This is a genomic window from Paraburkholderia sp. OAS925 (assembly GCF_040543975.1).
In the GTDB taxonomy this organism is placed as follows: Bacteria; Pseudomonadota; Gammaproteobacteria; order Burkholderiales; family Burkholderiaceae; genus Paraburkholderia; species Paraburkholderia graminis.
This window is the reverse complement of the sequence record NZ_JBEUNO010000002.1, coordinates 401,169-631,854: the sequence shown is the minus strand read 5'-3', so window position 1 is coordinate 631,854 and position 230,686 is coordinate 401,169. Positions and strand designations below refer to the sequence as shown.

Below are 230,686 nucleotides of genomic sequence, written 5' to 3'. Positions count from 1 at the left end.
TACGAAGCAAGGGCGCGTGTCACATCGTGAAATTTGGGGCCTGCGCGATACGGACAGGTATGTGTCGTGAACGCGGCCTTCGCGAAAACTTCACGAACACACGCGCGCAACGAACCCGAGCATCACTTCATTAAACAGCACGGGCCGTTGCAGCGGCGCGAAGTGACTCACGCCTGGCAGCACGCGCAATTGCGCGCCGGGAATGCTGCGCGCGAGATATTCGGCGTGCTCCGGCTTGATGAACTCGTCGTGTTCGCTCTGCACGATAAGCACCGGCACGCGGATACGAGCGAGATCAGGCGCGGCGTGGTTCGGCTCGGTCCTCATCATTTCGCTGACGGCCGCGACGAACGCATCGAAGTTGTCGGGCGTAGCGGATAGCCGCGCATAGTCCTGGCGATGACGGCTAAAACACCGATCGATCACCGGCGTCGCCACAAATTCCTTCGTGCCGCTCGGATCCATATTGCAGCCGAAGAAGAACACGCCCGCGACGCGCTCGGGCGCCGCCATGCCCAGCACCATCGCCACGCAAGCGCCGTCGCTCCAGCCGACGATTGCCGCTCGCTCGACCGACAGCGCGTCCATGACCGCGAGCACGTCGGAAGCCATCAGCTCATATTTGTATGGCCGCGCATCGCGCGTGCTGCGGCCATGACCGCGGCTGTCGATCACGATCACGCGGTGTCCTGCATCGAGCAGGGCCGGCACCTGATAACCCCAGTTGCCGCTATGGCCCAGGCCGCCGTGCAGCAGAATCACCGGCGCGCCTTTGCCATGAGACGCGTACCAGATGCGCGCGCCCTGGTGCTCGATCCAGCCCGACTCGTTCGACGCCGGCAGCGGCGGCGCGCCGTGCGCCTCGAAATGTTCGAGAGCGTCGTCGTGTGGGTCGGCGGACGAGGTCATCGCGGCTGTCTCCGGTTTTTTGCACTGGGTTGGCGGCTGGATACGCCAGCGTGCCAGCATCGCGGCACGCAAAGCAACAAGCCTACGAGATTTAGCTAGCCGGACCGCGCTTCACTTCGCGTCAAGCTTCGCAATCAGCATCGCAACGAAGGCTTCCGTCACAGGCGGCAACGTTCGGCCACGCTTCTTGATGAGCGCAATGGGCCGCGTGAACGCGGGATCGTCGACGGGACGCGCCACCAGTTCCGGCTCGGCTCGCACTTCACGCGCCGACGCCGGCAGTATCGTCACGCCGAGACCCGCGCGAACCATCGCGACCGCGCTCATCATGTAAGTCGGCTCGCAGGCAATCTCCGGCACGCAACGCGCATTGGCAAACGCGCTATCGACAACCGCCCGCACGCTCGTGCCTTGCGCGGTCAGCACGAGCGGCGTCGCGGCAAGGTCGGCGAGCGTGATCTTGCGCCGCTGTTTAGCGAGCGCGTGCCGCTTCGGGCAAACAACCACGAGCCTGTCGATGCCCGCATGCAGCACTTCGAGATTCGCGTCGTCGAGTTCGCCGCCCGTCAGTCCAATGTCAGCCTCCTCATTGCGCACCAGCGTATTGACCATGCTCGCGACGACATCGCGCACCTGAAACCTCACACGCGGCACGGCTTCCTTCAGCGCCTGCACCAGCTCGGGCAGCGAGCTCGCCGCGAACGTCGGCAGGCACGCGATACGCACGGTGCCGCTCGCGCCGTCGCCGAGCGCCCGCGCGTCGATCAGCACATGCTCCATGTCGTGCAGCGACTTCTGCAGAAGCGGCAGCACGTCCCGGCCGGTGGGCGTCAGCGCCACCTTGCGGCTGTTGCGGTCGAAAAGCCGCAAGCCCAGCGTTTCCTCGAGCCGCCGGATTTGCACCGTCAGCGCCGGCTGCGAAAGATGCAGGCGCGTGGCCGCCTGCGTGAAGCTGCCCGTTTGCGCGACGGCGATAAAGGCGCGAATGTCCCGGAGGTTCAGATCCATATCAACCCGTAATTGCTGCGATCAATTCATTTCAATTGATTTATCGCTGCATGGAAATTACGCTGGATTGCAGTAAAAAACAACATCGGAGACAAGCACATGCTGCCATTCCTGGGGCTGGCCACCATCGTCGTGCTGCTCGGCGCCATTCTGTCGAAACGCATGTCGCCGCTGGTGGCGCTCATCATCGTGCCGATCGCCGCGTCGCTGATCGGCGGATTCGGTTTTCAAACGAGCAAGTTCGTGATCGACGGACTGAAGGGCCTTGCGCCCGTCGTCGGCATGTTCGTGTTCGCGATTCTCTATTTCGGCACCATCACCGACGCGGGCACGCTCGACCCGATCATCGACCGCATTCTGCGCGCGGTCGGCACGCGGCCGACGCGCATTGTGATGGGCACGACGCTGCTCGCGCTGCTGATTCATCTCGACGGCTCCGGCGCGGTCTGTTTTCTCGTCACGATTCCGGCGATGCTGCCGCTTTACGATCGTCTGAAGATGGACCGGCGCGTGCTGGCCGCGGCGGTGTCGATGGCCGCGGGCATCAACTTTCTGCCGTGGACCGGCCCGATGATCCGCGCGTCCGCTTCATTGCATCTGCCCATCTCATCGCTGTTCAATCCGCTGATTCCGGTGCAGGCGATCGGCCTCGTGTTCGTATTCGGCGTCGCATTCTGGCTCGGACGCCGCGAGGAAAAGCGGCTTGGTCTCACCGCCGCAAGCGGTTCGGTGCCGATGCCAAAGCGCGAATTGACAGCCGACGAGCAGGCCTTGCGTCGTCCGAAAAACTTCTGGTTCAACATCATGCTGACGCTCATCGTATTGGGCACGATGGTCGTGATGGGCGAAAAAATTCCGCCCGCCATCATGTTCATGGTCGGCCTGTGCGTCGCGTTGATGGTCAACTACCCGAACGTCGACATGCAGCGCAAACGGATCGACGCACACGCGCGCGCCGCGTTGATGATGGCCGGCATTCTGCTCGCGGCCGGCGTGTTCACCGGCGTCATGCAGGGCAGCGGCATGTTGAAGGCAATGGCGCAAGCCGCGGTCGGCTTTGTTCCGCCCGCGATGGCAAGCCACATCCCGGTCGCGCTCGGCCTTCTGTCGATGCCGCTTAGCATGCTGTTCGATCCCGACTCGTTTTACTTCGGGGTCCTGCCGGTCATCGCCGAAGTGGCGGGGCAGCTCGGCGTGCCCGCCGTTCAGGTCGGCCAGGCCGCGCTGCTCGGCCAGATGACAACCGGCTTCCCGGTGAGCCCGTTGACGCCCGCGACGTTTCTGGTCGTCGGCTTGTGCGGCATCGATCTCGCCGACCATCAGCGATTCACGTTCCCCTTGTTGTTCGGCGCGAGCATCGTGATGACGATTGCGTGCGTTGCGCTGGGGATATTCTCATTGTGAGCTTGACGCAAACAGGTGTGAGCAGCATGACAGTCACTCAGCATGAACGTGTTGTCCGGATCGGCGCGGGCGCCGGTTATTCGGGCGATCGCATCGAGCCCGCAGTCGAACTCGCGGAGCACGGCGCGCTCGATTACCTCGTGTTCGAATGTCTCGCCGAACGGACCATCGCTATCGCGCAACAGGCGCGCAGCAAAGATCCCGAACTCGGCTACGACCCATTGCTCGAAACGCGCATGCACGCGGTGTTGCCCGCGGCGTCGCGCAATGGCGTGCGCATCGTCTCGAACATGGGCGCGGCCAATCCGCTCGCGGCGGCGCGCAAGACGGCCGAAATCGCGCGCTCGCTCGGCCTCGGCGGCCTCAGGATTGCAGCGATCACGGGCGACGATGTGCTCGACGCCGTGCGCAGCGGCGACTACCGCTTCGAGGAATCGGGCGAGCGCGTCGCGGACTACGACACGCGGCTTGTCTCGGCGAACGCTTATCTCGGCGCTGGCGCGATCGTCGACGCGCTCGCGGCCGGCGCGCAGATCGTTCTGACCGGACGCGTGGCCGATCCATCGCTATTCGTCGCGCCGCTGATCCACGAATTCGGCTGGCGCATGGACGACTGGCCGACGCTCGGGCAGGCGACGGCGATCGGCCATCTGCTCGAATGCGCGGGCCAGATCACCGGCGGCTACTTCGCTGACCCAGGTTTCAAGGACGTGCCCGCGCTCGCGAGACTCGGCTTTCCCATCGCCGAAGTCGGGCCGGACGGCGCCGTGGTCATCACGAAGCTCGCGCAAGCGGGCGGACGCGTGACCGAGGCGACTTGCAAGGAGCAGTTGCTATACGAGATTCACGACCCGCGGCGCTATTTGCAACCGGACGTGGTCGCGGACTTCTCGGCCGTGCATATCGAGCAGGAAGGCCCCGACCGTGTGCGCGTGAGCGGCGGCAACGGCGCGCCGCGCACCGATACGTTGAAAGTGTCGGTGGCTTATTTCGACGGTTTCATCGGCGAGGGGCAGATTTCGTATGCGGGTCCAGGTGCGCTCGCGCGTGCTCGCCTCGCGCTCGACATCGTGCGCGAGCGGCTTGCGTTGACCGGCGTTCAGACGCATGAATTGCGCTTCGATCTGATCGGCGTGAATGCGTTGCACGGTGAAACGCTCGCGGCTGGTTCCGGCGAGCCGTACGAAGTGCGGGCGCGCGTGACCGGACGCACTGCATCGCTCGCGCAGGCCGTGCGAATCGGCAATGAAGTCGAAACGCTGTACACGAATGGTCCGGCCGGCGGCGGCGGCGTGACGAAGTCGGCGCGTGAAGTGGTTGCCGTTCAGTCGGTGCTGTTGCCGCGCGAGCAGGTGAAGCCGGCGTTCACGATGGTGGAGGCGTGACATGAAACTACGTGAGCTTGCTCATTCCCGAACCGGCGACAAGGGCAACACGCTGAACATTTCGGTCATCTGTTACGACGCACGGCACTACGAGCATTTGCGCGCTGCGCTGACGCCGGAGCGCGTGAAAGCGCATCTCGGCGACGTCGTGCGTGGCAATGTGATGCGCTATGAACTGCCCGCCATTGCCGCATTCAATTTTGTGCTCGGCGATGCGCTCGGCGGCGGCGTGACGCGTTCGCTGGCGCTCGACGCGCACGGCAAATCGCTGAGTTCCGCGTTGATGGGGCTGGAGGTGGAGGCGCCGGTTGCGACATGAAACCACGGCAAGTTTGTGCAGCAGCTTGCTGCACAAACTTGCCGTAAGTCGAAACGGTCGGCCCTCGCCGCATCACCGCCCCCTACTCTCTGCCTCACTCGACTCATGCGCGCGGCGCAGCCGTTCGCGGCTGTTGCTCAGATGCATGCGCATGGCGGCGCGCGCGTCGTCGGGGTCCTGACGTTCGATCGCGCGATAAATCAGTTGATGCTCGTTGAGCACGTTGCGCAGCGTTTCGATCTGATCGAGCTTCGCGATCTCCGCTGACCCGAGGCGCGTGCGCGGACTGACTCCGCTTCCTAACTGGCTCAACACGTCGAAAAAATAACGATTGCCGCTTGCGCGCGCAATCTGCAAATGAAACTCCACGTCGTGCGCGAGCGTATCGGTGCTGCCGCGCTCAAGTTCCGACTCGAAGCGCAGAAGCGCCGCGCGCATCTGCTTCAGGCTCTGCTCCGTGCGCCGCGCTGCGGCGAGCGCGGCCGACGCCGCTTCCACATCGATACGGAATTCGATGATCGCCATCACGTCGAGCATGCTCGACAGATCGGCGGCGGGCAGTTCCATGGTTTTCTCGGCCGCGGGCGCGAGCACAAACGTGCCGATGCCGTGGCGCGTTTCGACCACCCGTGCCGCCTGCAGGCGCGAGATCGCTTCGCGGACGACGGAGCGGCTCACCGACAACTGCTTCATCATCGCGACTTCTGTGGGTATGCGGTCGCCGGGTCTCAGGACGCCGCGACGGATTTCATCGGAAAGGGTGGCCACCACTTTCTCAGTCAGGCTGCTCATTTCTGTGTTGTGGCTGGTTGATCATCGGCTGAAAACGCGCGCCTCGCGTGCGCGCGCGACGTCTGGTGACGTCTGGACATTAGCCATCATAGCGTCTGTCGCGAAAATCCATGACGCGTTGGATGAAGCGCGCGAATTGACCGGGCAATTCTCGACGGGCTGGTAGTCAACGAGACATCAGACGTCTTATTTTGCCAAAGGGCCGCCATTTCCGCTGGGACCACACCCTAGCCGACCCTGCAACCAAGCGTACTCACGGCGAAACGCAGGGTAAACACCACATTGGAAACCCACTCCGAACGGCTGTAGACTGTCATCAGACAACATATCTCGTGCGGCCTGACTGGGCCTCGGCAGACCCGTCAAACCGCACGCGACGTCAGACCACGGCCGCCCGACGGCCGACACCGGAGACTCCCTTGAACTCTGCTCTCACCACGGCACTCGATCCTCTCGCGTCCGCCGTCTCGAAGGTCAAGCGGCACGTGTTGCCGCTTTTCCTGATCATGTTCATCGCGAACTATATCGACCGCGTGAACATCGGCTTCGTCAACGCTCACATGAAGACCGACCTCGGCATCGGCGCGGCGGCATACGGCCTCGGCAGCGGCCTTTTCTTCATCGGCTATGCGCTGTTCGAAGTGCCGTCAAACGTGTTGATGCAGAAGTACGGCGCGCGCGCGTGGCTCACTCGCATCATGGGCACGTGGGGCGTCGTCGCGGCGTGCATGGCCTTCGTCTCCAACGAAACCTCGTTCTATGTCTTGCGCTTCCTGCTCGGCGTGGCCGAGGCAGGTTTCTTCCCCGGCGTGGTGTTCTATTTCACGCAGTGGCTGCCGCAGAAAGAGCGCGGCAAGGCCGTGGCGATTTTCCTGTCCGGCTCGGCGATCGCGTCGGTGGTGTCCGGTCCGATCACCGGCAGCCTTCTGTCGATTCGCGGACTCGGCCTGCACGGCTGGCAGTGGATGTTCCTGATCGAAGGCGGCTTCTCAATCGCGCTGTGCGCGGTGAGCTGGATCTTCCTGAAGTCGCGCATTCGCGACGCGTCGTGGCTCACGGCCGACGAGCAACGCGTGCTCGAAGGCGCGATCGCCGCTGAACAGGCCGAGCGCGTCGCGCACGGCGGCGCGCATCTGCCGGCCGTCAAGCTGTTGAAGGACCCGCAGATCGTTCTGTTCTGCCTGCTCTACTTCGCGATCCAGTTGACGATTTACGCGGCCACGTTCTGGCTGCCGACCATCATCCGCAAGATCGGCGGTCTGTCCGATTTCGAAGTCGGCATGCTCAACGCGATTCCCTGGCTCATCGCGATGGTCGCGATGTACTGCTTCGCGTTGCTCTCGGCGAAGTGGCGTTTCCAGCAGGCATGGCTGGCCGTCGCGCTCGTGATCGCTGCGTGCGGCCTGTTCGCGTCGACGTCGGGCAATCCGGTTCTGTCGTTCGTCGCAATCTGCTTTTCGGCGATCGGCTTCAAGGCGGCCGCCTCGCTGTTCTGGCCCATTCCGCAAGGCTATCTGGATGCACGCGTCGCCGCCGCGGTGATCGCGTTGATCAATTCCATCGGCAATCTGGGCGGCTTCTTCGCGCCCGCCACCTTCGGCTATTTGCAGCAGCACACCGGTTCGATTACCGGCGGTCTTTATGGCCTCGGCGTTGCGTCGCTGATCGCAGCCGCGGCGGCGTTCCTCGCGCGCAACCGGCGCGGCGACGGCAACGCCTTGCGCGATCCGCTGCAAGGCAACGCACACTGACCGCTCGTCACCGTCAGGCCCATTCACTTACCAGGTCCAGTTGATATGTCCACGAAACCTTCGAATTCAAACGATACGCCCACCGTCACCGAACTTCGCGTCGTGCCCGTTGCGGGCCGCGACAGCATGCTGATGAATCTGAGCGGCGCGCACGGTCCGTTCTTCACGCGCAACGTCGTGATTCTGCGCGACAGCGCCGGTCGTGTCGGCGTGGGTGAAGTGCCGGGCGGCGAGAATATCCGCAAGACGATCGACGATGCGCGCCCGTTCGTCGTCGGCCAGTCGATCGGTAATTTGCAAGCTATCCTGAACAAAGTGCGCACGCAGTTCGCCGACCGCGATGCCGGCGGCCGCGGTTTGCAGACGTTCGACCTGCGCACGACGATTCACGCGGTGACCGCGCTCGAAGCAGCGTTGCTCGATCTGCTCGGTCAGCATCTCGGCGTGCCGGTCGCGGCGCTTCTCGGCGAAGGCCAGCAACGCGACGAAGTGGAAATGCTCGGCTATCTGTTCTATATCGGCGATCGCAAGAAGACGGACCTGCCGTACGCAAGCGGCGCCGACGGCCGCGACGACTGGGAGCGCCTGCGCACTGAAGAAGCGCTGACGCCGGAAGCGGTGGTGCGCCTCGCCGAAGCCGCGCAAGCGCGCTATGGCTTTAACGACTTTAAGTTGAAAGGCGGCGTGTTGTCGGGCGACGCCGAAATCGAAGCGGTGACCGCCCTCGCCGAACGCTTCCCGAACGCGCGCGTCACGTTGGACCCGAACGGCGCGTGGTCGCTCGCCGAGGCCGTGCGCCTGTGCCGCGACAAACACGACGTGCTCGCGTATGCAGAAGACCCGTGCGGCGCGGAGAACGGCTATTCCGGCCGCGAAGTGATGGCCGAATTCCGCCGCGCGACGGGCTTGCCGACGGCGACCAACATGATCGCAACCGACTGGCGCCAGATGGGTCACGCGATCCAGTTGCAGTCCGTGGACATTCCGCTTGCCGATCCGCACTTCTGGACCATGCAAGGCTCGGTGCGCGTCGCGCAGATGTGCAACGACTGGGGCCTCACGTGGGGCTCGCATTCGAACAACCACTTCGACATCTCGCTTGCGATGTTTACGCAGGTCGCGGCCGCCGCGCCCGGCAAGATCACGGCGATCGACACGCACTGGATCTGGCAAGACGGCCAGCGTTTGACGCGCGAGCCGTTGCAGATTGTCGGCGGCAAGGTGAAGGTACCGCAGAAGCCGGGCCTCGGCGTCGAAGTGGATATGGACGAACTCGAGAAAGCGCACGCGCTTTATCAGCAGCACGGCCTGGGCGCGCGCGATGACGGCGTTGCGATGCAGTACCTGATTCCTAATTGGACATTCGACAACAAGCGTCCGTGCCTCGTGCGCTGATGCGTGCCTGCGCGCCACGCGAACCACGCGAACCACGCGAACCACGCGAACGAGCGGCGCGCTCATTCCACTATTGACGATCTTCACGCAACCCAACCATGACTTCACCGCAAGAACTCAAAGCGATCGTATCCGAAGGCCTGTTGTCTTTTCCGGTCACTGACTTCGACGAGCAAGGCGACTTCCGCGCCGACACGTACGCCGAGCGGCTCGAATGGCTCGCGCCGTATGGCGCGACCGCGCTGTTCGCGGCGGGCGGCACGGGCGAATTCTTTTCGCTCACCAAGACCGACTACACGAACGTGATCCGCACGGCGACCGAGACCTGCAAAGGCAAGGTGCCGATTCTCGCGGGCGCAGGCGGCCCGACGCGCGTGGCGATCGAATATGCGAAGGAAGCGGAGCGCCTCGGCGCGAGCGGCGTGCTGCTGATGCCGCATTATCTGACCGAGGCTTCGCAGGAAGGCATTGCCGCGCACGTCGAGCAGGTGTGCAACGCGGTGAAGAACATGGGCGTGATCGTGTACAACCGCGCGAATTCGAAGCTGAACGCGGACATGCTTGAACGGCTCGCGGATCGCTGCCCGAACCTGATCGGCTTCAAGGACGGCGTCGGCGAGATCGAAGCGATGGTGACGATTCGCCGTCGTCTTGGCGATCGCTTCTCGTATCTCGGCGGCCTGCCGACCGCGGAAGTTTATGCCGCTGCGTATAAGGCGCTTGGCGTGCCGGTGTATTCGTCGGCGGTGTTCAACTTTATTCCGAAGACTGCGATGCAGTTCTATCGCGCGATTGCCGCGGACGATCACGCGACCACGTCACGTCTGATCGACGAATTCTTCCTGCCGTATCTGGCGATTCGCAATCGTCGCGCGGGTTATGCGGTGAGTATCGTGAAGGCGGGCGCGAAACTCGTCGGGCGCGACGCCGGTCCGGTGCGCGCTCCGCTGACCGATCTCACCGAAGAAGAACTCGCGCAGCTCGACGCGCTGATCAGGAAGCTCGGCCCACAGTAACAAGGCCGACCACGTGTTCCGCTAGCTAGTGGCGCAAAGCTCGAGGCACAAAGCGCGATGCTTATGCCTCGAGCCAACGTTCAACCGCGGCGGAACACGACATGCGAAATCCGCTGCACGAGCAACGCGGCGGCAAGCGCCGCGACGGCCGTCAGCCATACGCCGATGTGAATCGACTGCACGAGCGCATCGCGCGCCGTGTCGATCAATGCGAGCGTGTTGAGTCCCGACGGCTTCATGTCCGCGATCAGCTTCAGGCGCGAAGCGTCGTCGATCAAAATACGCAGATCGACGAAACGCGGCCGCCATTGCGAGGCCGCCGGCTCACCGAGCACGCTCATCGTGCGCGTGACCACATCGCGATAGTGATGCTGCACGACAGTCGCCACGATGCTCGTGCCCAGCATGCCGCCGACCATTCGCGTGGACTGCAACAGCGCAGTCGTGATGCCGAAGCGCTCGCGGCCCGCAATCTCCTGGCCGAACACATTCAGATTGTTGAGGATGAAGCCGAGGCCGACGCCGACCGCGGCCATCGGCAATTCAAGCCATAGATGCGGCGTATCCGCGTTCGCGAACGCAATGCCGATCGACGCAAACAACAGCAGCCCGAAGCCAATGGAAAGAATGCGCGTCGGCTTCTTCATGTGAATAACGATGCGTGTATTCAGCACGCTGCCAAGCGCGATACACGCGGCAATTGGCGTGGCGAGCAACCCGGCCTGTTGCGGAGAAAGACCGAACCCGCCTTGCAGAAGCAGCGGCGCGAAAAAGATCAGCGAGAACATCACGAAGCCCGACAGCATGCCGAGCGTGAACAGCGTGACGAGCTGCGAGTCCTTGAAGAGATCGAGCGGAATGATGGGATGCGTGGCGCGCTTCTCGCACACGAACAACGCGATCGCGCCGACGACCACGCACGCGGCGAGCGTCACGTTGCCCGCGGTCAAGCCGTCTTTCGGCACGGCTTCGATAAACGCCTGAAGGCCGCCCAACACAGCCGCCACCAGTCCCGCACCGAGCCAGTCGATCTTGACTTCGCCTTCATGCGGACGCTGAAAGCTCGGCAGATGCGCCCAGATGAAGTACAGCGCCGCGGCGCCCACCGGGAGATTGATCAGAAACGTGGAGCGCCAGCCGAGATGCTCGCTCATCCAGCCGCCAAGCGACGGCCCGGCGGCGGTGCCGATGCCGTAGGCCGCGGCCATCACCACTTGCCAGCGCACGCGGGCGCGCGGATCGGGGAACAGGTCCGGTATCGACGCGAACGCCGTGCCGACCATCATGCCGCCGCCCACGCCTTGCAGGCCGCGCGCGATCACGAGAAACAGCATGTCGTTCGCGACGCCGCACAGCACCGACGCCACCGTGAACGTGATGACCGCGGCGATCACGAAGCGCTTGCGGCCGAAGTAATCGCCGAGACGCCCGAACACGGGCACCGTCACGACCGACGCCAGCAGATACGCGCTCGCAATCCACGCGTAGTACTCGAAGCCGTGCAGTTCCGCGACGATCGACGGCAGCGCGGTACTGACGACCGTTTGATCGAGCGCGACCAGCATGTTGACGAGACCGATGCCGAGCATCGCGAAGAGGGCGTTCCGGAAGGGCAGCGCGGCAGCAGCGGCAGTGGTAGTCACGGATCTGGGCAGGAGAACGATTGACGATGGAGCGCGGGACCGCGCGAGATCGAGACAACCGTGAGCCGAGTTGTCTGACCACTTCGTCATTATACGGGTTAGCCCTTAATTGAAACTATTGGTGGTGGGTTTTTGTGCGGATGAAAGTGTTCGAGCGCATCAAACCAGCAGCGCGCTCGCACGCGGTTCATCGATCAGGCAAAGGCTTTAGTGATTGGCCCACCATTCGGTCGCTTTCTGCTTGTCCCACGCGGGGAGAACTTCGCGCTCGATCGAAGCGTTCGTCAGCGCCGGGAAATCCTTTTTGAATTCCGCCACGTCCTGATCGAACTCGTCGCTGACGCGAATATCCCAGGTGCCGCCGCTAAAGCCGGTTGCTGCCTGATCGATTAGTGGAATAACCGGCCCCGCGCGCAACTCACCGTCCTTGCGTTCGACCACGGTGGCGTCGACGTGGCCAAGGTACACAATCGAATTGGGTTTGATTTGCACGGTTTCGTGAAGCGGCGTAAAGAACATGCCGTGAAATGGGAATATGCCGCTTTGTCCGGTGATGCCGCGCATCACATATTTTCCGGGCGCGAGCGGAATTCGGACGAAATAGTGATTACCGTTGTCGCTCGTCGTGGTCGCCTGATCGTCGAACTTGAAATTGAGGCGGTCGGCGCGGCTATCCGCGGCGCCGCGCTCCATGTGCACGACGATGGGACTCGGCTGATAGCTCGTGTGATAAGCGTTTTTTAGCGTCACCGTCATCAACGCGTAGGAGTTTTTGCTCGTATCGACGGAGCTCATGGCCGTGGTTGGCGACATTGGCGCAACAGTTGCACAACCCGTGGTCAGCAAAGTGCCGGCAATAGCGAAACTGGCGAAGAGTTTTTTCATTTCGAGTAGGGACTATTTTCTAATGTTCTTATCCGGTAAAGAAACTGCCGGATGAGCGAACTGTTGACGTTTCAATATGCGACGCGAATATCGAATAACCGCCGCATGCCATGTAAACGACAGCGCTTGATGGAACTTAAGGGTTTGCTTCATGCGAAAACGTCGAGCGGCTTGCGTCGCGTCCGCAGCAATGCGCGCTTTCAACTGAGGGCGCGCACCGAAAGGGTTTGTCTCTACACATGCCGCCCTTATCGCTGCCGATAAACAGGTCGAGTGGTCGTGTGATGCGGCATGGCGGCCGGAATCATCGGCGGTTCGTGCAGCCGGTCATCGACCTTCCTGAACCGGACGAAACAGGGACGTGAGCATGCACCGATTGAATTTCAAGCAGAAGCTCTGGTTGCCGCTCGTCGTCAGCCTGCTCGCGCTGCTCGCCGTGTCGGTGTCGGCGGCGTGGTTGTCGCGCGAGACGCGCATCGAAGAGCGCAAGCACGACCTCGTGAACGTGGGCCACGTCGGGCTCAGCATCGTGAAGGAGTACGCGTCGCTAGCGCAAAGCGGGGCGCTGAGCGAGGCCGACGCGCGCAAGCAGGCGCTCGAGCGTCTGCGCAACGTGCGTTACGGCGAAGACGGCTACTTCCTCGTGCTCGATTCGAAGCCGCGCATGATCATGCACGCGATGAAACCCGCGACGAACGGCAAGGACCTTGCAGGCGTCGAGGATGCCGACGGCCGTCATCACTACGTGACCTTCGCCGCGGTGGCGCAGGCGCCGGAGGGCGGCTTCGTCGATTATGTGTTTCCGCATCCGGGCAATCCGCCGTCCGCCGCGGTCGGCAAGATCGGTTACGTCGTGCGTTACGCGCCGTGGGACTGGATCATCGCGACCGGCGCTTATGTCGATGATATCGACGCCGCGTTCATGCAGTCGCTCTATGTGCTTGGCGGCATGTTCGCCTCGGTGGCGCTGCTGCTGTCCGCGCTCGTCGCGTTCACGAATCGCAGCATTCAACGCACGATTGGCGGCGACCCGGCCTACGTCGCGCATGTCGCCGGTGAAATCGCCCAAGGCAATCTCGTCATTCCGATCGACATTCGCACCGGCGACGATTCGAGCCTTTTGCACACCATGCGGCAGATGCGCGATGCGCTTGCGAACACCATCGTGCAGATCAGCGGCGCGGCCGACAAGGTCGCGACGGGCGCGCGCGAGATTGCCGCCGGTAATACGGATCTCTCCGCGCGGACGGAGAGCCAGGCCGCTTCGCTCGAAGAGACTGCGGCCAGCATGGAGCAGATGACCGCGATGGTCCGGCAGACGTCGGAGAACGCGCAGACGGCGAGCGAACTCACCGCGAGCGCCGAGCAGATCGTCACGCATGGCGGACAGATGGCGGCCGAAGCGGTGTCGACGATGCAGGAAATATCGACGGAATCGCACAAGATGGTGGAGATCATCTCGGTGATCGAAGGCATTGCCTTTCAGACCAATATTCTCGCGCTGAACGCAGCCGTCGAAGCGGCTCGCGCGGGCGACGAAGGGCGCGGCTTCGCGGTGGTGGCGGGCGAGGTGCGCACGCTGGCGCAGCGCAGCGCGGCCGCCGCGAAGGAAATTCGCACGCTGATCAGCTGCGCGGTGGGGCGCGTGGAGAACGGCGTCGAACTGGTCGACAAAACCGGCACCACGATTCAGGCGGCGAGCGAGGCGATTGGAAGGCTCTCGGGCGTGATGCGCGACATCGCCGCGGCTGCGTCGGAGCAGAGCGCAGGCATCGATCAGGTCGGCGACGCGGTCTCGCAGATGGACAGCGTGACGCAACAGAACGCCGCGCTCGTCGAGCAGGCCGCCGCGGTCGCGCAGACGTTGACCGAGCAGGCGAGGCTGCTGGAGGCGTCGATTCATACGTTCCAGGTTCAGTGGGATGGGCGTGGGGAGGCGGCGGGTTTGGCGGCGGGGCGTGCGGGGAAAAGCAAGTGGGCGGGTTCGCGACTTCGGGCTTTGTGATTGGGGAAGGTGGTGTTGCGAATTGCTTTTAACACGATCGGATGAAGCGAGCGCGAGAATGCGCCTTACGGCGCGCTCAGAAATTTCGCCGGTTATGCGCAGTAAATAGCGAACCTTGCACGGGAAACTTCTCGCAGTTGACTTCGTCTGTTCATCCGGCATGATGAGCGATTAAGATGGCTGTCTTCGCTTATATCGGGCCGGCCCACAACTAGAAAAATGGTTCCTACAGAAATCCTGATCGTCGGCTTCGGCTGCATCGGTCAAGCGGTTTTGCCTTTGCTCGAACGCGTGTTTCCGTCAGTACCTATCGTCGTCGTGGACAGGGTGCTGGACGAAGCGCGTCTGTCGATCATACGGCGGCATAAGTTGAAAGCGGTCGAGGCGACGGTTAGCGAGTCGAATTACATTTCGTTGCTTGGGCCGAAGCTTTCGCCTGGCGGATTTATCCTTAATCTCGCGCCGAGCGTAAGCAGTTCCGATCTCATCGAGTTGGCTCAGAACTGCGGCGCCTTTTATCTCGATAGTGGGATCGAACCGTGGGCTTATGAAGAACACGACTCATCGTTTCTCACTAACCATGCGCTTAGAGTTCGCTTGCTGAAGTTTGCAAAAGGCCGTGAAAACCGTGCCACCGCATTGGTCGCGCATGGCGCAAATCCGGGGTTCGTGTCGGTGCTCGTGAAGGAGGCGTTGCTTCGGCTCGCACGAAGGGCCGATGTGCTCGCCGATATGCCGTTCACACGCGGGCAATGGGCTGGCCTCGCTAGAGCGCTCGACGTTCGCGTCGTTCAGGTGAGCGAATACGACAGCCAGCATGCACCGCCGCCGGCGCCGTTCGAATTCGCCAATACGTGGTCGCCAGAGGGATTTATCACTGAATGCCTGCAAGACGCCGAACTCGGCTGGGGCACGCATGAAACTCGCCTTCCCGCTACGGCGTATCGTCACGCTGATGGCGGCGGTGCGGCCATCGCGCTGAATAGACCCGGACACCGCACATGGGTGCGCTCGTGGTCGCCGACTCACGGGCCGTTCAATGCACGATTGATTACGCACAATGAGTCCATTTCAATCGCCGAATATCTGACGTGCGAGTCTCGCGGTGAGTCTGCTTACAGGCCGACTGTCTATTATGCGTATCGGCCGACCGAGGCGACGAGTCTGTCGATGCAATGGCTCGATGACCGGTCCGCCCGACGCATCACGACGCATCGCGTGATGAAGGACGACATCGAATCCGGCATGGACGAACTCGGCGTGCTGTTGATGAGTCCGCGATACGGCGCGATCTGGTACGGCTCGCAACTCGATATAGACCGCGCACGGACCGTCGCGCCATATAACTCCGCAACGAGCCTGCAGGTGGCGTCGAGCATTGCGGCTGCAATGCAATGGATCTTGCAGAACCCGGTACGCGGTGTCATTGAATCCGACGCGCTCGATCATCAAACCGTGTTGAATGCAGCGGCGCATGCGTGGGCGCCGTTATCGGCACATTTCACGGATTGGTCGCCATGCCGGACCGACAATTCCCTGGTCTTCGACCAATTCATGCTGGAGCAATAAGTCCCGTTCATGAAACGCACGAAACAGATCCCACGCGCTAATTGGCCAACCGAACTCGAGCGTATTGGCTTTCACTTTCATTCGCTCGATGAGCATAACCAGCCGCGCAAAGTCGACCGCAATACGTTTTACTATTGGCGCGAAGACGCGGCATACGAATTCAGCGAGGCTCAGATCGAGTCGCTGTACGCGGCCGCGCGTGAGCTTAATTCACGCTGCCTCGAGGCCGTGCAGCATGTGATCGATCACGATCGCTTCTCGCGTATGGCTATCGCGCCGGAATTCGCCGAATTGATTCGCAAGTCGTGGGATAGCGACGAACCGACATTGTTCGGCCGTTTCGATATGACACTCGACGCACACGGCGTGCCGAAGATGTACGAGTACAACGCCGACACGCCGACGTCCATTATTGAATCGAGCCTCGCGCAGTGGTCCTGGAGGGAGTCCGTTCAGCCGAAGGCGGACCAGTTTAATAGCTTGCACGAAGCGCTTATTGCGCGCTGGCGCTGGATTCGCAAGCACTATCGGAAAGCGAAACTGCTTCACTTCGCCTGCGCGTTCGACAGCCAGGAAGATGTGTGCAACGTCGAATATCTGATGGACACTGCGGTCCAGGCGGGCTGGTCGGTCAAGCTCGTGGACGTGATGAAAATCGGCACCGATAGCGCGGGCCGCTTTTACGATGCCGACAACGAGCGGATCGAGGTTGCTTTCAAGCTGTATCCGTGGGAATGGATGGCGCAGTCGGAATACGGTCCGCAATTGGGCCTCGGCACCATGCATTGGGTCGAGCCGCCGTGGAAGGCCGTGCTTTCGAACAAGGCGATACTTCCGATTCTCTGGGAACTGTTTCCGGGACATCCGAACTTGCTCGAGGCGAGTTTCGAAGAGGCCTCTTTTGATGGACGCCCGCATGCGACAAAGCCTATCTATTCGCGTGAAGGCGAAAGCCTGACGCTGGTTACGCCGGAGGGCCGCTTTCACAATCCGGGGCAGTACGGCGACGAAGGCTTCGTGTATCAGGCTTATTGCCCCGCGCGGCGCTTCGGCGGGTTGTACACGACACTGGGCGTGTGGATCGTCGACGATGTTCCGAGCGGCTTATGCGTTCGTGAAGAAGCCGGGCCCATCGCGAAAAACACCAGCTATTTCGTGCCGCACTTCTTTCGGAAAAGTGGCGATGTGGCCGCTTTCGGCCTGGGTGAACGCGCGCAACACGCGCTGCCGGCTCAGACGGCTGCTCACTCGGCTGATCGCGCGCAAAAAGCGCCGGCTCATACGGGTGCTTACTTCATTCAACAAAAAAAGTCGGGCTTGCCCAAGTTGCTGCTGATTGGCGCCTGTGCCGCATTGGCTGGCGGCACACTTGTGCATTCATGCTCCAGCAGCGATGACGACAGCGAACTTGATGAAGGCGTGCCGGTTACGCGTGCGAGCTACGAGACACTTGAGGACTGCCTCGCCGACTGGACGATGGTGGCGGATTGCAGAGAGGCGCCGATCGCTACGCAGACCGCTGACGTGCCGGCGAGCGATGCGGTCGCCAGCTCACCAACGAATGGTGTGGCGGGAAGCGCGGGAGGTTCGCATACCGGTGTGATTGCGCACTGGTACGGTCCGTACTACACGCGTTCGGGCACGGTCTACCATGGGGACGGTAGTCAGACTCAGCAGAGTGCGCAGTCAGGACCGCTGAGGCCTGCGTTGAAATACGATGCCGATGGTCATCCGACGAGGGCGCTCGAGCCGGCTCCCGCGCACGCTGCTTTCACCGAGCAGGCCACTGTTGCGCAGCGCATTCTCACTCGCGGCTCGGGAGCGTCAATGTCGATGCATGCTGCCGCAGTGACGTCGCGCGGAGGCTTTGGCCGCGGGGGCGGGGGCGGGGGCTTTGGCGGCGGTGGTGGGCATTCTTTTGGCGGCGGTGGGTGGTCGTCGGGGGGATGAGTCAGGGTTGCGGTGTGTTTAGGTCGGCGCCCAGGTGCGGCATCGGCGACAACTACCTGGCGTAGAGGTCGCGTATCGTCGCCCTTATTGAAGACATAGGGCCAGCAGCAACAAAGCCCACCTTGCGCGGGCCCCGACTATTCAAGGGAAACTCCCACCGTCGAAATGTCTGGCCATCTCAGGCTGCATTCGTCGTCAATCAATCAGTGAACCGTCACGGCGTACTGCCGTTATCTTCCCGTCCCACGTTCCCCAACTTTTCAGACCGGTCCTATTTCGCACTGCGCAAGTGCCACGCGAGCATGGTCAATCGGGGCCGCAACATCGCTCCGTTGTCACCGGCCGCGACGCGACCGGTCTTTCCGTTGGTTTCTTGGGAGTATGGGAATGCCGAATCAGGAAGATGGCGAAGGCAGGACGTATGCATTCGCGACGATTGGCGCACGTTGCGAGCGCGGCGGTTATGTGATCCGGACAACGTCCGGGTTGTCGATCTACGGTCTCAACGTCGCACTTGTCGCCGATAACACTTATGGTCACAGGCAGGAGGTCTGATGCCCGACGCACTTGCAACAGCGGTAACGAATACAAATTCCAATTCGTGTGTGAATGTGCAGACTGACCGGCTGTGCAAGCCATGGGAAATATCTCAGGCGGGAATCGGCTTTATTGAGACGTGGGAGGCTTTCCGCGCACACTTATATGACAACGATGGTGCGGGCGGCGGAGGAAATACGACTATTGGCTTCGGACACCTGGTCCACATGGGACCGATATCGGGCGCACCCTCGGAAGCTCCTTTTTTGAACGGTATAACCGTCGCACAGGCGCATCAATTAATGCACCAGGATTTACGGGATCCGCAGCGAATCGTAAACCAAAAAATAAATGTTCCGCTGTTTCAGTACGAATACGATGCATTGGTCGATTTCGTTTACAATTTGCGCCACCATAATGATGGCCTGCTTGGCCTTGTAAACACTGGCCAGTATGACCGCGTGCCCGCGAAATTCATGGAATACACATGGGCAGGCGGGCAGCAACCGCACGGGCTTGTGAAACGTCGCCGCGCTGAGGGTCGCTTATTCGCTTCGGGAGATTATAATGCGGATCACTAGACTAGCCCTAGCCACGACAGCTATCTTTATTTCAGCTTCGGCATTAGCGAATGCCGCCTGCGAAAACGACGCAAAAACACGCGACGATTTTCTGGCCTGCTCAAAAAGGGATACAGATAAAATTCTTTCCGACTCGGAAAAGCTGTATCGAAGCATAAGAGCGCTCGCTAGTGACGGCGGGCGGGCTGAGCTAGATAAGAACTATAAGATCTGGAATGACAAACTTAAGTCCGACTGTTCCGTAATCGCGTATTCATTCAATGAATGGCGAAATGATTACACGCCGGACACGGATTTTCAGGTCTCCTCATGCCGCGCGAAGATCGCGACACAAGAGCTCGAGTTTTATAAATGGCTCGCATGTCCCGATGACATGGAAAGGTCCAAGGTCCCAGACTGCGCGGCGGTGAGAAAGGTGTTGAGCGACAGGCAATAGAGTGGACCGCGCGCCCCGCTTCGGCGGGGCTTTTCATTTGAGCGTCGTTTCGCGCCTGTTCTTGCCTAATATCGACGCAACCCCGCCCATGCCCAAACCTTAAAACCGCGAAACGATATTGTCCCATCAGCCCCAACCGGGCATATTGATGCGTGTGAAGCCAATCCTTCCCGGAGCAACCCCGCATGCCACAACCCACCCGCATCGCAGCCCTCGCACTGCTGTCATGTATTGCGTTGACCGCGGGCAGCCGAGCGCAAGCCGACTCGTCGTGCGATAAAGCATGCCGCGCGCGCGGCCAACTGCTCGATCATCGGGTCACCTCGCGGCTGAATGCGGCAGCACTGTCGAAGCTGCTTTCATCAAGTCCATCCGGACAGCAACTCATGCAAATGGCGGGCGCGCCTGCTTGCGGCGTGCAGATCGTCTATTACCGTTATCGCACCATCGGCGCCGCCGGCGAACCGGCCACAGCGAGCGGCGCACTGATGATCCCGCAGGGCGAGTCCGCGACGTGCAGCGGGCCGCGTCCCATGATGTTGTATGCGCACGGCACCACCGCGTATCGCAAGTACAACCTCGCCGACGTGACGCAAAGCGACCGGGAGAACGGCGGCGCGGGCGAAGGCCTCAGCGTCGCCGCGATGTACGCCGCTCACGGCTACATCGTCGCGGCCAGCAACTATGCGGGCTGTGCCGGTTCCGATCTTCCGTACCATCCTTATCTGAACGCCGAACAGCAGTCCGCCGATATGATCGACTCGCTGCGGGCGGCGCGCGTCGTGCTCAACGACGAAGGCAAACGGGCAGCAATTCGCGAGAACGGCAAGCTGTTCATCACCGGCTATTCGCAAGGCGGTTTCGTTGCGCTCGCAACGCATCGCGCGCTGCAGGCAGCGGGCGTCAGCGTGACAGCCTCCGCGCCAGGTTCGGGCCCGTATGCGCTTGCCGCTACTGCCGACGCCATCAGCGCAGGCCAGGTCAGTCTCGGCTCGACGCTCTTCACGACATTGGTCGTGACCGGTTATCAGCATGCCTATAAGAACCTGTACCGCAAGCCGGACGACTTCTTCGAAGCCGCCTACGCACCCGACATCGAACAACTGCTGCCGAGCGAGCAATCGCTCGATACCATTTTCTCGCAGCGAAAGTTGCCGCCGTCGCATCTTTTCAGCAGCACGCCGCCTGCCGCGCAGTTTCGGTCGATGACGCCGCCCGCATCGCCGGCACTCACGCCACCTCCGTTGACACGGCTATTCGCAACCGGTTTCGGCGACGCCAATCTCGTGCGCAACAGCTATCGCCGCGCGCTTCTCGAAGACGCCGAGGCGAATCCTGATGGCGCGTTCCCCAACGCAACGCCGAACCTTGAGCCCGCGGCAAATCCGCTGCATCCGCTGCGACAGGCGTTCAAGCGTAATGATTTGCGCAACTGGGTGCCAAAAGCGCCAGTGCTACTGTGCGGAGGCGGCGCCGATCCGATGGTGTACTTCTTCAACGCACGCATCGAGCAGGCGTATTGGCTCAACGCGAAAGTGCCGGCGGGACTCACTTCGGTGCTGGATGTCGACTCGCCCGCCACCGGAGCCGACGATTCGTTCGCGGCGCTCAAGCGCGGTTTTGCGAACGCGAAGGCCGACGTTTCGAAACAAGCGGTGGCCGCAGGCGCAACGGACGGCGGCGCGTCAGCGGTATTGCGTTCTTATCATGGAGAACTGGTTGCGGGCTCTTGCATGCTCGCGGCACGGGCGTTCTTCTCGAACTTCTGAACGTGCCTGTTTCTAGCTTCTGCCACGCATTCCGCCGATGCCGTCAATTGCCGAACAACGAACTCTGCATGCCGCGAGGCGCCGCAGCGCGTGAGCATTTTGCGGCGGCTTTGGTAGTCGCTGCAGTGACTTGCGTTTGCACATCGGCGCCGGCTTCAAGCGACGTTTGCCCTGCTTCCAGCGCGAGTAACAGCATCTTGTTCGCCAACCCACCCGCAAAGCCCGTGAGGTCGCCGGATGCGCCTATCACGCGGTGGCACGGCGCCACAATCGAAACAGGATTCCGACCGTTGGCGGCACCCACTGCACGCACGGCGTTGACATTGCCGATCTGCGCGGCGATCTGCGCATAAGTACGTGTCTGGCCAAATGGGATCGTCAACAACGCGGCCCACACTTTCTTCTGAAACTCGGTGCCCTGAAAGTCGAGTGCGAGATCGAACGCGTCTCTGTTGCCCGCGAAGTACTCGTGCAACTGACGCTCGGTTTCGAGCAGGATCGGCCGATCGTCGGCGAGCACCAACTCACCGAGCCGCACACGGTTCGGCTTGTCGTTCTCCCACAGAATTGCGGTCAACCGATCGCCGCGGGCGACGAGCTTCAATTGGCCGACCGGAGAATCCATCAGCTTGTAGGCGTAAGTCACTTGTCTGCTCCTGCGTATTTTCGTCGTCAAGTATGAAGGATTTGTGCAGCAGAGGGTGAGCGATCGCCATCACGCAGCAAGCCGCGCCGCACGTCACCCAGTAAAATCGACCCTATCAGCACGACGGACCGCAGCCACCGGATATTTCTACCACTGTGACCACGACACTTGAACAACTGAGAGCGGGCCAACTCGCGGGCACACGCCACTTGAAACTCGCGTGCGGGCTCAGCGAATTTCCACGCGAGATTCTCGACCTCGCCGACACGCTCGAAGTTCTCGATCTTTCCGGCAACGCGCTCACCACCTTGCCCGACGATTTCGCGCGGCTACGCAAACTGCGCATTCTGTTTGCGTCGAACAACCCGTTCACCGAGTTGCCGCCGGTGCTCGGACAATGCCCGCAATTGAGCATGATCGGCTTCAAGGCGAATCGCATTCGCACCGTCGCGGGGACTGCGTTGCCGCCGCGTCTGCGCTGGCTGATTCTCACCGACAACGAGGTCGACGCGCTGCCGCCAGAAATCGGTCACTGCACGCATTTGCAGAAATTGATGCTGGCAGGCAATCGTCTGCGCTTTCTTCCCGAACAACTGGCCGCGTGTTCGCGGCTCGAGTTGCTGCGGCTTGCCGCCAATCGACTCGATGAATTGCCGGCATGGTTATTTCATATGCCGCGGCTCGCATGGCTCGCTTATGCGGGCAACCCATTTGGCGAAGCACTCGAAGCGGCGGCTTTGGACGATACGCCCATCGCCGAAATTAGCTGGAACGATCTGCGTTTGCATGAGCAACTGGGCGAGGGCGCTTCGGGCGTGATTTACCGCGCCGAACTGCGCACGCACGAGAACACCGCGCGTCGCGTCGCGGTCAAGCTGTTCAAGGGCGCCGTTACGAGCGATGGTTTGCCCGACTGCGAAATGGCCGCTTGCATTCGATCCGGCGATCATCCCAACCTGATCGCAGTAGCCGGAAAAGTGAAGGACCATCCGGACAACGCGCACGGACTCGTGATGGAACTGATCGATCCGCAATACCGCAATCTGGCAGGGCCGCCGAGCTTCGAATCGTGCACGCGCGACATCTACGCGGCCGACGTCCGTTTCAACCCAGTAGACGTGGTCGACATGGCGCACGGCATTGCATCGGCGGCCAGTCATTTGCATCGGCAATGCGTCATGCACGGCGACCTGTACGCGCATAACATTCTGCATGACGGCCAGGCACGTGTATTGTTAGGAGACTTCGGCGCGGCTTCTTTCTATTCGACGGAGAACCGCGAAGCAGGCGTGGCGCTGGAGCGTCTCGAAGTGAGAGCATATGGTTGCCTGCTCGAGGAATTGATGACCCGCTGCCACTGGAGCGATTCGCGTGTGCAAGCAGACGTCGCCGTCAAGCTCGCGAGCTTGCGCGACAGTTGCCTGAGCGAAGACGTCGACAAGCGGCCGTTATTCGAGCAGATCGCATCCGAGCTGCTCGTGCTGAAAGCTCGTTGATGTCGAACAGGCAAGCCGTTTGCGGTCCTATCGGTCCGCGTTCATCCGTTGGCGTTCATGCACTTGACGGGCGCCGCCACGAAGGAGAGAAACGATGACGCAGAGAATGCGCCGCCGCGTGCTGATCGCCGGTGCACTGGCTGCGGCCGGTCTCACGCGTGCGGCCGGCGCGGCAACCGTGGAAGGCGGCATGCCGAAGATCGCGCTCGTGCTGAAGTCGCTCAGCGACCCCTTCACCGCCGCGATGGCGAACGCGGCCAAAAATTATCAACAGCACTACGCGTCGCAATTCGCGTTGACGGTGCGCGGAACAGCGACGGAGCCCGACACGGCGGGACAGGTCCGCATTGTCGAAGACCTGATCCGCGCGAAGATGAACGCGATCGTGATTGCGCCGTCGGGCTCGAAAGGATTGACGTCGGTGGTCGCGCGCGCGATCAAGGCGGGCATCATCGTGGTCAGCATCGACAATCCGCTCGACGACGCCTTGCAGGACGCAGCGAAAATCTCTGTGCCGTTTGTCGGCCCCGACAATCGCAAGGGCGCGATGCTGGTGGCGAACTATCTCGTCGAGCGGCTGAAGCCCGGCGATCAGGTCGCGATCATCGAAGGCATTGCAGCGGATCGCAACGCGCAGCAACGCACGGCCGGCTACAAGGAAGCGATGAACGCGGCGGGCATGCAGCTCGTCGCGACCGAGGCCGGCGACTGGGAATATGGCAAAGGCCGCGACATTGCGTCGAAAATACTCGGCCAGCATCCGCAGATTCGCGGCTTGCTATGTGCGAACGACAACATGGCAATGGGCGCGGCGGACGCCGTTCGCGACGCGGGCCGAACGGGCGGCGTGTACATCACCGGCTATAACGCGATTGAAGCGATCAAGCCGTTGATCGCGGACGGCCACGTACTCGCCACCGTCAATCAGTTCGCCGACCGGCAAGCGGTGTTCGGCATGGACGTCGCGCTAAAGGCGGTGACGGAGCAGAGAAAGCAGGGCGAATTGTCGCGAACGATAGAGACGCCACTGCAACTCGTCACCGCCGCGAAGCGGTAGTTCGGCAGCCGCCTTTATACGCCTTCGAGACGGAAGAACGACACCGACTGATTCAATTGCCGGCCCTGATCTTCGAGCGACTTCGATGCAGCCGCGGCTTCTTCCACCAGCGCGGCGTTCTGTTGCGTGACCTCGTCCATCTGCGTGATCGCCTGATTGACCTGTTCGATACCGCGGCTCTGTTCCGCAGAGGCCGCCGCGATTTCTCCCATGATGTCCGTCACGCGAGCGACTGCCTGAGTGACTTCGGCCATCGTCATGCCTGCCTTGTCCGCGAGCGACGAACCGTCGCGGATCTTCTGCACGGATGTGCTGATCAGATCTTTGATCTCCTTTGCCGCGCTCGACGAACGCTGCGCAAGATTGCGCACTTCGCTTGCCACCACGGCGAAGCCGCGGCCCTGCTCGCCGGCACGCGCCGCTTCGACAGCGGCATTGAGCGCGAGGATATTCGTCTGAAACGCAATGCCTTCGATCATGCCGGTGATCTCGGCGATGCGCGTTGAGTTTTCGCTGATCTCGCCCATCGTGCCCACCATTTCACCGACGACGCCATTGCCCTTCGACGCCACGTCGGACGCATTGGCCGACAAGGTGCTCGCCTGCTGCGCGTTTTCCGCGTTCTGCTTCACCGTGGTCGTCAGTTCTTCCATGCTCGATGCGGTCTCCTGGAGGGACGACGCCTGCTGTTCCGTGCGCGACGACAGATCGACGTTGCCCGACGCGATCTGGCTTGAACCGGTCGCGATGCTGTCGGCGGCATGGCGAACGTTGCCGATCAGACGAACGAGGCTCGACTGCATTTCGCCCATCGATGCAAGCACGCTCCCTGCCGGCGCATTGCTGGCGCCGGGCACCGCGCGCAGATCGCCTTCCGCGACGCGCCGCGTGACTTCGGCGAGCGCGACCGGTTCGGCGCCAAGCGCACGCATCAAACCGCGCGTGATGACGATGCCGGCGCCGATTGCAAGCGCCATCGCGGCAACGCAGAAGGCAATCAGCAGATTGCGCTCATGCGCCAGGCGCTCGGCCGACTCCTTCGCCATTTCTACCGCGCGTTCATGCGTGGCGTCCAGGTACGCGTTCGCCGCTTTCGTCAATGCGGTCAACAGCGGACGGCATTTGCTGGCGATGTCGGCGATGGCGGCATCGCGCTGTCCGCTCGCCGCGAGCCGGTCGATCTCGAGCGCGACGGGCCGATAAAGCTGTTCGATACGCGATATTTCCGCGGCGAGCGTGCGCGCGTTTTCGCTGATGTCTTTCGCGCTGGCCACCATCGCGTTGAATTTGTCGAGGCGGCTCTCGACGCGCTTCTCCGCGTCGAGCACCGCTGCCTTCTCGACCTCGATATCCGCCGGCGATGAAACAAGCACGAGATTACGCACTGCAATCGCGCGGTCGCTGACCGCGTTTCGCACCGACTCGGCCATTTGCGCACGCGCATTGATGCCGCTGATGAAACCGGCGAAGCGCTCGTTCGCGTCGTTAAGCGCGATCAGCGATATGCCGGAGACGATCATCACGACGACCGCAAGCGAACCGAACGCGGCAGTCAGCTTCGCCTTTTCCGACAGATTATGAAAGTTCATGATTCGGGACTCCAGTCGCCCACATGTTTGGCCGAAAACTATTTGAAGACTTCGGATGCCCGGACAATCCGGGGTCAGCAGCAGACGGTTGGAAATCGGTTTTCGCTGGCGCCACACGCAATAACGGCGCGCTTCTTCGTGACCGTAGGGCGGTTACTCCCAGGTAAGAGGCCGCAAAGGTTTGCGCATGATTGATATTCGCTATGAAGCAATCGCTCAATGTTGCAAGCGTCGTGGCGACGCTCGAGTTGAGGCAATATGACGGCCATTGCGGCTTCATGTTCGACTGGTAAATTGCGAGTGTCATCACAAACCGCAAGCGGAAAGCAAGGTCTGAAAGACTTATGAAATCTGAACTTCTGCTGCAAACTTATGGCTCGGATTCGTCCGGTATTGTCTGCGGCTTCGTCTTTTCGCCCACGCAAGCGGGCCGGCCCATTTCCGCCGACGAAGCGCTCGAATGGCTGCGTGCGCAGCAAAACAGCGCTTCGCATGCGGACGAATTTCTGTGGCTGCATTTCAATCTCGCGCACAGCGCGGCCGAGCGTTGGATGCACGCGCAACTCGATCTGCCCGAGACGTTTTTCGACGCGTTGCGTGAAGGCTCGCATTCCACGCGTATCGAGCAGGCCGACGGTGCATTGCGCGCCGTGGTTAACGACGTGATGTTCAACCTCGAGTTCACGCCGTCCGAGATTGCGACACTCTGGATTTACGCACATCAGCGGATCATCGTGACGGCGCGGCTCAAGCCGCTGCGTTCGGTGGACCGCTTGCGCGCGTCGGTGAAAGAAGGCGAAATCTTCCGCTCGCCAGTCGAGCTGCTGGTTCATCTGATGCGCGATCAGGCGGATTTGCTCGTGCAGATCGTTCGACGCACGAGCGCCGATATCGACCGTATCGAAGACCGTTTTCTCTCGCAGCGGCCCACGCAAAACCGGCTCGATCTGGGCGCCATGCGACGCATGCTGACGCGCTTGCAACGGATGCTCGCGCCGGAGCCGGGCGCGATCTTCCGCCTGCTCGCGAGACCGCCGCGCTGGCTTCATCCGGAAGACGTACAGGATTTGCGCGAGTCGACGGAAGAGTTCTCCGTGGTGCTCTCCGACATGGCCGGGCTGATCGAACGCGTCAGGCTATTGCAAGAAGAGATTATTTCGCGGCTCGAAGAACAGAATAACCGCACGCTGTTTACGCTGACGCTGGTCACGGTTCTCGCGATGCCGATCAATATCGTCGCGGGCTTCTTCGGTATGAACGTGGGCGGCATTCCGTTTGCCGAGAACCATCACGGCTTCTGGGTGTTGGTCGTGCTCGTCGCCTGCTTCACGGGACTGGCGGCATGGTGGGCGTTTCGTCGAAGGAAGGAACGATAGCCGCACACACAGGCCCGCGCCGTTCAATGCGGTTGCTCGATCATCAGATAGCGGATCACCAGCGCGGGATCGGCGATGTCGAGTATGAGGCGGCGCATGATGCGCTTGCGCATGTGATTTTCGTCGAGCATCCACGGCCCGCCGGCATCGCTCAGATAGCGCGCGAGCGCCGCGCGCGTGTCGGTGTTCGAGGGCAGGTTCAGGCGAGCGGCAAGCAGGCCCGCCACCACGTCGTCCAGTTCGAGCGCCAGTGGACGCGAGTCGATAATGAGCGTCAGTTCCATACGTATTCGATCGTTTCGAATCTCACGCAAACCGGCTGCGGCTCATGCAAAAAGCGGCTCCGCCAGCCGCGAACGGACAGCGGAGCCGAACTGGAGCCGTGCCGGACGTGAGCCCGGCAATGGCAGCCGAACCTTCTCCTTTGTACTCTGCTCAGTACTTTGCTTGGTACTCGGCTAGTACTCGAGTTCGGGCGCGTTCGCCGCGGCGGGCTTCTCTTCCTTCGGTGCTTCGGCGACGGTTGCATCCGTCGTGAGAATGAGGCCGGCGACCGACGCCGCGTTTTGCAGCGCCGTGCGCGTCACCTTCGTCGGATCGACGACACCGGCTTCCACGAGGTCGCCGTACTGACCCGTGGCCGCGTCATAACCGAAATTGCCCTTGCCTTCGAGCACCTTCGCGATGACCACCGACGGTTCGTCGCCCGCGTTCGAAGCGATTACGCGCAGCGGCGCTTCGAGCGCGCGCAGCACGATGCGAATACCGGCATCCTGATCGGCGTTGGCGCCCTTCAGGTCCGCGATGGCCGCACGCGCACGCAACAGCGCCACGCCGCCGCCCGGCACGATGCCTTCTTCCACGGCCGCGCGCGTCGCGTGCAACGCATCGTCGACGCGGTCTTTCTTTTCCTTCATCTCGACTTCGGTCGCCGCGCCCACCTTGATGACCGCGACGCCGCCCGCGAGCTTCGCCACGCGTTCCTGCAGTTTCTCGCGGTCGTAGTCGCTGGTGGTCCCGGCGATCTGCGCGCGAATCGCCTTCACGCGCGCCTCGATTTGCTGCTGGTCACCGGCGCCGTCGATGACGATCGTGTCGTCCTTGCGCACTTCCACACGCTTTGCGCTGCCGAGATCTTCGAGCGTCGCTTTCTCGAGCTGCTTGCCGGTTTCTTCGGAGATGACGGTGGCGCCCGTGAGCACCGCGATGTCCTCGAGCATCGCCTTGCGGCGGTCGCCGAATCCAGGCGCCTTGACGGCCGCGACCTTCAGCACCCCGCGCATCGAATTGACGACGAGCGTGGCGAGCGCCTCGCCTTCGACGTCTTCCGCGATGATGAAAAGCGGCTTGCTTGCCTTCGCGGAGGCTTCGAGTATCGGCAGCAAATCGCGGATCGCCGAGATCTTCTTGTCGTACACGAGGATCAGCGGATCGTCGAGATACGCGGCCTGCCTGTCAGGATTGTTGATGAAGTAGGGACTCAGATAGCCGCGATCGAACTGCATGCCCTCGACCACGTCGAGTTCATTGTCGAGCGACTTGCCGTCTTCGACCGTGATCACGCCTTCCTTGCCGACCTTGTCCATTGCATCGGCGATGATCTTGCCGATCGCTTCGTCGGCGTTCGCGGAGATCGACGCCACCTGCGCGATTTCCTTGCTCGTCGAAATACGCTTGGACGTCTTCAGCAATTCGTCCAGCACGGCCGCAACCGCCTTGTCGATGCCGCGCTTCAGGTCCATTGGATTCATGCCTGCGGCGACGTGCTTCATGCCTTCCTGCACGATGGATTGCGCGAGCACGGTCGCGGTCGTGGTGCCGTCGCCGGCCACGTCGGCGGTTTTAGACGCGACCTGCTTCACGACTTGCGCGCCCATGTTCTCGAAGCGGTCCTTCAGTTCGATTTCTTTCGCCACCGACACGCCGTCTTTCGTGATGACCGGCGCGCCGAAGCTGCGCTCGATCACGACGTTGCGGCCTTTGGGGCCGAGCGTCACTTTCACCGCATCGGCCAGCACGTTCACGCCCTTGACGATCCGGTTACGGGCGCTGTCGTGAAACCTGACATCTTTCGCACTCATCTTGTTGCTCCGGGAAAAGTCTTTGAACGTTTATCACGCGGCTTTGCGCTGCGCGGCCGCGTCGGCTTCGAGTACGCCAATCACGTCTTCTTCGCGCATGACGAGCAGTTCCTCGCCGTCGATCTTGACGGTCTGGCCTGCATATTTGCCGAAGAGTACGTGGTCGCCGACCTTGAGTTCGGGAGGACGCCGGGTGCCGTCCTTCAGCAGACGCCCGTCACCGACCGCGATCACCTCGCCCTGTTCGGGCTTTTCGGCGGCGGAGTCCGGAATCACGATGCCGGATGCCGTCGTGCGTTGCCGCTCGATTCGCTTGACGACAACCCGGTCGTAGAGGGGACGAATGTTCATTTCCATCTCCTGTGCGATAACAGATCACCAAAAAGGAATCCGGCTGCGCGCGAACAGCGAGATGGATGACGCCCGCGTTGGGGCGCAGCCGTTGCCAGTGTCCCGGCGGAAAGCGAAATAGGGGTTCGTTGCGGGACTTCAAGAGCGTGTCGAGCGGGCTCTTTGTAACAAAATTTTTCAGCGCGAGTCGCGCGTTTTCGCGCCGGTTTTTCGTCAGGCAACTGTGCAAAAACCGTACTTGAAATTCGTTCGGCGCCGACCTATTTTATTGTCGGCTCAGCAGTCGCGTTGCACGCGCTGCGTGTTTCGATTTGTTTGTCAGTGGATGAATGTCCCTGACGGGCGAACTGGAGCGCGTGGTCCGGTTCGCCCCAGGGCGAAGGAGCAACACCATGAGCGATCTCTTCTCAAGCGCCGGGTTGGCCGGCGATATCGAACGCCTGCAACGGCAGGTCGCGAGTCTCTTCGACGGCTTTCCCACGAGCATTCGCGCCGCGGGTTCAGGCACGTTTCCGGGGATCAATATCGGCAGCACGGACGAGTCCATCGAGATCGTCGCGTTCGCGCCGGGCATCGACCCGGCGAAACTCGATGTATCGATCGACAAGCGTCTGCTGACGATCAGCGGCGAGCGCGAATTCCCGCAGACGGAAGCCGCCGGCGACGACACGCGCACTTATGCGCAGGAGCGTTTTGCCGGCCGGTTCCGGCGCGCGATCGAATTGCCGCAGCATGCGGACCCGGACAAGGCCAGCGCACGTTATGCCGACGGCTGTCTGGTCGTGAGCGTGGCGAAGCGCGAGTCGTCGAAGCCGCGCGCCATTACCGTTCAATGATGTTTTGGGTGAGAACGAATCGTGAAGATCGTGAAGTAAGGAGGCAATCATGAGCGACACAACCGAACTTGCGAGAAAAGATGAAGCCGCGAGCGAAACCGCGGTGACGCGCCGCGACGACGAGCGCGCGCAAAGCCGCGTCACGCTGACGCCGCCCGTCGACGTTTCCGAGGACAGTCAGGGCATTACGCTGTGGGCCGATTTGCCGGGTGTGACGAAGGAGCGGTTGAGTGTGAAAGTCCACGATGGCAATCTGTATATCGAGGCCGAGGCGATGGTGCCGACACCGGCCGGGCTGCGTCTGCAGCACGCGGAAATTCGCGAACCGCGTTTTGCGCGGGCGTTTTCGCTCGGCGCCGACTTCGACACGTCGAAGATCGACGCGAATCTGAAGGACGGCGTGTTGAAGTTGACGATTCCGCGTCACGACGAAGCGCGTCCGCGCCGCATCGAAGTGCGGACGAACTGACCCGGCACATTCGCAACGACGACAGGAGAAAACGGGTGGCGGCGTTATGTCGCCACTTCCGCCACTTCCGCCACGTCCGCCATGTTTGCGATGGCATGGCGTCGGCGCTATGGTGAATATGCGGTTCTCGTACCAGACGTAAAGGAGGATGCGATGAACACCGATCCGAAAAAGTGGAACCCTTTCAAGTTTCTTCGCGGCTCGGCGCGCAAGCAGCAAGCGGACAGTGCGCCGGATACGCCGGCGAGCGAGCAGTGGCGTGCCGCGTGGCCCGATATTTCGCGGCTTTTTCCGCGCGATCCGTGGCGTGCGGTCGAGGAGTTTTTCCATGATCCGTTCGCGGGCCGCGGCGCGCTCGAACGATGGTTCGGCGACTTCAGTTCGTCGCGTTTCCAGCCGCGCATCGACGTGGTCGACGAAGGCAAGGTGTTGCGCGTGACCGCCGAGTTGCCAGGCATGGCGCGCGAGGATCTGGCCGTGAGTGTCGAGGATGGCGCGCTCGTGTTGCGCGGCGAGAAAAAGCAGGACGTACACAGCGAGGAAGACGGTTGCTACCGGCTCGAGCGTGCATACGGCGCTTTCGTGCGCACAATCCCGATGCCGGAGGAGGCGGACCCGGACCGCGCACTGGCCAAATTCGACAAAGGCGTGCTAACTTTAACGGTGCCGAAGCAGGAGCGGCCGCGAACCGCTAGCCGGACAATCGAGATTGGCTAGCGCGGGCGGCATCGGCTATCGGCTATCGGCTATCGGCTGTCTGTTCGCCTTGGCCTGAAAAACGCTCGCGGCGAACGGGCGTGTTGAGAGTGGGTCGTTAGCTCAGCTGGTAGAGCAGCGGACTTTTAATCCGTTGGTCGGCGGTTCGAATCCGCCACGGCCTACCAATCTTTTTTGCATGGCGTCCAAGGAAGCCGCGCGCCGCTCCCTATTCCGAGCAACTAGCAACACGATTACGCCCGGTCGCCTTCGCGTTATAGAGCGCTTCATCGGCGGCCTTGATGACCGTTGTCACATCGGCGTCGTGGTCGGGCGACCAGCTTGCGGACCCGATACTCGCGGTCACGCGTCCGTATTCGCTGCCTGCATGCTCGATAGCGAGTTCGTTGATCGCCGAGCGGATTTTCTCCGCGATAACGGACGCCCCTTGCGGCGGCGTATCCGGCAGAACGACAATGAACTCCTCACCGCCATAGCGGGCCGCAGTGTCGGCCGGTCGCCGGATGTTATCGCCGATGCAGCGCGCGACCGCGGCCAGCGCATCGTCGCCGGCCTGATGGCCGTACGTGTCGTTGTAGGCCTTGAAGCGGTCGATATCCACAAAGAGCAGCGAGAACACGCTGTGCGTGCGCCTCGCGCGGCGCCACTCCTGTTCGAGAATCTCCCCAAGCGTGCGCCGGTTATGCAAACCGGTGAGACTGTCCGTTCGGGCGAGCAATTGCAGCTCCGATTCGGCGCGCAGCCGACGCTGCAGTTGCGTGCCCAACACGAACGACAGCGCGACGAATCCCACAGCGAACGCGCTCATCAGCGAGCCGATTGTGAGCGCCCGCCGATGCCAGGCCGCGTAGATGTCCGGCTCCGCTTCGGCCACCATGATGATCAACGGCAGGTGCGGGAAGTTGCGGAAGTAGTAGAGCCGACGCACGCCGTCAATCGACGACGTGTCGGAAAAGCTGCCCTCCTCGGCGGTCATGAACTGCCTGAAAGTGCTGGCCTTGCTGATGTCGCGTCCGATCACCTTCGGATCGTAAGGGTGCCGCATGATCATGAGACCATTGCGGGCGATCAGCGAAATGGCGCCGTGCTGCCCGAGCGATAATCCGCCGAACAGGTCGTGAAAATATTGGAGGTTGATCGCCATCAGCGCGATGCCGGCGAACGAACCGTCCGGGTTCGATATGCGGCGGCTCAACGCGATGCTGGGCGCACCATTGCGCAGACGCGAATGAAACGGTGCGCTGACATACAGGCCGGCGTTGGGGTTGTCGCGCTGCACGACGAAGTAATCGCGGTCGGCAAAGTTGCCGGTGCGCGGCGCGTCGTTCCCCGCGTCGATGATGATCTTGCCCGACGCATCGAACACGAGCATCGAGCCGAGATTTTTTGCGGCGGTGGCGCCGTCGAACAGGATCTGGTTTCGCAGACGGGGCGGCAAGGCCATCACGTCCCGGTTGCCGAGTCCGTCAACCACCGACTGAAGCGAAAGCCCGTACAACTCGAAATTGCGCTCGATGTCACGCTCCGCGATCAGTGCGACGTTGCGCGATGTCTCGCGCGCCCGATCGAGCGCGTCCTGCCGGCTCTGGTACAGCGAAGCGGCGCATAGCGACACCATCACGATGGCGATGAAGAAGCCGCCATAAAAAACGGCACGCGGTCCAAGGTGCCATGCAGCGATGTTTTTGTTGTTGCGCAGCGACAGCATGTTCACCTCGTTATTGTGGGGCTCTGGCGCTGACCCGGGAGACGAAAAAGAGTGGACCGGTGAATGCCGAACATCGATGCGATTTCCTTGATGCCGGGTTTGCCCTGGTCGGTGAGCCGATCGATCGGCTCGGGCCGCGCAGGGGAGAGCGCCGGTTTTACATGTGGGGTTCCCCCGCATTCTAGCGGAGCGGTGTGCGACACCCATGCAATGCCGATATCGCCGAAAAAACGCGCCCGGCTAGTTAGCCGTTAAAGTCGGCCGTTGGAATGTCGTTAATGCGGGCATGGATTCCGAACTCCCCTTCATAACCGATGACCTGCTGCACGAACTGTGCGTAGCGATGGCCGCTTTCGACGCGATCGGAAGAGCGAACCCCGCTGACGACGCGGTGCGGCAGTGTGCGGAGCTTCGCGAGGAGGCCGCGATGCTTCTCGCGGCGTTCGGTGACAGGAGTCTTTAGCCGTGGCCCGCGTTGGGGCCACAGTGTGGTGTTGGCAGGAACCCTTGCCATGTGGAATACCGCAGCCGCGCCTTGGTCATTGAAGCGCGGCTGCGTTGACGAAACATTGAGCGAGTTGGAACGTAACGAACCGCTATCGGGAAAACTCGTCCTTAAGCGCCGCATAGATCCTGCGATACCGCGCAAGCCGCTCTTCGATTAAGCCTCGTTGCGCCGCGTCAGGCGCGCATACCTCGATCGTCGCCGGCGATGTACACACCTGCGCGACGCTCTCCTTCGTCACGGCCAGACGCGCAAGCCGCGCGGCGCCCAACGCTCCGCCGACATCGCCGCCCTGGTGACGGCGCATGGCAACGCCCGTAGCGGTTGCACAAAGCTGGGCCCAGAAGCGGCTACGCGAGCCGCCGCCGATGAACGACGCGGTGTCCAGCGTGGTCCCCGCGCCCTGTAGCGCCGCATAACCGTCGGCCATCGCGAAGGCCACGCCTTCCATCACGCTGTACGCGAGGTCGGCGTTCGTGTGAGCGCCGGTGAGTCCCCAGAACACGCCCTTCGCGTTCGCGTCGTTGTGAGGCGTGCGCTCGCCGCTCAGATACGGCAGGAACAGCGGTGCGCCGCGTGCATCGGCGGTTTCGGCCGAGGCCGCAAGCTCGGCGACGTCGGTCTTCAGCACGCCGGACAACCATGAGAGACTCGAAGCCGCCGACAAGATCACGCTCATCTGATGCCAGCGGTCCGGCAAGCAATGGCAGAACGCGTGTACCGCCTGCGTGGGATTCGGCGCAAAGCGGTCGGTGCCCGCAAACAGCACGCCCGATGTACCCAACGACAAGAACGCGCTACCGGCTTCGGCGACGCCCATGCCGATCGCACTCGCCGCGTTGTCGCCCGCACCGCCGCACAGCAGCACCGGGTTCGCAATGCCCCATTCGCGCCGCAACGTATCGTTTAACTGTGCCGCTGCGTCGCTGCCCTCGACGAGCCTCGGCATGTGCTCGCGCGAAAGCCCGGTGGCGTGAAGCATTCTGTCCGACCAGTCGCGCTTCGCCACGTCGAGCCATAGCGTGCCCGACGCATCCGACATATCCGAGACGAATTCTCCCGTGAGCCGCCACGCGAGATAGTCTTTCGGCAACAGCACCTTGTGCGCTGCGCGGAACACGGCCGGCTCGTACTTGGACAGCCACAGAAGTTTTCGGCGCGGTGAAGCCCGGCATGGCGAGGTTGCCGGTGATCGAACGCGATTCGGGCACCAGCGCTTCGAGTTCGACGCATTCGGCAGCCGCGCGCGTGTCGTTCCAGAGAATCGCTGGACGCAGCACCTGGCCCGCGCGATCGAGCAGCGTCGCGCCATGCATCTGGCCGGACAAGCCGATGCCGCGCAGCGCCGCGAAGCCCGCCGGATTCGACGCCCGCACCTGCGCGATGGCATCGAGCGTGGCATGCCACCACGACTGCGGGCTCTGTTCGGACCAGTGAGGATGGAGTTTTTCGACTTCAAGCCGTGCGCTGCCGGTGGCAAGCGTTTGCGATTCGTCGTCGGTGAGCAGTACCTTGACCTCGGATGTCCCAAGGTCGATTCCAAGGAAAGTCAAGAGTGTCGTCCCGGTTGTGGCGGCCGTCGTGTGTTGCCGAGGCAAGACGTCAGGCCGCGATCATGTGTTCGTTGATGTGTTCGTTTACGTGTTCGTTCAGTTGATGCAGCGCGCGAAACTTCGACGGCGGCATCCCCTTCGTCGAAAGAAACTGGCGATTGAAGTTCGACAGGTTGTTAAAGCCGACGCGATAGCAGATGTCCGTCACGCTAAGCGTCGAACACATCAGCAGTTCGCACGCCTCGTTGATGCGCAAACGGTTCAGGTACTGCACGAACGTACATCCCGTATGACGGCGGAAAAAGCGAGTGAAGGTACTCACGCTCATGCCCGCGAGTTCGGCAACGTCGGCCTCGCGCAAAGTGCCCGGAAGATTCTGCTGAATGTACGAGAGCACCTGGTTGATCGTGGACTGCATGTAGCGATGCGCGTTGACGTCGTAGGCGGGCCCCGCGAGCAAGGTGCGCTCGTTGCACGACGACAACCTGTCGAAGATCGACATCAATAGTTCGACGCGGCGGCAGCCGTGCGACGCGGCGAGCTCCATCATCATCGGCGCGATGGCGAGACCGACGGCATCGGGAAACTGGATGCCGCGCGCGGCGTCGTCGACGAGGCCGACAATGGAGTGCAATTCGTTGAATGCGGCCGCCATGCGTTCGATCGCATCGCGCGAAAATTGCAGCACCACGTCACGCGAGGGCACCGTTTCGCGTTCGCCGATTTCGCTAATCCAGTTGTGCGGCAGATTCGGCCCGGTGATCACGAGATTGCCTGGCGCAAAGTCGCCGATAAAGTCGCCAACAAAGAACTTGCCCGACGACGCGCGTATGACGTGAATCTCGTACTCCGGATGAAAGTGCCACTTCGCCACCGTGTGCGGATAGTCATGCACCCAGGCGCGGAACGACTCGTCGCGCCGCGTGTGCACCAGTTCGAGGTCCGGATTCATCGCGCTTCTCCTTGGCGGCTGTCTCGGGGCCGCGTCTTATTGCGTCAATGTACAGCCGCTCCTTGCACGCCCGTGGTCCGATGCAGCGGATCAACCGGCGATGTCGCTCTCATGTGAGCAACGGGCAAGGACACATTCTGCTCCGTCTGCGCGTCGAAAACGTGCAGGTCGGCTAGTTTGAACTGGAACGTTACCACGCTATCCAGCGCCGGCAATTCACTTGCGGGTACAAGAGCCGCGAGGCGTTCGCCGGCGAATTCGAGCGTGACGAGCGCCTCCGCGCCCAGCAGTTCGATCAGTTCCACTTTGCCGCGCAGCTTGAGCATCGCGATGTCGTCGTCCGCGGAGGCGACCTTCAGGTAGTTCGGCCTGATCGCGAGCTTGACCGCCTGGCCCGACTGCAACTTCGCAAAGCGCGGCCCGGCAAGCGCCCAGCGCTGACCTTGCACCTGAACGAAACAGGTGTCGCCGGTGCGTTCAATGGTCCCGGACATGAAGTTCATCGCGGGTGTGCCGATGAAGCCAGCAGCGAACAGCGTATGCGGGAAATGGTAGAGGTCGGACGGTGTGCCGGCCTGCTCGATACGTCCGCCTCGCATCAGGATCACGCGGTCGGCGAGCGTCATCGCTTCGAGCTGGTCGTGCGTCACATACACCGTTGTGGTCTTCAGCCGCTGATGCAAGCGCTTGATGTCGCCGCGCAACTGCGCACGCAGTTTCGCGTCGAGATTGGACAGCGGCTCGTCGAATAAAAACACTTCAGGCGTCTTGATCATGGCCCGCGCGATGGCGGCGCGCTGCTGCTGACCACCCGACATCGCGCGTGGCTTGCGATCGAGCAAGGCGTCGAGATTCAGCATCGCGGCGACTTCGCGCACGCGGCGGTCGATCTCCGCAGCCGGAACTTTCAACCGCCGCAAGCCGAACGCGACGTTCTCATACACCGTCATGTGCGGATACAGCGCGTAGTTCTGGAACACCATTGCGACGTTGCGCTCGCGCGCCGGCAGATCGTTCACGACCTTGTCGCCGATCGCCAGGTCGCCGCCGCTGATGCCTTCGAGACCCGCGATCATGCGCAGCATCGTGGACTTGCCGCAACCGGATGGCCCGAGCAGCACGACGAACTCGCCGTCGTCGATTTCCATATCGAGCGGATGCAGCACCGGCGGTCCGCCGTCATAACGCTTGGTAAGGCCCTTGCAAACGATCTTCGCCATGACTCAGTCCATCTCTATCTGGATCTTCACATCGTGCGGGCGCGCTGCCGCCGCTTCCTCGAATGCCTTCAGGCCGTCGGCGAAAGCGAACTTGCGCGAGATGAACGGCTTCACGTCGATCATGCCCGAGCTGATCAATGCAAGCGCACGCGGAAACACATTCGCGTAACGGAACACCGATTCAAGGCGCGCCTCCTTCGCCTGCATCGCGACGACATCGAGCGGCACGCGGTCCACCGGCATGCCGACGAGCACCGCACAGCCGCCAGGGCACAGCAGATCGAACAGGTCGTCGTAGACGCGCGCGTTGCCGCTCGCTTCGAATACCACGTCGGCGCCCCAGTTTGTGGTGACTTCGCGAACCACATCGGCGAGCCGCTGTTCGCGTGCATCGACGGTCGTCACCGCGGGATTGCCGGCGAACAGCGCGAGCTTTTCCTTGATGACGTCGGCGAGAATCACGCGCGACGCGCCGCCTGCGAGCGCGGCGAGCGCGGTCATCGCGCCGATCGTCCCCGCGCCGATGACCACCGCGACATCGCCCGGTTTCATCGAAGCCTTCTTCGCGGCCTGCAGGCCGATCGAGAGCGGCTCGACAATCGCGCCTTCCGCGAAAGACACATTGTCGGGCAGGCGAAACGTGAAAGCGGCCGGATGCACGACATACGGCGTCAGACAGCCGTGAATGGGCGGCGTGGCCCAGAAACGCACGGCGGGGTCCAGGTTGTACAGGCCGCGCATGGTGGCGGGCGAGTCGAATTGCGGAACGCCCGGTTCCATGCAGACGCGGTCGCCGACATGCAGATGCGTCACCTCGCTGCCGGTTTCGACCACCGTGCCGGATGCTTCATGGCCGAGGACCATCGGCGCGTCGACTTTGAACGGACCGATGCGTCCGTGCGTGTAGTAATGCACGTCGCTTCCGCACACGCCCACCGTATGAATCTTGATCTTGACATCGCGCGGACCGACTTCGAGCGGCAGGTCGATATCGCGCAGCGCGAGTTGCCGTGCTTCTTCGAGTACGAGGGCTTTCAAAAGAGTCTCCTTACTTGCCTTTGAGCATTGAGTTCAACAGCCGGCCGAGTACGCCGACAAAAATAATCGGAGGCAGCGCGAGCAGCACCGTCGACGCGTTGATCACGCCCCACGGCACTTCCTGTCCGAGCGATGTGAACGCGGATGCGACGACCGGCAGCGTCGCGCTTCTCGACGACGTGAGGGCGAGCGCGATCATCAGTTCGTTCCACACCAGCACGAAGCTGAACACGATGCCGCCCATCAGCGTGGTCGCGCTGATCGGCAAGGCGATCCGCCAGAACACCGCGTAGGGGCCGTAGCCGTCGAGCGTGGCGGCCTCTTCCACTTCGCGCGGCAGACGCTGGAAGACGGGAATGGACAGCCATGTGATGGTCGATAGCGTGACGAGCAGATACGTGACCACCATCGACAACTTCGTGTCGTACAGACCGAGGTCGACCCAGATAGCGATCAGCGGAATTGCGACGGCCACAGGCGGCAGGAATCGCAGCGACAGCAGAAAGAACTGGATGTCGCGCTTTCCCGGTACGTGATAGCGAGCGATGACATACGCGGCCGGTACGCCGAGCAGCGCGCCGAGCATGACGGCAAAGCCCACGATAGACAGGCTATTGCCGAGTCCGATCAGCACCTCGGGACTCGACACGACTTGCCGGTAGTTCTCGAGCGTCGGCGAGAAGATAAAGCGCGGCGTCGGCGTGACGATATCGAGCAGGCTCTTCAACGAATTGAGAAAAGCCCACAACACCGGAAAGACGGCAACGAGCGCGAGCGCCACGCCGAACGACCACGCCGCGCTGCGCGAAATCAGTCTTCCCATTTGTTCACCCGCTTCCAGATGAAAGTGAAGATGAGCGTGGTCGCGACCATCATCAGGACGGCCATACTCGATGCATAAGAGACCTTGCCCGACAAGCCGATGCCTTGCGAATACGCATACATGTCCAGCGTTTCCGTGGTGATGCCGGGTCCGCCCTTGGTCATCACATAGACGAGATCGAACGAGCGCAGCGATTCGACCATCTTGATGAACACGAGGCTCATGATCGGCACCTTCAGCATCGGCAGCGCGATGTACGCATAGACCTGCCAGGTGCGCGCATAGTCGAGCCGCGCAGCTTCTAGCGGCTCGGGCGGCAGCGTCTCGAGCAGTTTCAATACGACCACGGCGAAGAACAGCCCCCATTGCCAGATATCGACTAGCGCCACCGCATACAACGCAAGATGCGGATCGGACAGAAACGCGGTGTTCTCGACGCCCAGCAAGCCGAGAAACCAGCTAAGAATGCCGGTCAGCGGCGAATACATGAACTTCCAGATGAAGGCCGCCGACACGCGCGGCAGCAGCACCGGCACGATCAGCAACAGCGAAATCACGGCGCGCATGCGGCCATGCACCTGCTCGAACAGATAGATGGCGATCACCACGCCCACCACGACCGCGCCCAGCACGGTGACGATTTCCCAGATCGCCGACACTTCGATGGCATTGACAAAGCGCCTGTCCGAAAACAGGCGCGCGAAATTGCGCAGCCACACGTAGTCGCTATCGGCGTAGCGCAGCACGCGGTTCTTCAACGCGAGATTGATGGCCGCGATGGTAGGAACGAGACCGAGGACCGCCATCACGGCAAGAGGCGGTCCAAGGAACACGAACGGAAGGCTGGTTTTGCCCCGATTGAACATTGACGTCTCCAACAGCGTGGCGTCGGCGTTACTTCTTCGCGCCGTGTTGCATCGCGTCCTCGGCATACTGAACGGCGTCGTTGAGGCTTGCCTGAGCGTCCGGTTGCGTGCCCGTGAATACTTCTTCGAGCGCGATGCCCAGGTTGTCGCCGATGTCCGGCCATTGCGGGCTCGACCAGATCGTGACCTTCGTCACCGGATTCGTGTCGTTCAGTCCGGCGAGGATCTGCGGCTTCACATGCTTCTGGAAGTAATCGCTTTTGATCGTGCTCGTGCGGTTGTAGTCGCTAAAGACGTTCTCGCGCAGGCGCGCCTGCTCCTGGTCCTTGCCCGTCGCCCACGCGATGAACTTGCCGGCCGCCTGGCGCGTGCATTCGTCTTTTGCGCCGACAGACGAAATCGCGAGACCGTGACCATAGGCAGCCGAGGGCAACGGTGCGGGCGGCCTGACGTAGCCGACTTTATCCGCGACACTGGATTTCGTGGGGTCTTCCATCCAGTCGGCGAACGGCGTCGATTCGATCATGAAGGCGACCTTGCCGGAACGGAATGCTTCCAGCGCATTGCTCCAGTCGTAGGTCGCCGCGCCCGGAGGCGCATATTTGAAGAGGTCGCGATAGAGCAGCGTGGCTTTCACCGCGGCCGGCGAATTGAAGTCCGGCGCCTGGTTCTTGCCGGTCCATGTGCCGCCCTCGGCGAGCATGAAGGGCGCCCAGCGCCATACGTTCATGCCCGAGCCGCGTTGACCGCGTGCGACCCAGCCGTACATGTTCGGCGGTGCATTGAGCTTCTTGATGGCCGCGACGAGTTCGTCGAGCGTCTTCGGCACGGGTATATGCGCTTTCTCGAGAAGGTCGCGCCGGTAAAACAGAAAGTCGCCGCCGCCGATGAGCGGAGCGAAATACGCGACGTTCTTATAGCTTGCCACCGCGCGGCGGCCGGGCAGAAAGTCGTCGTAGTCGGCGTCTTTCGGGTAGTACTTGAGAAGCGGCACGACCCAGCCCGCCGATGCGAACTCGGCGACGTTCGCCTCGTCGATGTAATAGATCTGGTAGGAACCGGCACCCGTCGACGCGTCGAGCCGCGATTTCGAACGACGGTCGTTCTCGCCGAAGTAATTGATCTCAATCCGGGTGCCGCTGCGCTTCTGATAATCGGGCAGCGACTTCTCCATGACCGTGAGGCCCAGGCTCTTTTGCGCGAGCACCTTGAGCACGGGAACGTTGCAGGTCTGGGCCGCCGCCAGCAGGGGAAAGCCTGCGCCCAGCACGGTGCAGGCCGTCAACAATCGAATCGGTTTCATGCTCGTCTCCGCATTTTGGAATGTTCTTGTCATCGCCATACGGGCGCTGCGGTTGGCAGCAGAGCAGACGTACGGTGACGAGAACTGTAGTAGTCGCGGTCGAGTGCGGGCCACTGCAAAAGGTCGAAGGCGCTGATACTTTTTGCTCGCGCGTTGGATGCGGCGCACAAAATGTGTCAGTGATGGCGGCGCGCGCGTGCCAGTATCTGGGCGATACGTTCCGATACGTCGCCGACACACACCAGATACATTCCGCGCTTCTAATGTCTATACGGCGCAAGCGTAGCCAGTTGCAGTGATCGTTCTAAAAAACCAAAACGTTGTTCTCTCCAACCTCAAAAGGATCAATCATGAAACTTCGACATCTCGTTGTGAGCAGCGGCCTCGCGTTAGCTGCAGCAGCATTCGCATACACGCCGGCATTCGCCGCAGACGCCGTGGCTGCGGCATCGGGCAGCAGCGTGTCCGCCAGCAGCGTGTCACCCAGCAACCCGGCGCCGAGCAAGAAATCAGTTCGGGCAGCTAATCGTACATTTTCGAAGACAGTCCAGAAAGCCCTGTTCCGGACCAAGGGTCTTGAAGATACAACCATCGCCGTGTTCGGCAATGCAAAGACGGGTCACGTGACGCTGGCCGGACAGATCGAGAGCGACGATCAGGAAGGTCTGGCAGTAGACGCCGCGAAGAAAGTACAAGGCGTGACCTCGGTCAGCAGCAAACTGACACTGCGCGAGCAAGGCGGAGGCTGAACGAACACAGCGTTTCGATTCAGCGTATGGGTTTCCGGCGCGCCGGCCGTTTCACCGGCGCGAACATCGGCATGCGTTCCTCGATCCATTTCAATAGTTCCAGCGGCCCGGCGGCAAGCGGCCGGTCCGCTTTGACCAGCACTCTCGCTTGCGCGCTCTCGAACAGCGGATGAGCGACCGCAACCGTGGTGAGTTCCTCACTTCCGAGTTCGCGGTACGCGGCAAATTCTCCGACCAGCGTCATGAAGTTCTCCGCGGTGACAAAGCGCTTCAGCGCGCTCAACGAGTTCGTGACGAGCGTGGGGCGGATCGACACGTTCGCCGCCACCTGCGCCATCGAAACGACATGGCCGATGCCGAACGTGGGCGGCATCAGCGCAAGCGGATACGCCTGCAGGTCATCGAGACTCGCCGGGCCGCCCCGTTTCGCTAGTGGATGATCCTTTCTCAGCAACAGCACAACCGGCTGCGCCGAACTCGCGCGATACGCGATGCGCGCGTGCGGCGGCGGGTTATACGCGAGCCCGATATGAGCGCGATTCTCCGCGACCTCGTCGAGCAACGCGTCGACGGCCAGCATGGTCATGCTGACTTCGAGACCGGGATAGCGCGTGCAGAACGGCGCCAGCACATCGTCCACAAAGATATCGACAAACCCTTCGCTGACGGCCAGTTGAATCTGCCCGGTGCGCAGACCTTTTAGCGCGTGCAACTGGTCTTCGAGCTTTTCCTGTTGCGAGCGATAGCCGCGCCAGAATTCCAACAGATGCATCGCGGCTTCGGTCGGCTTCACGCCGCGCGCCTGTCGCTCGAACAGCACGGCGCCAAGTTCGTCTTCGAGCAATTTGATCTGCCGCGTAATGACCGACGGCGACGTGTTGATGTGCTCGGCTGCGCCGCGAACGGTGCCATGAGTCAGCACTTCATGGAAATAGCGCAGACGCTGCTGGTTGATTTCTCGCATTTCACCGCTCCTAACGCCGCATTGGCGCTTTCATGGCAATCGCCGTTGCGTTGCTTAAAAGGCAACGATACGTGAACTTAGTTGCTCTTGCTAGTCGACTTTTGCGCTGCCACCATCGACTCAACCCCTGCGACGGGTCCAGTGAGACATTCGGAGACAACCATGTCAGCAATTCATCCATCGGCCGCCGGCGATCCCGCCGCCGCGCTGTACAGCAAGCTCAATTGGCGGCTTCTGCCGTTTCTGGTGACCTGCTACATGTTTGCGTATCTGGATCGCGTGAACGTCGGCTTCGCGAAATTGCAGATGCAGACCGACCTCGGTTTCTCCGACGCCGCGTATGGCGTGGGCGCGGGCATTTTCTTCATCGGCTACGTGTTGTTCGAATTGCCGAGCAACCTGATGCTGCCGAAGGTCGGCGCGCGCAAGACCTTCAGCCGCATTCTGGTGCTGTGGGGCATCACATCCGCGTGCATGCTGTTCGTGCGCAGCGTGCCCGCGTTTTACGCGATGCGCTTTCTGCTCGGCGTATTCGAAGCGGGCTTTGCTCCGGGCATGATCTATTACCTGTCGTGCTGGTATGGACCGGCGCGCATGGCGCGAGCCATTGCGCTCGTGTTCGTCGCGGGACCGCTGGGCGGCATTGTCGGCGGCCCGGTGTCGGCGTGGCTGATGACGAATCTCGCCGGCGTCGGCGGCCTCGCGGGCTGGCAGTGGATGTTTCTCGTCGAAGGCTTGCCGTGCATCGTGCTCGGCCTGCTGACGCTGCGCGTGATCTCCGATCGACCCGCCGAAGCACGCTGGCTCAACGACCGTGAAAGAGCCTTGCTCGACGGCGAAACCGCGCCGACCCAGCATCGCGCGGATTCGTTCAAGGCGGTGCTGAAAAGCCCGCGCGTGTATGTGCTTGCGCTGGCTTACTTCAGCGTCATTTTTCCGATCTACGCGATCAGCTTCTGGCTGCCGACGCTGCTCAAGGAGCAGGGCGTGAAAGACACGCTGCGGCTAGGCTGGTACACGGCAATTCCTTATGTGGCCGCGGCCGTCTGCATGTATCTCGCCGGCCGCAGTTCCGACCGGCTCGGCGAGCGCCGCTATCACTTCGCGATTCCCGCACTGGGCGCCGCGGTCTTCCTGATCGCAGCGATCCTTGCCGACGGCAATCTGCCGCTTACGCTTGTCGCGCTGACGCTCGGCACCGCTTGCCTGTGGATGGCCTACACGGTGTTCTGGGCGATCCCGTCGCAACTCGTCGAAGGAACGGCGGCGGCGGGCGGAATCGCGCTCATCAATACGGTCGGATTGTCGGGCGGTTTCTGGGGCCCGGCAGTAGTCGGCTGGACGAAGGCGGGGACCGGCAGCATGCATGCGGGACTCTTCGTCATGGCTTGCGCGGCCGCGCTGGCCGCCGTTCTCATCCTCAAGGGCAAGCTGACGCTCAAGCAGGAATAGCGGCTTCGAAGCTGCGTTCGCTCAGATTGCTCACGGCATGACAAATAGGCATCCGAATTAATTCGTGGATGCGCCCGAGTGCGTTCGCGCACGAGTCAAACATAGCAAGGTGACTTCAATGAAAATCCTGATCGCCGGTTTCCAGCACGAAACCAATACCTTTGCGCCGACCAAGGCATCGTACGAGAGTTTCGTTCAAGGCGAGGGATTCCCGCCGATGGTGCGCGGCGCCAGCGTGCTCAATCTGCGCGACGTCAACGTGCCGATCGGCGGTTTCATCAAGGTCATGGAAGCGAATGGCCGCGAGTTGAAGCCGGTGATCTGGGCGGGCGCGAGCGCGTCGGCGCATGTCACCACCGACGCCTTCGAGCACATCGGCGGCGAGATTATCGCGGCGGTCGAACAAGGCGGCTTCGATGCGATCTATCTCGACCTGCACGGCGCGATGGTGACCGAGCAACACGACGATGGCGAGGGCGAGTTGCTCGAGCGCGTGCGGCGGATCGTCGGCGAGCGGATGCCGGTGGTCGTGTCGCTCGATCTGCATGCGAACGTCACCGCGCGCATGTTCGCTCACGCGAGCGCGCTCGTCGCATATCGCACGTATCCGCACGTCGACATGGCGGAAACCGGCGAGCGCGCCGCGCGCATTCTCGAAGACCTGATGCGCGAGCGGCGGCCGTTGCATCGCGCGGTGCGCCGCGTTCCTTTCCTGATTCCGGTGAACGGCATGTGCACGCTCGTCGAGCCCGCGAACGACATGTATCGCATGCTCGCCGAGCTGGAGAAACGGCCGGTTGTCTCGGTGTCGTTCGCGCCAGGTTTCCCGGCGGCGGATTTCCCCGAGTGCGGCCCGACGATCTGGGCCTATTCGTTCGACGAAGAAGCAGCCGCGCAAGCCGCCGATGCCTTGTTCGCGAAGATCGTCGGCGAGGAAGCGCGCTGGGACGTGCCCTTTCTCTCGCCCGATGAAGCCGCGCTCGAGGCGATCCGCCTGAGCGCGTCCGCAACGCGCCCGGTCATCATCGCGGATACGCAGGACAACCCCGGCGTGGGCGGCGATTCGAACACCATGGGCATGGTGCGTGCGCTGTTGCGCCACGGTGCGACCGATGCGGCCGTGGGCGTGATCTGGGACGCGCAAGCCGCGGCGGCGGCGCATCGTGCGGGTGTCGGCGCGAAGATTGCGCTGCGGCTCGGCGGCGGTTCCGGTGTGGAAGGCGACTCGCCGCTCGAAGCCGAATTCGAAGTCGAGCACTTGTCGGACGGGCGCTTCCGCTTCGACGGCCCGATGCTGAACGGCATGGAAGGGGAATTGGGACCGGTCGCCTGCTTGCGGATAGAAGGCGTGCGCATTGCCGTGAGCTCCGTGAAGATGCAGATCTTCGATCGCAATCTGTTCCGCGTGGCGGGCATCGAGCCGGAGCAAATGAAGATTCTCGTCAACAAGAGTTCGGTGCATTTTCGCGCGGATTTCGAAGCGATCGCCGAGGCGATTCTCGTCGCCAAAGCGCCTGGCCCGATGGCCGCCGATCCGGCCGATCTGCCGTGGGAACATCTCGCCCCGGACATGCGCGTGCGGCCGCTCGGACCGTCGTTCAGCGAATTGAATACGGTAGCCGGCTGATTCGATTCGCAGAGGTTTTTGTATCGCAGTGTATCCACGCCGTGTCGAGATAAACGCCGTTGCATTAAACGGCTTTGCGAAAACATTGCAGATACGTCGGCGGGGTTAAATGTCTACACGCAAGGTTGATTCGCAACACTGCGCCGGATTCGGGTGACACGCTAGCTCGCAGCTTCCTGCTGCCGCGTGTTTCAACCGAACCTCGACCTTTATATGCCGTCTTTATCTGGAGAAAGCTCATGAAACTCGTTCAATCCCTTCTCGTTGCAGCACTCGTTGCCGTTCCTGCCGTCTCGTTCGCTCAATCGACTCACGCTTTGACGCGTGCCGATGTGCGCGCGGAACTCGTCCAGTTGCAGAAGGCCGGCTACAACCCGGCCAGCGACAACACGCAATATCCGAGCAACATCGAAGCGGCCGAAGCGCGCATTGCCGCCCAGAACGGCTCGGCATCCGCCGCATATGGCGGCGTCGAGCAAAGCCGCTCCGCGGCGGGTTCGCACTCGTCGGTGAACCACGTGTCGACTTCGCAGCAAGACGTGGTCGGTCTCGGCCCGATCTACGCGCATTCGTGATTCACGCGACGGCGCGCTTAACCGGGCGTAAAGCGCGCGTCGTCAACTCTCTCGTCGGAAGAAAAACAAATGACAAGACTTCTCAAGAAATTCGCCGGTGCCGCGCTGTTGCTCGGCGGCCTGTTTGCGCTGCAGGCTGCGCACGCCGCGCCGCCGCAGGATCTGAAGGGCAAGAACGTCGTGCTCGTGCACGGTGCGTTCGCCGACGGTTCCAGTTGGGAAAAAGTGATTCCGCTACTCGAAGCGCGAGGGGCGCACGTGGTCGCCGTGCAAAATCCGCTGAGCTCGTTGGCCGACGATGTAGCGGCGACCAAACGCGTGATCGAGCAGCAGGACGGACCTGTGGTGCTGGTCGGCCATTCGTGGGCAGGCGTGGTCATCAGTGAAGCAGGCAACGAAGAGAAGGTCAAAAACCTCGTCTATGTCGCCGCGTTTGCGCCGGACAGCGGTCAGTCCATCGACGACATCACCAAAGGAAAGCCGGCGCCCGTGTGGGCCGGCGAGTTGCAGAAAGACTCGGCCGGCTATCTGACTCTGTCGACGAAAGCCGTACTCGAGGATTTCGCGCAGGACGTGCCTTTGCCGCAACGCCGTGTGATCGCGGCGACGCAAGGTCCGTGGGCCTCGGCCTGTATCGGCGAGAAGGTCACGAAAGCGGCGTGGCACGACAAGCCGTCGTATTTCGTGGTGACCGGGCAGGACCGCATGATCGACCCGCATCTGCAACAGGCGATGGCGAAGAACATCGGCGCGCACGTCACGATGGCTAATGCAAGCCACGTCGTAATGGTCAGTCAGCCGAAGCTGGTCGCCGACACGATCATCGCGGCAGCGAAAGCGGCGCAATAGCAGCAGGCGGGCTTGCAGGCCGTGCACATACAAACGTCAGCTTAATGAGTTGTTCGGGCGCCCGCGTGTCGGGGCGCCCGAGCAACTCGTTGTCGTTACCGGCGATGATCCCTTCCGTGCGGGCCGTCGCCAGCGGCCTCGCGCGCTCGGACACGGCTAACCGAAAGTACACCACCGCATGACGAGGGCAAACCTTAGTAGGGGGTAGACGACCCCATGTCTGATGGTGCGAACCCCGCCCCGCATGATCTTATTCTGCCAAGCCGTCCGACGTGGCGGTGCCAGGAGAACGAAGATGACCTTCATCCATTGGACCGTGTCGCGTGAAGTCTCGCCCAACTCCCTGCTGAAAATCCGAACTCGCGCGGCAAGACGTTGGTTGCTCTGGACGGCTCGCGTGCTCGCCGTATTCATAGCGATAAGCATGCCCGCGGCACATGCAGCGACGCTCTACGCACAGCCGTATCGCGCCGGCGGTTATCTGCTGCCGCTTCTCTGGCTGCTCGCAACGGGCTTCGCGGTGCTCGCGGCGGCTTTGGCGGTGCATGCTTACGAGCAACGTTCGTGCATCGCGCGGCTTGCCGCCGCGATCGAACAACGCAGCAGCACGGGCACCTTGCCACAAAGTTTGCCGGAATTCGGGCCGCCCACGGTCGCGCGGCTCGCGCGTGCGATCAACGGCGCGCAGCGCTGCGAGGCCGAACGCGTCGCCGAACTGCTCGACGTGCTGGCGGCCTACGCACACGATCTGCGCACGCCGCTGACCCGCATGGCCCTGCGCTGCGAGCGAGTCGACGAAGGAGAATTGCGCAACGCAATGGAGCGCGACATCGCGGAGATGAACGAACTGGTCGAAGCGAGTCTCGCCTGCGCGCGGATGCAATGCTGCGCCGGCGCTCCGCTGCGGCGCTTCGATGCGGACGGACTGCTTGGCGCGCTCGTCGATAACTACAAGGACATGGGCCGCTCCGTCGAACTCGAAGGCGAGGTCGGCCACCCGGTCGTGACGTGTCCGCATGCGCTGCGCCGTGTGCTCGTCAATCTGATCGACAACGGATTGCGCTATGGCAACGACGTGCGCCTGTGCGTGCGCGTCGATGCTCGTCGCGTGGTGGTCGCGGTGGTCGATTCGGGGCCGGGCATTGTGCCGGCCGAAATGGAAGCGGTATTCGCGCCCTGGTATCGTGCGCCGCAGACGGCAGCGCGTGCGCCGGGATCGGGCCTGGGACTCGCAATCGCTCGGCGCCTGACACTCGCGATGCAGGGCGAACTGCAACTGGAAAATCGCCATAGCGGCGGACTCGAAGCGAGATTGACGCTGCCTCTCGCGGCGTGAACTCGCACCGTTCCTTGGTGGCATGCAAACGTCACGGCGACCGCGCAATGTGCGCGCAATGCACGCGCAATGCAGTCGCCGTGACTCACGCGCCGCCTAACGCAGACTGCGGAACGCAGCGCGAACTTCGGTCGCGAAGAGTTGCGGCTGTTCCCACGCGGCGAAGTGGCCTCCTTTATCGACTTCGTTGAAATAGATCAGATTGTGATAGGCGCGCTCGGTCCAGCTACGCGGCGCCTGATAGATCTCTCCAGGAAAGACCGTCACTGCCGCAGGCAACGAGATATCGACCGCGTTGAAGTTGTTCGAATGATCTTCCCAGTAGATTTGTGCAGCGGACGTGGCGCTGTCCGTCAGCCAGTAGAGCGAGATGTCGTCGAGAATTTCGTCGCGTGTGAGCGAGCGTTCCGGCACGCCGCCGCTATACGTCCATTGCGAAATCTTGTCGTACATCCATGCGGCCTGGCCGACAGGCGAATCCGCGAGTGCGTAGCCGACGGTCTGCGGCCGCGTCACCATCATCTGCGCATAGCCGCAATTGTCGCGATAGAAAACATTCAGCGAGTCATACGCCGCTTTCTCTTTCGGCGACAGATTGGCGGGCGCGGGTTCTCCCAGCGTGAGCAGCGTCGCGATGTCCGGCGGCACGGTCGCCGGCATGTTGACGTGAATACCGATCAGCCCTTTGACCTTCTGCATCGCCATGCGGTGCGAGATCACCGATCCGCAATCGCCGCCTTGCGAAACGAAGCGCGTGTAGCCGAGCCGCGCCATCAGTTCACCCCATGCACGCGCAATGTGATCCGATCCCCAGCCGGTCTTCTTCGGTTGTTCTGAGAAGCCAAAACCGGGCAGCGAAGGAACGACGACGTGAAACGCGTCGTCAGCGCTGCCGCCATACGCGGTCGGATCGGTGAGCGGCCCGATGGCCTTGATCAGCTCGAAGATCGAGCCAGGCCAGCCGTGCGTCATGATGAGCGGCAACGCATTTTTGTGGCGCGAACGTACGTGGATGAACTGGATATCGAGCCCGTCGATTTCAGTCATGAACATCGGCAGCGCGTTCAGTTTGGCTTCGCCTTTGCGCCAGTCGTAATCGGTGCCCCAGTACTTCGCGAGCGCCTGCATTCTGGCGAGCCGCACGCCTTGCGATTCGTCGGCGACGGTTTCCTTGCCAGGCCAGCGCGTGGCCGCGATGCGCCGGCGCAGATCGGCGAGGTCGGCTTCCGGCACGTTGACCTTGAACGGACGGATCTTGCTGTCGCCTGCGGCGGCGAACACCGAGCCGGGAATCAGCCCCATCGCGCCGACTGCAACGGAGGCGGCCAGCACGTGACGTCGAGCGGGAGAAAACGGTGTTGAAGACATATTTTTATTTCCTGACGCTATGAGAAACCGGCGCGCTCATCGCGGCGAGCCGGCAAGTTATCGATCAGTCGACTCGCGTTCAATGATGTGCATACGGCGCGATGGATGTATTCGATGCGTCCGATGCGTGCGGCGCCGAACGCGAGCCGGCCTGCGAAGTCGTGTCGTGCATGCCGCCGTACGATTGCGCGTCGATGTCCGCGTTCGCCATCAGAGAGGTTTGTTCGGCGCGAACGGTCTCGGCGCTCTGGCCGCGTTGCGACGACGGTGCGCCGATCAGCGGGTCGTAGTGGGGCGCGGGGCCGTAGCCGCTGCTGGCGAAAACCGGCGCGGCGATCGCGGCGCTGGTGGAAAGAACGGCGGCGATGACGAGACGCTTGATCATGATGAAACCTCCAAGATTGAATGGAAAAACTTAGCTACCCTGATAGATCTTGCTGAGTGCCGCGAGCTGGCCGTCCTTCTGGGCGCGCACCAGTTCCTGACGAACTTCGGCGCGCGTCTTCGCTGTCGTTGCGGGCTGAACCGGCGCCCACTGAGTTGCTTGCTGCGCGTCGTAGCTGCCGGAGTTTGCTGTGGCGGAATTGACCGCCGGATTTGCTGCATAAGCGGAAACAGTCATTGCCGAAGCGGCGAAAGCAGTAAAGGCCAAAGCGATGATCGAGACTTTCATGTCGTTCTCCTGGAACAGTTCAAATGGAAAGCATCCGTACGGGCATCTGCGAGCCGCTATCGGCAGTGAGGCTTGCCGTGCTGCGTCGATCAGAGTCCGTCGTTGGAATGCATTAGAACCGGGAGAGGTATCTGGCTTGTGTCGTGCGAAGGGGCTATTGCAAGTCTGTGTATCGCTTTGGACTTCATACACATTGAGAAACAAATTTCTGCGTTCGCTGCTACTCAGCTTTTGCCGGATCGAATGCCATGTCCGTTTTGTATCCCAATGTATCTACACAACCGGGCGACACATAACGTTGCACTGGCGTGTGTCGTGGACATACGGCGGATACTTTGAAGGCGTCTAATACTTCCACGCCGGCCGGACTGGCAACGCGCAGGCTCTCGCAAGTTTTCATTCAAAAAAGGAAATAGCCATGACTGAACAGATTAATAACCGGCGTCGTCGTCTGCTCGGTACGACCGTCGCGGGCATCAGCCTGATGGAACTTGGTTTGAGCGGACTCGCGCATGCGCAGTCCACTGGCGCGAAGGCGGGCGCGGGCGCGACCTCCTTCGAGAACCTTCGGCAGATCAACGCGGGCACGCTGAACATCGGTTATGCAGAAGCGGGTCCGCAAAACGGCCCCGTCGTGATCCTGTTGCACGGCTGGCCGTACGACATTTACAGCTACGTCGAAGTCGCGCCGCTGCTGGCCGCCGCCGGCTATCGGGTGATCGTGCCGTATCTGCGCGGCTACGGCTCGACGCGCATTCTCTCGGCAGATACGCCGCGTAACGGGCAGCAGGCCGTCATCGCTCTCGACATCATCAATCTGATGGACGCGCTGAAGATCGACAAGGCCATTTTCGGCGGCTTCGATTGGGGCGCGCGCACCGTCAACATCATTGCGGCGCTGTGGCCGGAACGCTGCAAGGCGATGGTGTCGGTGAGCGGTTATCTGATCGGCAGCCAGGAAGCCAACAAGGCGCCGTTGCCGCCGAAAGCGGAACTCGCGTGGTGGTATCAGTTCTACTTCGCGACCGAGCGCGGCGCAGCGGGCTACGACGCAAACCGTCACGACTTCAACAAGCTGATCTGGCATACCGCGTCGCCCAAATGGAATTTCGACGACGCGACGTTCGAGCGCTCGGCGGCATCGTTCGTCAATCCGGATCACGTCGCGATCGTGATTCACAACTACCGCTGGCGTCTCGGACTCGCGCAGGGCGAACCGCAATACGACGATCTGGAAAAGCGTCTCGCGAAGGGGCCGACTATCTCCGTGCCGACCATCACGATGGAAGGCGACGCCAACGGCGCGCCGCATCCCGAGCCGTCGGCCTACGCGAAGAAGTTCACCGGCAAGTACGCGCATCGCAATGTCGGCGGCGGCACTGGGCATAACCTGCCGCAGGAAGCGCCGAAAGCCTTCGCCGACGCCGTCATCGACGTCGCCCGTTTTTAAGCGGACGAAGCGGACGAAGCGGAGACAGGCACATGACGATGCAGATGCGAAAAGTACGGACCGCATACGTTGCGCTGAGCGCGGCGCTCTTGCTCGGCGCAGTCGCGGAACACGCGCTGGCGGGGCCCGCGAAGTCGGCGCCGTCGCCGATCTACGGGGTGACGATTCCCGACGGCTACCGCAAGTGGCAGATGATCGCGCCGGCCGAAGAGGCCGCGCCGCTCGACGAGCTGCGCGTCGTGCTCGGCAACCCCGCGGCGATCAAGGCGATCGAGAACTCGACGTTGCCTTATCCGGACGGCACGATCCTGGTCAAGCTCGCATACAAGCGCAAGCAGTCGCCCGAGTTCGCGACCGCGACGATTCCCGGACCGCCCACCACGGTCCAGGTGATGGTGAAGGACTCGCGCCGTTATGCATCGACGGGCGGTTGGGGTTTCGGGCGCTTCGTCAACGGCCAGCCGGTCGATGCCGCACAACACCAGACCTGCTTCGCGTGTCACGCGGCGAAGGTCAAGGATCGCGACTACGTGTTCACGCGATTCGCGCCGTAAGCGCGGCGGCGCTCCCCACACTTCCGACCCAACGCCCGCTGTCTTTTTTAGCAACACATCAGCGATGGATTGCTTCAACGTGCAACAGCCCTTATCACGCTGACCTAGCGCGCGGATCGCTCCAGCTTTCCTCCTCTCCTTAGTCCGGCGCGTCTTGCGCCGGAACCATGCCGCAATGGCATGCGACTTGCCTCGAACGGTTCGCAGCCAGACTGCGTTCCCCAGACGATGGCGTCGCCGTCCGGCTTCGCATCGATAACTCAACAGCAAGCATGTGATGTGTGACCGGAGCAGCGCTTTACTCAAGCTCGGGTCGACACCAGGAGACAAGGATGAAAGCACGTTCGATTCGGACGATGCGGCGAGGAGCGCTTGCGATAAGCGTCGCCGCGGCCGTCGGTTTGTCATGCGCAACGGCGGCGGTGGCCGACGATTATCCAGCCGTCACCTACGAACGGCTCACCGCCGCGCAAAGCGATCCCGGCTGGCTCACGTACTACCGCACCTACAACGGCCAGGCGCACTCGCCGCTCAAGCAGATCGACACGTCGAATGTGAAGCAGTTGAAGCAGGTCTGGAGCTACAAGTTTCCGGCCGAACTGCAACAGGGCTTCGAAGCGACGCCGATCGTCAACGGCCGTTATCTCTTCGTGACCACGCCGAAAGACAACGTCTACGCGTTCGACGCGGCAAGCGGCAAGCAACTGTGGAAGTTCGAACCGAAGCTCAGCGCCGAATCGTTCAAGACCGCCTGCTGCGACGTGATCAATCGCGGCGTCGCGCTATACGGCAAGAACGTCTATGTGGCGATGCTCAACGGCGAGGTCGTCGCGCTCGATGCGCAAACGGGATCGCCGACGTGGCGCAAGGCGATGTTCGAGCCCGGAGTCGGCTACGCGTTTTCGCTTGCGCCACTCGCGCTCGACGGCGCGCTGGTGGTCGGCAGCGCGGGCGGCGAATATGGCGCGCGCGGCTTTATCGCGGCGTTGAATCCCGACAACGGCAACGTGCTGTGGAAGCGCTTCACCGTGCCCGCGGCCGGCGAGAAGGGTGGGAACACATGGCCCGACGGCATGCAGGAGCACGGCGGCGCGCCGGCCTGGCTGACGGGCACGTATGACGCGGCATCGAAAACGCTGTACTGGGGCGTCGGCAATCCCGGACCTTGGCTCGCGGATCTGCGGCCGGGCGACAACCTGTATTCGGATTCGCTGCTCGCGCTCGATCCGAAGACCGGCGATCTCAAATGGCATTACCAGTACACGAAACACGATACCTGGGACTATGACGGCGTCAACACGCCGGTGCTTGCCAATATCAAGTATCAGGACAAGGACTACGACGCGATCATCCATGCGGACCGCAATGGCTACTTTCACGCAATCGACCGGTCGACGGGCAAGCTGATCTACGCGAAGCCCTTCGTCAAGGCCACCTCCGTGACCGGCTATACAGCGGACGGCGCGCCGATCCAGGACCCGGCGAAATATCCGAAGACCGGCACGACGATCGAAACGTGCCCGAGCTTTCTCGGCGGCAAGAACTGGTGGTCGGTTTCGTACGACCCGGACAAGCACATCGCGATCGTTCCCGCGCTGCATGCGTGCATGTCGCTGTCCGGCAAGTCGGTCACGTACATGGAAGGACTGCCGTACCTCGGCGAAGGCTTCGAGATCAAGCCGGAGCCCGGCAGCAAGGGCTACGGCGAACTGCAGGCTATCGACGTCGGCACCGGCAAGAAGCTGTGGAGTTTCTGGAGCAAGCTGCCGTGGAACGGCGGCGTCGCGACGACCGCGGGCGGTCTCGCGTTTAGCGGTTCGCTCGACGGCCATCTGTACGCATTCGACACGGCAACCGGAAAAGTGCTCTGGAAGAGCCCGAAACTGGCGAGCGGGATTGTGGCGCAACCGTCGGTATTCGAAGTCGACGGCAAGGAGTACGTGGCGATTCTCGCCGGCTACGGCGGGGCCAATCCGATCTGGGGCGGACCGATGGCGAAGGCCGCGGAGAAGGTCCCGCGCGGCGGCACGCTCTACGTGTTCGCACTCAATCGCGGCTGATGCCCACGCGGCGCCGGCGCCGGTCCTGCCCGATGCACATTCGCTCGAGCAACCTGGCTGCGGCGGCGCCGCTTCTTTCCGGAAGCAAGACCATGAAGACTCGACTCAACTCTTTCGCACTCGCCGGCGCGTTGCTCGCAAGCGGCGCGCTGATGCCCGGCCACGCGAGCGCGGGCGTGCGCGTCTGCACGTTTCCAGGCAGTCCGTCGACGGCACTCGACGAGGCCGTGACGCGCGAAGCGTTTCGCACCGCGGGCATCGCCTTTACGCTCACGCCAGGCGGCTTCGCGAGCAGCGACGACGACGGCGTGTCGCTGAAGGAACTCGACAAGGCGCTCGCGCGCAAGTGCGATGCGATCGCCGGCTTCCCGCGCTCGGATATCGCGGACGGCTCCGGCAGCAAGCTCGTTTTCTCGCGTGCCTATCTGCGCTCGGGTTACGTGAGCGTGACGATGCAGGAATCCGCGGCGCATGCGGGCGGCGCGGAAATCGTCGCGGCCACTTATGCGAGCCCCGCGCAGTTGATCGCCGTGCAACAGCCCAATGTGAAGCTCGATCTGCAGAACACGGCCGAGCTTACCGTCGATGCCGTCGCAAGCGGGCATGCGCAGCGCGCGATCGTCTGGTATCCGACTGTCGTCGCTTATACGAACACGCATCCTGGGCGGAGCTTTCATATCGCGCAAGCCGCTTCGGCGTATGCGGACTGGCACCTGGTATTTGCGTTCGGCAAAAACTCGGTGCGGCGTTGCAGCCGCGTATCGACGCCGCGTTGCGCAAGATGGAGTCCGACGGCAGGCTCGCCGCGTTGACGCGCGGCTGGACGTTGCCGCGCATGACGCAGGCGAGTGCGCCCGACGCAGCGGCGTTTCTCTATCGCGACGGTCCTCGGCGTGCCGACGTTAAATCGCCGATCATGCGAGCCGGCGGCCGTGAGATCGAGCGCGGCCATTTCATCAAGGTCGATGCAGCCGTGCCCGCGGACGCGCCGGCTTTCGATCGCGCGCAGGTCGCGCATGGCAAGACGCTGTACTCGAGCGCGTGCGCGAAGTGCCACGGTCCCGAGTTGCAAGGATTGAACGCGCCGGCGTTGCGCGGCCCGTCGTTCGCGCCGACCTCGAATGCGAAGCTGACCATCGGCGGTGTGTATGGATACATGGCGAACAACATGCCGGCGGACCGTCCGGGCAAGATGAAGCCGCAGGATTACGCGGACATCATGGCGTTTCTGCTGTATTCGAACGGCTACAGCGCTGGAAAGACGAAGTTGACGGATGAGAGCGCGAGGGCTTCGTCGAAACCGTTGAACGCGGGTAGCTCGCTAAGTGCAGGCACTTCGCAATAGCGTCGTGAAGCGCTGAAAAGCCAACGCGCAAGCGCAAACTTCGGCAAGACAGAAAGCGCCCGGCGGTTCTTCCGAGCAACGGAGAATCGCCGGGTGCTTCATGCGTGTGCGTCAATAACGCCATTCGGCACGCAACCGCAAATCACTCCACCCAGCCGCGCTGCCGCGCATGTTCGATGAAACGGTAAACGTCCGTGGCGAGGTCCGACGCGTTGAACATAGCCTCGAGCTCGCCGATGATGTCATCGAGTTCGCGCTTGCCGTCGCAGCGGCTCAAAATTTCGCCTGCGCTCGGATTCAATCTGATGACGCCTTGCGGCGAGAGCAGCACATAGCCGTCTTCGGCGACTTCCCGTTGCAGGCGAAAGTGCGCGCGCAAATTCGGCCTCGGACCGATGCAGCGTTCAATATTCTGAGCGGTCATACGAGGCACGCCTTTTTGTCCGTTGTGGCAGGCCGCCGCGCGCGACACGTTCGGTGACGCGCGGGCGGCGCTTCATGCTTGCTTCAGCGTGTGGCGATATACATCGTGACTTCGAAACCGAAACGCAGATCGGTGTAGGCGGGGGTAGTCCACTGCATGGCTGTCTCCTTGGATAGGACGTTTGATTAAAAACCGCATCGGTGAAGCGGTCCCGTGCTCAAACGCAAGGTCCATGCCGAACTTATCCATGTGTGCTTGCAGCCCACGTAAAGCGCGAGCAAGCCGCCGATGCCCGAGCGCTGTTCAATTCCGGCACACTCGTGTTGCACAACAGAGCAGTGCAATGCGCGCGATTCACGCGGCGTCTTCGCTATTGTTCGCGCCGTGCGCCGGCAGCTTGCGATAGATCGTATTGCGCGAGATGCCGAGCGTGCGAGCCGCCGCCGACACGTTGCCGCCATGCTGCGCGAGCGCATTCGCGATCACGCTCGCGGCGACGTCATGCAGCCGCCCGCTGGGCAGCGGCAACGCATCCGCTGCATGCGTGGACGATGGCCGCGCGGCGCGCAGATCGTCGAAGAAGTCGTCCGGCAGATGCTCGCGGCGAATTTCGCCGTCGGCATCCACCATCACGGCCGCGGTGCGCAGCAGATTGCCGAGCTGGCGAAAGTTGCCGGGCCACGCGCATTGCTCGAAGAGCGTCATCACGTCGCCGGCGATGCTGAGCGGCTGGTCGCCGGCGTTCTCGGCCGACGCGCAATCGAGCATCTTCTTGATCACCGCCGACAAATCGGTGCGTTCGCGCAGCGGCGGCAATTTGACGACCAGTCCATTGAGCCGGTAGTACAAATCCTCGCGAAAGCGGCTCTGCGCGATCATTTCGCGCAGATCGCGATGCGTTGCGCAAATGATCGCGACATCGACGGGAATCGACTTGGCGGAGCCGAGCGGGTTCACGAGACGCTCCTGCAGCACGCGCAACAGGCGCACTTGCAACGGGTACGGCATGTCGCCGATTTCATCGAGAAAAAGCGTGCCGCCGTTGGCTTGCAGCAGTTTGCCGACGGCGCCTTTGCGGCGCGCGCCGGTGAACGCGCCTTCTTCATAGCCGAACAGTTCCGACTCGATCAACGTTTCGGGGATCGACGCGCAGTTCACCGCGACGAAAGGCGCCGCGCGCCGGGGCGAATCGTTGTGGATGGCCTGCGCGAGCAGTTCCTTGCCGGTGCCCGTCTCGCCGGTGATCAGGATCGGAATGTTCTTGCCGATCACCTTGCGCACCTTCGTGATGACCGCCGCGATCCGCGGATCGCCGGTGTCGAGCTGGCTCAGCGTCGATAGCGGATTCGCGGGCGGCGCGCATGGCTCGTTGCGCTTGCCCGCCGCCGCTTCGTTCGACGTATGAAAGCGAGCGGGCTCGTCGGCGAGCGTCGTGCGGCGGAATTGCACATTGGCGCAGACCACCGCGCCGTTGCTCAGGTTCAGCGACAGATGCCGGTCGCGATGCATGCGCAGACGGTCGATCAACTGCGCGCTCGTGAGCCCGAACAGCGACGACAGCGTATGCGCGCGCAACCCTGCAAGCGGCAGCCCGAGCTGGAATTGCGCGCTGCGATTCGCGGACAGAAAGCGGCCGTCGCAGGTGAACGCGGCGATGCCTTCCATCAACGTGCCGAGGAACTCGGGGCGGCCATGAAAGGCGATCTGCAAGGTCTCACGGAACGTGTTGGCGAACAGATGATTCTCGATCATCTGCACGGACATTTTCGCAAGCGCCATGGTGTGCTGGTGATAGCTGCGATGATCGCCCGTGACGTCGAGCACGCCGATGAGATCGCCATACGGATCGAGAATCGGCACGCTCGAACAGGTCAGAAACCGGTTCGCGGCGAGATAGTGCTGCTCGCCGTGCACGACAGTCGCACTGCGTTCAGCCAGCGCCGTGCCGATTGCATTCGTGCCTTGCCGGCTCTCCGCCCAGTTCGCGCCCGGCCGCAGCGCGACTTTCTCGGCGCGCCGCAAAAAGTCGTCGTCGCCGATGGAATGAAGGATCAGACCTTCGGCGTCGGTCAGCACGATCATGCTCTGAGTGTTCACAATCTGCTCATGCAGCGTTTCCATCACCGGCGTGGCGTGCGCGCAGAGGATGCGGTTCTGCTCGAGCTTCATCGCGAGTTCGCCGGCGGGCAGCACGTCGTAATCGGGGCGCATGGACTCGCTCAGACCGAATACCTCCGAGCGTTCATGGGACTTCTGAATCGACGGCGTAAGCCAGCAAGCCTCGCGCGTGGCGATTGGGGTTGCGGCGTGATACATGTCATCGCGCATTGTCTCCTCCTGGTCGGGCCCCGGTCGTTCTGCCGGGGTCGTGCAGGTGCGACAGAATGCAAATACTGCGCCAGGCGCTTGCGATATGCGGATTCGCTTGCTTTACAGACCTGCTTTACAGACTTGCTTCTCCGACCTCGTTTCGCGACGAACGCGCACGCCACTTCGCTGGCGTCATGCCGACCTGCCGTTTGAAAACGCGCTGAAATGCGGCTTCCGATTGATACCCCACCGCCTCACCGATCTCGGCGACAGACATGCCCGTTTGCGCCAGCTTGCGTCCGGCGATCGCCATGCGGATGTCCGTGAGCACGTCGCTCGCCGAACGGCCGATCGCTTCGTCGAAGTGACGTGCGAACGTAGCACGCGACATGTGACAGAGTTCGGCGAGCGTCGGCAGCGTCCACGGCTTCCCCGGTTCGTCGAACATGGCCGCGAGAGCCGGTTGCAGGCGCTGACGCTGCGCAAGCGCAAGCAGGCCGCGCGGCGCTTCGTCGGTAGTGGACGCGCAGCGCAGGGTCAGCGCAAACAAAGCGCCCGAAAGCTGATTCACGACCGTCGCGCTGCCCGGCTGCTGCTCGAACGCTTCCTCACGCATTAATTCGATGACTCGCGCGAGCCGGCTTGCGGCGAACGCAGCGTCGCGCGCCGCTCCGTCGCCGGTGTCCGCGTTCACGCTGCTCACCAGCAAACGGCCCGGCAGATGATCGCGCATCAGTTGCTGCGGCACGGCCGGCAGCACGAAGCGCCCGCACAGCACATCGGCGCCTTCGCGTACTTTGCCGTTCGTGACGATGGTCAATCCGTCCTTCTGCTGCTCGCGCGCCGGTCGCGGCGGACTGCCGCTGCCGTCGTGCAACGTATGAGCGCTGCCCGACGGAAACAGCACGATGTCGCCGGCTTTCATGCGCAGCGCCGGTTCGCCTTTCGTTCCCGCAGCGCTTTCGATGACAGCCTCGCCGCGCAACAGCACGTGATACGGAAACTCCCACTCGTTCGATTGGGGATGGTCGAGGCGCCACGGCGAGCCGAAGTGGCAGCGCACATCGAGCCGTCCGGTCACCGGCATCAGCGAGAGCAATCGGTCGAGCAGTTCCATATGAGACGTTTGAGCATGAAGTTGCGAAAGTATGGCATTAAAGAACTCGCCGCGCATCCCTACACTGACTCCCATGCCATACGACATGGCTAAGCAGTTTCAACCGCCAACCTGAAGGAAGGAGTCAATCATGTCCCGTCTGACCACCATTCGCCCCGAAGAAGCAACTGGCGCAGCCGCCGAAGTGTTCGCGAAGATCAAGAAGGCCGTCGGCAAGGTGCCCAACGCCTACGCGACCATCGGCACGCACAGCCCCGAAGCGCTCAGCGCGGCGCTCGCATTCGATGCAGCCGTGGATGCCGGCACGCTCGGCAAGGCGGACATCGAAGTCATCAAGCTGGCCGTCAGCGAGCACGTGGGCTGTGACTACTGTGTGGCCGCGCATACGTTGAAGGGCAAGCTGGCCGGTCTGTCGAGCGACGACATGAAGCAGGTGCGTGCCGGCGTTGCAACCGGCGACGCGAAGCGCGACGCGCTGGTGACGTTTGTGCAAACGCTGGTCGGTACGCGCGGCACGGTGCCCGAGGCCGCACTCGATGCAGTGCGCGCGGCCGGTTACACGGACCGCCAGATCATCGAAATCAACCTGGCCATCGCGTCGATTACGTTCACGAATCTCGTGAATCGCGTGAACGACACGACGATCGACTTCCCCGCAGTCAAGTAACCCGCAACTGCGGCACTCAAGTTTCGACAGGAGAGACTGTCATGCGCACCATTCATACAGACGTCGCCGTAATCGGCGCAGGCACGGCCGGGCTGTCGGCTTACCGCGGCGCGAAAGCCGAAGGCCGCAAGGCCGTGATCATCGAAGGCGGTGAATACGGCACGACGTGTGCGCGAGTGGGGTGCATGCCGTCGAAGCTGCTGATCGCGGCGGCGGAAGCCGCGCACGCCGCGAGCCACGCGGAACCGTTTGGCGTTCGTGTCGATGGAGTGCGGATAGACGGCGAGGCGGTCATGCAGCGCGTGCGCAGCGAGCGTGACCGCTTTGTCGGCTTCGTCGTGGACGGCGTCCACGCGTTGCCGGAAGCGGACCGGCTGATCGGCCACGTGCGCTTCATCGACGACCGGCTGTTGCAGGTCGGCAGCGATACGCTCGTGCATGCGGCGAGCGTGGTGATCGCGACGGGTTCGACGCCTGTCGTCCCCGAGATTCTTCGTGGCGTCGGCGAGCGCGTCATCGTGAACGACGATGTGTTTGCATGGCAGACGCTGCCGCGCAGCGTGGCCGTGGTGGGCCCGGGCGTGATCGGTCTGGAACTCGGTCAGGCGCTGGCTCGCCTCGGTGTGAAGGTGAGCGTGTTTGGCGCGCGCGGCGGCGTGGGTCCGCTGACGGACCCCGTGATCGTGGCGGAAGCGCGCGCGACGTTTGCCGCAGCGTTCCACTTCGAGCCGCAGGGTACGCTCGAAGCCGCGACGGCAGTCGAGGGCGGCGTGCGGATTCGCTATGCGCGCGCCGACGGAAGCTATGTCGAGGACACGTATGAGTACGTGCTCGCATCGACCGGCCGACGCCCGAACGTTGCGCAACTCGGCCTCGAAAACACATCGCTCGAACTGGATGCGCACGGCGTGCCGCGCTTCGACCGCGACACGCTGCAAGTGGGCGCCCATCCGGTCTTCATTGCCGGCGACGCGAACGGGATTCTGCCGCTCCTGCACGAAGCCGCCGACGAAGGCCGTGCCGCCGGACGCAATGCCGCGCTTTATCCCGATGTCGTGCCGCTGGTGAGGCGCGCGCCGCTCGCCATCGTTTTCTCCGATCCGCAGATCGCGATGGTCGGGGCACGGCATCGCGATCTCGCGCCGGATAGCTTCGTCGCGGGCGAAGTGAGCTTCGAAGACCAGGGGCGCAGCCGCGTCATGCTGAAGAATCACGGACGGGCGAGGGTGTACATCGATCGCGCGACGCGGCGCTTCGTCGGCGCGGAATGGTTCGGCCCGGCCGCGGAACACATCGGTCATCTGCTCGCGTGGAGCTTGCAAATGCAGGCGACGGTCGACGATATGCTCGGGATGCCTTTCTATCATCCGGTCGTCGAGGAAGGGTTGAGGACGGCGTTGCGGGATGCGGCGGCGCGGTTGTAGGAGACTGGCGTTAGTCGATATGTGTGGCCGACATCCATCCGTTGGCCGTGCTTACCGCCGCAATCTGCTTCGCGATCGAATCGCCGAGCTTTTTCGCGTCGCCGCTCATGCCGCCCTGTTTCGCCTCGGACGCGCCATGCAGCGCCGTGCCTGTCGCTGCTGCGGTTGCAACATGCGCAGCAGCGGCGCCGACGCCAGCGGTTTCCGCGATGCCGGGCATGTGGCCGCTATCGGCGTTGGCGGAAAAGCTTTGCAGTTCGATCGGCGTGCCTGCGGCGGGCTTGTACATGATCTGGATCGACGCGCTCACTTCGCTCTTGCCGGCGCCAAGCCCGATCAGCACGCGACGGCGGCGCTTGCCTTCGTCGATCGTCTGGAAGTTGCCTTCGACGACGAGCGCGTTTTCGTTCATCGGTGCAGGACCGTCGACGCGGACCGCGCGCAGTCCGAGCGTTTGCAGTTCGCGCACGATTTCGTCGGCGACCTGTTCACGAGTATCGCTCGCGGTCTGAAGCTGCTTTTGCTCCGACGATTCGCCCGTCATCGCCGCTCCGAGTTTCTGCGCGATGCCGCCGCTGTCCGATTTCACCTGGTCGGGCGTGGCGCCGAACGAATACACGTAGATGACGTCGGCGCGAACATGCGGGACGGCGCTCGTCTGCGTCGTGGCGGCGATGCCCGAAGCGCAGCCGGTCAGAAGCAGCGCCCCTGCGACGAGTGCGGAGCCTGCTACACGTTTAGCGTTGCCAACGAATGATTTGAGTGAGGTATGCATATCGATCCTGTCGTGGCACCGTGGCGCCGGTAATGTCGGGAGGTGTGCCGCAGCACGTAGACGTGAGTATGGGAGGAAGCGGCTCCGCACACCATTCAGCAATTGTGTCGCGCGATGTCGCCAGGACCGTTCGCCAGGATCGTTCGCGCGGGGCCGGAGTAGGCCCGCCTTGCTTATGAAGAATGCCGGTTCAGCGGCAACGTGACGAGCGCCTCGAGACCGCCGCCTTCACGCGCACGAAACTGCAGCGAGCCGCCATGCAGACGCGCGATGCGCTCGACGATCGCAAGCCCGAGACCTGTGCCGCCCGAATGCGTCCGTGCGTTCGTACCGCGGCTGAACGGCGTCTTGAGTTTTTCCATTTCTGCGGCGTCGATTCCGCTGCCGCGATCGCAGACGGCGACACACGCAGCATCGCCTTCGGTCCATGTGCGCACGGCAAGACCTGTGCGTCCATACGCAATCGCGTTGTGCATCAGATTCATCAAAAGCCGCATGAGGCTCACGGGCCGGTACGCGAACTCGGGGACTTCGCCGAGCGACAGTTCGAACTCGTGTCCGAGCCCCGCAAAATCCGCGGCGAGCTGACCGATGAGCGCGTTGAGATCGCCCTGCCGCGGCGGCTCGCGTTCGCCGCTGCCGGCGTAGTCCATGAACTGCTGGAGAATCGTGTCGATGTGGTCGAGATAGCTTTCCGCCGATGCGACGAAGGTGTCGTCGGCGCCGCGCGGAATCGCCATCGCCATCGCGAGACGCAGCTTGGTGAGCGGCGTGCGGATGTCGTGCGATACGCCCGCGAGCATCAGCGCGCGCGTTGCTTCGGCCTGCTGCAACGCCTCGGTCATCTGATTGAACGCGCCGCTCACCTGGGCGATTTCCGTCGGACCGTCGGTTGGCAGAACGACGGGCGCTTCGCCCGCGCTCACGTGCCGCGCGGCGCGCGCGAGGTCCTTCAGCGGCCGGTTGATGTGCAACTGGATCAGATAGCCCGTCAACGCGGCCAGTAACGCGAGGCCCACGGAAAGTATCAGCGTCGTGGTGATGCCGCTCGCCTGCGCATCTTCGGTCATCGGCAGCGCGATCCAGCTTGGCGCGCCGGCGACGTGCACGCGAATCCAGAGCCGCTCGCCGTCGCCGCCGTTGCCAGTTTGCCAGCGCACCGGCATGTCCGGCGGTAGATGATGCTGCAGCGCGCGAAGGAAGACATCGCGTTGCCATGTGCCGAACAGGCGCGGCAGGCTGCGCTGCGCTTTGACGCCATCGGGTTCGGGCGCCGCTGTCTGCGCACCGAGGCGCGCGGCCGCGGCGCGGCCCTGGTCGGGCGGCATCGCGGCGAGCACGCCGTCGAGCGTCTTGACGTAATCGGCGAAGATGATCGCGGCGCGGTCGATGCGCGGACGCTGCACGAAATGCAGCAGCACCGCGAACGAGCACGCCTGCGTCAGTGCAACGAGTGCTACCAGCAGAACGATATTGCGCGTCAGCAGCGAACGCGGCAGCCATCTGCTGCGCCGCTTTGAACGCGTTGCGATGCTCACGAGTCGATGCCTGCAACGAGCATATAGCCGACACCCCACACGGTCTTGATGAAGCGCGGTTTCGACGGATCGTCTTCGACGATCTGACGCAGCCGCAAAATCTGCACGTCGATGCTGCGGTCGAGCGCGTCGTGGTCGCGGCCGCGCGCCCGCGCCAGCAGATTCTCGCGGCTCACCGGCCGGTTCGGCGACGACCCGAGCGCGTGCAGCAGCAACATCTGCGCGGAGTGCACGTCGACCGGCTCGCCACGATGCAGCAGCGTTTGCTTGCCGACGTCGAACTGGTATTCGCCGAAGCGCAGCGTTTGTGAAGTCACGGTCGGTACGCCCGCGGCCATTTTCTGGCGACGCAGCAGAGCGCGGATTCGCGCGACCAGTTCATCGGGGAGAAACGGTTTCGCGAGGTAGTCGTCGGCACCGGTTTCGAGGCCGACGACGCGGTCGACGGGATCGCCTTTCGCGGTCAGCATGAGGATGGGCAGCGTCTGTCCTTCGGCGCGCAGCCGCCGGCATATCGTCAGCCCGTCTTCCGGTTCCATCATCAGGTCGAGCACGAGCAGGTCGTACGGTTCGCGCTGCAGGTAGCGGTCGAGCTGCTTGCCGTCGGCGACGACGCGCACATGGAACCCGTGCCCGGTCAGAAACCGTTGCAGCATGTTGCGCAACTCGGCTTCGTCGTCCAGCACGATGATCCTGTTCGCCTGATCCATGACGCGTCTCCCAGCCTCGTTGCCTTTCAGCGTGCCATTGCTTTCTGCTGCATGAGCGCCTCGATTTGCGGCAGCGTGACATAACCGGCGTGCTGCGTGTCGATTTCGTCGAAGTGTTTCGCGACCATCGGCATGCCGGCTGTCGCCTGCTCGCGCGTCAGCTTGCCGTCGCCCGTCGTGTTCGCTCGGGCGAAGCGGGCCTGCAATTGCTGCATCGCACGCTCGCCGCGCGGGGCATCCGCGGGTGGCAGTGCGCTTTGAGCCGAAGCCACTGCAGAAACAATACACAAGAGAAGCACTGCGATCATCTTTTTCATCATCTACTCCGTGGTTTCGCCGACGCTCGTGGCCGGCGGGGTGGATTCATTGATCTCACGTTTGCTGTTATGCCCAGTGCGCCGGCACCCAGAAGCGCCCGACCCAGTGGCCCGGCACCAGCACCGCGGGATGCGGCGCGGGCGCGACATACACAGGACGCGGCGCGACATACAGCGTGTGGGCCTGCGGCGCGATGAATACGACGTGCGGCGGGGGCGGCGCAACGTAGACGACCTTCGGCGGCGGGGGCGCAACGTAGACGACCTTGGGTGCGGGCGGCGCGACGTAGACAGTCTTCGGTGCAGGCGGCGGCACGTAGGCGACCGGCGGCGGGGGCACATAAGCGGGCGAAGGCGCGACCACCACAGGCGCAGGCGCGACCACGACCGGCGGCGGCGCCACCACGACCGGCGGAGGCGCCACGACAACCGGTACGCTGCCCACGGCAACCGTCGCGCCGACAGTCGTAACCGTGCCGCCTGTGGTCACCGTGCCGCCGTGCACGACCGTCGTGCCGCTGCCTGTCGTCACCACGCCGGGCGCCACGCGTGTCGCGCTGCCTGAATGGTTGACGGTTCCGCCATCGGAGCCCGTAACCGTCCCCGAACGATTGCAGGTTGAACCGGCGCAGTCCGTCGATGCCGTGTGACTGGTCGTATTGCCGTTCGCGCCGGTAACCGTGCCCGACGACGAATACTGACCCGGCGCGTTGCGTGTCACGCTGCCCGAAGTCGTGGCGCTGTGACCGTCCGAGCCGTTCAGCGCGCCGGTGTGGTCGCATGTGCCGCCTGCGCAGCTCGTGTCGCCCGAGTGCTGCACCTGACGTCCGTTGGGGCCCGTCGCCGTGCCCGAATTCGAGAACTGGCCGGGTGCGGTGCGGTTGACCGTGCCGGTGTTGGTGGCGATGCCGCCATAAGGATTCTCGACGCCGCCGGCGTGCGTGCAACTGCCGCCTGTGCAGGAACCGTAGTGCGCGCCGTTGTAAGTGCCGTGGGGCGTGTAGGCGGTGCCATGACCCGACCATCCGGCGAAGGCGGGCGTGCTGATGGTGCTGATCGCGATGAGCATGGCAGCGCTGGCTGCGGCGAGGTAACGGAGTTTCATGAGGTGTCCTTCCCGGTTCGGTTAGTCACGCACTGCGGCGTGGCAGCGGAACGAACTATAAGAGGACCTCGCGAAATAATCGCCCGGTAAAAGATGTCGCGGTGTTACACCCCCGCGGCGGGCCGCCGGCAGCCGGGCCGCACGGCCCGATTCGCCGTCGCGGCCGCGATTTCGTGACATCTGGCGACATGGTTTACGCGTGGTCTTCGGCCGGGCAGCCCACTACATTAGCTTCACCCGACGCGATAGCGGCTTTGCCCGCAGACGACGCGTCCCACCTCAACCGTTATCTGCCCATCATGTCGACTACTGGAAAAATCGCGCTTTTCGTTACCGTGTTCATCATTGGCGTCTCGCTGATCGAGGCATGCGTGCTCACCCGCACACAGCGAAACAGCGCCTCGCCCTTCGACTGGTATGAAGTATGGATTTCGCTCGCCGATGTGGCCGGCCGCAAGCTGCTCGCGCTGCTGCCGCTTTCGCTCGCGACGCCGATATTCGCCCTTGCCTGGGATCACCGCCTCTTTACCGTCACGCTCAACAGCGCGCTGATGCTGTTCGTGCTCTTTATCGGACAGGAGTTCTGCTACTACTGGTATCACCGCGCGTCGCACCGCATCCGCTTTTTCTGGGCGACGCACGCGGTTCACCACTCACCGAACCAATTGACGCTTTCGTCCGCCTATCGCCTCGGCTTGACCGGCAAACTGACCGGCTCGGCGATCTTCTTCACGCCGCTCGTCTGGCTCGGCGTACGCCCCGAAATCGTGCTCGCGACGCTGAGCTTCAATCTGCTCTATCAGTTCTGGCTGCATAACACCTGGACGCCGAAACTCGGCTGGCTCGAATACGTGTTCAATACGCCGTCGGCGCATCGCGTGCATCACGCATCGAACGTCGATTATCTCGATGCAAACTTTGGCGGCGTGCTCGTCATATTCGATCGGCTGTTCGGCACCTATGTCGAAGAACGCGCCGATGAACCGTGCCGCTACGGTCTCACGACACCGACGCGCTCACGCAATCCGCTCGTCGTCGAATTCGAGCACTGGGTGAGTCTTGCACGCGATGTCGCGTCGGCGGGCAGCGTCTGGGCCGCGATTTGCTACGTGATTCTGCCGCCCGGCTGGCGCGCTGACGGCGCCGGCGAAACGACAGAAGCACTGCGTCGGCAGAGTCTGGCCGCAGCGCGTACGGTTCCGGCGAGTACGACACAGGGACGATGAGCAATGGTGTCCTACGGCCCGATGTGCCGTTTCCCCACGTGGCCATTTATACCGACGGCCAATTCCGTTACCGGTAACGGAAATCGAATTGCACGCGCCGAACGCAGTCGTTATACTGCCTCGGCGATCCGGTGGCCTGGCCACCGTGATTGGCCTGACCGCAGAACGGGTTCGAAGCAGACTGTCCGAAATGTATAGCGGCCGCGCACAAGCGGCCGTGTTCGCAAGAGGCGTGCTGTAGACAAAGTCGAGTCGCGCCTCCGACAAGCAGAATGAAAGGAGACGACAAGATGTTCCGTAAAGGAATGCAGGTCAAGATCGCCGCGGCCGTGGTTGCGTGCGTGTTGGGAGGCGCCGCGCAGGCGCAGGTCGCAACCGGCGATACGTCGCAGAAAAAGATCGCGCTGTCGAACAGCTTCGCGGGCAACGCGTGGCGGCAGTCGATGCTCAAAAGCTGGAACGCCGTCTCGCAGCAGGCGGTCGCCGACAAGAAAGTCGCCGCCGCGCCGGCCTTCACCACCGCCGAAAACCAGGTGACAGAGCAGGCGCAGCAAATCCAGAACCTCATCTTGCAGGGCTATAACGCGATCGTGATCGACGCCGTGTCGCCCACTGCGCTCAACGGCACGATCAAGAAGGCGTGCGCGGCAGGCGTCGTTGTCGTTTCGTTCGACGGCGTCGTCGACGAGCCTTGCGCGTATCGCGTGAACTTCGATTTCAAGGGCTGGGCCGAGCAGGGCGTCGACTATCTGGCGACGCGGCTCAACGGCAAGGGCAACATTCTCGAAGTGCGCGGCGTGGCCGGTATTTCGGTCGATAACCTCATGCACGAAGGCGTGCTCGAAGGGCTCAAGAAGCATCCGGGCATGAAGCTCGTCGGATCGGTCAACGGCGACTGGACGCAGTCCGTCGCGCAGAAAGCCGTCGCGGGCATTCTTCCGACGCTGCCGCAAGTGGACGGCGTCGCGACCGAGGGCGAGATGTCGTTCGGCATCGCGCAGGCGTTCAAGGCGGCCAACCGGCCCGCGCCTCCGATGATTATCGGCAGCACGTATCCCGAGCTTCAATGGTGGAGCGAACAGACGAAGGCCGGCTATCAGTCGCGCTCGCTGTCCAATCCGCCGGGCGCGGTGAGCTTTGCATTCTGGGTCGCGCAGCAAGTGCTCGCTGGCAAGAAGATCCCGAAGGAAGTGACGATCAACGTGCCGCTGCTCGCCATCTCGCAACAGGAGTTGCCCGCGAAGCTCGCCGCGATTCCGCCTGGCGGCATCGCCGACGTGACCTATACGTTGCCGCAAACCGTGGCCTTGCTCGACAAGAAGTAAGCGCAGAAGACGCCACCCACGGAGACAGGTGAATGGGCGCAACATCCAGCCAGGAGGACAGCCGCGCGCTGATCCGCTTCGAAGGCATCGGCAAGACGTTCGGGCGGGTCCGCGCACTCACGGACATCGACTTCGCGTTCCTGCCCGGTGAATGTGTCGGCATTGCCGGCCACAACGGCGCGGGCAAATCGACGCTGATGTCGGTGCTCGCAGGCGTGTACGCGCCGACGCAAGGTCGCATCGAAGTAGACGGCCACGACGCGCCGCACTACGACGCGAATGCCGCCAGAAATGCGGGCGTGCGCTGCGTGTTTCAGGAACTCTCGTTGTGCGCGAATCTGACCGTGGCCGAGAACATGACCGTCGTGCATCCGCATTTGCATGGACGCGGCTGGCGACGCAAGGCCACCGCGCTGATGCGCGAGAGGCTCGATGAAATCTTTCCTGACCACGGCCTGAAGGGCGGCGAACTCGTCTCCGATCTCACGCTCACGCAGCAGCAGATGGTGGAGATCGCGCGCGCTTTCACGGTCACTGATACGCCCGTGCGTCTCGTGATTCTCGACGAGCCGACTTCCTCGCTCGACGCTCATACCGCCGAGCAGTTGCTCGCCTTCGTGCGGCGCGCGGCTGCCGAGCGCGGTATTACGTGTCTGCTCATCACGCACATGCTCGGCGAAATAGAGCGCGTGGCGGACCGCGTGATGGTGATGCGCGACGGCGGCATCGTCGGCGTGCTGCCGCGCGCGCAGTCGAGCCGCGCGTCGATCATTCAGGCGATGGGCCAGCATCTCGAAGCCGACAAGTCGCCGGCCGCGGCGCGCGCGCCTAATGCGCGCGATGAAGCGCATTTTCGCTGGAATGTCGGTGTGAAGAAGCACACCGTAATCGAAGCGTCGCGCGGCGAGATCGTCGGCTTCGCGGGACTCGCGGGACAAGGTCAGACCGAAGCGCTGCTATCCATCTACGATGCCGCGACACGTCACGGCGCGGCCCGCACGAAGGTCGCATTCGTTGCGGGCGATCGCGGACGTGACGGCGTATTTCCCGTCTGGTCGATCGCGCAGAATCTCGATCTGCGCTGGCTGCTCGGCGGCGCAAAACGCAAGCGCGGTCTCGTCGATTCCGCCGCGGCGCGCGAACTCGTCGAAGCATGGCGCGCGAAGATCGGCATACGCGGCGCGTCGATGAACGCGGGCATTCTTTCGCTCTCGGGCGGCAATCAGCAGAAGGTTCTGTTCGCGCGCGCGCTTGCCTGCGACGCCGAACTCATTCTGATGGACGATCCCACGCGCGGCGTCGATGTCGGCACCAAGCGCGACATCTATCAACTCGTACACGAAGAAGCCGCGAAAGGCCGCACCTTCATCTGGTACACGACGGAAAACGAAGAACTCTCGCACTGCGATCGCACTTACGTGTTCCGCTCCGCCGCCGTTACGCGCGTGCTTCACGCCGACGAATGCACGGAAGAGGCGCTGCTCGCGGCGAGCTTCGAGGATCAGGCAGCATGACATTCGCTAATACGCAGGCGCGTTTGCGCGCGATGCTTCCCGCCATTTCGCTGGTGGCGGTGCTGGTGCCGATCGCCATCATGCAGCCGACCGTGATGAGCTACTTCGGCTCCAGCCTGCTGCTGAATCTCGCCGTGCCGATCGTGCTCGCGACGCTCGCGCAGCTCGCGATCATCACCGTCAACGATCTCGATCTGTCGATTGGCCCGTTCGTGAGTCTTGTCGCGTGCATCGGTGCAACGCTGCTGGTGAAGCAACCGTGGCTCGGCGCGCTGGCTTTAGCCGGTTGCGTGCTCGCGTATGCGGCCGTCGGCGCGCTGATCGAGTTGCGGCAGATTCCGTCCATCGTCGTAACGCTTGGTCTTTCGTTCGTATGGAGCGGGCTCGCCATCGTGCTGCTGCCGTCGCCTGGCGGCACGAGTCCCGAGTGGCTCGGCACGGCAATGGGCTACCAGACGCCGCTCATCGCCGCGCCGATCGTGTGGTCGGTGCTGATCGCGATCGTCGGACACCTGCTGCTGATGCGCTCGTCGGCGGGCGTGCGGGTTCGCGGCGCGGGCGGCAATCCGCGCGCGATGCGCCGCTTCGGCTGGTCGCTCGTGCGCAGCAAGGCGACGCTCTACGGCGTCGCGGGCGTGTTCGGCGTGCTGTCGGGGTTGTCGCTGCTCGGCCTGACGACTTCCGCCGACGCCAATCTCGCGCTGCGCTATACGTTGCTGTCGATTGCGGCGGTGATACTCGGCGGCGGTGAATTCATCGGCGGCCGCGTGTCGGTAGTCGGCGCGGTGCTCGGTGCGATCACGCTGACGCTTGCCGCGTCGTTCCTCGCTTTCCTCAACATCTCGGCGGATTGGCAGGTCGGCATGCAGGGAGCGATTCTGATCGTCGTGTTGTCGTTGCGCGTGCTGCTGCAACGCGGAGAACGCCGGTGAAAACGCAAATTTCCAGCGAGCCGATCGCTTCTCAGGACAGCGCCTGGGCGCGGCTCAAAAGTATTCAGGCGCCGTGGGCCTGGTCGTTCGTCGGCACGGTGCTGGTGTGGTTCGGCATTGTCGGCGTGTTCGGCTTCGGCATTGCAAGCAATGTCGCGCAGACGGCGCTGACCTATGGCGTCTTCATGGTGCTCGTCGGTCTCGGGCAGATGCTCGTCATCACATCGGGCGTCGGCAACATCGACCTGTCGGTGCCGTCGACCATCGCGCTTGCCGGCGTGATCGGCATGCATGTGATGCGCAGCTCGAACGGATACATCGCGTTGGGCGTAGCCGCGGTGCTGGGCGTGGGCGTCGTTGTCGGCGTCGCAAACTACATGCTGATTCGCCTTTTGCGCATCCCGCCGATCATCGCGACGCTGTCGTCGAGCTTCATCATTCAGTCGATTGCGATTACGCAAGGCCGCCAGTTGCCGCCGCCACCGCCCGCGCTCGGCGCTTTCGCGACGGGCCGCGTTTTGCAGATTCCGTATATCGCGCTGCTCGCGCTCGCGTTGTCGATTGCGCTCGCGGTGCTGCTGCATCGCGCCGTGTATGGCCGCAGGCTTTCCGCTATCGGCCAGAACGCGCGGGCCGCATGGCTCGCGGGCGTCAACGTGCATCGCACACGGTGCTTCGCTTATGTGCTGTCGTCGATGATCGCGTCGCTCACCGCGTTGCTGCTCGCGGCCATATCCGGCGGCGCGTCGCTCGACATGGGCGTGGAGTACATGCTGATTTCGATTGCCGTGGTCGTGATCGGCGGCACGCTGGTGACGGGCGGCAAGGCGACGATCGTCGGCGTATGGGGCGCGTCCATGTTCCTCTTTCTCACGAACGCGGCGCTCAATGCGGTGGGCGCGGATGCGGGCGTGCGCTCCATCGTGTATGGCGTGTTGATCATTTCGGTGACAGTGGCGGCGGGCGGAAAAGTGCTGCGATAGGCTTTGCAATAAGCGTTGCAATTGAAGCCCGCAGTAATAGCAAATAGAGAAGGGCAAGGAGACATGAAAAGCACCGACTTCGAAGTACATGACCCGCGTTTCAGGCTGCTGCTTCAGCCCAACGCCTTTCTGACGCGTCTCACGAACGAATGCCTGTGGGCCGAAGGTCCGGTCTATTTCCCGGCGGCAGACCTGCTTATCTGGAGCGACATACCGAACAACCGGATGATGCGTTGGGCGCCGGGGATGGGCGTAGGCGTTTATCGCGCGCCGTCCAATTACAGCAATGGCAACACGCGCGACCGCGAGGGACGGCTCGTGACCTGCGAGCACGGCACGCGACGCGTGACGCGCACCGAACACGACGGCAGCGTGACCGTGCTGGCGTCGCACTTCGAAGGCAAGCGCCTCAATTCTCCGAACGATGTGGTCGTGGATTCCAAAGGTGACATCTGGTTCACCGATCCCGACTACGGCATTCTGAGCGACTACGAAGGTTATCGCGCCGACAGCGAAATTGGTCGTTGTAACGTCTATCGCATCGGCGCCGGCAGCGCGCAGGTGGAACTGGTCTGCGACGAGTTCGCGAAGCCGAACGGTCTCGCGTTCTCGCCGGACGAGAGCAAACTTTATATCGCCGATTCCGCTGCTTCGCACGACGACAACGCGCCGCGCCATATCTGCGTATTCGACGTGACGAGCGAAGGCGGTCTGCGCAACGGGCGTGTTTTTGCGGAGATGCAAAGTGGCGTGCCGGACGGCATGCGCATCGACGAGCACGGCAACGTCTGGACCAGCGCCGAAGACGGCGTGCATTGCTACGCGCCCAATGGCGCGCTGCTCGGCAAGATCCTGATACCCGAAGTCGTAGCGAATCTGACCTTCGGCGGACTGAACCGCAATTGCCTGTTCATCGCGGCGACGGCTTCCATCTATTCGCTTCATGTGGGCGTGCGCGGCGCGGGCCGCTGAAGCGCCTGAATACTTCCAACAGATCGAATACCTCGACAGGAGACAAGACGTGCAGATAAAAAAACTGGCTCTCTCGCTGTGCATGGCCGCGATATGCGTGGCTGCATCCGCGGGCGCATCGGCGCAGGTGGCGACGGGCGATACCTCGTCGATGAAAATCGCGCTGTCGAATAACTACGCGGGCAATAGCTGGCGTCAGCAGATGCTCAAGAGCTGGTCCAACATCGCGGACCCGGCGGTCAAGCAGAAGATCGTCGCGGCCGCGCCGAGTTTCACCACGGCGGAAAGCCAGGCGACCGAGCAAGTCCAGCAGATCCAGAACCTGATACTCCAGGGCTTCAAGGCGATCGCGGTCGATTCCGTGTCGCCCACGGCGCTCAACGGCGTCATCAAGCAGGCGTGCGGCGCGGGGGTGACCGTCGTCTCGTTCGACGGCATCGCGACCGAGCCGTGCGCCTATCGCATCGCCGTCGATTTTCAGGGCATGGGCCGCATGCAGGTCGACTATCTGGCGAAGCGTCTGAACGGCAAGGGCAACCTGCTGGAGATTCGCGCGGCTCGCGGGTGTCTCGGTCGACGACGAGATTCATCAGGGCATGGTCGACGAACTGAAGAAGTATCCGGGCCTGAAGGTGGTCGGTTCGGTGCATGGCGACTGGACGCAGACGGTCGCGCAAAAGCAGGTTGCGGGTGTGTTGCCGACGTTGCCCAAGATCGACGGCGTGCTCACGCAAGGCGGCGACGGCTTCGGCGCGGCGCAGGCGATCAAGGCGGCCGGACGGCCGACGCCGATCATCATTCTTGGCAACCGCCAGGAAGAACTTGCGTGGTGGGCCGATCAGAAAAAGAGCGGCTACGAAACGATGTCGGTGACCATTCCGCCCGGCGCGTCGTCGTTCGCATTCTGGGTGACGCAGCAGATTCTCGCGGGCAAGAAGGTGCCGCACGACATTCGCATGCCGGTGCTCGAAGTGAAGCCCGACGAACTCGACGCGGTGCTGGCGAAGACGCCGCCCGGCGCGCTCGCGAACAAGGAGTACACGCGCGAGGAAGTGGTGGCGGTCATCGACGGAAAGAAATAGGGCGGCCGCTACTTGCGTCGACCGATCTATCCCTCGCCGAAGCGCGCCACGACGAAATCGATAAAGCTGCGCAGCTTTGGCGTGGGCCGGCGGTCGGGTGCGAACAGCAGATGGATCGGCAGCGGCGGCGGTTCGTAGTCCGGCAGCACGCGCACGAGGCGCCCCGCAGCGAGATCGTCGCGCAGCATGTCGCATGGTTGCAGGATGATGCCCGCGCCTTCGACCGCGGCATTGCGCAGCGCCTGGCCGTTGTTGATCGAGAAGCGGCTGCTGACCGGCACCACATGCCGGCCGTCGGGCCCGACCAGGTGCCATTCACGTAACGGCCCGCGGCCCCAGTAAGAGAATCCGGGGCACTCATGCTGCGTCAGATCTTCAGGGCGTAGAGGCGTGCCGCGCTCAGCCAGATACGCGGGCGACGCGCAGATCGTCAGTCGATAAGGACCGATCGGCCGCGCAATCAGCCTCGAATCGGCGATCGGCGCGATGCGCACGACCGCGTCATAGCCTTCGTCGATTACGTCGATCAGCCGGTCGCTCAGCGTCAGGTCAACACTGACTTCGGGATGTTGCCGCATGTATTGCGCGAGCGTCGGCACGAGGCTGTGCGCGCCGAAGCTCACCGGTGCATTGATGCGCAGCTTGCCGCGCGGCGCGGCCTGCAGGTTCGCGGCCAGCGCCTCCGCCGCTTCCATCTCGGCGAGCACGGACTTGCTGCGCTCGTAAAACGCGCGCCCGGCTTCGGTGAGGCTTTGGCGGCGCGTCGTACGATTGATGAGCTGCATGCGATAGCGCTCCTCGAGCAGCCGCACATGCTTGCCGACGGCCTGCGATGTCATGCCGAGCGCCGTGCCGGCCGCGGCGAATGAGCCCGTTTCCGCCGCTTTGACGAAGACCGCCATGCTGGTGAGACGATCCATGATTAGAAACAGTTAGGTTCGATAGTCAGAGCGAACGCGCCATTTATCGTGCGGCCGGCTCAAATTATAGTGAGTTCGTCATTTACTCGTTGGAGAGCGAACATGCCGCGTGTCGTACGTTTTCATGAAAATGGCGGTCCCGAAGTGCTGCGGATCGATAACGTCGAAGTGCCGCCGCCCGCCGCGGACGAGATCCAGTTGCAGATTCGTGCGCTGGGCGTGAACAGAGCGGAATCCATGTTCCGCTCCGGCTTCTATGTGGAGTCGCCGGTGTTTCCCGCGCGGCTCGGTTATGAAGCGTCCGGCGTCGTCAGCGCCGTCGGTTCGTCCGTGACCAATGTCGCCGTCGGCGACGCGGTCGCCATCATTCCGCCCATGTCGATCACGCGTTGGGGCGCGTATGGCGACACCGGCAATTTTCCGGCGGCGCATGCGGTGAAGAATCCGCCGTCGCTAGGATTCACCGAGGCCGCGGCGGTGTGGATGCAGTATGTAACGGCGTGGGGCGCACTGGTCGACATCGCGCAACTGCGCCCAGGCGAGGCGGTCATCATCACGGCGTCGTCGAGCAGCGTGGGGCTTGCGGCGATTCAGGTGGCAAAGAGCGTGGGCGCCATTGCGATTGCGACGACCCGCACCGACGCGAAGAAAAACGCGCTGCTGGAAGCGGGCGCCGACCACGTGATCGTCACGCAGCAGGAAGATCTGGTCGCGCGCGTCAACGAGATCACCGGCGGCGCGGGCGCGCGCGTCGCGTTCGATCCGGTGCTCGGGCCGGAGTTCGAGAAAGTGGCCGATGCGCTGTGCGAGCGTGGCATCGTGTTCGCTTATGGCGCGCTGAGTCCAGAACCGACGCCGTTCCCGCTGTTCGCGATCCTCGGCAAGATGCTGACCGTGTATGGCTACCAGTACAAGCTGATCGTGAGCGATCCGGCGCGTCTGGAAAGGGCAAAGCGCTTCGTTCTCGATGGCCTTTCGTCGGGCGTGCTGAAGCCGGTGATCGACAAGGTCTTCCCGCTCGAGCAGATCGTCGACGCTCATCGTTATCTCGAGTCGAACCAGCAGTTCGGGAAGATTGTTGTCACGGTGTGAGGACGTTTGCGGGCATAGCGTTCGGAGCCTGCAATCGCTCACATCGCCATCACCAGTTGTATTTCGCACTGGCCAGCACGGTCCGCTCGTTGCCGAACACGCACACTGCATACGACTGGCAACCGCTCACATAGCGGCGGTCGAATACGTTCGCCACATTCAATGCGAGCCGCCAGTCGCGAGTGTCGTAGTGCAATGCGGCGTCGTAAAGCGTATAGCTTGCAATCGTCAGCGAGTTGTCCGGTGCGCCCGCCAGCGCGCTTTGATAACGGACTCCGGCGCCGATGCCGAAACCCGCGAGCGCGCCCGTATGCCATGTCCAGTCCGTCCATAGCGACGCCATTTGCCGTGGACGTGGAACGTCCACGGGCCACTTGTTTAACGACGCATCGTTGGCTTTGATGTTCTTCACGTCCTGATAGACATACGACGCAATCACCGACAGTTCCCGCGTTATCTGTCCGACGGCGTTCAACTCGATGCCACGCGAACGGACCTCGCCGGTCTGCATGAACGAAGTGCCGGTCGGATCGAGATTGATCGGCGCCGGCGTGACGACGTTGGTTTGATTGATCTGATAGACGGCTGCGCTTAACGTCACGTTCTTGGCCGCGGGTCGCCAGCGCAGACCCGCCTCGATCTGCCGGCCGCGCGTCGGCTTGGGCAAGCCACCGCCGTTCATCCTCACGCCAATGACCGGATTAAACGATGTCGAATAACTTGCGTAGGGCGACAGTCCATAGTCGCCCTCATAGGTGAGCCCGACGCGACCCGAAAAGGCGCTGACATTCTGTTTGATCTGCGAGTCGTTCGCGCGGTCGTCCTGGCGCATATCGACCCAGTCTTCGCGGCCGCCGAGCGTCAGTGTCCATCGGCGGGCCTTGATCTGATCCTGCGCATAGGTGGCCAATGTACTCACCGTTGTGTGCGCATCGGTATGGCCGAGCGACGTCGGACCCGAAAAGATCGCGGTCGTGACCGGCGTATAGGCCGGCTTGTAGAGATTGAGATAGGGTGCGAGTGCGAGCCACACGCTTTCGGTCGTCGTCTGCCTGTTGTACTGGAAGCCGAGTAGCAGCGTGTGCTCAAGCGGTCCTGTCGCGAAGCGCGCTTGCGCATTGTTGTCGACGTCCAGGCGGCTGTAGTTCATCTGGAACAAGCCTGCATAACGCGTCATGGTGGTCGTGCTGTGAGGCGCGAGACCGTTGCCGAAGACAGATCCATCGTCACCCGACAAGTGCATCCAGCGCACGTTCTGGCGCAACGTCCAGATCGGATCGAACTCGTGCGAGAACTGATAGCCGAGCGATTCCTGCTTCTTCTGATAGTGGTTGAATGCCGGATCGCCCATATAAATGTCCTGAGACAACGGGCCGTTCGGGTTCGGCAGTACCGTGCCTTGCGCGGGCAGGAAGTTATATGAAATATCGCCGCGATCTTGCAGGTAGGTTGCAGTGACTGTGAGCGATGTCTTCGAGTCTGGCCGCCAGCGAAACGATGGTGCAAGCGCGACGCGCTGGTCCGCGTTCGGGCCGGTCAGCGCATTGCCGTCGCGTGCAACGCCGAGAAAGCGATACGCGTACTTGCCGTCGGCGTCGAGCGTATCGCCGACGTCGATCATCGTCTGCTTGCGTGCATAGTTGCCGATCTGCACGCCGATTTCGCGGATGCGCTCGCCGTCAGCCTGCCGCGTCTGTGCATCGACGATAGCGCCGGGGTCGCCGGCGCCATATAGCACCGACGTCGGCCCGCGTAGCACGGTGAGGCTCTCGATCATATAAGGATCGACACGCCAGTTCGCGAGTGTTGCGGTATTTGGCGTTTGCAACCCATCGACGAATAGCGTCGGCGTAAAGCCGCGCAATGCCGCATACCAGTCGGTGCGGCCGTCCGATCCGAACGATGAAAAACCAGGTACGTAGCACAGCGCCTGATTGATGTCGGTCGCGCCGGTCATCTCCATCTGCTGCGCGGTGACGATGTTGACGGTTTGAGGAATCTCGTTGATTGGCGTATCGGTTTTTGTACCCGTCGTTGTGCGCTTGCCGACGAGTCCGACCGACGATTCCTCTCGCACATCCTTCACGGTGATCGCCGGCAACGCGTTGAGAGGCATGGCGTCCGTCACGTTCGCGTCGTCGACGGGTTGCGTCGGCTGTGCGTGCGCATGGCCGACAGTCGCTGCGAGAACGATACCCTTCACCGCGACCATGATCGTGCGTCGTCCGGTGCGCATAGCCCACATCATTCGGTACTGCTCCTGTTTAGTGTTGGCGGCCTGCGGGGCCTGGCCATTTGCGCACTTTCACGAGATGTTCTCTGTTTCGTGTGGCGCGAGTGCAAGCGCTTCGGCGCCCGGAAAGTCCAATGCCTCGACGCAACGGCGAACTTCGGTCAGAAACGCGGTACACGAGGGATGAATCGCGAGCATGGTTTCAATCCATTGCTCGATGTCGGTGAGGCGCCCGTCTTTTGCAAGTACTGCCAGATCGCGGCGATCGCTGCGCGGGGGAATAGCCGAGGCAAGCCACCGCTTAGGCTGCGGACGAGCAGGCGCTGAGCCGATGGAGGTGTACGGTACGACGCTCAACTGCGAAGCATCGAGATCTTTTGCAAAAGGAACAATGAGCTCGAATGAAAACGAAGTGCCTTGCTGCAGCGCGCTCGAAACGCGCAACTCACCGCCCATTGTGTTGACAATACGCTGGGCGATGAAAAGGCCGAGTCCGGTACTGCCGTTCACCGACTGTATCTGTCTAAAGGCGGTAAACAGTTTCGACTGTTCTTCGATGGCGATGCCAATGCCCGTATCCGCGACTTCAAAGCCCATGTGCCAATGCTGTTCATGGCGGCGCGCCCGCACTGTCATCATGACGGTGCCGTCGTGTGTGAACTTCGACGCATTGGACAATAGATTCAGCAGTACCTGCTGTAATCGGCGACCGTCTATCGTCAATTGACGCGGTAGCGATGTCAACGCCTGATAGTGGAACTGGTTATTCAGTTGCGCACAGAGCGCGACCGCGTATTCGGCGATGTCGTCGAGAAGTGCGGGCAGGTCGGTCGCGGTCGGTGCGATATCCAGTGGTTGCAACTCTGCTTTCGCGTATCCAATTAGCTCGTCGATCAAGGCCAGTTGATAGTTCACACTGCGCTCGATAGCCTGTATCAGCGTGGCTTGCTTCGAATCGGCTCTATTCAGAAGAAGGCTGGCGTAACTGGAAATGGTCGCCAATGGCGCGCGGAGATCGTGGCTGACATAGCCGAGCGTTTCGATCTTTTGCCGGTTCTTCTCTTCCGCGTAACGCAGTGCTTCGTTCAATTCCAGTGTGCGTCGCGCGACTTGCTCGCGCAGGCGGTCGTGTTCGGTTCTCTGCCAGTCCGCGAGTTCGGTTCTCGCCGCCCTTCGTTGTTTGCCGACGTGATTGACCCATGCGGCAAGCACGATTAGATGCGTCGCTAATCCAATGATCGCGACCGCCGGGTTCGGATGAATATCCGACTTTAACCATGCGAGAGCCGGCGGCAACGATCCCAATGTTTCGAGCACGCGCAACGCAGAATTGAGCAGCGAGAAGATCACGGTGAGCAACATGATCCGCGCGGTGGGCGTCGACTGACGGGCGAGACTTGCAGCCATCCCCACTGTGACGAAACCGAATACTGCGTTGACGTACAGGCCGACTTGCGCGAAGACGAACAGATTGCCGAATGCGGCGCCCGCCGCTCCAATGCATTCGAGCGACGCGAATACATACAGCACGTAGCGCCAGGGCAGACGCGCTTTCTCGTCGCGTGCAATGCGCAAGATGAAAGCGATGAATAGCAGTACCGCAGTGCATCCGAATACCGTGACGCTTCTCGAACTCCACTCGGTCGCCTGCGGCCATAGATAGACTCTCGTGTACCCGCGCTCCGCAGCTTCGAATAGCGCTGTCATCAAGCAGAGAGCCGCCAACACGAGAAACGGGCCGCTGCGCGAAAAATAGGCGATAAGCAGCGCACACCATGCGAGTGCGAGAGTTCCGCCGATCAATCCGCCATTCCAGAGCGCGGCGCACTTTTCCAATGCATCGAATGCCGCCGACGAATACAGCGCCGGTTCGAGCGTAAGCGCGGTATCGCTTGCTACGCGGATGAAAACCGGCAAGCGTTCGCCGGGCGCGAGCGTGAATTCCATCAGCGGGTAGCGTGATGAAACAGGCTGGGACACCGCATCGGTACGGCTCGCATAGAAGTCGACATGCTCTAGACGCGCGTCGAGAAGCGCGAGAACTAGTGCGAGGTTTGTTGCGGCATGATTGCTCAACTCGACGCGCAGCCACCAGGCCGAGTGTGTGAAACCCGGCTTTAATCTCTTCTGCTGTGCAGTGGCGAAGCTGAGTGGACTTTCTGCGTAAAGGGCATTGATATCGGCGAGCGTCATCGTGCCCGAGACATCTTCAAAGACCTGTATCTGGCCAAGAGCGGGCAGTGGCGACTCGTTAGCGCTGGTAGTGTTGGACGTTGAAGCGAATAAATGAGTGCTCCAGCAGATAAAACACAAGAACACGATGCGCTGCCAGATGGCTCCCGGCATGATGGAATTAATCCGCATCGACGGCAGGCTCGTTCTGGCTAGCCTCTGCGTTGCCGCGGCGCTCGTCGCGATACGTCGATGGAGTCACATGGAATCGCTCGCGAAATGCCGTGGCGAAATTGGCAGCACTGGAAAAACCAATTTCCTCGGCGATGCTCGCGATACTCAACGGCGTACTGCTCAATAGCGTTTGCGCAATCCGCAAGCGTTCTTCGCGAAGGTACTCAAATACCGTTTGCCCAAGGTTCTCCCGAAACGCGCGCGACAGTCGCTTTTCATTTGTTCCCACGAGGCGCGCGAGCTGCTCGACGGTTGGCGGGTCGTTCAATCTTTGGGACAAGTGCTGAATGGCGGCGCGAACGAGTACGCCATTGCCCGTAGTGTCGGCCGCGGACACATCCTGTTCATCACGCTGAGTACTTTTTGCACGGATGAGGTGCACGCGAACGCGTGCAAGCACTTCCGCCGCATCGAATGGCTTCAGTACATAGTCGACGCCACCAATCTCCAGGCCATTGATACGTTCGTTGAGATCGCTCGCCGCAGTAAGAAAGATGACGGGAATCCCACACGTGCGGGGGTCCGCAGCGAGAAGCCGGCAAGCAGCGAATCCGTCCATGCGCGGCATCCGCACATCCATCAGGATCAGATCGGGCGAAATGGCGAGTGCCCGCTGATAGGCCTGCGATCCGTCAAATCCAACGCTGATCCGGCATCCGGCATTGCGCAGAAGATCAATTAACAATCGCAACTGGTCGGGCTGATCGTCGACAACGAGAAGATGAGCGCCTGCCAGGGCGGTGTTGAGAAGCGGCATCGTGTAAGCGGACACACCTTGCGGGTGACGTTCTCGGAGGTTTATCGGCGACGGGATACGCCGTTCGGCGTTGATGGCTCTCCATCAATAGGCCGAGCGAGCGGCGAAGAATATCAGATACATGTTTCAGTTCAAATTAAGTTGCGTTGGAGGCTTCGTTGCCGGCGACGCCCATTCGCTTCGGCAACAAATCGCGCGACCTGGCGACAGTCGACAAGATGCCTGGCGGATAAAGAAAGAATTTTCTCTCCAGCAAAGCAATTCGCCGCTCGGGCAAACAGATGCGCCGATAGCGCTACCCATAATTCCGCGAGTCCTTACATGGTGTTTCTAGTGCTTACTCGCGCAACTGTCGGTGAGAAACGGCTTTGAATTCCTGCGATATGCGGCGCGGAGAGCAAGAGAAACCCTTTCGTCTACTAGAGAAGTCAGAACGGGAAACGCAATGAACAAGAGCCGATATGAAGTGGCGGGTACTCCGCTGAAGTCTAAGCTGTCACTCGCAGTACTCACGGCGCTAATGCTGCTGCCGGCGACGCAGGCGTATGCAGATAACCTCGCTGTCGGCGGTGAAAACGCTGGTCAGACTGCAACCGTCGGTGGCGCCACGGCGCCTGTTGCGAGCACGGGCGGCGTATTCCCCGCGGTCGCCGGTGCGGACGGTACGAGCCAGAATACGGCTGTCGGCATCAATGTGTCGGCGCAAGGCGGTGCGGCAACGGCCTTGGGCGATACGGTCACGGCGAATGGAACGAATGCCACCGCGGTGGGCGCAAATTCGGTTGCAAATGGCACGAGAGCAGTAGCGTTCGGCGGTGGGGCAACCACGACGACCGGTGACGCGACTGCAATCGGTGCTCTTGCACACACGACTTCTGAATTCTCGACGGCGGTCGGTACCAATAGCTCAGCCGCTGGCGGCACGGCAGTGGGTTTCCAGGCGAGCGCGAACGCATCTGACGCTACGGCAGTCGGTGTAGATTCCGTCGCGTCGGGTATCGGCAGCGTTGCAATTGCCCGCGCACAGGCGACTGCCCAGAACGCAATCGCTATTGGTGAGAATGCCTCGGCAGTCGATGTGAATGCCGTAGCGGTAGGCACGGGGTCGAACGCGACCAACAGCGCCACGGCACTTGGTCCCTTAGCGACGGCAAGCGGCGGCAGCAGTACGGCGATCGGCAACTCGAGCGTGGCGAGCGGAGGATCGGCCATTGCGATTGGTCAGTCTTCCACCGCATCATCAAACACTTCTGTTTCGATTGGTTTTGCCGCGAACGCCGCATCGGCCAACGCGATTGCGCTGGGTACGCTCACGCAAGCGACGGGCAACAATTCCATCGCGATCGGTAACGCAGCCGTCGCTTCGACCAACGAATCGACGGCGCTCGGTTCCGGGGCTGTCACGCGCGCGGCTACGAACGTGAGCAGCGTCACGCTGAACGGAGTCACGTTCGGTGGCTTCGCGGGCGCGACGCCGACGGGTGTCGTGAGTATCGGCGCGGTCGGTCAGGAACACCAGTTGCAAAACGTCGCCGCCGGTCAGATCAGCGCAACCAGCACCGACGCCGTCAACGGCTCGCAGCTTTTCTCGATCGCATCGCAGGTTTCCGCGCTCTCGACTAACCTGACCTCGCTCACGACCACGGTCAACACCATCTCGACTACCGGTTCGAATGGCACCGCTATCGACAGTTCCGCCACCGCAGTAGGCAGGAACTCGCTGGTATCGGCAGAGAACGGAACGGCGGTGGGCAACGGTTCGACTGTCTCGGGTCAGGACGGCACGGCAATCGGCACTAACTCGACTGTCACGGCTGCGCGTGCCACCGCCATCGGCACGAACTCGAAAGTCACGGGCACCGACTCCACTGCAATCGGCACCAACAGCCAGGCTACCGCTAACAATTCGGTTGCCTTGGGTGCAAATTCAGTTGCAACCCGGGACAACACGGTTTCGGTCGGTGCGCCGGGTGCTGAACGTCAGATCACCAACGTTGCAGACGGTACGGCTCCGACCGACGCTGTGAATGTGCGTCAATTGAATGGCGCCATCAACAGCGTTCGCGATGACATGCAGAGGTATCGTCGCGACGCAAACGCGGGCTCGGCATCGGCAATCGCGATGGCGAACTTGCCGCAAGCCGTATTGCCTGGCGAGAAAGTCGTCTCGCTTGCAGCCGGTAATTACAGCGGCCAGTCGGCGATGGCACTCGGCGTGTCGGTCGCGACGCAAAAGTGGATGGTCAAAGGTTCGGTGAGTACCGGCGTTTCGGGCCACGGCGCAGTAGGTGCAGGCGCGGGCGTCGGCTATCGCTGGTAATCATGCTCTCATGAGCGTGTTGTGAAACCGCTGCGATGCCCGGCAATACGCGGGCATCGCAGTGGGTTTTGGTGGACCGCAAAGCGATGTCGGAATTTGCACAGAATCCGAGCAAAAAAGTATTGGCCGGCCGGATCGATTTAACGAGAAATACATAAAAAATGCGTATGCGCACGAAACGATTCTGTAAGGAATATTCGCTCAGTCGTTTGAATGACATTCGAGAGGAACACGGCGTCGCCGCTACCGCTCATTCCCCGCTGATGGCCGTATCACGGCGTGCTGCACAGTTTCCGGGCAACTGCCAGGCAACCTCGCTGTCAGCCTTAATAGGGGCGGCTTCTTTCAATTGTTAAATCTTGCAATACCTGAAAATAGTTAAAGACTTTACGTGGACAAATGAAAAGTCTTATGAGAAAGTTCCCTTGAGCACAGAACTTTCTTTTTGTTACACGATACCCCGGACGAGACGCCGCATCCAAAGCGAATAGGTCGGTCATCGTCTCAGATAGTGCTCAATCATTTGAATAAACGGCGCTTGTGCACGGCATGAGGTGGCTCACCACTCAGGCGCCGGCGAAACGAAGTGACGCATATCCAGGGGGCTGGCAGCTATGAGTATTCCAGGCGCAAAAAAGTCGGGCGCACGCCCGGCGAAAGAACAATATCAAGGCCGGCAATTGGCGTTCCGCCGCTCAATCGCTGCTCGCGTCTCAGTGCCGTGTCCGTTCGGACCTTCATAACGCGGCAATTCATCAATCGTCTCAGCGGTTAGTCGTCTGAAACTGGAAGTGTCCGGTTGACGCGCGCGTTTTCCTTTAGCTATGCGAATTGATAGTGTGACGATGTTTTGCGCCTGCACCGAAGATTCGTCGTCGAAAGATCAACGCTAAAGCTGTTCGCCACTGAGCGATGTTTTAAACGCGGTAAATAGTCATCCTAAGTAAACGGGAGGCGAGCGCACGCTCGCGCTTAAGAACTCCGCATTTCAATTATTCGGCGAGACAACGACATGAACAAGGCATATCGGACAATCTGGAACAAGGCGCTGGGCGCTTTCGTCGCGGCGTCGGAACTGGACGCGTCGCGCGGCAAGGGCAAGTCGGGGGCGGCGGCCTCGGTATGCGATGCGCGCAACGATGAACCCGGCGAAGGCCGCGTCGCTCCGCAGCGCAACGCCAATCCACGCGTGCTGACCGTGCTGGTGGCAATGGGCGTGGGCGGATGGGGCGCGCAAGCGCAGGCCCAGGTGAACTGCGCCGCACCGCCGTACAACTCTTTCAGCGGCAGCGCGTCGTGCATGGGCGTTCAGTCCTCGGCCACTGCGGGCGGGGCGACGGCGGTAGGTTATGCCTCCAGCAGTACGGGACTCAATGGCCTGGCAGTCGGCTATCAAGCCATTGCCGCGGCTACTAATGCCATTTACCTCGGCGCTCGCACTGCGGCAGGTACGGGCGCAACTGCGCAGTCGGCGATCGGCATTGGTACGGACGTCACCGCGAGTGGCTCAGCCGGCATCGGTATTGGCGTCCAGGCCCTCGCTAGCGGCAATGTGTCGACTGCCGTCGGCGCCTTGGCGAAAGCCGCCGGAGACAACGGCGTTGCAGTCGGCGCGAACGCAAGCGCCGCGGCGTCGGGCGTGGTTGCGGTGGGCAGCGGAGCCGTCGGTTCAACAACCAATGGTGTAGCGGTCGGTTCCGGAGCTTCCGCGACCGGTGTCAACGCGGTCTATCTGGGATCGCGAACCGCTGCCGGCACCGGATCGAGCGGACTATCGTCCAATGCGATCGGCACTGACGTTGTCGCTACCGGCGACTACGCGAACGCCTTCGGCTTCCATGCGGTGGGCAGCGGAGCCGCATCGGTCGCGATTGGGTACGTGGCCAACGGTTCGGGCACGCATGGCGTAGCCGTCGGCTTTCAGTCCATTGCCAGTGGCTTGAACGCCGTCTATCTGGGCGCGCGTACCGTCGCGGGGACCGGCGCAACGGCGGACGGCGCCGTTGCTCTCGGTACGGATGTCGTCGCATCGGGCCTCTCTTCGCTGGCCGCGGGCACCGTGTCCAGAGCCACCGCACAGAACGCAGTGGCATTGGGCGCGGGAGCCGCCGCCTCGGGGCTCAACTCGCTCGCCATGATGAACGGCTCGCAGGCCACCGGAGCTAATTCGATAGCGCTGGGCTCATCGGACTCTGTCGCGGAAGGCGGTTCATCTTCGCCGGCCGCAGTCGGAGGCGCCGCGGCATCCGGCATTCGCGCGGTTGCTCTCGGTTCCGGCGCGAGCGCTGCGGGTTTGTCGTCGATTGCGCTAGGCGACTCGGCAGTGACGGGCACGAATGCGAATGCCATTGCGTTGGGCACGAATGCAACGGCGTCGGGAACCGGCGCCGTCGCGTTGGGCAAGCAGACGGTCGCAAGCAGCGGCAATGCGACGGCCATCGGCGTTACATCGCAAGCACTGGCCGCGTCGACGGTGGCCATCGGCGACAGCAACATCGTCGCGGCGGCGGCCGGCGCCGGTTCGATCGCCGGCGGCCAGAACTCGCGCGTGCTGGGCGGAACGGGCGCGGTCGCGCTGGGTCAGGCGCAGACCGTCAGCGGCAACGGCGCCGTTGCGATCGGCGATCCCAATAGCGCGAACGGCAACGGCGCAATCGCGGTGGGCGCGAACAACACGGCCACCGGCAACGGCGCGGTCGCGCAAGGCAACGGCAACACGGCAAGCGGCCAGGGCGCCGTCGCACTCGGCAACGCCAGCAACGCGACCGGCGCGAGCGCACTCGCATTCGGCGACTCCGCCGTGGCGAACCTCGGCGGCGCGATTGCGTTGGGCGCAAACGCGACGGCGGCCAATGCAAACGCCGTGGCGCTCGGCGCCGGCAGCGTCACGGGCGCCGCCGTCAACACCGCCACTGTCACGGTGGGCGGCGTCACGCATGGCGTGCAAGGCACGACGCCAGGCAGCACCGTGAGCATCGGTTCGGTCGGCAACGAGCGGACGCTCACGAATCTCGCCGCGGGCCGCGTGACTGCAACCAGCACCGACGCCGTGAACGGCAGCGAACTGTATGCGACCAACCAGGCAGTCGACAGTCTGACGAGCGGCACGGTCGGCCCGTTCGTGTCCAACAACTCGGTCACGTCGACGCAGCCGGTATCGTCCGGCGCCAACGCGGCGGCCGGCGGCTTCGGCGCAACGGCGAGCGGCGCCGCGTCGCTCGTGGTCGGCAATCAGTCCACCGACAACGGCGTCGCGAACTCCACCGTGTTGGGCCAGGGCGCGAGCATCGCGAGCGGTGTGACCGGTTCGAACGTGGCGCTCGGGCAGGGATCGTCGGTCACGTCGGCCGCGGTGCCGACCGGCAGCGGCGTCATCAACGGCGCGACCGTTATTTATGCGGGCGGCGCACCGACCGGCGTGGTCAGCGTCGGAACCGCGGCGGCGCCGCGTCAGCTCACCAACGTCGCGGCCGGTCGGGTGAACGCGTCGAGCACGGACGCGGTGAACGGCTCGCAGCTTTTCGCCGCCGATGCCGCCATCGACACAATCGGCGGCCAGGTGACGAACCTGGGTAACACCGTGGCGTCGAGCCTCGGCGGCGGCACCACGTACAACAGCACGACCGGCGCGCTGACCACCAACCTCAGCTACGGCGGCAACACTTATACGTCGGTACAGAACCTCATCACAGCGATCACGGGCGGCGGCAGCGCGCCGGGCATCAAGTACTTCCACGCGAACTCGACGGCGCCGGACAGCCAGGCGCTCGGCACCGACAGCGTCGCGATAGGCCCGAACGCGGTGGCGACGAACGCGAACGACGTGGCGCTCGGCTCCGGTTCGCAGACCGGCACCGCGACGCCGACCGCGAGCGCGACCATCGGCGGCACGGTGTACAGCTTTGCCGGCACGAATCCGACGAGCGTGGTGAGCGTGGGCGCATTGGGCGCCGAGCGGCAGATCCAGAACGTGGCGGCGGGCACGCTGAGCGCGAGCAGCACGGATGCGGTGAACGGCTCTCAGCTCTACCAGACCAACCAGGCGGTCGACAGTCTCGCGACGACCGTCGCCGCCGACAAGACGCACTACTACAGCGTCAACGACGGCGGCACGCAAGGCGCCAACTACAACAACAACGGCGCGACCGGGCTGAACTCGCTGGCGGCGGGCGTCGCGGCAGCGGCAAGCGGCGCGAGCAGCTTCGCGGGCGGCAACGGCGCTTCCGCGCTCGCGGACAATGCTGTTGCGTTGGGCGCTTTGTCGAGTGCGTCGGTGGTGGGCGGCGTCGCGATTGGTTCGGGTTCAGTCTCCGATCGCGCGGTGCTGTCGGGCATCGGCTCGATTGCCAACGGCAGCCACTCGATTCCGTTCAACACGGCGGACCAGACATTGCTCGGCGCGGTGTCGTTCGGCAGCGCAAGCGCCAACACATATCGTCAGTTGACGAATGTCGCGGACGGCACGCAGGCGCACGACGCCGTCACGATCCGGCAGTTGGCGGGTGCGCTGTCATCGTTTGCCGTGACGGGGCAGTTGTACTTTCACGCGAATTCGGCGGCAGCGGATTCGCTCGCGGTCGGTGCGGAGTCGATTGCTGTCGGACCGACGACCGTGGTCAACGGCGACAACGGCGTCGGTGTGGGCAACGGCGCAATCGTCGATGCCACTGCGCCAGGCGGTGTTGCAATCGGCCAGGCCGCTAACTCGGCACAGGCTGATGCGATCGCGGTCGGCAGCGGCTCGGTTGCAAGCGGCGCGCAGTCGATTGCTCAAGGCGCGAACGCAAGCGCCGCCAATGCCGGGTCAATCGCAATCGGCTCAGGCGCGCAAAGCACTGCAATCGATGCCCTCGCGCTCGGCGCCGGCGCGAACGCGACATCCGCGAACAGCGTCGCGCTCGGCTCGGGCTCGCAAACCGGCACGGCAACGCCGACAGCGAGCACGACCATCAACGGCACGGTCTATGGCTTCGCGGGCACGAATCCGACGAGCGTCGTCAGCGTCGGTGCGGCGGGCGCCGAGCGGCAGATCCAGAACGTCGCAGCGGGACGTCTCGACGGGACGAGCACGGACGCGGTCAACGGCTCGCAGTTGTATCAGAGCAATCAGGCGATCGACGCGCTGGCCACCACCGTCGCCGCCGACAAGACGCATTACTTCGACGTCAACGACGGCGGCACCCAGGGTGGCAACTACAACAACGACGGCGCGACGGGCGTCAACGCGTTGGCGGCGGGCGTCGGAACGGTCGCGGCGGGCGCGGGCAGCACCGCGCTCGGCCAGGGCGCGACGGCGAGCAACGCGAACGACGTGGCGCTCGGTTCGGGTTCGCGGACCGGCACCGCGACGCCGACCGCGAGCGCGACCATCGGCGGCACGGTGTACAGCTTTGCCGGCACGAACCCGACGAGCGTGGTGAGCGTGGGCGCGCCAGGTGCCGAGCGGCAGATCCAGAACGTGGCCGCGGGCACGCTCAGTTCGGGCAGCACGGATGCAGTGAACGGCTCGCAGCTCTATGCAACGGATCAGGCAGTCGACAACCTCGCCAGCGTCGTGACGGCCAACGCCAAGCACTACTACAGCGTCAACGACGGCGGCACGCAAGGCGCCAACTACAACAACGACGGCGCGACCGGTCTCAACGCATTGGCGGCGGGCGTAGCGGCAGCGGCGAGCGGCGCGAGCAGTTTCGCGGGCGGCAATGGCGCTTCGGCGCTCGCGGACAACGCGGTTGCGTTGGGCACTTTGTCGAGTGCGTCGGTGGTCGGCGGTGTCGCGATTGGCTCGGGTTCGGTGTCCGATCGCGCGGTACTGTCGGGCGTCGGCTCGATTGCAAACGGCACGCACGCGATTCCGTTCAACACGGCCGACCAGACCTTGCTCGGCGCGGTGTCGTTCGGTAGCGCGAGCGGCAACACGTATCGTCAATTGACGAATGTCGCGGATGGCACGCAGGCACACGACGCCGTCACGATCCGGCAGTTGGCCGGCGCGTTGTCGTCGTTTGCCGTGACGGGCCAGTTGTACTTCCACGCGAATTCCACGGCGGCGGATTCGCTTGCGGTCGGTGCGGAGTCGATCGCTGTCGGGCCGACCACTGTGGTCAACGGCGACAACGGCGTGGGCGTCGGCAACGGCGCAATCGTCGACGCGACGGCGCCTGGCGGCGTCGCAATCGGCCAGGCCGCGAACTCGGCGCAGGCGGATGCGATTGCGGTCGGCAGCGGCTCGGTTGCAAGCGGCGCACAGTCGATTGCTCAAGGCGCGAACGCTAGCGCGGCCAACGCCGGATCGATTGCAATCGGCTCAGGCGCGCACAGCACCGCAATCGACGCGCTCGCGCTCGGCTCAGGCTCGAGCGCATCGTTTGCGAACAGCGTGGCGCTTGGAGCCGGATCGGTGACGACGGTCGGCGCGGTCAGCAATTACATCGCGTATGGCTTGAGCACGCCGCAGTCGTCGGCGGGTGAAGTCAACATCGGCAACCGGCAAATCACCGGCCTCGCGGCCGGCAAGGCCGGCACCGACGCCGTGAACGTCTCGCAACTCGATGCAGTGGCAAGCCGCTTGACCACACTCATCAGCCAGCAGACGACCAACAACGGCGGCAGCTTCTCGTCGTCGCCCGGCACGCCCACGCCTCCGGCTCCTTCGGGCACGAACTCGTCGGCGGGCGGGCAGGGCGCGGTGGCGTCCGGCACGAACAGCTCGGCGGTGGGCAACGGTTCGACGGCGTCGGCCAGCGGTTCGACTGCGGTGGGCGCCGGGGCGACATCGACGGGAGCAGGTTCGACGGCGCTCGGCTCCGACAGTAACGACGGCGGCCGCTCGAATGTCGTGGCAGTGGGCTCGAGCGGGACGAACCGGCAAGTCATCAACGTCGCAGCCGGCACCGCGCCGACGGATGCCGTCAACGTCCAGCAGTTGAACGCCACGCTTTCGCAGGCGAACGCCTACACCGATGCTCGCATGAACGAACTGCAGAACGGCATCAATTCGACGGCGCGCAATGCGTATTCCGGCATCGCGGCGGCGACCGCGCTCACGATGATTCCGGAAGTGGACAAGGACAAGACATTGTCGCTCGGCATCGGCACGGCGGGCTTCCGCGGCTATCAGGCGGTGGCGATCGGCGGCACGGCGCGTCTCACCGAGAACGTGAAGATGAAAGCCGGCGTCGGCATGAGCCCCGGAGGCACGACGGTCGGCGTCGGCGCGGCCATGCAATGGTAAGTCGTGAACGCGTGGGGCCGCAGCCGCGCGCCACGCATTCTTCGCCACACACAGTTTATGGAGTACCTGATGAACCGACTCTTTTTTGCAAGCCTTTTCAGTAGCGCCGTGCTCGTCATAACCGGATGCACGGCGGCGAGCGGCCCGACCTTCAACGCCTATTCCGTCGACTCGAACAACGGCGTGCGCACCTACCGCGCCGAGTGTCACGGATTGTTCGAAAGCGCGTCGACCTGCATGGACGTTGCGAAACGCATTTGCGGCGACAAGGGCGTGCAGCCGATCGACAAAATAGACCGCGTGCGCGCCGCCGACGACAACCGCAGCGACCCGCGCATTCTGCTGTTCAAATGCGGCCAGGAAGCGGGCAACAATGCGGCGGCCGACACGGGCGCCGTCGCTGCGCAAGCGCCCACGCTCGAGAGTTTCGCACTGGAAAGCGATGCGTTGTTCCCGTTCGGCAAGTCAGCGGCTGACACGATGTTGCCGTCCGCGAAAGCGCAACTCGACGACGTCGCCGCGCGCATCCGCAAGCACGAGCAGGTGAGCGCGATCGAGGTCGTCGGCCATACCGACAGGCTCGGTCCCGAATCGCTCAACGGACCGTTGTCGCTCGCGCGGGCCAACACCGTGCGCGACTATCTGATCGCTCACGGACTGGACGGCAGCATCATTCAGGCGAAGGGCGTCGGCGCGAGCCAGCCGCGAACGAACTGCGCGGACCGCGAGGGCCGCGCGCTGATCGCGTGCCTGCAACCGGACCGGTATGTGTCGATCACGGTCCAGGGCCGCAAGTGATGTGAGCGTGGGGGCGGCGCGGGTAGGCTCGATGCACCGCTCCCGGCTTAATGCTGCGTTCGATGCCTCACTCCGCATGCGGCGACGCCGCAGCAGGCGACAGTTCCGCGAGCAGCGACATCAGGTACTCGATGTCGACCGGCTTGACGAGATGATGGTCGAACCCGGCCGCCTGCACACGCAGATGATCGTCGGCCTGGCCGTAACCCGTCACCGCGATCAGCACGGGCCGCGTCTCGCCTTTCTGGCGAATCAGCCTCGCGAGTTCGTAGCCGTCCGTGTCCGGCAGACCGATGTCGAGCAGCGCGGCATCCACTGGCTCGGCCTCGGCTTTCGCGAGCGCATCCTGCGCGCCATACGCGACGTCGACGTGATAGCCCTCACTCTCGCAGAGCAGGGCGAGCGAGTCGGCGGCGTCCTTGTTGTCGTCGACGATCAGCACATGCAGCGAAGCGCGCTCGGCATGCGAGGCACCGCTCGCCGACGGTTCGTCGTGCGACGGCGCGGCCGTTTCCGGCGCATGCGAAAGCGGCAGCCTGATCGAGACCGTCGCGCCGCGGCCAGGACCGGGGCTCGCGATCTCGATTGAACCGCCGTGCAGTTCGACCAGCTTCTTCACCAGCGACAAGCCGATGCCGAGACCTCCATGCGCGCGGTCGAGCGTGCGCTCGCCTTGCGCGAAAAGATCGAAGATGTGCGGCAGCAGATCGGGCGAAATGCCGCTGCCGTTGTCCTCGATCGTGACGGTCGCGAAGCGCTCGTCGGCGAGCGCGGTCACGCACACGCTGCCGCCGTGGTCCGTGTACTTGCACGCGTTGTTCAATACGTTGACGAGAATCTGCGACAGACGCAGCGGGTCTGCATGCAGCCACACGGGCGTGGGCGGCAAGCGCACGGTGAGGTGCTGGCCGCGCGAGGCCGCCATCGACGAGACGGTTTCCAGTGCGCCATAAACCGCGGTGCCGAGCAGGAGCGGCTCGCGTCGAAGCACGATGCGTCCGTGCGTGATGCGCGACACTTCGAGCAGATCGTCGACGAGTTGCGCCATATGATCGACCTGCCGGCCGAGCATGCCGACCAGTTCGCCGGGCTTCATGCCGGCGTCTTTCTGCCGGCGCAGCAATGCAATGGCGTTGCGCATCGGCGCGAGCGGATTGCGCAGTTCGTGTGCGAGCATCGCGAGGAATTCGTCCTTGCGGCGATCCGTTTCGCGCAGCGCGAGTTCGAGCGTCTTGCGCTGCGTGATGTCCACCGCGCTCGCAATGACGCGCCACGGCCGGCCGTCGGCGTCGCGTTGCAACACGGCCTGGCTTTGCAGCCAGCATTCCTGGCCGTTCATCGCGATGCGGAACTCGAGCGGCTCGTCGAATTCGCCGGTGAGCGCGACGCGGCGCATCGCGGCGTCCACCGCGGCGCGGTCTTCAGCGTGCACGCGATGCAGCGCCGCGTCATACGACAGCGCAATCGGGCCGGCCAGCACGCGGGGCATTGCGTCGACGGTGTCCCAGCAGACCGTCCACGAATCCAGCGACAGATACCCGATGATCATCTTCGCGGCGCGCATCGCGACCTGAAGACGCAGGTTGCGCTCTTCGAGTGCGGCCGCGGCCGCGCGTTCGTCGGTCACATCGGTTGCCATGCAAAACCATTCGCGCAGCGTGCCGTCGTCGTCGCGCAACGGCGCGGCACGCGCGGACATGGTCCGCCAACTGCCGTCGCGCCGACGCAAGCGGAACGTCATCGAGCCTGGCCGCTCGGCCTTGACGATGCCCAACCACTTGTCGCGCGCGCTGTCCTGGTCGTCGGGATGAACGAGATCGAGCCATTCGCAGCCTGTGCTTAAGCCCTCTTGCGGAGCGAACGAGTGCCAGTTGCCGAGCTGATGATTACGGCCCGCCGCGTCCGCAATCCACGTCAGTTCCGAACTCGCTTCGACGAGCGCGCGATAGCGCTGCTCGCTGCGTTCGCGTTCGGTTTGCGCGTCGTGCTGCTCGGTGATGTCGAAGGTCACGCCGAATACGCGCTCGATTTCCGAGCCGCTGCCGCAGTCCGTTTCGCCGCGCGTGCGCAGCCACAAACGGCGTCCGTCCTCGAGTTCGATCGGGAAATCGAGTTCGAACGGCACACATTCGTGCAGGCGCCCCGTCAACTCGCGCGCGAACCACGCCCGGTGGCTTTCGGGGATTCTGTCGAAGAGCCATTGCAACGGCACTTCCGCCTGCTGCTGCTCGAGCCCGTAGATGTGCGCGAGCTGGGCGCTGATGCGCGCCGTGCGGCTGCCCATGTCCCATTCCCACGCGCCGACGCGCGCCGCGTCGAGTGCGAAGCGCAGACGCCGTTCGCCGATTTCGTAAGCCTCGCCGGCCTTCACGAAGTCGTCGATGTCCATCGCGATGCCGCATGCGCCGGTGACGACGCGCGCGTCGTCGAAAATGGGCTGAAGGCGCAGCTTGTGCCAACGGTACTTGCCGTCGAAGCGCTGCAGGCGCGCGTTGACCTTCGCGCTTTCGCCGGCCGTGAGCGCGCTGCGCCAGGCGTCGAGCACTTTTTTCACGTCGCATTCGAGAACGAACTGGTCCCAATGCAGCGTGGTGTTCGGCGCGAAGGGATTGCCGAGGTAGTTGCGGCAAGCGATGTTGGTATAGGTGACAATTCCGCGCGCGTCCGCGGTCCAGACAAGAGCCGGAACCTGATCGGCAATATCGTTGTTGCTCATTGCGTTATCAATCGCACCGTTTTACTGCTTCGAGAGAACGTCTGCCTGCACCGCAAGTGGATTGAAGCACTGCGCTGCGTGAGCGAAGTGACAGTCCATCGTCCTGTGCGCGGCGCCTCGCTGCTATTGGGGAAAGCCTGGGTTCGCGCCCCATTGCAGCGCGCCGCTGCTTATGCCCTGGCCAATTCCGCAGACCTTTAGGCGCAATAGGTCGAGATCGCGCGATCCGTGCCCCATTGTGCGCCTGAAAGCCGCTGCAATAATACGGGCGTGCGCACAATCGGGCCGCCTCGCGCGAGCCCAATCCACTTATTAGCATGCGGCGCGCCTTGCGCGGAACAGGAGACGTGATGAACAGTATTTCGCCGACATCGTATGCAAGCCGCGCCGACGGCGTGCGCCCGATGCCGTTCAATGCGCCGCATTCCGTGTTGCGCTCGCAGCTTGCGCGTTAAGCGGCGTATTTCATCGACGGATGCGCTGGCGCGCGTCGGCAGCATGCGCTGCTCGCTGCTGGCGTGTTGCATTGCGTGTTGCGTAGCAGCGGCGCTTCACTCTTCGGCCGTGCTCGCGCAGGCCTGGCGAGACCTCGCGCCGCAGCCGACGCCGCCCACTCCGCGCACTGCGCCGTCGCAACCTTCCGCTCCTTCGGACAAGAATGCCGCGCAGATCGCAGTGCCCCGACTCGAGGGACTAGTGTTCCAACCGGCCGGCGCGAGCGCTCCTGCTGCGGCAACGCAGCCCCGCATTGCCGCCGAAGATTTGCCCCTGCTCGACGCGGCGTTTCTTCATTCGTTCGACGGCGATCTCGACAAGCCTCTCACGTTCGGACGTCTTGCCGACATGCGCCGTGCCGTGGTGGAGCGTTATCGCGCGGCGGGCAAACCGCTCGTGGATGTGTACGTGCCCGAGCAGGACGTGAGTTCGGGCGTCGTGCATATCGCGGTCGCCGAGTTTCGCCTGGGACAGGTGCGCACGAATGGCAACCGCTATTTCTCCGACGATCTGCTCAAACGTGAAGTGCCGCTCGAAGCGGGCGCGCCGATTCTGCAGTCGGACGTCTCGCTCGGTCTCGCGGTACTCAACGCCAATCCTTATCGACGCGTGGATGCGGTCTTTGCGCCAGGTGAAGCGGCGAATTCAACCGACGTCATCCTGCAGACCGACGACCGCCTGCCGCTTCGCGTGAGCGCCGGCTACGACAACGCGGGCGTGCGCGATCTCGGCCGCGACCGCTTTTTTGCCGGCATCGACTACGGCAATCTGTTTGGGCTCGATCAGCACGTTGCATATCAATTCACGGCGAGCAACGATTTCTTCAGCGGCAACCCGGACATTGAAGGACGCCCGAACCGCGCGCGCTTCATGGCTCACGCGCTGAACTACATTGCGCCGCTGCCGTGGCACGACAGCATCGAACTGTTCGGCGTCTATGCGCAGAGCACGCCGCGTCTGCCGGACAGTTACGGGCAAACGGGCATTTCCGCGCAGATGAGCGTCCGCTACGACTGGCGTCTGCCGACCACGACGAATACCGCGCAGCTCGTTCAGTTCGGCTATGACTTCAAGCGCAGCAACAACAATCTGGAATTCGGCGGCTTTCAGGTGTTCAACTCAAACACACACATCCACCAGTTTCTGCTTACCTACGATGTCAGTCAGCCGGGCGACGCGGGCGTCGGGCACCTATCGGCGACACTCGTGGGAAGTCCTGGCGGACTGGACGGCTCTAACAACGACGCCGCGTTCGCCGCCGCGCGGCAAGGCGCGACCGCCCGCTATGCGTATCTGCAACTCGCAGCACAACGCGCGATTGCGCTGGGCGGCTTTACGTTGACCGGGCGCGGCGCGTTCCAGTGGACGCCGAATACGCTGCTACCGAGCGAGGAAATGGGCCTCGGCGGCGAGACCAGCGTGCGAGGCTACGAGCCGTACGTCGTGCTAGGCGATCGCGGCTGGAACGTGCAGACGGAATTGCGTGCGCCCGCGTTGCAGTTCGGTGCGAGCGGCGCGGCCGCGCAACCGTTCGTGTTCGTGGACGCGGGCCATGTGTGGAACCGCGACGATCAACTCGCGGAACCCGCTCATGGGTCGCTCGTTAGCGTCGGCGCAGGCGTGCGTTTTCAATGGTCGCGCTTCGTCGATTTTCGCTGCACGTATGGCGTGCCGCTGCGTGCGCCGACGCCGGGCGCATCGAAGGCGCCGATGGTGCTTCTGTATGTTTCCATCGGCAGTTAAAGCCTGCGTCGCACGCGTTATACGTGTTTCAGCACGCTGCTCGCGAGCTTGCGCAGTTCGTCGAACTGGGTGACGAGTTCGAGACAGAGCACGAAGGCCAGCATCGCGGAAGGGCCTGGGTAGCGTTCGCTCAATCGCAGTAGCGGGCCCGCGTAACGCGCGCGAACGGCTTCGCGTGTCATGACCCACGTGATCGCGATTCCGATTGCCGCGCCGACCAGCAGATCCGTCGGATAGTGAAAGCCGAGATAGGCACGCGGGACGCAGATAAAGAGCGCGGTGTAGATCAGCGCCAGCACGCCGATGCGCTTGCAGATCAGAAAGATGCCGGTGGCGATGGCCATCCATAGCATCGCGTGGTCGCTGGGGAATGAACTCCACGAAGACAGCAACGCGTCTTTGGACACGCCGGCCGCAAAGTGCAGATTCAGTTCGGAACTGTAGACGGGGCGCACTCTGAACGGCAGCCAGTGCGTGAGGGTTCTTCCTACAAAAAGCGCGACGAGGCCGCTGAGTATCGTTGCGATGACCATTTCGCGCCGCCATGCACTGCGCTCGCCGGATTGAAACCACATCCACCACAACACGGGTATGAGCAGAAGACCCTTGAAGGTGTAGAGATCGGCGAGTGCCTGTATTGCATGCGTTGTATGCAAGCCGAAGTGAATGTTTGAAAGATATGTCTCAATGGTTATATCGAAGCTATTCATCTTTTTGTGGGGTTCCCAATCGAACGGCTAATGGTCAGTGTAACTGATGATTAGCCGTCGCCAATTTCATCGCGTGCGTTGCTGTCACGCGGTTTGCTACATGCGTTTATTCATGGACTCTCGCACGCTTGCGACGCGTGCACCGCATGAAAGGAGAGGCAAATGCTTACGCAGAAAACGAAGGACGTTGTAAAAGCTACGGCCCCTGTGCTGGCGCAGCATGGGCTGCCGATCATCAAGCGCTTTTACAAACGATTGTTCAACGCGCACCCGGAACTGAAGAACGTATTCAACATGGCCCACCAGGATCAGGGCCAGCAACAGCAGGCTCTCGCTCGCGCCGTCTACGCTTACGCAGAGAACATCGAGAATCCCGGCAGTCTCGCGGCGGTGCTGAAAAATATCGCCAATAAACATGCGAGCCTGAATGTCAGGCCGGAGCATTACCCGATTGTCGGAGAACATTTGCTCGGCGCGATCAAGGACGTACTCGGCGACGCCGCCACCGACGAGATCATCTCCGCGTGGGCACAGGCTTATGGCAATCTCGCGGACCTGTTGATGGGAATGGAAAGCGAGTTGCGCGAGAAGTCGACGCAACAACTCGGCGGCTGGACGGGCTGGCGCAAATTCGTGGTCAAGGAAAAACGGCCTGAGAGCAGCGTCATTACATCGTTCGTGCTTGAACCGTCGGACGGGCAGCCGGTCGTCAACTTCGAGCCGGGCCAGTACATCAGCATTGCAGTAGATGTGCCTTCGTTGCAGTTGCAACAGATTCGCCAGTACAGCCTGTCCGACATGCCGAATGGGCGCAGCTATCGCATCTCCGTCAAACGCGAGGAGGGCGACGCTTCACGGCCGCCGGGCTATGTGTCGTCGCTGCTTCACGAGCATGTGAACGTGGGCGACGAAGTCAAACTCGCCGCGCCGTACGGCACGTTTTATATCGACGTACACGCGAAAACGCCGATCGTGCTGATCAGCGGCGGCGTCGGTTTGACGCCGATGGTCAGCATGCTGAAGCGCGCGATTCAGGACCCGCAGCGGCAAGTGGTATTCGTGCATGGCGCGCGAAACGGTGCGGTTCATGCGATGCGCGACAGGCTTCGGCAAACCGCCGCGACGTATGCGAACTTCAAGGCGGTGGTCTATTACGAGAACCCGCTACCCGCCGATATAGCGGGTCAGGACTATGACCGTGCGGGCTTTATCAATCTCGATGAGTTGCGTGATCTGATTCTGCTTCCCGACGCGGACTACTACATTTGCGGGCCTATTCCGTTCATGCGCTTGCAGCACGATGCATTACGCGCGATGGATATTCCCGAGACGCGGATTCATTACGAGGTGTTCGGCCCGCACCTGTTCGAGGAGTAAAAGCCACGGCTTATTGAATGGCTTTACGGCGTTTGTGCAACGAGTTGCTTGTGAAAGAACGTGGTGCCGCAGAACGTACCGTCGGGCATCAACGCATAGTTTGGCACTTCTCCGACACGTTGCCAGCCTGCGCGCTCATAGAGCCGCTCGGCATCTCCGCCGGTCACGGTATCGAGTACCAATACGGATTTGCCGGCGCGGCGCGCTTCGTCGTCGACGGCGGTCATCAGACGAGCCGCAATGCCGCGACGCCTCGCGTCTCGGTGCACGAGCATCTTCGCGACATCCGCGCGATGAGGCTGGTTCTCGGGCTGCGCCGTGATCAGTTGCACGGTGCCGACGATCTTGCCGTCAGCGCGTTCGGCAACCAGCAGGATTCGCTCGTCGCGGGCCACGCCATTCGCGACCTGTTGCCAGAAGCGAAGCGCGGTTTGCCGCGAGATAGGCAACATGAAGCTGACCGACGCGCCGCCTTCCACGCAGTCGATCAGCAGATCGGCGAGCGAATCGACACAGGCCATTGCTTCGTCGGCATGGATGCGTCGAATGGCTATCGTTTCAGTCATCGTTGGCTCCGTGAGTTGAAAGGCAAGTATGTTTAGTGCTGCCGGTTAGCAAGGCGTTGTGAAAGATCATTAGTCGCTCAATGTCTTGCGATGATTCTCAGGCGCCTTCGCCGACGCAAAATACGTCTGCAACGCAGGCGCCGAGCGGTCGCTTAACGAGCAGATTCGCGCGAGCCAGTCTGCCTCAGCAGGCCATTCGCCTTCCAGCACGCGCGGATAAATCTGGCGCACGAACTGATGCAGCGCTTTTGCACCGATATTGCCACTGACGCCGAGCAGCACATGCAAGGCGTCGCGTGTCGCGTCGAAGTCGCGCGCGCTAACGCTCGCGGCGAGTTGCGCCACCGTCGAGCGAATCTGTTCGATGCCGTTGAGGAATGTCTGGTCAAGCAAGTCCAGCGCGACCAGTTCCTGAAGATGTTTCTCGTCGAGCAACGGACCTTCATGCAACGCGGCGAGCTTGCCCGCAGGCAACGTGTTCTCCGGCGACGGCGCCGCGTCCGCCGTCACATGATTCACTCGATGGCGTGCAAACTGCCGCGCCAGCGCTGCATATAGCGCGCCGATTTGCGCGGGCTTGGTCATCACCTCGTTCATGCCCGCGGCGAGACAGCTTTCTACCGCCTCGCGATCCGATTGACTGGTCAACGCGATGATCGGCACGCTCGCGTAGGCATCGGAGCGCGCGCGGATCAGCGCGGTGGTCTCCACGCCGCCCATGCCGGGCATGTTCATATCCATCACGATGGCGTCGATAACGACGCCTTGCTGCAAGCGCGCCAGCACGGCCGGTCCATGCTCGGCTTCGACGACGGTCGCGCCGAATCGCTCCAGATAGCCTTTCGCGACCAGTCTGCTGTAGGTGTCGTCGTCCGCGAGCAGAATCGTTCTGCCGACGAATCCGTCGAAGCGCTGCGTACGGCCATGCCGATGACCGTTCTCGAAGAGCTTATGCAAAACACCGATCAACTCGACCATGCTCGCCGACTTGCTGACGAATTCGTCCATGCCTGCGCGGCGCGCGAGAGATCGCGCCACGTTGCCCGGCTCCGCCGTATAAGCGACGACGATCACATTGCAGTTCGGGTTGCGACGATCGGCGCGAATTCGTTCGGTCACCGTGTAGCCGTCCAGCGTCGGCATGTTGATGTCCATCAGCACCAGGTCCCACGGCTGGGACTCGCTGAGCGCGGCGAGCGCGGCCTCGCCGTCCGCTGCGTCGCCAGGCTTTGCGCCCACCTTCGACAGTGCCCGTTGAACGCGCGTGCGCTGGTCTGCATCGTTATCGACAACGAGAATACGTTTGCCGTCGAAAAACGGGGCGGCGCGATTAAAGATTTGCTGCTCGTGCTCGGCGACCTCGCTTTCGGAAACGCGCGGAAATTCGAGTGTGAACTGCGTGAACTGACCGACCTCGGAGCGGCAGCGTATCGTGCCGCCGAACGCGCGCATTGCGCGCTGACAGTAAGCGAGTCCGAGGCCCGTGCCTGCGGAATTGCCCGCTGTGCGAAACGGCTCGAAAAGATGCGGCAGGATTTCGGGCGCAATGCCGGGACCGGTGTCGTGCACGATCACTGTCTGCCGATCCACCGTCAGCGTGAGCGTGGCCAAAGGATGCGCCGCAATGTGATGCAGCGCATTCTTAATCAGATTGAAAAGTGTAAACAGATAAACCGTTTCGTCGACCTTGAAGGTGAAATCTTCGAGCACCGCGAGTCTGACTCTCGCGCGTTCGTTCTGGTCGCCGAAGCCGTATTCGTCCAGCGCTTTGCGCGTTGCGGCCGCTGCGCTCAGATACGTGAATTGTTCCGGGCGGATGGCTTTCGCGCTGACTTCGTCAAGTGTCATCGCGATGATGCGCAACCCGCGCTCAATCGACAACTGGCCGTGTGCCAGGTGCCGATACAGCAGTGCAATCCGGCGCTGTGATGCGGCCGGCGGCGAGTCATGATCTATCGCAGCGGGCAAGACTTCTTCTACTCTATCGAGAACATGCTTGAGCTGGCTGAGAGGATTGCGCATTTCATGAGCGATCGACCCGGCAAGCGCCCGAAGCGCGCCGGTTCTCGCCTGTGCGACGATCCCCTTCAGATTGCTGTATGAGAAGGTGATGCCGGCGAAAATGCCAAACGTGAAAACCGGCAGATAGGTGTAGAGAAAGAGATGCGCGTCGACGTGGACGGCTTCCGGAATAACGATTCGCGCGCACAGAATAGCAGCGCCTATGCCGAGCGCAAGATTCAGTGACAACGCAACGAAAGACGGAAAGATGGCGATCAGAAAGAACACCATGCCCAGTTCCGCCATCGACCAGAGCATCGAGTAATGACCGGACAGCAGGTAGTAAGTGAAGAAAAACGGTAGCGTGTACGCTACCGTTACGAAGTAAAACCACGGCAGGAGGCGCGCTGTCCTCGCGGGCCAGAAACGGCGCAGAAGCAGCAATGCGCAGCTCACGGTGCCGACAACCCGCATCAGCAGGTTCTCGTTCGGTTGAGGATCGATGAACGTCCACCACAACCAGTACACCGGATGTCCAACGGTGCCGATCAGCCCCACAGCCAATACGCTGTAATCGGAGACCTTTGCGGCATCGGACACGACCCGGGTTGAGATAGCGGATGCCCCCTGAAATGGCTTTCATGTCGCTCTTTAACTTTTATTGAACCGGCCTCAGAACTTGAAGCTGCTGACGTTGAATGACATGCCGGCACTGCCAACCCAGCACAACACTCTGTCGCCGCGCTTCAGTTCTCCGCTGTCTTTTGCCATCGCTATCGCGGCGGGAATAGAGGCCGAAACGAGGTTTCCCGTTTCCGGATAGATGTGATACATCTTGTCCTCTATTCCGGCCTTTTCTCCGTAGCCGTGCCACGCTGCCTTCGAAGAAGCATGCGTAAAGACAATGTCGATGTCTTTCCTCGGAATCGGCAGTTTAGCGAGTACCGCGGACAGTTCGTCGGAATTCTTGTGAAGCTCGTGGCCGAACGATGTAAAACGCATGTCGCCGTTCTTGCCAATTCTTTCCGACGGATGGCAGAAGCCTTCATAGCCGGGAATCGGAATGGTGCACAGGTCCGATACCTGGGGCTTGCCCCGAAAGGCAAAATTGAAGTTGTCCGGCTCGTTGGCGACCAGCAGCGTGGCGGTGGCGGCCTCGCCGATCGTAAACGACGGCAGCGTGTATTCGATTTGCGCCTGGTTCTTCAACGCAAAATTCCCCGGGTAGAGTGGACCGCCTGCGAGCATATTGAATTCGGCATTCACGATCATAGCGTTTCTGTACTGACCGCACTTGAACAAACTGTCGATAATCGACATCGCTCGTGTCCAGCTCATGCAGGCGTCCACCACGTCGAAGCATTCCGCATTGATGAAGCCGAGCGTGCTCGCCATCATGTGGCTATTGCCCGGCTCGAGAAACCCTCTGCCGATGCCGACATAAATGAACAGCTCGATATGCTCAGGCCGCAAATAGGTTTCCGACAAAGCCTTGCGAGTGGCCATCGCGACGTGATCGATGGGCGATTCGTGGCTGTCGCACCAGCGCCGGTTGACGAGCCCGCTTCTGTCGAGCAGTGTCTTGATGGTGCGTATGCCTCTGTCGATGTCCCCGTCGTAGCCGGTGGAATGAAACCGGATCATGTCGGCGACTTCGTCATTGGTGACGATTCGGGAAGGCAGGCTGACCGCAACGTTCTTGATAAGCATAAACAATCCGTGAAAGAGGGTTTTTGGTGGATGGAGTCCCGTTCGCGCGTGGCGGCGGGCGCGGGTACTTCGGCGTCCGCCTCACGGCGCTCGTACATTAACGCGTCCACCGCGACTGGCGAAAATACCGTCGCCCTCGCTGGATCATTTAGTCGGTGTCGCGGCCAATGTCTGGCTAGAACCGCTCGATCATTCCCAATTGCACGCCGCGAACCGGCGCACCCGGATAGGCCGCGGGAAGGCCGGTGACGTTGACGCCGCGCAGGGTGAAGGTGGCGTCGTGGTGGTTGCGCAGCATTGCGCCGCTCGCGTACAGCGTGAGTTTCGGCGAGAGATCGTATTCGCACGCCACGCTGAACTGGTCCGCGTCGTTGTCGCCGCCCGAGCGATCGCGTGCGTACGCATAGCCCAACGAAGCGCGCAGGCGCGGCGAGAACGCATAGCGCATCGAAAGCGAAAGACCGTCGTCGTGATACCGCGGCGAACCGCCGTCGCCGTTGAAGAACGACGCATAGGCGGTCGCTTGGCTGAACTGGTAGGAGACACCGCCGAGGTTCGCGCGCAAGGTCGTTCCGCCATGCGTTTGCTGATGCGCGTAGGAAACGCGAAGCGGTCCGTTGCAGTACGCAAACGTTTCGTAGTCGCCGGATAGTCCGTTGCCATCGCCGCTGTCGCGCAGTGCGATCATGACCGTCGTCGTGAAGCCGTGAAAGTCCGGCGACAGATAGGCGATGCCGTTGTCCGTATAAGGCGTGATTTTGGACAGGTTATTCAACCCCGAGGCGATCGTCCCCGCGCCGAAGGCGTCGAGTTGTCCTTTGAACGGAATGTAGATCGGCGAGTACTGACGGCCCACACGCACTTCGCCCCAAGGCGCGCCAATGCCAATCCACGCCTGGCGGTTGAAGATCGTGCCCGCGGTGGCCAACGTGCCGTCGGCCGAGCTGAAGCCGTTTTCCAGTTCGAACAGAAGGCGTGTGTCCGAGTCCAGTTGCTCCGAGCCGCGCAAGCCGATTCGCGAGCCGCGGTAAGCGCCCGAGTCGAGGCGCGGCGTCCATGATGAGCCGGGATTCGTGACTTCGATACTGGTGTCGATCGTGCCGTATAGCGTGACCGTGTTTTGCGCGAGAACATTCGGCGCTACGGAAAAGCATGAACTCGCGATGGAGAGAAAGAGCACCAGCCGCGCCGTGCGGTTGTTGCATGAATGAAAGGGCTCGGTAAAGTGCATCGAATGTTTTTGATGGAATAGCGGATATACCGCGAAAATAAAGCGGAGGCTCTGCCGACGGAATCTTTGCATACGTCGCGTTTAACTGCATGCTGCCATCAGACCATCAATCGGATACTAATGACAATGCTGCCAACCGACGACGACTCAATGCCATTCTCATCGATATGGGCCACCATCCGGGATGACTCCGCAATAGATCAAAACGGCTGCATGGTGCAAATCAAAGGCTGGATGATTTCACTAGACGCGACCGCACCCACCGTCGACTATTTCCTCCTCGCCGCGCAAGAACCTTGTTGTGGTGGCTGCGTGCCACGCGATCCTTTCACTTGCATTGAAGTCATTCCGCTCGAGCCGGTCCCGCTCGACGCAGACCCAGTCACCGTGCGTGGCCGTCTGATGCGACTCGTCGACGATCCTGCGGGCTGGCGTTATCGGCTCGAACTGGCCGAGCGCGTTGATGAAGCGGCGAGCGTCGCGCAGCCACCCTTATCGCGCATGACTCGGCGTGCATTCCTCGCGTCAACCACCGCGCTGGGGCTCGCGGCTTGCGCGCCTGGCCGCTTTGCCAGATACACCGATTCGCGCTCAGAACAGCAGCAATGGCAAGCATCCCCGGGCGCATTGACCATCGACATGCACAGTCATGCGGGCCATGTCATCGTCTCACGCGATCCGGCCATAGGCGACCATCGGCCATTGACGCCCGTCAGCGCCCCGATGCGCGCGGGCGGGATGAATGTGATCTGCCTCGCCATCGTCACCGATACCGTCGTCACGCACGTGTCCGCCGATCGCAAGCGTTTCGAGGCGTGGCGCGAGCCGCAGCCAGGCGAGCTATATCGACTCGGCCAAACGGAATTCGCCCGCGCGAAAGAACTGGTCGATCGCGAGCAACTCGTCATCGTGACGAATGCAAGCATGCTGGCGTCGACGGAAAAAAAAAGACCGCGCGTGATCATCGCCGCCGAGGGCGCGGACTTTCTGGAGGGGCAACTGGAGCGTATCGACGAGGCGTACTCGCGCCATCATCTACGTCACCTTCAATTGACGCATTACCGTGTGAACGAACTCGGCGACATTCAAACGGAGGCGCCTGTTCACGGCGGCTTGAGCGATTTCGGCGCGGATGTCGTGCGCCGCTGCAATGCGCTGGGTATTGTGGTGGACGTTGCGCACGGCACGTTCGATCTCGTGAAGCGCGCAGCTTCAGTCACGACGAAGCCGTTGGTGCTCTCGCACACGGCGCTCGCAGGACATCCGGGCGCGCGCAGCCGCCTGATCACAGCCGACCATGCGCGCGCTGTCGCGGACACGGGCGGCGTGATCGGCGTGTGGCCGAGTTCCGGCACATTCCACGACCTCGATGCGATGGCGCACGGCTTCAAGCGCATGGCGGATGTGGTGGGCGTCGAACACGTCGGCCTCGGCACCGACATGCTCGGCTTCATTGCGCCGCCGGTTTTCACGCGCTATGAACAACTACCGGCGTTGGGCGCAGCATTGCTCGCCACCGGCTTCTCCCAAACAGAAACCGGACACCTACTAGGCGGCAACTACCGGCGCGTGTTCGAGGCGTCGTTGAGTTGACTCTCACTCTCACTCAACAACGCCCCCAACCCTCAAAGCCCACTAACCGTCTTCACCGTCACCCACTGTCCGTTCTTCACCTGATAAAGCGTGGAAGAACCCGTCTTCAGCGAGCCGTTCGCGTTGAACTCGATCTGCCCTGTGATGCCTTCGAAGTTGATGTTCTGCAGCTTCGCGCGGTAGTCGTCGGGCTTGGTCGAATTGGCTGCCTGCATCGCCTTGATCGCGGTCCACGCGGCGTCGTAGCCGAACGGCGCATACGAGAGCACGTCCTGGCCGAACTTCTGCTTGAAGCGCTCGGCGAACTTTGCGCCGACGGGCGTGCTGTCGAGCGGGCGCCCGTATTCCCATGCCATTGCGCCTTCGGACACGTTGCCCGCGAGCTTGATGAAGTCGACGTCCTTCACGCCGCCGCCGCCCACGTACTGCGCCTTGAGGCCGAGCTGGTTCATCTGCTTCATGATGCCGGCCGCTTGCGGATTGAGCGCGCCCACGAAAATCAGATCGGGGTTCTTGCTCTTGAGGTTCGTGAGCTGCGTCTTGAAGTCCGTCGCCTGATTCGTCGTGTATTCGCGATCGATGATGTCGCCGCCGTGCGCCTTCACTGCCTTCACGAACTCATCGGCTTCGCCTTGACCGAAGGCCGTGCGGTCGTCGATCACCGCGATGCGCTTGGCCTTCGTCGTCGTCACTGCATAGGCGCCCGCGGTGCCGGCGTTTTGCGCGTCGCTCGAAATCACCATGAAGACGTTCTTGTAGCCGCGGCTGCTGATCACCGGATTAGTGGCGGCCGGATCGATGACGGGCAAGCCCGCTTTCTCGTAGAGATCGGAAGCAGGAATAGTCGTGCCGGAATTGAAGTGCCCGACGACGACCGACACGCCTCCATCCACGAGCTTTTGCGCGACCTGCACGCCGACACGCGGGTCGGCCTGATCGTCTTCGGAGACGAGTTCGAACGAGACAGGCTGGCCGTTGATCTTGACGCCTTGCGCTTTGGCGTCGTCGAGCGCCATTTTGACGCCGTTCTGCAGATCTTTTCCGTAACTGGCATTGGGCCCAGTGAGCGGTGCCGCAAAGCCGATTTTGACGACCGTATCCGCGCGAGAGGCGAGCGGTGCGACGGCGAGCAGTGCCGCAACTGCAACTGCGATAGGGGTGAAAGTCTTAGCAAAACGCATGTCTTCTCCTTTTTGTCGGCAAGCATGAGGTCACTGCTATGGCGTCCGCGAACGGCCGCCAGGAAGACTGATAACGCTCCGTCTTTAACTTTCTCGACGGTCCCTGTCCGCATTACGGCACAGCAGGGCAACACGAAGCAATCGGGACAAATACTCCTGCTGCGCGCGAGCGCGAGCCGGCTGCTTCGACGCGATCTTTCATAAAGACGCGTCCACGCCCAATGCTTCGACAGCCTTGCGCTGATAACCGCCGGTCGCGAGCAACAGCGTGCGCGAGTACTCGCTCTCGACCTGCTGCGCGCGAATCTTCTCGATCGGAAGCTCTTCAACGATCTCTCCATTGCGCATGATCGCCACGCGCGAGCACAGAAAGCCGACTACCGCCAGGTTGTGGCTGACGAGAATCATCGTGAGATTCCGCTCGCGATGCAGGCGCTTGAGGAGGTTGAGAATTTCGGCTTGCACGGAGACGTCGAGCGCGGAAGTCGGTTCATCGAGAAGCAACACGCGCGGCTCGACGATCAACGCACGCGCGATCGCAACGCGCTGTCGCTGTCCGCCCGACAATTGATGCGGATAGCGAAAACGATACGACGGATCGAGGCCGACTTCACGCAGCGCATTCACAATGCGCGCTTCCTCGCCGCCGATTCCATTTATGTTGAGCGGTTCGCGCAGCGTCTGATCGACGGTGAAGCGCGGATGCAGCGAGCCATAAGGGTCCTGAAAGACCATCTGCACATGGCGCCCGCGCATGTCGCGATCCGCTCCGGCGATATGCACGGACCCTTCGGCAGCCGGCGCGAGTCCGCTTAGCGCGCGAAGAATAGTCGACTTGCCGGAGCCTGATTCACCGACGAGACCGAAGACTTCGCCGGCCTCGACATGAAAGCTCGCACCGCGTACCGCGTCGAAGAGTCCGGCAGCCGTCTTGAAGCGCACGGTCAGTGCATCGACGCGGATCATAGCGGCGCTCCTTGCTGCTGGCCGATGTCGCCGATGTCGCCGATCTTGCTGAGCCACGCTGCGTCGCGCGAGAGCACCGGCAATTCGGCGGGTGGGTCGACAAGCGGCGGATTCGCCGCAAGCAGCCCGCGGGTATAAGGATGCTGCGCGTGGATCAGATCGCGCGCGGCGCACGTTTCGATGACGCGTCCCGCGTACATCACGACCACGCGGTCGCAGAACGACATCACGAGCGGCAAGTCGTGACTGATGAAGATGAGGCCGGTCTGATGCTTTTCGATCAGCTCATCGAGCACGGCCAGCACTTGCATGGAGACGAGTACATCGAGTGCGCTCGTCGGCTCGTCGGCGATCAGCAGACGGGGGCCTGTTGAAACCATCATCGCGATCATCACGCGTTGCCCCATGCCGCCCGACAGTTCATGCGGATAAGAGCGGGCGACGCGTTCAGGATTGCGGATATGCACGGACTCGAGCGCCGCAATGACTTTTGCCCGCATTGCACGACGGCCAAGCTTCGGCTCGTGCAGCGCGAACGCTTCGCGCATCTGCTGCTCGACGGTCATGACCGGGTTGAGCGAATACTTCGGGTCCTGCAGCACCATGCCCATCTGCGAGCCGCAGAAGCGGCGGCGTTTGTCCGTCGGCATGGTCAGCATGTCGTGTCCGTCGAAGCGTAGCCGTTTGGCCGTGCAATGCGCGGCGGGCGGCAACAAGCCGAGCAGCGCGCGGCCCGTGAGCGACTTTCCAGAACCGGATTCGCCGACGATGCCGAGTCGCTCGCCCTTCTTCAACGTCAACGACAAACCCCGCACCGCTTCATTCAGCGTGCCGTCGTGCGCGCGAAAGGCAATGCGCAGATCGTCGATTTCGCACAGCGGTGCATCCGCTTCGTCGTTGCGCATGTCAGTCTCCGTGACGCGGATCGAACACGTCGCGCAATCCGTCGCCGAGCAGGTTGAACGCGAGGCTCACGAGCAGGATCGCGAAACCTGGGAGCGTCGCGACCCACCATGAATCGAGCAGCACGTTGCGGCCGGAAGCGACCATGAAGCCCCATTCGGGACTCGGCGGTTGCGCGCCGAGCCCGAGAAAGCCGAGACCCGCGACAGTGAGAATGATGCCCGCCATGTCGAGCGTGGCGCGCACGATCACGGACGACATGCACAGCGGCATCACATAGCGCAGCAAAATGCGCAGATTCGACGCGCCTTGCAGACGCGCGGTCTGAATGAAGTCGGCCTGCACGAGCCTCAACGTCTCGGCGCGCGCGAGACGCGCATACGCGGGCCACGCGGTGATGGAGATCGCGATCACCGCATTGATCACGCCGGGCCCGAGCGCCGCAGCGAACGCGAGCGCGAGCACGATCTTCGGAAACGCGAGCGCGATATCGGTGATGCGCATCAGCACGTTATCGACCCAGCCGCCGAAGAAGCCCGCGGTTGTTCCGATCATCAGGCCGATTGGCACGACCACCACGACCACGAGGATGGCTATCGACAGAGTCAGTCGCGAGCCATAGATGATGCGCGAGAGAATATCGCGCCCAAGCTGATCGGTGCCAAGCCAATGCGATGCCGAGCCCGGTGGCAGCAAGCGGTCGGAGAGCACCTGGCGCAACGGATCATGTGGCGCGATCCACGGTCCGATGATCGCGACGATCACGAGCACCATCAGAATGGCAAAGCCGAACACGGATAGAGGATTACCCGCAAAACGCCGCCAGCGTCGATAGGCAAGGCCCAGCGCGGCCTGCTTGCGCGACGCGGGTGTGTCGGTGAGCAGCCATTGCTTCCACGAAAGGCGCGGCGCATTCATCGGCCAGTCCTGCGTCGAATGTTCGAGAGGAGGACGCACGTAAGTAGTCTCCTTTGCATCAGCGGGCGCGCGGATCGAACACGCGATAGAGCGCGTCGGTGAGCAGATTCAACGCGATGAAAGTAGCGCCTATCACGAGCGTGCTGCCGAGTACGGCATTCATGTCGGCATTGAGCAGCGCACCCGTCAGATATGAGCCAATGCCGGGCCACGCGAACACGATCTCGGTGAGCACCGAACCTTCGAGCAGGAAGCTATACGAAAGCGCGATCACCGTGAGCAGCGGCACCGCGATATTGCCGAATGCATGCACCCACACGACGCGCCGTTCGGGCACGCCCTTCGCGCGCGCCGTCGTGATGTACTCCTGGTTCAACTGATCGAGCATGAACGAGCGCGTCATTCGACTCAGATACGCAACGGAGTAATAACCGAGTATCGCGGCAGGCAACGCGACGTGTGAGACCGCGTTGAAGAACACGTCCCATTCGCCGGCCATCAGCGAATCGACGAGGAGGCTGCCCGTGCGCGAGTCCACCATGCCGTCGAACACCGGGTCCAGTCTGCCAGGGCCCGACACCCAATGCAGCTTCGCGTAGAACAGCAACAGTCCCATCAGGCCGAGCCAGAACACAGGCACGGAACTGCCGATCAGCCCCACGAAGCGCGCAACGTGATCGATCCAGCGGTTATGCCGCGTCGCCGCCACGACGCCGAGCGGCACGCCGACCAATACGCCGACGATGGTCGCGAGCGTCGCCAGTTCGAGCGTCGCGGGAAAGACGCGGCGGATGTCGTCGAGCACGGGCTTGGCCGTTAGCAGCGACATGCCGAGGTCGCCATGCAATACCGCATTCACGTAGATCAGGAATTGCTCGGCAAGCGGCTTGTCGAGACCCAACTGGATACGCGCGGCCGCATAGGCGGCCGCCGACGCGCGATCGCCGAGTATCGCGAGCACAGGGTCGATCGGCACCTTGCGGCCAATCACGAACGTCACGGCAAGCAGGCCCGTAAACGTGATGGCGAGCGTGAGCGCCCAGCGCAGCACGCGCAGTGTCCAACGCACGCTTGCGCGGCGCGCGGACACGGCGCGAATGCGGTCGATAGGAGTCAAGGTTGTCGACATGATCCAGCGCCGCCAGGCGATTACTGCTTCTTCACGTGCAGATACGAAACGAGGTCGTTGATCGGCCCCACTTCGAGTCCGGACACGCCTGGGCGCATCGCGACCTGCGATACCTGCTGGAACATGATGACGAACGGCGAATGCGCGAGCATGTCCTTTTGCATCGTCTGATAAAGCTGTGCGCGTTTTGTGGTGGACGACTCGGCAAGCGCGGCGTTGGTCTGCTTCGTCAGATCGGGAATGTCCCACGAATTACGCCATGCGAGCATCTTGTACGAGGACTTGTCGGAGTTGTCCGGATTCCATGCGTAGCCCTGCGCATTGCTGTGCGGGTCGATATAGTCGGCGGACCATTCGCCGATATAAATGTCATGCTGACGCGCGCGATACTTCGCGAGCGTCTGCTTGTTATCGCCAGGAATGATCTCGACTTTGATTCCGCCTTGAGCCAGATTGGCTTGCACTGCCTGTGCAATTTCGTTGTACGGATAGGCGCTGCGCACATCCATCGTGACGCTAAAGCCGTTCGGCAAGCCTGCTTTGGCGAGCAGTGCCTTCGCCTTTGCAACGTCCTGGTGATAGGGGTTGCTATTGAGTGCGCCGAGAAAGCCTTCCGGCAAGAACGTTTGATGAACCTTATAAGTCGTCTTCACGACGTTCGTCTGAATGCCGTTGTAATCGATCAGCCATTTCATTGCTTCCTGTACTTCCGGCTTCGCGAGATTCGGGTTCTTCACGTTCAGACCGAGATAGAGCAGTGTCGCTTGCGGCACGGCCATCACATGCGCCTTGTTGGATTTCGTCAATGCCGCGAGATCGTCGGGACTCAGATTGCGCGCGACGTCAGCATCGCCATTTTCCAGCAGCAGGCGCTGGCTCGACGCTTCGGGAACGTGACGAAGCACGATGCGCTTCATCGCGAGCGGCATGCGGTAATCGTCGTATTTCTGCAGAATGATGCTGTCGTTGGCGGTCCATTTGACGAGCTTGTATGCGCCCGATCCGGCCTCGTTCGTGCGCAGCCATTCGTTGCCGAAGTCATTGCCTTTCTGATGCGACATCAGCAGCTTTTTATCGAGCACCGATGCGGGCCACGCGCCGAGAACATTGAGTACGAAGGTGGGCGCGTATTTCTGATCGGTCGTGATGCTGACTGTCGAGTCGTCGATCTTTTGTACTTTCTGCAGCGCATTGTCTTTGGTGAGGCCGATGCCTTGCAGCACGGCGGCAGCGCCTTTATCCAGCAGCACGCAGCGCTGGATCGACCACGCGACATCATCGGCCGTGAGCGGATTGCCCGAATGGAACTTGAGGCCAGAGCGAATCTTGAAAGTGAACGTGAGTCCGTCGGGGCTCACGCTCCACGATTGTGCGACGTCGCCATTGAATTTCGACGGGTCTTTCAGATCGACTCGCACAAGACGGTCATAGGTATTCGCGACGTATTCCTCGGGCACCAGTTCATAGACTTCGCCGGGGTCGAGTGTCGAGAATTCGTCGAGCGTCGTGGCCATGACAAGCATGTCTTTCGGCGTCGCCGCGAGCGCGCTGCCTGTCATGGTGACGGAAAATGTCAGCGCGGATACCACCGCGACTGCTGCCAGCGCATTGCGCAAAACCAGATTCATACTCGCTCCGTATCTAAAGGAAGAGAACCTGCAAATGGACAGCCGGAAACCAATCACATCAACTTCAATGGGCCGCTTTCGCTGTTGTCGATGACGGGCAGCGCGCGCGAGCCAGGCAATTCGTAATGCCACCATTCGCTTGCGATGTGCGTAAAGCCGGCTGCGTGCATGATGCCGAGCAGCAGCAGGCGATTGCGCTGCACGTGTTGCGGCAGGCCGTGGTGAAAGTGTTCCGAGGCTTTCACCATTTCATCGAAACCGGTGCCCATGTCGAGCGGTTCGCCATTGCCGTCTATCAGCGTGAGATCGATAGCCGTGCCCCGGCTATGGTTGGAGCCGCGGCCGAGTTCCGCGATGTAAGTCGGATCGGGCAGAAAGTCCCACAGTACTTTTTGCGCTTGAGGCGGACGGTACGCGTCGAAGATGAGCAAGCTCATGCCTATGCTCTCCGCGAGTTCGACGGCTTTACGCAATGCGGCTTCGGCCGGTTCGAGCAGCAGGCAATGCGCTTCGCGGTAAATCGGTTTGCCGGTGAAGTTGCGCGGCGTCGCATAAACGAGGTCGATGTCCACACGATGCGTGTCGTGCGTAATGTGTATCAGGCGATGTTTGTCGGTCATGGTGGTCAGAATTCGAACTGATCGAGTTCGCGTTGCAGTTCGCGGTTACGCGCAACACGCTCGTCGATGGCAGGGCCGAGGTGCTCGACAATCGAGCTCAGCAAGAGATTGAACAGACACGTGAGCGGCGCAAGGGAATCCCAGAACTGGCCGACATCCGTCTTCACTTGCAACAGATCGCAATTGAAGTCGCGCGCCCACGGGCAATAGAGATCGGTGACGAGCGCAAACGCGATGTTGCGCTGCGCCGCGGCTTCGCAATAACGGCGTGCGATGCGCGAATAGGCGCGCGTGTCCGTCACAATCAGATAGGGCGAAGCGAACTCGGAGTTCAGTGAATCCACATAGGAACCCGACATGCCGTCGGAATAGAACACACGCGGGCGCAGATATTCGAGGTAGCTGAAGAACGCGTTCGATATGCCGCGAGTCGATTGAATGCCGACGATATAGACGGCGTCCGCCGTCGCAACATGTTGAGCGACACGCCCAAATGCTTCGCTTTCTGCGAGCTGATAGACGTAGCGCACCGCATCGACTTCGAGATCGAGCGACCGTGCGAGTGCCGCATGCTGCCGGCTCATGCCCTCCGAGTGTTCGTCGTGGCGCTCGCTGCGATACTCGTCGAGCCGGTCGGTAATGAACCACGGACGCGTTTGTGCGCCGCGCAACTCGCGCTTCAGGTCATCCAGATTGCGATAGCCGACGCTGCGCAGAAAGCGTCCAACGGAAATGCCGCTCGTTCCCGTTTGCTGCGCGATCTGATCGGCCGTCTCAAGGCCGAGCCGATCGAGATTCGCCAGCATATAGGTGGCAATGCGCTTGGCTGTCGGCGTGAGCGTGGTGAAGCTCTCCTGGACCGTATCGGTAAACGCAGTGCGCATCGCGGGCTGTTCGTTATTTACCTGTCATGAAAGCGTGCTGTGGTAGCTATCTGACAAGGACAATAAAGCCGGCGCTACATTAATTTTTTAATCGAAAGCCGCGGGGTGATAGTCGTTGATGCGCGATGCATACTGTCTCACGGTGCCCACACCCGCCGCATGAAATCGAGCGTCAACGCAGCGATGTCGTCGCTCGCTTCTTCCAGCGCGAAGTGGCCGGCATCGAGCACATGCACTTCGGCATCCGGAACGTCGCGCTGGTACGCGTGTGCGCCATGCACGGTGAACGACGGATCATACTTGCCCCAGGTCACGAGCGTTGGCGGCCGATGCTCACGCAACCACGCTTGCCAGCGCGGATACGATTCGAGGTTCGTGCGGTAATCGTAGAAGAGGTCGGTCTGAATGGCGGCCTGTCCGGGGCGCGCGAGAAACTGTTCTTCGTCGCGCCAGTTGTCCGGGTCGTAGCGCTGTGGGTTCGGGCTTGTGCCCACGTGCCGCAGCTTCAACGCATCCGGCGAGGCGAGATTGGCCCGCAAGCTCGCTTCGTGTTGCGCGCGGTCTTTCCAGAATGCCTTGCGCGTTTCCCACAGCGGTCCGAGTCCTTCTTCATGCGCGACGGCATTCTGAATCACGATGCCCTTCACTTTGTCCGGCCGGGCCATCGCAAGCCGGAATCCTACCGGGCCGCCATAGTCGGCCATGAACAGCACGTAGCGATCGAGCTTTAACGCATCGGTGAACAGGTCGATGGATCGCGCGATGTTGTCGAACGTATACGCGTAGCTTTCGGGCGACGGAGCCTCGCTATTGCCGAAGCCCGGATAGTCCGGCGCGATAACGCGAAACTCCGGCGCGAGAAACGGCATAAGCGGTTCGTACATCCGCGAAGACGATGGGAAGCCATGCAGCAGTAGAAGGGTCGGCGCGTCCTTCGGCCCTGCCTCGCGATAGAAAATGTCGACGCCGTCGACGTTCACCGTCGAATAGCGGAAAGTAGAACGGGTTGCATCCATGATCGGTTTGTCCTCAAGTGGAAAGGTGCGATATCAAGGGCGTGGCTCGGCACTAGAAGGCGCCGTGCGCGACGTGCGCGTCGGCGCCGCCGTCTGCACGACATGCAGTACGTTTGCGGCGAGCGCAAATGCCGCGGCGGCCATGCACACACCCATCCAGTGGCCGAACGCCCATGCGGGCCCCGCGAGCAGCGCACCGATTGCGCTGCCGACGAAAAAGAGTCCGGTGAAAAGGCCGTTCACGCGGCCGCGTGCCTGCGGGTTGAGCAGGTTGACCGCGCGGCGCCCCATCGCCTGATCGCCGATCACGCCGAGATCGAGCAGCAGCGCCGCGAGCACGAGCAGCGTGAGCGAAGCGGCCGGCGGCAGGCCGCTGCTTCCGCCGAGCAGCGCGATGCAGCTTGCCAATACGACGATCGAGTGGAAGGCGATGGTCGCTTGCCGGTCGAGGCCACGGTCGCCAAGGCGTCCCGCGACCGGCGCGATGATCGTGCTGCCCGCGCCGGCCAGCGCGAACAGACCCACCCCGACATGGCCGAGCCGCAGCGGCGCGCTCGCGAGCTTCAAAGCCACGCTCGTCCAGAACAGGTTGAACGACACCATCAACAGACCCTGGTACAGCGCGCGCCGCCGCAGCACCGGTTCGTCGCGGATCAGATGCAGCAGCGAGCCGATCAACGCGGCATACGAGCTTTGATGAACGGGACGCCGGTCCGGTACATGCGTCCACAGCCATGCCGACATGACGGCAAGCGCGGCGGCGTCGATCGCGTAGTAGCTGCGCCAGCCGAACGCGCCGGCGATCAGGCTCGCCGCCGGCCGCGACAACAGCACCCCGAGCATCAGGCCGCTCATCACGTCGCCGACGACGCGGCCGCGATCGGCCTCCGGCGCTTGCGATGCGACGACGGGCACGAGCATCTGTATCGCACTCGACGTCAGCCCGACGAAAAACGATGCCGCCAGGAAGGCCACCGGCTCGCGGGCGGCGGCGAGAACGGCGAGCGCCAACACTTGCGCGCCGAGCGTCGCGATGATGAGCGGCCGGTTCGGCAACAGGTCGACGAGCGGCACGAGAAGCAGCAGGCCGGCGGCGTAGCCGGTGAGCGTCAGCATCGTCACCATGTTGGCCCACGCGCCGAGTCCGACAGACGTGGCGAGATCGTTGACGAGCGCTTGCGACGCGTACAAACCGAGTACCGCGATGCCGACGGCAATCGCATAAGGGCGCGTCGCGATGGATGCGGGCGTCGCAACGGCGGCAGGGCTCTGATTAGTCGATGGCATACGCAGGTGGCTCCGCGAGAACGATGCTTCGTATGCTACTCGCGCTTATCTGATAGATAATCGGGGCGGAAAATGACTCTTTCTCCCGCAAAAATGGATAATGGATCGCTGCGCGACCTCGAGGTTTTTGTCGCGATTGCCGAGGAAGGCAACCTGACTGCAGCCGCGCGACGGCTCGACCGGTCGTTGCAAGCGGTCAGCCGCTCGCTGCAAGTGCTCGAGCGCGAGGCAGGGACGCTGCTCGTTGCGCGCACCACGCGGCAGTGCCGGCTCACCACGGCGGGCGAGCAGTTCTACACGCGCATCAAGCAGGTGCTCGCCGATCTCGCGATGGCGCGCGCCGAACTGGCCGAGCATGCAACCACGGTGTCGGGGCGTCTGCGTATCTGCGGTCCGACGCTCTTCGGTCCGCGCTATATCGCGCCGCTGGTGGCGGCGTTTCTCGCGCGTTATCCGCGGCTCACGGCGTCGCTCGATCTGTCCGAGGAGTACGACGATCCGGCGACGAGCGGCGCGGACGTCACCATCCGTATCGGCGAGACGCCTGACTCGAATCTGATTGCGCGGCGGCTCGGCACCATCCGCCGGGTGACGTTCGCGTCGCCCGCTTATCTCGAGGCGCGCGGGCGTCCGCTGCGGCCGGCTGATTTGAAGCAGCATGATTGCGTGGTCCGCTCGTCATTACCGGAAGCCTCGCTGTGGCGCTATCGCAGCAAACGCGGAGTGGAGGAGTCGGTGCAGGTGCGCGGGCGCTTCGAAAGCAACAGCACGGCGGCGATCAACGATGCCGTTGCGAGCGGTCTCGGCATTGGCCGCGCCGCGTACTGGCAGATTGGCGAACTGGTGCAGCAGCGTCGCGTGGAACTGATCCTGACCGACTATGAACTGTCGCCGCTGCCGTTGCAGGCGCTATGGTTACCTACGCGGCGCCTGCCCGCGCGCACGCGGCTATTCGTGGAGTTTCTGGCGTCGCGGCTCGAAAGCGTCGCGCTTTAGGGCGGCGGGTTGATTAGAGCAAGCGCGGGTGCGCAACGTGAGTCCGCATCGCGTCACATGGGATTCTGCCGACGGCACGCATGCAATATTTCGTTGACTGCAAACGCGCCTCGCACGCTCTGCACATTCTGCAAGACGCACACGTGATAGGCCCTTTCACGCGGCAACAGCAGTGCACCGTTTTTGTAGAGCGCGATGCACGAATTGGTAATGGCGCGCGCCGCGTAATTGCTCTGGCTATTCGCGAGCGAATTCAGAATGCATTGGTCGTACTCGGGATTCCCGCCTCCGAATGCGAAAGCCGACAGCGGCGCGGCGAGCGCTGCTGAAACAAGCACAAAAACGAGTCTGAGCATGAGTGCGGAAAGCTCGCTGAGATGACGGCAGATAATCGTAGCATGTGCGTTATAGGCGGACACGCGCCGCCTTATCGGCCGTCGAATTTCGCGGCCAGCTTCTGCTTTCGAAATGCATCGACGACGAAATCGATAAACACGCGCGTCCTCGCCGGCAACAGTTTTTTGTTCGGATAGTAGATCGATATCGGTCCCTGGTCCGCGTACCACGCCGGCAAGAGACGCATCAACGCGCCGCTTGCGAGCCAGGGCGCTGCGTGCGGCATCGGCAGGAAGGCGACGCCCTGGCCGTGCATCGCCGCATGCGCGATCGCTTCGGGGTCGTCGAAGATCATGCGCGTGCGGCACTCCGCCTGGTACTGCTCGCCCACATGGTTCTGCAGCGTCCACGCGCGCAACCGGCCGGTTGTCGACGAGCGGCGAACGATTCCGTCGAACCCGCTCAGTTCGGACGGGTGCCTGGGCATCGTGCGCGTCGCCATATAAGCCGGCGATGCCGCCACGATCACATGCGTGCGCGCCAACTCGCGCGCCACGATTCCCGGCGTCAGTTCAATGCCGCCGCCGATGGCGACATCGAAGCCGTCGGCGATCAGATCGACGGGCCGGTTATCGAAGTGCCAATCCGGCACGATCGCCGGATAGTGCTCGAGGAATTCGCCCAGCAAGGGCACCAGATATTCGCGGCCGAATGCCAGTCCCAGACTCACCTTGAGCGTGCCCGCCGGCCTGCCGTCCTGGACGGCAGCACCGGCAAACGCGTCTTGCAGCGCGGTGAACGGCGCGGCGACTTCGCGCAACAGCTTCTCGCCTTCGGTCGTCAGCGTGAGCTTGCGCGTGCTGCGCTGAAAGAGCCGCAGACCCAGCGAGGTCTCGAGCCGCGCCACGTTCTTGCTCACGGCGGCCGGTGTCAGGCCGAGCCGGCGCGCCGCCGCCGAGAAGCTCAGGTGCTCTGCGCTGAGCACAAACGATTCGATCAGGTTGAGAGGCTCCACGGCGATTTCGGACAAACAGTTGAAAGAGATAGTCTAGATCACACGCTAGTCGAAGGGGAATGTCAGGACGATACTGCTCTCCACTCACTCACCCATTGGAGCAAGACATGACTGCAAATCTGACTGGCAAAGTTGCATTCGTCACCGGCGGCAGCCGGGGCATCGGCGCGGCAATCGTGCAACGTTTGTCGAAGGAAGGCGCGACGGTAGCGTTCACGTACAAGGGTTCGTCGGCGGCCGCGCAGGCACTCGCCGGCAGCATCGAGCAGCAGGGCGGCCGCGCGCTCGCATTGCAAGCGGACGCGGGCGATGCCGCCGCGGTGAGCCGCGCGATCGACGATGTCGCCGCCAAATTCGGCAAGATCGATATTCTCGTGAACAACGCGGGCGTGCTCGCGCTAGGCCCGGTCGAGACGTTCTCGCTCGAGGATTTCGACAGAACGCTGCAAGTCAACGTGCGCGCTGTGTTCGTCGCGGTGAAGGCGGTGTTGCCGCATATGGGCGAGGGCGGCCGCATCGTGAACATCAGCAGCGTCAACGCCGAACGCATGCCGTTTCCCGGCGGCGCCGCGTATGCAATGAGCAAGTCCGCGTTGCGCGGACTCGTGCAAGGCCTCGCGCGCGATCTCGGTCCGCGCGGCATCACGGTCAACAACGTGCAGCCCGGTCCGACCGATACGGACATGAACCCTGAATCCGGCGATTTCGCGTCGATGCTGCACGGTTTCATGGCGCTTCCGCGTCATGGACGGCCGGATGAAATCGCAGGGATGGTCGCTTATGTTGTCAGCCCGGAAGCGGCATTTGTCACGGGCGCGAGCTTGACGATCGACGGCGGTTTCAACGCCTGATCGAGTCGCGCGCGTAGGAAGCGACGCATAAGCAAGCCTGTCGATTTTTTCGGCAGGCTTGTTCTCTTATGCGTGATTCGTCACGCGCTCACGCAGCGGAACCCCGCATAAACGTACTGATAATGCGGCTGAAACCAGTTGCGAAACGTCGGCCGCAACATGCACTGCGCGGTGCGCGCCGATCCGCCCTTCAGCACGTAATGCTTGCCGTCGAAGAAATTGGCCGAGTAGCCCAGATAGAACGGAAACGGCTCGAACCCCGGCAAGCCGTCGAACAATGTCGACGTCCATTCCCAGCCGTTGCCGAACTGGCCTTCCACGCCGAATGCGCTCACGTTCTCCGGATAAGCGTCGACGGGCCGAGGGTCCCAGCTACGGAAATCGAAGTTGCCCGAGCCCGCGTGCGGCGCGCCCTGTGCGGCGCGTTGCCATTGCGCTTCGGTGGGCAGCGCCTTGCCGGCCCAGCGCGCATAGGCGCTCGCCTCGGCGTGGCTGACGTACGCGGGCCAGTCGAGCGGCAAGGGCACGTCGTCGAACATGGTGCGCAACGTCCATTCGTCGCGAACGCCGTTGCCTTCACCGCTGTCTTCCCCGTTACGTTCGCTGTTGACGCTGCGCCGCGACCAGCATGCCGGATGCTCGATGCCCTCGGCTTCCTTCCACGCCCAGTCCTGCTCCGACCACCACTTCGGCTCGCGATAACCGCCCGCGTCGATGAACTCGCGAAACGCGCCGTTCGTCACCATATAGCGGTCGATCTCAAAGGCCGGCACGTCCACTTGCAATTCGCCGAACTCGTTGTCCCAGCCGAAGCGGCCGCCGTCGCGCCGCATCCCGAGCGTGGCCGAACCCGCAGGCACGCGGACCATCGGCGACGCGCCGTTCGCGCGCCCCGGACCGGTCACGACAGGCTCGCGCAGCTCGGTCACTTTCTGTGCGAGCGGCAATTGATGAAGCATGTACGCAAGCGTCTCCGCATGCATCAGCCGATGCTCGATCGCGACATTCAGCAATTGCTCCGACGCATCGACGCGCGCGGAATCGGTCAGCGCCCGCAGTTCGCGGTCGATCTGTTCGCGAGCGCGCAGGCCATACTCGCGCACGGTCTGGAGCGAAGGCCAGTCGCCTGGTTGATCGGTGGGAAAGCCGCCATCAACCGGATCGATGCCGAAGGCGAAAAGCTGATCGAGTTGCGGATCGAAAGCGGGCAGTTCGAACAGACGCTGATCGAACAGATTACGGTCGAAAGCTTCGAGGTGACCGATATAGAACACGATGCGATGCCGCTCGCGAATCGGTCTTTCGTACAGAAACTCGGGCTTGACGATGGAGAAGAGAGCGTCGGTAACTTGACGCGCGTCGATCAGACGCTGAACGAGCGGGTGATGCGGGCGGGGATCGCGGTTCATTTCGCCGGGTCTCCTTGCGGGGGACGGACTAAACAAAGACTGTACCCGCTCGCAGTTGCCATGCCAAGGCAAAAGACCCGCCGGAAAAACGTGCAAAGGGCCGCGGCCGGCCCTGTGCGCGGGGTTTAGACCTGCCGCAAGCCGTCCAGATCGACGATGCGAATGTGCTTGCCTTGCGTGTCGATCAGGCCGCGCTTTTGAAATCTTGACAGCGTGCGGCTCACGGTTTCGAGCGTCATGCCGAGGTAGCTGCCCATGTCCTCGCGCGTCATTCGCAGATTGAACTCCGCCGACGAATAGCCGCGCTGCGCATTGCGCTCGGACACGTCGAGCAGAAAGGCCGCGACCCGTTCGTCCGCCGACAGCGAGCCGAGCACCATCATCTGGGCGGCTTCGCGCACGATCTGCTCGCCGAGCAGCTTGTGCAGGCGCTCCTGCATCGAGCCGATTTCGCGGCACAGCGACTTGAGCGCGGTGTAGGGGACGATGCACACGGTGCTGTCCTCGAGCGCGAGCGCGCTGCACGCGTGCCGGTCTTCGCTGATGCCGTCGAGGCCGAGCGCTTCGCCGGCAAGCCGCAGGCCCGTGACCTGTTCGCGCCCGTCGCGGTGCGCCATGACGGTTTTCATCGAGCCGGAGCGCACTGCGTAAATGTTGTCGAAACGGTCGCCGCTGCGGTACAGCGCTTCCCCGCGATGCACGGAGCGCGCCGAGCAGATCAGCGTTTCGAGTTTCGAGAGTTCGTCGTTCGACAAGCCTTGCGGCATGCACAACTGCCGCATCGAGCAGCTCGAGCAGCGCGCGGCGCTGCGGGTGGGCGTGCGCGTGGCGGCACGCGGCGTCGCCCGGCGGCTGGCTCGCGGTGCGGGCGAGGTGACGGCGGAGCCGCCCGGAACTGCGGAAGCCGGGGCCGAACTCGGGGCGGAAGTCGGGGCCGAAGGCGGGGCGGGAATCACAACGGTAGGGGTCAACATGTCTGAGCCGATGTCAGGAGGTAATGATTGATTGTCCCACCGGCTCTGTCCCCCGTTTCGCGGCAAAATGACGCGCTCCCGCGCTCAAGCCTCTTGAGCGACGTCAGAACGCCGCGCCTCGCGTCCTCCAAACGCGGAAGCGTCCGAATGCGCTTTCCCGCCCGCGCGAGCTCTTACTCAACGTTTTGCGTCTACCAGCGACTTTCCCGCGCACTCGCAAACGTTTGGCGAATTTTTTTCTTTCTCGCGCACACCACTCTCAAGGTTTAGGAATTTTTGTCGTCATATTGTCTGAAGAATGCGACGGCAGCGAGAAAGGGGCGGACTACAACGCGCCCATGTCGGCGTCATCGAGTGAACCGCCTTGAGACGAGGCGGATGTGTTCACGCCGAAGCGCGGGGCGGTGCCGCAATGCGGTGAACTGCGCGCGCTTCGCGACAACTTTTATCGAGCGGTTGGGGAAGGAATTAGACACATGAAGATTTCGAATTTGAAAATCGGGGTTCGTCTTGGCTCCGCCTTTGCGCTGATGGTCGCGCTGCTGGTCGGCACGGCTGTCGTCGGTATCGAGCATCTCGAGTCGACTAACACGAAGATGGATGAGATCGTCAGCAATCGCTATACGCTGATCGCGCTCAGCAATCAGATCAAGAGCAACGGATACAAGGCGAACGGCATTCTGAGCAATCTGCTGCTGACCACGTCGCCCGATAAAGCCAAGCAGTACATGGACGACTACGCGGCGATCCGCAAAGCGAACGCGCAAGCCTACGCCGAGCTCGAAAAGCACCTGACGAGCGATGAAACCCGGGCGCTCTTCAAGCAGCAGTTCGACGCGCGCTCGGCTTACGGCGTGAGCGTGAAGAGCTTCTTCGATCTGGTCAGCAAGAACCAGCAGCAGGACGCGCGCGACGTCTATCAGGGCGACATGGCGCGGCTGCAGGACGCTTATTACGTTCTCGTCGACAAGATGGTCGACGTGCAGGCGGACCGGATGGCGCGCGATGTCGCCGAAGCCGTCGCCGAAGCGCACAACGCGAAGCTGCAAATGATTCTGCTCGCGCTGTTCGCCACGGTGATCGCGATCGCGACCGGCATCTTCATCACGCGCACCATCACGCGGCCGATCAACCGCGCGGTCGTTCTCGCCGAAGCGGTCGCGGCCGGCGATCTCACGCATCATCTGCACATCGATTCGACCGATGAAGTGGGCCGCCTTCTCACCGCGCTCGAACGCATGACCGGCAATCTGCACGGCATCGTCGCGCAAGTGCGCCAGGGCACGGACACGATCAGCCAGGCGACGCGCGAAGTGGCGAGCGGCAACATGGACCTGTCGAGCCGCACCGAACATCAGGCGAGCTCGCTCGAAGAGACGGCGGCCGCGATGGAGCAACTCACGTCGACGGTCAAGCAGAACGCCGATAACGCACGCGAGGCCAATCAGCTTGCGTCGAGCGCGTCGGATGTCGCGGTGCGCGGCGGCGAAGCCGTGAACCAGGTCGTGAGCACGATGACCGCCATCAACGAGTCGTCGCGCAGGATCGTCGAGATCATCGGCGTGATCGACGGCATCGCGTTCCAGACCAATATTCTCGCGCTCAACGCTGCCGTGGAAGCGGCGCGCGCGGGCGAACACGGGCGCGGCTTCGCGGTGGTCGCAAGCGAAGTGCGCGGCCTCGCGCAGCGCAGCGCCGTTGCAGCGAAGGAAATCAAGGAGCTGATCGCGGACTCGGTGAGTCAGGTCGGCACCGGCGGCAAGATGGTCGAGGAAGCCGGACAGATCATCGGCGAAGTCGTGAAGAGCATTCGTCATGTAACGGAAATCGTGGCCGAGATCAGTTCGTCGAGCAAGGAGCAAAGCGAAGGCATCGAGCAGATCAACCACGCCGTCACGCAGATGGACAAGGTGACGCAGGAAAACGCCGCGCTCGTCGAGCAAAGCGCCGCTGCGGCGCAGGCTCTGCAAGACCAGGCGCAGCAACTCACGCAGACCGTCAGCACCTTCAAGCTCGACGACGCCACGTCGAAACAACGTCGCGTCACGCGCGACTCGCATGCGCATCGCTCGAATGATGTCAGCGATGCCGGTGCTTGGCTCGTGTCGGCCCAGTAGAAGTCGAGGCAGGCAACGGACGGAGACACGAGCCGGTCGCGCGGACCGGCTCGATAACACATAGAAGACCGAGCGCTGCTGCAAGCCCGCATCCGCATCGCGCTCTTTCCCGTTTCGCTGTCTGCCGAAGATCACGGCCAACCGTCGCGTTGCCGTCGCGGGCGTACGCCCCGAGCATTCGCATGCGGACAGCGGAATCCGATTAACGGTTTCTTCCGCACGCTATCCAACATGTCCCACGTCTCTTCCGAATCGATTGTTCTTTCACGCTCGCCAGCCGGCGCGGTTATCGAACCGGCAGGCGACCTGTCGCCGGTAGCGCGGACGCTGCAGGTCCGGCGCTTCATCGACGCGTTCCGTCAGCACGGTCATCGTCAGGCGTCGCTCGATCCGCTGCGCCTTGCGCCCGTGCCCGAGGTGCCCGAGCTCGACCCTGTGTTTCATGGGCTCGATCCGGCGCAGCCGATCGGCGCCGAAAATCCGCTGCTGCCGCCTTCGGCCGCGGTGCATGAACTCGAGCGGCAATTGCGGCGCGTCTATTGCGGCGCGATCGGCCTCGATCTGACCGGCATCCGCGATCAGCAGCGCCGCGCCCAGTTGTCCGCATGGCTCAAGACGGAGCAGCTTGCGCCGTTGCCGGCGCGCGAGCCGCGCCGCCGTCTGCTGCGCCGCCTCGTGGCCGCTGAAACGTGGGAGCGTCATGTGGCGGCCCGATTCGAACATGCAAAGCGCTTCTCGCTCGAAGGTTGCGAGAGCCTCGTGCCGCTCATTGAAGCAATCGTCGATCAGGCTGCCGCTCATGGCGTTCGGCAGGTGTTCGCGGGCATGCCGCATCGCGGGCGCCTGAATGTGCTTGCCAACGTGATGGACTTCGATCCGGCGAAGCTGGTCGATTGTCTCGATCCCGATTCGGAGGCCGCGGCCGTGCAGCGCGATCTGCCGTATCACCTCGGCGCCAGTACGGTGAGAAAGACGCAAGACGGCGATGTCGCGATCTTCCTTGCGCCCAATCCGTCGCACTTGCAAAGCGTCTATCCGGTGGTGAGCGGCATGGCGCGCGCGTACCAGGACGAGCATCGCGGCTTTGGCTGCCTGCCGCTCGTCATGCACGGCGACGCCGCCTTCGCGGGCCAGGGCATCGTGATGGAAACGCTCAACATGACACGCAAGGACGGCTATGCATTGGGCGGCACGATCCATGTGATCGTGAACAATCAGATCGGCTTCACGACGCCGAACCGGATGGACGCCGAAGCGTATTCGTATTGCACGGACATTGCGCGGATGATCGACGCGCCCGTGATCCGCGTGAACGCCGATCGTCCCGACGAAGTGATGCGCGCCGCGAAGCTCGCATTGCAATACCGGATGGAGCACGAGGCCGATGTGATCATCGACCTGATCGGCTATCGGCGTCTGGGTCACTCGGAGCATGACATCCCCGCGCTCACGCAGCCGTTGCAGCAAGCGGCGATCGCGATGCATCAGACCGTCACGGAGTTGTATCACGCGGCCATCGGCGAAGAAACGCCGCTCGACGTGCTGCGCGCGGAAGCATTAAAGGAGCTTCAGACGACGCCGCCGTCCGCGCGAACTTCGTCACGGTCTCACGGCAACCGGATAAAGCGCACGCGGCCGTTGTCGCTCGCGCGCATGCAGTCGTTGACCGCGGCGTTGACTCGCACGCCGCCCGCGTTCCGGCTGCACGAGTTGCTGCGCAACATCACCGCGCAGTGGCAAAAGAGCGTCGCCGATGAAACCGCGGCCGTCGACTGGTGCTTCGCGGAAAACCTGGCATACGCGACGTTGCTTGACGACGGCCATAGCGTGCGCATCTCCGGCATGGACGTTGGTCGCGGCACATTCATGCATCGGCATGCGGTGTGGCATTCGCAAGGCAATGCGGCGGGCAACGCGGCAAGCGACACCGCAAACGCGACCGAGCCTTATGTGCCGCTGCAAAACCTCGGTGTGCATCAAGGCGAGTTCGACATCGTCAACTCGCCGCTGACCGAAGAGGCGGTGCTGGGTTTCGAATACGGCTACAGCGTGCAGACCGGCTCTCACCTCGCGATCTGGGAAGCGCAGTTCGGCGACTTCGTGAACGGCGCGCAAGTGATCATCGATCAATACATTGCCGCGGGCGAGTACAAGTGGGACCAGCGCTCCGGTTTGACGATGCTGCTGCCGCATGGCCACGAAGGCGTCGGCCCCGAGCATTCGACCGGGTATGTCAGCCGCTTTCTGCAACTATGCGCGGGCGGCAACATGAAGGTCGTGATGCCGTCGACGTCATCGCAATGGTTCCATATGCTGCGCGAGCAGGCGTTGAGCGCGGAGCCGAAGCCGCTCGTCGTGATGTCGCCGAAAGGACAGCTCTATGGCAATGCGCGCTCGCATTCGCCGCTCGGCGAGTTGATCGGCGGCGCGTTTCTTCCGGTGCTGGAAGACAGCGGCGTCGCTTCGCCGCAAGACGTGACGCGCGTCGTGCTGTCGAGCGGCAAGTTCTTCTATGACTTGCAGGCAGCGCGCGATGCTGGCGGCGACACGCGAACCGCGCTCATCCGCGTCGAGCAGTTGTATCCGTTTCCGACGAGCGAGCTTGCCGTTGCGCTCGCCGCCTTCCCGCAACTCGAGGAAGTGGTGTGGGCGCAGGAAGAGGAAAAGAAGCACGGCGCATGGCATTTCGTACGCGACGAAATCGAGCAGGCGGTGCCGGCGAACTGCCGCATTGTCGACGTGTGCCGGCGCGAAAGTCCGTCGGGCGCGCACTCGTCGATACGCGCGCATCGCGACGAACAGCAGCGCCTCGTCGCGGCTGCTCTGGCGCGCGGCTGACGTTGCACAACGTCAAGCGGTTTGCCTGCCGAGGTGCGATTGAGTTGCTATTGTTAACAACAACAGGCAGCGACACGCGAGGCTCTCGCGAGCGGCAATTAACCATGCCGCATGGCGGCAGCCTCGCGCTTTCCGGCTTCGTTTCACAGCCTGATTTCGCGGCTTGCCTACGGGCACGCCGGCTCGCGCAAGCGGGCAGCGCGCGTTGGCATGCGGGTTGCGAAGCAGGTCGTCGAAGCGATAGGACAATTGCACATGGCAACCGTACTGCTGGTCGATGACGACGCCGAGGCGCTCGATGCATGGAGCGCCGTCTGCGCCGCCGGAGGTTACGAAGTAAAGACGGCGCTCGACGGCAAGTCGGCGCTCGCGCAGTTCATGGCCGCGCCGGTCGACGTGGTGGTTGCCGACTGGCGCATGCCGGTCATGTCGGGCAGCGAGCTATGCCACCGGTTGCGCACGCTGCCGGGTCTCGCCGACGTCGCGTTCATCCTTGTCTCGGGAGAACCGAGCCCGCCCGCCTTCGTGAGCTTCGACGGATTCCTGCGCAAGCCCGTGGACGGCGCGATCCTGCTCGCAACGATGCGGCGCTTGCTGGACGATCACGTGACTCATCGCGCATTGCAACGCGGCGGGCAGCCTTGATGCTGCCGCACGCCGTTGTGGCGACTTCAGATATCCGCGTGCGGATCGTCGGCCTGCTTCGTTGCCGCCGATGGAATCAGCAGCACCGGCAAGCGCGCCTGGCGCACGCAGCGCTCGGCGACGCTGCCGAGAATCAGCCGTTGAAATCCGCGCCGGCCGTGCGTGCCCATGACGAGCAGATCGGCGTTGAAGTCGGCGGCGGCTTTCAGCACGGCGGTTGATACATCATCGAGCGACGCGGCTTCGCTGACGACAATCTCGCCCTTCACACCTTGCGCGTCCATTTCGCGCGCCAACTCCACGCCGAGTTCCTTGCCCTGTTCGATCAGCCGGTTGCGAAGCACCGAAGGGTCGTAGCCGGGCGCCTCGAAATACATCGGCGTATTTTCGACGACATAGAGCGGCTGCAAAACAGCGCCCGTCGATCTGGCGAGCGCGAGCGCCGCCTCGAAGGCGCGGCGCGAAGTCTGGCTGCCGTCGACCGCTACAAGAATGCGTGTGTACATATCCACTCCACGTCAGGTTGCGAAACTTCGATCATGATCCACCGACTTGCGTTCGGACAGGATGTAAATCAACCGGTTCACAAATTTTGACGTGGAGCCGCGGAAGCCGGCCCGCGTTTGCGATCAGGCGCGGCGCCCTTTGACTCGATTGCAAGAGCGCGAAACGCAGCGAATGCCGCCAGGGTTTGCCTTACAATTGGAGCCTACTCTGACAAGCTGCATCCGCCCGGCCGATGAACGAGCGCAAAACGACGGGCTTGCCCGACAAGATTTACGGCGACATCCTGAATCGCATTCTCGAAGGCGAGTACAAGGAAGGTCAGCGGCTGCCCACCGAGCACGCGCTGGCCGAGCGTTTTTTCGACCTCCCGGCCCACGGTGCGCGAGGCGCTGGCGCGGCTGCGGGCGGACGGCATCATCGTGACGCGCCACGGTTCGGGTACGACGGTCGCGCGGCGGCCCGATCCCGACGTGCGGCGTTTTGCGCCGCTCGAAACACTGTCCGACATCCGCCGTTGCTATGAATTTCGCATCGTCACGGAGACGGGCGCGGCGGAGCATGCGGCACTCAAAGCCGACGCCGACGACATCGCCGCAATCGAAGAAGCGTGGCAGCAACTGGAACGCATCATCGAGACGCGCGGCATCGGCGCACACGACGACTTCCTGTTCCACCTCGCGGTGGCGCGCGCGTCGCGCAACCCGTTTTTCATCACGGTGATGTCGTTCATCGAGGAACAGATTGTTTTCAGCATGAACCTGTCGCGCAATCTCTCGCTCGTGAAAACCGTGGAGCGGCAGCGCCTTGTGCAGGCTGAGCACAGAGCGGTGCTCGACGCGATCCGCCGTAAAGACCCGCAGGCGGCAGGGCAGGCGATGCGAGCGCACCTGGAAAATGCGCTCGAACGGATGTTTGGTTCGTAGGGAGCTTCGCGTGATCCGCCGCGCGCGGATCGAGCAGAGTTAGCAGCGCGTGGACAGTTGCGATGGCCGGCGGCCGGCAGCCAGGCGGCGGAGCAGCGAAGCGGTGGAGGAGCTAAGCGGCCGCGGCCATCGGCCCGAACAGAGCCGTGCGCGTTTTCGGACTCACGGCAATGTCGAGCGCCACTGCGCGTTCCACGCCGATCTGCAGCGGTGAGCCGAGCCGGCTGATCTCAATGCCGGTCTTGCGCAACAGCCGTTCAATTGGCGTCGTGGTCACCGTCACATAGCGCGTGATGCCCATGCGGTCCGCGAACGTGACCAGCTCGTGGATCGCCTGCATCGTCACATCGGCGAAACCGAACGACTTCTCCTCGCCGCTGGTGTCGATCGCGAAGCGGCTCAGTTCCCAGATGTGCCGCCCAACCGGCGCCGCCGCGCCGTGCAGCAGTTGCGGGAAGGTGTCTTTCAGCATGTTCGGCCCCTCGGTCGGCATGAGGCGCCAGCAGCCGCGCACGCGCCGGTCGTCGCCCTGAATCAGCATGTAATGCGGTCCCAGCGCATCGTAGCCGTCGATCTCCATGCCCGCTATGGTCGGAATATCCCACCCCAGCCGGCCGTGAAACACCCGCGCCCGCAGGCGGTACATCTCGTTGATGTCTTCGTTGTCGAACTCTTGACGCATTCCAATCCGGATTGCTGTTTGCATGACGTTCTCCTGAACGTGTTGGGGAAAACCAATACGCAGGAAAACTTATGCATTCTGAATCGTTCCGCCACCTATCTACCTGGATAGGTGTGCATGCTTATCGGATAACGCAGAATTTGAGATAGCAACAGCACTCAACCGACGGGACACGAAAATGGAACTTCTGGACAATCACTGGCAACCGCAAACCGGCCTCCAAACGCGTTCGGCGGAGCCTTCCACAGCGGTGGACCGGGTCTTGATCATTGCTTACCGCAAAAAGAAAAAAGAGAGCCAGCGCCGTTTCTGGGCGCGTTTCGGCGTTACCCAGTCGCGCGGCAGCCGCTTTGAATCCGGCGCCGAAATTCCGGCACCGGTTTCGATCCTGCTGGGCCTGTATTTCACCAAGACCGTCTCGGATGCGGACCTCGGCCGCGCCGAGCGCGTGCTCCACAGCCGCGACGCCGCCGCCTTGCTCAACCCGGGTCAATAAGCCCGAGTTGTGTCGCAATGACGGCTGCCGCGCGCCGCGAATTCACGCCGAGTTTCGTCCTGATGTTTTTCATGTGGAAGTTCACCACGGCTTCCGAGCAGTTCAGGATATGCGAAATTTCCCACGTGGATTTGCCGCGCGCGGTCCATTGAAGACACTCGCGTTCGCGCGGCGTCAGCTTCGGCAACAGCGTCTGCGTGTGCGTATGCAGATGGCGCTGGCTGGTGTCGATCACCAGGTCGCGCAGTAGCACAAGGTTGGGCAGCACGACGTCGATGTGGCGCCAGAAGGTGTCGGTCGGATTTGCGTCGTTCACGAAGCACATCATGCCGGCTTCCTGATTCGGGCCGTGAATCGGCAGCGTTACGCCCGCGCGCAGACCGTGCGCGCGAGCTTCCTCGTACATGGACTGCTGCGGCGCCGTGATGAAGATTTCCGGCGACCAGACAAGCGGCGTCGAGCGCGTCGCACAATGCGCGACGGTCGGGTCGATGTGCACGAGACCCTGCTCGTCGTAAGTGCGGCGCCACGCGGGCGCATAGGTGCTGCGCACGTACGCGTCTTCCAGCCGAATGGTCGGGCGCGGCAGCATGGCAATCAGAAGCCGGTCGAATCCCCACGTCTCGGCGAGATCCGCGACGGCGCCGAACCACGCCGCCTCGTCGGCGGCGTCCAGTAGCGGCGCCATCTGCTCGATAAAATGTAGCGACAATTTCGACTCTCTCAGACTCGCAAATATCCGGTAGGTCATTTGCGCAGGTTTTTATTTACGGCTGCTTTAATCGCAATCTATCACTAAAAGCCTGTTGCACAGAAAGAGCCCCGCACGAGACTGCCGGCATTAATCCGGGCTTTACCTCTGCATAATTGCTGCCCGCAGTAAATCCGCTCGTCGCGGATTGCAGGTTATGCGTCCTCTAGCCCCTATGCCGCCGCGAGCCGCACGCAGCAACGGTTTAGCGCTGCGCCGCCGGTTCGCGGCCTCATCCCCGCGCTGCGACGGCTGCCAATCAAACGGGCAAAACGACCTCATTTGCCAAATCGCGGCTATTACCGCAATCACCGATTTGCGATGCAGTTTCGCTTCCTCACGCTATTCACGGTCCTCGCACGCATTGTCATATAAAAGGCGATGCGTTGCGTTTGGGCATTTCGCCGCGAACGCGAACCCTTCGCGCCCGCGCTGCTGCTCGCAAAGTTGTTTGACAACTTCTCGCAGCCGATGCTACCTTGGGAGCCTGTTTCCATTCCACTCCACTCGACTCCCGTCCCGTCTCATGAACGAAGCCCCATTCGAAGACAGCGAGCTCGCTGCGTCGGTCATGGCTGTGCCGCCTTTGGCGCGCCGCGCGGACCATGCACTCGACGCCGCTCAGAACGCCGCGCTGATCCGCCACATCGAGGCGGGCGGCGTGCGCACGCTGCTCTATGGCGGCAACGCCAATCTGTATCACGTCGCCGTGAGCGAATATCGCGACTTGCTGGATATGCTGTCCGAGAGCACGAGCGACGACACGCGCGTCATTCCGGCAATCGGCCCGGACTACGGAAAAATGCTGGATCAGGCGCGGATTCTCGCGCAGACCCGCTACCGCACGGCGATGGTGCTGCCGCTCGCGGGCTTCACGACGTCGGAGGGCGTCGAAGCGGGGCTGACGCGCATCGTCGATGCAGCCGGCATTCCGCTCACGCTTTACATCAAGAGCGAAGACTATGTGGAAGTGGAGACGCTCGCGCGGCTTGTCGAGCGCGGCACGTTGCTGGCGGTCAAGTATGCGATCGTCCGCAAGAATCCCGCTGACGATCCGTATCTGCGCCGGCTGCTCCAACATGTGCCGGCGGGCAAGATCGTATCGGGCATGGGCGAGCGCCCGGCGCTCGTGCATCTGCGCGAGTTCGGCCTCGCCGCATGGACGACGGGCTCCGGCTGCATCGCGCCGCGCATGGTGACCGCGTTGTTGCACGCGGCGAAGAGCGGCGACCACGAGACCGCGCAGCGCCTGTACGACGCGTTCCTGCCGCTCGAAACCTTGCGCGACGACATCTCGCTGATCCGCGTGCTGCATGACGCGGTCACGTTCGCGCAGATCGCCGACATGGGGCCGCTGCTGCCGCTGCTCAGTTCGACGCCGCCCGAACATCATGCGAAGATCGCCGATGCCGCGCGCACGCTGCTCGCGCTCGAAAGAGAATACGAGCGCGCGCCGTGACCGCTCAATCCACGCTCAATCCATCCACGTAGAGACAGCATGACCGACAACAGCCGACGCTATCCCGATCCTTCCGTGCGCGTGTTCGATCCGCGCTTCAAGTCGCTGATCCTGGCGTCGGCGTCGGTCGAGTGCCTGTATCAGGGCGCGCGCTGGTCCGAGGGACCGGTCTGGTTCGGCGACGGCCGCTATCTGCTGTGGAGCGACATCCCCAACGACCGCATCTTGCGCTGGGACGAAACGAGCGGCGCCGTCAGCACGTTCCGCCAGTCGTCGAATAATGCGAACGGCCATACGCGCGACCGCCAAGGCCGGCTCGTGAGCTGCGAGCATCTGACGCGCCGCGTCACGCGCACCGAATACGACGGCTCGATCACCGTGCTGGCGGATCGTTATCGCGGCAAGCGTTTCAATTCGCCGAACGACGTGGTCGTGAAATCGGACGGCTCGATCTGGTTTAGCGATCCGACGTTCGGCATAGACAGCTTCTACGAAGGCGAGAAGCAGGAGTCGGAGCTGCCGGCTTGCGTGTACCGCATCGACGGCCAGTCGGGCGAAGTGAGCGTGGTCGCCGACGACATACTCGGACCCAACGGCCTCGCGTTTTCGCCGGACGAGTCGTTGCTCTATGTCGTCGAATCGCGGGGCGAGCCGCGCAAGATCCGCGCGTTCGACGTCGATGCCGATGCCGGCGGCAAGGGCGCGGCGCTCTCGAACAATCGCGTGCTGATCGATGCAGGACCAGGCACGCCGGATGGTTTTCGCGTCGACATCCACGGGAACCTGTGGTGCGGTTGGGGCATGGGCACCGACGAACTCGACGGCGTGCGCATCTTCACGCCGCAAGGCGAGCCGATCGGCCACATTGCATTGCCGGAGCGCTGCGCGAACGTGTGCTTCGGCGGACGTCATCGCAACCGGCTTTTCATGGCGGCGAGCCACGGCCTTTACTCGCTGTATGTGAACACGCAAGGCGCGCGCGGCGGCTGATGACAATCACAACGCCGCGCGCACGGTTTGCTCAGGAGGGCTAGTTGCCTGACAAACGCCCGCTGCCTCCATCCACAAACCAGCGGCTCGGGGTTTGCCCTCCTATACAACTTCGCCAAATCATTGACGGCAAAGGCCTTCGGGCCTCGCGCAGTGAAATCCCGTGCTACGCGCCAGCAAGCACATTTGCTTGACATCGGCTGTTCCGCTTCGCTATGTTGCAAGGGTTGAAAGAGACGCTCGGGACACTCGACCGGCGGACCTCATACCAAGAAGCGAGGAGACGCAATGACTGTTTCACACAGGTTGGCGCTCAGGCTGGTGTCGGTATGTTTCGCGGCGAGCGCCGCATTCGGGTCCGCCGCGTTCGCGGCCGATCCTGTCACGCTTAATATCGTCGACGTCGCCGGCGATCTTCAACTCACGCAAAAGGGCTTCGAGGCATTCAAGGCGAAGTACCCGAACCTCGTCGCCAATATCACCTACACGAACGCGCCCGCGCCGCAACTGCCGGGCAAGATCAAGGCGATGCAGGGGGCGGGCCGCTCGGACATCGACCTCGTGCTGACCGGCACCGACGCGCTCGCGGCCGGCATCGAACAGAACCTGTGGACGAAGCTGCTGCCCGATAACGCCGCGCAGTTCCCCGGCGTGCTCGACAAGTACGCGCCCGGCCCGCGCAAGATGCAGGAGCTCGCGCAAGGCTTCGGCCTCGAAGTCGCGTATATGCCGGCCGGACCGCTACTCGAATACAACCCGGCCAAAGTCAGCGATCCGCCGAAAACGCCCGAGCAACTGCTGCAATGGTGCAAGGCTCACCCGGACAAACTCATCTACGCGCGGCCCGCGAACTCGGGACCCGGCCGCACGTTTCTGATGGGCTTGCCCTATGTGCTCGGCGATAAAAATCCGCAGGACCCGATCAACGGCTGGGACAAGACCTGGGCTTTCCTCAAGCAATTGAACGAGTGCATTCCGTACTATCCAGGCGGCACGTCGGCGGTCATGAAAGAACTCGGCGAGGGCACGCGCGACATGACGGTGACGGTGACGGGCTGGGACATCAACCCGCGCGCGCTCGGCATCGTGCCGGCTGAATTTCGCGTGCAGGCGTTCGACAACATGACGTGGGTGAACGACGCGCACTTCATGGTGATTCCAAAGGGCGTGCCGAAGGAAAAGCTCGAAGTTCTCTACAAGCTGATGAACTTCATGCTCGAGCCCGCGCAGCAGGCGTTGACTTACGACGACGGTTACTTCTATCCGGGACCGGCAATCAAGGGCGTTACCGAAGCACAAGCGCCCGCGCATAGCCAGGAAGTCCTGAAGAAGTACGGTCGGCCCGAGTACGCCAAGCTGCTCGCGGAACGTCCGCACGCGTTGCCGCTCAATGCAGCGGCGATGGTCGCCGCCTTCAAGAAGTGGGACACGGAAGTGGGTGCGCAAAAAACCAAATAGCCACGGCGGACAGCCCGCGCTTCCACTCATGCCAGTGCGATTCGCGCGCGACCCGTGACCGGTCGCGCGCATCAGGGAACCGCCATGAAGCATCACTTTGAACAGTTGCGGCTCGATTCGGTGAGCCGCAGTTTCACGAATGCGGAAGGCCAGTCGATCGCGGCGCTGCAAGGGCTCGATCTGGACATCCGGCGCGGCGAGTTCATCGCATTGCTGGGACCGTCGGGCTGCGGCAAGTCGACGGCGCTCAACTGCATCGCCGGTTTGCAGCCGTTGAGCGGCGGTGGCATCTGGCTCGACGACAAACGTATCGACGTATTGCCGCCGGAAAAACGCGGCTTCGGCATGGTGTTTCAGAACTACGCGCTGTTTCCGCATATGAGCGTGCTCGACAACGTTGGCTTCGGTCTGAAGATGCGCGGCGTCGGCAAAAGCGAAATCATGCGGCGCGCGCGTGAGGCGCTGCAACTCGTGCAGCTCGTCGGCCACGAACGCAAGTTGCCGGGACAGCTTTCCGGCGGCCAGCAACAGCGCGTGGCGATTGCACGCGCCATCGTGATCGAGCCGCCGCTGATTCTGATGGACGAACCGCTTTCGAATCTCGACACGAAGCTGCGCATCGAAATGCGCGCGGAGATCCGGCGCATTCACAGCCAGCTCGAACGCGCGACGCTGTACGTCACGCACGATCAGGACGAAGCGCTGTCGATGGCCGACCGCATCGTCGTGATGAGAGAGGGCGTCGTGCAGCAGGTCGCGACGCCGAAAGAGGTGTACACGCGTCCGCGGAATTTGCATGTCGCGCGTTTCATGGGCTATCGCAATGTCGCCGAATTCACACTCGAAGGCACGCAAGGCGAAGGCGTTCTGGTGAGCGCAGACGGCGTGCGTCTGATCGGCACGCCGATGGCCGGGTTCAACAGCAAGCGCGTGAGCGTCGCGCTGCGTCCAGAAGACATGGAACGCGCGGCGCCTGGTGCGGAGAACGCGTTCGACGCGTTGGTGACTGTCGTCGAATACGGCGGCAATAGTTCGCTGCTGCGCGTGAAGACCGCGTTCGGCGAATTGTGGGCGCGCGTGGCCGGCGAATTCGAAGAGGGCGAGCGCATCAGCCTGCGCGTGCCGCCGTCGCGCACGCTCGTGTACGACGCAGAGGCGGCACAACCATGAATACGCCGACGTATCCCGCGCCCGTTCCGCCGACCGCGCCCACCGCTCGCGCAAGACAGCGCGACGGCAAGGCATGGCTTGTTACGCCTGCGCTGCTCGTCATCGTCGCGTTGTTCATCTATCCGTTCGCGTACGGCCTTGCGTTGTCGTTCCGGCCGATGAACGGCGGCAGTGCATGGGCCAACTATCTGACGTTCTTCACCGACACGTCGATGTGGCCGACCATCATCGTCACGCTGAAGCTCGCGGTGCCGGCGACGCTGATCAACGTCGGCGTGTCGGTGCCGGTCGCGTTCGCATTGCGTCGGCATTCGCGTTATCAGAAGTTCGTGACCACCTTGCTGGTGATTCCGGTCACGCTCGGCACCGTGCTGATCGCCGACGGCATGCTCACTTACTTCGGACCCAACGGCTGGTTTCCGCAGGCGCTGCAGGGCCTGCACCTCTATACGCGCGAAGTGCGGCTCACGCATAACTTCTGGGGCGTGCTGATTTCGCTGATCGTCTCGGGCTTTCCGTTCGCGTTTCTGTTGACGCTCTCGTATGTGACCGGCATCGATCCGACGCTCGCGAGCGCCGCGGCCACGCTCGGCGCGAGTCCGTGGGAGCAGTTCCGCCGCATCTATTTGCCGCTGCTGATACCGGGCTTGACGATGGCCGCGTGTCTTTCGTTCGTGCAGGCGTTTTCGGTGTTTCCATCGGCGGTGCTGCTGGGTGCGCCAGCAGGGCCGACGCGCGTGATGTCGATTGCCGCCGCCGAAGCCGCGTTCGAAAGTTACGACTATTCGCTTGCGTCGGCGATTGCGATGGTAATGGGCTTCGTGCAACTGCTCGTGGTCGTCGCGATGCTCGGCGCGCGCCGCCTGTCGTATAGCGGCCCGGCAACAGGAGGCAAAGGCTGATGACGAGCGAACATCGCGGCGCGCCGGGCTCGTGGTCGACGTCCACGTCCGCATCCACGCAGCAGGGCGACGACGCTCGCGAACCCCACAAGCGCGCGAAGCAGCGCGCGAGCGTGCCGGGCCGCGTGTGGCGCGTGATCGTGTGGGGCGCGATGGTGTTCTTCCTCGTCAACGTCGTGCTGCTGATCGCGACGGTGGCGGTCAACTCGATCGCGACGCGCTGGTTCGGCACCTTGTTGCCGCAAGGCTTCACGCTGCATTGGTATGCGCAGGCGTGGAGCGATTTTCAACTGGCGAGCGTGCTGTGGGTCACGGTCGAAGTGGTCGGCGCGGTCGTGCTGTTGTCAGTGCTGCTCGGCGTGCCCGCGGCCTATGCGCTTGCGCGCGTGCAGTTTCCCGGCAAGCGCATCGCGATGCTGATCTTTCTGTTGCCGTTGATGGTGCCGCCCGTCACTTACGGTATTCCTATGGCGACCGTGATGTACAAGGTCGGCCTCGCCGGCACGCTGAGCGGCGTGATACTCGCGAACCTCGTGCCCGCGCTGCCGTTCGTGATTCTGGTGATGACGCCTTTCATCGAGCAGATCGATCCGAATCTGGAAGCGGCGGCGCGCATCTTCGGCGCCAACACGTTCCGCTATTTCCGCTACGTGCTGCTGCCGCTGCTCGTGCCAGGCATGCTCGCCGCCGCGCTGCTCGTGCTGGTGCGGACCATCGGCATGTTCGAGCTGACGTTTTTCACTGCGGGGCCCGCGACGCAAACGCTTGTGGTCGCGTTGTACTACGCGGTGTTTTCAACGGGCGTGCGCGCGCCGCAATCCATCGACGCGATGGCGATGATCTACATGGCGATCACGCTGATCTGGGTGTTGATCGCGCTGCATTTCGTGAGCCCGACGCAGATCGTCTCGCGCGTGAAGGAACAGAAGCATTGAGCGGAGCCGCGCATCGCGCGCGGCTCACACGTGGGCCCACACGCGAGGCTTATTCGCCGACGCGATAAACGCGCCCCGTTTGCGCGCCTTCCACGCTGCGCAGATACGCTTGCGCGGCGCGTTGCGCGGTGACCGGCTCGAAGCCGCGGAAGTACGGCGCATAGCTTTCCATCGATTCGCTCAGCACTGTTGGGCTCACGACGTTGATGCGGATGCCGCGCGGCAATTCGATCGCCGCGCCTCGCACGAAACCCTCTAGCGCGAGATTGACGGTCGTCGCATTCGCGCCTTCGCGGATCGGTTCGTCGGCGAGAATGCCGCTCGTCAGTGTGAACGAGCCGCCGTCGTTCACATAGTTCTGCCCTGCGAGCACGACGTTGATCTGTCCCATCAGCTTGTCGCGCAGGCCGACCCAGAACTGCTCGCTCGTCATTTGCGGCAGCGGTCCGAAATGCACTTTGCCGATGGCCGTGACCACGCCATCCACCTTGCCGATCTCGCGAAAGAGCCGCTCGACGCTCGCAGGGTCGGTGCTGTCCACCTGATACTGGCCGCGCGTCGCGCCCACTTCGATGACTTCATGCCGAGCCTTCAGCTCCGCGCTCACTGCCTGGCCGAGTGTGCCGGTGGCGCCGATCACGAGGATCTTTTTCATTTACCGCTCCGTCGAGTTGATGTGCGCCGATTGTGCACCGGGCCGCATGGCAGAAAAACGCCCGGCGGCGAGCAGGTCTCGCAACCACCGGTTTGTAATCGAAGACATCCGATAAAAAGCGCGCATTGCTATTTAAACGGCGTGCGCGCTGTTATGTCCGGGCCACTCGGCTTCATCGCCGTGATTCAAACACGCGCGCAAACCACATGATTATCTAACTCGATGTATTTCGATCACGCGCGTAGGCCGCAAATGATTAAGGGCATAATGGATGCGGCCGCGTTCACCGCGATTCTCGCCCGCACGCGAATAGTCGAAGAGATCCTCTGCGGAATGGATTCCCTGCGGCTCGACCATGCCTTTGTCGACGACGGTATAGCCAGGCTCGAGCGCAAGCAGCAGATGATTGCCGCCGACCCGGCTGTCGAATCCCGCCATGCCGTCGAGCGCTTCCGCCACGCTGTTGACGAGCGTCGCGTTGCTGGTCGTGATTTCGTCGACGGCAATGGGGCTTTGACCCGCAATGCGCGCGGCTTCGTGGTTCTTGCCGTCGGTGTCCACGGTGCTGTCGTGCGTGCGGTCGTTATACAGTTCCGCGCTGCATGAGTGGCTTTTGACGGTTGCTTTGGGCGCGTCTGCGGAATTGTCGATAGCGCTGTTCATATGCATTCTCCTTTCAGGAAGTGAGGTCCCCGAGAGCAAGGTCCGTTCCTTTTGCAGGGCGATTGCGTTCGCGCGTCTTTCGTTTTTTTTAATGAACGCGCATTTTCTACAGAGTATGATCATACTCCGGCGTGGAATTGCTGCCGCTGTTTGCAAACGCGGCGCGATGAACGCGGGCTTACTTAAAACATTCTACGGGGCCGTCAGGGCGGGTGACATATGCACTTTGATGCTGCATTCACACATCGCGGCTATTTGTTAAATTGCGCACCGGCGCGCGCCGGCGATGGCAAGTGGCAGCCTTACGTGGTCATCTCGCGCTCGAGCGACGGCGAACTCGTCGCCAACCGTTTTTTTCCAACCGACCTTTGCTTCCCCGACGAAGCGACGGCCATCGCCCATGCGCGCGATTGGGCCGTGCGCTGGATCGACGCGAGCAGCGTGACCATCTGAGCGGGCAGTTGCGCCTGGACTTGCACCCGCACTCGCGCTTCGCGCAATGCTGCGCGAGCCCGCGCAAAACGCGGTAATCTCTCGGGACAATCACTCGATACCGTGCTCGCCGCACGGCGCTGTCCGTTTATGCCTAATGTGCCTTCCCAGAACTGGGGCCTAGAACAGATCGTCGCGGACTTGCGCGCGTCGCGTGAAGAACTGCATCGCACGCGGCATCCGCTCGGCATTCGCGAGTTGCCGTCACGCGAAGCGGTGGTCGGCATCGTCGCCGGCTTGCGTGCCGCGCTGTTTCCCACGCACTATGGCGCGCCCGATCTGACTGACGAAACCGTCGACTACTACGTCGGCCATACGTTAGAAAGCACCTTGCGTTTGCTCGCCGAACAGATTCGCCGTGCGCTGCGATTTCTGCCGGAACACGCGCAAACGCCGGAGGCCGAGTTGCGCGAGCGCGCCTTCGAAGTGGCTCGCCAGTTCGGCACGCAGTTGCCGGGCATTCGCGCGCTGCTTGTCAGCGACATTCAGGCCGCGTTCACCGGCGACCCGGCCGCGCAGCACATCACCGAAATTCTGCTTTGCTATCCGGGCGTATGGGCGATGACGCATCATCGTCTCGCGCATGCGCTGCATCGTCTCGGCGTGCCGTTGCTCGCGCGCTTCATCAACGAGATCGCGCACTCCGCGACCGGCATCGACATTCACCCAGGCGCGACGATCGGCCCGAGTTTTTTCATCGACCACGGCACGGGCGTCGTGATCGGCGAAACGGCGATTATCGGCGAGCACGTGCGCGTGTACCAGGCGGTGACGCTCGGTGCGAAGAGCTTTGCCGCCGACGTCGACGGCACGCTCATCAAAGGCAATGCGCGGCATCCTATCGTCGAGGACCACGTCGTGATCTACGCGGGCGCGACCATTCTCGGACGCGTGACGATCGGGCGCGGCTCGGTGATCGGCGGCAATGTGTGGCTCACGCATAGCGTGCCGCCAGGCAGCAGCGTCTCGCAAGGCAAGGTGCGCGAAGGCGAGCGCGGCGACGAAGGGCGGCGCTGATGCCCGCGCGCGACGGGACGCGTGGCCGCGTCCACATGCCCCGTTGCGCGATTGCCGGCGTCGAGGCGACCGTCGCCGAAACCGCGCGTGCGTTCCCGCGACATTCGCATGACCGGTTCGGCGTGGGCGTGATCGTCAGCGGCGGACATAAGTCGGCGAGCGGCCGTGGTCCTGTCGAAGCGCGCATGAACGACGCGATCATGGTCAACCCCGGCGAAGTGCACGACGGCAGTCCGCTCGACGAGCGCGGCCGCGCGTGGCACATGCTGTATTTCGAGCCGTCGATGCTCGTCAGCGCCGCAGCCGAACTGAACGCGACCGAAGCCCGCGAGGTCGAGCTCACGCAGCCGGTCGCGCACGATCCGCTACTCAAGCATTTGTTCGAACGATTGTTTGCGATGGCCGTGCAGCCTTCCGCGCGTGACGATCTCGCGTGTGAACAGGCGCTGGTCGAGTTGGTCGCGCATTTGCTGTCCGCGCATGCAACGTGTCGGGCAACCGGTCATGCGCGTATGTTGGGCACGAGTTCGGTTGCGACTATCGCGCACGCGAAAGCACGCATCGACGACGACCCCGCCGCGCCCCTCACACTCGCCGATCTCGCCGATGAAGCGGGCATCAGCCGCTTTCAGTTACTGCGAGCTTTCGCGCACGAAACGGGTTTGCCGCCGCACGCGTACCGGATGCAACGGCGCGTGGTGCTGGCGCGGCAATTGATAGCGCGCGGCGTATCGCTTGCCGACGCGGCGGCTGCGGCCGGCTTCGCCGATCAGAGTCACATGACGCGGGCTTTCGTGCGCCTGCTCGGTGTTACGCCGGCCAACTATGCTGCAGCGATGCGTTAAACAGCGTGGGGGGACGCGTGAGCCGAGCGGCGCTTCGATGCGCGTTCGGCAAGCCCGCCGCTAGAACCGCAAATGCTTCAGCACGTCGAGTTCGTGCGCGCCGGGCAGCCCCACATGTCGCCCGATAAACCAGGCCGCGGCCCATGAAGCGGCGACCACGATCAGATCGCAATGTCCGCTATTCCACAGGTTCAACGAATGCCGTCCGGCGATCCACGGCACGCCGAGCGGGTTCGGCCAGTCGGCGAGCAGATGCATCAGTCCGCCGCATGCGAAGCCGAAGGCTGCGGCCGCATAGATGGAGTGCCCGAGCTGGAAGTATGAAACCGCGAGCAATGCGATCCAGCCGATGCCCCAGTGCGTCAACGTACGGTGCGTGATCCACAGCTTGCGTTTGCGCGACCACCAGGCAACTTCGAGCCAGTCGGGCGCCGTGCTTCCCGCGACGCCCGCGATAAAGCTCATCACTACCCCGAGATAAAACAGACCGTCGTGGCCACCGCCCGTGTGCACGACAACGGCCGCGGCAATGGCGCCGGCCGCGAAACCGGTTGCGTGATGTGCGTTGCTGGATGCCATCGGAATGAGTGGCGCGCCGCGCCGCGTGAAGGAGAAAGGGCGGCTATGTTCGCAGATGCGCGCCCAAAAAAATAGCCGGGACGCCGAACTAAAAGTTCATCTCCCGGCATGGCGCGCGAAGCGCGATCCATGCTCGCATCACATGAGAACGAGCATGCCTCGCACAAACATCACGTCGCGCATCGCGCAATGTTAAAGCGCATTTCCGGTTCCGGCGGATCGTCGGGCGCATTGGCCGGATGCATCACCTTGATGACGGAGCCGGCGTTCGACGGCGTCAGCGTGACGAAGTACGAATTGTTCGAGTCGGAGCCGACTGCGATTTCGGTCGCGGTGCCGACGCGCGACAGACGCACTCGCGACAAGCGGCTCTCGAGGCAACTCGCCACGTACGCGGGCGCGCGCTGCGAGGACACATAGATCATGGGCTGCGACGGGTCGCGCGCGGAAGGTCCGCTGGACGAGCCGCAAGCCGCGAGTGTCGCAATGACAGCGGTGGTGGAAGCGAGCAGAAAGATTCGTTTCATGTCGATGTCGTCGGCGTCCGTGGTCGGGCGCGGGAACTTGGGGGCGGGCGAAGCATGACGTGCGCCGTGCACTAATCAATGCGCTTGCTAATGCAGCGGCCAACGCAATGCACGCTTCGCGACAAAGCCGCTCTTCGCCCGTTTGACAATCGTGCTGCGAGCACGATTTCAATCGCGAGCAAAAAGCGGACGCCCGAGTATACCCAGCACGCATTCGCGCCGTCACTTCCGTTACAAGCTGATACGTCGCTGCGTTTTTGAGCGGCTTTTATAGAGGCTTTACAAGCGGCCGCGCAAATCGCCAGATGCCCGCCTTCGACTTGTCCGTTCGTCATAGTGCGGCGTTCCGCGCGCTCAGGGCAGGTAGAATTGCAGGCTCGACATGTGTACTAGTCCAGCGAAAGTGAGTGAACCTGCAATGACCGACCCCAACCTTCCATCGTCCGATCCTGCTCTTTCCACGACGGAAGGCTCGTCCGCACCGGACGCCGCGCAACTCGAAGGCGAGCTGGACGTGGTCCACGAAGACCGTCTTTGGCGCGACGACGGCTGGACCGCGCGCGTCATCAAGAACGAAGACGACGAAGGCTGGGCCGTCGCAATGCTCAAGGACGGCGAAGTGGAACCCGCGCTCGTCGGCCCGTGGACGATGGGCCGCAACAAGAAAGACCCGAAGCCGCTCGACACCGGCGCATTCAACACGCTCGTCAAAACCGCGTCCGAAGTATTGCGCCGTCATGAGCAGCAGTTGCGCGCGCAGCTTCACAAGGCCGTACGTGTGCCGAGCGCGGACGGCAACGACGAACTCGACATCACGCTCGACATCGTCCCCGACGAAGACGAGCCGTACGCGCTGCTGACCGCACTCGACACTTTCGGCGAGCAGCTCGCCCAAGTGCAGGTCGCGCCGAATTTCAAGCTGAGCAAGGCGAGCGCTTCGGCGTGGGTCGAAAACGAATTCCGCCGTCCTGGCTGAAAATCCCGCTCGCAAAGGAATGAGCAGCGCAGGGCAAGGAATGAGCAGGGCAGGGCAAGCGCCGCAACTATTACCAACGGCTGTCAATATACTTTCACATTCGCTTCATAGAATCCTCGCGTCATAGCGGCGCGAGCGTGAACCATGGTTTCGATCCGGGTCGGGCCGGCTGTGAGTCAACCCACGCCACCACAACCAGGATTACGACAACATGGCAGAGCCGTTCGATCTCTCCCGCCGCAAGGCCCTGAAACTGTTTGCCGGTGTACCGATGCTGCCGTTAGGCGGCCTCGCCACCGCGTCCATGTTGAGCGCCTGCGGAGGCAGCAGCAACGATCTCGCGACGACAGTCAAACCGGTTGCCAACTTCGTGTCGGCGGCTTTCAGTTCAATGGCCGCGCCGACGCTGGCCGAGCCCGCGGCGATGGCAAAGACCACGGTCGCCTCCACGCTGACGGTGCAGTTGAGCGACGGCAGCAGCCGCGCGTTCAAGCTGTCGTATCAGCCGTTTTTCATCACCGGCGACATGGTGCCGAACATTCAGGGCGGGACGATTCTCGCGGGCGGCTACGTCGACATCAACAATCAGCCGATCGTCGATCAATCCGTGGCCGGCAAGGAGCGCCAGTTCTATTCCGATTGCCCGGACGGCAGCTCGCTGATTCGCCTCGACAATCCCACGGTCAAGGGCATCAAGGGCAAGGCGGTGTTCGCTGTCGTGCAATTCGAATACGCCACGCGCGATCAGAGTCTGGTGTCGATGTACGGCCAGTTGCCGTCGCCGATTGCCGTGCTCACGCTCGACCAGGACCAGGCGACCGGCAAGCTCACGCTGGTCGGCTATCACAACGTGGATACGTCGAAGGTGCATGGCTTGTGGATCACGTGCGGCGCAAGCCTGTCGCCGTGGAATACGCATTTGTCGAGCGAAGAGTACGAGCCGGACGCGGCGACGATCTCTTCCAATAGCCAGTTCAAGGGCTTTAGCCGCAACCTGTACGGCAGCGACACCGCGGCGAATCCGTATCACTACGGCCATTTGCCCGAAGTGACCGTGAATCCCGACGGCACCGGCAGCATCAAGAAACATTACTGCCTCGGCCGCATCTCGCACGAACTGGTTCAGGTGATGCCGGACAAGCGCACCGTGCTGATGGGCGACGACGCCACCAACGGCGGCCTCTTCATGTTCATCGCGGACCGCGAAGCGGACCTGTCGGCGGGCACGCTGTACGTCGCGAAATGGACGCAGGTGTCGTCGAGCGGCGCGGGCGCGGCGACGCTGTCGTGGATAAAACTGGGCCACGCGACGAGCAGCGAAATTGAGGCACTCGCGAACACGCTGACCGCGGCCGACATCATGGACGTCAAGACCGCCGATCCCGCCGACGCGTCGTACACGAAGATCAATTTCAACGGCACGTTCAACTGGATTCGCGTGAAGCCGGGCATGAACAAGGCCGCGACTTTCCTGGAGACGCATCGCTACGCGGCGCTTGCCGGCGCGAGCATGGGCTTCACGAAGCTCGAAGGGACGACCGTCAATATCAAGGACAAGGTGCTGTATTCGGCGATGTCGCGTATCGAGAAGTCGATGGTGCGCGGCAATGCGGCATCGACGGATGTCGCGGTCGACAAAACCATCAGCGCCGGCGCGGTCTACGCGCTGAACATGAAGGGCGGCCAGCTCGATCGCAGCGGCGGCGCGATCAATAGCGAATGGGTGCCGGTCGACATGGCGGCGCCCGCCGCACTCGTCGGCGAGGATCTCTCCACGGCGGACGCGCTCGGCAACACCGCGAATCCCGAGCGCATCGCAAACCCGGACAACCTCAAAATTTTCGGAGAAGCTGCGCACGCTGTTCATCGGCGAGGACAGCGGCATGCACGTGAACAACTTCCTGTGGGCGTACAACGTCGACACGAAGACGCTCTCGCGCGTGCTGTCATGTCCGGCCGGCGCGGAATCGACAGGCCTGCACGCGGTCGATGAAATCAACGGCTGGACCTACGTGATGAGCAACTTCCAGCACGTCGGCGATTGGGAAAGTCCGCTGCACGACAAGGTCAAAGCGACGCTCGATCCGCTCGTGCGCGCCAACTATAAGGACCGCTTCGGCGCGACGGTCGGCTATCTGACGGCCGATCCGACGTCGATCAAGCTGTAACTCTCGCACCCGAGGCGGCGCGTGCCTGCATCGAATCGCCCATGCGCGGGGCGCCCATGCGCCGCCTCAGCTCCGCTTGCAGAAGATCGCCGTGATGAGCGGCGCCACGCGGTGCACGATCGCCGTCCCGCCGGCCGACGTCACCGCGTTCTTCACCTTCGATTCGCTCCCCGAACACGACCACGCCATAGGCCGAGCGCGCGACCGGCTCGCCGTCTCCCACGCGGAACATCGGGTCGTCCTTTTCGTAGCCGACCACCGCGAAAACGTGAAATCCGAATGCGCTGAGGTCTGCGCCTTGCGCGGGAGAGAATGCGTTGATCGAATTGCTTTCGACCCGCGTCGGTTTCGGATCGATCAGTTGCTGCCCGGCCAGATCGGCGATGAACTGATGGCCGGTTTCATTGCAGGCGAGCGGCGCGTCGAGCGCGGCGGCATACACGGCGAGCGGCAGCGCGCCGGCCGCGATAGCGAGGACGGCACGGCATAAGGCACGCGATACGGAAGAAGAAAAAAAGCGTTTCATGGCACGGACGGCGGCATAGTCGATCTGGCGCGATGTAGTGTCGATATAGTGTCGATGTAGCGTGTCTACAACGCGCGGCGCGGCGATAAACTCAGAGCAGGCAGCTCGCGAAGACGTTGCGCATTGGTGCGATCGCGCGAGGCCGGCCCAGCAGGACTCGCACTTTATCGCGGTTCGGCAAATCCTGCTTCATTCGCGGTAGGTGACAAATCATCGCAAGTCGTCGGCAAAGCATTAGCAAATTACCGGCAACCGATCCGCAAACGATTAGCAAACGATTAGCGAGCCGCATAAACCGCAAAGAAACTGACGCGAAGAAAGCAATCTTTCGCGATCCCGTATATATTTCCGGGTTATGAATTCAACACCGCACACTCCAATTAATGTGCCGCCGCCCAGGACCTGGGACGCGCGGCTGGCCCGCCGGCTCGTGACTCCGCTCGTGAACACGCGTGTTTCGCCCAATCATCTGACTACGCTGCGTCTGTTGATCGGCGTCGCAGGCGCGCTGTGCCTCGCGCGCGGCGGCTTCGCATGGGCCAATGCGGGCGCGGTGCTGATCGTGCTCTCAAACTTTGTCGATCACACCGACGGCGAGCTTGCGCGCATCAGCGGCAAGACGAGCCGGATCGGTCATTTTTACGACCTGGCTTCGGACGCGCTCGTCACCGTCATGCTGTTCATGGGCATGGGTATCGGCGCAGGCGCGTCGAATCTCGGCGGCTTCACCGTGGATGCCGGCTGGCTTGGCGCCGTCGCGGGCGTCGCGGTCGCGCTGATTTTCTTTCTGCGCATGCGTATCGAGGAAATGGCGGGCAAGGCGGGCACGAAGCAGGCGGCCGTCGGCGGCTTCGAGACCGAAGACGTACTGTATCTGCTGCCCATCGTCACGTTGACGAGTGTGACGATGCCGTTCGTCGTCGCCGCGTCGATCGGCGCGCCGCTCTTCGCGGTGTGGGTCATGATCGACTACTGGCGCGTGGTGCGCCGCACGGCGCAGCCGTCCGCGGCGGCTGCGGCTGCCACCGAAACGACTCAGGCGTGGGCAGGCAAATGAGTACACACGCCGAAGACGACGTGAGCGCATCGATTCCCGAACAACACGCCGCGGCTGCGCTGGACATAGCCCCGGCAGTTCCCGCAGCCCCGGCAGCGCCGGACGCCGACCGTGCCGTCGCGAGCCGCACGCGCGCATTCGACACTCCGCGGCTGCGCAAGGACTTCGCCGATCAGGGCGCGTTCCTCTACATGGAGGACTTCCTCGCGCCTGAAGTCACCGCGCAGCTCGTGCACAGCGCGCGTGCGCTGCTCGACGAAGTCAACCGCAACTATCTGCCGGGCCACAAGCAGGGCGGCAGCGTGAGCCGTCATACGATCGACCGCCTCGCGCCGTTCATCGCCGAGCTGTATCGCTCGAAAGAGCTGATCGGCTGGCTCGAACAACTGAGCGGCGACAAGCTGCAAGTGTCGCCGGCCGACGATCCGCACGCCTACGCGCTGTATTACTACACGCGGCCCGGCGATCACATCGGCTGGCACTACGACACTTCGTACTACGACGGCCGCCGCTACACGTTGCTGCTCGGCGTGATCGACGAATCGTCGTGCCGGCTCGACTATGAATTGCATACGCGCAATCCCGATGTGCCGGACCAACCCGGCTCGGTGCAAATTCCGCCGGGCGGCCTGGTGTTTTTCGACGGCGACAAGCTGCGCCATCGCATCACGCCGGCCGGCCCGAACGAAATGCGCGTATCGCTCACGTTTGAATACGTCACGGACCCGAACATGCGTCCGTGGCGCCGTTTGATTTCCAACATGAAAGACGCGATTGCTTATTTCGGCTTCCGCCAGGTGTTTCGTCAAATGACTCAGGCGAATACCCGCGGTACTCGCAAGGACCGCGCATGACTCGCGCGGCCCTGATTCTGCTGTCGATCGGGACGGCGCTGTTTGTCGGCCTGCTCGCATGGCAGGGTTTCGGCTCGGTCGCCTCGACGCTGCTCGCGGCCGGCTGGGGGCTCGCGCTCGTCGCGGCGTTTCACGTCGTGCCGCTCGCACTCGACGCGGTCGCGATCTCCGTCCTGTTGCCGCGCGGCCGCGAGCGGGCGCCTCACCCGCAGCAGCATCTTGCAGTGCGCGACGCGCTGTTCGCCCGCTGGATCGGCGAATCCGTGAACAGCCTGCTGCCGGCCGGCCAGATCGGCGGGCCTGTGGTGATGGTGCGGCAACTGTCGCAGCGCGGCATGCGCATGCGCGACGCGGCCGCGGCCATCACGGTTAGCACGACGGCCCAGGCGCTCGCGCAAATCATCTTCGCGCTGTTCGGGCTGCTGACGTTCGGCGCCTATGCCGCGCACGGCGCGCTGCACGACCTGCAAACCGCGACGTGGATCGCAACGGCGGTGCTCGGCGGCATGATCGTCGGTTTTTACTATGCGCAGCGGCGCGGGCTGTTCGGCCGGCTGCTCGGCGTATTGTCGAAAGTGTTCGGCAAGCGCGACTGGTCCGGGCTGATGAACCGCGCCGAAGCCGTCGACGCCGCCGTGCAGGCCATGTACCGCGAGCGCGGCCGGGTCGCGGCGAGCTTCGCGCTCAGCCTCGCCGGCTGGATCGTCGGCACGGTGGAAGTGTGGCTCGCGCTGCGCTTTCTCGGCCATCCCGTCGACTGGGTCGACGCGCTGCTGCTCGAAAGCCTCGGCCAGGCGATTCGCGGCGCGGCTTTCATGATTCCGGGCTCGCTCGGCGTGCAGGAAGGCGGTTATCTGCTGCTCGCGCCGCTGGTCGGCTTGCCGCCCGACGCGGCGCTCGCGCTCTCGCTGACCAAGCGCGCGCGCGAAATCCTGCTAGGCTTGCCGGGTCTGCTGGTTTTGCACTTCAGCGAAAGAAGCTGGCAAAGGCGGCGTGCCCTTGGGCGCGTTCCCGCTGTCGATTAAACTCCGTATCTTTTCAAAGGACCGCGCATGCGTGCCATCATTCTCGCTGCGGGCCTCGGCCTGCGTCTCCAGCAACCGCCGGAAGCCCAGTTCCCGAAATGCCTGTTGCAGTTCGACGGCTTGAGCCTGCTCGAGCGGCATCTGCAGATGCTCGAAACCGCCGGCGTGACCGAAGTCGTGCTGGCGCTCGGCTTTCAGCCCGAGTCGGTGCAAGCAGAACTGGCGCGCATCAACTGGCCGCACCCCGTCGAAACCGTGCTGAACACGCGCTATGACCTGGGCAGCGTGCTGACGGTGCACACGGTGGCCGAGGCGCTCACGCGTGGCGGCGACGTCCTGCTGATGGACGCCGACGTGCTCTACGACGAGCGCATCCTGGCCGCGCTGGTCGCGGGCGAAACGGTCAACCGTCTGTTGATCGACCGCGACTTTGAAGCCGGCGACGAGCCCGTCAAACTGTGTCTGAAAGACGGCGTGCCGGTCGAGTTGCGCAAGCAGCTTGCCGTGAATCTTGAGTACGACACGATTGGCGAGTCGGTGGGCTTCTTCCGTTTCCGCGAAGAAACCGCGCGGCGCTTTGCGGAAATCGTCGCGGGTTATGTCGACAGCGGCCGGGCCAACCTGCCGCACGAGGAAGCCGTGCGCGACCTGCTGCTCGAGCGCAGCCAGGTGTTCGATACGGCCGACGTGACCGGCGCGCCGTGGATCGAGATCGACTTCCCGAACGACGTGGCGCGCGCCACGACTGAGATCCTGCCGCAGTTGCAGCCGCTCGTCAGCGCTTCACGCTGAGTCCCACTGACTCCTCGCTAAGCGCGTTTTACGCACACGACAAAGAGCCGGCTCGATGCCGGCTCTTTGTCGTTCAAGGTCTATACGAGCACCATCGGCAACAACATACGTCGCCGATGCAATGCCATAATCGACGCTTTACGCCGACGGCCTTGTCACCCGTCGCCCTGCCAATGCCCTTCGCTTTAGGCGCTTTCATCGTCCCGCTGATCGTCGCGTGCGCGATGTTCATGGAAAACGTGGACGGCACGGTTATCGTGACGTCGCTGCCCGTGCTGGCCCGCGATCTCGGTCAGGACCCCATCACGCTAAAGCTCGCCGTCACCGCATATGTGATCGGCCTCGGCGTCTTCATTCCGATTTGCGGCTGGGTCGCGGACCGCTTCGGCTCGCGCACGGTGTTTCGCACGGCGATCGGCATTTTCATGGCCGGCTCGCTGATGTGCGCGGCGTCCACGTCGCTCGGCATGTTCGTGGTCGCGCGCTTCGTGCAAGGCATTGGCGGCGCGATGATGGTCCCGGTCGGCCGCATCATCATTTTCCGCTCGGTGCCGAAGTCCGACTTCATACGCGCGGTCAATTATCTGACGGTGCCCGCGTTGCTCGGGCCGGTGGTCGGTCCGCCGCTCGGCGGATTTATCACGACGTATCTGCATTGGCGGCTGATCTTCTTCGTCAATATTCCGATCGGCCTGTTCGGCATCTGGCTGGCGAACAAGCACATCGCCAATGTGCGCGAGGCACATCCTGGCCCGCTCGACTGGACCGGCTTTCTGCTGTCCGCGAGCGGCGCGTCGCTGTTCATGCTCGGGCTTTCGCTGGTGGGCGGCGAACTCGTGTCGAATCCGGTGTCGTTCGGCATGTGCGGCGTCGGCGTCGTGCTGCTCGTGATTTATGTGCTGTACGCCAATCGCGTGGAAGCGCCGGTGCTCGATCTGCGCCTGTTGCGCATTCCCAGTTTTCACGCGAGCGTGGCGGGCGGATCGCTGTTTCGCATTGGCCTCGGCGCGGTGCCGTTTCTGTTGCCGCTCGCGTTGCAGGAAGGTCTCGGCATGACCGCATTCGTGTCGGGTTCGATCACCTGCGCTTCCGCGTTCGGTTCGATCTTCATGAAGGCGGCGGCCTCACGCATACTCGGACGCTTCGGCTTTCGCACGGTACTGATGTTCAACGCGGGCTGTGCGGGCGTGGCGATTGCAGTCTACGGCCTGTTCTTTCCCGGCACGCCGCACTGGTTGATCTGGTGTGTCGTGCTGTTCGGCGGTTTCTTTCCGTCGCTTCAGTTCACTTCGCTCAACACGTTGGCGTATGCCGACATTCCGAGCCGCGACGTCGGCCGCGCGACGAGTGTCGCCAGCGTGATCCAGCAGATTTCACTCGGGCTCGGCGTGACCATCGCGGGCATCGTGCTGCAGATTTCGCATAACGTGCAGGGCCATTCGAGCATCGTGTTCTCCGACTTCTGGCCGGCGTTCGTGGTGGTCGGTCTGTTCTCGTTCCTGTCGATTCCGGTCACCGCGCGCCTGCCGCACGACGCCGGCGATGAAATCGCACGCGGCCGCCGCGGCACCGCGTGACCGCATGAAGCGGCGCGATAAGCGCCGCCCTGACGCTACACCGCTTCCTTCACCGCGCGCAGGAACTGCTGCGTGCGCTCATGCTGCGGGGCGCTGAAGAACTGCTGCGGCGGACCTTGCTCGATGATCTTGCCTTGCGAGAAAAAGCACACACGGTCCGCGAATTCGCGCGCGAAGCCCATCTGATGCGTGACCATCAGCATGGTCAGATTGTGTTCGCTGCCGAGACGGCGAATCACGTTCAGCACTTCGCCGCACAACTCGGGATCGAGCGCCGACGTCACTTCGTCGAACAGCATCACCTTGGGCCGCATCGCCAGCGCCCGCGCAATCGCGACGCGCTGTTGCTGACCGCCCGACAACTGCGACGGGTAGTGATTGCATTTGTCCTCGAGGCCGACGAGCGACAGCAGATCGCGTGCGCGCTCGGTCGCTTCCTTGCGCGACAGGCCGAGTACCTGCATCGGCGCTTCGATCGTATTGGCGAGCGCCGTCATGTGAGGAAACAGGTTGAAGCTCTGAAACACCATGCCGATCTTGCTGCGCACGCGCCGCAAATGTTTCAGCGATGCGGGCACCAGCTCGCCGTTCTTGCGCATATGCGTGAGCGGCTCGCCGTCTACTTCGATCATGCCGCCCGTGAGCGGGTCGAGTGTCATCAGCACGCGCAGCAACGTCGACTTGCCCGAACCGCTCGGACCGATGATCGCGACTTTCTCGTTGCGGCCAATATCCAGGTCGAGTTCGTCGAGCACCGTCAGCGCGCCATAGCGCTTCGTGACGCCGGCGAAGCGCACCATGGGCGCCTCGCCCGGTGCGCCGGCCTGCGGGTCGAGTACGGAAGCGGGATCGTCTCGTTTCATCGGGTTCTCCACGGATAAGGCCGAATGCGGCGGGGTCGGGGTGTCGACGTCGGTTCTCACGGTCATGGCAACCTCAGACCGTATTCGAGCCGCCGCACGAGTTGCGCGAACGTGATGCTGATTAACAGAAAGAAGATGCCGGCCAGCGTAATCGGCTCGAGATAGCGGAACGTTTCGGAGCCGATGTTCTTCGCCTGCTGCATCAATTCGACGACGGTAATCGCCGACAGCACCGGCGTGTCCTTGAACATCGCCACCAGATAGTTGCCGAGCGCGGGAATCACCGGGCGAATCGCCTGCGGCAGAATCACGCCGCTATATGTGCGCCACGGCGACAACGACAACGCGCACGCTGCTTCCCACTGGCCGCGCGCCACGCCGTTCAGTCCCGCGCGATACACCTCCGACGTGTAGCACGCGTAATGCAGCGCGATACCCACAGTGCCCGCCGTCAACGCCGACATCGTGATGCCATACACCGGTAGCACATAAAACAGTACGTAGACCTGAATCAGCAGCGGCGTGCTGCGAATGAATTCGACGATAAAGCCCACCGTGCGCGACACGGCCTTGACGGGGCTGCGCCGCAGCACGGCCAGCACGAGGCCAAGCACGAGCGCGATCGCAAAGCCGATCAACGTGATGAAGATCGTGTACATCGACGCGCGCAACAGCGCCGGCAGAATCTGCTCCGCGTAATGCAGGTCGAAGAAGCTGTTCATCGGGCGGCCCTCTGGAGAATGCCGTGGCTCACGCGGCGCTCGAAATGCCGCATCAACGCAACCAGAATCTGCGCGAGCACGAAGTAGATGACGAGCGTGAGCATGAAAATCTCCGCGGTCTTGAAGGTCGCCTCGTCGAGTTGCCGTGCGCGAAACGTCAGATCGGAGAGCGTAATCAGCGACACGAGCGAGGTGCCCTTGAGCAACTCGATCATCAGATTGGTCGCGGGCGGCAGCGCATTGATCATCGCTTGCGGCAGTATGATGCGGCGCATTCTGGTGAGCGGCGACATGTTGAGCGCGAGCGCGGCCTCGAACTGTCCGCCGGGCACCGAACGCAACGCGCCGCGCAAAATCTCGGAACCGTACGCGCCGTAATGCAAACCGAGTCCGACGATAGCCACCGTAAACGGCGTCATTTCGATGCGAAACGGCGGCAGCGGCAGCACGAAGAAAAACCAGAACAGTTGCACGAGCAACGAGGTGCCGCGGAATATCTCGACGTACGCATTGCCGAGCCAGCGCAGCGGCGTCCACGGCGCGAGCTTGGCCGCGGTCGCGATAAACGCCATCGCGATCGCGAGCACCGTGGCCAGCGCCGCGATCTCGACCGTCACGAGTGTGCCTTGAAGCAGCAGGGGAAACAGTTCACGCATGGCGGGTCCTCGCTTGCATGAAGGCATGTGCGTGTGCACACGCCTTTGAATTCAGAGCCGGCGTGGCCGGCACGCCCGAGACTCGCTTACTTGCCGCAGATGTCGGCGGCGGTGCGCGTCGTCAGATTGGTTTTGTCGAAACCGAATGCGCCGACGGTTTGCAGATGATCGGGCGTGCCGAGCCAATCGTGCAATTGCTTGTTGACCGCATCGCGCAGGTCCGTGTCTTCCGGGCGGAACGCGAGCGCGCCGTAGCCGGTGTGCTTCGGGTCGCCCTTGAAATTGGCAACCGCTTCCACCTGGTCGGAGGCTTTCGCGGCGAGGCCCTTCATGGTCAACGCGGTGCCCGCCGCGGCGTCGGCGCGGCGCGCGCGCACGGCCTGCAATTGCGCGGTCGTGTCGGGCACTTGCATGAGTTGGGCGTCTTTCACGCCGGCATCGCGCGAATTGGCGAGTTCCACCGCGCCCGCCATCACCGCGAGCTTGATGTCGGGCTGCTTGCCGATATCCGCATAGCTATGAAGATTCTTCGGATTGCCCTTGGGCACGAGCAGCGTGTCCTGGATCTGATACTGCGGATTCGCGAACGCGACCTGCTTGCAGCGCTCCGGCGTGATGTACATGCCGGCCGCGATCACATCGAAGCGGCCCGCGCGCAGGCCAGGAATCAGCGAGCCCCATTCGGTCAGCACGCCGTCCACTTTCTTCACGCCCATGCGCGCAAAAATCTTGCGGGCGATTTCCGGAGACTCGCCGGTCACCTTGCCGTCCGGCGTCGTGTACGCGAACGGCGCTTCGTTCGCGTAGCCGATACGTACTTCGCCGGTGCGCTGGATGCGCTGCAACGTCGTTTCAGCCGACGCATGTTGCGCCGCCATGCTCAGGGTCGCCGCGGCGACGCAGAGGGCTCCCAGCAATCCTGAAGTGCGCTTCGCTTTCATATCGATTCCGTTGATAGCAGTGGGAAATGAGGTGATGAATTAGGCGTCTTGCCCGGCCTTCCGCCGCAACCCTGAATGCAGCATACAAAGCCAATTTTTTAATCCGATTGCTCTAGGACAATAATTTTCCGGGCCTGTTTCGCGGCAGTATGGGAAGCGGGAATAGGCGGCGCGGCGGGCTTATACGCGGCTGTCGGGCAAGGGTATACGACGACAGGACGGGCGCAGTAACTCGTCGCACGGGCTCGCGACATCGAATGACGGAGGATGCAAGTGATTGGGCAGTGGCGTGATGCGGTGCGTGCGGTGCACGGCGTGGAGTCGAAATACAAACGGCTGGTGAAGGCGATTGCGGGCGATATAGAAAGCGCGTCGCTGCCTGCGGGCGCGCGGCTGCCGCCGCAACGCGATGTCGCCGCGGAACTCGCGATCAGCGTGCAGACGGTGACCAACGCCTATAAGGAACTCGAACGGCAAGGGCTGATTCGCTGCGAGGTCGGGCGCGGCAGTTTCGTTGCGGCGCGCGTCACGGAAACCATGTCGAACTACATGCTCGATACGGCCGAGCGCTCGGTGGTCGACTTTTCGATTGCGCGCATCATTCATACGCCCGAGCACGATGCGATGTGGCGCAAGGTCTGCGCGACGCTGTCCACGCTCGACGACCAGCCGTGGATTCGCGCATTCCGGCCGATCGCGGGCTTCGAGCATCATCGGCAGGCGGGCGTGGCGTGGCTCGCGTCGTTGGGCATGCCGGCTTCGGCGGATACGCTGCTCGTGACGAACGGCGCGGCGCACGGCATCTTTCTCGCGCTCGCGTCGCTCGTCGGTCCCGGCGATACCGTGCTGTGCGAAAGCCTCACGGATCACGGCGTGATCGGCTCGGCCAACGTGCTCGGCTTCACGCTCAAGGGACTCGAGATCGACGAATACGGCATCCATCCCGAGCATTTCGAAGAGATGTGCGACAGCGAGCGGATCAGTGCGCTCGTCTGCACGCCCACGCTGAACAATCCCACTGTCGCGATGATGCCCGACTCGCGCCGCCGCGCGATCGCGCGGATCGCCGAGCGCTACGGCGTGTACGTGATCGAGGACGACGTCTACGGACCGTTGCCCGCCAAGGCCGCGACGCCGATTGCGAGCCTCATCCCCGAGTTGTCGTTCTACTGCACGAGCATGACGAAGTCGGTGCTGACGGGCTTGCGCATCGGCTATCTGACCACGCCGCGGCGACTCGCGCTGCGCGCGGAAAGCGTGTTGCGCGTGAGTAGCTGGATGGCCACGTCGCCGATGGCCGAGGTCGCGACGCGCTGGATCGTCGACGGCACAGCGGAGCGCCTCGTGCAGGTTCAGCGCGAACGGCTCGGACGACGCCAGGCGTTGCTTCAGCAAACGCTCGGCGGCTATGTGCTTGGCGCGCATCCGCAAGCGTTGTCCGCGTGGCTGCGCGTGCCCGAGCACTGGCAGGCGGAGCGGCTCGTGCGGGAACTGCGCAATCGCGACATCGCGGTGACTTCCGCCGATCCGTTTCTCGTGCGCGGCGCGGACCGGCCGAACGCAGTGCGCGTGTGTGTCGGCGCGGAAGTGAGCGACGATACCTACAAGGCGGCGCTCGACACGATGCGCGAGGTGTTCGAGCAGTATCCTCAGGTGCACGATTTCACATAAACGCTGCATGGCTCGCGCAGTGTGCGCGAAATGAACTAGGACAATAGAAATCGTTTTTTAGAACATTAGACTGGGCTCGATTCGAAACGATGCGGCCGCAGCCGGCATGACGCGTTAGTCGTCGTGAAGCAGCGCAGGCATCGAATTAACCCTTTCGTGCAGGGCCGAGTTCATGTCCGCTGTTCTGTCGCTGGCCGATGTCTATCGCGCGCGTCGCCGTATCGAGGGGCGCGTGTTGCGCACGCCGCTCATCAAATCGCCGAGCCTGTCGGCCATTGCCGGTGCGCCGGTGTTCCTCAAGCTCGAAACGGTGCAGCCCGCCGGCAGCTTCAAGCTGCGCGGCGCGACCAACGCGCTCGCTCAACTTGTCGAGCAGGGCTGTCGCAAGGTCGTCACTGCATCGACGGGAAATCATGGGCGTGCGGTGGCGCATGCGGCGCGCGCGCTCGGTATCGAGGCGACGGTCTGCATGTCGGCGCTCGTGCCCGGCAACAAAGTAGAGGCCGTGCGCGCGCTCGGCGCGCAAGTGCGCATTGTCGGCAAGAGCCAGGACGATGCGGAACACGAAGCGCTGCGGCTCGTGCGCGAAGAAGGCTTTGCTTATGTGCCCCCGTTCGACGATCTCAACGTGATCGCGGGGCAGGCGACCATCGGGCTCGAGATCGTCGAAGCGTTGCCGGACGTCGCGCATATCGCCGTCCCGTTGTCCGGCGGCGGTCTGTTTGCAGGCGTCGCGTTCGCGGCCCGAAGCGCGAATCGCGCGATTCGCATGACCGGCGTGACGATGGCGCGCGGCGCAGCGATGCATGCGAGTCTCGCAGCCGGACGGCCCGTGCTTGTCGAGGAACTCGATACGCTGGCCGATTCGCTCGGCGGCGGCATCGGCCTCGAAAACCGCTATACGTACCAGCTCACGCGCGATCTCATCGACAACACGTTGTTGCTCGATGAGGACTCGATTGCGCGCGGCATCGTGCATGCCTATCAGCATGAGCGTCTCGTCGTGGAAGGCGCGGCCGCAGTCGGCATCGCCGCGCTGCTCGACGGCTTGCTGCACGACACGCGTGCTGAACGCGGCCCGCTGGTCATCATCGTGACCGGCGCGAATATCGACATCGATCTGCATCGCCGCATCGTCAGTGCGATGCCCGCGCAATCCCATTCTCATCAAAGCTCATGACGTCCATCACATTGCTCGGCGAAGCGCAGCTTCGCGAACTGGTGCCGCTCGATCTCGCGGCAATCGATCAGGTCGAAGCCGCCTTCCTCGCGCTGGCCACGGAAGATGTCGCGATGCCGCCGATCTTGCGTCTCGATCTGCCCGCGCAAAACGGCGAGGTCGATGTCAAGACCGCTTATCTGCCGCGCTTCGACAGCTTCGCGATCAAGGTGAGTCCGGGCTTCTTTAATAACCCGGCGCTCGGTTTGCCGAGCCTGAATGGCTTGATGCTGGTGCTGTCCGCGAAGACCGGCCTGACCGAAGCGGTGCTGCTCGATAACGGCTATCTGACGGCGGTGCGTACCGCAGCCGCCGGCGCGGTCGCGGCGCGCTGGCTCGCGAAGCAGCACACGCCGCAAGTCGCGGTGCTCGGCGCGGGCGAACAGGCGCGTCTGCAATTGCAGGCGCTGATGCTGGTGCGCCGCGTCGAACACGTTCGCGTGTGGGCGCGCAATCGGTCCAACGCAGAACGGTTTGCCGAAGAGATGACCGCAACGCTCGGCGTGCGCTGCGAAGCCGCACGCGATGTCGCTCATGCGCTGGCCGAAGCGGACGTCGCGATCACGACGACGCCGAGCCGCACGCCGCTGATCGAAGCCGCGCATCTGCACGCCGGTTTGCATATCACCGCAATGGGCTCGGACGCCGAGCACAAGAATGAGATCGCGCCGGCCGCTTTGGCGGCGGCGCGCTACATCTGCGATCGCGTGCAGCAAACCCGCGTACTGGGCGAATTGCATCATGCGCTGAATGCGCGCGCGATCAAGGCCGACGCGTCGATTGCCGAGCTGGGCGAAGTGATCGCGGGCAAGGCCGTGGGCCGGACGAGCGATACGGACGTGACGATCTGCGATCTCACCGGCACCGGCGCACAGGACACGGCGATCGCCGCGCTCGCCTTGCAGCGCGCGCGAGCCGCGAACGCAGGAACCGTTTTTCGTAACGATGTAGAGCGCTAAGAGGGGACGATGTCCGAGACAACTCAACTGGAACGCAATGTGAGCGATCAGGCGTTGGCTGTACGCCTGCCGTTCGAACGAGCGGAATACCACGCACGTATCGGCAAGACCCGCAAGGCGATGCAGGCCGCCGGGATCGAACTGCTGATCGTGTCGGACCCGACCAATATGGCGTGGCTGACCGGCTACGACGGCTGGTCGTTCTACGTGCACCAATGCGTGCTGCTTGCGCTCGACGGCGAGCCGGTATGGTTCGGCCGCGGTCAGGACGCAAACGGCGCGAAGCGCACGGTGTTCATGCAGCACGACCATATAGTTGGTTATCCCGATCATTATGTGCAGTCCGCCGTGCGTCATCCGATGGACTACCTCGCGCGCGATGTGATTGAAGCGCGCGGCTGGGGCGCGCTCAGGATCGGCGTCGAAATGGATAACTACTATTTCAGCGCAGCGGCTTACCGCTCGCTCGTCCAGCATCTGCCCAACGCGAAGTGGCATGACGCGACGAGCCTCGTGAACTGGCAACGTGCGGTGAAGTCGCCGCGTGAAATCGAATATATGCGCGTGGCGGCGCGTATTGTCGAGGCGATGCATGAGCGCATTGTCGAGCGAATCGAGCCGGGCATGCGCAAGAACGATCTGGTGGCCGAGATCTATTCGACGGGCATTCGCGGCGTGGACGGTTACGGCGGCGACTATCCGGCCATCGTGCCGCTGCTGCCGACCGGCGCGGACGCCGCCGCTCCGCATCTCACGTGGGACGACACGCCGTTCGCGAAAGGCGCGGGCACGTTCTTCGAAATCGCCGGCTGCTTCAAGCGCTATCACTGTCCGCAGTCGCGCACGGTGTTTCTCGGCAAGCCGCCCAAGCATTTCATCGACGGCGAACGCGCGGTGGTCGAAGGCATCGAGGCCGGTCTTGCCGCGGCCAAACCAGGCAACACCTGCGAGGACATCGCCAACGCATTCTTCGCGATGTTGCATAAATACGGCATCGAAAAGAACAGCCGCTGCGGTTATCCGATCGGCGCGAGCTATCCGCCCGATTGGGGCGAGCGCACCATGAGTCTGCGTCCAGGCGACAAGACCGTGCTCGAACCGGGCATGACGTTTCACTTCATGCCGGGCCTGTGGCTCGACGATTGGGGACTCGAAATTACCGAAAGCATCCTGATCACGGAGAACGGTGTCGAGACGTTCTGCAATACGCCGCGCAAGCTGTTCGTGAAGGAGTAGTGCATATGCGCGCCTCGCCTATTCAGCCGACCGTCGACTTCAATGTCGACGGCGAACAGCATGGCTTTCTAAAACTGCCGCATTCGCACGATGCGTCCGCGTGGGGCGCCGTGATGATTCCCGTCACCGTGATTCGCAACGGCGAAGGGCCGACCGCGTTGCTCACAGGCGGCAATCACGGCGACGAATACGAAGGACCGATCGCGCTTTCACAACTCGCGTCGACGCTCAGAGCCGCGGACGTGAAAGGCCGCGTGATTATCGTGCCGTTCATGAACTACCCGGCGTTTCGCGCGGGCAGTCGCACGTCGCCGATCGATCGCGGCAATCTGAACCGCAGTTTTCCGGGCAAGCCGGACGGCACCGTCACCGAAAAGATCGCCGATTATTTTCAGCGCCATTTGCTGCCGCTCGCCGACTATGTGCTCGATCTGCACGCCGGCGGCCGCACGCTGGATTTCGTGCCGTTCGCCGCGATCCATCTGCTATCCGACGAGCGGCAGCAGGCGCGCTGCGAAGCGGCGATGCGCGCATTCGGCGCTCCTTATTCGATGCGTATGCTGGAACTGGACAGCGTTGGACTCTTCGATACCGCGGCCGAGGAAGCGGGCAAGGTTTTCGTATCGACGGAACTCGGCGGCGGCGGCACGGCCACCGCGCAAAGCGTTGCGATCGCCGTTCGCGGCGTGCGAGGATTTTTGCAGCACGCGGGCATTCTCGTTCAGGAACCGGGCGAGCAAGCGGCACGCACCACCACATTGCTCGATATGCCCGACGGCACCTGCTTCACCACGAGCGAACACGATGGCCTTCTCGAATTGTGCAAGGACCTCGGCGAGATGGTGGAAAGCGGCGAGGTGATCGCGCGAATCTACGATGCGTCACGCACGGGCGTTGCGCCGGTCGAATATCGTGCACGCCGCGGCGGTCTGCTCGCGGCGCGGCATTTTCCGGGCCTTGTGCGCATCGGCGATACGGTTGCGGTGGTCGCCGATGTCGTCGAGCGCGGCATACCGGTGAGCGTCTGAGCGCGATGAAACTCGACCGCTACGACCTGGCGATTCTGCGGATTCTTGCGCGCGACGGACGCATCACGAAGTCGCGCCTCGCGGAAGAAATCAATCTGTCGATTTCGCCGGCATGGGAGCGCGTCAAGCGCCTCGAAGACAGCGGCGTGATTCGCGGTTACCGCGCGGACGTCGACTGGCTGCGCGCGTTCAAGGGCGCGCGCGTGGTGGTTGAGGTCACGCTCGCGCGGCATACCGCGCAGGACATGCGGCGTTTCGAGGAACGCATTGGCGCGTCGCCCGAAGTCGTGCAATGCCATGCGACGGGCGGCGGCGTCGACTATGTGATGCACGTGATGGCGCGCGACATCGACCACTATCAGCGGTTTATCGATTCCTTGCTCACGGCTGAACTGGGTATCGAAAAGTACTTCACGTACATCGTCACGAAGGTCGTGAAAAGCATGCCCGAAGGTGTGCCCGACTGGGCCGACGAATCGTCCGGCGACGACAGTTGAAGCACGCGGCGACGCTGCCGAAAAAACACCACGCGCCGCCGCGCATTACGGAAAAAACGCCGGCTTCGGCGCACGCGAACCGAAAAAACCGCGAGGCCGCTCAACGTACAGTGACAGACATACATCGCACACAGGAGGTCGTCATGTTGCTGGGTCATCCGGTTCTGTTCAAATCGCTGTGTTACGTCGACGGGCGCTGGGTGCATAGCGCAAGCGCGGCAAGTGTCGCCGTGCGCAATCCCGCGGATCAGGAAGTGCTCGGGCATGTGCCGATGCTCGACGCGGCGCAGATCACCGAAGCCGTCGATGCCGCACAGCGCGCCTTTTCCGCGTGGCGCTGGCTGCCGGTCGCGAAGCGCTCGGCGCTGCTGCTGCGCTGGCACGAACTGATCCTGCGCCATCAGCACGACCTTGCGGCGATTCTCTCGCTCGAACAGGGCAAGCCGTTCGCCGAAGCACGCGGCGAGATTGCGTATGGCGCGAGCTTCGTCGAATGGTTCGCGCATGAAGTGCGGCGTCTGAATGGGCGCACCATTCCCACGCATATCGACGGCGCGCAACTCGGCACCGTGATCGAACCGGTGGGCGTTGCCGCGTTGATCACGCCGTGGAATTTCCCTTGCGCGATGATCACGCGCAAGGCGGCCGCCGCGCTCGCGGCCGGTTGTACGGTCGTCGTGAAGCCCGCGCACGAAACGCCGTTCTCCGCGCTCGCGCTCGCTCAACTCGCCGAAGAAGCCGGTTTTCCAGCGGGCGTATTCAACGTGGTGCTCGGCGAGCCGCAGATGGCGATGCAAACGCTCGTTGGGGATTCACGCGTGCGCTCGGTGAGCTTCACCGGTTCGACTCGCGTCGGCGGGCTCGTGATGCAGGCCGTCGCAAACGCGGGCATCAAGAAGACGGCGCTGGAACTGGGTGGCAACGCGCCGTTCATCGTCACCGAAGACGCCGACCTCGAACAGGCCGTGCGCGTCGCCATCGCCGCGAAATTCCAGACGTCGGGCCAGGATTGCTGCGCGGCCAATCGCATTTTCGTTGCGCGTCCGTTGTACGAGACGTTCGTCACGCGATACAGCGACGCGGTTCGCGCATTGAAAGTGGGCTCGGCATTCGAAGCCGATGTGGACGTCGGCCCGCTGATGCATCAAGCCGCATTCGACGCGACCAGGCAGCGCGTCGCCGATGCGCAAGCCAAGGGCGCGCGCATCACGGTTGGCGGATCGGCGCACGAACGCGGCGGCTGGTTCTTCGAGCCGACCGTGGTGGCCGACGCCGCGCCTGGCATGCGCATCTACGACGAAGAAAACTTCGCGCCGATTTCCGCACTCACGCCATTTGATTCGCTGGACGAAGTAATCGAGCGCGCGAACGACACCGAGTACGGTCTTGCCGCATATGTCTGCGCGCGCGATCTGAACACGGTCTTTCAACTGATTCGGCGCCTCGACTTCGCGATGGTCTCGGTGAACGGCGCGAAGTTCACGGGTGCGCCGATTCCGTTCGGCGGCATCAAGTCGTCGGGACTCGGCCGCGAAGGCGGCGCCGAAGGCTTCGAACCTTTTGTGGAAACACGCTATTTCTGCCTCGGCCAACTCGGCTTGCCGGTGACGCAAAGCCTGCCCGCTCGCAGCGCCGCGGCCGCCTAACTCATTCACGCATTCAACGAAGGAGCATTTGATGACTCAGCCCGAACAACTCGATCAACTCTTCAGCGCCGACCGCGCGCATTTCATGCACCCGTCGACGCATGCTCACGACCATGCGAGCGGCGCGCTGCCGGGCCGCATTGTGACGGGCGCAAAAGGCATCCGCATTGAAGATCATCAAGGCAAGTCTTTTATCGACGCCTTCGCGGGTCTCTATTGCGTGAACATCGGCTATGGACGCACTGAAGTTGCCGAGGCCATTTACGAGCAGGCGAAGAAGCTCGCCTACTATCACACGTATGTCGGCCACTCGACCGATACGATCATCGAACTGTCGTCGCGCATTATCGATTGGGCGCCGCAGGGCATGAAGAAGGTGTACTACGGCATGTCGGGCTCGGACGCGAACGAAACGCAGATCAAGCTCGTCTGGTACTACAACAACGTGAAGGGCCGGCCGAACAAGAAGAAGATCATCTCGCGGCAGCGCGGCTATCACGGCTCGGGCATCGTGACGGGCAGCCTCACGGGTCTGCCGAGTTTTCATCAATACTTCGACCTGCCGATCGAGCGCGTCAAGCACACCACGTGTCCGCACTGGTATCGCAATGCGCCGGCCGGCATGAACGAAACGCAGTTCGTCGCGTATTGCGTCGAGGAACTCGAGCAACTGATCGCGCGTGAAGGCGCCGACACGATCGCTGCGTTCATCGGCGAACCGGTCATGGGAACGGGCGGCATTCTGCCGCCGCCTGCCGGCTATTGGCCCGCAATCCAAGAGGTGCTGAAGAAGCACGACATCCTGCTGATCTCCGACGAAGTGGTGTGCGGCTTCGGCCGTCTCGGCTCGAAGATGGGCGCGCAGCACTACGGCATGACGCCCGACCTCATCACCGTCGCGAAGGGTTTGACGAGCGCGTATGCGCCGCTCTCCGGCGTGATTGTGAGCGAAGGCGTGTGGGATGTGATCGACAAGGCTTCGCAGGAATTCGGTCCGATGGGGCACGGCTGGACCTACTCGGGACATCCGATCTGCGCGGCAGCGGCGCTGGCGAACCTCGATATTCTCGAGCGCGAGAATCTTACGCAAAACGCGGCGCAAACCGGCGCGTATCTGCTCGAGCAATTGCATGCCGCGTTCGATTCGCATCCGCTCGTCGGCGAAGTGCGCGGTGTGGGCATGCTGGCCGCGCTCGAATTCATGGCCGACAAGGACGCGCGCCGTCCGTTCGATCCGGCGCTGAAGGTCGGCCCGCGCGTGTCGGCTGCTGCGTTGCAACGCGGGCTGATTGCGCGCGCGATGCCGCATGGCGACATTCTCGGTTTCGCGCCGCCGCTCGTGACTTCGCGCGGCGAGGTCGACGAAATCGTCAAGCTCGCTCGCGCCGCAGTGGATGAAGTGGCCTCGCAGGTTCTCACGCCCGCGGCTGCTGTTTAATCGAAGCCATACGCCTCTTTGTGTGCCGCAGCAGGTGCCTTACGGATTTGCGCGGCTTCGCAAAGAGGCGCTTCGCATGTTATAAGCCCAAGGGAACTGTCGTTATCGTCAGGTGAAACAGTCGTCTTGGGGGATTAACAATGAGGTTGTTCCGCAACGCCAGATCGTCGGCCAGCGTGTTCGCACTGGCCACTGTGTTGTCTGTTTCCTTCGGCTTTCTCGAGGCCACGCCGGCCGTCGCGAAGCCGCCCGTCAAAGCGCAGCCCGCGGTTCTCACCGCGTCCGCCATCGCGGTCGCCGACGAGTACAGCGCGGATGCCGCCGAACAGATCTTCAAGGAAGGCGGCAATGCGGTCGATGCCGCGGTCGCCATCGCCTTCACGCTTGCCGTGACTTATCCGGAAGCGGGCAACATCGGCGGCGGCGGTTTCATGACGCTGTACGTGGCCGGCAAGCCGTACTTTCTCGACTATCGCGAGCGCGCGCCGCTGGCGGCAACGAAGAACATGTACCTCGACGATAAGGGCGAGGTCATCAAGGGCATGAGCCTGTACGGTTATCGCGCGGTGGGCGTGCCCGGCACCGTCGACGGCATGTGGCAGGCGCAGCGCCGCTTCGGCAAGCTCAAATGGAAGCAGGTGCTGGCGCCGGCCATCCACTATGCGCGCGACGGCTTCGTGGTCAGCGAGCAATTGCAGGAGCGCCGCGATGCGGCGGCCAAGGAATTCGCCGGCAAGACGAACTTCGACACGTACTTCGGCAACATGAAGCAGGGCGTCAACTTCAAGCAACCGGATCTCGCCGCCGTATTGCAGCGGATTTCCGATCAGGGCGCGAAAGATTTCTATTCGGGCAAGACGGCTGATCTGATCGCCGAGTCCATGCGCGGTCACGGCCTCATCACCAAGGCCGACTTGCAGCAGTACAAGGCTGTATGGCGTCAGCCGATTCAGGCCGACTGGAAAGGCTACCGCGTGTACACCGCGCCGCCTCCGAGTTCGGGCGGCATCGGCCTCGTGCAACTACTGAAGATGAAAGCCGATCGCGCGGACGACTTCAAGGAGGTGCCGCTCAATTCGCCGCAATACATTCATCTGATCGCGGAAATCGAAAAGCGCGTATTCGCGGACCGTGCGCAATATCTCGGCGATCCGGACTTCTACAAGGTGCCCGTCGCGCAACTGACCGACGACGCCTACATCGCGAAGCGCGCCGCTGAAGTCAATACGGAAACGCCGTCGGACACGAAGAGCGTGCAGCCGGGACTCGGCACGTCGATGCCGGAGAAAGCGGAAACCACGCATTTCTCGGTCGTCGACAAGTGGGGTAACGCGGTGTCGAACACGTACACCGTGAACGGTTACTTCGGCTCGGGCGTGGTCGCCGATCGCACGGGTATCGTGCTGAACGACGAGATGGACGACTTCTCCGCGAAGCCGGGCGTGGCCAACATGTTCGGCGTGGTGGGCAGCGACGCCAATTCGATCGAACCGAAGAAGCGCCCGCTTTCGTCCATGAGCCCGACCATTCTGACGAAAGACGGCAAGGTGTCGCTTGTCATCGGCACGCCGGGCGGCTCGCGCATCTTCACGTCGATCTTCCAGGTGATCAACAACGTCTACGACTTCAATATGCCGCTGCCGGAAGCGGTCGCCGCGATGCGTTTCCATCATCAGTTGCTGCCGCCGAACACGATTTTCTGGGAGCCGTATATGCCGATCGACGGCGAGCTTGCAAAGGCCGTCGAAGCAAAGGGCTATACGCTGAAGGCGCAGAATTTCAACGGCGACATTCAGGCGATCAAGATCAACGACAACACGCCCGAACCGGCAGCCGATCCGCGTGGCCGTGGCGTGACGCGGATTATCCAGTAAGCGTTGTGCGGATTGTGTGAGCGGTGCATGGGTTGAGATGTGCCGCTCACAATTAACGGAAGACCTCGCGCTCGAAAGAGCCCGGGGTCTTTTTTCCGTGCCGTGTGAGACACTTTCCGGTACTCGCGCGCCGTTCGCGGCCGCTACCCAGGGAGTGAGCCACCATGAATTCGTCTGCCACGCCTTCAGATGTGCCTGCACCATCGTCCGATGCCGAGCCGCGCATCGAGTCGCTCAGCGCGATTACGCTCGCCACCGGCGACATGCGGCAAGCGGTGCGCTTCTATCAGGCTCTCGGCTTCCCGCTCAAATTCGGCGGAGAAGAAGCGGCGTTTACGTCGTTCGAATTCGGCGGAACGTATCTGAATCTGATCGCCGATCCGCGTGCGCCGGTTAGCTGGTGGGGCCGCGTCATCGTCTATGTGTCCGATGTCGACGCGGTTTATCGCAAAGCGCTGGCGGCGGGCTTCGAGCCGTCGTTGGAGCCGTCCGATGCGCCCTGGGGCGAGCGCTATTTTCATATCAGCGATCCGGACGGCCACGAACTCAGCTTCGCGAAACCGTTGCGCGACGCGCGGGCGTCGGCGAAAAACTCGCTATCATGAAACGGCTGAACGGTAACACGGCTGACACCGGGCGCACCGATAATCGGGCGCGTCCGCGTCGCGCTTGCCGCCGCGCGCCCGATCATTTCCGTCGTCAGGAGAGCCGCAATGAAAGAGCAGGACCCGAGACCCGAAGCCGAGTTGCTGACTGAGCGGCAACGCCGTTTCGAGGAGGACCTCATCGACGCGTACGACGAGGAACTCGAGATGGAGGTCGACGACCGCATACTCGACGGTTCGGAAGCCTTCACGCCGGAGAACCGCGAAGCACGCAAGATGTACTTCCGCGAGTTGTTCCGCCTGCAGGGCGAACTGGTCAAGCTGCAGGACTGGATCGTGGAGACGGGGCATCGCCTTGTGGTCATTTTCGAAGGACGCGATGCCGCGGGCAAGGGCGGCGCGATCAAGCGCATCACGCAGCGGCTCAATCCGCGCGTGTGCCGCGTCGCGGCGCTGCCGGCGCCGAACAATCGCGAGCGCACGCAATGGTATTTCCAGCGCTATGTGTCGCATCTGCCGGCCGGCGGCGAGATGGTGCTGTTCGATCGGAGCTGGTACAACCGCGCGGGCGTCGAGCGCGTGATGAATTTTTGCACCGACGACGAATACGAAGAGTTCTTCCGCTCCGTGCCGGAGTTCGAAAAGATGCTGGTGCGCAGCGGCGTGCAGATCGTCAAGTACTGGTTTTCGATCACCGACGAAGAGCAGGAAATCCGCTTTCAAAACCGCATTCACGATCCGCTGAAACAGTGGAAGCTCAGTCCGATGGATCTGGAAAGCCGGCGCCGCTGGGAGGCCTATACGCAGGCGAAGGAAGTGATGCTGCAGCGCTCGCATATTCCCGAGGCGCCGTGGTGGGTCGTGCAGGCCGTCGACAAGAAGCGCGCGCGGCTGAACTGCATCCAGCATCTGCTGAACCAGGTGCCGTATCACGAGATCGAGCATCCGCGTGTCGAACTGCCGGCGCGTGTTTATCACGACGAGTACAGCCGCCAGCCGGTGCCGGCTTCGATGATCGTGCCTGAGGTTTATTGAGGGGGGAGTCGATTACGTGCGCGCGATCGACTCAGAAGCGCGCGCCTTTTAATCGACTCATGATTTGAGGCGAATGCGGGCCTTAATCGCCTCAAATCTCATCAGCATCATGTCGGCGCCTTCAGACCGCAGCAGCGGCGCTAAACCACTGCGGTCTGAGCGAAGCTGCACAGCACCTCAAAACACCGCCCGAAACACCCAATACAACCCCGCCGCGAGCGCGATCGATACCGGCAGCGTCAGCACCCACGCGAGCACGAGGCTGCGCACCGTCGCCCATTGCAAGCCCGAGCCGTTCGCGGCCATCGTGCCCGCCACGCCGGAAGACAGCACGTGAGTCGTCGAAACCGGCAGACCGTACATATCGGCCGCGCCAATCGTCATCATCGCGACCAGTTCGGCGGACGCGCCCTGTCCGTACGTCAAATGCTGCTTGCCGATTTTTTCGCCGACAGTCACGACGATCCGCTTCCATCCGACCATCGTGCCCAGGCCCAGCGCAATCGCGACCGCGACCTTGACCCACGTCGGAATGAACTTGGTGGCGTGATCCGTTTGCGCCTTGAAGTTGTCGATGGCCTTCGCGTCTTCCGGTGCGAACGCCGGTTGCTTCGCCTTGTTCATCAGGCGGATCGCTTCCGACGCGACATACATGTTGTTGCGCACGTTATCGACGATGCCTTGCGGTACGCCGGCCATCGAACCCGAGGCGCCGACCTGCTGCGCGATCACGTCCGTCAGTTGTTTTAGCGCGGGCACGGTTGCAGGCGTGAGTTGATGCGTGCGCACATAGGCTTCGACATCGGCGCGCGGATTGGCCGACGGCGGCGCGCCGTTCGTATAGCGCGCAAGCGCGGCCGACGTTTGCTGGGCGACCGCGACGAAGGTCTGCGTTTCGGCGGGCGTGACGGCCTTGTTCAACGCATACGCCGTCGGTACGGTGCCGATCAGGATCAGCATGATGAGGCCCATGCCCTTCTGGCCGTCGTTCGAACCGTGCGCAAACGAGACGCCCGTGCAGGTCAGAATCAGCAGGCTGCGAATCCAGAACGGCGGCGGCTCCTTGCCCTTCGGTTCGGCGTAAAGTGCGGGCACGCGCACAACGGCTTTGAGGATCATCAACAGCAGGCCGGCCGCGAGAAAGCCGATGAGCGGCGAAAACAGCAGCGACTTGCCGACGCCCAGCGCCTGGTTCCAGTCCACGCCACTCGTGCCGCTCGCGCCATGCATCAATTGATTCATCAGGCCGACGCCGATGATCGAGCCGATCAGCGTATGCGAACTCGACGACGGCAAGCCGAAATACCAGGTGCCGAGGTTCCAGATGATCGCGGCAATGAGCAGCGCGAACACCATCGAAAAGCCGGCGCTGCTGCCCACTTGCAGAATCAGTTCAACCGGCAGCAGTTGCAGAATGCCGAACGCGACCGCGCCGCTCGAAGTCAGCACGCCGAGAAAATTCCATGTGCCCGACCACACCACCGCGAGATTCGGCGCGAGCGAATGCGTGTAGATGACGGTCGCTACCGCGTTCGCGGTATCGTGAAAGCCATTGACGAATTCGAAGCCGAGCGCGATCAGCAGCGCCACGCCGAGCAGCAGATACGGCAGGATGGAACCTTCGCGCACGGGTTGCAGGTCGCCCACGAGCTGCATGCTGCAATAGCCGATGCCGACTACGATCACGGCGAGGAAAACCACGAGGCCAAGATTGCGCCCCTTGCCACTGACCCCGCTCGATTGCGGGTATGAAAGCTCCGGCATGACGTGTGCCCCTGGAAGAATGTCGCGGAACTACCGATCCTGCTGGGCGCGTGTGTCGGTACGATGACAACGGCCGGCGCTCGCACAGAAGGGCTCGCACCTGACGACGCTGGCGGATCGCGCCTCGGTTTTGCCGCTGCGCGGCAGGGTGCTAGCGGCATGCAGGAATCTTTTTTGCTACGCTGGAAACGCGCAGCACTTTCCAGGGAGCTTCAATGAAGCGCGACGGTCACAAGGAAAACCGCAAAGCGGACGCAGGCGCCGCGGCCAGCGGTTCCAACGCGAGCGAGCCGACGGCGCAGGCGGCGTTCGCATCGTATGCGGCCCCGCTCGTGAGCGACGCGATCGCGTACGCCAATGCGGTGCGCGACGATCCATCGCCCGAAGCGCTGCACAAACTCCGCGTTTCGCTGCGCCGCTTGCGTTCGTTGTGGTGGGCCTTCGCGCCGCTCCTCGAAAAGGGCGAAAACACCCGGCAACGCGCGCTCTACAAGTACCTGGCCACAGCGGCCGGCAAGACGCGCGACTGGGACATCCTGATCGAACTGATCCGGCATGAAGACAGTGGCGCGGGCAGCGTCGCGCCGACGCTCGAGAAAGCGCGCGGCGATGCGCTCACAACGAGCCGCGAAACGCTGACGAACGCGGACGTCAAACATCTGCTGCGCGAGGCATTGACGAGCGCATCCACCGACATCAACACCGCGCATGAACGCGTGCCGCTGCGCAAGTTTGCCAACAAGCGCGTCGCAGCGTCCGAGCGTTCGCTGATGAAGCGCGCGAAACGCGCGCGCCACGCAAAGCGCTCGAACTACGCGGCTTTTCACGACGTAAGAAAAGCCGGTAAGAAGCTCCGCTATCTGCTGGAATTCTTCGAGCCGGTGTTGAGCGGCAGCCATAAGCGCACGCTCAAGCGTTTGAAGCAGGTGCAAAAATGTTTCGGGACACTAAACGATATCGTCGCAAGCGAAGTATTGCTGCGCGACAACGCCGGCCTGTTCGCCGGCTCGGGCGACGCAGCGGACGTGCTGCAGTGGCTGCACAAGGAGCGCAAGCGCCGGATGCGTTCGGCAGCCGGACTGCTGCGCAAACTGTGACGCGCGAAGGTAACGTCCGAAGGTAAATAACTCATAACGGCCCGATGTCGATTCATGCGGGCCCGCTTGCAACGGAGGCAACGCGCAGGTGGCACATCGAGCGCATTGGCAGCGACGGCGCTGGCGCAGAAATTTGCGGCACGGAGCAGCCGGCGTCGCGCGTTACGTGGGCAATCATCCGGTGCTCGCGGGTCTGGCCGGCACGCTGGTCGCCGTGGCGATGGCGGGCCTCACGCTGCTCACGCTCCTCAACGGCCGCGCCGACGCGCTCGACCATGCGCGCGAGACATCGCAGAATCTCGTCTCGATCATCTCCAGCGATCTCGAAAGGAACGTCGAGATCTACGCGCTTTCGTTGCAGGCGATGGTCGACGGCGCCGAGCATCACCTGAGCGCGGATCTGCCGCCCGACCTTCGGCGAGCGGTGCTGTTCGATCGCGCGACCACGGCCGCGTATCTCGGCGGCGCATATGTCGTCGGTGCGAAGGGCGAGGTCATCGCGTCGCAAAGCGGCGAGATCAGCCCGACCGTTCGCTTCACCGACCGCGACTATTTCCTCGTGCATCAGCGCAATCCGGCAGTGGGACTTTATCTGTCGCATCCGTTTCGCTCGCGCTTGCGCGACGGCAAGTTGTCGATAGGTCTGACGCGGCGTATCAATGACGAAAACGGCGGCTTTGCCGGCGTCGCATTGCTCGCGATCCGCATCGAGTATTTCCAGCGTCTGCTCGACCGGATCAGCGTGGGCCAGCACGGCTCGGTGTTCATCGCGATGGACGACGGCACGCTGATCGCGCGCAAGCCGTACTCGCCGCGCGACATCGGCGCGAGCATCGCCGGTTCGCCGACTTTCCTGCGCATGGCCGCGCAGCGCGACGGTTCGTATGTGGCGCGCTCCGCCGTCGACGGTGTGCAACGCATGTTCACGTTCGTGCATGTGCCGGGCACGCCGCTGATCGCAGCCGTCGCGCCCGCCGTCGACGACGTGCTCTCGCCGTGGCGCCACCGCGCGATGATCGCCGGCGCGCTGACGCTCGCGTTCGGCACGGTGTTCGTGATCGTGTCGTGGCTGCTGGCGTTTGCGTTGCGCGACAAGCTGCGCGCGCAGGCCGCGCTGATGCGGCTCGCCGTGACCGATCCGCTGACCGGTCTCAGCAATCGCCGCGTGCTCGACAACCGGCTCGACGAGGAATGGCGGCGCGCGCGGCGCACGGGCCAGCCGCTGTCGGCGCTTTTCATCGACATCGATCATTTCAAGCGCTTTAACGACACCTACGGCCATGCAAGCGGCGACGAGGCGCTCAGCGCCGTGGCCGAATGCATTTCGTCGACGGTGCGCCGCGCCGTCGATCTGGTCGCGCGCTATGGCGGCGAAGAGTTTGCCGTGATTCTGCCGGACACGTCAGCCGATGGCGCCGCTGCCGTGGCCGAAAAAATTCGCCGCAACGTGCAGGCGCAGGACATCTTGCATGGCGGCGACGGCAGCGTGGCGGTCACGGTGAGCGTCGGTTGCGCGACGATGGTGCCCGCGCAGGGCGCGAACGCGCTCGATCTGCTGGCCGCCGCCGATCGGCAGCTTTATCTCGCGAAGGCGGCGGGACGCAATCGCGTTTCTTGCGGACGGTCGGCGGTGGGATCGGTGGCGGCGGACTCGCCGTCGTAAGCGAGACGACGCTCGGCCAACGCGCCGACGTTGCTCATGCGTTGGCCCTGCGTCGCGGCGCAAAACCGCGCAGCGTCACGGCGTTGTCCGCGGTGCGTGCATTGTCTGCGTCGCCGCCCGATTCGGCGTGCGAGTGCTCGAGCTTGCCCGTCGACGGCTCATCGGCGAGCAGCAAGCCCACCGGAAAACCGCGCCGCTGCCATGCATCGAGTCCGCCATGCAGCGCGCGAATCCGCGTATAGCCGTAGTTGCGCATCCGCACGCTGATCTCGGCGGCGGTGGCGCTGTCCGGGCATACGCAGTAGATCACCATGTCGTAGGCGCGCAGGGCGAAGTCGATCTGTTCGGGCGAGTGCGGATCGAGTGCGAGCGCGCCGGGAATCGGCGACGCGGCGTCGAGCGCCGCGCTTTGCGGGCGGGCGTCGAGTACCTTGGGTGTCGGCTTGCGGCCCGATGCGTGCGATCGTCGGCCATCCGCGTCGGCATCGCCATCGGCGATGAGAGCGGCCTCACGCCGCGCCCGCCGCTGCATCACTAGCCGGTACGCGAGATATAGCAACGCGACGGCTATCAGCAGGTCGATCACGGTCCCGCCTTGCGCTCTGACGAACGCGAACAGCATGTGCAACTGCCGCTCCGCCGCCGCGCCGCCCAGCAGCCAGAACGTGGCCCACGCCATCGCGCCGGTGAGGTCCCACAGCGCATAGATGCGGGCGTCGACGGCTGTGGTGCCCATCAGCGGCGGCGTGACCAGCGCGAGGCCAGGCACGAACTTCGAGATCGACACGAGCGGCACGCCGAAGCGCTCGAACAGCGCGCGCGCCTGTTCGACGCGGGCATCGACGGCAGGCAGCATCTGGCCGAGCACGCGGATCAGCTTGCGGCCGTAAAGACGGCCCGCGGTGAACCAGACGCCGTCACCGATCAACGCGCCCAGCACGGCCGCGGAGAGCACCGGCCAGAACGACAGGTTGCCCGCGGCAATCGCGGAACCGGCGAACAGCAGCACGGGGACCGCGGGAATCGGTACGCCGAGGCGCGTCAACAGCACGTTGACGAAGACAATCGCGCCGCCCCAGGTGGATACCGCCGACGACGGAAACTCGACCAATTAAGCGGCTCCTGTTTGTTGTTGGCAAGTTGGCTGCGCCGGTATTGCCGGCTGCCTGGCCCGACGCCTACGCAAAGCCTGTTCCCGCACGGCTTCGCATGCTTCCTTCGCGTGCTTCGTCAATCAGGATACTCGATGGATCGCGCACGCGGCCATCGTGCGTCGGTCTGCAATTTCGTTCAAGACCTGCGCGCGCCGCATGCTTAATCTGCGTGCTGGTCCCTTGTCCCGGAGAAGCACGATGAATTCACGGTATGTCGGCTACATCTGCTGCGCGCTCGCGATGATCGGCGTCGGCAGCACGGTGGTGGTCAGCAAGTCCATTGCGGCCGGCTTGCCGCCGTTCAGCGCGACCGCGCTGCGCTTTGCGATTGCGTTCCCGTTGTTCGTGCTCGTGATGCGTTGGCGCGGCGTGCGCTGGCCGCGCCTCGACCGTCGCGACACCGCGCTGGTGATCGCGCAGGCCGCGGCGGGCAGCGTCGGCTATACGGTGTTGCTGATCAGCGGCATGAAGCTCGCTTCTGCCGGCGATGCCGGCGTGATCGCCGGCACCTTGCCCGCGGTATCGGCGATGGTGGCCATGCTCGCGTTGGGCGAGCGCCCGTCGCCGGCGCTGCTCGGCGCGATCGTTCTGGCGACAGCGGGCGTGCTTGCGTGCACCGTGTATGCCGGCGACAACGCCGCGCCGCACGCGGGCGGCTCTATTGTTGGCAACCTGCTGGTGTTCGCGGCGATTGTCTGCGAGGCGCTGTTCATTCTGCTCAATCGCAAGCTGCGCACGCCGGTTGCACCGCTGCCGTTGTCGGCGTTGATGTGCGGCATCGGCTTCGCGGTTTCGATCGTGCCCGCCTGCTTCGAGCAAGCCTGGAACATGCCGATCGACGCGGCGGCTCTCGGCGGCGTGCTGTATTACGCGCTGGTGCCGACGGTGGCCGGTTTCGTTCTCTGGTATGAAGGCGCGGCGCGCGTCAGCGGCGCGGAAGCCGGCCTGATGACCGCGCTCGTGCCGGTCAGCGCGTTGGCGTTGGCCGCGCTGCTGCTGCGCGAGCCAGTCAGCGCGGCGCAGCTTACGGGCGTGGCCTGTGTGCTGGGCGCCGTGATGCTCGCGACGTTTGGACAATCGCTCGGCGCGCGGAAGGTGGCGTGATGGACTCCGCGCTTACGTGTTATGCACCGCCACCGCGCCAGGATTGCCGACGATCGACAGAAACTCGCGCCGCGTGGACGGGTCCGTGCGGAACGTGCCCAACATGCGCGACGTGACCATCGTCACGCCCGCCTTATGCACGCCGCGCGTCGACATGCACTGATGCGAGGCTTCGAGGATTACGCCGACGCCCTCCGGTTGCAGCACGTCGTTCAGCGTATCGGCGATCTGCACCGTCATCTTTTCCTGAATCTGCAGACGCTTCGCGAATGCGTCGACGAGCCGTGCGAGCTTCGAGATGCCGACCACGCGATGTCCCGGCAAATAAGCAACATGCGCGCGCCCGATGATCGGCACCATGTGATGTTCGCAATAGCTTTCGAAGCGGATGTCCTTCAGCACGATCATCTCGTCGTAGCCGTCCACTTCGGAAAAAGTGCGGGCGAGAATCTCGCGCGGGTCGATCTGATAGCCCGCATAGAACTCCTCATACGAGCGCACGACGCGCGCCGGTGTGTCGATGAGCCCTTCGCGCTCCGGGTTGTCGCCGGCCCAACGCAGCAGCACGCGAACCGCTGCTTCCGCTTCCTCGCGGCTCGGGCGGCCATTCGCGGCCTCGGTTGTCGTCGTGGCTGTGGTTTGTTCTGTCTTGCTGCTGGTCATCCGTCGCTCCTCCGCGATCGCGCGTCGACCTCGAGTGGAGTGGAGCGCGCGGGTTCATGAGTACAGCCATTGTTCCATGTTTACGGCATAACGTGCCGATGCCCCTTCAGGCGTCGCGGAGCTGACGGTTTCATTTCGGCCACTCGTCGAGCGCGTCGTTGAAGAGTTCTGCGACCACGCCACGCAGCCACGTGCCGCGCGGATCGTTATGAAACTTGCGATGCCAGTGCTGCCGCAAATCGAAGCGCGGCAGCGGCAGCGGCGGTTCGACGAGCGTGATCGACGCATGCTCGGACACATACGCGAAGCCGATCGCGTGCGGCACCGTGGCGATCAGATCCGTGCGCGCGAGGATGAACGGCAGGCTCATGAAATGCGGCGTTTCCAGCACCGCGCGCCGCTTGATGCGCTTTTTCACGAGGTACTGTTCGAGGACTTCCTGGCTGCGTCCTTCGGCGCGCACCACCGCATGTCCCGACGCGACATATTGCGCGAGCGTCAGCGCGGCGCTTTTGATAGCGGATGACCGGTGCGCATCAGGCAAATGAACCGGTGCGTGAAGAGCCGCTGCTGAAAGAAGTTATTGCCCGACAGATCGGGGAAGTAACCGACCGCGAGATCGACGTCGCCCGATTCGAGCCCGCGTTCCACATGCGAGGGCGGCAGCGACACCGAACGCAGATTCGCGTGCGGCGCGCGCTCGGCGAAAAGCTGCAATAGCCGCGGCAAAAAGACGATTTCGCCGACGTCGGAAAGCGCAATCGAAAAGGTATGCGTGCTCGTGTCGGGATCGAACTCCTGCGCGTCGAGCATGCCTTTTTCGATTCGCAGAAGCGCGTCGCGCGCCGCGGGCAGAATCGCCAGCGCGCGCGGCGTGGGCTCCATGCCTTTGGACGTGCGCACGAACAGCGGGTCGTCGAAATATTCGCGCAGCCGGCCGAGCGCCGTGCTCACGCGCGGCTGGCTCACGCCGAGTTGCTCGGCCGCGCGGCTCACGTTGCGCGTGTCCTCCATCGCAACGAGGTAGGGGATCAGGTTCAGGTCAAGGTTCGTGTCCGACATGCTTTTCGACGAGGGTCGCGTGGTGCTGTTCGTATTCGATGTGTCGATAAAGGGTAGCGGAAGAATCGCCGAACGCGATAGTGGGGTTTTCTTTGCTGCCGGTCAGAATCGGCGGCTCGCGACGGCCAGGTGGCGCGCACTTCGCCTTGCCGGAACCTATGATTAAGGGAAAGTCCGCGCCTTGACAATGCGGCGCAAGCGCAACCATAATCTTCGAATCGTTCGCTAATCGAATCAGTGTTCGCTATAAGAACATTGCAAGGTTCGCGAAACAGCGCCGACAACGCGATGGCGAGCCCGACGCGCGTAGCGCCTCTCAAGGAAATTCGACATGATCAACAAGATTTTCGAGTCACTTCAATCGGCCGTCGCCGATGTCCACGACGGCGCGACCGTCATGATCGGCGGCTTCGGCACGGCCGGCATGCCGTCGGAACTGATCGACGCGCTGATCGAGCAGGGCGCGCGCGAACTCACCATCGTCAATAACAACGCGGGCAACGGCGACATCGGCCTCGCGGCGCTGCTGAAGGCGAAGCGCGTGCGCAAGATCATCTGCTCGTTTCCGCGTCAGACCGATTCGTATGTGTTCGACGCGCTCTATCGCGCCGGCGAAATCGAACTCGAACTCGTGCCGCAAGGCAATCTGGCCGAGCGCATCCGCGCGGCGGGCGCGGGCATCGGCGGATTTTTCACGCCGACCGGCTACGGCACGAAGCTCGCCGAAGGCAAGGAAACGCGTCTGATCGACGGCCGGCATTACGTGCTCGAGTCGCCGCTTCACGCGGATTTCGCACTGATCAAAGCGTATAAGGGCGACCGCTGGGGCAACCTCGTTTATCGCAAGACGGCTCGCAACTTCGGGCCGATCATGGCAAGCGCCGCAAAGACCGCCATCGTGCAAGTGTCGGAAGTGGTGCCGCTCGGCGCGCTGGACCCGGAAAAACATCGTGACGCCGGGCATTTTCGTGCAGCGCGTGATCGAAGTGCCGCAAGCGGCACATGCCCCGCAACCCAATCCGCGCGACGCCGCAGCCTGAACCGGAGACCGACATGAAGAAACTGACCCGCGATGAAATGGCCAAGCGCGTCGCACAGGATATTCCCGAAGGCGCGTATGTGAACCTCGGCATCGGCGTGCCGACACTGGTGGCGAACCACCTTGCCGCCGACAAGGAAATCTTCCTGCACAGCGAAAACGGCCTGCTCGGCATGGGCCCGGCGCCCGCGAAGGGCGAGGAAGACGACGAACTGATCAACGCCGGCAAGCAGCACGTCACGCTGCTGACGGGCGGCGCGTTTTTCCATCACGCCGATTCGTTTGCGATGATGCGCGGCGGCCACCTCGACTTCTGCGTGCTCGGCGCATTCCAGGTCTCGGCGAAGGGCGACCTGGCGAACTGGCACACCGGAGCGCCCGACGCGATTCCGGCGGTCGGCGGCGCGATGGACCTCGCGATCGGCGCGAAGCAGGTCTACGTGATGATGGAGCATCTGACCAAGCAAGGCGAAAGCAAGATCGCCGCGGAATGCACGTATCCGGTGACGGGCGTCGGTTGCGTCGACCGCATCTACACCGATCTCGCGATGATCGACGTGACCGACCAGGGCCTCGTCGTGCGCGAGATTTTCTCGGACATCGACTTCGACGCCTTGCTGAAACTCACGGGCGTGCCGCTGATCGACGGCACGCAGGCGGCGCGAGCCGCTTAAGCGCGGCTGACAACTGCGGGCAGTATGACGCGCAACGCGTCATACTGCCCGCAGTGCTACATTCACCAGATCATCCGATCATCGACGTCATCATGCTCGACTCCAGCGGCCGGCTCACCGGCCTTCTTTGCGGCACGCAGCCGATGAACGACATCTGGGCGCCGCGCGCCACACTGCAACGGATGCTCGACGTCGAAGCGGCGCTCGCGCGCGCTTCGGCCGCGCACGGCGTGATTCCCACGGCGGCCGTCCCGGCAATTGAAGCCGCGTGCCATGCGGACCAACTCGACGCCGACGCGCTCGCACGCGACGCCGCGCTCGGCGGCAATCTCGCGATTCCTCTCGTCAAGCAACTCACCGCGCGCGTGAAAGCCGCCGACGCGCAAGCATCGAAATACGTGCATTGGGGCGCGACGAGCCAGGACATCATCGACACGGCGACGGTCCTGCAACTGCGCGACACCTTCGATTTGCTCGACAGCGGCTTGCAATCCACCTGCGACGCCATCTCGAAGCTCGCGGCCACGCATCGCGCGACGCCGATGATCGGCCGCACGTGGTTGCAGCAGGCGCTGCCTATCACGCTCGGTCTCAAGTTCGCACAATGGCTCGATGCATTGCTGCGTCATCGCGAACGGCTCGACGCATTGCGCGCGCGCGTGCTCGTGCTGCAATTCGGCGGCGCGGCCGGCACGCTCGCGAGTCTGCGCGATGCGGCGCCGCAGGTCACGCAAGCGCTCGCGCAGGAACTCAGTCTTGCGGTGCCCACTTTGCCGTGGCATACGCAGCGCGATCGCATCGCTGAAACGGCATCGTTCTTCGGCATGCTGATCGGCACGCTCGGCAAGATCGCGCGCGACATCTCGCTGCAAATGCAAACGGAAATCGACGAACTATCGGAACCGGCCGCGGCCGGCAAAGGCGGATCGTCGACGATGCCGCACAAGCGCAATCCGGTCGGCTGCGCGGCGGTGCTCACGGCGGCCACGCGCGCGCCGGGGCTCGTCGCCACAGTGTTCGCGGGCATGGTGCAGGAACACGAGCGCGCGCTCGGCGGCTGGCAAGCCGAGTGGGACGCGTTGCCCGATCTCGCGCGGCTCGCGGGCGGCGCGCTTGCGAACATCGGGCAGATCGCGAGCGGACTCAACGTGAACATGCCGCGCCTGGCCGCGAACCTCGACGTCACGCATGGCCTGATTCTCGGCGAAGCGGTGATGCTCGCGCTCGGCGACAGCATCGGCCGGCTCGACGCGCATCATCTGGTCGAGAGCGCGTCGAAGGCGGCGATCCGCGAAGGGCAGACGCTTTTGGACGTGCTCTCCGCGGACTCCGCCGTGACTCAGCATCTTTCTGTCGAGCGCCTGAAGCAACTGCTCGATCCCGCTCAATACGTCGGCCAGGCGCACGCTTACGTGGACGCAGCGCTGGCGCTTCATACCGCGCGTTCGCAGCGCGCCACTTCGAAGGAGTAACCGGCATGCCATACGCCGCAGTCAACGGCACCGAGCTTCACTATCGGATCGACGGCGATCGTCACGGCAGCGCGCCGTGGGTGATTCTGTCGAATTCGCTCGGCAGCGATCTGTCCATGTGGACGCCGCAAGTCGCGGCCTTGTCGAAGCACTTTCGCGTGCTGCGCTACGACACGCGCGGTCACGGACATTCGGAAGCGCCGAAAGGACCGTACACGATCGAACAATTGGCGGGCGACGTGCTCGGCCTGATGGATACGCTGAAGATCGCACGCGCGCATTTTTGCGGCGTGTCGATGGGCGGACTCACGGGCGTCGCGTTGGCCGCGCGTCATGCGAGCCGCTTTGAGCGCGTCGTGCTTGCGAACACGGCGGCGCGCATCGGCTCGCCGGAAGTGTGGGTGCCGCGCGCCGCACGCGCTCGCACGGAAGGCATGCAGGCACTCGCCGACGCGGTGTTGCCGCGCTGGTTCACGGCGGATTACTTCGAGCGCGAGCCCGTCGTGCTTGCGATGATTCGCGATGTGTTCGTGCATACCGACAAGGAAGGCTACGCGTCGAACTGCGATGCGATCGACGCGACCGATCTGCGTCCTGAGACGCCTGGCATCAAGCTGCCGGTGCTCGTGATCAGCGGCACGCACGACGTGGCCGCGACGCCCGCGCAAGGCCGCGAACTGGCGCAGGCGATTCCGGCCGCGCGCTACGTCGAACTGGACGCCTCGCATATTTCGAACATCGAGAAGGCCGATGCGTTCACGAAGGCAGTGATCGACTTTTTGACGGAGCCCAAATGAACGACGAAGACCGCTACGAAGCCGGACTCGGCGTGCGCCGCGCGGTATTGGGCGACGCGCATGTGGACCGCTCGCTTGCCAACCGCACGGAGTTGACGGAAGAGTTTCAGAACTTCATCACGCGTTATGCGTGGGGCGAAGTGTGGACGCGCGAAGGTTTGCCGCGGCACACGCGCAGCCTGCTCACGATTGCGATGATGGTCGCGCTCAATCGCAGCGAAGAACTCGCGCTGCATTTGCGGGCCGCGAAAAACAACGGCGTGACGCGCGAGCAGATCAAGGAAGTGCTGCTGCAAACCGCGATTTACTGCGGCGTGCCGGCGGCGAACTCGGCGTTTCATCTCGCCGATAAGCTGTTCCGCGAAGACGATGCGGCGGCGAAGACTTGAGGGTTTTGCTGTAGCAATGGTTTGATGAAGAAACGCGCGCCTCTGGTACGGCGTGCGTTTTTTTATTGTGCGGTTGTCTCTCTCGAGTGCTTTACTTATGCCTCCGTGTCCGCACTCAAGCTAGCATTCGACGCGACATCAACCGGCAATTGCAGACGCACCGCGCGCAACACCGTATCTTTGATCACTTCGCGCCAATGCGCGAGCGCCGCCTTGTCCATCAGCGCTTCGCCGAGAAACGCGCCTAACGTGTACTGATTGGCGTTATAAAAATAACCGAGCGACGCGATCATCAGATACACGTCGCGTGCTTTGACGTCGGCGCGAAAAACGTGCTGCGCCTTGCCTGCGTCCAGCAACTTCTGCACGACTGAAATCGCATAGCCGGAAATCTCCTTCAGCTTGGACGACTTCTTCGCATGCTTGCCTTGATGCAGGTTCTCGCTCGATAGCAGCGTGACGAACTCAGGGTGATCGAGGTAGTACTGCCAGACGAATTCGACCATTTGTTCGAGGCCGTGAACCGGGTCTTCAAGATCGAGATCGAGTTTGCTTTCCGCTTCGTTGAATTGCGTGTAGATGGTCTCCAGCACTTCGACGAACAACTGCTCCTTGCTGCCGAAGTAGTAGTAGATCATGCGGTCGTGCGAGCGCGCGGCCTTCGAAATGCTTTCCACCCGGCCGCTCGCATAGCCTTGCTTCGCGAAGACCTTGATTGCCGCTTTCAGAATCTTGGCGCGCGTGTCCTGTGCCTGTTTCGCGCGGATGCCCGTGGCGCCCGGCTTGCGGCCGGCAGTGGAATTCATGGCGATCTGGTATCTCTTCGTTGGCGTGTTGAAGGGATTGAACTCTCTTGCGCGCGCTTCGTTGGAATGCAGGCGTCCTCATCATACCGTGCGCATTGCAGACTGCCGAGTCTCTTTCTAGCGATGCACGGTGAACTGCTTCGGCGTAAATTGAATCTCTGGCGACGAGGCCGCGTTCAATGTTCGAGTCAGCGTTTGAATGCGGCGGCGCACCATCCGCTCGCAGGCCGGAAACTCATTGCGCAGTCTATTTTGATCGGGTAGATTTCAGACAGGTTTGGTGTAGCGAATACTACACGAACGGTAAGTGACCGCAACATGGAATCATGCGTGGAAACATGCGAGTCACGCGAAAGTGCCCTGAAATAAGGGCTATTCGTCAGCCGGGCAGGACCGATTGTGATGTCGTCGTATGGAACCCCACTATGACAGAACATACGAAGGTCGATTTCGGTGCGGAACGCGTCGACGGCGATATCGCCTCGACGCCTGGTCCCACCGTGCTCGAGAAGGCGGCGCCGCGCAGCGAGCGTATGGCGTCGAACAAGATCGAATGCAATGCCTGTCCGGTGCTGTGTCAGATCTCCGAAGGGCGCACCGGCGCATGCGATCGCTATGCGAATGCGGACGGGCGGCTGATTCGCGTCGACCCTGTCGTATTCCTGTCGCGCTCGCAAGCCGATAGCGCAGATGCCCTGGTCGAATTCGGTGCGTCGTCCGAAGAAGCGCGAGACGATACCGCCAATACCGCGCTCTTCGTCACGGGCGTGGGCGCATCGTCCACGTATCCCGACTACAAGCCCGCGCCTTTCATCGTTGCCTCGAAGCTCGACGACGTCGACATGGTCACGGTCGTCACCGAAGGCATCTTCAGCTATTGCAGCTTCAAGGTCAAAATCGACACGGACCGCTTTCTCGGACCCGAGCAGGCGAACGTGCGTTGCCAGGGCGAGATCGTCGGCCATGTGACGACGGCGGAATACGGTTCGCAAATGTTGAGCCTCGGCGGCGTGCATCATCTGACCGGCGGCAGCAAGAAAGAAGGCCGCGTGACCTGCGACATGATGCTTGCACTCGGCAACAAGCAGGCGGTTGAACTCAGCATAGACGGCGGCGCGAGCCTCGTGGTTCGCGCGGGCGCGGCGCCTGTGGTCGACGGCGTCGAGGAACGGCGCATGCGCGTCGGCTGCGGTTCCGCGACCATCGGCATTTTCGCGAAGCAATGGTTCGGTCATGTCGACGAAGTCGTTGTAGTCGACGATCACATCACCGGCGTGTTGACCGAGCATCAGGCGGGGCGCTGCCTCGGCATGACGCGCTCGGGCATCAAGATTCGCGGACGCAAATCGACGCCAGGACGCTATTTTCAGGTGGCCAATCCAGGCATCGGTTGGGGCGGCACGGACATTCAAGACCCGCTCGCGATTATCGAAGGCTTCGATCCCGCTGTCGCTCAACCCGGCATGCGTCTGCTGATGGTGTCGACTACCGGCGAGCACGCGCAGTGGTATGAACTCGATCATGAGCTCGTGCCGCGCGTCGCGGCGATGCCCGATGCGGTGCGCCGCACGGTGGAACGCATCGGCGAAAACTGCGAGCCGTCGCTTGCCACGGTGCTGTTTCTCGGCGGCGCGGGCGGCAGTCTGCGCGCGGGCGCGACCGAGAACCCCGTGCTGCTCACGCGTGCGATCAAGCAGCAGCTCGTGAACGTCACGTGCGGCGGCGCGCCGGCTTATGTGTGGCCAGGCGGCGGCATCACTGTGATGGTCGACGTGTCGCGCATGCCCGACCGTTCGTTCGGCACCGTGCCCACGCCGGCGATCGTCGCGCCGATCGAATTCACCATGACGTATGACGCTTATCGCGATCTCGGCGGCCATCTGGATGCGGTGCGTTCGTTGGAGAGCGTGCTCGCGAATGGTCCCGAACATACGGAAGGCGCGCCGCTCGCGCGTCGAACGTTGGCGCGCAATTCGGACAATCCGTGGCCGCCCGCCATGCCGCCGATGCTGGGCTAACCGACTAACGCGGCTAACAATTCGGCCCACAACCACGCGATGAATCCAACCCGCACCCGTATCGACGCGACGCGCTGGCATTGGCAGCATGGCCCGATCGATCTTATCCTCAGCGCCGACGGCGAACCCGCCGCGCTGCAAGCCGCATATGAAGCGTGCTGGACGCGTTTCGTCGATGTATTGCCCGAGCTGGTCAGCGAACTCAAAACGCTTCGGCAACCCGTGCGCGCCGATGCACCGCTCAACGAATGCCCGTTGCAAGGCCGCGTGGCGCGCAGCATGTGGGCCGTGTGCCATCCGCATCGCGCGCGCTTTATCACGCCGATGGCAGCCGTTGCAGGCAGCGTCGCGGACGAACTGATCGGTGCATTCAAACGCGAAGGCGTGTCGCGCGCGTTTATCAACAATGGCGGCGACATCGCATTTCATTTGACCGAAGGCCAGCAATATCGCGTGGGCGTGTTCGCGGATCTCTCGCAGTGGCTCACGAAAGCGCAGCGTTCAAACGGCGATACGCTCGACGCCAACCTCACAATCGACGCAAGCATGCCGATTCGCGGCATCGCGACGAGCGGCTGGCGCGGGCGGAGCTTCAGCCTCGGCATTGCCGACAGCGTGACCGTCCTCGCAGGCGACGCGGCGAGCGCGGACGCGGCCGCGACGATGATCGCCAACGCGGTGAACCTCGATCATGCGGGCATCGTGCGAAAGCCGGCTTCGTCGCTGAAGGACGACACCGACCTCGGGGATCGGCTCGTGACCGTGGATGTCCCTGCGCTGCCGCAACCGCTCATCGACTTCGCGCTTGCTCGCGGCGTGGAAGCCGCGCGGCGCTTGGTCCAGCGCGGCCTGATAGAAGGCGCTGCGTTGTTCCTGCAAGGACGCGTGCGGACAGCCGGCATGCACGGCACACACGCGTTGCTGACGATGCATCGCGCTCACTCAACAACGGAGGCTCCGTGTTCGAAATACGCCGCGTGCTGACGCACGTCGAAGACATCTTTCACGAATTCGGCCCCGCGCCGGCAGAGCCATTAAGACGCGGCACAATCGCCGCCGTGATGACGAACCCGTTCGCCGGCCGCTATGAGCCGAACATCGAACACGCGATGGAAGCGCTCAAGCCGATCGGCTTCGACATGGCGCAGCGTCTGCTCACGGCGATGGCGGTGCCGCATGCGTCGATAGAAAGTTATGGCAAGGGCGCGATTGTCGGCTCGCGCGGCGAACTCGAACACGGCGCGTTGTGGCATGTGCCCGGCGGCTACGCAATGCGCGAGTTGCTCGAAAAGAACGGCGTGCCGACCAACGCAATCGTGCCGTCGACGAAAAAAGTCGGCGCGCCGTCCACCGCGCTCGACGTGCCGCTCACGCATGTCAACGCGAGCTATGTGCGCAGTCACTTCGACGCAATCGAAGTGCGCGTGCCGGGCGCGCCCGCCGCCGACGAAGTGGTGTTCATCCTCGTGATGAGCACGGGACAGCGCGTGCATGCGCGCGTCGGCGGGCTCGCCAAGGAGGCGATCGTGGGCAAGGACGGCTTGCGCTGAACCACGCTGCATGTTCGCTGAAGGTCGCAACACATACATCGAATCTCGGAGAGCGAAATGGCAATCAGGCTTCGCAAGCTGGTCGTGCAAGTGGACGAAACCCGCATTGAAATGGGCCAGAACATCGATCCGCCCGCGCGCCGCGCGGTGGCGATCGCGGTGATCGACAATCCGTATGCGGGCCGCTATGAGGCAAAGCTCGACGCGCTGATCGACGCCGGCGAGGAACTAGGCGCGCTGCTCGGCAAGCGCTGCGTCGAGGCGCTCGGTATCGAACCCGGCGAAGCGCAGAGCTACGGCAAGGCCGCGATTGTCGGCGAGGCGGGCGAACTCGAACACGCGGCCGCGATCTTGCATCCTAAGCTTGGCGCGCCGCTGCGCGCAGCCGTCGAAAAGGGCGCGGCGCTCGTGCCGTCGGCGAAAAAAATGGGCACGCTCGGCACGGCAATCGACGTGCCGCTCGGCCACAAGGACGCCGCCTTCGTGCGCAGTCATTTCGACGCCATCGAGGCGCGCGTGTCGGACGCGCCGCGTGCCAATGAAATCGTCGTCGCGGTCGCGGTGACGGCGTCGGGCCGGCCGCTGCCGCGCATCGGCGGCTTGCAGGCGAACGAGATCAAGGGCGAGGATGGTTTGCGCTGAGGTGTGCATGCATTTGTTTCGCGCGTCCCCACAAGGGATTTCTTTCAGGTAGTGTGCTGCCGTTGATGCGTGCGAGCACGGTGCCGCACGCGCCGCAACGTCTGCTGGCCGAGTGGCATGCGCATGTCGCGTGCGCGCGGTCGGCAAGCTGCCGAGGGTCTCGATGCTTTCGAATTTGCTGGTACAACTGGTCAACGGACTCGCCGATGCGTCGACGCTCTTTCTCGTCGCCGCCGGTTTGTCGTTGATCTTCGGCGTGACGCGCATCGTCAATTTCGCGCACGGCTCGTTCTATATGTTCGGCATCTACATCGCGTACAGCATCGCGAGCCGCTTCGGACATACGGCGGGCGGCTTCTGGCTGTCGGTGCTGGCCGCGGCGCTCGTCGTCGCGGTGCTTGGCGCGCTAGTCGAGGTCATCGTGTTGCGGCGCATTTATCAGGCACCCGAACTATTTCATCTGCTTGCCACGTTCGCGCTCGTATTGATCTTTCGCGATGCCGCGTTGTGGCTATGGGGCCCGGAAGATCTGTTCGGGCCGCGCGCGCCGCATCTCGCGGGCGCGGTGAATTTCCTCGGCCATCCGCTGCCGACCTACGACATCGCGTTGATCGTGATCGGCCCGGTCGTGTTGCTGCTGCTCTGGTATGCGCTGACGCGCACGCGTTGGGGCACGCTCGTGCGCGCGGCGACGCAGGACCGCGAGATGCTCGGCGCGCTCGGCATCAATCAGGCGTGGCTGTTTACCGGCGTGTTTTTCGTCGGCGCGTTTCTCGCGGGTCTGGGCGGCGCGCTGCAAGGGCCGCGCATGTCGGCGAATCTCTCTCTCGATCTGGAGACGATCGGCAATGCGTTCGTGGTCGTCGTGGTCGGCGGCATGGGTTCGATTCCAGGCGCATTCGTGGCCGCGCTGATCATCGCGGAAATCAAGGCGCTGTGCATCGGCATTGGGCATGTGACGATTTTCGGCGTCGGCCTGTCGTTGAGCCGCTTTACGCTGGTCGCGGAATTCGTCGTGATGGCGGTCGTGCTGGTCGTGCGGCCCTGGGGTTTGCTCGGCCGCGCGAGTGCCGCGGTGCGCGGCATGGCGGCGCCCGAAGCGCCGCTGCGTCCCGCGGGCAAGCGCGTCAAATGGCTGGCTGCGATCATGCTGCTGGTTCTGCTGCTCGCGCCGCTCTTGGCCAACGCATTCCCGTATATGCCGGTGCTGCTGGTGGAAATTCTGATCGCTGTTCTGTTTGCAACGAGCCTGCATTTCATCATGGGACCGGGCGGCATGCATTCGTTCGGCCACGCCGCGTATTTCGGGCTCGGCGCGTATGGCGCGGCGCTCTTTCTCAAAGTACTCAATCTGCCGATGGAAGCCGCGTTGCTGCTCGCGCCGCTACTCGCAGTCGGCGGCGCGCTCGTGTTCGGCTGGTTCTGCGTGCGTTTGTCCGGCGTCTATCTGGCGATGCTGACGCTCGCGTTCGCGCAGATCGTCTGGTCGGTCGTTTTCCAATGGGACGATGTGACGGGCGGCAGCAACGGCATTCTCGGCTTGTGGCCGGCCGACTGGCTTTCGTCGCCGGTGGCGTTTTACTACGTGACGCTCGTGTGCGCGGTGATCGGCGTGTGGCTGCTACGGCGCATGCTGTTTTCGCCGCTCGGCTATGCGATGCGCGCGTCGCGCGATTCGGTGTTGCGCGCGGAGGCCATCGGCATCGACGTGAAGCGCGTGCAGTGGGCGGCGTTCGTGATCGCGTCGCTGTTCTGCGGACTTGCGGGATCGTTGTATGCGTTCTCAAAAGGCACGATCTCGCCGGAGGTGATCAGCGTGAGCCGTTCCGTCGACGGTCTCGTGATGGTGCTGCTCGGCGGCTTGCAGACGCTCACCGGCCCCATCGTGGGCGCGGCCGTGTTCACGTGGCTGCAGGACACCGTCGCGCGGCAGACCGACTATTGGCAGGCGCTGCTGGGCTTCGCGATTTTGCTGCTCGTGATCGCGTTTCCGCAAGGCATCGTTGGCTTTATTCGCGATCGTTTCGGTGACGACATCAACGACAATGCGAACGACGCGGCCGGCAAAACCACCGCACCCACTTCGCAGCGCGCGGCGATCAAGGAGGGGCTATGAGCTTGCTGCAAGTGTCTGGCCTCTCGAAGTCGTTCGGTGGACTGAAGGCCGTCGACAACGTGTCGTTCACGCTCGAAGCCGGCCAGCTTCTCGCGCTGCTCGGCCCGAACGGCGCGGGTAAATCGACGTGCTTCAACATGGTCAACGGACAGTTGCCGCCTTCGTCGGGGTCGATCCGTTTCGGCGAACACGAACTCGTCGGCATGCGTCCGCGCGACATCTGGCGGCTCGGCGTCGGCCGCACCTTCCAGATCGCCGCGACCTTCAATTCGATGACCGTACTCGAAAACGTGCAGATCGCGCTCGTTTCGCGCGAACGCAAAACCTTCGGCCTGTGGAAACCCGCGGGCTCGCGCTACGCCGATGAAGCCTTCGCACTGCTCGAGCAAGTCGGCATGGCCGCCGACGCGAAGCGCGCCTGCGGCGTGCTCGCGTATGGCGACGTCAAGCGCGTCGAACTCGCGATTGCGCTCGCGAACCGCCCGAAGCTGCTGCTGATGGACGAACCCACTGCGGGCATGGCGCCGAAGGAGCGTAACGAATTGATGGCGCTGACGCGGCGGCTCGTTACCGAGCAGAAGATCGGCGTGCTGTTCACCGAGCACAGCATGGACGTCGTGTTTGCCTACGCCGACCGCATGATCGTACTCGCGCGCGGCAAGCTGATTGCCGAAGGCGACGGCGAAACGATCCGCAACGATCCGCGCGTGCAGGAAGTGTATTTCGGCACCGGCAAGACGTTTCAGCCACACGCGGCGCTGCATGACACGGCAGGCGGCCACGCCGGCGAAGGAGTCCTGCAATGAGCGAGCCGATGCTGAAAGTCGCGGGCCTCAACGCGTTTTATGGCCGCGCACATATTCTGTTCGACGTCGGCCTCGAAGTGGGACGCGGTGAAGTGGTTGCGTTGATGGGCCGCAACGGCGCGGGTAAATCGACCACGATGAAAGCGGTCATGGGTTTGCTGCCGCGCCGCCAGGGCGAAGTGACGTTTCGCGGACAGAACATCGCCGCGCTGCCGCCGTACAAGATCGCGCGCATGGGCATGGGCTTCGTTCCCGAAGACCGGCGCGTGTTCGCCGATCTGACGGTGATGGAGAACCTCGACGCGGGCCGTCAGCCACCGCGCGAAGGCGCGCCGCAATGGACGCCGGAAAAGCTGTTCCGCCTGTTTCCGAATCTCGGCGAAATGCCCAAGCGTCCCGGCGGCCAGATGAGCGGCGGCGAGCAGCAGATGCTGACGGTATCGCGCACGCTGATGGGCAACCCGTACCTCGTATTGCTCGATGAACCGTCGGAAGGCGTCGCGCCCGTGATCGTCGAACAGATGGCCAACATGATCCTCGAACTGAAGCGCGAGGGGCTGTCCATTCTGTTGTCCGAGCAGAACCTGCACTTCGCCGAGATGGTCAGCGACCGCGCTTATGTCCTTGAAAAAGGGCAAATCCGCTTTAGCGGCAGCATCGGCGAACTGGCGAAGAACGAAACCGTGAGGCGCGCTTATCTGAGCGTGTAATCGAACCGTCGTTGCAAAAGGAGAGGCAGATGGCAGCAGAGACGTTGACAGGATTGTCCGGCAAGGTCGCGGTGACGAACATCGGCCTGCTGTTATCCGGCGACATCGATCAGCCGATTCTCGACGCCGATACGCTCGTGATCGACGACGGCCTAATCGTCGCGATCGGCAAGGAAGCGGACTGCGACCTCGAAGGCGCGCGTACTACCGTCGATTGCAAGGGAACGACGGTAGCACCTGGCCTGATCGACTCGCATGTGCATCCGGTATTCGGCGACTGGACGCCGCGTCAGAATCAGCTCGGCTGGATCGAATCGAATCTGAACGGCGGCGTGACGACGATGATCTCGGCGGGCGAAGTGCATTTACCTGGCCGTCCGAAAGATGTGCTCGGCGTGAAGGCGCTTGCGATCACCGCGCAGCGTTCGTTCGAAGGCATGCGTGCGGCGGGCGTGGGCGGGGGCGTCAAGGTGATGGCGGGCGCGCCGGTGATCGAAAAAGGCATGGTCGAAGAGGACTTCAAGGAGCTCTCCGAAGCCGGCGTGAAGCTGCTCGGCGAAGTCGGTCTCGGCAGCGTGAAGGCCGGCGAGGAAGCCGCGCAAATGGTCGCGTGGGCGCGCAAGTACGGCATCCAAAGCACGATTCATACGGGCGGTCCGTCGATTCCGGGCTCGGGGCTGATCGACCGCGACGTGGTGCTTGCGGCCGACGCCGACGTGATCGGCCACGTCAACGGCGGGCATACGTCGCTGTCTTACCGCCATGTTTGCGACTTGTGCGAGCAGTCGAGCCGCGCGCTCGAAATCGTTCATAACGGCAACGAACGCATTGCATTGCTGACGGCGCGCCATGCGATCGAACTGAAATGCCCGCACAGGATCATCCTCGGCACCGACAGCCCGGCCGGCTCGGGCGTGCAGCCGCTCGGCATCTTGCGCATGATTGCGTTGATTTCGAGCCTCGCCGACGTGCCCGCGGAAATCGCGTTCTGCTTCGCGACGGGCAACACGGCGCGGCAACGCAACTTGCGTCAGGGGCTCATCGAAGTGGGCCGTCCCGCCGACCTCGTCTTCATGGACCGCGCGCAGCATACGGCCGCGGACACGCTGCTCGAAAGCGTGCAACTCGGCGATATTCCAGGCGTGGGCATGGTGATGATCGACGGCTTGATCCGTTGCCGGCGCAGCCGCAATACGCCGCCCGCGACCGAAGTGCCGGTGGTGCTATGAATGCGCGTCTTAGAGCGCGGTCGGCGCGCTCATGAACGGGGCGGCGCCGCTCGCGCTGAAGGTCAACGGCGCGACGCATGTCGTCTGCGCCAGCGCGGACACGCCTTTGCTTTACCTACTGCGCAACGACCTCGCGCTCAATGGTCCGAAATTCGGCTGCGGCCTGGGCGAGTGCGGCGCGTGCACGGTGCTGCTCGACGGCATGCCGACGCGCGCCTGCGTGACCACGGCGAAGGTGGCGCTGGGGCACGAGATCACCACGCTCGAAGGACTCGGCACGCGTGCCGCGCTGCATCCGGTGCAACAGGCGTTTATCGACGAACAGGCCGCGCAATGCGGCTATTGTTTGAGCGGCATGATCATGACGACGAAGGCGCTGCTCGAGCGCGATCCGCATCCGAGCGTCGAGACGATTTGCCGCGAGTTGTCGCGCAACCTGTGCCGTTGCGGCACGCATGTCGAAATCGTGCGCGCCGTGCAGCGCGCCGCTGAGTTGCTCGCCACGCAGAAGCATGTTCAAGAGACCGCTGATAAAGAGGCGAGCGCATGACGGGACCGGACTTCAGCGTCGATCGACGCGCGGCGCCGCCGTCGCGCAAACAGCTTTACGACGCGCAGAGCGTGCTCATCGTCATGCGGCCGCCGCAAGCACCGGTTCAACCGGCGGCCGGTCAGCCGGGCTCGCGGTCGTCGTTCATGCCCACTGACGCCGACATGTTCCTCGCCGTGCGCGACGACGGCAGCGTGATCGCGTTCAACGGCCACGTCGATCTCGGCACAGGCATCGGCACCGCGCTTGCGCAGATCGTCGCGGAAGAACTCGATGTGCCGTTGACGCGCGTGTCGATCGTGCTCGGTCATACGAACGAGACGCCGAATCAGGGGCCGACGATTGCCAGCGCCACGCTGCAGATAACGGCGGTGCCGTTGCGGCACGCCGCGGCGCAGGCGCGGCAATGGCTGCTCGAGCAGGCGGCGCTACGGCTTGGCGTTGACGTGGAAAAGCTCGATGTGCGCGATGGCATCGTGTTCGAACGCGACGATGCAAATGCAAAGCGCATCGCCTACGGCGAGCTCATCGCGGGGCAACGCATCGAACTCCAGTTGACTACCGACGCGCCGCTCAAAGACCCGGCCGCATACAACATCGTCGGCAAGCATGCGCCGCGCGTCGATATTCCAGCGAAGGCAACGGGCGAATTGAGTTTCGTCCACGATGTACGCGTGCCTGGCATGCTGCATGGGCGCGTCGTGCGTCCGCCATATGCGGGCATCGCGCAGGGCAACTTCATTGGTAACAGTTTGCTGCGTGTCGATGAAGAGTCGATCCGCGACATGGCCGGCATCGTCAAGGTCGTGGTGATACGCGACTTCGTCGGCATCGTGGCGGAGCGCGAGGAAATCGCGCAGCAGGCCGCGAAGCGGCTCGACGTGCAATGGAAAACCACCGAAGCCTTGCCGCCGCTGGATACCAGCGAGGAAGTGGAAGCCGCATTGCGCGCGAATCCTGCGAAGCGGCGCGAGCTTTTAATCGACGGGGATGTCGACGCCGCGCTTTCACGCGACCCCACTCGCACGCTGAATCGCACGTACGTATGGCCGTTTCAGATGCATGCGTCGATTGGACCGTCGTGCGCGGTGGCCGACTATCGCGACGGTGCGTTGAAGGTATGGTCCGGCACGCAGAATCCGCATTCGCTGCGCGCGGACCTCGCGTTGCTGATGGGCATGAACGAAGCGCACATCGAGATCGTGCGCATGGATGCGGCCGGCTGCTACGGCCGCAATTGCGCGGACGATGTCGCCGCCGACGCCGCGTTGCTCTCGCGTGCGGCCGGCGCGCCGGTGCGCGTGCAACTGTCGCGCGAGGACGAGCATGCGTGGGAGCCGAAGGGCGCCGCGCAATTGATGGACGTGCGCGGCGCGTTGAGCGCCGAGGGCGAACTCGCGGCTTACGACTTCGCGACGCGTTATCCATCGAACGATGCGCCCACGTTGGCGTTGTTGCTGACCGGCACGCTGTCCGGCGAGCCGCAGGTGTTCGAGATGGGCGACCGCACGGCCGTGCCGCCGTATGACTACGAGGCGATGCGCGTCGTCTGCGACGACACGCCGCCTATTGTTCGCGCGTCGTGGCTGCGCGGCGTGTCGGCGTTGCCGAACACTTTCGCGCACGAGTCGTTCATCGACGAACTCGCGGTGGAAGCGGGCGCCGATCCGGTCGAGTTTCGGCTGAAGCATTTGCGTGACCCGCGCGCGGCCGATCTCGTGAAAGCGGTGACGGAGCGCGCGGGCTGGCAGCCGCGCGTGCGCGAAGCCACTGACGCTGAGGCTCACGAACGAGGCGAACAAAGCGACCAAGGCGACATCGCACGAGGCCGCGGTATCGCCTACGCCCGCTACGTGCACAGCAAATTCCCCGGCTTCGGCGCCGCGTGGTGCGCGTGGGTCGCCGACGTCGAAGTCAATCGCCGAAGCGGCGAACTCGCGGTGACGCGCGTCGTGGTCGGCCAGGACAACGGCACCACGATCAACCCGGACGGCGTGCGTCACCAGATTCACGGCAACGTGATCCAGGCGACGAGCCGCGCGCTGAAAGAACGCGTGACGTTCGGCGGCAATGCGGTGACGAGCCAGGAGTGGGGCGCGTATCCGATTCTCACGTTTCGCGAAGTGCCGGTGATCGACGTCGTGATGATGCCGCGTCACGGCGAGCCGCCGATGGGCGCGGGCGAATCCGCGTCGCTGCCCGGCGCGGCGGCGATTGCCAACGCGTTGTACGACGCGACCGGCGTGCGTTTTCGCAGGCCGCCGTTCACGCCCGAAACGATTCGCGCGGCGCTCGCCGATGCACAAGCCGAGAAGGCCGCCGCGCGCAGGAAAAAGCGCTGGCGGCTCGGTTTTCTAGGGGCGTTCGCGGCTGGCGCGGCGGGCTGGCTCGGCGCGTTGTCGCTGGCGCCGTCCGCTCTCGGGCCGATCACGCCGCCGCTCGCGAGCGCCTTCGCGCCGGAGCTAATCGCGCGCGGCAAGGTGCTCGCGTCGCTTGGCAATTGCGCGGTCTGCCACACCGCGAAGAACGGCGTGCCGAACGCGGGCGGCAAGCCGCTCGAGACGCCTTTCGGCACCGTCTACAGCACGAACATCACGCCGGATGCGCAGACGGGCATCGGCGCATGGTCGCTCGAAGCGTTTGTCCGCGCGATGCGTGAAGGCATCAGCCGCGACGGGCATCGGCTCTATCCGGCGTTCCCGTACACGTCCTTCAAAAATACGTCCGACGACGACCTCAACGCGCTCTACGCGTATCTGATGTCGCAAACGCCTGTGCGTTTTCGTCCGCCGGAAACGAAGCTGCCGTTTCCGTTTAGCGCGCGTCCGTTGATGGCCGCATGGAACGGCCTCTTCCTCGGACGCAACACGTTCACCGCCAGCGCGACGCAAAGCGCGCAATGGAATCGCGGCGCGTATCTCGTCAACGGGCTCGGGCATTGCAGCGCGTGTCACACGCCGCGCAATGCGTTCGGCGCCGAGAAAAGCGGCGCGGCCTTCATGGGCGGAGGCAGCGCGGAAGGCTGGGAAGCGCCCGCGTTATCGTCGCTATCGAACGCGCCGGTGCCGTGGACCGAGGACGAGCTGTTCCGCTATTTGCGCTTCGGCCATGCGTCGCTGCACGGCGTCGCGGCGGGACCGATGGCGCCCGTCGTCGCCGATCTCGCGGCGCTGCCCGACAGCGATATTCGCGCGATGGCGACGTATCTCGCGTCGCTTGCGCCAGTGGAACCGAACGTCGATGTCGCGGCGATGGCGCGGCAATACGAAGCGGCGAGCACGATCAACGGCGCGCCGTCCAGCGTCGGCGCGCGGCTGTTCGACGGCGCTTGCGCGGCGTGTCATCACACCGGCAGCGGGCCGCAACTGTTCGGCGCGCATCCGTCGCTTGCGCTCAACACGAACCTGCATGGCGCGACGCCGGATAATCTGATCCGCGTGATTCTCGACGGCATCGGCTCGCCTGCGCGGCCCGAACTCGGTACGATGCCGGCTTACCGCGACAGTTTCAACGACGCCCAGGTCGCCGAGCTCGTGTCGTATCTGCGGCAGCAATTCGCGGGCGGCAAGCCTGCCTGGCAGAATGTGGCGGCAAGCGTCGCGAGGATTCGCGCGACCGCGAGCGCGGAGTGAGCGCAAGAACGAACGCACGAGTAAGCGCAAGTATGAACGCACGAGCCACTGCCCGCCCGGCCGCTTGAACACCGCCGCAACGCCTGATAGAACAGCCTGTTAGAAGACCAACGCATTCCCGCAATCCCATTGATACGGAGAAACGCATGACCACGCGCGCACGATGGATCTCTCGCCTGACGCTATCGACGGTTGTTTCATTCGCCGCCTTCGGCGCCAATGCCCAGCAGACCATCAAGATCGGGGAAATCAACAGCTATAAGGCGCAGCCGGCCTTTCTCGGGCCTTACAAGAACGGCTGGAATCTCGCGCTCGAGCAGATCAACGGCGCGGGCGGCGTGCTCGGCAAAAAGCTCGAAGTCGTTTCGCGCGACGACAACGGCAACCCTGGCGACACCATTCGCGTCGCGCAGGAGCTGATCGCTCGTGAACAGGTGCAGTTGCTGTTCGGTGGTTTCCTGTCGAACACCGGCCTCGCGCTCACCGATTTCGCCAAGCAGAAAAAGATCTTCTTCCTCGCCGCCGAACCGTTGACCGACAAGATCGTCTGGGCCGACGGCAACAAATACACGTACCGTCTGCGTCCTTCCACGTATATGCAGGTCGCGATGCTCGTGCCCGAAGCGGCCAAGCTGAAGAAAAAGCGCTGGGCGCTTGTCTATCCGAACTACGAGTATGGGCAGTCGGCGGTCGCGACGTTCAAGAAGCTCCTCACCGCCGCGCAGCCCGACGTGCAGTTCGTCGCCGAACAGGCCACGCCGCTCGGCAACGTGGATGCGGGCGCGGTCACGCAGGCTCTCGCCGACGCGAAGCCCGATGCGATCTTCAACGTGCTGTTCGGCGCCGACCTCGGCAAGTTCGTGCGCGAGGGCAATACGCGCGGCCTCTTCAAGGACCGCACGGTGGTGTCGCTGCTGACGGGCGAGCCGGATTATCTCGATCCGCTGGGCGCCGAAGCGCCGGCCGGCTGGATCGTGACGGGCTACCCGTGGTATTCGATCGACACTCCGGCGAACAAGAAGTTTGTCGACGCCTATCAGGCGAAGTATCACGACTACCCGCGGCTCGGCTCGGTGGTCGGCTACTCGGCGCTGATGTCGATCGCTGCGGGCATCAAAAAGGCCGGTTCCGCGGATACCGACAAGCTCGCGGCCGCGTTCAAGGGTCTCGCCGTCGATACACCGTTCGGGCCGATCACCTATCGCGCGCAGGACAATCAGTCGACGATGGGCGCTTACGTCGGCGTCACCGGTCTGAAGGACGGCAAGGGCGTGATGACGTCGTATCGCTACATCGACGGCGCGAGCGTGCAGCCGTCGGATGCCGACGTGAAAAAGCTGCGGCCGGGCGAGTAAGCAGGCGTCGGCGTCGGCCTCGGCGGCTATTCCTCCGCGTCGTGCTCCGCCACGAAGCGCCGCAAGTAGGCCAGCACCGCCGCTTCGACCGCGCGATGGTCGGCGGTGCTCTTCGAGCCCGCGTTCTCCTCGTCGCCGAACAGCGACGAAGGCGCGTCGTGCACGTCGATTTCCTGCCCTTCGCGGAAGATGCGAATCTCGTGGACGTCTTCCGCGTATTCCGCGATCCAGTGAACGCCTTCGATATGCGCGCCTGCGCGCACGGTGGGGATCTTCATCAGTGTCTCCCATTCGGACCGGTCCAGTGCGCCGACCCTTGACCACACCATACGCCGTCCCCGTGAACGGCGCGAGTCCTGGCGAAGTGTCTCAGCGCTGCGGCACAGCCATTGCTTCACTGCATGGGCCACAGTCAACCGGAGAACTGTCATGCCCGAGAAGAAAACCCTCAAGCGTGCGGAAGCCGACAAACGCGCCGGCAAGTCGGCGAGCACGCAAGCTGGAGAGTTCGTCAAGGAACAGGTGGACAAGGTGCGCGCCGGCAAGCACGGCGTGCGCTCGCCGAAACAGGCGATTGCGATCGGATTGTCGGAGGCGCGTCGCGCGGGCGTCGATCTGAAGGCGCCGAAGAAGGGCAGCACGAGCGAGGCGACGCGCAAAGAAGGCGGAGAAGGACAGCGCCGCGGGACACAAGAAGGGCGCCGCGAAAAAGACCGCCAGCAAGGAGTCGACGGCGAAGCGCTCGCGCACCACCACCAATGTGCTGAAGCGCGAAAGCAAGGCCGGCGCATCGCACTCGGCGATGTCGAAGCAGGCGAAGTCGGCGGCGGCCAAGCGGCCGGCCGCGAGCCGCTCGGCGGCGGCGAAGAAGGCTGCCGCGACGAAGGGCGCAGCCGGACGTTCAGCCGCGGCGAAGAAGGCGGCGCAGACACGCGCTGCGCGCGCGCATCAGCATCACTGACGGCGGACGGCGCGCGACCTGCGCGCCGTTGTTCGCTGTCGCCTTACTGCACCGTGGCCAGCACGTCGCCGACCGTCTTGAAGAGATGCGCGATCTGCTCTTCGTTGATGATGAGCGGCGGCGAAAACGCCAGGATGTCCCCCGTAAAGCGCACGAGCACGCCCGCCTCGAAGCATTTGACGAACGCCTCGTAAGCGCGCGCGCCCGGTGCGCCGTCGCGCGATTCGAGTTCGATGCCGGCGATCATCCCAAGGTTGCGGATGTCCTTCACATGCTTCGCGCCGCGCAGCGAGTGAACGGCGGCTTCGAACGTCGGCGCGAGCGACGCGGCGCGTTCGAACAGGCCCTCGCTGCGATACAGGTCGAGCGTCGCGATGGCGGCGGCGACCGCGGCCGGGTGCGCTGAATACGTGTAGCCGTGGAACAGCTCGATCGCGCCTTGTGCGCCGCCGTTGACGATCGTGTCGTGCACCGTGCGGCTCGCCGCGACTGCGCCCATCGGGATCGACGCGTTGTTGATCGCCTTCGCCATCGTGATGAGGTCGGGCGTCACGCCGAAATATTCGCTGGCCGTGGCCTTGCCGACGCGGCCGAAGCCCGTGATCACTTCGTCGAAAATCAGCAGGATGCCGTGCTTCGTGCAGATGTCGCGCAGCTTCTGCAGGTAGCCTTGCGGCGGAATCAGCACGCCCGTCGAGCCGGCGACCGGTTCGACGATCACCGCGGCAATCGTCGACGCATCGTGCAGCGCGACGATGCGCTCCAGTTCGTCCGCGAGATGCGCGCCCCACGCCGGCTGACCCTTCGAGAACGCGTTCTGCTCGAGATTGTGCGTGTGCGGCAGATGATCGACGGCCGGCAGCAGCGCGCCGGAAAACGTCTTGCGGTTCGGCGCGATGCCGCCGACCGAAATGCCGCCGAAGCCCACGCCGTGATAACCGCGCTCGCGGCCGATCAGGCGCGTGCGCTGCGCTTCGCCGCGCGAGCGGTGATAGGCGAGCGCGATTTTCAGCGCGGTGTCGACGGATTCGGAACCCGAGTTCGTGAAGAAGATGCGGTCGAGGCCTTCGGGCATCAGCTCGGCGACCCGCGTGGCCGCTTCGAACGCGAGCGGATGGCCCATCTGGAACGTCGGCGCGAAGTCCAGCGTGGAAAGCTGCTTCGTGATCGCGGCGACGATCTCGTCGCGGCTGTGGCCCGCATTCACGCACCATAGGCCCGCGCAGCCGTCGAGCACTTCGCGGCCGTCCGTGCTGCGGTAGTACATGCCTTTCGCCGATTCCAGCAGGCGCGGCGCGGCCTTGAACTGGCGGTTGGCGGTGAACGGCATCCAGAAAGACGACAGATCGTCGATGACGGGGCGCGAAGTCATGGGTTTCTCCTCGAAGTGGTTTCCCAAGAGGGACTTCCTTTGGGCGTCCCCCAAGAATAGTTGCTTCGGGGCGTCTGCCAAGGGGACTTCCTTTGGGCGTAGCCAAAACTGTAGCGTTCGCGGTTTAATGGCGGCATAAACAGTTGACGCGGTGTCGCGCTAACTGTGTTGGTGGATCGGCGGTAACTGTGCCGACGCGATCCGCTTCGGGCCGTGCGTCGCGGCCGGCTTTTTCGTTCCGAGTCCACACTTCCGACCATGATCGAATTGAATCTCGAGCGCGACAGGCGCGCCGCTCCCACGCTCGTCGACCAGGTCGTGCAAGGCTTCGCGCAAGCCATCGAGGCGCAGTCGCTGCGCGCAGGCGCGCTGCTGCCGTCGGTGCGGCAACTTGCGCAGACGCATGAGTTGAGCACCTTCACGGTGACGGAGGCGTACAACCGTCTGGTGTCGATGGGGCTCGTGGTCGCGCGGCGCGGCTCCGGTTATCGCGTCGCGGCGCGCTCGCCTGCGCCGCGAGCGGCCGTGACCGACTGGCAGCCGCCGAGCCTCACCGCGACGTGGCTTCTGTCCGACGTATTCGCCGATCATTCGGTGCCGATCAAGGCCGGCGGCGGCTGGCTGCCGAACGAGTGGATCAACGAAACCGGTTTGCAGCATGCGTTGCGCGCGATGAGCCGGGTGCCTGCCGCGCGGCTCGGCGATTACGGCCATCCCTACGGCTTCGCGCCGTTGCGCGAGCGCATCGCCGAGCAGCTCGACCGGCGCGGTCTGCCCGTCGACGTGTCCAACGTGCTGCTCACGCAGGGCGCGACGCAAGGGCTCGATCTGATCGTGCGCACGTTGCTGCGCGCAGGCGACGCGGTGATCGTCGAAGATCCCGGCTATTGCAACCTGCTGCAGATTCTCAAGCTCGCCGGACTCGTCGTGCATGGCGTGCCGCGCACGCCTGCGGGCGTCGATACCGAGGTGCTCGAAGCGCTCGTCGCGGAGCACAAGCCGAAGGCCATTTTCGTCAACACGACGCTGCAGAATCCGACCGGCGCGACCTTCGGCATGTCGGCGGCGTTCCGCCTGCTGCAGATCGCGGAGCGTCAGCGCATGTGGGTGATCGAGGACGACGTGAGCCGCGAACTGGCGCCGTCCGGCGCGCTGCTTTTTGCCGCGATGGAAGGCTTGCAGCGCGTGCTGTATGTCGGCGGCTTTTCGAAGACGGTAACGCCTGGCTTGCGCTGTGGCTACGTGGTCGCGGAGCGCGCGGTGCTGCGCGAACTGGCGCGCACGAAGATGGCGGTGGGCTTGACGTCGTCGGAGGCGATCGAGCGGATCGTCGATAAGGTGCTGCTCGAGGGCCGCTACGCGCGTCACGTGGAAGCGGTCAACGAGCGGCTCAAGCTCGCGCATGGCACCGTCGAGGAGCGGCTCGACTCGCTTGGGCTCGAAGTGTTTCATCGGCCGCGAGCGGGGTTGTTTCTGTGGGCTCGCCTGCCGATTGATCCTGCGTCTGCCGGCGACGTCGCGACGGCCGCGCTCAAGCACGGCATCTGGCTTGCGCCCGGCTCATACTTCCGGCCGGACGACGCGCCGAGCGCATGGTTTCGCTTCAACGCCCCTTATTCGACCGACGATGCGTTGTGGCGCTTCATCGAGCGAGTAGGACGCGGGGCGGTTTAGATGCGCATCGCCTGGCGCGTCTCTCGCTCGCTTACGAGGTGGCTGCGTCCAGCAGCTTCAGCGCGATCGGATACAGCGAAAGCACGAGCAGCAGCGCCATCGTGATGTTGAAAGCGCGCAGACGCCTCGCGTCGGACAACACGCGCCGCATCGCGGTGCCAAACCCGGCCCACAGGCAGATGCACGGAAAGCCGATCACATAGAACACCGCCGCCATCGCCACCGCGTTCATGCTGTAGCTCTCGCTCAGATGGATGGTCGTGGCGGCGGTCAGCACCATCATCCACGCCTTCGGGTTGACCCACTGGAACGCGATAGCTTCATAGAACTTCATCGGCCGGCGTTCGCCCTGCCTGACCTTAAGTTCGCCCGACGTGCCGATTTTCCACGCGAGATATAGCAGGTAGGCGACGCTCGCCACTTCGAGCACGGTGTACAGCACCGGGAAATGCACGAAGGCTTCGCCGAGTCCGACGCCGACCGACAGCATCAATAGCACGACGCCGGCGCTGATGCCTGAAATATGCGGCAAGGTGCGGCGAAAACCGAAGTTGACGCCCGACGCGAGCAACATCGTGTTGTTCGGACCAGGCGTGATGCTGGTGACGAGCGCGAACAGGATGCCGGCGGGCAGCGCGCTGAGCGTGAGGTAGGACATGGCGGGCTCCGGAACGAGGCTAGAAGATTTTGACCATTCTAGCCAGCGTTGCCGGTACAGTACCGGTACGGATCGCGGGATGATGTCCGGTACAGAGAACGTGGCTTCCGCGACGTACGATTCAATCGCGTGAAAGCGTAGGGCGCTTCATACGCATCAGCTCGGTCACCTCATGCCGATCATCCGCGGATGAAATCGGGACAGTCAGCCATTTGCCGTCGGGGTAGGCGCGGGCTTCATCGTAGAGCTTCACCAACTGTGGGCTCCAGAAGTAACGCCGCGCCTCGAACTTCTCCCGTTCAGCTCGCCCCAGGACCACGAGAACCGACAACAGCCTGTATGCGGGCAACAGCGTGCAGAGCGCCTTGGTCTTCCGGTAGCGCAGCGACCAACCGCGCTTCTTGCCGCCATATAGCCAGTCTGGCACAAAAACACCGGGATACGATGCGTCGATCCAGCTCCGCAGTTCGACCCAATGCTCGAAAGCCTCCGGCCCCATCCAGTCGCGGATAGTGCGCTCGTCGGGCTGCGAAGATTTGTCGGCGATTCTGTCGCCGATCTCAGCGGACTCGTTCACGTTTGCTTTCCTCTTCATCTGCATGGGTGGAATGCTTCGCGCGGTACCGTTAATCGCGGTATCGAAAGTTCATCCAGGTCACGGCTTCTGAGCGTTAGCCCACGAGGCCTGAATGGACGCCACAAGGAGAGAAAGCGATGCAGCCAGTAGAACGACATCTTTGAGAAGGAACTGGCCAGGCAAGGCTGAAATTGCAGGGAACCCACCCGCCGTCGCTTCGGCTACGCCTGGCGTGCTCAGGAAGAAAGTCAGCGTGATGAAGTAGGTCGCGGCCGACATGGCTGCACCCAATGCGGAGAAAACGGGCACGAAGGCTCCGATAGTCAGCGCTGCCGCAGTCGACAGTTCGAGTACGCCGATAACGTCGCTTGCCCCTTGAATTCCGAACAGGGAATGCAACCAGCTCATGATCGGGCTGTGCATAATGAACGGAGCGATGCCGTTGGCTTCGTAGGCGGTGAATTTCATTGCACCGAACCAAAGAAAGACGATGACAAGCGCCCATCTGAGTAGAGCCAGACTAGAGAGCGATCCTGCGCTTTTCTCGGCGATTTGAAGACGGAGCTGATCTGTGGGAATAGACATTTTGGGTTTCCAATTCAGGTTGTCGGTCGGTCATCAGGAGCCTTCACTTTAGGCTTGCCCGATGCGGGTTTCGAGACTGCAATTGCTCAATAAAATGCTCAAAAGGATCAAAAGAACGCGGGGCTGCGTGATGTGTCGCAGGAGTCTTGATGAGATCCCGCACGGGAATTTTCAGGTGAGCAGTTTCCGGTACTGGACGAAGCCCGAGCGATGTCCGACGCTTTCATAAAGCCGCATGGCGGCAGAGTTCGTTCGGTGTGTCAGCCAGTGCACACGCGCCGCCCCGCGACGTTTCGCGTCCGCATAAACATGCTCGATCAGCGCGCGGCCGATGCCGCCGCCACGCACATCGGCCGCGACAAACAGGTCCTGCAGATAGCAGTAGTTGGCGGTTGTCCAGGTGGATCGATGGTAGATGGAATGCACCAGGCCGAACGCGTGTTCGCCCATCATGGCAAGCGCGGCATGCATCGGCTCCAACGGGTCCACGAAGCGTGCCCATGTTTCGAGCGTCACCGACTCGGGGATATTCACTTCGTAGAATCGCTGATAGCCTTTCCACAGAGGAAGCCAAATATCAAAGTCGTTCTTTTCAATGGCTTTGATCTCAACCGATAGCATAGATTTTCTCCTGGCTTGCGCGAGTACTTTTGCGCTATTCGCCTATTCGCCGATGCGTTTAACACCGTACTTTTGATAGTAAGTTTTCCTGATTTCATCCTGACTTCGAGCAGGCTCCGCGAATACATGCGCCGGCGACAGCAGCGGAGAGATCGAAAGGGTTTCGATCCGGACGACGTGATCGACGGGATACTCGGGGCCGTTCGTCGCGCGGACCCAGTCCGCGATCATCGAGTACTCGTCATCGTCTGGCGGCAGGATCGACGCATGACCTTTGAATCGATAACCGCGCCTCTCGAAGATGTCGATTACGTTGATCTCGACGGCGGGCTTGCGTTTCAGGTTTCGTATCGTCGCGGGCGAGGCGATATCGGCGAAGTAGAGAACACCGTTCCTGACTGTCAACGATGCCTTCGGCGAAAGATTCGGCGTTCCATCGTCGTTGACCGTCGCGACGAATGACAATATCGCCCGCTTGATGATCGCCTCTGCGTCGGCGTTGATTTCGATCACGGAGATCCTCGCTTGAAAAGAATGTGAGCGGCTTTATGCTTCGCTATACAGAACGTTTCGACAGCCTCGCTTCAGGCCGCGGTCACTGCCAACCCGCGCTGCACCGCCGGACGCGCGAGACCGCGCTCGAACCAGCGCTCGACATGCGAGAAGCGGTCGAAGCCGACAAGCTCACGCGCTTCATAAAAACCGATCAGGTTGCGTACCCAGCCGAGCAGTGAAATATCGGCGATGCTGTACTCAGCGCCCATTACCCAGTCGCGGCCCGCGAGCCGTTGGTCGAGAACACCGAGCAGCCGCGCTGATTCCGCAACGTAGCGATCGCGCGGGCGCTTGTCCTCATACGCTTTGCCGGCGAATTTGTTGAAGAAGCCAACCTGGCCGAACATCGGCCCGACACCGCCCATCTGCCACATCAGCCACTGGATCGTTTCGTAGCGAGTAACGGGATCGGTGGAAAGGAGTTGCCCGGTCTTCTCGGCGAGATAGATCAGGATCGCTCCCGATTCGAACAATGCAAGCGGCCGTCCACCGGGACCGTCGGGATCGAAGATCGCCGGAATCTTGCCGTTCGGATTGAGGGCGAGAAAAGCCGGGTCATGGTGCTCGTTTGCGATGATGTCGATGCGGTGCGCCTCATACGCAAGACCCGTTTCCTCCAGCATGATCCCGACCTTCACGCCGTTGGGCGTCGGTAACGAAAAGAGCTGGAGCCGATCAGGGTGCCGCGCCGGCCAGCGCGTGAAAATTGGATGATCGAGTGTCATGCTTGTTCTCCTGGGTAAGCCAGCGGGGCGGAGCCGGGGTATGGCCGGCTCTTCCGCCTCGTTTCCCAATTCCCTCGCAGACGAGGGAATAAAGTTCAGATCGAGCCGGCCGGCGTAACCGGGGGAAAGTCCTTCTCGGGATCGAACACGTTATTGAAAAAGTTCGTCAGCGAGTACATGGCCACCAGCGCGACGATCTCCATCACGTTTGCATCCGTGTAGCCGGCATCGCGGACGGCTTTCAGATCGGCGTCGCTGACTTGCCCGCGGGTCTCGATGACCTTGCGCGCAAACTGAACCGCGGCGTCGCGCTTCGGGTCGGCAGCATGTCCTTTGCGCGCGAGAATGATTTCATCGGCCGGCAGCTTCGCCATATGCTCGGCGGTAAAGCTGTGCACTGTCAGGCAGTAGTTGCAGCCGTTCACCTCGGAGACAACGAGACCGATGCTGTCACGCGTCTTCACGTCGAGTGCTTTGCTCAGCGAACCGAGCAGCGTGGCCCATGCGTTGAACGCGATCGGGCTTTGCGCGAAGCTCGACATCATGTTCGGCGTGAAGCCGATATTTTTGGTGAACGCGTCGAGCGTCGGCTTCGAATCGGCCGGCACCTGGTCCGGCGTTAAAGTAGTAGTCCTTGCCATCGTAGTCATCCTTAATTGCTGGTTTTACAGATTGAGAACGGTCATTGGGAGACCATCCGTTGGTTTGCTTCGCGCCCAGGCTGCGGGTCGAAGCGGCTTTGCCCTTCAAGCAGGCGACACCTTGTGCCTGTCTTTCACTTCATACCAGGTCCAGCACTTCGGCCACGGGACGGCGCGGCTTCTGCGCCCAGTTGCCGGCTCGCTCCACGCCTACGGACAACAGCAGAACCGGTACTTCGTCCGCGGCCAGTCCGAACTCGCGGTGTACGCCTTCGTCATCGAAACCGATCATCGGCGTAGAACCTAGGCCCATCGAGCGGGCCGCATAGATCATCGCCGCCGCGCCGAAAGTGGCGGTGCGCACGGCCTCGTCACGACGGCGCTGCGGGTACGCCATATACAGATTGCGTGCGGGGATTTCCCACTCCGGCACCATGGTTGCCGGCATGACGCCCGCTTCCACCAGCGGCGCGAGACGCTCCGGTATCACATTCGTTTCGACCAGTTGGCCGCAGACGATGAAAGTGACCGCTGCATCTTTGACCGCAGGCTGGTTCCACGCAATCGGGCTCAGTCGCGCCTTGGCTTCGGGCGTACGTACCGCGATAAAACGCCAGTTCTGCAAGTGGAAGGATGTCGGCGCACTCGTACCGATCCGCACGAGCTCGTGGATCTGTTCATCGCTCAAGGTCGCGGCTGGGTCGTAGTACTTGGCCGCGCTGCGGCTCAGAATGCATTCGATGACGGGGTTGGTCGGGTTGATTTCGGTTTTCATAAGGATTCCTGTGTGTAGGAGGGTAGGTTCAGGCGTACGAGTGCCCGCGCTCCACGCGGAGCGCAAAGCACATGTCATTTAAATCAGGAGATCAGATACCGGCTCGCCCAGGTCGAAATCATTGCGGCGGCATAGTCGGCGTCGGCGCGGCGCGTCAGCAGGTGGTCCGCGTTGTCCAGCGAAATAAAGCTCTTGGGGTGCTTCGCAGCCGCAAAAATACGCGCGGCGTTCTCGATGCCCACTGTCGAATCCAGTGGCGAATGCAGCACCAGCAATGGGATGCGCAACCCGGCGATTCGCGACTCGAGGTTGTGACACGCCAGGTCGTCGACGAGACTCTTGCGCACGACGAACGGTCTGCCAGCCAGCAGTACTTCCGCTTCGCCGTGCGCCTCGATGGTTTCAAGGCTTTGCGGTGCGAACTGATGCAACACATGGCGCGTATCGAATGGAGCAGCCAGCGTGGCCACCGCACGAATGCCCGGCATCTGGCCCGCGGCCATCAGGACGGCTGCGCCGCCGAGGCTATGGCCGACCAGGATCGATGGCGGCTTGCCGTCGCTGGTCATCGCGTTGCCGGCCGCAACCAGATCGTCCACGTCAGCGGCGAAAGTGGTGTCGGCGAAGCTTCCACCGCTATTACCCAATCCGGCGAAGTCGAAGCGCAGCACGCCAATGCCGTGAGCGGCGAGCGCTCGTGCGACGCGACTGGCGGCGAGGCTGTCCTTGCCGCACGTGAAGCAGTGGGCGAGGATGGCCCAGCCACGCGGCTCGCCGTCCGGCAATTCCAGCCTGCCGGCGAGACGGTAGCCGTGCGGTCCGTCAAATTCGAAAGCTTGTGCGCTCATAAGTCGGTCTCTCTCGTATCAGCGTGCGTTGCGTCGATGCTGTGTCAGGCGGTTAGGAGCCTCCACTTTAGGCCTCGTCGATGCGGCTTTCGAGACTGGATTTGCTCAATAAAGTATCCAAAAGGATCAAGTCGACGTGAAGCGATGATTCGGGACCGGCACCGGGACCGCTATTGGCCGTTGCGCGCCAGCCGCCGCCATTGCCCCGGCGTCATGCCCATCCTCTCGGTGAATACACGGCGGAATGACGACACCGATTGATACCCAACCGACTCGGCCACGGCCTCGGTGGTCATCATCGGTTTCTTTAACTCGTTGGCAGCGAGGCTCATCCGGATATCGGTCAACAGATCGACGGCCGAGCACCCGAGCGTGTCCTGAAAGTGCCGCATGAAAGTGGCGCGCGACATGCTGCATAAGTCGGCTAGCTCAGGCAGGTTCCAGGGCCGCGCGGGATCGGCGAACATGGCTGAAATGGCCGGCGCGAGTCGCGGATTGCCGGCCAGTGCCAGCAGGCCCGCCGGGGCTTCTTCGGATTCGCTCGCCTCGCGCAACACGAGCGTGAAGAGCGCCGAGGAGAGGGCGTTGACGATCGCGTATCCGCCGACTTTGTCACCCGTCGACTCTTCGCGCATCATCCCCACGAAGCTCGCCAGGTGGTTCGGTGCAGACCCCACATCCTTTTCACCGTGACCTTCCAGGGTCCGGACGACGACATTCGTGGGCAGGTAATTGCGGATCAGCCGATCATGAGGCGGCCCGATCAGAAATCGCCCGCACAGCATGTCAAGACGCTCGCCCTGGCCGTCGTTCTCGCTGAACATCAAACCGGCGGAATCACGGCGTTCGCACGTAGGTCCGGGCGCATGTCCGCTGCCGTCGTGCAGCACGTGCGCCGAGCCGTGAGGCAGCAGCACGACATCGCCGGCTACCAGTTCGCGCGCCGTGTCTGTCTCGGGGTCCTCGATGATGGCCCGGCCCTTGAGCACGACGTGATAGGGAACCTCTTGCGCGCTGGCCTGCGGCCAGGCCACGCGCCAAGGCGCACCATACGCGCAACGGACTTCCAGCCGGCCCGTGATGGTGATCATTTGCAGCAGGTGGCTCAGCCAATCGACTTGAGACATAGGGCTCCGTTAGGCTTCGGCATGGAGAAGAGCGCTTCAGTGGCCCGCGCTTTGTCCGCCATCGACGTGCAGGATCTCTCCAGTAATGAACGGCGCCGAATCGAGAAAGACGACAGCGTCGGCGATATCGCGTGTTTCACCCAGGCGCCCGATGGGGTTGAAAGCTCGCAGCGCTTCATGGATTTCAGGCGCGTGCATCGGCGTGTCCATGTTTCCGGGCGCGACGGCATTCACGCGGATTCCCTTCTTCGCGTACTCGATTGCCAGCGACTTCGTGGCCGCGTTGATGCCGCCCTTCGTCAGCGCCGCGAGGACCGAGTAGACCCCGCTGATTGCAACCTGATCGATGCTGGCCGTGATGCTCACAACATGACCATTCGAATGCTTTTCCATCTCGGCGATTGCTAGCTGCGTGATGTAATAGAAGCCCGCCATGTTCACGTTCATCACGGCCGCATAGTCTTCCGCGGTGTGTTCGGTAAAAGGCTTGCCGATGTAGATGCCGGCGTTGTTCACGAGCGTATCGATCCGCCCGAATCGTGCGACGCCCTCGGCGATGACACGTCGCGCGGTTGCCGGGTCGCCGATGTCGCCGGCTACCGTCAGCAGGTTCGCGTCGTCCGATGGTTCGATCGAACGCGAGGTGGCAACGACGGCACAGTCCAGTTCGCGAAATGCCTGAACGATCGCGGCGCCCATCCCGCGCGAGGCGCCGGTAACGACGACAACCTTTCTCGATGTACTCATACATGTGCTCATACTTTAGTACTTTTCAAAAGGATGGTTTCTCGGGGAATCCAGCTACTGCGGAGGCCAGGATCATGCGATGGCGATTGAGCGGCACTTGCGATCGATACACACGCGGACGAAATATCGAATCCCCGCGGCGTATCGGCTTACCGGACAGCACGCAAACGGCATCCACACGCGCGACACAGATGCCCCAGACCTGGGCCGCGCAATGACCCGAACAAGGATCGCTCCAGCATACGCTGATCGTTGTCGACGACAGCTTTTCCACGATTGAGACGCGCAAGGACGAACGTTCCTGATAAGTTACCGGCTCGACGCTTGTTCAAGCGAGGTCTGCATGAGGCTGACCATTGCCGGTTCGATCGTCGCGACGAGCGAGCGGCGAAGTTCGTTGGCGCGAGCGTCATCGATAAACGCTGTGCCTTGCAAAGGCAGGTAATGGACTGTATTGAAACCGATGCAGCCGAGGACGGCGGTGAGGTAAGGCGTGAGGAAATCCGGCTGATTGGCTCGCTCACCAGCGAACACGCCACCCGAAGCGATCGCGACGAACACGGGGCGGTCCTGAAGCATTCCCACTTTGCCGGCTGGTGTCGACTTCATCGTGCGGCCCACACGGAGGATCTGATCGATCCACGCCTTCAGAACGGACGGCACCGTGAAGTTGTTCATCGGCGTGCCGATGACAACGACATCGGAACGCTCGACTTCGCCAATGAGTTGCTCGGCGAGCACTAGCGCGTCGGCGGAGCGTCCAGCCCCGGCCAGCGACGCGGGCGTCGCGAGCGCGGCGGCATAGTCGGCGCCCGCGTGAGGTATCGGTTCATAGCCCAGATCGCGGCGGCTGATACTCGCGTCGGGGAGGATCGAGAGGAGCTTGTCGACGACTGCCGACGATAGCTGCCGGCTGTGCGACTCCCGTCGCGGACTGCAATCGATGTGCAGGATATTCATGCGGCTTTCTCCAGCGGCTTCACAAGGGCAATGGCGGAATCGGCCACCTGTTCCCGCACATCGCCGGTTCTACTAATCATCAGACGAGCGCCAGCACATCGGCCACGGGACGGCGCGGCTTTTGCGCCCAGTTTCCCGGACGCTCCGCGCCTATCGACAACAACATCACCGGCACTTCGTCGTCGGCGAGTCCGAACTCGCGGTGCACGGCCTCGGCATCGAAACCGATCATCGGCGTCGAACCCAGGCCCAGTGAGCGGGCCGCATAGATCATCGCCGATGCGCCGAAAGTGGCCGTACGTACCGCTTCGTCGCGCCGGCGCTGCGGGTGCGCCATGTACAGATCGCGTGCGGGGTTTTCCCATTCCGGCACCATCGCGGCGGGCATGACGCCCGCTTCCACGAGCGGAGCGAGGCGCTCCGGTATGACGCTGGTATCGACCAGTTGGCCGCAGACGATGAACGTAACCGCTGCATCTTTGACCGCGGGCTGATTCCACGCGATCGGGCTAAGCCGTGTCTTGGCCTCGGGCGTACGTACTGCGATAAAGCGCCAGTTCTGCAAGTGGAACGATGTCGGCGCGGATGTGCCGATTCGCACGAGTTCGCGGATCTGGTCGTCGCTCAACGTCGCAGCCGTGTCGTAGTACTTGGCGGCGCTGCGGCTCAGGATACATTCGATGACTGCATTGGTCATGGTTAATCCTATGGGTGAATAGATAGTTCGATATGCGAATTATTTCTCGCTCGAATCCGTCGATCGGGCATGGCCTGGTATCTCCCTATTGGGCTCACATTTCTACCTGCTATGGTGGGAATATTCTGTACCATCGATGGTACGAATAGAAGAACCAAGATTCCCCATTTTCGTGTGTACCAAGAACATGCATCCAGACCTGCAAATTCGGCTCGATCGGACAGCGAAGCTGCCCCTCGCAGAACAGATTCGTGCGAGCATTAGCAGGACCATAGAGGCCGGGCTGCTCGCACCCGGCACGCGACTGCCGTCGTGGCAGGACCTGGCGGCGCAGCTCGGCGTGGCGCGCGGTACGGTTCAAGCGGCCTATGAACGGTTATGCGACGCGCAGATGATCGAGACATTCGGGGCGGGCGGCACCCGCGTCGCCCCGCGGCCGCGCGTGGTGGCGACTCAGGCGCAAGCGCCGCAGCTCGGCGCCTTTATGCGGGCTTATGAGGAGATGAACGCCGGGCCGGCGATCTTCCAGCTCGGCATTCCGGCGTTTGAAGGTCTGCCCGAACAGCTCTTTGCACGCGCGCGTTCTTCCAATCTGCTGAAGACCGGATGCTTGTCGTCGCTGCTCTATCCCGATCCGAGAGGGGAGTTCGAACTACGCAGAGAGATCGCGGGCTATCTGTCCATCGCCAGAAACGTCCACTGCTACCCGGAGCAGATTTTTATCACTTCCGGATACAGCGCCGGCTTGGGGCTTGCACTGCGGGTGTTAGGTCTGGAAGGCAGAAAGGTCTGGATGGAAGAGCCCGGTTTCATGGTCACGCGCAAAGGCCTGGAACTCGCGCGTTTGAATATCGTGCCGGTGCCGGTGGATGCAGAAGGCCTCAACGTAGGCTATGGCATCGAGAACGCCGCGGACGCCGCGTTAGCAGTCGTGACGCCAGGTCAACAAGCGCCACTCGGCTCCACGCTGTCGCTCAGGCGACGGCTTCAACTGCTCGAATGGGCAGCCTCGAGCCACGCGTGGATCATCGAAGACGACTACCTCGGCGAGCTCCAACTGCAAGGCAGGCCCGCACCTGCGCTCGCGTCGCTGGACGAGGGCAAACGGGTCATTCACATCGGTTCGTTCAGCAAGACGATTAGCCCGGGGCTGCGGCTTGGATTTGTCGTCGCGCCGAACGAACTGGCCAACGCATTCGCCGAGGTCGCCGCAACGCTTGCCCCGGCACCATCGCCAGTCATTCAACTCGCCACAGCGCAATTCATGCGTGACGGCCACTACATCCGGCGCGTGCGCCGGCTCAAGCGTCTTTATTCCGCCCAGCGGGACGCGCTATGCGAACAGTTACGAATGCGCGACGCGGAGTGGGTCAATGCCGGCCTGGCAGTCCTTCTCCGACTCCCCGACGGCGCGCCCGACGTGCGGATCGTTCGCGAAGCGATGACCGTCGGCATGGCGCCATCGCCGTTGTCCGTGTGGTTTGCGACTCCGTCGTGGACATTACCGGGGCTTTTGCTCGGCGTTGCGACGGCGCCTGAGCAGCACCTGGCCACGTCGTGTCAGCGACTCTTTGAGATCATCGACCGATATCGCTGACGAGATGCACACCGAAGCCGAGTACACGATAAATAATCGCCCTTCCCATTTGTTGTAATTCTCATACAGCGTTTAGAACGGGCAATTGACAGTTTTTGTAAATTAAGTAATTCGACGGCAAAAAAATATCAGTCGAAGCTTATCGCGGCATTCATTCAATTCGCACCGAAGATCGCCAATGCTGTTCCAGAAATGCCGAAACAATCCAGCCGGCCAGACGGTTTGCCATCACCGGCGGTTCTGCATCGGCGTCCGGTTGTTTAAAACACACGTCGGCCCAGGACGCCCGCCCCGCCGTCATCTGGCGGTCACCAGGCCGATGCCAGGCAGTTGCTACAGATCATTCAATCCTGCCCCGATTGTTAAATAAACAATACACGTCGTTATTCTGTGGATTTAAGTAGACAAATAAATGGGCATATGCCAAAGTCCCGCCGAGCACTTGCCTTACCAACCGTTACAGCGCTGTGACGCGTGTTGCCGCATTGGACAAAAGATAGTGCTCGCAGAGTTTTCGAAAAGAGATACTGACGATTGTCGGAGAGTTCGTGCCACGCGGACGCACCGATAGCGCAACCGAACAAACCGAACGACCGAACAAGCAGCTTGGTGAGGGCACGGCAATATGAGCACCCAGAGGGTAACAGGCTGTCGATACGGCCAAAAACAGGTAGTCAATCTACTTCAATCAGCATTCCCACGCGCTCCTTGCGCCGGCCGCTGAGCAATTTTCGGCCTGCTACTTCGCGTCTCGATGCCAACGGTTAATGCCTCTTCGCATGTCGAGGACGGGTCTGCTGCGCCCGTGCTTGCACACCGTGTCGTGCAACGAGCATGCGTCGCGTAAATGCCGCCGGGTTTCAGCGCAACGACCGTGAAGGCCATGCCGCCCAAGTGCTAATGAAGGATGACACCCCATGCGTGTGCTGATAGTCGAAGATGATCCCGTTCACGCGAAATCCGCGGCGCGGGTCGTGGAGCCCCTGGGGCACGAGATCGTCGAAGTGAGTGACGGCGAGCAGGCGGTCCGCCTGCTGCGCTCGGAGCCGTTCGACCTGGTGATTGTCGACTGGCTGCTGCCCAGAATGACCGGTTTCGAACTGCTTTACTGGATTCGCCGCACGCTCGGCGCATCGCCTGCCGTGCTGTTCGTGACCAGCAAATCGCTCGAAGACGACGTCGTGCTCGCGATGGAAGCGGGCGCCGACGACTACCTGGTGAAGCCGTTTCGCGTCGCAGAACTGGTGTCGCGCGTGAACGCGCTGCTGAGGCGCGCAACGCGCGGCAACGAGCACGGCGGCCTCATCTGCGCGGGCGAGTATGTGCTCGATTCCGTGGAGCGCACCGTGTCGCTGCGCGGTCAACGCATCGAACTCACGCCGAAGGAATTCGATCTCATCGCATTCTTCTTCAACAATCTCGGCAAGCTGTTATCGCGCAAGGTGGTGAGCATCAGCACGTGGGGGCGTGAACTCGATCCGGCTTCGCGTACGCTCGACACGCACATCTATCGCGTGCGTCAGAAGCTTGCCCTCGCACCTGAAAACGGACTGCGGCTGAGTTCCGTCTACACGCACGGTTATCGTCTCGAGGCCGTGCCGGCGCGCACGCTTCATCCCGCGGCGTCGAGCCATCATTCGCCTGCGCAACCAATGCAGGCGGCGCAGTGGGCGCCGGCCGGACTCGCCTATGAGTAAGCGGGCTAAGCGGCCTAAGCGGGCGGCCTGTGAGCGTGTCCGACCAGCGGGACAGCCGGTCGACAACCTCTCGGGCGCGCGCTGATGCACGCCGACGACAGCCCCGCGCCCGTCGACATGGCGCGTGAATGGCTCGCGCTCAGCGTGTTCCTCGTGCTCGTGTGTGTGGCGTTGACGATGTCGGGCGTATTGCGCCGCGCCGATCTGTTCTTCTTCGACGTCGCACAGCCGCGCCTTCAAAGGCCGTCGCCGGCGAAGATCGTGCTGGCCGCCATCGACGACGCGAGCGTGCAGGCGCTCGGCGGATGGCCCGTGCCGCGCAAGGACTACGCCGCGCTCATCGACCGGTTGACCGCCGCCGGAACCGCAGCCGTGGGACTCGACGTGGCCATGACCAACCACGGAAGGCTCCAGCCGGCCGGCGACCAACGACTCGCGGACGCGATGAAGCGCAATGGCCGCGTCGTGTTGCCGGTGGTGGTTGTCTCGGGCGACGCCGATACAGCCGGCATGCCGGAAGTCATCGAGCCCGTCGCGCCGATGGCCGAGGCGGCCTTTGCGCTTGCCGAAGCCAACGCCGCACCGGACGCCGACGGCGCCACGCGCAGTTTCTATCTACAGGAAGGTCGACCGTCCGCCGTCTACGAGCACATGAGCGTGGCGCTGCTGCGTACCGGTGGTTTGCCTGTCGCGCGATGCGGCGAAGCGCCGGCACGCGAGGCCGGCCGCTGGTTCAGCGCGTGCCGCCGCTACGTGCCGCTCGGACGCGAGCGGTCCTACGCGTCGTATTCGTTCGTCGATATGCTCGAAGGCCGCGTGGCTTCGAGCGCGTTGAAGGACGCGGTCGTTATCGTCGGGCCGACGGCGAGCGCCGCCGACACGCATTTCGTCACGCCGGGCCGCGGACGGCATCTGCTGTCGGGCGTGGAGTTTCTCGCCGAAGCGACGAGTGCGCTCGCGAGCGGCTCGTTCGTGCGTGCAGCGCCGACAGCCGCTCAACTTCTGTTCAGTCTGTGCATGCTGCCGTTGCTGTGCGCCGCGCAGTTCACGTTAGGGCCGCGCATGGGCTTGATCGCCGCGGCAGCGCTCGCACTCGCGGCGTGCGCTGCGTCGCTCGTGCTGCTCAACACCATGCACGTGTTCTTCTTTCCAGGCACCGCGGTGGCCGCCTGTCTCGTGGCCTATCCGGTCAGCGCGTGGCGGCGGCAGGAGGCGCTGTTACGCTATCTGAGCGAGGCGGCGGCGCGCGCAACGGCAGAGCCTGGCTTCCCCGGCGAGCCGCCCATGCATCGACCCGCGATCGACCCGCTGCATCGCCGCGTCATGGTCATGAGCGCTGTCGTCGCGCGGTTGCGGCGTTCGGCGTCTTTCATCTCCGAGTGGATGAACAGCCTGCCCGAGGCGACGCTCGTGGTGGCGTCTTCGGGCGTCGTCATGCTCGCGAACCGGAAGGCCGTCGCGCTGTACGAGTCCGACTCGCACGCGCCAGACTCGCCGCGGCGTCCCGCGGGCCGGCTTGCGACGGATGTCGTGCGCGACATGACGGCCTCCGAGCATGCCGTCGAGTACGTCCAAAGAGCGCTGCAACGCCTTGCCGAGACCGCGCGTTCCGAGCCGGCTACTCGTGCCGCAAGTCACAGCAGCGCAGCATCGCGCGTGGAATCTGCGGCACAGATGGACGGCATCGAAATTGTCGACGCAAAACGTCGTTCGCTGCTCATCAAGTGCGCGGTTGTGCCCGCGCTGCATGCGCGCGACGCTGCGCTCATCTTTCATGTGGCCGACGTCACACCGATGCGCATCGCCGAACGTCAGCGCGACTCGGCGCTGCGCTTTCTGTCGCACGACATCCGCTCGCCGCAAGCCGCAATACTTGCGTTGATCGAGCAGCGTCGCCATGCGGGCGGCGATCTGCCGGAGTCACGCTTCGTGGAGCTCGTGGGCCACTACGCGCAGTGGTCGCTCAGCCTCGCCGACCAGTTCCTGTTGCTCGCGCGTGCCGAAGGCCGGCCGCCCGCAGCGAGCACCGTCGATCTGGCCTTGCTGCTGGGCGACGCCGTCGACGATCTCTGGCCGCAGGCCAGCGCGAAGCAGACAGCCGTGCACCTCGCCGCCGAACCGGGCATGCTCGTAGTGGCCGATGCGCCGCTGCTGCGCCGGGCATTCGCCAATTTGATCGACAACGCCATCAAGTTCAGCCCGCGCGGCGCGACGGTCACGGTGACCGCCGGCGAGCGCGGCGAGCGCTGGGCCGTGACCGTCGCCGACACGGGCAGCGGCATACCGGCCGATCAGATACCCAACCTGTTCACGGAATTCTTCCGGCTTCCGTCGGATCATCCGGCGCCTGGACACGGCCTCGGGCTCGCCTTCGTCAAGCATGTCATCGACACGCTCGGCGGGCACATTGATGTCGAGAGCGAAGTGGGACACGGTTCCCTCTTTACGCTTCTATTGCCGAAAAAATCCGGCTCGCCTGAATAACAGTCATTCGCTGACGGCGCCAAATGCGCGCGCCGGCATTTCCTGAAAAATATTCAATAGCTTTGAAAAACCTTTGCGACAAAGCGGGATCGCGCCGCGATATATGGCGCGGTACGCCAATTGCGTCTTGAGCTTAAAGAATTCGCATTTCGACCGGTTCGAGAATTACGGATAAACAATCAGTCCGCATTAATCCGGCTGCACAAAAAAACGTCAAATGTGACATGCGCCGGCCTGTTTCTTGACTTTACCGACGCCCGGACAGGCAGGCGAGTCGTGACTGTCGGCATGCCCGTTCAACTTTGTCACATTTCAGTGACAATTGTTCAATATTGTCCGCTCTCTTTTCCATCGGCCTATCCCTTACTCTATGTTTCACCGGGTTCTCGCCTGATTCAGGTAACGGAATTACGACAACCAGCGCTTAAAAAATACGCAATCGATCGGATTGCCGGTATTTTTGCTCGCCCCTGTCTGACGTTATTCGTTCGACTCGAATTATTCGAGGCGAGGACCTCATTCGTCGATAACAAACGGTTATTTATTTAGCTCGGCAGACGTTTATCGCACTTATGCAGATTGAAGCTGCCATGAGTGCGTGATGCGTCTGTGTGTGGAACACGCCGCTTACAGGCAGGGAAATCTATGAATCGAACTTACCGCACTGTGTGGAACGCGGCGCTCGGCGCCTTCGTCGCCGCGTCCGAACTCGACCGGGCCAACGGCAAGGGCAAAGGCGCGTCTGCGGGCGTCGTCAATGTCTGCGCCGCCGATGCAAGCAGCGACGCAACTGACGCGCGCAGCCGTGGTCGTGCCATGCCATCGCTTGCCGCGGCGGCGTTGGTGCTGCTGGGCAGCGGCCTCGCCGCCCCGAGCGCGCATGCCCAGTTTGCGTTGGACGGCGGCAGCGCGAGCGGATCGACCAGTGCAATCGCAATCGGTATAGGGTCGACTGCCTCGCAGCAGAACTCCACGGCGTTGGGCAACCTGGCGATCGCCACGGGCATCTCTGCAAGCGCATTAGGACCTGGCGCGCTGGCTTCCGGAAACAATTCGACGGCCGTGGGTATTAACTCGACGGCGAGCACCACGGGCACCGTTGCGGTAGGGCTCGGCGCCGTTTCGTCGGGAGCCAGCGCCGTATCGATCGGCAGCACCAGTGTTGCGAGCGGCGTCAACAGTACTGCGACGGGCTATCTGTCCAGCGCAACGGCTCAAGGTGCTGCCGCTTACGGTACTTCGGCAGGCGCAACCGGGCTTAATTCCAGTGCGCTAGGACCCGGCGCCAAGGCGTCCGATACCAATAGCTCCGCGTTAGGATCGTTCGCCAACGCTTCCGGCGCGGCCGCTGTCGCGGCGGGCGCTGCCAACGCTTCGGGCGCCTCTTCGTTCGCGGGAGCGGCCGGGGCAACGGCATCGGGCGATCACGCGACGGCGCTCGGACCCTTGTCGACTGCGGCCGCCGGCACGTCGGTCGCCATCGGCAATCAGGCGATCACGACCACCGGGGGCGATGCCGGTGTCGCGGTCGGTTCGGGCGCGATGGTGAGCGGCGCATCCGGCGTCGCGGTCGGCGTGAACAGCGGCGCGTCGGGCACTGGGGCGATTGCGATCGGCGTGGGCGGCACGGCAGGCGTACCGGGCTCCGGCACGCAGGCCACCGGCAACTTCGCGATCTCGATGGGCAACAACACCATTGCGAGCGGCGCGTCGGCTCAAGCCTTCGGCAGCGGCGCGACGGCCAGCGGCAACAGTTCGGTTGCGGTGGGCGTCGGCGCGCTGACATCCGGACTGTCGAGCAGCGCCTTCGGCAATCTCGCGAGGGCGACCGGCACGTCGGCCGTCGCGCTCGGCGCGGGCGCGAATGCGACCGTCGACAACACCTCGGCGCTCGGTCTCAATGCGAGCGCCACGGCAACCTCCGCGACGGCGCTGGGCGCGGGCGTTCATGCAACGGCCCTGAACGCGACGGGCCTCGGCATCAACGCGCTCGCCACCGGCGTGCAGACCACGGCGTTGGGCGGCGCGACCACGGCAAGCGCCAACAACGCCACCGCGGTCGGCTATACGGCGGTCGCGTCGGCGGCAGGCGCAACGGCAATGGGCATCGGCTCACAGGCGCTTGCCACGATGACGGTCGCCTTCGGCGCCAACAACATCGTGGCGGCCGCGGCCGGCACCGGCGCCATTGCGGGCGGCCATAATTCGCAGGTCACGAGCGGCACGGGCGCGGTCGCACTCGGCGAAGCCCAGACGGCGAGCGGCAACGGCGCAGTGGCGATCGGCGATCCGAATTCGGCCATCGGCAACGGCGCCATCGCGATGGGCGCGAACAACACGTCCAACGGCCAGGGCGCGATCGCGCTCGGTAACGGAAACCTGGCGACGGGACAAGGCTCCGTCGCGCTCGGCAACGCATCGCAGGCCAACAGCGCGGGCTCAGTTGCACTCGGCGATACGGCCGTCGTGCAGGCTGCCGCATCGCGCGGGCTCGCACTCGGCTCGGGCGCCATCGCGAGCGTGGCCAACAGCGTCGCGCTGGGCGCCAGTTCCACGACGACCACGTCGACGCCCACCTCGGGCGCGACCATCGGCGGCGTGAGCTACTCGTTCGCCGGCGCGTCGCCTGCGGGCGTCGTGAGCGTGGGCGCGTTGGGTGCCGAGCGGCAAATCCAGAACGTGGCCGCGGGTCAGTTGAGCCAGTCCAGCACGGACGCCGTGAACGGCTCGCAGCTTTACGCGACGAACCAGCAGGTCACGGCCAACAGCACCGCCATCGACAACATCAACAACGGCGCGGGCATCAAGTACTTCCACGCGAATTCGACGCTGGCCGATTCTGTCGCCACGGGCACGGATGCGATCGCCGTGGGCGGCAACACGCAATCGACGGCGGCGAACGCCGTGGCCGTCGGCTCCAACGCCATCGCCAGTGTCGCGAACAGCGTGGCGCTGGGTGCAGGTTCCACCACCACGGCCGCGACACCGACGTCGGGCACGACCATTGGCGGCGTGAGCTACACCTTCGCCGGCGGCGCACCCACGGGCGTCGTGAGTGTGGGCACGTCGGGCGCCACGCGGCAGATCCAGAACGTGGCCGCGGGCGAGTTGAGCCAGTCGAGCACGGACGCCGTGAACGGCTCGCAGCTCTACGCGACCAACCAGCAGGTGACGGCCAACAGTACCGCCATCGACAACATCAACAACGGCGCGGGCATCAAGTACTTCCACGCAAGCTCGACGCTCGCGGACAGCCTGGCGACGGGCACCGACAGCGTCGCCATCGGCCCGGCCGCGGTCTCGGCCGGCACCTCGAGTCTCGCCGCGGGCAATGGGGCCTCGGCGCAGAACGCCAACTCGCTTGCGCTCGGCACGCTGTCGAGCGTCACCGTCGACGACGGCGTGGCGATTGGTTCGGGCTCCGTATCAGATCGCGCCGTGCTCTCAGGCGTCGGCTCGATTGCCAACGGCACGCATTCGATTCCGTACAACACGTCGGATCGCACGCTGCTCGGTGCGGTGTCGTTCGGCAATGCGTCGACGAACACCTATCGCCAGCTCACCAATGTCGCGGACGGCACTGAAGCGCAGGACGCCGTCACCGTGCGTCAGCTTGCGGGCGCGTTGTCGTCGTTTGCCGTGACCGGGCAGTTGTACTTCCACGCGAACTCGACGGCGGCCGACTCGCTCGCCGTCGGCGCGGAGTCCATCGCGGTGGGCCCCACGACGGTCGTGAACGGCGACAACGGCGTGGGCATCGGCAACGGCGCAGTCGTGGATGCCACGGCGCCGGGCGGCGTGGCGATCGGCCAGGCATCAAGCGCCGCGCAGGCCGATGCGATCGCGCTCGGCAGCGGCAGCGTGGCGGGCGGCGCGCAGTCGATTGCGCAGGGCGCGAATTCGAGCGCGGCCAACGTCGGCAGCGTCGCGATCGGTTCGGGCGCGCGCAGCAGTGCCGTGGATGCCATCGCGTTTGGCTCGGGAGCCAGCGCGACGATGGCGAACAGCATCGCGCTCGGCGCCGGCTCGCTCACCACGGTCGGCGCGCTCAGCAACTACGTGGCGTATGGGTTGAGCAGCCCGCAATCGTCGGCGGGGGAAATCAACGTCGGCAACCGGCAAATCACGGGCCTGGCCCCTGGGCGCCTCGGCACCGACGCCGTGAATGTCTCGCAACTCGACGCCGTCGCTTCCCAGCTCACGACGCTCATCAACCAGAACACCACCAATAACGGCGGTGGCTATACGTCGACGCCGGGCACCGGCAACAGCACGGCGCCCTCGTCGACGGGCACGAACTCGTCCGCGGGCGGCTCCGGGGCCGTCGCCTCGGGCTCGAACAGCACGGCGGTCGGCAACGGCTCGCAGGCGACGGGCAACGGCTCGACGGTGGTGGGTACGGGCGCGACTTCGTCGGGCAGCGGATCGGCTGCAATCGGTGCGGGCAGCGACGACGGCGGCCGCTCGAACGTGGTTGCCGTGGGCTCCGCAGGTTCGACCCGCCAGGTCGTCAACGTCGCGGCGGGCACGGCGCCGACCGATGCCGTGAACGTCGGCCAGCTCAACGCGAGCGTGAGCAACGCGCTGTCACAGGCGAACAGCTACACGGACAGCCAGGTGGCCGGCCTGCGCAACAACCTCGACTCGTATCGCCGCGACGCGGACGGCGGCACCGCCACGGCGATGGCCGTAGCCGGCCTGCCGCAGCCGTCGGGGCCGGGCAAGAGCATGGTGTCGATTGCGGGCAGCGTGTATCGCGGTCAGTCGGGCCAGGCGCTCGGCGTTTCCACGATCTCCGAGAACAACCACTGGGTCTACAAGGCGGCCGTCTCGACGAACACGCGCGGCACCTACGGCGCCGTAATGGGCGCGGGCTACCAGTGGTAGACGCGGAAGGCGCGGAAAGCGCGGAAAGCGCACTAGCCGCAGTAGCCGAGCCGATGCGAAACCTCAAACAAGACAACAAGCGAATCATGAAATTACAACCAGCTATGCTGCTTTCGATGTGCCTCGCGGCTGCCGTCGTCATGCAGGGATGCGCGGTGCCGCAGACGCCGCCGAAGTTTCCGGACGCCACGTCCGCGTCGCCGGCCGGCGGCACGTTCGTGAACGTGGCGAACCTGCGCAACGTGAGTACCGGGCTCAACAAGGACCAGCTCTATGACCTGATCGGGCCGCCGCACTTTAACGAGTGGTTCGTGGGCAATCATGTCTGGAACTACCTGTTCGATTTCCGTCGCGGCGACCGGGTGGTGTCGTGTCAATATCAGGTGCAGTTCGACAAGAACATGCGCGTGAGCGCGACGTACTGGCGCGATCCACAGTGTGCGGACTTGATGAGCGACGCCGCACCGGTTGCGCCTGCTCCGGTCGCGGCGAAGCCGGCGGCGCTCGAACAGTTCACGTTCGAAGGCGAGGCGCTGTTTCCGTTCGGGAAATCGAGCCTCAATTCGATGCTGCCGCGCGGCCGCGCCGAACTGGACGCCGCGATCGAGAAAATCCGCAAGGAAGACGGCGTGACGCGCATCGACGTGGTGGGCCACACCGATCGTATCGGTTCCGACGAGAGCAACCGTGCGCTGTCGCAGGCGCGAGCCGAAACCGTGAAGGCGTATCTGGTGGCGCACGGCCTCGACGCTGAGCGCATTCGCGCTTCGGGCGCGGGATCGTCGCAGCCGGTTTCCCATTGCCCGCCGGGTGAAACGCCTGCCGTCATTGCTTGCCTGCAGAAAGACCGGCGGGTGACGATTGCGATTTACGGGCAGCGGTGAGGGTTGGTGGTTGGGGTTGCGGTGATATGCAGTGGGGTAGTGTGGGGAGCGGTTGTTCCGGTGATCGCTCGCCAGTACCCCGGATTTACGAAGTGCTCGGGCAGAGCCACCGCAATCAGGCAATTGAGCCGCGCCTTCGCACGTTGGCTGGTCTTCTTCGATTAGTCGTCTCGCGGCCCCGCGTGTCGCATGGCAGCGTCTAAAATGGGTTTACCCCTGCCGTTCGGCCGCCCGGAGGCCGCTCATGAAAATCCGCCGACTCGCTGCGTCGCGCGCCAGAATGCTTGTGAGTGCCACATGCCTGGGATCCCTGACATTCCAGGCGTCCGCCAGCTACAACTCACCTGCGGCCGACGCGAATCCATCGAACACCATAACAATCGTCGCAGGAACCTACGGCCGAAACTGCGGCCAGCAGGAGGGCAACGCCACGCTCGACCTCGCGCGTCGATGCAATGGCCAGACAGCCTGCACCTACATGCTGACCGGTGACGTCGCCGGTGGAGGCGTCCTGTCATGCCGCAGCGATCTGACAGCGCAATGGCAGTGCGGCGACGGCCAGACGCACGCCGCGGCGCTTGCGCCAGGCGCGGCGCCGGGCGACCGACTGCTGCTCGGTTGCCGCGAGTTTCCCGGCGCGGGCAAATGACGCGGAAGCCCCGCAACGCTGCCCCTTGCCCCGCCGGACGGCTTGGACCATCATGCTAGGATCGTCAGTGCCAGGGTGCTGGGGGGAAATATCATGGCTACATTCGGTATCGACGCTGTGCGCATCAACCCTTCGAACGACCGGATCACGCATGTGCGCTGGGCCACGGTCGACCCCGCCACGCGCAGCTGGTTGTCGCCGACCTCGATCGTCGAAGTCGCCCAGGTGGTGGCCGCGATCCGTCGCGGCGACGCTGTCTGGTCGCTCTTCACGCTCGGCGGCACGCGCTTTCTCGGGCCGAAAATCGTGGCCGTCTCCCACACCAACGGGCATGACGGAATCGACACCGACGTCCCCGACGGCCACATCGAAAAATGCATCGACGACCTGCCGCGCATCTAGCGCGCGGCCCGCGCTTTCGTCGTACGTTGCCGCTCAGCGCAGTTCGAGCCACATCGGCTGATGATCCGACGACCGGCTGTGCGCGTCGACCTCGCAACTCACGACGCGCGGCGTAAGGTCTTCGGTGACGAACACGAAGTCGCAGGCAAACGGTCCGTCCGGCCATTGCTCGCGGTCGTACAGGCCGACCGTCGCGGCGCGTGCGTCGTTGCCGTGCGCGAGCGTCCAGGCGTCGGCGAATGCGGGCGCGCCGGCAATCGGCTCGAGCATCTTGCGATACGCGGCGCTTTCGAACGCGCTGTTGAAGTCGCCGCAGACAATCGCGTTCATCGGCCGCCCGCTGTCGGCGAATGGGCTGTCCTGCTTCTCGGCGCGCGCCGGGCGGCGCGCGTGCCCGCATGCTTCCTGATGCAGCTCGCGCAGCCTGTCGACCTGCGCGAGCCGCTGCGTTTCCGAATAAAACTCCAGGTGCGTGCTGATCACGCGCAATGGCCCGACGTCGGTATCGATCACGGCCTCGAGCGCGACGCGCAGCATCGACGGCTTCGCGGGGTCGGCGGGCCACGGCAGCGAGTGGCGCAGTACCTGCCTGACCGGCAGACGCGTGACGATCGCGTTGCCGAACTGCCGCCGCTGCTTGCCGCCGCCGCCGACGCCGCCGCCGACGCCACCACCGACGCCCGGAAGATCCGAGCCGATCGCGTCGATCACGGTCATGCCGGGCAGCAACGCGGCGAGTTCGGCGAACTGATCGGCGCTGGGACCACCGGCCAGTCCACCCATCTGCTGCGGCTCATGAAAGCCGCGCGTCACTTCCTGCATGCACATGATGTCGAAATCGCACAGCGCGCGCGCCTCGCGCACGATGCGGGCGAGATCGACGCGGCCGTCCACGCCGCGTCCCCACTGAATATTCCAGTCGACGAGCCGCATGAGATTCTCCTGCGAGAGCTGTGTTGGTAGTCTATCGCTCAGAGGCGGGTCGAGCCGCCCGCGGTGTCTGGCCGACGTAACGGCACCCACAACGCGTGACGATTTTTATCGCGCAGCGTGTCGATTCCGCTGCCGTCGAATCGTCGTAGCAGTGTGTCCAACTTCTCAACCGAAAGGCGGCTTACCATGACTACCGGAACCATCAAACTCCACCGCGTGCTGCGCGCGCCTGCCGAACGCGTTTATCGGGCGTTCCTCGAACCGGACGCGCTCGCGAAATGGCTGCCTCCGTATGGCTTTACTTGCCAGGTCCATCACTTCGAAGGGCACGTGGGCGGCACCTACAAGATGTCGTTTCGCAACTTCGGCACCGGCCACAGCCACTCGTTCGGCGGCGAGTACGTCGAACTCGTGCCGAACGAGAAAATCCGCTATACCGACCGCTTCGACGATCCTAATCTCCCCGGCGAAATGTCCGCGACGATCACCTTCCGCACGGTGCTGTGCGGCACCGAAGTCTCGATTCTTCAGGAAGGCGTGCCCGAGGTGATTCCCGTGGAGATGTGCTACCTCGGCTGGCAGGAATCGCTGATGCAACTCGCGAAGCTGGTCGAACCCGAGATTCCGGCTGAGCCGGTTTGAGGGGCACGTCCACCGTTTAATGCCATCTTCGCCGCCCGTTTTGTCGGACTCGTTCTGCGCGTAGACTGAATGTAGGTCCCGCATTCGCCGGCAAACGTGTCGATGCGTGCGCTGCGGTTTCTGCTGCAACGCGGCACGCAGACGAACGGGCGTCGGCTGCAAGACGGAGGTGGCGATGAGCGATTTCAACGAGGCCCGCGAGCGGATGGTGGAGCGGCAGCTCGTCCGCCGCGGCATTTGCGATTCACGTGTGCTGGATGCGATGCGCCGCGTGCCGCGCGAAGCGTTCGTGCCCGACTGTCTGCGCGATCTCGCTTACGAAGACAGGCCGCTGCCCATCGGCAACGATCAGACCATCTCGCAGCCGGCGATCGTCGCAACGATGATCGAGGCCGCGGAGCTTTCGTCCGCCGACATCGTGCTCGACATCGGCACCGGTTCGGGCTACGCGGCTGCCGTCGCGGCGGCGCTTTCGGCGCATGTCCATTCAATCGAACGTCACGCGGACCTGGTCGCGATGGCGCGCGACATTCTCGCGCGGCTGAACATTTCGAACGTGACCGTTTATCTCGGCGACGGCACGGCGGGACTCGCGGAACACGCGCCGTACGACGCGATCATCGCCGCGGCGGGCGGCCCGCATATTCCGCGGATATGGCGCAAACAACTCGCGATCGGCGGCCGGATCGTGATGCCGGTCGGCCGCGAGCGGCACTATCAGAAGCTCGTCAAACTCGTGCGCCGCAGCGAGGACGACTACGAAAGCTGCTCGCTCGGCGAAGTGAGCTTCGTGCCGCTCGTCGGCGCCGACGCGTGGCCCGCGCCCGATGCGGCGCAATCGGACGGCGCGGCGCCGCAGCGCATCCAGGAGACGTCGCCATGAACGGCTATCAGATCACTTTTTTCACGCAGCAGGATCGGCGGCATCGCGGCAAGCCGATGGCCGACTGGCTCGTCGTTCTCGCCGGCGAACTCGGTCTGCGCGGCGCGACCGTGATACCGGCGAGCGAGGGCATCGGCCACCATCATCGCGTGCATTCGGCGCATTTTTTCGAGCTGGCGGATCAGCCGTTATCGGTCGTGATGGCGGTAACGAGCGACGAAGCCGCCAGGTTGTTCGAGCGGCTGCGCGCCGAGGACGTGCATCTGTTCTACGTGAAGACGCCCGTCGAATTCGGTGTGACCGGCGACGACGATGGAGACGTTGCACGGTAGCGCGCTTGCTGCGGTGCAGACCCAAAGACAAACACGCCGGCGCTCCGCAAAGAGCGCCGGCGTCATGCAGCGAGCCACACGCAGTCGCCATCAAACCACAGTAATCACCACGTCGATGTTGCCGCGCGTCGCCTTCGAATACGGACACGTCTGGTGCGCCATATCCGTGAGCTTCTGCGCAGTCTCGCGCTCGATTCCTGGCAGGCTGACATTGAGCCGCGCGCGCAGGAAGTAGCCGCTATTGTTCATTGCCAGGTCGATTTCGGCATCGACGGCGGTTTCGGCGGGCAGCGCGACTCCCAGCGTCTTCGCTGCGATACCCATTGCGCCGATGAAGCATGCGGACCACCCCGCGGCCAGCATCTGCTCGGGGTTCGTGCCGGTCGCGGATGCGCCGGGCGAGCCGAGCTTGACGTCGAGCCGGCCGTCCGAACTGCGCGACGCACCATCGCGTCCGCCGGTGGTGTGGGTCTTGCCGGTGTACAGCACTTTGTCTGATTGGGTCATGATCGATTTCGTCGGTAATAAGTCGGTAGATAAGGAAAAGTACCAAGAGCGTGGCCGCTTAGCAGCCCGCTTTAGCTCCCTTGGTAAATCTTGTTCAGCGATGCCAACTCGCCGCTTTTCGTCGCACGCGCCAGTTCCTGGCGAACCTCGAAGCGGCTCTTCGCGGCCGTGTTCTGCGCCGGCGTCCATTGCTGCGTGTGCTGCCCGTCGACGTTGCTCACGGCAGCGGCGGGATTGGCGGCAAAAGCCGGAAGCGTCGTAGCGGAAACAGCCAGAGCCAAAGCGATCATCGAAACTTTCATGTCGTTCTCCAGAATAGGTGGGAAGCCAAGCATCCGTCGGGTTTCAGCGAGGCTTGCCGAAGAGCGGCGATGTCCGCATCGCAACATCTGGCGTGGCCTCGAATCCGTCGTTGATGAGATTAGAGTCGCGCCGGGTATCTGGCTTGTGTCGGCGAAGCGGCGTATTGCAATGCTGTGTATCTCGCGGCGCCGCATATACAGTGCGATACAAATAGATCGACGCCGCGCGCCGCGAAATGGCGAAACGCGGGCGAAACGCGGGCGAACGCGGGCCAACCCAGCTAGAGCGCACCGGTGCAATGTTTTGTGTCAGATACAGGTTCGGATACATTGCGACATAAACCGCGGTCGGACGCGCGTTATAAAGCAGGCATCGAGAGTCACGGAGATGCTGATGAACACCGAAACGCTAAAGGGAAGCTGCCACTGCGGCACCGTCAAATTCGAGGTCAGGACACCGCTTGCGCCCGCCGCGCGCTGCAATTGCAGCCTGTGCCGCCGCAAGGGCGCGCTGATGAGCCCGCCGTTCGAGGCCGGCCGGTTGACGATCACGCAAGGCGAGGACGCGCTCACGCTGTATCAGTTCAACACGCGCGTCGCGAAGCATTTCTTCTGCAGGCACTGCGGTATTTATCCGTTTCATCAGACGCGCCGGGACGCGAAGTTGTGGCGCGTCAATATCGGTTGCCTGGAAGGGATCGATCCGTATACGCTGGATGCCGGTCTTTCCGACGGCGCCAGTCTTTCCGTCGTGGAGGACGCATGAAGCGGCTGCTTGCAATCATCGCGTTCATCGCGGGCGGTGTGGCGGCCGAATGGGCGCATCCGGTCCAGTGTTCGATGCTGTGCGCGAGCCGGGTGCAGGTGAAACGTCAAAAGAGATGATCCATTCATGGACACGATCGACCACGTACTGATCGTCGACGACGACCGCGGCATTCGCGAACTGATCGCCGGCTATCTGGAGAAGAACGGCATGCGGGTTTCGCTCGCGGCCAACGGGCGGCAAATGCGCGCCGCTCTCGAGCAGGGCGCACCCGACCTGATCGTGCTCGATCTGATGATGCCCGGCGAAGACGGCCTCGTGCTATGCCGCGAACTGCGCGCGGGCAAATTTCGCACGGTGCCCGTGCTGATGCTCACCGCGCGCAACGAAGAAGCGGACCGCATTCTCGGCCTCGAAATGGGCGCCGACGACTATCTGCCCAAGCCCTTTGCCGTGCGCGAACTGCTCGCGCGCATTCGCGCGGTGCTGCGCCGCGCGCGCATGCTGCCGCCCGGCATGCAGGTGACCGAAAGCGCGCAAATGCTCGGCTTCGGCGACTGGCGGCTCGACACCACGGCGCGTCATCTGCTCGACGCCGAAGGCACGATGGTCGCGCTAAGCGGCGCCGAATACCGCTTGCTGCGCGTATTCCTCGACAACCCGCAGCGCGTGTTGACGCGCGATCAACTGCTCAATCTCACGCAAGGCCGTCAGGCCGATCAATTCGACCGCTCGATCGATCTGATGGTAAGCCGTCTGCGTCAGCGCTTGCGCGACGAGGCGCGCGAACCGCGTTACATCAAGACGCTGCGCAGCGAAGGCTATGTGTTTTCCGCGGCCGTCAACGTGATCGGGGACCCGCAATGACATTTCTTCGGTCGCTGCACTGGCCGCGCACGCTGTTCGCAAGGTTGACGTTGATTCTCTTCGTCGGACTCGCGTCGGCGCAGGCGCTGTCGTTCTGGCTCACCATGACCGAACGCGACCAGACCATGACGAACGTGATGATGGGTTACATCGAACGCGAGGTCGTGAGTTCGGTCGCGCTGCTCGATCATCTGCCCGCTAACGAACGCGCTCAGTGGCTGCCGCGTCTCGCGCGGCGCAGTTACGAGTTCATGCTGGGCCCCGGCGTGAGCGGCGGCCCGGTGGATGCGAATCTGTCGGCGCGCGTCGCGCGCTCCATCGCGGATGGCATCGGCACCAACTACCCGCTCACGGTGAATGCGGTGCCGGGCGAGCGCGAACGGCTGCAGGTTCATCTGAAGCTCAGCGACGGCTCGCCGCTCACCATCGACATGCGGCCGATGTCCGGCGCGCCGCTGTCGCGCTGGTTGCCGCTCGTGCTGCTGCTGGAACTCGCGGTGCTGCTCGGCTGCTGCTGGTTCGCGGTGCGCACGGCCACGCGTCCGCTCAACGAGTTGGCGGTCGCCGCCGATGCGCTCGGCCCCGATCTCAAGGCCGGGCGTCTCAGCGAAAGCGGGCCTTCCGAAATCGCGCGCGCGGCTCGCGCTTTCAACGCCATGCAGGAACGCATTGCGATGTACGTCACCGAACGCATGCAGATTCTCGCGGCCATTTCGCACGATCTGCAAACGCCGATCACGCGCATGCGTCTGCGCGTCGACATGATGGACGCGGAAGCCGAAGGTGCGAAGCTGCGCCAGGATTTGCAGGAGATGGAAGCGCTCGTGAAAGAAGGCGTCACGTATGCGCGCACGCTGCACGGCGCGACGGAAACGCCGTGCCGCATCGATCCCGATGCGCTGTTCGACAGCCTCGTTTGCGATTACGTGGATGCCGACCAGGCCGTGTCACTGCATGGCCGCTTCGACATGCCGCTGATGACGCGGCCGCAGGCGCTGCGGCGCATCGTCGGTAATCTCGTGGATAACGCGCTGAAGTTCGGCGGCGCGGCGCAGATCGAGATCGCGATGTCGCCGGACAGGCACGCCACCATCTCGGTGCTCGATCGCGGGCCGGGCATTCCCGCCGATTCGCTCGAAGATGTGTTTCAGCCGTTCTACAGGATCGAAGGATCGCGCAATCGGCAAACGGGCGGCACAGGGCTTGGCCTTGCGATCGCGCGTCAACTCGCGCTTGCGATGGATGCCACGCTCGAACTTCATAATCGCGCCGGCGGCGGGCTGGAGGCGAGGCTCACGCTGCGCAATCTCGTGAAGGCGTCGCCGGCTACGGTCGAGTGAGCGTGGCCAGTAGCGAATAAAGCGAAAGCCCGCATTCGCTGCAATGCATATCACGATTGATCGTTTTGCCGCGGCGCATCGCATTGCTAGCATCGTCGACTTCTCCATGAAGCGCCGCTGCCGCAATGAGCCAAAGCAACACGCCGTTAAATCTGCCGCCCGATCCACCTTCCTCCCGTAGCCGCCGCCGTCTGCTCGGCCGTCTTGCGGCGGGCGGTCTGGTCGCGTCGCAAGGCGCGGCGGCAGCCGCGGGCGAATTGCTCAGGCCGCTCGAAGCCGCGCCGTCGAGCCGTGTGCCGGGCGCG

At 63.1% G+C, this 230,686-nt stretch carries 197 protein-coding genes, 1 tRNA gene and 10 pseudogenes (1 of these 208 running past the window's edge); 116 read left to right on the top strand and 92 right to left on the bottom strand.

What is annotated here, in order from left to right:
• Positions 1-90 precede the first annotated feature (90 nt).
• Complete coding sequence (locus tag ABIE53_RS21610; RefSeq protein WP_006047205.1) at positions 91-909, bottom strand: alpha/beta fold hydrolase; 819 nt, start codon at positions 907-909, stop codon at positions 91-93.
• Between the two features lie 111 nt (positions 910-1,020).
• Entirely contained in the window at positions 1,021-1,917 is an 897-nt protein-coding gene (locus ABIE53_RS21605; protein WP_006047204.1) for a LysR family transcriptional regulator, read from the bottom strand.
• 99 nt (positions 1,918-2,016) lie between these two features.
• Here ABIE53_RS21605 and ABIE53_RS21600 point away from each other — a divergent pair, with 99 nt between their 5' ends.
• The 3 genes from ABIE53_RS21600 to ABIE53_RS21590 are packed head-to-tail and all read left to right on the top strand — an operon-like array spanning position 2,017 to position 5,025.
• Positions 2,017-3,321 carry a CitMHS family transporter gene (locus tag ABIE53_RS21600; protein ID WP_192699630.1) on the top strand — a complete coding sequence of 435 codons (1,305 nt, stop codon included), beginning with the start codon at positions 2,017-2,019 and terminating at the stop codon, positions 3,319-3,321.
• A gap of 26 nt (positions 3,322-3,347) precedes the next feature.
• A complete protein-coding gene (locus ABIE53_RS21595; protein WP_192699631.1) occupies positions 3,348-4,706 on the top strand; it encodes an acyclic terpene utilization AtuA family protein in 1,359 nt (452 codons plus the stop codon).
• Position 4,707: 1 nt separating this feature from the next.
• Positions 4,708-5,025 carry an AtuA-related protein gene (locus tag ABIE53_RS21590; protein ID WP_192699632.1) on the top strand — a complete coding sequence of 106 codons (318 nt, stop codon included), beginning with the start codon at positions 4,708-4,710 and terminating at the stop codon, positions 5,023-5,025.
• A gap of 72 nt (positions 5,026-5,097) precedes the next feature.
• On the opposite strand, the gene ABIE53_RS21585 is transcribed toward ABIE53_RS21590, so the two are convergent.
• Positions 5,098-5,817: a FadR/GntR family transcriptional regulator gene (locus ABIE53_RS21585; protein ID WP_006047199.1), complete on the bottom strand. Its 720-nt coding sequence runs from the start codon at positions 5,815-5,817 to the stop codon at positions 5,098-5,100.
• A 419-nt stretch (positions 5,818-6,236) separates the two neighbouring features.
• Here ABIE53_RS21585 and ABIE53_RS21580 point away from each other — a divergent pair, with 419 nt between their 5' ends.
• The 3 genes from ABIE53_RS21580 (at position 6,237) to kdgD (ending at position 9,979) form a co-directional block, all read left to right on the top strand.
• Positions 6,237-7,568: an MFS transporter gene (locus ABIE53_RS21580; RefSeq protein ID WP_006047198.1), complete on the top strand. Its 1,332-nt coding sequence runs from the start codon at positions 6,237-6,239 to the stop codon at positions 7,566-7,568.
• Positions 7,569-7,613: 45 nt separating this feature from the next.
• Complete coding sequence (gene gudD / locus ABIE53_RS21575) at positions 7,614-8,963, top strand: glucarate dehydratase (protein ID WP_053859894.1); 1,350 nt, start codon at positions 7,614-7,616, stop codon at positions 8,961-8,963.
• Between the two features lie 98 nt (positions 8,964-9,061).
• Entirely contained in the window at positions 9,062-9,979 is a 918-nt protein-coding gene (kdgD, locus tag ABIE53_RS21570; RefSeq protein WP_192699633.1) for a 5-dehydro-4-deoxyglucarate dehydratase, read from the top strand.
• A gap of 80 nt (positions 9,980-10,059) precedes the next feature.
• On the opposite strand, the gene ABIE53_RS21565 is transcribed toward kdgD, so the two are convergent.
• Together ABIE53_RS21565 and ABIE53_RS21560 are read right to left on the bottom strand one after the other, a co-directional pair.
• Positions 10,060-11,568 (bottom strand): MFS transporter, encoded by a 1,509-nt coding sequence (locus ABIE53_RS21565; protein WP_192699905.1) that lies wholly within the window; start codon positions 11,566-11,568, stop codon positions 10,060-10,062.
• Positions 11,569-11,829: 261 nt separating this feature from the next.
• The gene (locus ABIE53_RS21560; protein ID WP_310075479.1) at positions 11,830-12,417 is read right to left on the bottom strand and encodes a hypothetical protein; all 588 of its coding nucleotides are present in this window, start codon (positions 12,415-12,417) and stop codon (positions 11,830-11,832) included.
• Between the two features lie 457 nt (positions 12,418-12,874).
• Here ABIE53_RS21560 and ABIE53_RS21555 point away from each other — a divergent pair, with 457 nt between their 5' ends.
• The 7 genes from ABIE53_RS21555 (at position 12,875) to ABIE53_RS21525 (ending at position 21,354) form a co-directional block, all read left to right on the top strand.
• Positions 12,875-14,512, top strand: coding sequence for a methyl-accepting chemotaxis protein (locus tag ABIE53_RS21555; RefSeq protein ID WP_192699635.1), 1,638 nt, complete (start codon positions 12,875-12,877; stop codon positions 14,510-14,512).
• Between the two features lie 219 nt (positions 14,513-14,731).
• Positions 14,732-16,081, top strand: coding sequence for a saccharopine dehydrogenase C-terminal domain-containing protein (locus ABIE53_RS21550; RefSeq protein WP_192699636.1), 1,350 nt, complete (start codon positions 14,732-14,734; stop codon positions 16,079-16,081).
• 9 nt (positions 16,082-16,090) lie between these two features.
• Positions 16,091-18,031: a glutathionylspermidine synthase family protein gene (locus tag ABIE53_RS21545; RefSeq protein WP_192699637.1), complete on the top strand. Its 1,941-nt coding sequence runs from the start codon at positions 16,091-16,093 to the stop codon at positions 18,029-18,031.
• A 387-nt stretch (positions 18,032-18,418) separates the two neighbouring features.
• Entirely contained in the window at positions 18,419-18,586 is a 168-nt protein-coding gene (locus ABIE53_RS21540; RefSeq protein WP_165919799.1) for a hypothetical protein, read from the top strand.
• Entirely contained in the window at positions 18,586-19,149 is a 564-nt protein-coding gene (locus ABIE53_RS21535; RefSeq protein ID WP_192699638.1) for a lysozyme, read from the top strand. Before ABIE53_RS21540 ends, ABIE53_RS21535 begins: the two co-directional genes overlap by 1 nt.
• Complete coding sequence (locus tag ABIE53_RS21530; protein ID WP_192699639.1) at positions 19,136-19,585, top strand: hypothetical protein; 450 nt, start codon at positions 19,136-19,138, stop codon at positions 19,583-19,585. The genes ABIE53_RS21535 and ABIE53_RS21530 overlap by 14 nt, the downstream gene beginning before the upstream one ends.
• 185 nt (positions 19,586-19,770) lie before the next feature.
• Positions 19,771-21,354 carry an alpha/beta hydrolase family protein gene (locus ABIE53_RS21525; protein WP_192699640.1) on the top strand — a complete coding sequence of 528 codons (1,584 nt, stop codon included), beginning with the start codon at positions 19,771-19,773 and terminating at the stop codon, positions 21,352-21,354.
• Between the two features lie 43 nt (positions 21,355-21,397).
• Here the strand turns inward: ABIE53_RS21525 and ABIE53_RS21520 are convergent, their stop codons facing one another.
• Entirely contained in the window at positions 21,398-22,000 is a 603-nt protein-coding gene (locus tag ABIE53_RS21520) for a methylated-DNA--[protein]-cysteine S-methyltransferase (protein ID WP_053859898.1), read from the bottom strand.
• A gap of 155 nt (positions 22,001-22,155) precedes the next feature.
• Between ABIE53_RS21520 and ABIE53_RS21515 the strand changes: the two genes are divergently transcribed.
• Positions 22,156-23,496, top strand: a complete 1,341-nt coding sequence (locus ABIE53_RS21515) for a leucine-rich repeat-containing protein kinase family protein (RefSeq protein ID WP_192699641.1) — start codon at positions 22,156-22,158, stop codon at positions 23,494-23,496.
• Between the two features lie 94 nt (positions 23,497-23,590).
• Positions 23,591-24,553 carry a substrate-binding domain-containing protein gene (locus ABIE53_RS21510; protein ID WP_114157752.1) on the top strand — a complete coding sequence of 321 codons (963 nt, stop codon included), beginning with the start codon at positions 23,591-23,593 and terminating at the stop codon, positions 24,551-24,553.
• Positions 24,554-24,567: 14 nt separating this feature from the next.
• Here the strand turns inward: ABIE53_RS21510 and ABIE53_RS21505 are convergent, their stop codons facing one another.
• A complete protein-coding gene (locus ABIE53_RS21505; RefSeq protein ID WP_053859900.1) occupies positions 24,568-26,142 on the bottom strand; it encodes a methyl-accepting chemotaxis protein in 1,575 nt (524 codons plus the stop codon).
• 344 nt (positions 26,143-26,486) lie between these two features.
• Between ABIE53_RS21505 and ABIE53_RS21500 the strand changes: the two genes are divergently transcribed.
• On the top strand, positions 26,487-27,518 hold the full coding sequence (locus tag ABIE53_RS21500; protein ID WP_107706976.1) for a transporter: 1,032 nt from the start codon (positions 26,487-26,489) through the stop codon (positions 27,516-27,518).
• 23 nt (positions 27,519-27,541) lie between these two features.
• On the opposite strand, the gene ABIE53_RS21495 is transcribed toward ABIE53_RS21500, so the two are convergent.
• From ABIE53_RS21495 to ABIE53_RS21485, 3 genes are all read right to left on the bottom strand, one after another.
• Positions 27,542-27,802 carry a hypothetical protein gene (locus tag ABIE53_RS21495; protein WP_006047185.1) on the bottom strand — a complete coding sequence of 87 codons (261 nt, stop codon included), beginning with the start codon at positions 27,800-27,802 and terminating at the stop codon, positions 27,542-27,544.
• A 174-nt stretch (positions 27,803-27,976) separates the two neighbouring features.
• A complete protein-coding gene (groL, locus tag ABIE53_RS21490; protein ID WP_006047184.1) occupies positions 27,977-29,599 on the bottom strand; it encodes a chaperonin GroEL in 1,623 nt (540 codons plus the stop codon).
• Positions 29,600-29,632: 33 nt separating this feature from the next.
• Positions 29,633-29,950: a co-chaperone GroES gene (locus ABIE53_RS21485; RefSeq protein WP_006047183.1), complete on the bottom strand. Its 318-nt coding sequence runs from the start codon at positions 29,948-29,950 to the stop codon at positions 29,633-29,635.
• 392 nt (positions 29,951-30,342) lie between these two features.
• Between ABIE53_RS21485 and ABIE53_RS21480 the strand changes: the two genes are divergently transcribed.
• The 4 genes from ABIE53_RS21480 to ABIE53_RS21465 all read left to right on the top strand — a co-directional run bounded on the left by ABIE53_RS21480 (position 30,343) and on the right by ABIE53_RS21465 (position 32,139).
• Positions 30,343-30,786, top strand: coding sequence for an Hsp20/alpha crystallin family protein (locus tag ABIE53_RS21480; protein ID WP_006047182.1), 444 nt, complete (start codon positions 30,343-30,345; stop codon positions 30,784-30,786).
• A gap of 49 nt (positions 30,787-30,835) precedes the next feature.
• The gene (locus ABIE53_RS21475; RefSeq protein ID WP_192699642.1) at positions 30,836-31,255 is read left to right on the top strand and encodes an Hsp20/alpha crystallin family protein; all 420 of its coding nucleotides are present in this window, start codon (positions 30,836-30,838) and stop codon (positions 31,253-31,255) included.
• A 153-nt stretch (positions 31,256-31,408) separates the two neighbouring features.
• Positions 31,409-31,972: an Hsp20/alpha crystallin family protein gene (locus ABIE53_RS21470; RefSeq protein WP_192699643.1), complete on the top strand. Its 564-nt coding sequence runs from the start codon at positions 31,409-31,411 to the stop codon at positions 31,970-31,972.
• Between the two features lie 91 nt (positions 31,973-32,063).
• Positions 32,064-32,139, top strand: a tRNA-Lys gene (locus ABIE53_RS21465).
• 41 nt (positions 32,140-32,180) lie between these two features.
• On the opposite strand, the gene ABIE53_RS21460 is transcribed toward ABIE53_RS21465, so the two are convergent.
• The 9 genes and pseudogenes from ABIE53_RS21460 to ABIE53_RS21420 form a co-directional block, all read right to left on the bottom strand.
• Positions 32,181-33,680: a sensor domain-containing diguanylate cyclase gene (locus ABIE53_RS21460; RefSeq protein ID WP_029966954.1), complete on the bottom strand. Its 1,500-nt coding sequence runs from the start codon at positions 33,678-33,680 to the stop codon at positions 32,181-32,183.
• Between the two features lie 244 nt (positions 33,681-33,924).
• Positions 33,925-34,194 (bottom strand): hypothetical protein, encoded by a 270-nt coding sequence (locus ABIE53_RS21455; protein WP_006047178.1) that lies wholly within the window; start codon positions 34,192-34,194, stop codon positions 33,925-33,927.
• An 82-nt stretch (positions 34,195-34,276) separates the two neighbouring features.
• Positions 34,277-35,738 (bottom strand): annotated as a pseudogene (xylB, locus tag ABIE53_RS21450) (xylulokinase).
• 49 nt (positions 35,739-35,787) lie between these two features.
• Positions 35,788-36,690, bottom strand: coding sequence for an AraC family transcriptional regulator (locus ABIE53_RS21445; protein WP_192699645.1), 903 nt, complete (start codon positions 36,688-36,690; stop codon positions 35,788-35,790).
• A gap of 44 nt (positions 36,691-36,734) precedes the next feature.
• Positions 36,735-37,910: an ABC transporter ATP-binding protein gene (locus tag ABIE53_RS21440; protein WP_029966949.1), complete on the bottom strand. Its 1,176-nt coding sequence runs from the start codon at positions 37,908-37,910 to the stop codon at positions 36,735-36,737.
• A 3-nt stretch (positions 37,911-37,913) separates the two neighbouring features.
• Positions 37,914-38,948, bottom strand: a complete 1,035-nt coding sequence (locus ABIE53_RS21435) for an NAD(P)-dependent alcohol dehydrogenase (protein ID WP_192699646.1) — start codon at positions 38,946-38,948, stop codon at positions 37,914-37,916.
• 10 nt (positions 38,949-38,958) lie between these two features.
• Entirely contained in the window at positions 38,959-39,771 is an 813-nt protein-coding gene (locus ABIE53_RS21430; RefSeq protein WP_053859907.1) for a carbohydrate ABC transporter permease, read from the bottom strand.
• A complete protein-coding gene (locus ABIE53_RS21425; RefSeq protein ID WP_006047172.1) occupies positions 39,759-40,637 on the bottom strand; it encodes a carbohydrate ABC transporter permease in 879 nt (292 codons plus the stop codon). The genes ABIE53_RS21430 and ABIE53_RS21425 overlap by 13 nt, the downstream gene beginning before the upstream one ends.
• Positions 40,638-40,665: 28 nt before the next feature.
• Positions 40,666-41,940, bottom strand: coding sequence for an ABC transporter substrate-binding protein (locus ABIE53_RS21420; protein WP_192699647.1), 1,275 nt, complete (start codon positions 41,938-41,940; stop codon positions 40,666-40,668).
• Positions 41,941-42,290: 350 nt separating this feature from the next.
• Here ABIE53_RS21420 and ABIE53_RS21415 point away from each other — a divergent pair, with 350 nt between their 5' ends.
• A complete protein-coding gene (locus tag ABIE53_RS21415) occupies positions 42,291-42,689 on the top strand; it encodes a BON domain-containing protein (RefSeq protein WP_006047170.1) in 399 nt (132 codons plus the stop codon).
• 19 nt (positions 42,690-42,708) lie between these two features.
• Here ABIE53_RS21415 and ABIE53_RS21410 read toward each other — a convergent pair whose 3' ends face one another.
• Positions 42,709-43,653 carry a LysR family transcriptional regulator gene (locus ABIE53_RS21410; RefSeq protein ID WP_192699648.1) on the bottom strand — a complete coding sequence of 315 codons (945 nt, stop codon included), beginning with the start codon at positions 43,651-43,653 and terminating at the stop codon, positions 42,709-42,711.
• Between the two features lie 162 nt (positions 43,654-43,815).
• On the opposite strand from ABIE53_RS21410, the gene ABIE53_RS21405 reads away from it, so the two are divergent.
• The 5 genes from ABIE53_RS21405 to ABIE53_RS21385 all read left to right on the top strand — a co-directional run bounded on the left by ABIE53_RS21405 (position 43,816) and on the right by ABIE53_RS21385 (position 49,492).
• Positions 43,816-45,105: an MFS transporter gene (locus ABIE53_RS21405; protein ID WP_107706968.1), complete on the top strand. Its 1,290-nt coding sequence runs from the start codon at positions 43,816-43,818 to the stop codon at positions 45,103-45,105.
• Positions 45,106-45,223: 118 nt separating this feature from the next.
• The gene (locus ABIE53_RS21400) at positions 45,224-46,732 is read left to right on the top strand and encodes a M81 family metallopeptidase (protein ID WP_192699649.1); all 1,509 of its coding nucleotides are present in this window, start codon (positions 45,224-45,226) and stop codon (positions 46,730-46,732) included.
• A gap of 239 nt (positions 46,733-46,971) precedes the next feature.
• A complete protein-coding gene (locus ABIE53_RS21395; RefSeq protein WP_006047166.1) occupies positions 46,972-47,307 on the top strand; it encodes a DUF4148 domain-containing protein in 336 nt (111 codons plus the stop codon).
• Positions 47,308-47,376: 69 nt separating this feature from the next.
• Entirely contained in the window at positions 47,377-48,156 is a 780-nt protein-coding gene (locus tag ABIE53_RS21390) for an alpha/beta fold hydrolase (protein WP_192699650.1), read from the top strand.
• Positions 48,157-48,451: 295 nt separating this feature from the next.
• On the top strand, positions 48,452-49,492 hold the full coding sequence (locus ABIE53_RS21385; protein ID WP_192699651.1) for an ATP-binding protein: 1,041 nt from the start codon (positions 48,452-48,454) through the stop codon (positions 49,490-49,492).
• A 96-nt stretch (positions 49,493-49,588) separates the two neighbouring features.
• Here the strand turns inward: ABIE53_RS21385 and ABIE53_RS21380 are convergent, their stop codons facing one another.
• The 3 genes from ABIE53_RS21380 to ABIE53_RS21370 all read right to left on the bottom strand — a co-directional run bounded on the left by ABIE53_RS21380 (position 49,589) and on the right by ABIE53_RS21370 (position 51,533).
• Positions 49,589-50,860: an epoxide hydrolase family protein gene (locus ABIE53_RS21380; protein ID WP_114157741.1), complete on the bottom strand. Its 1,272-nt coding sequence runs from the start codon at positions 50,858-50,860 to the stop codon at positions 49,589-49,591.
• 79 nt (positions 50,861-50,939) lie between these two features.
• Positions 50,940-51,245 (bottom strand): hypothetical protein, encoded by a 306-nt coding sequence (locus ABIE53_RS21375; RefSeq protein ID WP_114157740.1) that lies wholly within the window; start codon positions 51,243-51,245, stop codon positions 50,940-50,942.
• 30 nt (positions 51,246-51,275) lie between these two features.
• Positions 51,276-51,533 carry a DUF4148 domain-containing protein gene (locus tag ABIE53_RS21370; protein WP_006049717.1) on the bottom strand — a complete coding sequence of 86 codons (258 nt, stop codon included), beginning with the start codon at positions 51,531-51,533 and terminating at the stop codon, positions 51,276-51,278.
• 418 nt (positions 51,534-51,951) lie between these two features.
• On the opposite strand from ABIE53_RS21370, the gene ABIE53_RS21365 reads away from it, so the two are divergent.
• The 4 genes and pseudogenes from ABIE53_RS21365 to ABIE53_RS21350 all read left to right on the top strand — a co-directional run bounded on the left by ABIE53_RS21365 (position 51,952) and on the right by ABIE53_RS21350 (position 56,942).
• Complete coding sequence (locus ABIE53_RS21365) at positions 51,952-52,983, top strand: alpha/beta fold hydrolase (RefSeq protein ID WP_053859916.1); 1,032 nt, start codon at positions 51,952-51,954, stop codon at positions 52,981-52,983.
• A gap of 44 nt (positions 52,984-53,027) precedes the next feature.
• Entirely contained in the window at positions 53,028-53,537 is a 510-nt protein-coding gene (locus ABIE53_RS21360) for a cytochrome P460 family protein (RefSeq protein WP_053860799.1), read from the top strand.
• A 332-nt stretch (positions 53,538-53,869) separates the two neighbouring features.
• A complete protein-coding gene (locus ABIE53_RS21355) occupies positions 53,870-55,597 on the top strand; it encodes a methanol/ethanol family PQQ-dependent dehydrogenase (protein ID WP_006049713.1) in 1,728 nt (575 codons plus the stop codon).
• Between the two features lie 92 nt (positions 55,598-55,689).
• Positions 55,690-56,942 (top strand): annotated as a pseudogene (locus tag ABIE53_RS21350) (c-type cytochrome).
• A gap of 142 nt (positions 56,943-57,084) precedes the next feature.
• On the opposite strand, the gene pqqD reads toward ABIE53_RS21350, so the two are convergent.
• From pqqD to ABIE53_RS21330, 4 genes are all read right to left on the bottom strand, one after another.
• Positions 57,085-57,366, bottom strand: coding sequence for a pyrroloquinoline quinone biosynthesis peptide chaperone PqqD (pqqD, locus tag ABIE53_RS21345; RefSeq protein WP_192699653.1), 282 nt, complete (start codon positions 57,364-57,366; stop codon positions 57,085-57,087).
• Between the two features lie 83 nt (positions 57,367-57,449).
• Complete coding sequence (gene pqqA / locus ABIE53_RS21340; protein ID WP_013341955.1) at positions 57,450-57,524, bottom strand: pyrroloquinoline quinone precursor peptide PqqA; 75 nt, start codon at positions 57,522-57,524, stop codon at positions 57,450-57,452.
• A gap of 196 nt (positions 57,525-57,720) precedes the next feature.
• The gene (locus tag ABIE53_RS21335; RefSeq protein WP_114157736.1) at positions 57,721-59,694 is read right to left on the bottom strand and encodes a sigma-54-dependent Fis family transcriptional regulator; all 1,974 of its coding nucleotides are present in this window, start codon (positions 59,692-59,694) and stop codon (positions 57,721-57,723) included.
• Between the two features lie 115 nt (positions 59,695-59,809).
• Positions 59,810-60,793: a cupin domain-containing protein gene (locus ABIE53_RS21330; protein WP_310075443.1), complete on the bottom strand. Its 984-nt coding sequence runs from the start codon at positions 60,791-60,793 to the stop codon at positions 59,810-59,812.
• Positions 60,794-60,923: 130 nt separating this feature from the next.
• Here ABIE53_RS21330 and ABIE53_RS21325 point away from each other — a divergent pair, with 130 nt between their 5' ends.
• Together ABIE53_RS21325 and ABIE53_RS21320 are read left to right on the top strand one after the other, a co-directional pair.
• A complete protein-coding gene (locus tag ABIE53_RS21325) occupies positions 60,924-61,460 on the top strand; it encodes a carboxymuconolactone decarboxylase family protein (RefSeq protein ID WP_006049707.1) in 537 nt (178 codons plus the stop codon).
• Positions 61,461-61,501: 41 nt separating this feature from the next.
• Positions 61,502-62,884, top strand: coding sequence for a dihydrolipoyl dehydrogenase (locus ABIE53_RS21320; protein WP_192699654.1), 1,383 nt, complete (start codon positions 61,502-61,504; stop codon positions 62,882-62,884).
• Between the two features lie 10 nt (positions 62,885-62,894).
• Here ABIE53_RS21320 and ABIE53_RS21315 read toward each other — a convergent pair whose 3' ends face one another.
• The 5 genes from ABIE53_RS21315 to ABIE53_RS21295 all read right to left on the bottom strand — a co-directional run bounded on the left by ABIE53_RS21315 (position 62,895) and on the right by ABIE53_RS21295 (position 67,329).
• A complete protein-coding gene (locus tag ABIE53_RS21315; RefSeq protein ID WP_192699655.1) occupies positions 62,895-63,659 on the bottom strand; it encodes a DUF4410 domain-containing protein in 765 nt (254 codons plus the stop codon).
• Positions 63,660-63,832: 173 nt separating this feature from the next.
• Complete coding sequence (locus ABIE53_RS21310) at positions 63,833-65,197, bottom strand: ATP-binding protein (RefSeq protein WP_192699656.1); 1,365 nt, start codon at positions 65,195-65,197, stop codon at positions 63,833-63,835.
• Positions 65,194-65,907 (bottom strand): response regulator, encoded by a 714-nt coding sequence (locus ABIE53_RS21305; RefSeq protein WP_029966919.1) that lies wholly within the window; start codon positions 65,905-65,907, stop codon positions 65,194-65,196. Before ABIE53_RS21305 ends, ABIE53_RS21310 begins: the two co-directional genes overlap by 4 nt.
• 26 nt (positions 65,908-65,933) lie before the next feature.
• Positions 65,934-66,224 carry an EF-hand domain-containing protein gene (locus tag ABIE53_RS21300; protein ID WP_029966918.1) on the bottom strand — a complete coding sequence of 97 codons (291 nt, stop codon included), beginning with the start codon at positions 66,222-66,224 and terminating at the stop codon, positions 65,934-65,936.
• Between the two features lie 67 nt (positions 66,225-66,291).
• Positions 66,292-67,329, bottom strand: a complete 1,038-nt coding sequence (locus ABIE53_RS21295) for a hypothetical protein (RefSeq protein WP_192699657.1) — start codon at positions 67,327-67,329, stop codon at positions 66,292-66,294.
• Between the two features lie 299 nt (positions 67,330-67,628).
• On the opposite strand from ABIE53_RS21295, the gene ABIE53_RS21290 reads away from it, so the two are divergent.
• The 7 genes and pseudogenes from ABIE53_RS21290 (at position 67,629) to ABIE53_RS21260 (ending at position 75,363) form a co-directional block, all read left to right on the top strand.
• Positions 67,629-68,555 (top strand): sterol desaturase family protein, encoded by a 927-nt coding sequence (locus ABIE53_RS21290; protein WP_107707137.1) that lies wholly within the window; start codon positions 67,629-67,631, stop codon positions 68,553-68,555.
• Between the two features lie 290 nt (positions 68,556-68,845).
• A complete protein-coding gene (locus ABIE53_RS21285; RefSeq protein WP_006049699.1) occupies positions 68,846-69,880 on the top strand; it encodes a substrate-binding domain-containing protein in 1,035 nt (344 codons plus the stop codon).
• Positions 69,881-69,912: 32 nt separating this feature from the next.
• A complete protein-coding gene (locus ABIE53_RS21280) occupies positions 69,913-71,394 on the top strand; it encodes a sugar ABC transporter ATP-binding protein (protein WP_192699658.1) in 1,482 nt (493 codons plus the stop codon).
• Complete coding sequence (locus ABIE53_RS21275; protein WP_006049697.1) at positions 71,391-72,326, top strand: ABC transporter permease; 936 nt, start codon at positions 71,391-71,393, stop codon at positions 72,324-72,326. The genes ABIE53_RS21280 and ABIE53_RS21275 overlap by 4 nt, the downstream gene beginning before the upstream one ends.
• Positions 72,323-73,309 (top strand): ABC transporter permease, encoded by a 987-nt coding sequence (locus ABIE53_RS21270; RefSeq protein ID WP_053859927.1) that lies wholly within the window; start codon positions 72,323-72,325, stop codon positions 73,307-73,309. Before ABIE53_RS21275 ends, ABIE53_RS21270 begins: the two co-directional genes overlap by 4 nt.
• A gap of 63 nt (positions 73,310-73,372) precedes the next feature.
• On the top strand, positions 73,373-74,281 hold the full coding sequence (locus ABIE53_RS21265) for an SMP-30/gluconolactonase/LRE family protein (protein ID WP_192699659.1): 909 nt from the start codon (positions 73,373-73,375) through the stop codon (positions 74,279-74,281).
• 82 nt (positions 74,282-74,363) lie between these two features.
• Positions 74,364-75,363, top strand: a pseudogene (locus ABIE53_RS21260) (ABC transporter substrate-binding protein).
• A gap of 26 nt (positions 75,364-75,389) precedes the next feature.
• On the opposite strand, the gene ABIE53_RS21255 reads toward ABIE53_RS21260, so the two are convergent.
• A complete protein-coding gene (locus tag ABIE53_RS21255) occupies positions 75,390-76,283 on the bottom strand; it encodes a LysR family transcriptional regulator (protein ID WP_192699660.1) in 894 nt (297 codons plus the stop codon).
• A gap of 102 nt (positions 76,284-76,385) precedes the next feature.
• On the opposite strand from ABIE53_RS21255, the gene ABIE53_RS21250 reads away from it, so the two are divergent.
• The gene (locus ABIE53_RS21250) at positions 76,386-77,375 is read left to right on the top strand and encodes a zinc-dependent alcohol dehydrogenase family protein (protein WP_029966906.1); all 990 of its coding nucleotides are present in this window, start codon (positions 76,386-76,388) and stop codon (positions 77,373-77,375) included.
• Between the two features lie 49 nt (positions 77,376-77,424).
• Here the strand turns inward: ABIE53_RS21250 and ABIE53_RS21245 are convergent, their stop codons facing one another.
• The 3 genes from ABIE53_RS21245 to ABIE53_RS21235 are packed head-to-tail and all read right to left on the bottom strand — an operon-like array spanning position 77,425 to position 82,771.
• On the bottom strand, positions 77,425-79,620 hold the full coding sequence (locus ABIE53_RS21245; RefSeq protein ID WP_502922745.1) for a TonB-dependent siderophore receptor: 2,196 nt from the start codon (positions 79,618-79,620) through the stop codon (positions 77,425-77,427).
• 60 nt (positions 79,621-79,680) lie between these two features.
• Entirely contained in the window at positions 79,681-81,954 is a 2,274-nt protein-coding gene (locus tag ABIE53_RS21240; protein WP_310075648.1) for a sensor histidine kinase, read from the bottom strand.
• A 7-nt stretch (positions 81,955-81,961) separates the two neighbouring features.
• A complete protein-coding gene (locus tag ABIE53_RS21235) occupies positions 81,962-82,771 on the bottom strand; it encodes a response regulator transcription factor (RefSeq protein WP_192699663.1) in 810 nt (269 codons plus the stop codon).
• 445 nt (positions 82,772-83,216) lie between these two features.
• On the opposite strand from ABIE53_RS21235, the gene ABIE53_RS21230 reads away from it, so the two are divergent.
• From ABIE53_RS21230 to ABIE53_RS21220, 3 genes are all read left to right on the top strand, one after another.
• Positions 83,217-85,091 (top strand): YadA family autotransporter adhesin, encoded by a 1,875-nt coding sequence (locus ABIE53_RS21230; RefSeq protein ID WP_192699664.1) that lies wholly within the window; start codon positions 83,217-83,219, stop codon positions 85,089-85,091.
• A 1,012-nt stretch (positions 85,092-86,103) separates the two neighbouring features.
• Positions 86,104-92,325, top strand: coding sequence for an ESPR-type extended signal peptide-containing protein (locus ABIE53_RS21225; protein ID WP_192699665.1), 6,222 nt, complete (start codon positions 86,104-86,106; stop codon positions 92,323-92,325).
• Positions 92,326-92,394: 69 nt separating this feature from the next.
• Complete coding sequence (locus tag ABIE53_RS21220) at positions 92,395-93,123, top strand: OmpA family protein (protein ID WP_006049684.1); 729 nt, start codon at positions 92,395-92,397, stop codon at positions 93,121-93,123.
• Between the two features lie 67 nt (positions 93,124-93,190).
• Here ABIE53_RS21220 and ABIE53_RS21215 read toward each other — a convergent pair whose 3' ends face one another.
• Positions 93,191-95,839, bottom strand: coding sequence for a hybrid sensor histidine kinase/response regulator (locus ABIE53_RS21215; protein ID WP_107706945.1), 2,649 nt, complete (start codon positions 95,837-95,839; stop codon positions 93,191-93,193).
• A 498-nt stretch (positions 95,840-96,337) separates the two neighbouring features.
• Between ABIE53_RS21215 and ABIE53_RS21210 the strand changes: the two genes are divergently transcribed.
• The gene (locus ABIE53_RS21210) at positions 96,338-98,077 is read left to right on the top strand and encodes a ShlB/FhaC/HecB family hemolysin secretion/activation protein (protein WP_192699666.1); all 1,740 of its coding nucleotides are present in this window, start codon (positions 96,338-96,340) and stop codon (positions 98,075-98,077) included.
• A gap of 17 nt (positions 98,078-98,094) precedes the next feature.
• Here the strand turns inward: ABIE53_RS21210 and ABIE53_RS21205 are convergent, their stop codons facing one another.
• Positions 98,095-98,787, bottom strand: a complete 693-nt coding sequence (locus ABIE53_RS21205) for a phosphatase PAP2 family protein (protein WP_006049679.1) — start codon at positions 98,785-98,787, stop codon at positions 98,095-98,097.
• A 162-nt stretch (positions 98,788-98,949) separates the two neighbouring features.
• On the opposite strand from ABIE53_RS21205, the gene hmpA reads away from it, so the two are divergent.
• Entirely contained in the window at positions 98,950-100,164 is a 1,215-nt protein-coding gene (gene hmpA, locus ABIE53_RS21200; protein WP_192699667.1) for an NO-inducible flavohemoprotein, read from the top strand.
• Between the two features lie 23 nt (positions 100,165-100,187).
• Here the strand turns inward: hmpA and ABIE53_RS21195 are convergent, their stop codons facing one another.
• The 4 genes and pseudogenes from ABIE53_RS21195 to ABIE53_RS21180 all read right to left on the bottom strand — a co-directional run bounded on the left by ABIE53_RS21195 (position 100,188) and on the right by ABIE53_RS21180 (position 105,672).
• Positions 100,188-100,730, bottom strand: a complete 543-nt coding sequence (locus tag ABIE53_RS21195) for a GNAT family N-acetyltransferase (protein ID WP_053859940.1) — start codon at positions 100,728-100,730, stop codon at positions 100,188-100,190.
• Between the two features lie 69 nt (positions 100,731-100,799).
• Positions 100,800-103,374 (bottom strand): annotated as a pseudogene (locus ABIE53_RS21190) (ATP-binding response regulator).
• Between the two features lie 29 nt (positions 103,375-103,403).
• Positions 103,404-104,441 carry a 3-oxoacyl-[acyl-carrier-protein] synthase III C-terminal domain-containing protein gene (locus tag ABIE53_RS21185; protein WP_006049675.1) on the bottom strand — a complete coding sequence of 346 codons (1,038 nt, stop codon included), beginning with the start codon at positions 104,439-104,441 and terminating at the stop codon, positions 103,404-103,406.
• 175 nt (positions 104,442-104,616) lie between these two features.
• Positions 104,617-105,672 (bottom strand): porin, encoded by a 1,056-nt coding sequence (locus tag ABIE53_RS21180; protein WP_310075425.1) that lies wholly within the window; start codon positions 105,670-105,672, stop codon positions 104,617-104,619.
• A gap of 312 nt (positions 105,673-105,984) precedes the next feature.
• Here ABIE53_RS21180 and ABIE53_RS21175 point away from each other — a divergent pair, with 312 nt between their 5' ends.
• Entirely contained in the window at positions 105,985-107,265 is a 1,281-nt protein-coding gene (locus ABIE53_RS21175) for a dipeptidase (protein WP_310075422.1), read from the top strand.
• 32 nt (positions 107,266-107,297) lie between these two features.
• Here ABIE53_RS21175 and ABIE53_RS21170 read toward each other — a convergent pair whose 3' ends face one another.
• The 10 genes from ABIE53_RS21170 to ABIE53_RS21125 form a co-directional block, all read right to left on the bottom strand.
• Positions 107,298-108,446, bottom strand: coding sequence for a branched-chain amino acid ABC transporter substrate-binding protein (locus ABIE53_RS21170; RefSeq protein WP_114157718.1), 1,149 nt, complete (start codon positions 108,444-108,446; stop codon positions 107,298-107,300).
• Between the two features lie 198 nt (positions 108,447-108,644).
• A complete protein-coding gene (locus tag ABIE53_RS21165) occupies positions 108,645-109,412 on the bottom strand; it encodes an ABC transporter ATP-binding protein (RefSeq protein WP_006049671.1) in 768 nt (255 codons plus the stop codon).
• Positions 109,409-110,317, bottom strand: a complete 909-nt coding sequence (locus ABIE53_RS21160) for an ABC transporter ATP-binding protein (protein WP_192699671.1) — start codon at positions 110,315-110,317, stop codon at positions 109,409-109,411. The genes ABIE53_RS21165 and ABIE53_RS21160 overlap by 4 nt, the downstream gene beginning before the upstream one ends.
• 1 nt (position 110,318) lies before the next feature.
• Complete coding sequence (nikC, locus tag ABIE53_RS21155; RefSeq protein ID WP_192699907.1) at positions 110,319-111,233, bottom strand: nickel transporter permease; 915 nt, start codon at positions 111,231-111,233, stop codon at positions 110,319-110,321.
• 58 nt (positions 111,234-111,291) lie between these two features.
• Positions 111,292-112,362: an ABC transporter permease gene (locus ABIE53_RS21150; protein ID WP_006049668.1), complete on the bottom strand. Its 1,071-nt coding sequence runs from the start codon at positions 112,360-112,362 to the stop codon at positions 111,292-111,294.
• Between the two features lie 20 nt (positions 112,363-112,382).
• Positions 112,383-113,990: an ABC transporter substrate-binding protein gene (locus tag ABIE53_RS21145; protein WP_006049667.1), complete on the bottom strand. Its 1,608-nt coding sequence runs from the start codon at positions 113,988-113,990 to the stop codon at positions 112,383-112,385.
• Positions 113,991-114,043: 53 nt separating this feature from the next.
• Complete coding sequence (gene ddpX / locus ABIE53_RS21140) at positions 114,044-114,610, bottom strand: D-alanyl-D-alanine dipeptidase (protein WP_053859950.1); 567 nt, start codon at positions 114,608-114,610, stop codon at positions 114,044-114,046.
• Positions 114,611-114,615: 5 nt separating this feature from the next.
• On the bottom strand, positions 114,616-115,494 hold the full coding sequence (gene sapR / locus ABIE53_RS21135; protein ID WP_192699672.1) for a sap1 transcriptional regulator SapR: 879 nt from the start codon (positions 115,492-115,494) through the stop codon (positions 114,616-114,618).
• 137 nt (positions 115,495-115,631) lie between these two features.
• Positions 115,632-116,510, bottom strand: coding sequence for an alpha/beta fold hydrolase (locus ABIE53_RS21130; protein ID WP_192699673.1), 879 nt, complete (start codon positions 116,508-116,510; stop codon positions 115,632-115,634).
• 33 nt (positions 116,511-116,543) lie between these two features.
• A complete protein-coding gene (locus ABIE53_RS21125) occupies positions 116,544-117,797 on the bottom strand; it encodes an MFS transporter (protein ID WP_192699674.1) in 1,254 nt (417 codons plus the stop codon).
• Positions 117,798-117,869: 72 nt separating this feature from the next.
• Between ABIE53_RS21125 and ABIE53_RS21120 the strand changes: the two genes are divergently transcribed.
• Positions 117,870-118,793, top strand: a complete 924-nt coding sequence (locus tag ABIE53_RS21120; RefSeq protein WP_006049662.1) for a LysR family transcriptional regulator — start codon at positions 117,870-117,872, stop codon at positions 118,791-118,793.
• Positions 118,794-118,846: 53 nt separating this feature from the next.
• Here ABIE53_RS21120 and ABIE53_RS21115 read toward each other — a convergent pair whose 3' ends face one another.
• Positions 118,847-119,149 carry a VF_A0006 family four-cysteine protein gene (locus ABIE53_RS21115; RefSeq protein WP_006049661.1) on the bottom strand — a complete coding sequence of 101 codons (303 nt, stop codon included), beginning with the start codon at positions 119,147-119,149 and terminating at the stop codon, positions 118,847-118,849.
• 71 nt (positions 119,150-119,220) lie between these two features.
• The gene (locus ABIE53_RS21110; protein WP_107706932.1) at positions 119,221-120,144 is read right to left on the bottom strand and encodes a LysR family transcriptional regulator; all 924 of its coding nucleotides are present in this window, start codon (positions 120,142-120,144) and stop codon (positions 119,221-119,223) included.
• Positions 120,145-120,251: 107 nt separating this feature from the next.
• Here ABIE53_RS21110 and ABIE53_RS21105 point away from each other — a divergent pair, with 107 nt between their 5' ends.
• Entirely contained in the window at positions 120,252-120,995 is a 744-nt protein-coding gene (locus ABIE53_RS21105) for an SDR family oxidoreductase (protein WP_192699675.1), read from the top strand.
• Between the two features lie 80 nt (positions 120,996-121,075).
• Here the strand turns inward: ABIE53_RS21105 and ABIE53_RS21100 are convergent, their stop codons facing one another.
• Positions 121,076-122,404 carry an SUMF1/EgtB/PvdO family nonheme iron enzyme gene (locus ABIE53_RS21100; RefSeq protein WP_192699676.1) on the bottom strand — a complete coding sequence of 443 codons (1,329 nt, stop codon included), beginning with the start codon at positions 122,402-122,404 and terminating at the stop codon, positions 121,076-121,078.
• Positions 122,405-122,529: 125 nt separating this feature from the next.
• Positions 122,530-123,378 (bottom strand): fumarate/nitrate reduction transcriptional regulator Fnr, encoded by an 849-nt coding sequence (gene fnr / locus ABIE53_RS21095; protein WP_107706929.1) that lies wholly within the window; start codon positions 123,376-123,378, stop codon positions 122,530-122,532.
• A 476-nt stretch (positions 123,379-123,854) separates the two neighbouring features.
• Here fnr and ABIE53_RS21090 point away from each other — a divergent pair, with 476 nt between their 5' ends.
• The 3 genes from ABIE53_RS21090 (at position 123,855) to ABIE53_RS21080 (ending at position 128,978) form a co-directional block, all read left to right on the top strand.
• Positions 123,855-125,495: a methyl-accepting chemotaxis protein gene (locus tag ABIE53_RS21090; RefSeq protein ID WP_029966864.1), complete on the top strand. Its 1,641-nt coding sequence runs from the start codon at positions 123,855-123,857 to the stop codon at positions 125,493-125,495.
• Between the two features lie 231 nt (positions 125,496-125,726).
• Positions 125,727-128,333 carry a 2-oxoglutarate dehydrogenase E1 component gene (locus ABIE53_RS21085; RefSeq protein WP_192699677.1) on the top strand — a complete coding sequence of 869 codons (2,607 nt, stop codon included), beginning with the start codon at positions 125,727-125,729 and terminating at the stop codon, positions 128,331-128,333.
• Between the two features lie 255 nt (positions 128,334-128,588).
• Complete coding sequence (locus ABIE53_RS21080) at positions 128,589-128,978, top strand: response regulator (protein WP_006049654.1); 390 nt, start codon at positions 128,589-128,591, stop codon at positions 128,976-128,978.
• A gap of 26 nt (positions 128,979-129,004) precedes the next feature.
• On the opposite strand, the gene ABIE53_RS21075 is transcribed toward ABIE53_RS21080, so the two are convergent.
• Entirely contained in the window at positions 129,005-129,484 is a 480-nt protein-coding gene (locus ABIE53_RS21075; RefSeq protein ID WP_192699678.1) for a universal stress protein, read from the bottom strand.
• Positions 129,485-129,717: 233 nt separating this feature from the next.
• Here ABIE53_RS21075 and ABIE53_RS21070 point away from each other — a divergent pair.
• A pseudogene (locus ABIE53_RS21070) lies at positions 129,718-130,408 on the top strand (FadR/GntR family transcriptional regulator).
• A gap of 112 nt (positions 130,409-130,520) precedes the next feature.
• Here ABIE53_RS21070 and ABIE53_RS21065 read toward each other — a convergent pair.
• Entirely contained in the window at positions 130,521-131,114 is a 594-nt protein-coding gene (locus ABIE53_RS21065) for an acyl-homoserine-lactone synthase (protein ID WP_029966860.1), read from the bottom strand.
• A gap of 154 nt (positions 131,115-131,268) precedes the next feature.
• Here ABIE53_RS21065 and ABIE53_RS21060 point away from each other — a divergent pair, with 154 nt between their 5' ends.
• Entirely contained in the window at positions 131,269-131,586 is a 318-nt protein-coding gene (locus tag ABIE53_RS21060) for a helix-turn-helix domain-containing protein (protein ID WP_006049650.1), read from the top strand.
• Here ABIE53_RS21060 and ABIE53_RS21055 read toward each other — a convergent pair.
• A complete protein-coding gene (locus ABIE53_RS21055; protein WP_029966858.1) occupies positions 131,570-132,274 on the bottom strand; it encodes a helix-turn-helix transcriptional regulator in 705 nt (234 codons plus the stop codon). The two genes, ABIE53_RS21060 and ABIE53_RS21055, sit on opposite strands and share 17 nt — an antisense overlap.
• A 589-nt stretch (positions 132,275-132,863) precedes the next feature.
• Here ABIE53_RS21055 and ABIE53_RS21050 point away from each other — a divergent pair.
• The 6 genes from ABIE53_RS21050 to ABIE53_RS21025 all read left to right on the top strand — a co-directional run bounded on the left by ABIE53_RS21050 (position 132,864) and on the right by ABIE53_RS21025 (position 139,251).
• Positions 132,864-133,796, top strand: coding sequence for a dihydrodipicolinate synthase family protein (locus ABIE53_RS21050; RefSeq protein ID WP_192699679.1), 933 nt, complete (start codon positions 132,864-132,866; stop codon positions 133,794-133,796).
• A 39-nt stretch (positions 133,797-133,835) separates the two neighbouring features.
• Positions 133,836-134,786 (top strand): SMP-30/gluconolactonase/LRE family protein, encoded by a 951-nt coding sequence (locus tag ABIE53_RS21045; protein ID WP_006049647.1) that lies wholly within the window; start codon positions 133,836-133,838, stop codon positions 134,784-134,786.
• A 288-nt stretch (positions 134,787-135,074) separates the two neighbouring features.
• Positions 135,075-136,244: an extracellular solute-binding protein gene (locus ABIE53_RS21040; protein WP_107706924.1), complete on the top strand. Its 1,170-nt coding sequence runs from the start codon at positions 135,075-135,077 to the stop codon at positions 136,242-136,244.
• Positions 136,245-136,328: 84 nt separating this feature from the next.
• Positions 136,329-137,414 carry an ABC transporter ATP-binding protein gene (locus ABIE53_RS21035; protein WP_107706923.1) on the top strand — a complete coding sequence of 362 codons (1,086 nt, stop codon included), beginning with the start codon at positions 136,329-136,331 and terminating at the stop codon, positions 137,412-137,414.
• Positions 137,411-138,316: an ABC transporter permease gene (locus ABIE53_RS21030; RefSeq protein WP_006049643.1), complete on the top strand. Its 906-nt coding sequence runs from the start codon at positions 137,411-137,413 to the stop codon at positions 138,314-138,316. The genes ABIE53_RS21035 and ABIE53_RS21030 overlap by 4 nt, the downstream gene beginning before the upstream one ends.
• Positions 138,316-139,251 carry an ABC transporter permease gene (locus tag ABIE53_RS21025; protein ID WP_192699680.1) on the top strand — a complete coding sequence of 312 codons (936 nt, stop codon included), beginning with the start codon at positions 138,316-138,318 and terminating at the stop codon, positions 139,249-139,251. Before ABIE53_RS21030 ends, ABIE53_RS21025 begins: the two co-directional genes overlap by 1 nt.
• A gap of 49 nt (positions 139,252-139,300) precedes the next feature.
• On the opposite strand, the gene ABIE53_RS21020 is transcribed toward ABIE53_RS21025, so the two are convergent.
• Both ABIE53_RS21020 and ABIE53_RS21015 read right to left on the bottom strand, forming a co-directional pair.
• Entirely contained in the window at positions 139,301-139,906 is a 606-nt protein-coding gene (locus ABIE53_RS21020; protein WP_006049641.1) for a short chain dehydrogenase, read from the bottom strand.
• Between the two features lie 210 nt (positions 139,907-140,116).
• A complete protein-coding gene (locus ABIE53_RS21015) occupies positions 140,117-140,569 on the bottom strand; it encodes a DUF3005 domain-containing protein (protein WP_006049640.1) in 453 nt (150 codons plus the stop codon).
• Positions 140,570-140,788: 219 nt separating this feature from the next.
• On the opposite strand from ABIE53_RS21015, the gene ABIE53_RS21010 reads away from it, so the two are divergent.
• The 3 genes from ABIE53_RS21010 to ABIE53_RS21000 all read left to right on the top strand — a co-directional run bounded on the left by ABIE53_RS21010 (position 140,789) and on the right by ABIE53_RS21000 (position 142,923).
• Positions 140,789-141,022, top strand: coding sequence for a hypothetical protein (locus ABIE53_RS21010; protein ID WP_006049639.1), 234 nt, complete (start codon positions 140,789-140,791; stop codon positions 141,020-141,022).
• A 129-nt stretch (positions 141,023-141,151) separates the two neighbouring features.
• Complete coding sequence (gene epsC, locus ABIE53_RS21005) at positions 141,152-142,078, top strand: serine O-acetyltransferase EpsC (protein ID WP_006049638.1); 927 nt, start codon at positions 141,152-141,154, stop codon at positions 142,076-142,078.
• Positions 142,078-142,923: an AraC family transcriptional regulator gene (locus ABIE53_RS21000; protein ID WP_107706919.1), complete on the top strand. Its 846-nt coding sequence runs from the start codon at positions 142,078-142,080 to the stop codon at positions 142,921-142,923. Before epsC ends, ABIE53_RS21000 begins: the two co-directional genes overlap by 1 nt.
• 60 nt (positions 142,924-142,983) lie before the next feature.
• Here ABIE53_RS21000 and ABIE53_RS20995 read toward each other — a convergent pair whose 3' ends face one another.
• Both ABIE53_RS20995 and ABIE53_RS20990 read right to left on the bottom strand, forming a co-directional pair.
• Positions 142,984-143,502 carry a metal-dependent hydrolase gene (locus ABIE53_RS20995; protein WP_192699681.1) on the bottom strand — a complete coding sequence of 173 codons (519 nt, stop codon included), beginning with the start codon at positions 143,500-143,502 and terminating at the stop codon, positions 142,984-142,986.
• A 170-nt stretch (positions 143,503-143,672) separates the two neighbouring features.
• Positions 143,673-144,101 (bottom strand): sugar ABC transporter ATPase, encoded by a 429-nt coding sequence (locus ABIE53_RS20990; RefSeq protein WP_374710215.1) that lies wholly within the window; start codon positions 144,099-144,101, stop codon positions 143,673-143,675.
• Positions 144,102-144,447: 346 nt separating this feature from the next.
• On the opposite strand from ABIE53_RS20990, the gene ABIE53_RS20985 reads away from it, so the two are divergent.
• Together ABIE53_RS20985 and ABIE53_RS20980 are read left to right on the top strand one after the other, a co-directional pair.
• Positions 144,448-145,005, top strand: coding sequence for an SH3 domain-containing protein (locus ABIE53_RS20985; RefSeq protein ID WP_192699682.1), 558 nt, complete (start codon positions 144,448-144,450; stop codon positions 145,003-145,005).
• Positions 145,006-145,216: 211 nt separating this feature from the next.
• A pseudogene (locus tag ABIE53_RS20980) lies at positions 145,217-147,173 on the top strand (PhoX family protein).
• A 66-nt stretch (positions 147,174-147,239) separates the two neighbouring features.
• Here the strand turns inward: ABIE53_RS20980 and ABIE53_RS20975 are convergent.
• A pseudogene (locus ABIE53_RS20975) lies at positions 147,240-147,699 on the bottom strand (hypothetical protein).
• A gap of 355 nt (positions 147,700-148,054) precedes the next feature.
• On the opposite strand from ABIE53_RS20975, the gene ABIE53_RS20970 reads away from it, so the two are divergent.
• The 5 genes from ABIE53_RS20970 (at position 148,055) to ABIE53_RS20950 (ending at position 153,004) form a co-directional block, all read left to right on the top strand.
• The gene (locus ABIE53_RS20970) at positions 148,055-148,756 is read left to right on the top strand and encodes a CDP-alcohol phosphatidyltransferase family protein (protein WP_053859967.1); all 702 of its coding nucleotides are present in this window, start codon (positions 148,055-148,057) and stop codon (positions 148,754-148,756) included.
• Positions 148,753-149,610, top strand: coding sequence for a HalD/BesD family halogenase (locus ABIE53_RS20965; RefSeq protein WP_029966840.1), 858 nt, complete (start codon positions 148,753-148,755; stop codon positions 149,608-149,610). Before ABIE53_RS20970 ends, ABIE53_RS20965 begins: the two co-directional genes overlap by 4 nt.
• Positions 149,607-150,635, top strand: coding sequence for a lysylphosphatidylglycerol synthase domain-containing protein (locus ABIE53_RS20960; RefSeq protein WP_006049629.1), 1,029 nt, complete (start codon positions 149,607-149,609; stop codon positions 150,633-150,635). Before ABIE53_RS20965 ends, ABIE53_RS20960 begins: the two co-directional genes overlap by 4 nt.
• 27 nt (positions 150,636-150,662) lie before the next feature.
• Entirely contained in the window at positions 150,663-151,427 is a 765-nt protein-coding gene (locus ABIE53_RS20955; RefSeq protein WP_192699684.1) for a phosphocholine cytidylyltransferase family protein, read from the top strand.
• A 173-nt stretch (positions 151,428-151,600) separates the two neighbouring features.
• Positions 151,601-153,004: an MFS transporter gene (locus tag ABIE53_RS20950; protein WP_029966834.1), complete on the top strand. Its 1,404-nt coding sequence runs from the start codon at positions 151,601-151,603 to the stop codon at positions 153,002-153,004.
• 35 nt (positions 153,005-153,039) lie between these two features.
• Here ABIE53_RS20950 and ehuA read toward each other — a convergent pair whose 3' ends face one another.
• From ehuA to ehuB, 4 genes are all read right to left on the bottom strand, one after another.
• Entirely contained in the window at positions 153,040-153,867 is an 828-nt protein-coding gene (gene ehuA / locus ABIE53_RS20945; protein ID WP_053859969.1) for an ectoine/hydroxyectoine ABC transporter ATP-binding protein EhuA, read from the bottom strand.
• Positions 153,868-153,929: 62 nt separating this feature from the next.
• The gene (gene ehuD, locus ABIE53_RS20940) at positions 153,930-154,589 is read right to left on the bottom strand and encodes an ectoine/hydroxyectoine ABC transporter permease subunit EhuD (protein ID WP_006049624.1); all 660 of its coding nucleotides are present in this window, start codon (positions 154,587-154,589) and stop codon (positions 153,930-153,932) included.
• Complete coding sequence (ehuC, locus tag ABIE53_RS20935) at positions 154,586-155,245, bottom strand: ectoine/hydroxyectoine ABC transporter permease subunit EhuC (RefSeq protein WP_029966830.1); 660 nt, start codon at positions 155,243-155,245, stop codon at positions 154,586-154,588. Before ehuC ends, ehuD begins: the two co-directional genes overlap by 4 nt.
• Positions 155,246-155,331: 86 nt before the next feature.
• Positions 155,332-156,186, bottom strand: a complete 855-nt coding sequence (gene ehuB / locus ABIE53_RS20930; RefSeq protein ID WP_006049622.1) for an ectoine/hydroxyectoine ABC transporter substrate-binding protein EhuB — start codon at positions 156,184-156,186, stop codon at positions 155,332-155,334.
• A 267-nt stretch (positions 156,187-156,453) separates the two neighbouring features.
• On the opposite strand from ehuB, the gene ehuR reads away from it, so the two are divergent.
• The 11 genes from ehuR (at position 156,454) to ppk2 (ending at position 169,394) form a co-directional block, all read left to right on the top strand.
• The gene (gene ehuR / locus ABIE53_RS20925; protein WP_029966828.1) at positions 156,454-157,857 is read left to right on the top strand and encodes a MocR-like ectoine utilization transcription factor EhuR; all 1,404 of its coding nucleotides are present in this window, start codon (positions 156,454-156,456) and stop codon (positions 157,855-157,857) included.
• A gap of 172 nt (positions 157,858-158,029) precedes the next feature.
• Entirely contained in the window at positions 158,030-159,037 is a 1,008-nt protein-coding gene (gene eutB / locus ABIE53_RS20920; protein ID WP_192699685.1) for a hydroxyectoine utilization dehydratase EutB, read from the top strand.
• Positions 159,034-160,035, top strand: coding sequence for a cyclodeaminase (locus tag ABIE53_RS20915; RefSeq protein WP_029966824.1), 1,002 nt, complete (start codon positions 159,034-159,036; stop codon positions 160,033-160,035). The genes eutB and ABIE53_RS20915 overlap by 4 nt, the downstream gene beginning before the upstream one ends.
• A gap of 9 nt (positions 160,036-160,044) precedes the next feature.
• Positions 160,045-161,271, top strand: coding sequence for an ectoine hydrolase DoeA (gene doeA / locus ABIE53_RS20910; protein ID WP_192699686.1), 1,227 nt, complete (start codon positions 160,045-160,047; stop codon positions 161,269-161,271).
• 5 nt (positions 161,272-161,276) lie between these two features.
• Complete coding sequence (gene doeB, locus ABIE53_RS20905; protein ID WP_192699687.1) at positions 161,277-162,299, top strand: N(2)-acetyl-L-2,4-diaminobutanoate deacetylase DoeB; 1,023 nt, start codon at positions 161,277-161,279, stop codon at positions 162,297-162,299.
• Positions 162,300-162,304: 5 nt separating this feature from the next.
• Positions 162,305-162,796: an Lrp/AsnC family transcriptional regulator gene (locus ABIE53_RS20900; protein WP_029966818.1), complete on the top strand. Its 492-nt coding sequence runs from the start codon at positions 162,305-162,307 to the stop codon at positions 162,794-162,796.
• 143 nt (positions 162,797-162,939) lie between these two features.
• On the top strand, positions 162,940-164,442 hold the full coding sequence (locus ABIE53_RS20895; protein WP_192699688.1) for an NAD-dependent succinate-semialdehyde dehydrogenase: 1,503 nt from the start codon (positions 162,940-162,942) through the stop codon (positions 164,440-164,442).
• A 31-nt stretch (positions 164,443-164,473) separates the two neighbouring features.
• Positions 164,474-165,880 (top strand): aspartate aminotransferase family protein, encoded by a 1,407-nt coding sequence (locus ABIE53_RS20890; protein WP_192699689.1) that lies wholly within the window; start codon positions 164,474-164,476, stop codon positions 165,878-165,880.
• A gap of 140 nt (positions 165,881-166,020) precedes the next feature.
• Positions 166,021-167,754 (top strand): gamma-glutamyltransferase, encoded by a 1,734-nt coding sequence (ggt, locus tag ABIE53_RS20885; protein WP_107706912.1) that lies wholly within the window; start codon positions 166,021-166,023, stop codon positions 167,752-167,754.
• Between the two features lie 164 nt (positions 167,755-167,918).
• Positions 167,919-168,359 (top strand): VOC family protein, encoded by a 441-nt coding sequence (locus tag ABIE53_RS20880; protein WP_029966810.1) that lies wholly within the window; start codon positions 167,919-167,921, stop codon positions 168,357-168,359.
• Between the two features lie 108 nt (positions 168,360-168,467).
• Positions 168,468-169,394 (top strand): polyphosphate kinase 2, encoded by a 927-nt coding sequence (gene ppk2 / locus ABIE53_RS20875; RefSeq protein WP_006049611.1) that lies wholly within the window; start codon positions 168,468-168,470, stop codon positions 169,392-169,394.
• A gap of 177 nt (positions 169,395-169,571) precedes the next feature.
• Here the strand turns inward: ppk2 and ABIE53_RS20870 are convergent, their stop codons facing one another.
• Positions 169,572-171,158, bottom strand: a complete 1,587-nt coding sequence (locus ABIE53_RS20870; protein ID WP_006049610.1) for an inorganic phosphate transporter — start codon at positions 171,156-171,158, stop codon at positions 169,572-169,574.
• A 215-nt stretch (positions 171,159-171,373) separates the two neighbouring features.
• Here ABIE53_RS20870 and ABIE53_RS20865 point away from each other — a divergent pair, with 215 nt between their 5' ends.
• Both ABIE53_RS20865 and ABIE53_RS20860 read left to right on the top strand, forming a co-directional pair.
• On the top strand, positions 171,374-172,255 hold the full coding sequence (locus ABIE53_RS20865; protein WP_192699691.1) for a CHAD domain-containing protein: 882 nt from the start codon (positions 171,374-171,376) through the stop codon (positions 172,253-172,255).
• Between the two features lie 88 nt (positions 172,256-172,343).
• Positions 172,344-173,918, top strand: a complete 1,575-nt coding sequence (locus ABIE53_RS20860) for a GGDEF domain-containing protein (RefSeq protein WP_192699692.1) — start codon at positions 172,344-172,346, stop codon at positions 173,916-173,918.
• Positions 173,919-173,952: 34 nt separating this feature from the next.
• Here the strand turns inward: ABIE53_RS20860 and ABIE53_RS20855 are convergent, their stop codons facing one another.
• Positions 173,953-175,029, bottom strand: coding sequence for a VTT domain-containing protein (locus tag ABIE53_RS20855; protein WP_192699693.1), 1,077 nt, complete (start codon positions 175,027-175,029; stop codon positions 173,953-173,955).
• A 241-nt stretch (positions 175,030-175,270) separates the two neighbouring features.
• On the opposite strand from ABIE53_RS20855, the gene ABIE53_RS20850 reads away from it, so the two are divergent.
• The gene (locus ABIE53_RS20850) at positions 175,271-176,176 is read left to right on the top strand and encodes a DMT family transporter (protein WP_192699694.1); all 906 of its coding nucleotides are present in this window, start codon (positions 175,271-175,273) and stop codon (positions 176,174-176,176) included.
• Between the two features lie 12 nt (positions 176,177-176,188).
• Here the strand turns inward: ABIE53_RS20850 and folE are convergent, their stop codons facing one another.
• Together folE and ABIE53_RS20840 are read right to left on the bottom strand one after the other, a co-directional pair.
• On the bottom strand, positions 176,189-176,839 hold the full coding sequence (gene folE, locus ABIE53_RS20845; protein WP_053859977.1) for a GTP cyclohydrolase I FolE: 651 nt from the start codon (positions 176,837-176,839) through the stop codon (positions 176,189-176,191).
• Between the two features lie 130 nt (positions 176,840-176,969).
• Positions 176,970-177,901 (bottom strand): annotated as a pseudogene (locus tag ABIE53_RS20840) (LysR family transcriptional regulator).
• Between the two features lie 331 nt (positions 177,902-178,232).
• Between ABIE53_RS20840 and ABIE53_RS20835 the strand changes: the two are divergent.
• From ABIE53_RS20835 to pcaC, 5 genes and pseudogenes are all read left to right on the top strand, one after another.
• Positions 178,233-178,941 (top strand): annotated as a pseudogene (locus ABIE53_RS20835) (3-oxoacid CoA-transferase subunit A).
• A gap of 13 nt (positions 178,942-178,954) precedes the next feature.
• Entirely contained in the window at positions 178,955-179,614 is a 660-nt protein-coding gene (locus ABIE53_RS20830) for a 3-oxoacid CoA-transferase subunit B (protein ID WP_114158090.1), read from the top strand.
• A gap of 92 nt (positions 179,615-179,706) precedes the next feature.
• Complete coding sequence (locus ABIE53_RS20825; protein ID WP_192699695.1) at positions 179,707-181,086, top strand: 3-carboxy-cis,cis-muconate cycloisomerase; 1,380 nt, start codon at positions 179,707-179,709, stop codon at positions 181,084-181,086.
• 5 nt (positions 181,087-181,091) lie between these two features.
• Entirely contained in the window at positions 181,092-181,883 is a 792-nt protein-coding gene (pcaD, locus tag ABIE53_RS20820; RefSeq protein ID WP_006049600.1) for a 3-oxoadipate enol-lactonase, read from the top strand.
• A complete protein-coding gene (gene pcaC, locus ABIE53_RS20815) occupies positions 181,880-182,272 on the top strand; it encodes a 4-carboxymuconolactone decarboxylase (RefSeq protein ID WP_006049599.1) in 393 nt (130 codons plus the stop codon). The genes pcaD and pcaC overlap by 4 nt, the downstream gene beginning before the upstream one ends.
• Positions 182,273-182,367: 95 nt before the next feature.
• On the opposite strand, the gene ABIE53_RS20810 is transcribed toward pcaC, so the two are convergent.
• Complete coding sequence (locus ABIE53_RS20810) at positions 182,368-183,078, bottom strand: TetR family transcriptional regulator (protein ID WP_029966801.1); 711 nt, start codon at positions 183,076-183,078, stop codon at positions 182,368-182,370.
• A 425-nt stretch (positions 183,079-183,503) separates the two neighbouring features.
• On the opposite strand from ABIE53_RS20810, the gene ABIE53_RS20805 reads away from it, so the two are divergent.
• The 11 genes from ABIE53_RS20805 to ABIE53_RS20755 all read left to right on the top strand — a co-directional run bounded on the left by ABIE53_RS20805 (position 183,504) and on the right by ABIE53_RS20755 (position 197,686).
• Entirely contained in the window at positions 183,504-185,096 is a 1,593-nt protein-coding gene (locus tag ABIE53_RS20805) for a 6-hydroxynicotinate reductase (protein ID WP_192699696.1), read from the top strand.
• 39 nt (positions 185,097-185,135) lie between these two features.
• Entirely contained in the window at positions 185,136-186,080 is a 945-nt protein-coding gene (locus ABIE53_RS20800; RefSeq protein WP_192699697.1) for a UPF0280 family protein, read from the top strand.
• Complete coding sequence (locus ABIE53_RS20795) at positions 186,056-186,646, top strand: amino acid synthesis family protein (protein WP_192699698.1); 591 nt, start codon at positions 186,056-186,058, stop codon at positions 186,644-186,646. Before ABIE53_RS20800 ends, ABIE53_RS20795 begins: the two co-directional genes overlap by 25 nt.
• 57 nt (positions 186,647-186,703) lie before the next feature.
• Entirely contained in the window at positions 186,704-187,288 is a 585-nt protein-coding gene (locus tag ABIE53_RS20790) for an amino acid synthesis family protein (RefSeq protein ID WP_006049594.1), read from the top strand.
• 163 nt (positions 187,289-187,451) lie between these two features.
• On the top strand, positions 187,452-189,404 hold the full coding sequence (locus tag ABIE53_RS20785) for an ABC transporter permease (protein WP_192699699.1): 1,953 nt from the start codon (positions 187,452-187,454) through the stop codon (positions 189,402-189,404).
• Positions 189,401-190,210 carry an ABC transporter ATP-binding protein gene (locus ABIE53_RS20780; RefSeq protein WP_192699700.1) on the top strand — a complete coding sequence of 270 codons (810 nt, stop codon included), beginning with the start codon at positions 189,401-189,403 and terminating at the stop codon, positions 190,208-190,210. Before ABIE53_RS20785 ends, ABIE53_RS20780 begins: the two co-directional genes overlap by 4 nt.
• Complete coding sequence (locus tag ABIE53_RS20775; RefSeq protein WP_029966792.1) at positions 190,207-190,920, top strand: ABC transporter ATP-binding protein; 714 nt, start codon at positions 190,207-190,209, stop codon at positions 190,918-190,920. The genes ABIE53_RS20780 and ABIE53_RS20775 overlap by 4 nt, the downstream gene beginning before the upstream one ends.
• A 29-nt stretch (positions 190,921-190,949) precedes the next feature.
• A complete protein-coding gene (locus tag ABIE53_RS20770) occupies positions 190,950-192,149 on the top strand; it encodes an amidohydrolase family protein (protein WP_006049590.1) in 1,200 nt (399 codons plus the stop codon).
• A gap of 31 nt (positions 192,150-192,180) precedes the next feature.
• On the top strand, positions 192,181-192,699 hold the full coding sequence (locus ABIE53_RS20765) for a (2Fe-2S)-binding protein (protein ID WP_053859986.1): 519 nt from the start codon (positions 192,181-192,183) through the stop codon (positions 192,697-192,699).
• Positions 192,696-196,331 (top strand): molybdopterin cofactor-binding domain-containing protein, encoded by a 3,636-nt coding sequence (locus tag ABIE53_RS20760; RefSeq protein ID WP_192699701.1) that lies wholly within the window; start codon positions 192,696-192,698, stop codon positions 196,329-196,331. Before ABIE53_RS20765 ends, ABIE53_RS20760 begins: the two co-directional genes overlap by 4 nt.
• 146 nt (positions 196,332-196,477) lie before the next feature.
• A complete protein-coding gene (locus ABIE53_RS20755) occupies positions 196,478-197,686 on the top strand; it encodes an ABC transporter substrate-binding protein (RefSeq protein WP_053859988.1) in 1,209 nt (402 codons plus the stop codon).
• A gap of 26 nt (positions 197,687-197,712) precedes the next feature.
• Here ABIE53_RS20755 and ABIE53_RS20750 read toward each other — a convergent pair whose 3' ends face one another.
• A complete protein-coding gene (locus tag ABIE53_RS20750) occupies positions 197,713-197,964 on the bottom strand; it encodes a hypothetical protein (RefSeq protein ID WP_006049586.1) in 252 nt (83 codons plus the stop codon).
• A 151-nt stretch (positions 197,965-198,115) separates the two neighbouring features.
• On the opposite strand from ABIE53_RS20750, the pseudogene ABIE53_RS20745 reads away from it, so the two are divergent.
• Positions 198,116-198,647: pseudogene (locus tag ABIE53_RS20745) on the top strand (DUF6496 domain-containing protein).
• 43 nt (positions 198,648-198,690) lie between these two features.
• Here ABIE53_RS20745 and aptA read toward each other — a convergent pair.
• Complete coding sequence (aptA, locus tag ABIE53_RS20740; protein WP_006049584.1) at positions 198,691-200,019, bottom strand: omega-aminotransferase AptA; 1,329 nt, start codon at positions 200,017-200,019, stop codon at positions 198,691-198,693.
• 258 nt (positions 200,020-200,277) lie between these two features.
• Here aptA and ABIE53_RS20735 point away from each other — a divergent pair, with 258 nt between their 5' ends.
• Positions 200,278-201,693, top strand: coding sequence for an aminotransferase-like domain-containing protein (locus tag ABIE53_RS20735; protein ID WP_192699702.1), 1,416 nt, complete (start codon positions 200,278-200,280; stop codon positions 201,691-201,693).
• Between the two features lie 31 nt (positions 201,694-201,724).
• Here the strand turns inward: ABIE53_RS20735 and ABIE53_RS20730 are convergent, their stop codons facing one another.
• The 14 genes from ABIE53_RS20730 to ABIE53_RS20665 form a co-directional block, all read right to left on the bottom strand.
• Positions 201,725-202,351, bottom strand: coding sequence for a LysE family translocator (locus ABIE53_RS20730; protein ID WP_006049582.1), 627 nt, complete (start codon positions 202,349-202,351; stop codon positions 201,725-201,727).
• A gap of 121 nt (positions 202,352-202,472) precedes the next feature.
• Entirely contained in the window at positions 202,473-202,952 is a 480-nt protein-coding gene (locus ABIE53_RS20725) for a DUF3788 domain-containing protein (protein ID WP_502922738.1), read from the bottom strand.
• 54 nt (positions 202,953-203,006) lie between these two features.
• The gene (locus tag ABIE53_RS20720) at positions 203,007-203,513 is read right to left on the bottom strand and encodes a YkgB family protein (protein WP_006049580.1); all 507 of its coding nucleotides are present in this window, start codon (positions 203,511-203,513) and stop codon (positions 203,007-203,009) included.
• A gap of 171 nt (positions 203,514-203,684) precedes the next feature.
• Entirely contained in the window at positions 203,685-204,134 is a 450-nt protein-coding gene (locus ABIE53_RS20715; RefSeq protein WP_006049579.1) for a GNAT family N-acetyltransferase, read from the bottom strand.
• 42 nt (positions 204,135-204,176) lie between these two features.
• Positions 204,177-204,647 carry a pyridoxamine 5'-phosphate oxidase family protein gene (locus ABIE53_RS20710; RefSeq protein ID WP_192699704.1) on the bottom strand — a complete coding sequence of 157 codons (471 nt, stop codon included), beginning with the start codon at positions 204,645-204,647 and terminating at the stop codon, positions 204,177-204,179.
• 71 nt (positions 204,648-204,718) lie between these two features.
• The gene (locus ABIE53_RS20705) at positions 204,719-205,414 is read right to left on the bottom strand and encodes a glutathione S-transferase N-terminal domain-containing protein (RefSeq protein WP_192699705.1); all 696 of its coding nucleotides are present in this window, start codon (positions 205,412-205,414) and stop codon (positions 204,719-204,721) included.
• A 95-nt stretch (positions 205,415-205,509) separates the two neighbouring features.
• The gene (locus tag ABIE53_RS20700) at positions 205,510-206,055 is read right to left on the bottom strand and encodes a carboxymuconolactone decarboxylase family protein (RefSeq protein ID WP_192699706.1); all 546 of its coding nucleotides are present in this window, start codon (positions 206,053-206,055) and stop codon (positions 205,510-205,512) included.
• A 139-nt stretch (positions 206,056-206,194) separates the two neighbouring features.
• Positions 206,195-206,830 carry a nitroreductase family protein gene (locus ABIE53_RS20695; RefSeq protein ID WP_107706893.1) on the bottom strand — a complete coding sequence of 212 codons (636 nt, stop codon included), beginning with the start codon at positions 206,828-206,830 and terminating at the stop codon, positions 206,195-206,197.
• An 83-nt stretch (positions 206,831-206,913) separates the two neighbouring features.
• Positions 206,914-207,678 (bottom strand): alpha/beta hydrolase family protein, encoded by a 765-nt coding sequence (locus ABIE53_RS20690; RefSeq protein ID WP_192699707.1) that lies wholly within the window; start codon positions 207,676-207,678, stop codon positions 206,914-206,916.
• A gap of 170 nt (positions 207,679-207,848) precedes the next feature.
• A complete protein-coding gene (locus tag ABIE53_RS20685) occupies positions 207,849-208,805 on the bottom strand; it encodes an AraC family transcriptional regulator (RefSeq protein ID WP_029966769.1) in 957 nt (318 codons plus the stop codon).
• A 36-nt stretch (positions 208,806-208,841) separates the two neighbouring features.
• Positions 208,842-209,552, bottom strand: a complete 711-nt coding sequence (locus tag ABIE53_RS20680) for an SDR family NAD(P)-dependent oxidoreductase (RefSeq protein ID WP_192699708.1) — start codon at positions 209,550-209,552, stop codon at positions 208,842-208,844.
• A 25-nt stretch (positions 209,553-209,577) separates the two neighbouring features.
• Positions 209,578-209,841, bottom strand: coding sequence for a DUF3331 domain-containing protein (locus tag ABIE53_RS20675; RefSeq protein ID WP_081652980.1), 264 nt, complete (start codon positions 209,839-209,841; stop codon positions 209,578-209,580).
• Between the two features lie 20 nt (positions 209,842-209,861).
• Positions 209,862-210,512, bottom strand: coding sequence for an FMN-dependent NADH-azoreductase (locus ABIE53_RS20670; protein WP_192699709.1), 651 nt, complete (start codon positions 210,510-210,512; stop codon positions 209,862-209,864).
• 79 nt (positions 210,513-210,591) lie between these two features.
• Positions 210,592-211,209: a nitroreductase family protein gene (locus tag ABIE53_RS20665; RefSeq protein WP_006049570.1), complete on the bottom strand. Its 618-nt coding sequence runs from the start codon at positions 211,207-211,209 to the stop codon at positions 210,592-210,594.
• 187 nt (positions 211,210-211,396) lie between these two features.
• On the opposite strand from ABIE53_RS20665, the gene pdxR reads away from it, so the two are divergent.
• The 7 genes from pdxR (at position 211,397) to ABIE53_RS20630 (ending at position 223,809) form a co-directional block, all read left to right on the top strand.
• Positions 211,397-212,806 (top strand): MocR-like pyridoxine biosynthesis transcription factor PdxR, encoded by a 1,410-nt coding sequence (pdxR, locus tag ABIE53_RS20660; protein WP_029966762.1) that lies wholly within the window; start codon positions 211,397-211,399, stop codon positions 212,804-212,806.
• Positions 212,807-213,723: 917 nt separating this feature from the next.
• Complete coding sequence (locus ABIE53_RS20655) at positions 213,724-214,503, top strand: response regulator transcription factor (RefSeq protein ID WP_192699710.1); 780 nt, start codon at positions 213,724-213,726, stop codon at positions 214,501-214,503.
• 84 nt (positions 214,504-214,587) lie between these two features.
• Positions 214,588-216,987 carry a CHASE2 domain-containing protein gene (locus ABIE53_RS20650; RefSeq protein ID WP_192699711.1) on the top strand — a complete coding sequence of 800 codons (2,400 nt, stop codon included), beginning with the start codon at positions 214,588-214,590 and terminating at the stop codon, positions 216,985-216,987.
• Between the two features lie 645 nt (positions 216,988-217,632).
• The gene (locus tag ABIE53_RS20645) at positions 217,633-221,874 is read left to right on the top strand and encodes a YadA-like family protein (RefSeq protein ID WP_192699712.1); all 4,242 of its coding nucleotides are present in this window, start codon (positions 217,633-217,635) and stop codon (positions 221,872-221,874) included.
• Positions 221,875-221,927: 53 nt separating this feature from the next.
• On the top strand, positions 221,928-222,758 hold the full coding sequence (locus ABIE53_RS20640) for an OmpA family protein (RefSeq protein WP_035569616.1): 831 nt from the start codon (positions 221,928-221,930) through the stop codon (positions 222,756-222,758).
• 244 nt (positions 222,759-223,002) lie between these two features.
• Positions 223,003-223,407 carry a hypothetical protein gene (locus ABIE53_RS20635; RefSeq protein WP_192699713.1) on the top strand — a complete coding sequence of 135 codons (405 nt, stop codon included), beginning with the start codon at positions 223,003-223,005 and terminating at the stop codon, positions 223,405-223,407.
• A 93-nt stretch (positions 223,408-223,500) separates the two neighbouring features.
• Positions 223,501-223,809 (top strand): hypothetical protein, encoded by a 309-nt coding sequence (locus tag ABIE53_RS20630; RefSeq protein ID WP_006049563.1) that lies wholly within the window; start codon positions 223,501-223,503, stop codon positions 223,807-223,809.
• A 33-nt stretch (positions 223,810-223,842) separates the two neighbouring features.
• Here ABIE53_RS20630 and ABIE53_RS20625 read toward each other — a convergent pair whose 3' ends face one another.
• A complete protein-coding gene (locus ABIE53_RS20625) occupies positions 223,843-224,742 on the bottom strand; it encodes an endonuclease/exonuclease/phosphatase family protein (RefSeq protein WP_192699714.1) in 900 nt (299 codons plus the stop codon).
• 186 nt (positions 224,743-224,928) lie between these two features.
• Between ABIE53_RS20625 and ABIE53_RS20620 the strand changes: the two genes are divergently transcribed.
• From ABIE53_RS20620 to ABIE53_RS20610, 3 genes are all read left to right on the top strand, one after another.
• Entirely contained in the window at positions 224,929-225,384 is a 456-nt protein-coding gene (locus tag ABIE53_RS20620) for an SRPBCC family protein (protein WP_006049561.1), read from the top strand.
• Positions 225,385-225,559: 175 nt separating this feature from the next.
• The gene (locus tag ABIE53_RS20615; protein WP_192699715.1) at positions 225,560-226,267 is read left to right on the top strand and encodes a protein-L-isoaspartate(D-aspartate) O-methyltransferase; all 708 of its coding nucleotides are present in this window, start codon (positions 225,560-225,562) and stop codon (positions 226,265-226,267) included.
• Positions 226,264-226,599: a DUF190 domain-containing protein gene (locus ABIE53_RS20610; protein ID WP_006049559.1), complete on the top strand. Its 336-nt coding sequence runs from the start codon at positions 226,264-226,266 to the stop codon at positions 226,597-226,599. The genes ABIE53_RS20615 and ABIE53_RS20610 overlap by 4 nt, the downstream gene beginning before the upstream one ends.
• Before the next feature lie 90 nt (positions 226,600-226,689).
• Here ABIE53_RS20610 and ABIE53_RS20605 read toward each other — a convergent pair whose 3' ends face one another.
• Both ABIE53_RS20605 and ABIE53_RS20600 read right to left on the bottom strand, forming a co-directional pair.
• Positions 226,690-227,106, bottom strand: coding sequence for an organic hydroperoxide resistance protein (locus ABIE53_RS20605; protein ID WP_053860006.1), 417 nt, complete (start codon positions 227,104-227,106; stop codon positions 226,690-226,692).
• A 71-nt stretch (positions 227,107-227,177) separates the two neighbouring features.
• Positions 227,178-227,408 (bottom strand): DUF4148 domain-containing protein, encoded by a 231-nt coding sequence (locus ABIE53_RS20600; RefSeq protein WP_165919803.1) that lies wholly within the window; start codon positions 227,406-227,408, stop codon positions 227,178-227,180.
• 394 nt (positions 227,409-227,802) lie between these two features.
• Here ABIE53_RS20600 and ABIE53_RS20595 point away from each other — a divergent pair, with 394 nt between their 5' ends.
• The 5 genes from ABIE53_RS20595 to soxC form a co-directional block, all read left to right on the top strand.
• The gene (locus ABIE53_RS20595) at positions 227,803-228,174 is read left to right on the top strand and encodes a GFA family protein (RefSeq protein WP_192699716.1); all 372 of its coding nucleotides are present in this window, start codon (positions 227,803-227,805) and stop codon (positions 228,172-228,174) included.
• Positions 228,171-228,293, top strand: coding sequence for a hypothetical protein (locus ABIE53_RS20590; protein WP_006049555.1), 123 nt, complete (start codon positions 228,171-228,173; stop codon positions 228,291-228,293). Before ABIE53_RS20595 ends, ABIE53_RS20590 begins: the two co-directional genes overlap by 4 nt.
• Positions 228,294-228,300: 7 nt before the next feature.
• Positions 228,301-229,041: a response regulator gene (locus tag ABIE53_RS20585; RefSeq protein WP_006049554.1), complete on the top strand. Its 741-nt coding sequence runs from the start codon at positions 228,301-228,303 to the stop codon at positions 229,039-229,041.
• Positions 229,038-230,381, top strand: a complete 1,344-nt coding sequence (locus tag ABIE53_RS20580; RefSeq protein ID WP_029966747.1) for an ATP-binding protein — start codon at positions 229,038-229,040, stop codon at positions 230,379-230,381. The genes ABIE53_RS20585 and ABIE53_RS20580 overlap by 4 nt, the downstream gene beginning before the upstream one ends.
• A gap of 125 nt (positions 230,382-230,506) precedes the next feature.
• A protein-coding gene (gene soxC, locus ABIE53_RS20575) for a sulfite dehydrogenase (protein ID WP_192699717.1) crosses the window boundary here: on the top strand, positions 230,507-230,686 show its start. The gene runs 1,116 nt beyond the window's last position; only the first 180 of its 1,296 coding nucleotides appear in the window; it begins with the start codon at positions 230,507-230,509; the stop codon falls past the right edge of the window.

Bases quoted from the DNA above. Each gene is read 5' to 3' on its own strand.
- pqqD (WP_192699653.1), bottom strand. From the start codon at position 57,366: ATGACCGCTCAGAATATTGAACGCTGCATCGGTCCGAGGCCGAATTTG.
- ehuC (WP_029966830.1), bottom strand. From the start codon at position 155,245: ATGCGTGAACTGTTTCCCCTGCTGCTTCAAGGCACACTCGTGACGGTC.
- ehuR (WP_029966828.1), top strand. From the start codon at position 156,454: ATGCAAGTGATTGGGCAGTGGCGTGATGCGGTGCGTGCGGTGCACGGC.
- ABIE53_RS20680 (WP_192699708.1), bottom strand. From the start codon at position 209,552: ATGAGTACATCGAGAAAGGTTGTCGTCGTTACCGGCGCCTCGCGCGGG.
- ABIE53_RS21410 (WP_192699648.1), bottom strand. From the start codon at position 43,653: ATGCGAGAAATCAACCAGCAGCGTCTGCGCTATTTCCATGAAGTGCTG.
- ABIE53_RS20765 (WP_053859986.1), top strand. From the start codon at position 192,181: ATGAACGGGGCGGCGCCGCTCGCGCTGAAGGTCAACGGCGCGACGCAT.
- ABIE53_RS21400 (WP_192699649.1), top strand. From the start codon at position 45,224: ATGAAAATCCTGATCGCCGGTTTCCAGCACGAAACCAATACCTTTGCG.
- ehuD (WP_006049624.1), bottom strand. From the start codon at position 154,589: ATGAACAGCTTCTTCGACCTGCATTACGCGGAGCAGATTCTGCCGGCG.
- ABIE53_RS21325 (WP_006049707.1), top strand. From the start codon at position 60,924: ATGTCCCGTCTGACCACCATTCGCCCCGAAGAAGCAACTGGCGCAGCC.
- ABIE53_RS21600 (WP_192699630.1), top strand. From the start codon at position 2,017: ATGCTGCCATTCCTGGGGCTGGCCACCATCGTCGTGCTGCTCGGCGCC.
- ABIE53_RS21020 (WP_006049641.1), bottom strand. From the start codon at position 139,906: ATGAAAAAGATCCTCGTGATCGGCGCCACCGGCACACTCGGCCAGGCA.
- ABIE53_RS21415 (WP_006047170.1), top strand. From the start codon at position 42,291: ATGAAACTTCGACATCTCGTTGTGAGCAGCGGCCTCGCGTTAGCTGCA.
- ABIE53_RS20725 (WP_502922738.1), bottom strand. From the start codon at position 202,952: ATGCAGATGAAGAGGAAAGCAAACGTGAACGAGTCCGCTGAGATCGGC.
- ABIE53_RS20685 (WP_029966769.1), bottom strand. From the start codon at position 208,805: ATGTCTCAAGTCGATTGGCTGAGCCACCTGCTGCAAATGATCACCATC.
- ABIE53_RS21530 (WP_192699639.1), top strand. From the start codon at position 19,136: ATGCGGATCACTAGACTAGCCCTAGCCACGACAGCTATCTTTATTTCA.
- ABIE53_RS21025 (WP_192699680.1), top strand. From the start codon at position 138,316: ATGACGAGCGAACATCGCGGCGCGCCGGGCTCGTGGTCGACGTCCACG.
- ABIE53_RS21145 (WP_006049667.1), bottom strand. From the start codon at position 113,990: ATGAATCTGGTTTTGCGCAATGCGCTGGCAGCAGTCGCGGTGGTATCC.
- ABIE53_RS20790 (WP_006049594.1), top strand. From the start codon at position 186,704: ATGGCAATCAGGCTTCGCAAGCTGGTCGTGCAAGTGGACGAAACCCGC.
- ABIE53_RS20655 (WP_192699710.1), top strand. From the start codon at position 213,724: ATGCGTGTGCTGATAGTCGAAGATGATCCCGTTCACGCGAAATCCGCG.
- ABIE53_RS21130 (WP_192699673.1), bottom strand. From the start codon at position 116,510: ATGGATGCAACCCGTTCTACTTTCCGCTATTCGACGGTGAACGTCGAC.
- doeA (WP_192699686.1), top strand. From the start codon at position 160,045: ATGTCCGAGACAACTCAACTGGAACGCAATGTGAGCGATCAGGCGTTG.
- ABIE53_RS21585 (WP_006047199.1), bottom strand. From the start codon at position 5,817: ATGAGCAGCCTGACTGAGAAAGTGGTGGCCACCCTTTCCGATGAAATC.
- ABIE53_RS20735 (WP_192699702.1), top strand. From the start codon at position 200,278: ATGATCGAATTGAATCTCGAGCGCGACAGGCGCGCCGCTCCCACGCTC.
- ABIE53_RS20775 (WP_029966792.1), top strand. From the start codon at position 190,207: ATGAGCGAGCCGATGCTGAAAGTCGCGGGCCTCAACGCGTTTTATGGC.
- ABIE53_RS21030 (WP_006049643.1), top strand. From the start codon at position 137,411: ATGAATACGCCGACGTATCCCGCGCCCGTTCCGCCGACCGCGCCCACC.
- ABIE53_RS21480 (WP_006047182.1), top strand. From the start codon at position 30,343: ATGAGCGATCTCTTCTCAAGCGCCGGGTTGGCCGGCGATATCGAACGC.
- ABIE53_RS21150 (WP_006049668.1), bottom strand. From the start codon at position 112,362: ATGTCGACAACCTTGACTCCTATCGACCGCATTCGCGCCGTGTCCGCG.
- ABIE53_RS21475 (WP_192699642.1), top strand. From the start codon at position 30,836: ATGAGCGACACAACCGAACTTGCGAGAAAAGATGAAGCCGCGAGCGAA.
- ABIE53_RS20625 (WP_192699714.1), bottom strand. From the start codon at position 224,742: ATGCGGCTCGTCGACTGGAATATTCAGTGGGGACGCGGCGTGGACGGC.
- ABIE53_RS21500 (WP_107706976.1), top strand. From the start codon at position 26,487: ATGAAATCTGAACTTCTGCTGCAAACTTATGGCTCGGATTCGTCCGGT.
- ABIE53_RS21300 (WP_029966918.1), bottom strand. From the start codon at position 66,224: ATGAAAAAGATGATCGCAGTGCTTCTCTTGTGTATTGTTTCTGCAGTG.
- ABIE53_RS20715 (WP_006049579.1), bottom strand. From the start codon at position 204,134: ATGCTATCGGTTGAGATCAAAGCCATTGAAAAGAACGACTTTGATATT.
- ABIE53_RS20620 (WP_006049561.1), top strand. From the start codon at position 224,929: ATGACTACCGGAACCATCAAACTCCACCGCGTGCTGCGCGCGCCTGCC.
- ABIE53_RS21455 (WP_006047178.1), bottom strand. From the start codon at position 34,194: ATGGCAAGGGTTCCTGCCAACACCACACTGTGGCCCCAACGCGGGCCA.
- ABIE53_RS21280 (WP_192699658.1), top strand. From the start codon at position 69,913: ATGGGCGCAACATCCAGCCAGGAGGACAGCCGCGCGCTGATCCGCTTC.
- ABIE53_RS21015 (WP_006049640.1), bottom strand. From the start codon at position 140,569: ATGAACAGCGCTATCGACAATTCCGCAGACGCGCCCAAAGCAACCGTC.
- ABIE53_RS21545 (WP_192699637.1), top strand. From the start codon at position 16,091: ATGAAACGCACGAAACAGATCCCACGCGCTAATTGGCCAACCGAACTC.
- ABIE53_RS21090 (WP_029966864.1), top strand. From the start codon at position 123,855: ATGAAGATTTCGAATTTGAAAATCGGGGTTCGTCTTGGCTCCGCCTTT.
- ABIE53_RS21495 (WP_006047185.1), bottom strand. From the start codon at position 27,802: ATGGAACTGACGCTCATTATCGACTCGCGTCCACTGGCGCTCGAACTG.
- ppk2 (WP_006049611.1), top strand. From the start codon at position 168,468: ATGAAAGAGCAGGACCCGAGACCCGAAGCCGAGTTGCTGACTGAGCGG.
- ABIE53_RS21010 (WP_006049639.1), top strand. From the start codon at position 140,789: ATGCACTTTGATGCTGCATTCACACATCGCGGCTATTTGTTAAATTGC.
- ABIE53_RS21370 (WP_006049717.1), bottom strand. From the start codon at position 51,533: ATGAAAGTCTCGATCATCGCTTTGGCCTTTACTGCTTTCGCCGCTTCG.
- pcaD (WP_006049600.1), top strand. From the start codon at position 181,092: ATGCCATACGCCGCAGTCAACGGCACCGAGCTTCACTATCGGATCGAC.
- doeB (WP_192699687.1), top strand. From the start codon at position 161,277: ATGCGCGCCTCGCCTATTCAGCCGACCGTCGACTTCAATGTCGACGGC.
- ABIE53_RS21565 (WP_192699905.1), bottom strand. From the start codon at position 11,568: ATGCTCGGCATCGGTCTCGTCAACATGCTGGTCGCGCTCGATCAAACG.
- ABIE53_RS20630 (WP_006049563.1), top strand. From the start codon at position 223,501: ATGGCTACATTCGGTATCGACGCTGTGCGCATCAACCCTTCGAACGAC.
- ABIE53_RS20700 (WP_192699706.1), bottom strand. From the start codon at position 206,055: ATGGCAAGGACTACTACTTTAACGCCGGACCAGGTGCCGGCCGATTCG.
- kdgD (WP_192699633.1), top strand. From the start codon at position 9,062: ATGACTTCACCGCAAGAACTCAAAGCGATCGTATCCGAAGGCCTGTTG.
- ABIE53_RS20805 (WP_192699696.1), top strand. From the start codon at position 183,504: ATGACAGAACATACGAAGGTCGATTTCGGTGCGGAACGCGTCGACGGC.
- ggt (WP_107706912.1), top strand. From the start codon at position 166,021: ATGAGGTTGTTCCGCAACGCCAGATCGTCGGCCAGCGTGTTCGCACTG.
- folE (WP_053859977.1), bottom strand. From the start codon at position 176,839: ATGACCAGCAGCAAGACAGAACAAACCACAGCCACGACGACAACCGAG.
- ABIE53_RS20755 (WP_053859988.1), top strand. From the start codon at position 196,478: ATGACCACGCGCGCACGATGGATCTCTCGCCTGACGCTATCGACGGTT.
- ABIE53_RS21285 (WP_006049699.1), top strand. From the start codon at position 68,846: ATGTTCCGTAAAGGAATGCAGGTCAAGATCGCCGCGGCCGTGGTTGCG.
- ABIE53_RS21460 (WP_029966954.1), bottom strand. From the start codon at position 33,680: ATGCTGTCGCTGCGCAACAACAAAAACATCGCTGCATGGCACCTTGGA.
- ABIE53_RS21505 (WP_053859900.1), bottom strand. From the start codon at position 26,142: ATGAACTTTCATAATCTGTCGGAAAAGGCGAAGCTGACTGCCGCGTTC.
- ABIE53_RS21220 (WP_006049684.1), top strand. From the start codon at position 92,395: ATGAACCGACTCTTTTTTGCAAGCCTTTTCAGTAGCGCCGTGCTCGTC.
- ehuB (WP_006049622.1), bottom strand. From the start codon at position 156,186: ATGAAAGCGAAGCGCACTTCAGGATTGCTGGGAGCCCTCTGCGTCGCC.
- ABIE53_RS20650 (WP_192699711.1), top strand. From the start codon at position 214,588: ATGCACGCCGACGACAGCCCCGCGCCCGTCGACATGGCGCGTGAATGG.
- ABIE53_RS21210 (WP_192699666.1), top strand. From the start codon at position 96,338: ATGCGCTGCTCGCTGCTGGCGTGTTGCATTGCGTGTTGCGTAGCAGCG.
- ABIE53_RS21365 (WP_053859916.1), top strand. From the start codon at position 51,952: ATGACTGAACAGATTAATAACCGGCGTCGTCGTCTGCTCGGTACGACC.
- ABIE53_RS21105 (WP_192699675.1), top strand. From the start codon at position 120,252: ATGACTGCAAATCTGACTGGCAAAGTTGCATTCGTCACCGGCGGCAGC.
- groL (WP_006047184.1), bottom strand. From the start codon at position 29,599: ATGAGTGCGAAAGATGTCAGGTTTCACGACAGCGCCCGTAACCGGATC.
- ABIE53_RS20600 (WP_165919803.1), bottom strand. From the start codon at position 227,408: ATGAAAGTTTCGATGATCGCTTTGGCTCTGGCTGTTTCCGCTACGACG.
- ABIE53_RS21115 (WP_006049661.1), bottom strand. From the start codon at position 119,149: ATGCTCAGACTCGTTTTTGTGCTTGTTTCAGCAGCGCTCGCCGCGCCG.
- ABIE53_RS21050 (WP_192699679.1), top strand. From the start codon at position 132,864: ATGAACGAAGCCCCATTCGAAGACAGCGAGCTCGCTGCGTCGGTCATG.
- hmpA (WP_192699667.1), top strand. From the start codon at position 98,950: ATGCTTACGCAGAAAACGAAGGACGTTGTAAAAGCTACGGCCCCTGTG.
- pdxR (WP_029966762.1), top strand. From the start codon at position 211,397: ATGCATCCAGACCTGCAAATTCGGCTCGATCGGACAGCGAAGCTGCCC.
- ABIE53_RS20995 (WP_192699681.1), bottom strand. From the start codon at position 143,502: ATGGCATCCAGCAACGCACATCACGCAACCGGTTTCGCGGCCGGCGCC.
- sapR (WP_192699672.1), bottom strand. From the start codon at position 115,494: ATGCGCACTGCGTTTACCGATACGGTCCAGGAGAGCTTCACCACGCTC.
- ABIE53_RS21185 (WP_006049675.1), bottom strand. From the start codon at position 104,441: ATGCTTATCAAGAACGTTGCGGTCAGCCTGCCTTCCCGAATCGTCACC.
- ABIE53_RS21035 (WP_107706923.1), top strand. From the start codon at position 136,329: ATGAAGCATCACTTTGAACAGTTGCGGCTCGATTCGGTGAGCCGCAGT.
- ABIE53_RS21075 (WP_192699678.1), bottom strand. From the start codon at position 129,484: ATGTACACACGCATTCTTGTAGCGGTCGACGGCAGCCAGACTTCGCGC.
- ABIE53_RS20605 (WP_053860006.1), bottom strand. From the start codon at position 227,106: ATGACCCAATCAGACAAAGTGCTGTACACCGGCAAGACCCACACCACC.
- ABIE53_RS21525 (WP_192699640.1), top strand. From the start codon at position 19,771: ATGCCACAACCCACCCGCATCGCAGCCCTCGCACTGCTGTCATGTATT.
- ABIE53_RS20610 (WP_006049559.1), top strand. From the start codon at position 226,264: ATGAACGGCTATCAGATCACTTTTTTCACGCAGCAGGATCGGCGGCAT.
- ABIE53_RS21445 (WP_192699645.1), bottom strand. From the start codon at position 36,690: ATGAATCCGGACCTCGAACTGGTGCACACGCGGCGCGACGAGTCGTTC.
- ABIE53_RS21540 (WP_165919799.1), top strand. From the start codon at position 18,419: ATGCCGAATCAGGAAGATGGCGAAGGCAGGACGTATGCATTCGCGACG.
- ABIE53_RS21165 (WP_006049671.1), bottom strand. From the start codon at position 109,412: ATGATCCGCGTCGATGCACTGACCGTGCGCTTCAAGACGGCTGCCGGA.
- ABIE53_RS21055 (WP_029966858.1), bottom strand. From the start codon at position 132,274: ATGGCGCCGCTACTGGACGCCGCCGACGAGGCGGCGTGGTTCGGCGCC.
- ABIE53_RS20955 (WP_192699684.1), top strand. From the start codon at position 150,663: ATGCGTGCCATCATTCTCGCTGCGGGCCTCGGCCTGCGTCTCCAGCAA.
- ABIE53_RS20760 (WP_192699701.1), top strand. From the start codon at position 192,696: ATGACGGGACCGGACTTCAGCGTCGATCGACGCGCGGCGCCGCCGTCG.
- ABIE53_RS20690 (WP_192699707.1), bottom strand. From the start codon at position 207,678: ATGAGCGCACAAGCTTTCGAATTTGACGGACCGCACGGCTACCGTCTC.
- ABIE53_RS21380 (WP_114157741.1), bottom strand. From the start codon at position 50,860: ATGTCTTCAACACCGTTTTCTCCCGCTCGACGTCACGTGCTGGCCGCC.
- ABIE53_RS21045 (WP_006049647.1), top strand. From the start codon at position 133,836: ATGACCGACAACAGCCGACGCTATCCCGATCCTTCCGTGCGCGTGTTC.
- ABIE53_RS21560 (WP_310075479.1), bottom strand. From the start codon at position 12,417: ATGAGCTCCGTCGATACGAGCAAAAACTCCTACGCGTTGATGACGGTG.
- ABIE53_RS21430 (WP_053859907.1), bottom strand. From the start codon at position 39,771: ATGGGAAGACTGATTTCGCGCAGCGCGGCGTGGTCGTTCGGCGTGGCG.
- ABIE53_RS20645 (WP_192699712.1), top strand. From the start codon at position 217,633: ATGAATCGAACTTACCGCACTGTGTGGAACGCGGCGCTCGGCGCCTTC.
- ABIE53_RS20965 (WP_029966840.1), top strand. From the start codon at position 148,753: ATGAGTACACACGCCGAAGACGACGTGAGCGCATCGATTCCCGAACAA.
- ABIE53_RS20825 (WP_192699695.1), top strand. From the start codon at position 179,707: ATGCTCGACTCCAGCGGCCGGCTCACCGGCCTTCTTTGCGGCACGCAG.
- ABIE53_RS21550 (WP_192699636.1), top strand. From the start codon at position 14,732: ATGGTTCCTACAGAAATCCTGATCGTCGGCTTCGGCTGCATCGGTCAA.
- ABIE53_RS20900 (WP_029966818.1), top strand. From the start codon at position 162,305: ATGAAACTCGACCGCTACGACCTGGCGATTCTGCGGATTCTTGCGCGC.
- ABIE53_RS20670 (WP_192699709.1), bottom strand. From the start codon at position 210,512: ATGAATATCCTGCACATCGATTGCAGTCCGCGACGGGAGTCGCACAGC.
- ABIE53_RS20635 (WP_192699713.1), top strand. From the start codon at position 223,003: ATGAAAATCCGCCGACTCGCTGCGTCGCGCGCCAGAATGCTTGTGAGT.
- ABIE53_RS21100 (WP_192699676.1), bottom strand. From the start codon at position 122,404: ATGAACCGCGATCCCCGCCCGCATCACCCGCTCGTTCAGCGTCTGATC.
- ABIE53_RS20720 (WP_006049580.1), bottom strand. From the start codon at position 203,513: ATGTCTATTCCCACAGATCAGCTCCGTCTTCAAATCGCCGAGAAAAGC.
- ddpX (WP_053859950.1), bottom strand. From the start codon at position 114,610: ATGACCGACAAACATCGCCTGATACACATTACGCACGACACGCATCGT.
- ABIE53_RS21000 (WP_107706919.1), top strand. From the start codon at position 142,078: ATGCCCGCGCGCGACGGGACGCGTGGCCGCGTCCACATGCCCCGTTGC.
- ABIE53_RS21355 (WP_006049713.1), top strand. From the start codon at position 53,870: ATGAAAGCACGTTCGATTCGGACGATGCGGCGAGGAGCGCTTGCGATA.
- ABIE53_RS20890 (WP_192699689.1), top strand. From the start codon at position 164,474: ATGACTCAGCCCGAACAACTCGATCAACTCTTCAGCGCCGACCGCGCG.
- ABIE53_RS21205 (WP_006049679.1), bottom strand. From the start codon at position 98,787: ATGAATAGCTTCGATATAACCATTGAGACATATCTTTCAAACATTCAC.
- ABIE53_RS20615 (WP_192699715.1), top strand. From the start codon at position 225,560: ATGAGCGATTTCAACGAGGCCCGCGAGCGGATGGTGGAGCGGCAGCTC.
- ABIE53_RS21250 (WP_029966906.1), top strand. From the start codon at position 76,386: ATGCCGCGTGTCGTACGTTTTCATGAAAATGGCGGTCCCGAAGTGCTG.
- ABIE53_RS20950 (WP_029966834.1), top strand. From the start codon at position 151,601: ATGCCCTTCGCTTTAGGCGCTTTCATCGTCCCGCTGATCGTCGCGTGC.
- ABIE53_RS21160 (WP_192699671.1), bottom strand. From the start codon at position 110,317: ATGCGCAACGACGAAGCGGATGCACCGCTGTGCGAAATCGACGATCTG.
- ABIE53_RS21335 (WP_114157736.1), bottom strand. From the start codon at position 59,694: ATGCGCGATGACATGTATCACGCCGCAACCCCAATCGCCACGCGCGAG.
- ABIE53_RS20830 (WP_114158090.1), top strand. From the start codon at position 178,955: ATGAAGAAACTGACCCGCGATGAAATGGCCAAGCGCGTCGCACAGGAT.
- ABIE53_RS21330 (WP_310075443.1), bottom strand. From the start codon at position 60,793: ATGGAACTGCTCGACCGATTGCTCTCGCTGATGCCGGTGACCGGACGG.
- ABIE53_RS20695 (WP_107706893.1), bottom strand. From the start codon at position 206,830: ATGAAAACCGAAATCAACCCGACCAACCCCGTCATCGAATGCATTCTG.
- ABIE53_RS21305 (WP_029966919.1), bottom strand. From the start codon at position 65,907: ATGGATCAGGCGAACAGGATCATCGTGCTGGACGACGAAGCCGAGTTG.
- ABIE53_RS20730 (WP_006049582.1), bottom strand. From the start codon at position 202,351: ATGTCCTACCTCACGCTCAGCGCGCTGCCCGCCGGCATCCTGTTCGCG.
- ABIE53_RS20585 (WP_006049554.1), top strand. From the start codon at position 228,301: ATGGACACGATCGACCACGTACTGATCGTCGACGACGACCGCGGCATT.
- ABIE53_RS20595 (WP_192699716.1), top strand. From the start codon at position 227,803: ATGAACACCGAAACGCTAAAGGGAAGCTGCCACTGCGGCACCGTCAAA.
- ABIE53_RS21085 (WP_192699677.1), top strand. From the start codon at position 125,727: ATGTCCCACGTCTCTTCCGAATCGATTGTTCTTTCACGCTCGCCAGCC.
- ABIE53_RS20865 (WP_192699691.1), top strand. From the start codon at position 171,374: ATGAAGCGCGACGGTCACAAGGAAAACCGCAAAGCGGACGCAGGCGCC.
- ABIE53_RS21240 (WP_310075648.1), bottom strand. From the start codon at position 81,954: ATGCCGGGAGCCATCTGGCAGCGCATCGTGTTCTTGTGTTTTATCTGC.
- ABIE53_RS21395 (WP_006047166.1), top strand. From the start codon at position 46,972: ATGAAACTCGTTCAATCCCTTCTCGTTGCAGCACTCGTTGCCGTTCCT.
- ABIE53_RS21170 (WP_114157718.1), bottom strand. From the start codon at position 108,446: ATGCGTTTTGCTAAGACTTTCACCCCTATCGCAGTTGCAGTTGCGGCA.
- ABIE53_RS21595 (WP_192699631.1), top strand. From the start codon at position 3,348: ATGACAGTCACTCAGCATGAACGTGTTGTCCGGATCGGCGCGGGCGCC.
- ABIE53_RS20970 (WP_053859967.1), top strand. From the start codon at position 148,055: ATGAATTCAACACCGCACACTCCAATTAATGTGCCGCCGCCCAGGACC.
- ABIE53_RS21320 (WP_192699654.1), top strand. From the start codon at position 61,502: ATGCGCACCATTCATACAGACGTCGCCGTAATCGGCGCAGGCACGGCC.
- ABIE53_RS21125 (WP_192699674.1), bottom strand. From the start codon at position 117,797: ATGCCATCGACTAATCAGAGCCCTGCCGCCGTTGCGACGCCCGCATCC.
- ABIE53_RS20590 (WP_006049555.1), top strand. From the start codon at position 228,171: ATGAAGCGGCTGCTTGCAATCATCGCGTTCATCGCGGGCGGTGTGGCG.
- ABIE53_RS21470 (WP_192699643.1), top strand. From the start codon at position 31,409: ATGAACACCGATCCGAAAAAGTGGAACCCTTTCAAGTTTCTTCGCGGC.
- ABIE53_RS20580 (WP_029966747.1), top strand. From the start codon at position 229,038: ATGACATTTCTTCGGTCGCTGCACTGGCCGCGCACGCTGTTCGCAAGG.
- ABIE53_RS20915 (WP_029966824.1), top strand. From the start codon at position 159,034: ATGACGTCCATCACATTGCTCGGCGAAGCGCAGCTTCGCGAACTGGTG.
- ABIE53_RS20705 (WP_192699705.1), bottom strand. From the start codon at position 205,414: ATGACACTCGATCATCCAATTTTCACGCGCTGGCCGGCGCGGCACCCT.
- ABIE53_RS21195 (WP_053859940.1), bottom strand. From the start codon at position 100,730: ATGACTGAAACGATAGCCATTCGACGCATCCATGCCGACGAAGCAATG.
- ABIE53_RS21215 (WP_107706945.1), bottom strand. From the start codon at position 95,839: ATGAGCAACAACGATATTGCCGATCAGGTTCCGGCTCTTGTCTGGACC.
- ABIE53_RS21265 (WP_192699659.1), top strand. From the start codon at position 73,373: ATGAAAAGCACCGACTTCGAAGTACATGACCCGCGTTTCAGGCTGCTG.
- ABIE53_RS20640 (WP_035569616.1), top strand. From the start codon at position 221,928: ATGCGAAACCTCAAACAAGACAACAAGCGAATCATGAAATTACAACCA.
- ABIE53_RS21360 (WP_053860799.1), top strand. From the start codon at position 53,028: ATGCGAAAAGTACGGACCGCATACGTTGCGCTGAGCGCGGCGCTCTTG.
- aptA (WP_006049584.1), bottom strand. From the start codon at position 200,019: ATGACTTCGCGCCCCGTCATCGACGATCTGTCGTCTTTCTGGATGCCG.
- ABIE53_RS20800 (WP_192699697.1), top strand. From the start codon at position 185,136: ATGAATCCAACCCGCACCCGTATCGACGCGACGCGCTGGCATTGGCAG.
- ABIE53_RS21390 (WP_192699650.1), top strand. From the start codon at position 47,377: ATGACAAGACTTCTCAAGAAATTCGCCGGTGCCGCGCTGTTGCTCGGC.
- ABIE53_RS21065 (WP_029966860.1), bottom strand. From the start codon at position 131,114: ATGCAAACAGCAATCCGGATTGGAATGCGTCAAGAGTTCGACAACGAA.
- epsC (WP_006049638.1), top strand. From the start codon at position 141,152: ATGCCTAATGTGCCTTCCCAGAACTGGGGCCTAGAACAGATCGTCGCG.
- ABIE53_RS21295 (WP_192699657.1), bottom strand. From the start codon at position 67,329: ATGAAACTCCGTTACCTCGCCGCAGCCAGCGCTGCCATGCTCATCGCG.
- ABIE53_RS20770 (WP_006049590.1), top strand. From the start codon at position 190,950: ATGGCAGCAGAGACGTTGACAGGATTGTCCGGCAAGGTCGCGGTGACG.
- ABIE53_RS20895 (WP_192699688.1), top strand. From the start codon at position 162,940: ATGTTGCTGGGTCATCCGGTTCTGTTCAAATCGCTGTGTTACGTCGAC.
- ABIE53_RS21610 (WP_006047205.1), bottom strand. From the start codon at position 909: ATGACCTCGTCCGCCGACCCACACGACGACGCTCTCGAACATTTCGAG.
- fnr (WP_107706929.1), bottom strand. From the start codon at position 123,378: ATGTTGACCCCTACCGTTGTGATTCCCGCCCCGCCTTCGGCCCCGACT.
- ABIE53_RS20960 (WP_006049629.1), top strand. From the start codon at position 149,607: ATGACTCGCGCGGCCCTGATTCTGCTGTCGATCGGGACGGCGCTGTTT.
- ABIE53_RS20665 (WP_006049570.1), bottom strand. From the start codon at position 211,209: ATGACCAATGCAGTCATCGAATGTATCCTGAGCCGCAGCGCCGCCAAG.
- ABIE53_RS21385 (WP_192699651.1), top strand. From the start codon at position 48,452: ATGACCTTCATCCATTGGACCGTGTCGCGTGAAGTCTCGCCCAACTCC.
- ABIE53_RS21290 (WP_107707137.1), top strand. From the start codon at position 67,629: ATGTCGACTACTGGAAAAATCGCGCTTTTCGTTACCGTGTTCATCATT.
- ABIE53_RS21315 (WP_192699655.1), bottom strand. From the start codon at position 63,659: ATGCATACCTCACTCAAATCATTCGTTGGCAACGCTAAACGTGTAGCA.
- ABIE53_RS21235 (WP_192699663.1), bottom strand. From the start codon at position 82,771: ATGCCGCTTCTCAACACCGCCCTGGCAGGCGCTCATCTTCTCGTTGTC.
- ABIE53_RS21605 (WP_006047204.1), bottom strand. From the start codon at position 1,917: ATGGATCTGAACCTCCGGGACATTCGCGCCTTTATCGCCGTCGCGCAA.
- ABIE53_RS20870 (WP_006049610.1), bottom strand. From the start codon at position 171,158: ATGCCGGAGCTTTCATACCCGCAATCGAGCGGGGTCAGTGGCAAGGGG.
- ABIE53_RS20780 (WP_192699700.1), top strand. From the start codon at position 189,401: ATGAGCTTGCTGCAAGTGTCTGGCCTCTCGAAGTCGTTCGGTGGACTG.
- ehuA (WP_053859969.1), bottom strand. From the start codon at position 153,867: ATGAAACGAGACGATCCCGCTTCCGTACTCGACCCGCAGGCCGGCGCA.
- ABIE53_RS21405 (WP_107706968.1), top strand. From the start codon at position 43,816: ATGTCAGCAATTCATCCATCGGCCGCCGGCGATCCCGCCGCCGCGCTG.
- ABIE53_RS21375 (WP_114157740.1), bottom strand. From the start codon at position 51,245: ATGATCAAGCGTCTCGTCATCGCCGCCGTTCTTTCCACCAGCGCCGCG.
- ABIE53_RS21230 (WP_192699664.1), top strand. From the start codon at position 83,217: ATGAACAAGAGCCGATATGAAGTGGCGGGTACTCCGCTGAAGTCTAAG.
- ABIE53_RS21510 (WP_114157752.1), top strand. From the start codon at position 23,591: ATGACGCAGAGAATGCGCCGCCGCGTGCTGATCGCCGGTGCACTGGCT.
- pcaC (WP_006049599.1), top strand. From the start codon at position 181,880: ATGAACGACGAAGACCGCTACGAAGCCGGACTCGGCGTGCGCCGCGCG.
- ABIE53_RS21245 (WP_502922745.1), bottom strand. From the start codon at position 79,620: ATGTGGGCTATGCGCACCGGACGACGCACGATCATGGTCGCGGTGAAG.
- ABIE53_RS21535 (WP_192699638.1), top strand. From the start codon at position 18,586: ATGCCCGACGCACTTGCAACAGCGGTAACGAATACAAATTCCAATTCG.
- ABIE53_RS21255 (WP_192699660.1), bottom strand. From the start codon at position 76,283: ATGGATCGTCTCACCAGCATGGCGGTCTTCGTCAAAGCGGCGGAAACG.
- ABIE53_RS21425 (WP_006047172.1), bottom strand. From the start codon at position 40,637: ATGTTCAATCGGGGCAAAACCAGCCTTCCGTTCGTGTTCCTTGGACCG.
- nikC (WP_192699907.1), bottom strand. From the start codon at position 111,233: ATGAATGCGCCGCGCCTTTCGTGGAAGCAATGGCTGCTCACCGACACA.
- ABIE53_RS21420 (WP_192699647.1), bottom strand. From the start codon at position 41,940: ATGAAACCGATTCGATTGTTGACGGCCTGCACCGTGCTGGGCGCAGGC.
- ABIE53_RS20750 (WP_006049586.1), bottom strand. From the start codon at position 197,964: ATGAAGATCCCCACCGTGCGCGCAGGCGCGCATATCGAAGGCGTTCAC.
- ABIE53_RS20985 (WP_192699682.1), top strand. From the start codon at position 144,448: ATGACCGACCCCAACCTTCCATCGTCCGATCCTGCTCTTTCCACGACG.
- ABIE53_RS21225 (WP_192699665.1), top strand. From the start codon at position 86,104: ATGAACAAGGCATATCGGACAATCTGGAACAAGGCGCTGGGCGCTTTC.
- ABIE53_RS20785 (WP_192699699.1), top strand. From the start codon at position 187,452: ATGCTTTCGAATTTGCTGGTACAACTGGTCAACGGACTCGCCGATGCG.
- ABIE53_RS21180 (WP_310075425.1), bottom strand. From the start codon at position 105,672: ATGCACTTTACCGAGCCCTTTCATTCATGCAACAACCGCACGGCGCGG.
- ABIE53_RS20810 (WP_029966801.1), bottom strand. From the start codon at position 183,078: ATGAATTCCACTGCCGGCCGCAAGCCGGGCGCCACGGGCATCCGCGCG.
- ABIE53_RS21485 (WP_006047183.1), bottom strand. From the start codon at position 29,950: ATGAACATTCGTCCCCTCTACGACCGGGTTGTCGTCAAGCGAATCGAG.
- ABIE53_RS21275 (WP_006049697.1), top strand. From the start codon at position 71,391: ATGACATTCGCTAATACGCAGGCGCGTTTGCGCGCGATGCTTCCCGCC.
- ABIE53_RS21060 (WP_006049650.1), top strand. From the start codon at position 131,269: ATGGAACTTCTGGACAATCACTGGCAACCGCAAACCGGCCTCCAAACG.
- ABIE53_RS20880 (WP_029966810.1), top strand. From the start codon at position 167,919: ATGAATTCGTCTGCCACGCCTTCAGATGTGCCTGCACCATCGTCCGAT.
- ABIE53_RS20850 (WP_192699694.1), top strand. From the start codon at position 175,271: ATGAATTCACGGTATGTCGGCTACATCTGCTGCGCGCTCGCGATGATC.
- eutB (WP_192699685.1), top strand. From the start codon at position 158,030: ATGTCCGCTGTTCTGTCGCTGGCCGATGTCTATCGCGCGCGTCGCCGT.
- ABIE53_RS21590 (WP_192699632.1), top strand. From the start codon at position 4,708: ATGAAACTACGTGAGCTTGCTCATTCCCGAACCGGCGACAAGGGCAAC.
- gudD (WP_053859894.1), top strand. From the start codon at position 7,614: ATGTCCACGAAACCTTCGAATTCAAACGATACGCCCACCGTCACCGAA.
- ABIE53_RS21440 (WP_029966949.1), bottom strand. From the start codon at position 37,910: ATGGCGAAGATCGTTTGCAAGGGCCTTACCAAGCGTTATGACGGCGGA.
- ABIE53_RS21555 (WP_192699635.1), top strand. From the start codon at position 12,875: ATGCACCGATTGAATTTCAAGCAGAAGCTCTGGTTGCCGCTCGTCGTC.
- ABIE53_RS21040 (WP_107706924.1), top strand. From the start codon at position 135,075: ATGACTGTTTCACACAGGTTGGCGCTCAGGCTGGTGTCGGTATGTTTC.
- ABIE53_RS21080 (WP_006049654.1), top strand. From the start codon at position 128,589: ATGGCAACCGTACTGCTGGTCGATGACGACGCCGAGGCGCTCGATGCA.
- ABIE53_RS21120 (WP_006049662.1), top strand. From the start codon at position 117,870: ATGACTCTTTCTCCCGCAAAAATGGATAATGGATCGCTGCGCGACCTC.